Raw genomic sequence first — 162389 nt, forward strand, 5'->3', positions numbered from 1 at the left:
CTGGACGCCCTCGCCCCCGTGGAGCGGGTGTGCGTACGGCTGCTCGCGGACGGCGACACGGATGGTGTCCTCGCGGCGGCGTACGCGCTCGCCAGGCCCGGCACCGTCGTCTCGGAGCTGACCGAGCGGGAGGGGAAGGTCTACTGGCGCGCGGACGGGCTCGACGACCCCCGCGTGCGTGAGGTGCTCGACGTCAGTGAACTCGGCCATCAGCACCAGGAGGTGGGCGAGGTGCGTCTCCTGAACCGCCTCACCAGGTGCGACGTCGAGGCGGGCAAGGCGGTCCTCGAAGGCCGGGTCGTACTGCCCGGCGCTCTGCTGCCCGACCGGCCGCCGCTCACCGCCCGGCTCGACGTGCGGGTCCAGGGCGCGGGACGGCGGGGCTTTCGCGTACCCGTGGACGAGGTGCACTACGACGGCGGCGCGGTCCTCTGGCGCGCCACGGTGGTCCTCACCGCCCGGCTGCGGGACCTCGGCGCCGGCGACCGCACCTGGGAGCCGCGGCTCCATCTCGCGGCCGGCGGACAGGACATGACCACCGAACTCGTCGCCGAACCGGAGACCGTGGGGCAGAGCCAAGGCGTCACCGTCACCGGCGCGAACAATGTGGAGCTGCGCCTCATGCCCCGCCACCGTGCCGCCCGCACGCTGCGCGCGGCACTGCACTACGCCACCCACTTCCGGCCCGCGCGCAAACTCCGGCTGCGGCTGCGCGCCCTGCGCAAGCGGTGGGACGGGCTCCACGGCAAGGGGGTCAAGCTGCGCGTCTACCGCCGGGTGCTGCGGCGCCTCCCCGTCAGCAAGGGCTCGGTCGTCTTCGAGAGCCACATGGGCAGGTGCTACGGCGACAGCCCGCGCGCGATCCACCAGGAGATCGTCGACCGGGGGCTGCGGCTGCGCTGCACCTGGGCGTACGCCACCTCGGCCGACGGCTACCCCGACTCCGCCCGCCTGGTGCGCCGTTGGTCCTGGCGGTATCTGTGGGCCCTGGCCCGCGCCGAGTTCTGGATCGACAACCAGGGCTTCCCGCACGCCCTGGACAAGCCGCGCCACACCACGTATCTCCAGACCTGGCACGGCTCCGCGTACAAGCGCATGGGCTTCGACGAGGCACGCCTGAAGACGCAGAACGCCCCGCAGCGCGACCGTCTGCGCCAGGCCGTGGACCGCTTCGACCACTTCCTGGTGCGCTCCGAACACGACGTGCACACCCTCGCCCGCGCGTACGGCATCCCCGAGGACCGGCTGCTGCGCTGCGGATACCCGCGCAACGACCGCCTGGTCGCCGCGCGCGCACGCGACGAGGCCTCGGGCCGCTTCCCCCGGCCGTCCGTGGCCGGCGACCTGGGCATCCCCGACCACAAGACGGTGGTCCTGTACGCGCCGACGTTCCGCGGGCTGCCCAAGAACAACACGCCGGTCCAACTGCCCCTCGACGTACGCAGGTTCGCCGACCGCTTCGGCGACACCCACGTCCTCCTGGTGCGCGCCCACTACTCCGAGGCGGCCGAGCTGCCCCTCTGCCCGCCGGGCACCGTCATCGACGTCTCGGCGCACCACGACACGACCGAGCTGCTCTGCCTCGCCGACGTCCTGGTGACCGACTACTCGTCGATCATGTTCGACTTCGCGCTCCTCGACCGGCCGATGGTGCACTTCGCGCCGGACCTCGACGCGTACGCGGCCGAGCGCGGCAGCTACTTCGCGCTGCGGGACGACGCGGGCGGGCCCGTCGTGGAGACGGAGGACGAGCTGCTGCGCGTGCTCGCCACGCTGAAACAGGCCGACGGCGCGTGGGCCGGGCCCCGGCGGGCGTTCGCCGCGCGGTTCGGCGCGTACGACAAGGGGTCGGCCGCGGCCGACGTGGTGGACGCCCTCTTCGGGGCGCGATCAGGGGTGCAGGCAGGGGACACGGAGCAGAGGGGCGGGGCATGACCACGACGATCGCGACCAAGAGGATCGTGGCCCCGACGAAGAGCCGCGATCTCTTCCTCGTGGCGAACACCGTCGACGAACTCGGCGGCGTCACCGCGTGGGCCCACCAGATGGCCGGGCTCTTCCAGCGCAACGGCCACCGGGTGCACGTCATCGGCGTCCACGAGGCCGAGCTGAAACTGGCCCTCCCGGACGACCGCGGCTACCCCGTGACCAGCCTCTACGCCGAGCATCCCGCGAGCCCGCGCCCGGCGCGCGGCCTCGGCCGCCTCAACGTGGTGGCGCGCCGTCGCGAGGCTGCTCGGGTCGCCGCCAAGCGCCGCACCGTCGACCGGCTCTCGGAGCTCTTCCGTGCCGCGCGCCCCGGCGCGGTCGCCATCGTCACGCAGGTCTGGCCGATGGAGTGGATCAGGGAGGCGGACACCGCGGGCCTGCGCATCATCGGCATGAGCCACGAGTCGTACGCCTACACCCGCGCCTGCCACCGCTACCGCGCGGTCAAGCGCAGCTACCCCTCGGTGGACCGCTGGCTCGCGCTCACCCAGGAGGACGCCGACGACTGGATCACCGACGGCATGCACAACGTCGGCGCGATGCCCAACGCCCTGGCCCGCCTCCCCGAAGTGCCCTCACAGCGCGAGGGCAAGGTGGTCTGCAGCATCGGCAGGCTCGCCGACCAGAAGGGCGTCGACATGCTCGTCGACACCTGGGCGCTCGTGGCCCCGCAGCGCCCCGACTGGACGCTGCGGATCTACGGCGCCGGAGCGGACGAGGCCGACCTCAGGCGGCAGTGCACGCGCCTGGGCCTGGACGGATCGGTGGAGTGGCGTGGCCGCACCAGCGACGTGCCCGGTGTGCTCGCCGAGAGCTCCCTCTTCGTGCAGTCGTCCCGCGGCGAGGGTTTCCCGCTGGCCCTGATGGAGGCGATGGCCAGCGCGGTGCCGTGCGCGGCCTTCGACTGCGCACCCGGCGTCCGCGAGATCGTGCGCCACGGCGAGGACGGCCTGCTCGCCCCCGCCGGTGACATCGAGGCCCTCGCCGACCGCCTCCTGCGCCTCACCGGCAACCCACGGCTGCGGGACGCGATGGGGGAGCGGGCGCGGCTGAACGTGCAGCGGTTCTCCGAGGCGCGGGTGCTCGAACGCTGGGAAGCACTTTTCGAGCTTCTGGAGCGGTGAGGGGCGCCCCCTGCGTCACGAACGTCCCGAGCGGCATGTCTGGTCCCGGGGATGGGGGGAGGAGGACGGTGCGGGGGGTCAGAAGCGCGGAGCGGGACGGGTGTCGGCCCGCGGCAGCGGCTCGTCGGCCATCCCCGCGGCCGGCGCCGGATGCCGGTCCGCCAGGGGTGCCACCGACGGTAGACCCCCAGTCTCACCGAGCACCACATGCCTCACGACTCGTTCAGCGGCTCGCCCGTCGTCGTACACGCAGAAGCGGTTTCGGAAGGCGGCGCGCAGTTGCGCCGAGCGCGAGCCGCGCCAGTGGCCGGTGGCGAAGATGTCGATGAGTTCGTCCTCGCTGCGGGCGATGGCGCCGGGCGGGAACTCGCGCACGTCGAAGTAGGTGCCGCGGGCCGCCTCGTACGCCTCCCAGTCGGTGGCGTGCAGGACGACCGGGCGGTCGAGGTTGACGTAGTCGAACATCAGCGACGAGTAGTCCGTGACCAGGGCGTCGGACGCCAGGCAGAGCGACTCGACGCTGGGGTGGTCCGACACGTCGATCAGGCGGTCCGACGAGGGGGCCAGGGGCTCCCCGTACGAGTGGTGGGCGCGGGTCAGGACGACGAAGCGCGGGCCGAGACCGTGCAGCAGCCGCTCCAGGTCGAGGGAGCGCAGCTGGGAGTGGCGGTAGTCGCGCAGGGTGGGCGCGTAGAGGATCGCGACGGCGCCGTGCGGGATGCCGAGGGACTCGCGCAGGCGGGCCACGTCGGCGGAGCTCGCCCGCTGGTAGATGTCGTTGCGCGGGTAGCCGTACTCGAGCGTGGTGAACGAGGCGGGGTAGACGCGCTCCCAGACCAGCGTGGAGTGGCGGTTCGACGACAGGACGTAGTCCCATTTGTCGGCGTTGCGCAGGAGGGCGCCGAAGTCCATGTCACGGGCGGCGGCCGGCCGGTCCTGGAGGTCCAGGCCCATCAGCTTCAGGGGTGTGCCGTGCTGGGTCTGGATCATGATCTGGCCGGGCCGCTTGACGAGCCTGCGGTCGAAGTTGACGTTGTTGACGAGGTACTTGGAGCGCGCGAGGGCACTCCAGTACGCGGCCGTGCCGGGGCGCAGCCTGCGGGTGGCCGTCGGCAGGGTGTGGTGGTGGGCCGGGTCCGCGATCCACGCGGTGCGCACGTGCGGGGCGTGCTCGCGCAGCGCGGCCTCCAGGGCGCCGGGGTTGCAGCCGTAGCCGCGGCCCCAGTACGAGGAGAAGACCGCCCGGTCGGCGCGCAGCGGCAGGCGCAGCTGGACGCGGTAGTGCAGTTGCAGCACGGCGCCCTTGGCGCGGCGCCGGGCGGTCGCCGCGTACCGCTTGGCCCGCGATCTGACCCGCAGTGCCGTCCACAGGGTCCGGTAGGTGCGGTGTGTGCCCAGGCGCACCAGGCCGTGCCGCACCCGGGTGCTGGCGCGTGGGCGGGCGCCGGGGACGCGGTAGCGGCGGTAGTGGGTGCGGGCCCTGCGCAGGAACGCGGCGCGGCTGCCGCGCGGCAGCCGGTCGTGCTTGGTGAAGACCGTCGAGTAGTGGTCGATCATCCGCCGGAAGAGGAGGGGCCGCCAGGCCGCGGAGAGCTCCGGGTGCGCGTCGAGGAACGCGAAGACCCGCTCGTACTGGTCGAAGATCTCGAAGTGCCTGCGCGTCGTGGTGCGCAGGATGCTGCCCCTGCGGCGCTGCAGATAGTGCACGCAGACACGGTCGAGGGTGGCGATCGTGTCCGCCTTCATCAGGACCGGATAGGTCCAGGGCGTGTCCTCGTAGAGTCCGGGCGGGAAAGCGAGGGCCTCGCGTTCGATGAACTCGCGGCGGTAGGCCTTGTTCCAGGCGACCATCAGGAGGCGCAGCAGGCCGGGCCGGTCGACCAGCCGGAACGGGGCCCGGCCCTCCTCCTTGAGGAGGTTCGCGAACTGGTTGCGCACGGCCTCGCCCGACCAGAAGACGCGCGCGTAGTCGTAGAGCAGGACGTCGGGTTCGTCCGTCTCCTTGAGGCGGTCGGAGATCGCGTGCAGGGAGTCCGGGGTGAGGGTGTCGTCGCTGTCGAGGAAGATCAGGTAGTCGCCGCCGGCGCGCTCCATGCCGGCGTTGCGGGCCCGGCCGAGGCCGACGTTCTCCTTGAGGTGGACGGCCTTGACCCGGGTGTCGCGGGCCGCGCACTCGTCGATGAGGGCGCCGCACGCGTCGGGGGAGGCGTCGTCGACCACGATCAGCTCAAGATCCGTGAACGATTGCCCGAGTACGGACTCCAGGCATGCGTGCAGATAGGCCTGCACCTTGTACACGGGCACGATGACACTGAACCGGGGCAAGGCACATCCATGGGTCGACGCGGGCATACTGCCCGAAAACGCCCGGACGTCCGGTCGGGTTACGCCGTATATGGCATACGGGGGATGGACGCGAGTGAGGGGGACCCGGTGCCGGGCCCGCCTCACTCGTCGAACGCACGTGCCTGTGTCGCCGGGTGGCCGGTTACTTCACCGCACCCGCCATCACACCGGACACGAACTGCCGCTGGAACGCGAAGAAGACAGCCAGCGGGATCACCATCGAGATGAACGCGCCCGGGGCCAGGATCTGCACGTTGTCGCCGAAGGACCGCACCTGTTGCTGCAGCGCGACCGTGATCGGCGGGCTCTTGGAGTCGGCGAAGATCAGCGCGATCAGCATGTCGTTCCAGACCCAGAGGAACTGGAAGATGCCGAGCGAGGCGATCGCCGGCGCGCCCAGCGGCATCACCACCCGGAAGAAGAGCCGCAGTTCACCGGCTCCGTCCAGGCGTGCGGCCTCCAGGAGTTCGCGGGGGATCTCCGCGAAGAAGTTCCGCAGCAGGAAGATCGCGAACGGCAGGCCGAAGGCCACGTGGAAGATGACCACGCCGACCGTCGACTCGAAGATCCCGATCGCGCCGAAGATCTTCGACACCGGGAGCAGCGCCACCTGCACCGGCACCACGAGCAGCCCGACCACACCGAGGAACCACCAGTCGCGGCCCGGGAACTCCATCCACGCGAAGGCGTATCCGGCGAGGGACCCGATGATCACGACGAGCAGCGTCGCCGGAACGGTGATCATGATGCTGGACAGGATCGAGTCGGTGATCGTCTCGTCCTTGAGGAGGGTCGTGTAGTTGTCCAGCGTCATCTGCGACGGCGTGCTGAAGACCTTCCACCAGCCGCTCTCCGCCATGTCGGCCGACGTGCGCAGCGAACCGAGCAGCAGACCGATCGTCGGCACCAGCCAGAACAGCGCGACGACGACGAGGAAGACGCGTACGGCGGTGCCGCTCAGGACGGAGACGATCCGCCCGCCCACCGACTGCTTCGCCTTCACCACTTCGACTTGGGTGGTCATCGCCGAGCCTCCCGCCGAAGTCGCCGCACGTTGAAGAGCATCACCGGGATCACGAGGAGGAAGAGCAGCACGGCGATCGCGCTCGCCACCCCCGAATCCTCGTCGAGGAACGCGGAGTTGTAGAGCTGGAGCGCCAGGACGTTCGCGTCGTCCTTCGAGGAGTTCGGCGCGATGATGAAGATCAGGTCGAAGATCTTCAGTACGTTGATCATGAGCGTGACCGCCACCACCGCGAGCACCGGCGCGAGGATCGGCACCGTGATCCTGCGGAACACCTGCCACTCGTTGGCACCGTCCACGCGGGCGGCCTCCAGGAGTTCACGCGGCACGCTGGCGAGACCCGCCGCGATCAGGACCATCGCGAAGCCCACCCAGATCCACAGGTACGAGCCGATCACCGCGGGCGTGATGAGGGAGGGGCCCAGCCAGTCCACGCCGTTGTACGGCTCGCGGAAGTTCGACGCGGGGAAGCGGAGTTGCGCCCCGTCCGCCTCCTTGGGGAGCGCGAAGGTGCCGTCCGCCGCGGCCTCGGTGGACGCCACCACCTTGCCGTCCTTGACGGCCTCGATCTTGATCCCGGGATAGCCGAACTCGGCCTTGTCCGGGGCGTTGATCTCGCCCCTGCCCTTGCCGCGCGTGAAGTCCTGCCAGGCCGTCCCGGTGACCTTGTCGGGGTCCGGCTTCGCGGCCGCGGCGGACTTGGCGTCCCCCGGCATGTTGTCCGGCGCGACACCCGTCAGCGGGAGCACCACCGCGGTGCCCGCGCTGACCGGCTTGCGCGTGATGAACGCGCCGCCGCTCGCCGACTTCAGCGGCGACTGCGTACTGGGATGCGCCTGCGGGAAGGCGGACGACTCGGCGAACGTGTCGTGCACCCCCACCATCACGGCGTTGGCGACACCCCGGTCCGGGTCCGACTCGTACACGAGCCGGAAGATGATGCCGGCCGCGAGCATCGAGATCGCCATCGGCATGAAGATGACCAGCTTGAACGCCGTTCCCCAGCGGATCCGTTCGGTGAGCACGGCGAAGATCAGGCCGAGCCCGGTCGCGAGGGTCGGGGCGACGACCACCCAGATCGCGTTGTTCTTGATCGCGGTCAGGATGGTGTCGTCCGTGAACAGCGTCTTGTAGTTGCCGAACGCCGTGAAGTCGCCCGACTTGTCGAAGAAGCTCCGGAAGACCGAGTACCCGATGGGGTAGAGGACGAGCGCGCCGAGCAGCACGAGCGCCGGTGCCAGGAACAGCACCGCCACGCCCTTGCGCGTGCCCGTCACACTCTTGCGCGGCTCGGGGGCCGGGGGCAGCGCCGCACTCGGCGTGCCCCCGGCGTTCGCGGACGCCACCGCGTCAGTCCTTGTAGGCCGCGGCGGCGGCCGTCTCCAGCGCCTTCTGGGTGCCCGCGACGTCCTTGGGGTTCTTCAGGAAGTCCTGCAGCGCCTTCCACTCGCCCTTGCCCGGCGTGCCGCCGAAGGCCTGCGGGGCCTGGTCGGACATGTCGTAGCGGATGTCGTCGCCCGCGGCGATCAGTGCCTTGGCGATGCCCCGCTGCACGTCGTTCGGGTACGCCGCCAGGTCGAGCTTCTTGTTCGGCGAGACGAAGCCGCCCGCCTCGGCCCAGATCTTGGCCGAGTCCGGCGAGGCGAGGAAGGTCAGCAGCGCCTGGGCGCCCTTGCTGTCCTTCAGCGCCACGGCGGCGTCACCGCCGACGACCGCGGGGGACTCACCGTCGCCGACCGCAGGGAACGGGAACACCTTGGCGTCCGTGCCGACCTTGGCCTTCGTCTCCGAGATCGGCAGCGAGACCATGTCGCCCTCGAAGACCATGCCCGCCTTGGGCTGGTCGCCGCCGGTGAACGTCTGCTTCACGGAGGCGGGGAACTCGGTCTGCAGCGCGCCGTTCGCGCCGCCCGCGACGAAGCCCTTCTTGCCGAAGAGCTCCCCGAGCGTGGTCAGCGCCTCCTTCACGGAGGGGTCCGTCCACTTGATCTCGTGCTCGGCGAGGTCGTCGTACTTCTCCGGACCCGCCTGCGAGAGGTAGATGTTCTCGAACCAGTCGGTGAGGGTCCAGCCGTCGGCGCCCGCGACCGATATCGGCGGCACCCCGGAGTCGTACACGGTCTGGGCCGTCTTCATGAAGTCGTCCCAGGTCTTCGCCTCCTTGGCGCCCGCGTTGTCGAAGACCTCGGTGTTGTACCAGACCAGGGACTTGTTGGCGGCCTTGAAGTACACGCCGTACTGCTTGTCGTCGACGGCCCCGAGATCCTGCCAGCCCTGGTCGTAGTTCGAGTCGAGCTGCTTCTGCGCCTCGGGCCCGACCGGCTTGGCCCACTTGTTCTCCACGGCCTGCTCGATCGCGCCGACCTGCGGAAGCATCGCGACGTCCGGCGGCTGCCCGCCCGCCACCTTCGACTCCAGGAAGCTGATGATGGGGTCCTGCGCCGGCACGAAGGTGACCTCGGCCCCGGTCCGCTTCTCGAACTCGTCGAGAACCTTGAGGAAGACCTTCCGCTCGGAGCCGCCCCACACGGCGGCCACGGAGACGGTCTGCCCGTCCAGCTTGGGCAGTTTCACCGCGGCTGCGCTCTCCTTGCCGCCGCCCTTGTCGCCCTTGTCCCCGTCGTCGTCGCCGTCGCCGCCGCACGCGGTGACGGTGAGCGCGAGCGCGCCCGCGACGAAGGCCGCGGCGAATTTGGCGGTGGTACGCCGGTGGTGCGGTGCCCTGCGTGTTCGAAGAGTGCTGCGCATCACTGCCCCGTTTCTCTGCCATGGCGAGTCCCGTGCGGTCTGTCTACGCCCGCGCGGGGAGGGGCGGCAAGAGCGCAAACAGTGTCAACCAGCTGATCGTGATGGCGTTGTGACGTCCCGTCACGAGGTGTAGGGCCCTAAAGGAGAGAGGGCACCTGATCCGCGGCGACAGAGCGGGCGGCCCGCTCCAGCGCGCTGGCCAGGAGCGCCAAGTCCGTCGGTCCGTTGCCCAGTTCACGCACCGGGCGCCGGGCCGGGGGATCACCCATCCGCTCCCACTCCAGCGGGACGACCGTGGGCCGCACCGTGGACGTACGCGGAATGCGTCCCGTGACCCGCCCCGCCTGGAAGGGGCTCACCCGGCCGTCGGCCGTACGCAACTCGCCCCGGCCCGGGGCCGGTTCCTCCGGCCCCGGGGTGACCGCGTCAAGGACGATCCGCAGCGTCGCCCGCCGCCCCAGCTCCGTCTCCGGCATCCGCTCGCTGCGCGCGGTGGTGGCGACCAGGTGCACCCCGAGCCGCTCCCCGTCCCGTGCCACGGCTTCGAGCGCCCGCACGACGGAGCCCGCGGCGGGCCGCCCCGGGGACCCGAGCGCGGGGGAGAGCAGCGCGTCGAAGTCGTCGACGAGCACGACGAGCCGGGGCAGAGGAGGCCCCGGCTCGATCCCCTTGCGGGCGGCGACGGGCCGCAGCCGCATCGTGGAACTCGGCGGAGTGTCCAGATCGCCGCCGCCGCCACCGCCCCCGCTTCCCACGCTGACGCCGCTCCCGCCGGACACACCGGCCTGAGGTGTCTGCGCGTGCCACTCGGCGAACCCGAGCCGCCCCAGAAGCTCGGCGCGCCGCTTCAGCTCGGCGGTCAGCGACTGGGCGAACTCCCGCATCCGGACCGGGTCGTTGGCGGCGAGGTGCGTCGTGACGTGCGGCAGGTCCGTACAGACCGCGAGGCCTTCGACCAGCCGGATGTTCCCGCCGTTCGTGCCGCTGCCGCCGCTTCCCGTGGTGTCGCGTCCGTCGATCAGGACCATGCCGAGACGGTCAGGGCGCTCGGCCGCGGCCAGCGAGGCGGCCAGGGAACGCAGCAGTTCCGTACGCCCGCTGCCCGAAGGGCCCTCGGCCAGGACGTGCGGTCCCTCGGCGGCGAGGTCCATGACCACGGGGCCGCGCGGGCCCGCGCCGAGCACCGCCCAGGCCCGCCCGCCCAGCGCCTCGGCGTCGTCGGCGGCCGCGGCCCACCGCGCCATCAGGGACGCGGGAGTGGCCCTGGCGAGCCCCAACTCGTCCAGGAGGCGCGCCATTTGGGGCAGAGGAGCGGACACGCGCGCGTGGCCGTCGCCGGGCGCCCCGTCCGTGCGGAAAGGCGCGAGGGCGCGGGCGAAGCGCTCGGCCCAGGCCTGCGACACCGCGTCCACCGCGGCGACCGTGCCGTGCCCCGCGATGCGGCCGTCCACGGTCCGCAGCAGCCGCAGCGCGGTGGCCACGTCACCGCTGAGCAGCGCGACGGCACCGCAGGCGCGAAAGGCGGGCGACACGGAGCACGCGGCCTCGTACGTGGCCGTCACCGGGGAGGCGGGTGACGCGGCGGGGGTCTCCGCCAGGCAGACGACATGGATGCCGGCCCCGGCCCCTTCCCGCGTCAGCCGCACCACGGCTTCGCGCAGCCCGGCCGACCCGGGGTCGCCGTCCACCACGACTACGGTGCGGGGCCTCGCGTCCGGGGCGCTCGCAACGGCGCTGTCGTCGTCGGCAGCGGACGCCTGGTCCGCCACGTGGTCGTCCAGGCGCCGCAGCAGCTCTCCGGTGCGTGCGGCCGCCTGCTCGCGGTCGTAGGCGAGGAGGAGGCGGCAGTCCTGGCCGTGCAGGGGCCGCAGGTGCGGGAGCCAGCCGAGCCAGGACCACTCGGCGGTGCGCTCCGGCGTGGGCCGGGCCCGGTCCGTGCTGAGCAGCACGATCTCCAGGGCGTCGGGGGAGTGCAGCGCGGCGAGCTGGGCGACGACGGCACGGGTGAGGCCCGTGAGCCGCTCGCGCGGGCCCGCGAGGCCGAGCGCGCCCGCCTCCCGCAGGCTGACCGTCACGGGGACGGCGGGCAGCAGGCCGCGCTCGTCGGGGGTCGCGCGGTCCACCGTGCCGAGCCGGACCGCGAGGGCCTCGGGGTGGCCGGGCCCGCGCTCCCAGAGCCGGGGGCCGGGGCCGAGCGCCGTGAGCAGCAGGGCCGCGGGGTCGGGCCAGGACTCCGGGGTCCGCGCGGCGGCGGCCACCGCGAGGTCCTCCGGGGTGGGGGCCGTCGGTTCGGGGAAGGGGGCGTCGCTCCCGGTCCCGTACGACTCGTCCTCGTGGCCCGCGGGGCCGTACTCGTCGTCGCGGGCGCCCGTCAGCCGACGGGCCCAGGCCGAGAGACCGCCCCGCTTGCGGAGGGTGCGCGGCACGGGCGTCCCGCGCAAGGGGGTGCCGACGCGGGTGTACTCGGCGTCCGGGGCGCCGCCCTGCTGCGGCACGTGCGGCACATGCGGCGCATCGGTGGGGGACGCCTGGCCGAACGTGCCGTGGGTCCCGCTGTGACTGCCTTGGTCGACTTCGCCCGCGGCGCCCCAGCCCGCCGAGCCGTACGCGTGATGGGTGCCGTCCGAGGGCGCGCGGCCCGCTTCCGGGGGCGCGTCGAGGGGAGTGTCGGCGCTCGCGGTGACCCGCACGCGCACGTGTCCCTCGCCGTCCGGAGCCGTCGGCAGCGCGCCGCCCGTGCCGTCCCCGGCGGTGAACCGCAGCGCGGACTCGCCGAGCCGCAGCAGGGAGCCGGGGGTCAGGCGCACCGGGCGGTCGGTGATCTCGTGGCCGTCCACCGTCGTGCCGTTCGTCGACCCCAGGTCCGTGACGGTGACCTGGCCGTCCGGGGTGAGCGTCACCGCGCAGTGCAGCCGGGAGACGTCCGGGTCGTCCAGCGGGACGTCCGCGTCCGCCGAGCGGCCCACGCGGATCTGGCCGCCGTGCAGGAGGTGCACGCCGCCCGCGTCGGGGCCCGCGACCACGTGCAACTGGGCGGCCGCTCCGGCGAGTTCGGGTCCGGGCTCCGCGGGCGAGCCGAGGGAGAGCACTGCCCCGTCTATCAGCGGGGGCTCCCCGAGGGTGCAGCGCTGGGCGTCCAGGCGCTCCGACTCCGCGTACAGGACGACGGGTCCTTCGCCGCCCGCGACGACGGCGGCGAGACCGGAGGCGACGGTGGCCAGAGCGGTCCCCGCGGGGGCGGTGACCAGCACGTCACAGGCGCCGCGCGGCGCGGCGAGGCGGCCATGGGGCTCGGCGGTCTGGCCGCTGCGCGGCCCGAGGACGGTCAGCCGGATCTGCATCGCCGTCAGCGGTCCCTTCTGCCCTTGCCGCCGGGCACGGGGACTCGCGCTGTGATTCCCCCCACCGCACACGGCCACGTCGGCCAGTAACAGAGAAGCATCCTCGCACCTGCCACTGACAACACGCCCGGCGGCCACCCGTAAGTGATCTTGATTGGTCGGCTCTGCTCGGAAAAGTGCCTGCTTGGACCGATGCGATCGTGGGTCATCCCTTCGTGACGAAGGTCAATTCGACGCCATCCGGCAACCAACGGCCCGCAGGGGGCGTCTTCCCACCGAACAGCCATCCGGATCACCCGGCGGCCGGCGTGGAATGTGACCGGCCGGTGCCCCGTTCGGCGGCACTAGAGTGGGTCGGAACATCTTCCGGCGGGAAGCCGGGTCCGGACACACCAGCGAGATCAGCAGATCAGCAGGGAGCATGACGTGCGGCCGGTAGGCAGCAAGTACCTGCTCGAGGAGCCGCTCGGGCGCGGCGCCACGGGCACCGTCTGGCGAGCCCGCCAGCGTGAGACCGCGGGTGCCGAGGCGGCCGTACCCGGCCAGCCCGGCGAGACCGTCGCGATCAAGGTCCTGAAGGAAGAGCTCGCCAACGACGCGGACATCGTGATGCGGTTCCTCCGCGAGCGGTCCGTCCTGCTCAGGCTCACGCACCCGAACATCGTGCGGACCCGTGACCTGGTCGTCGAGGGCGAGCTCCTTGCCCTCGTCATGGACCTGGTGGAGGGCCCCGACCTGCACCGCTACCTCCGCGAGAACGGCCCCATGACGCCGGTCGCGGCGGCCCTCATGACCGCCCAGATCGCCGACGCCCTCGCCGCGAGCCACGCGGACGGCGTCGTGCACCGGGACCTGAAGCCCGCGAACGTCCTGCTCAAGCAGGACCCCGACGGCGCGATGCACCCGATGCTCACCGACTTCGGCATCGCCCGGCTTGCCGACTCCCCGGGCCTGACCCGCACCCACGAGTTCGTCGGCACGCCCGCGTACGTGGCGCCCGAGTCCGCCGAGGGCCGCCCGCAGACCAGCGCGGTCGACATCTACGGCGCGGGCATCCTCCTGTACGAGCTCGTCACCGGCCGTCCGCCGTTCGGCGGCGGCTCGGCCCTCGAGGTCCTGCACCAGCACCTGAGCGCCGAACCGCGCCGCCCCTCCACGGTCCCGGACCCGCTGTGGACGGTCATCGAACGCTGCCTCAGCAAGAACCCCGACCACCGCCCCAGCGCCGAGAACCTCGCACGCGGCCTGCGGGCCGTCGCGGACGGCGTGGGCGTGCACGCGTCCAGCGCGCAGATCGCCGCGGCCGAGGGTGTGGGCGCCCTCCTGATGCCGGACCCGGACCCCGCCATGGTGCCGGGGACGGCCGGAGCCGCCGATCCCACCCAGGCGCTCCCGCACAACGCCGGTTCGTACGACCCGAACGCGGCGACGAGCGTCATGCGGAACACCGGCTCCGGGGACGCCGACCCCACGTCGGTGCTCCCCTCGGGCAGCCACGGCGCCGCCGACCCGACGGCCGTCATGCCGCCGGTGCCGCCGAACCAGCCGGGCGCCGACCCGAACGACCCGCACCCCTGGCAGAACCAGATGCGGGCCGCGCGCGACCGCAACGACCAGACGCAGGTCCAGTCGTACCTGGACCCCAGCCAGGACCCGCTGCGCCGCCGTCGCCCCCAGCGCCAGGTGCAGCAGCCGCAGCCGCAGCAGCGCCCCCAGCAGTACGCGCCCCAGCAGCAGCGCGGGCAGCAGTACGCCCCGCAGCAGCAGCCCCAGCAGCGTCAGCAGTACGCGCCGCAGCCCCAGCAGGCACCGCCGCCCCAGCAGCCGCCCGCGGGACGTCCGCCGCGCGAGCCCAGGCAGCGGAGCTCGAACCCGAACCGGATGAAGATCCCGGGTCTCGGCTGTCTCAAGGGATGCCTCTTCACGCTCATCATCCTCTTCGTGGCGAGCTGGCTCGTCTGGGAGCTGAGCCCGCTCCAGGAGTGGATCGGCACGACGAAGGGCTACTGGGAACAGCTGACGGACTGGTACGACACGGTCTCCGGCTGGATGGGCAAAGTGGGCGGCAACTAGCCGTCCGGTGGTCAGCGGTGGGCGAATCCCCTCCCCACTCTGGGGATTTGTCGACACCTGCGGGGTGATTTCTGCTCCTGGAGTGAAGGTTGGCGTCGAGGCCGCGTAGTTTTGTCGCCAACACGCATCCGTAGGAGCAGTCTTGGCACGCAAGATCGGCAGCCGGTACACCGCCCACCAGATCCTTGGTCGGGGCAGCGCCGGCACGGTGTGGCTCGGCGAAGGACCCGAGGGTCCCGTCGCCATCAAGCTGCTGCGCGAGGACCTGGCGTCCGACCAGGAGCTGGTCGGCCGCTTCGTCCAGGAGCGCACGGCCCTGCTCAGCCTCGACCACGCGCGCGTGGTGGGCGTCCACGACCTGGTGGTCGACGGGAACGACCTCGCCCTCGTCATGGACCTCGTCCGGGGCACCGACCTGCGCACCCGCCTCGACCGTGAGCGCCGCCTGGCCCCCGAGGCGGCGGTGGCGATCGTGGCGGACGTGGCGGACGGCCTCGCCGCGGCACACGCGGCGGGCATCGTGCACCGTGACGTCAAGCCGGAGAACGTCCTGCTCGACATGCAGGGCCCGCTGGGCCCCGGCGGCTCACACCCCGCACTGCTCACGGACTTCGGCGTCGCCAAACTGATCGACTCCCCGCGCAGGACCCGCGCGACGAAGATCATCGGTACGCCGGACTACCTCGCCCCCGAGATCATCGAGGGCCTGCCCCCGCGCGCGGCGGTCGACATCTACGCCCTCGCGACGGTCCTGTACGAGCTCCTCGCGGGCTTCACGCCGTTCGGGGGCGGCCACCCCGGAGCGGTCCTGCGCCGCCACGTGACAGAAACGGTCGTTCCCCTCCCCGGCATCCCGGACGAGCTCTGGCAGCTGATGGTCCAGTGCCTGGCGAAGGCCCCGGCGTCCCGGCTGCGCGCATCGGAGCTCGCGGCGCGGCTGCGGGAGCTGCAGTCCCTGGTGGCGGGGATGCCGCCGCTGGACGTGGACGAGCCGGACACGGAGCCGCTGCCGGAAGAGGCGGAGGAGGAACCGGCACCGGAGCCGGCCGCGGGCACGCCCCGCCGCGGCGCGGTCCCCCTGGTCCCCGGCTCATCCCCCGACTCGAACCGCGACACCCACACCTCCATGCGCGTCCCGGGCCCGGACGAGCTCGCCGGGGGCGCCCGAGGCACCGCCCGCGCCCCCCGGGCGTCCGGCGCGGCCCGCCCCGGCTCGGCCCGCCACCGCTCGTCCGCCCGCCGTCGCAGGATCACGCTGGGCGTGGCGGGAGCGGTCCTGGTGGCGGCAGCGGGCATCGGCACCTGGGCGGCCACAAACGGCGACGACGCAGACGCCAAGCCCCAGGACACGGAGACCTCGGCCCCTCCAACACCCTGACCCGCGGCTCCGCGCCGGGTGTCTCCCACCCACCCACCCGAGCGCCCGGCATCACATCAGCGGACCCGGGGCACCCCCGCCCCCCCGTAGCCTCGCGCCGCGTCTCCTCGGCCCTTGCGACACCCTGACCCGCCGCTCCGCGCCGGGTGTCTCCCACCCACCCACCCGAGCGCCCGGCATCACATCAGCGGACCCGGGGCACCCCCGCCTCCGTCGCCTCGCGCCGCGTTCCCCCGCCCGCCCGAGCACTGCGGATGCAGGGTGATCGGGTGGGTGGGTGGGAAAGATCCGGCGCGAAGCGGCGGGCCAGGACGACCCCGGCGGTCCGCCGGAGGGCAGCCGTGCGGGGAGCGGCGGTGGCCCCCGGCCAGGCCCCGCAGGGCAGGCCCCGGGGCCAGGAGAGAGCCAGGAGAGAGCCGCCCCCCAAGGCCGAGGGGCCCGACCGCTTGCATCCAGCCGTTAGGCTGGTCCCGTGGCAGTCGTCGATGTATCCGAAGAGCTCAAGTCCCTCTCCTCGACCATGGAGTCGATCGAGGCCGTCCTGGACCTCGACAAGCTGAGGGCAGACATCGCCGTGCTCGAGGAGCAGGCGGCCGCGCCGTCCCTGTGGGACGACCCGGATGCGGCACAGAAGATCACCAGCAAGCTGAGCCACCTCCAGGCGGAGGTGCGGAAGGCCGAGGCCCTGCGCGGGCGCATCGACGACCTCAGCGTGCTCTTCGAGATGGCCGAGGAGGAGGACGACCCGGACACCCGCGCCGAGGCCGAGACCGAGCTCACCGCCGTCAAGAAGGCGCTGGATGAGATGGAAGTCCGCACACTGCTCTCCGGGGAGTACGACGCCCGTGAGGCGCTCGTCACCATCCGCGCCGAGGCCGGAGGCGTCGACGCCTCCGACTTCGCCGAGAAGCTGCAGCGCATGTACCTCCGCTGGGCCGAGCGCCACGGCTACAAGACGGAGCTCTACGAAACCTCGTACGCGGAAGAGGCCGGCATCAAGTCGACCACCTTCGCCGTTCAGGTCCCGTACGCGTACGGCACGCTCTCCGTCGAGCAGGGCACGCACCGGCTCGTCCGCATCTCGCCCTTCGACAACCAGGGCCGCCGCCAGACCTCCTTCGCCGGAGTCGAGATCCTCCCGGTGGTCGAGCAGACCGACCACATCGAGATCGACGAGTCCGAGCTGCGCATCGACGTCTACCGCTCGTCGGGCCCCGGCGGCCAGGGGGTCAACACGACGGACTCCGCGGTCCGCCTGACGCACATCCCCACCGGCATCGTCGTCTCCTGTCAGAACGAGCGCTCGCAGATCCAGAACAAGGCGAGCGCCATGAACGTCCTCCAGGCCAAGCTCCTCGAGCGCCGCCGCCAGGAGGAGCAGGCGAAGATGAACGCCCTCAAGGGGGACGGCGGCAACTCCTGGGGCAACCAGATGCGTTCGTACGTCCTGCACCCGTACCAAATGGTCAAGGATCTGCGCACGGAGTGCGAAGTGGGCAATCCCGAGTCCGTGTTCAACGGCGAGATCGACGGTTTCCTCGAGGCCGGAATTCGCTGGCGCAAGCAGCAGGAGAAGTAAGCGCCGCTTTATCGACAAGGCAACTGCCGCCCCTGAGGCGGCAGTTGCCTTTTACGTCACAGTCACATCTCCGTAGGCCGGTCAACTGCTGCTATTTCAGACATCGCGCGCGCAACGACCTTGACGTTGCTGGGGAAACTGGAAAGGCTACCGAGCGGCATGCGTATCTCTGGGGCGCGTGTGATCTGTGGGGGCCGATCCAGCGCCCCCGACGAACGCAGTCCCGGACGCTGCCTCACTGACGATTCAGCTACTGGGGGTAGCAGCCAGATGACCAAGAAGACGCGGATCCGCGTAGCACGCATAGCGGCCGGTGCGGTGATCGCCGCGGGTGCTTCGCTGACCGCCGCCGGTGCCGCCTCGGCCCTCGACGTAGGTGTCGACCTCGGCGGCGCGAGCGCCAGCGCCAGCGCCGACGAGAACGGCATCGGCGTCGACGTCGGCATCGGCGAGGACGACGCCGAGCCGACCGAGGAGCCCACGGAGATCCCGACGGAGCCCACCGAGGAGCCGACGGAGCCCACGGAGGAGCCGACCGAGCCCACCGAGGAGCCCACGGAGCCGACCGAGGAGCCCACGCAGCCCACCGAGGACCCGACGGACCCGGGCACGCCCACCGAGGGCCCGAGCGACCCCGGCAACGGCAACGGCACGGGCGGCGGCAACGGCACCGGCGGCGGTAACGGCACCGGTGGCAACGACAACGACCCCGACGGCGGCTCCAACCCCGTCGAGCAGGGCAAGGGCAAGGACAGCCTGACCGACACGGGCTCCGCCCCGGTCGAGCAGGGCGACAAGGCCGACAAGGGCGAGCTCGCCGAGACGGGCGCCGCCGAGACCACGTTCCTGCTGATCGGCGCCGCGACGATGATCGCCGGCGGCATCGGCTTCCGCATCCTGCCGCGCTTCGTCGGCAACCGCGGCGCGGCCGCCTGATCCAGGGCGACCGCACCCGCGTACGGGACCGTGCGCGGCGCATGACATGACAGAAGGGCCCGGAGCCGTCGGCTCCGGGCCCTTCTGGTGTCCTGGCGCGCGCCTGGGGGCGCGCTAGGCGGTCTGGTGCGCCAGCAGGGTCACCGCCGCGATCAGCACGACGAGCACCCCTATCAGGGCCGCAGGGCTGAGGCCGCCGAACGGTCCCTCCTGCTGCAGGCGCTGGCGGCTTGCCCGGCAGACGGGGCAGCGGCCTTCACTCACGGGCCCCGCGCAGTTCGCGCACACCAACCTGTCATGGGTCATGCGCTTCTCCTCCCGCACAGTTACAGCCTGCCCAACGCTAGAGGGAACCCAACCGTTCCCCCTACCACTGTGCCAGCTTCCACGAATTTCGGCGCGGCCCGCCCGTCCTCGTCGGTTTCAGACTGTTACGTTCCGTGGTATATCCGCGACAATTCGCGCAACTCAGGACGCTGACTGCGCTCGCACACCGGCTTCGCGTATGGTCACGCTCACCTACCCCCGGCGACCCGTGGTGCATCCGTGATCCGATTCGACAACGTCTCCAAGGCCTACCCCAAGCAGACCCGGCCCGCCCTCCGGGATGTCTCCCTGGAGATCGAGAAGGGCGAGTTCGTCTTCCTGGTGGGCTCCTCCGGCTCCGGAAAGTCCACCTTCCTGCGGCTTGTCCTGCGCGAGGAGCGCACCAGCCACGGCCAGGTGCACGTCCTCGGCAAGGACCTCGCGCGCCTCTCCAACTTCAAGGTGCCGCACATGCGGCGCCAGTTGGGCACCGTCTTCCAGGACTTCCGACTCCTTCCGAACAAGACCGTCGGCGAGAACGTCGCCTTCGCGCAGGAGGTCATCGGCAAGTCCCGCGGCGAGATCCGCAAGTCCGTGCCCCAGGTCCTGGACCTCGTCGGTCTCGGCGGCAAGGAGGACCGGATGCCCGGCGAGCTCTCCGGTGGTGAGCAGCAGCGCGTGGCGATCGCGCGCGCCTTCGTCAACCGGCCGAAGCTCCTCATCGCGGACGAGCCGACCGGCAACCTCGACCCGCAGACCTCGGTCGGCATCATGAAGCTGCTCGACCGGATCAACCGGACCGGCACGACCGTCGTCATGGCTACCCACGACCAGCAGATCGTGGACCAGATGCGCAAGCGGGTCATCGAGCTGGAGAAGGGCCGTCTCGTCCGCGACCAGTCGCGCGGCGTCTACGGCTACCAGCACTGACGGCCCGTACTGATCCACCGCACTGATCCACTGAAAGGGAGCCATGCGCGCCCAGTTCGTCCTGTCGGAGATCGGCGTCGGTCTCCGCCGCAATCTCACGATGACCTTCGCGGTCATCGTCTCCGTGGCCCTCTCGCTCGCCCTGTTCGGCGGCTCGCTGCTCATGCGCGACCAGGTGAGCACGATGAAGGGCTACTGGTACGACAAGGTCAACGTCTCGATCTTCCTCTGCAACAAGGCCGACGCCGAGCAGGACCCGAAGTGCGCCAAGGGCGCCGTCACGAACGAGCAGAAGGAACAGGTCAAGGTCGACCTGAAGAAGATGCCCGTGGTGGACACGGTCACCTACGAGTCGTCCGACGAGGCGTACAAGCACTACAAGGAGCAGTTCGGCGACTCCCCGCTGTCCAGCTCCCTCACGCCGGACCAGATGCAGGAGTCGTACCGCGTCAAGCTGAAGGACCCGGAGAAGTACCAGGTCGTCGCGACCGCCTTCTCCGGACGTGACGGCGTGCAGTCCGTGCAGGACCAGAAGGGCTATCTGGACAACCTCTTCGAGCTCCTGAACGGCATGAACTGGGCGGCGCTCGCGGTGATGGCGCTGATGCTCGTCGTCGCGCTGATGCTGATCGTCAACACGGTGCGTGTATCGGCGTTCAGCCGGAGACGTGAAACCGGCATCATGCGGCTCGTCGGCGCGTCCAGCTTCTACATCCAGATGCCGTTCATCATGGAGGCGGCCGTCGCCGGTCTCATCGGCGGCGGTGTCGCCTGCGGCATGCTCCTCGTGGGCCGGTACTTCCTCATCGACCACGGCCTCGCGCTCTCCGAGAAGCTGAATCTGATCGACTTCATCGGGTGGGACGCGGTCCTCGCCAAGCTGCCCCTGGTGCTCGCCATCGGCCTCCTGATGCCCGCGCTCGCCGCGTTCTTCGCGTTGCGCAAGTATCTGAAGGTGTGACAAAACCCGCCTGTTCCGAAGGGCGCTGTACGGTTCAACCGACCGTACGGCGCCCTTCGTTGTCCTAGACTCACCGGCATGTCAGGCCCCGACCGGTTCTGTGAACTGCTCTCCCGGCCCCGCCGTATCCGCCGCGGGGCGACCCTGACATTGGTGTTCGCCAGCGTGCTCGCGACCGGTGCGGCCACCGGCTCCTGGAGCGAGGCGTCCGGTGAAGGCCGGAAGTCGCCTGCCCTGTCCGCCCGTTCCGTCGTCTCGTCCGGTGACGCAGCCGACGAGGCGGCCGACGCCGCGGCCGAGGCGATGGCCGACGGCAAGTCCGGCAAGGAGGCCGCGGAGGAGGCCGTCAGCCGCAGCGGTGACCGCTGGGGATCGGTCTACTCCCCCGGGGAGTACCAGGAGTTCGAGCAGGCCCTCGACGGCGCGTACACCGGCGTCGGCCTCTGGGCCAGGCGCGCCCAGGACGGCCGCATCGAGGTCTCCCGGGTCCAGCGCGGCGGCCCCGCCCAGCAGGCCGGCATCCGCGAGGGCGACCGGCTCAGCAGCATCGACGGCAAGCGCGTGACGGGACGTCCCGTCACCGAGGTCGTCTCCCTGCTGCGCGGGGCCCGCGCGGGCACCCCGGTCGAGCTCGGCCTGGAGCGGGGCACGCGCGCGTGGAGCGAGACACTGCACCGGGCCCGCCTCTCCACGGACTCCGTCACGGTCACGCAGCTCGCGGGCGGCGCTGTCATGATCAAGGTCGAGGCCTTCACCAAGGGCGCGGGCGAGCGCGTGCGGTCTGCGGTGCGTGACGCCCCCAAGGGCGCCGGCATCCTGCTGGACCTGCGGGGCAATTCCGGGGGACTGGTGTCGGAGGCGGTCACCGCGGCCTCGGGGCTCGTGGACGGTGGCCTGGTGGCGACGTACGACGTACGCGGCCGGCAGAAGGCCCTGCACGCCGAGCGGGGCGGCGACACCACCAGGCCGGTGGTCGCGCTGGTCGACGGCGGCACAATGAGCGCGGCCGAGCTGCTCACGGGCGCCCTGCAGGACCGGGGCCGCGCGGTCGTGGTGGGCTCGAAGACCTTCGGCAAGGGGTCGGTCCAGATGCCGAGCCGGCTGCCCGACGGTTCCATCGCCGAGCTGACAGTCGGGCACTACCGCACGCCTTCGGGGCAGGCGGTCGACGGCCGGGGCATCACACCGGACCTGGAGGTCGAGGACGGTGCCGAGACGCGGGCCGAGACAGTATTGACTGGCCTCGGACCCCCCTCGTAGTGCGAAAATGGCCGCACTATGGCGAAGGAAAAGGTAAAGCGCAAGGCCGCCAAGGCCGCCGAGAAGGCCCCCAGCAAGAAGATGGTCGCGCAGAACAAGAAGGCGCGGCACGACTACCACATCCTGGACACGTACGAGTGCGGCCTGGTGCTCATGGGCACCGAGGTCAAGTCGCTGCGGATGGGCAGGGCCTCCCTGGTGGACGGCTTCGTGCACATCGACAACGGCGAGGCGTGGCTGCACAACATCCACGTCCCGGAGTACGTGCAGGGCACCTGGACCAACCACTCGGCCACGCGGAAGCGCAAGCTCCTGCTGCACCGTGCGGAGATCGACAAGCTGGAGTCGAAGTCGCAGGAGACGGGTCACACGATCGTGCCCCTGGCCCTGTACTTCAAGGACAGCCGGGTCAAGGTCGAGATCGCCCTCGCCAAGGGCAAGAAGGAGTACGACAAGCGTCAGACGCTCAAGGAGAAGCAGGACCTGCGGGAGACGAACCGCGCCGTCGCGGACGTCAAGCGGCGTCAGCGCAGCGCCTGACCGCCGGGCCCCGCGGGTCCTGGCGGGCCACGCGGGAATTGGCTGGCCCCGTCGGGCGTTGGTCACGTACGATGGGCACTGCCCCGCACAGCCGGGGCGTGGATTGATAAAAAAACATGGGGATGATCGGTTTCGACAGCGGATGTCGAAGCAGGGGAAGCGAGCCGAGGAAGCGACAATGATCTCGTAAACCATATGTCGCAACCAATAATCGCCAATAACAAGAGCGATTCCCAGTCCTTCGCCCTCGCTGCCTAATAAGCAGTGAGTGAAGGACCCTTAATGGGTGTCAGCCCGGGAGTGTTCCCGACCCGGATCCTGGCATAATCTAGGGAACTAAACCATCGAGTCCGGTCACGGGATTCGATGGGAAATCAAACAGTGACTGGGCCCGTCGGAGACTTGTTCGCGAGATCTCCGGGGCCGAGAAAATCGTAGCGAACTGCGCTCGGAGAAGCCCTCCTTTTGCACCGTTGGACGCGGGTTCGATTCCCGCCATCTCCACAATTCCCATGTGAGGTTGAAGCCCTCCGGCCGGTGGCCGGGGGGCTTCTTCCGTGTGCGGGGCACGCACCGTCCGGGCACATCCTCTGGGCATGTGACTCGTTACTGCATCCGAGTGCAGGTTCCCCAAACGGCCGGGCGGCACAGAAGCACGGCCGAGTACGCAAGTGCAGGAGGCAGTCGCTTGGATGCCACCGTCACTCTTTTAGGCTCCATTTTCGCCAGCCTGGGAGTTCTCGGCGCGGCAGTGGTGGCCTATCTCGGCAAGCGCGGCGAGAACGCGCTCACCGGCTACTCCAGCCTCACGGAGAGACTTCAGACCGAGCGTGACCGGCTGGAGCGGCAAGTCGCCGAACGCGACACGAAACTCGCCGAGTTAAACGCTCTGCACGTCCATGACCAGAGCGAGATCGCCCGGCTGCTCATCGACAACCAACGGCTCGGAGGCACTCCGTGATCCAGCTCGAGCGACTGCTGGCCCGCCGTTGGCGCACCGTGTTCCTCGTCTGTGTGCTGGTCGCGCTCTGCGGGGTCGCGGCGCTGCTCTGGGCCCGCATCGACGCCGGTGACCGTCGCGCCGACCGGCTCGCCGCCGAGGCGGACCGGCGCGGTGAGGCCGTGTCCACCCTGGCCCGCGACGTACGGACGCTGCGCGCACAGGTCCGCTCGCACGGCGACACCCCTGCCGCGCCCGACCCCTCCGACGCCGTCGACGACCTGCTGTCCCGGGCGCGGGTGCCCGGGTCTCCGGGCGCCACCGGCTCACCGGGGGAGGACGGCAAACCCGGCGAGAAGGGGACGCCGGGGGACGGCGGCCGACAGGGCGACCAGGGCGAGGCGGGTGAGCCCGGTGAGGCGGGAGCGTCCGGCGAGCCCGGCCCGGCAGGGGCCGACGGCACGGACGGCGCGAACGGCGAACGAGGTCCGGAAGGACCAGCGGGGGCGGCAGGGCCCCCGGGCGCCAACGGCGCCGACGGAGCCAACGGTTCCGACGGCGCGGGCGGTGCCTCGGGCCCCGAAGGCCCCGCGGGTCCCACAGGGCCGCGCGGTGAGCGTGGGCCCAAGGGCGAGACGGGCGAGGCCGGTCCCGCCTGCCCCGACGGCTACAGCCTCCAGCAGTCACCGGGCGACCCCGACGCCCTGGTCTGCCGCCGCGCGGGCGTGACCCCGGCCGACCCCGCCCCCGCCGTGCTGCTCCTGGCCACCCTGCTGCCCCGCTGCCGCCGCACGCCTTGCGCACCGGACTGACGGCGGGGGGGACCGCCCCGCCGTCCACCCCCGTGGCGTACGTGGCCGGAGTGGGGGCTGTCGCGGGGGGCCCGAGTCCGGGATGCTCCTGGGTCATGAGTAGACCCGTGAGACGCGTCAACGCCCGTATGCGCCAATGGATCTGGCCCGCCGTGCTCGGCGTCGCGGCGGCCACCCTCTCCGTCAGCTCGCCGGCCGGGGCGGACTCCGACCGCAGCGGCCTGCCCGAAGCCATCGACACCATCCTCGGCGACCCCCGGATGGAGGGCGGCGCGGCGAGCGTCGTCGTCGCCGATGCCGCCTCCGGTGACGTGCTCTACCAACACCTGCCCAGCGGGCGCCTGATGCCCGCGTCCAACACCAAGCTCCTGACGTCGGCCGCGGCCATGGAGCGGCTCGGCCCCGACCACCGCTTCACCACCGACGTGCTCACCGACGGCAGGCGCGACGGCCGTGTGCTCGACGGTGACCTGTATCTGCGCGGCACCGGCGACCCGACGACGCTCGCGAAGGACTACGACGCACTCGCCGCGAAGATCGCCGACTCGGGCGTCCGGCGGGTCTCGGGCCGCCTGGTCGCGGACGACACCCGGTTCGACGACAAACGCGTCGGCGACACCTGGGCCGCCGACGACGAATTCGCGTACTACGCCGCCCAGATCTCCGCGCTGAGCGTCGCCCCGGACACCGACTACGACACCGGGACGGTCATCGTCGAGGCCACCCCCGGAGCGAAGGCCGGGGACCGGCCGAAGGTGACGGTGACCCCGAAGACGGACTACGTGGACGTCGACATCAGCGCCAGGACCGTCCCCGCGGGCGGCGCGGACACCCTCACCATCGAACGTGAGCACGGCACCAACACCCTCACGGTCACCGGCACCGTCCCCGTGGGCGGCTCCGCCACCAAGGAGTGGATCGCCGTCTGGGAGCCGACCGGCTACGCGGCCGCGATCTTCCGGGACGCGCTGAAGGCGCACGGAGTGCGGGTGAGCGGCCCGACGAGGACCGGACTCGCCACCCCCAAGGGCGCGCGGCAGCTCGCGTCGCACGACTCCATGCCGCTCAGCGAGCTGATGATCCCCTTCATGAAGCTCTCCAACAACATGCACGCGGAGAACCTCACGAAGACGATGGGGTACGAGGCGACCGGGCGGCCCGGCAGCTGGCCGGACGGACTCGCGGCGATCGGCGCCTACTTGAAGACGGCCGGCGTCGACCCCGGCAAGCTGCGCCAGGCCGACGGCTCCGGGCTCTCGCGCAAGACCAACGTCCCCGCCGACCAGCTGATCGACCTGCTCCTGTCGGCGAAGGGCGAGCCCTGGTACGCCGACTGGTACAAGTCGCTCCCGGTGGCCTGCGACCCGGACAAGTTCGTCGGCGGCACCCTGCGCACGCGGATGTGCGGGACGCCGGCGGCCCTCAACGTACGGGCGAAGACCGGGTCGTTGACCGGGGCGTCCGCTCTTTCGGGGTACGTGAAGGACGCGGGCGGGCGTGAGCTGGTGTTCAGCATCATCCTCAACAACTACCTGCCCTCTTCGGTGAAGGCCCTGGAGGACGCGATCGTCGTGACGCTCGCCAAGTCGACCGAGGACAAGGCCGTTCTCGTCAGGCCGCGCTCGGAGCGTGGGGCCGAGCCGAGCGGGGACCTGGAGTGCTCGTGGCGCAAGCCTGCGCGATGCTGAGCAGCAGCGCGCAGCACGCGGCGGCGACCGGGACCGCGTAGCCCTGGGCGGCGCCGAGGTGCTCCACCACCCAGCCGCCGGAGGCCGAGCCGCAGGCGATGCCCCCGAGGAGCCCGGTGACGGCGAGGGTCATGCCCTCGTTCAACCGGCCCTCGGGGGTGCGCTGTTGGATCAAGGACATGCCGGTGACCATCGTCGGTGCCGTCGCCATACCGGCGACAAGGAGAGCCCCGGCGAGCACAAGGAGGGAGCCGGTGAGCGTGGCGGCGAGGAGCGGCAGCGTCATCAGGGCCGCCATCGCCACGGCGCACAGGATGTGGCGGCGGTTCGGGGACCCGGTCGGTCCGACCGTCCCGTAGAGGAGGCCCGCCGCGCAGGAGCCCGCGGCCTGGAGCGCGAGGATCGCGCCCGCGGCGGCCTTGTGGCCCTCCGCGTCGGCGTACGCGATCGTCACGACCTCCATCGAGCCGAAGACGGCGCCCGTGGCGAGGAAGGCGGCGAGCAGGGCGGGCATCCCGCGCGCGTGCAGGGGCGACCTCTCCTTGGTGGTCGTACGTCCCCGGGGCGGCGGTTCCGTCGAGCGCTGGGCGGCGAAGAGCAGGACGCCGGTCAGGAGCAGCACGACCCCGATGAGGGTTCCCGCCTCCGGGAAGAGCGCCCCGCACAGGAAGGCGGCGAGGGCGGGGCCGAGCATGAAGCACAGCTCGTCCGCGGCCTGCTCGAAGGAGTTGGCGGTGTGCACGGCCCGCTCGTCGTCCTTGAGGAGGTGGGCCCAGCGTGCCCGGGACATGCCGCCCGTGTTGGGCGTGGTGGCCGTCGCGGCGTACGCGGCGAACAGGGTCCAGTCGGGCGCTCCGTGGTGCACGCACAGCAGCAGCGCGAGCGAGCCGAGCGCGGCGATCACGGTGGCCGGGACGGCGACCCGCGCCTGGCCGTGCCGGTCGACGAGGCGCGCCGTCCAGGGGGCCACGACGGCGGTCGCGGCGAGGCCCGTCGCGGTGACGGCTCCGGCGAGCGCGTACGAGCCGCGGCTCCCGGCGATCATGATGACGGCGCTCACGCTGAACATGCCCATGGGCAGGCGGGCGATGAGGTTGCCGAGGGTGAAGGCGGTGGCTCCGGGTATCCGGAAGAGGCGGGCGTAGGGATTCCGGCGGCGGGGTGCGTGGGATTCGGCGGGCGGCATGCGGATCACCCTCGCCGTGGTGCCGGTGTGAGGTCCAACACCTTCTGGGGCCCGATTCACGCACTCCTGTTGTAAGTTCCCGCGGGTGACCGCAGAACCCCGTACACCCCGTGTCCCCGAGCACGGTCTGCCCCGCGACGTGGAGCCACGCCTCCTGCGCGCCTTCCTGGCCGTCTCCGAAGAGCTGCACTTCACGCGGGCCGCCGCCGGGCTGTACGTCGCCCAGCAGGCGCTGAGCCGGGATGTGCGGCGCCTGGAGCGCGAGTTGCGGGCCGACCTGTTCGTGCGGACGACACGGCAGGTCACGCTGACCGCCGAGGGGGAGCGGCTGGTGCCGTACGCGCGGCGGGTCATCGAGGCGCAGGACGACCTGACGGCCGCCTTCGCGCGCGGCACGGGGGCCGGCGGCGCGGCCCGCCCGCTGCTCGTGGACCTGAACAGCCCGGGGCTCATCTCCGGGCGCGTCCTGGAGCGGGCCCGCGAGCTCGCCCCGGACTGCGAGCTGATGGCCCGCTTCGAGAGCGGGCTCACCGGGGCCGCGGCCGAGATCCTCGCCGGGCGGCTCGACGTCTCCTTCGGGCGCTACGCCGGCCTCGAACCCGCGCTGCGGTCCCGGCTCTCGCAGCAGCCCGTGCGGTACGAGCCGATGGCGGTGCTGCTGCCGCTCGGGCACCCCCTGGCCGAATTCGACGCGGTGCCGCTCGGCGCGCTCGCGGGGGAGAGCGTGTACGCGGGCGCCGGAAACCCCCGGACGCTGGAGTGGACCGATCTGGCGCATCGCCTTTTCGAGGGACGCGGGATCGAGGTGGCGGCGCCCGCGCCCCTGGCGGTGGGCCCCGAGGAGTTCGGAAGGATCATGGCGAAGAATCGCACCCCGGTCCTCACCGCTGTGGACTTCCCCACCATGCCCGAGTCCGTCCTGCGGCCCCTGACCGACCCCGTTCCGCTCTCCCCCGTGTCCCTGGTGTGGCGAAAGGGGCTCGTGCACCCGGGTGTCGACGCGCTGCGCGCTGCCGCGGCCGAGCTCGCCGCCGCCGAGGGGTGGCTGCGGAGGCCCGAGGACGGGTGGGTTCCGGCCACAGATGCACTCATCATGATGAGGCTGGACTGACGGATTAGTACGACTGACACCGCCGTGCGCTACATTCATGGTCCGGGCGCGGTGTGATAGGGGGGCGCTCGGATCGGGTGGGGGCTCGGTCCGAACGGCGAGTTGCCCGGAGTCGTGCGCGCCCGAGTCAAGGTATGTGGGGGGTTGTGCGTACGCATGGAGAATTGGCGAGAAGATGCCCTACCGGAACACACCCATGATCCGAACGAGGTCACCGTTCAGATCGACGGGGTGGGACGGCAGCTGGCCGATCTGGCTTCCGAGAACGACCAGGACGGGCCCGACGGGCCGGTCTTCGTCGACGAGACGGGCCGCCGCAGCCGGAGATACCGCCGCATAGGCGTGTTCATCGGCATGGCCTGCGCCGTCTACGCGGTGATCATCGTGGCCACTCTGTTCTCGGGCAACTCCAGCGCGCCCTGGCTCCCGATCGAATCCAAGGACGAGAAGCCGGCGAGCAAGGTGGACACACCCGACCGCCCGGCCGACTCCCTCGACCCCTCGGCCTCACCCGGCGACACCCCGTCGCCCGGCGCGTCCAAGAGCGGCAGCACCGCTCCCGCGACCGGCGACGAGGACGCGGACGATCCGTCCAAGCCCGACGGCAAGACGAAGCCGGGCGACACGGCCGACCCCGACCCCACGGGCGGCGGCAAGCCCGACCCCGACCCCACGGACGACGGCGGGGACCCCGACCCGACCGACGACCCCACGAAGCCGGACCCGGACCCGGACCCGACGGACGACCCCACCACGCCGGACCCGGACCCGTCGACCGAGACCCCGCCCGGCGCGTCCGGAGGCGGCGGCGAAGTCCCCGCGGTGCAGCAAGCCGCCGATCAGCAGTCCCCGCAGAGCGCCCAGGCGATCGGTCATCTGTCCCCGCGAGGCGCCGGCCAGCAGCCCTCGGAGGGCGCACAGCTATGAACACCCGCACCAAAAGGGGCCGGTCAGCCGGCTCCCGGCACAGTCACGCCCAGCCCCGGAACGCTCGCGCCGCCCAGCCCCGCGGCGGCGGTGGCGGCGGCCGACGCCGCGCACAGCCCGTCCGCACCGGCAAGCGCAGGCTCCCGCTGCGCTATCTTCTGCCGCTGCTCCTGCTCGTCGCCCTGATGGCGATGCTCATGCTGCGCGGCTACACCCACAGCGAGATCCTCGCCGACCACCGCGTGCGCCCGCCCGCGGCCACCGACCAGGTCCCGAAGAAGGTCCTCGAGGACGGCGGCCCGGTCATCGACACCCGTGGCGGCCACGAGGAGACGCTGAGCGTCCCCCGCCACCGCCTCGTCCTGACCTTCGACGACGGCCCGGACCCGGAGTGGACCCCCAAGGTCCTCGACGTACTGAAGAAGCACGACGCGCACGGCGTCTTCTTCGTCACCGGCACGATGGCCTCGCGCTACCCCGACCTCGTCGAGCGCATGGTCGAGGAGGGCCACGAGGTCGGCCTGCACACGTTCAACCACCCCGACCTGTCGTACCAGTCCAAGAGCCGCATCGACTGGGAGCTCTCGCAGAACCAGCTCGCCCTCGCGGGCGCGGCCGGCGTGCGTACGTCCCTCTTCCGTCCCCCGTACTCCTCCTTCTCCGACGCCATGGACAACAAGTCCTGGCCCGTGACGAAGTACATCGGCAGCCGCGGCTACCTCACCGTCGTCAACAACACCGACAGCGAGGACTGGAAGCGCCCCGGCGTCGACGAGATCATCCGCCGCGCCACGCCCAAGAACGGCAACGGCGCCATCGTCCTGATGCACGACTCCGGAGGCGACCGCTCGCAGACGGTGGCCGCGCTCGACACCTTCCTGCCCGATCTGCAGGACAAGGGCTACCGCTTCACCAACCTCACCGAGGCCCTGGACGCCCCCAGCGCGCACGCGCCGGTCTCCGGCCTCGACCTGTGGAAGGGCAAGGCCTGGGTCTTCCTGGTCGGAGCCTCGGAGAAGATCACCGGCGTACTCGTCGTGGCCCTGGCCATCATCGGGTCCCTGGTCATGCTCCGCTTCGGCATGATGCTCCTGCTCTCCGCGGTGCACGCGCGCAAGGTGCGCAAGAAGGGCTTCCGCTGGGGCCCCGACATCACCGAACCGGTGTCGGTCCTCGTGCCCGCCTACAACGAGGCCAAGTGCATCGAGGCCACGGTCCGTTCCCTCATGCAGAGCGACCATCCCATCGAGATCATCGTCATCGACGACGGCTCGTCGGACGGCACCGCGCTGATCGTCGAGGGCCTGCGCCTGCCGAACGTACGCGTCGTGCGGCAGCAGAACGCGGGCAAGCCGGCCGCGCTCAACCGCGGCATAGCCAACGCCCGTTACGACCTCATCGTGATGATGGACGGCGACACGGTCTTCGAGCAGTCGACCGTGCGCGAGCTGGTGCAGCCGTTCGGTGACCCGCGCGTCGGCGCCGTCGCGGGCAACGCGAAGGTCGGCAACAGGGACTCGCTGATCGGCGCCTGGCAGCACATCGAGTACGTGATGGGCTTCAACCTCGACCGCCGGATGTACGACATGCTCGGCTGCATGCCGACCATCCCCGGCGCCGTGGGGGCCTTCCGGCGCTCGGCCCTTGAGCGGGTCGGCGGCATGAGCGACGACACGCTCGCCGAGGACACCGACATCACGATGGCGATGCACCGCGACGGCTGGCGGGTCGTGTACGCCGAGAAGGCGCGCGCGTGGACCGAGGCCCCGGAGACGGTGCAGCAGCTGTGGTCGCAGCGCTACCGCTGGTCGTACGGCACGATGCAGGCGATCTGGAAGCACCGCCGCTCGGTGATCGAGTCCGGCCCATCGGGCCGCTTCGGCCGCGTGGGCATGCCCCTCGTCTCCCTGTTCATGGTCCTGGCCCCGCTCCTGGCGCCCCTGATCGACGTGTTCCTGCTCTACGGCCTGGTCTTCGGCCCCACCCAGAAGACGATCATCGCGTGGCTCGGCGTGCTCGCCGTCCAGGCGGTGTGCGCGGCGTACGCCTTCCGGCTCGACCGTGAGCGCATGACCCATCTGATCTCGCTGCCCCTGCAGCAGATCCTCTACCGGCAGCTGATGTACGTCGTGCTGCTGCAGTCCTGGATCACCGCCCTGACCGGAGGCCGCCTGCGCTGGCAGAAGCTCCGGCGTACGGGGGTCCTCGGAAATCAGCCCTCTATCCCGCAGCAGCGGACGGGCAGCCCTGATCGGAGGCCCGTCGCATGACGTATCCCCAACAGCCCACGCAGCCACTGCCGCAGGTGCCGCCGCCTCCGGGGCTGCGGAATCATGCGCCGACGCACCATGGCATGGGGGCTCCGGGAATGGGGGCTCCGGGGGTGGGGGTGACGCCGGTGGGTCCGGTGGCTCCGCCGACCCCGGTGGCTACGCCAGCTCCCAAGAAGCCGGGCCGGGACCGCTACTTCGACGTACTGCGCTCGCTCGCCCTGGTCCGTGTCGTCGTCTACCACCTGTTCGGCTGGGCCTGGCTGACGATCATCTTCCCGTCCATGGGCGTGATGTTCGCGCTGGCGGGCGCGCTGATGGCGCGCTCGCTGAAGCGCCCGGCCTGGGGCGTGATCCGAGGCCGAATACGCCGACTCCTGCCTCCCATGTGGGCGTTCAGCGCGGTGGCACTGTTCCTCCTCTTCTACGGCGGCTGGAACGTCACCAAGGACCCGGACCACGGCGACACCTGGGGTCTGGTGTCGATGCTCAACTACGTGTTCCCGATCGGCGCCCCGCCCTTCCCCTGGCACATCGGGGACAAGGCGGGCCTCCTGGAGGACACCTGGCCGGCGCAGGCCGCGGGCCCGCTCTGGTACATCCGCGCGTACCTGTGGTTCGTGATCGCGTCGCCGCTCCTGCTCTGGGCGTTCCGCAAGGCCCCGTGGGCCACGCTGTTCGCACCGTTGGCCCTGACGGCGGTGCTGGCCACGGAGATCGTCAAGATCCCGGGTGAGACGGGCAACGCGGTGTCGGACTTCGCGGTGTACGGCAGCTGCTGGGTCCTCGGCATAGCCCACCAGGAGGGCGTACTCGCCAGGGTTCCGCGCTACGTGGCGGTGTCCGTCTCGACGCTGATCATGGCGTTCGGCCTGTGGTGGGCGTCGGGCCATCTGGGCCCGGACGGCTGGGACCTGAACGACATCCCGCTGGCCCAGGCGGCCTGGTCCTTCGGCTTCGTGGTCATCCTGTTCCAGTACTCCCCGTCCTGGCAGGAGCTGCCGGGCCGCCTGAAGCGCTGGGACAAACTCATCACCCTCTCCAACAACCGAGCGGTGACGATCTACCTCTGGCACAACCTCCTGATCATGGCCACGGTCCCGATCATCGACATGGCGTACGACCTGCCGTTCATGGAGGACGAGCGCTGGAGCTCGGCGTTGGACTCGACGTACATGCTGTGGATGACGGTCCTGGTCTGGCCGCTGATCGGCCTGATGGTGATGGCGGTGGGCTGGATCGAGGACTTCGCCGCGAAACGGAGCCCCAGGCTTTGGCCTAATGGAGCGAAGTCGGGGAAGGGGCGGAGGGCTCGGCAGTAGGTATCGCGGCGCTGAGGGGCAGGCGCCGGCGCCGGTTGACGGCCACTGCCGTGCCGAGAGCATGTGGGTGTCCGCGGGCAGCGACGGGGGTGAACTCGCGGACTTCATAAGGCTGTTGCACCGTCTGTAGCACTAGGCCTCGTCATAAACGAAGAGGCTCCGCGCGAACTCATCGAATTCGTCGATGTTCGCAGTGATCCAGCCGATGTCCTCGCCGATGGTCCGTACAACGACGTCGATGCCGAGCGCCTCGATGCGCCAGGCATAGTTGACCGAGCAGCACATGGCGCCGGCCTTTTGGGAGACGAAGTAACGGATCGAGCGCATTCCACGGCCGAGACGTTCGGTGTCGAAGTCGATGACCTCGGGGTCCTGCACGGCGCCGGGGGCGTTCTTTTGGACCAGTTCGGCCAGCGTCTCTTCAACGGTGCCCTCGCTGACTCCGATGTGGACCAGAAACGTGAGGAATTCGCGGCGGGGGTCGGGGGTGTAGAGGAAGACCTGGTGGACGGGAACGGTCTGCGGGATCAGCTCGGCGGCGGATTCCAGCTCGTAGGCGAGGAGCTTGATCTGCTTCTTGTCGACCTCCTCGTCGTCCACGAGGCTCCAGAGCAGCTCCGAGGTGCGGCGGGCCCATTTTTTGCGCTCGCGCGAGGCGCCGCGTCCTTCGAGGACGGGCATGGCGGGCCAGACGTTGGGGTCGCTGTCCGTGTCGAGGGCGAAGGTGACGTTCACTCGGTCCTCCAGCGGAAAGTGGTCATGACGGCGTCGAACAGCTCGACGAGGATGGCGGTGAGCTCCCCCTCAGGGTTTCCGTCTCCGACTGCATTGAAGCTGACGACGATCCAATCGAACGAGTTCTGCGCCGAAGGCACCTGCGCAACGTAGTCGACATGCTTTGACGGCGTCTCGATGCCCTTCTCCGGATTCGCGGCGAGGACCCGCTCGCTCCGAGCTCCCGGTGCGCCGTCGACCTCGAGCGGCTCCATGGAGTCGGAGTCGGAGACAAGATGCAGCAGCACGTCCCGCGGTCCGATGCCGTCACGCAGCCTGGTGCGGGTCTTGGCGACGACGAAAGAGGCCGCGACGAGGACCCCGTGCAGGGGCTGCACAGGGAGGTACAGGTCCACCCCGTCGCGTCGCCGGGCTTCACGCACCGACGTGTTGAGCTGCCGGTACAGCTCCATCCGCGCGTCGATCACCTTGTCCCGGGGGAAATCCTCCGAGATCTGCTCGGCGGCCTCGTCGACAATCTTTTTGACCGCGTCCTCGGTGCCTTCCTTCAGGGGAATCCTGGCCCACCCCGGAGGTTTGATGAGGGTGTAGCCGAAAGCCTTCCTGGTATCAGTGGACCTCATTGCCCTGGCCCCTTCGGTCGAAGACGCTGTAAGCCGCGATCACGGCGCCAGGTACCAGAGGTGCGATCAGGGTGACGGGGTGATGGTGCATGAGCAGGAGCAGCGGGGCGAGCTGGGCGAGCGCGCCGCCCGCGAAGTAGAAGGCGAAGCCCGGCCGCCATCTGCCCTGGCGACGAAGCAGGATGACGCCGACTGTAAGGATGGCGACGGCGAGGAGCGGCAAGGACTGCCCCGGGAACCTCAAAACACCACTGAGGGATTTTGGCAGGGCTTCGGACGTAATGAGCACTCCACCGACGATCGCCACGATAAGAAAGGCGATCGGGGTCACGATGACGGCCCGTACCTGATTGATCAGTTTCCGGTCCGCAGGTGAATGGGGCGGGGCGGGGGGTACGGTGTTCTGGGTCATGGGGGCATCTCCTTGTCCTGCACGGCATGTTGCAGCACCTTCGCGGACGACAACGTGCTCTACCAGGCGGAATACTCCTGGGTCGCGCCGTGGTTTGCCTTGAAGTTGTTGTAGGCGTCCCAACTCGGCTTGTGGGGGATACCGAGTCCATCGCTCATGGCGTTCAGGGTGTCGTTGTCGCCGAGCGCCTTGTCTCCGTAATCCGCCGCTGTACCGCCGTACGCCGCTCCCATTGCCGTGTAGTAGGCGACATTGCCGCCAACCTTCGTCCCGGTCGAGATGCCTTCCCCGAAGAGCTTCTTGTTCTGGTTGATGCCTTGGCGCACGGCGGCAAGTTCGTCGTCACCCAGGTGTAGCGCGGTGGAGAGTTTGCTGGGTTGCGGCAGATCGTTGGTGACCCGCCCCGCGTGACCGGCGATCCCCTTGCGCAGCGACTTCATCTCCTCGCGAACGGCCGCCTTCGAGGCGTCATCGGAGGCGCTCGCGAGCCGCCTTTGGAGCTGGTTGCGAAGGGACTTCGTCGCGGAAAGGCCATCCTTGAGCTTCTTCACCCGCTGAGCCGTGGAGGCGGTCCTCGTGGCGGCGCTCGCTCCCTTGAGGCCGGCCATCGCGCCTCGGCCGATCCCCATGGTGAGCAGACCGAAGGCGTCGAAGGCGAGGTCCATCCAGGTCGCCTTGCCGGCCTTGACGAGGAGGAATCTGCCTAGGACGACTGCTAGTCCAATGCCGATCACGAGCAGATTCAGACCAGGGACGAAGAGCGCCACGATTGCGAGCGCTGTCCCGATCCAACTGAGCACGTCGAGAAAGAGTTTGAAGCCGTCAGCGTGGTCCTTGACCCAGCTCATGACGTCGTCCCAGAAACCATCCTCGACATCGTCTTCGATGGCATCACGGATCAATCGCTGGGCGGTCATGGCGTGCGTGGTGTAGTAGGAAGTGGCGACGACCAGATCCTTCTTCGCCTCGTCGACGGTGTCTTCGTCCTTCTTGTCGGCCTGGGCCTTGTCCAGCGCCTTCTTGGCCTCGACCTGGGCATGCTCCAAGTCGTCGGCCCAGGTGTGCAGATGGCCCGAGACTCTCTCGTACCGCCCCTTGGTCTTCTCGAAGCGCCCGGCCAGCTCGTCGGCCTCCTCCTGCATGGCGTCCGCGTACTTGCCCTTGATGTTGTCGTCCTTGCCGAGCTTGCGGAGCTTCGACACCTGCCGCTCAAGGGTCTCCGCAATGCGGCTCAGCCTGTTCGCTTCGTCGCGAACGCCTTCGGGATCGCCTGGGGTCGGGTCGACTTCGCAGATGGGGGACCAGTCGGTCGGACGGCGAGCCACGGCTCAAACCCTCACTTCTTCTTGCGCTTGTTGGATTCGGCCAGCTCCTTGTCGAGCTTCTCGAAATTCTCGATCGACTGCTCGACGAGTTTTCCGACACCCTCGATGTTCTTCAGGAGTTCCTTGCGGTGGTCGTTCCAATTCGAAGTGAATTCATCCATGGCTGATGAGACGAAATAGGAACCGTACTCGTCGTGCATGTCTTCCTGATGGCTGGAGCAACTCTTGAACTCTCTGCGCACGGTCTTGAGGTCGTGCTTGATTGTGTAGAGGTAGTCGTAGTCGACTCCGAGGTCCTTGGACATCGTCCCCTTCCCTCCGCTGTCTCCACTCGCGTGCGGCCGTGCTTAGGTCGGCGCTGGGGACGTCGGTGGCGTCCGGGCCTCAAGGGTCCACGCTATCCGTGGAGGTTGATGGTTCGCCAGAAAGGTTTCGTGACATATCGCCCTAGCGATGCGGACTGTCACCCTGTCGTAATGCGAAGCGTGTAACGGTGCGGAGCGCGGCTGTCATGGGGCGACTCGGCCCTGACCTCGCAGCCTCCGTTCGCGACTGCTATGGATGCCCGGGCGGGCGGGAGTCGGTACCTGCCTTGACCGGGGCGCGGCAGTCAACGCTTCGAGGGGCTTGTAGGGAGACGGCGGTATCGCTCGCCTGCGCGGGAGTTCGGGTGGTTGGGCCAATTCGACGGCGCGGTGCAGCCTCGCGGCTGGGGCGGGTCTGGTGGCGTTCACCATGAGGTCCTGCCCGGCGCTCAACTCGGCCACGTGCTCGGGGACTCCGGCGTCACCGGCGCGGTGGGTGGCGGCGGGGTGCAGTTCGCCGAAGCGGGCGGGGTCGCGGACGACGGCGGTGACTTCGTGGCCGCGGGAGAAGGCTTCGGTGACGACGCGGCTGCCGACGTTTCCGGCTGCTCCGAAGACGGTGATGCGCATGGGGTCTGCTCCTTGGGTTACGGGTGCTTGCGGGGTTTAACGCGGATTACGGGTGCGGTGCTAATCGGCCGGGCCGCGGCGGCGGCCCTGCCCAACCAGGACGCTGGCCACGACGAGTACGAGCCCGCCGACCTGCCAGAGGGTGAGGGTCTGAGTCAGGAGGAGCAGCCCGGCGAGGGTGGCGACGACAGGGTTGGTGAGCCCGAGGAACGACACGGACGAGGCGGGCAACCGCTCGATGCCGCGGAACCACAGGGCGTAGGCGATGGCGGTGCCGATGATGCCGAGGTAGGCGTATCCGGCGAGGTTGGCGCCGGTGAAGTGGTCCGGGAGGCCTTCGAAGGTGAGGGCGATGGGTGCCAGCACCAGCCCACCGGCGGTGAGTTGCCATCCGGTGAGGGCGAGCAGGGAGACACCTTCGGGCCGTCCCCAGCGCTTGCTGAGTACGACGGCGAGGGCCATCAGCGTGGTGGCGGCCAGCATGGCCACGATCCCGGCGAGGTCTACGGAGGCGCTGCCGCGCAGGACGAGAAGCGCGACGCCGACAACCCCTACGAGCCCGGCGATCAACGTACGACGCGTGGGCCGCACCTTCAGAACGCCGACCCCGAAGCCGGCGACGAGCAGCGGCATGACGGCGCTGACGGTCGAGGCGACGCCACCGGGAAGGTGGTAGGCACCGAAGAACAGCAGAGGGAAGAAGGCCCCGAAGTTGAGCAGCCCAAGTACGCCCGCCTTCCACCACCAGTCACCGCTGGGTAGCCGCCGGGTGAGGGCGAGCAGGATGAGCCCGGCGGGCAGCGCGCGCAGGGCCGCGGCCAGCAAGGGGCGGTCCGGGGGCAGGAGTTCGGTGGTCGTGACGTAGGTGGTGCCCCAGGTGGCGGGGCCGATGGCGGCGAGGGCCGCGGCGGCGAATGCGCGGTTTCGCGGTGCTGGACGGGGGCGGTCCTGGCCGGTGGGACGGTGCGCGCCGCGAGCGCCACCTGCTGCACCGGCGCCACCTGCTGCTTCCGCCATGCGTGCCGTGCCGGCTGCCGTGCGTACCTGCGGGCTGCTGATGGACATGGTGTGCTCCCCCTCGGTTCCCCTGAACGCTGTTATTCTCAACGTTGAGATAAATATGAACCCTGGGTCCGCGAACGTCAAGTATCTGAACGTTGAGATACCTGCCCGGAGGGTGGGCCCGCCAAGATGAGGAGTGCGGGAATGGCTGACCCTGAGGTGGCGCCGACGCCGATGCCGACTGCGGCGGACGCCGATGCCATCGACGAGCTGCGCGCCCAGTGGCATCGCGAGCGCCCGGACATGGACGCGGCGGGCCTGGATGCGATGGCCCTGGTGGGCCGCATCAAGCGGGCGGACCACCTGCTGAGCAAGGGAATGAAGCCGATCTTCGCCGAACACGGCCTGGAGTTCCCGGAGTTCGACGTCCTCGCCACGCTGCGCAGGGTCGGCGCCCCGCACGAACTGACGGCGGGCGGCCTCCTGAAGACCGCGATGGTGACGTCAGGCGCAATCACCAACCGCCTCGACAAGCTGGAACGCAAGGGCTTGATCGAACGCCACCCGGACCCGGCGGACCGCCGGGCGATCAAGGTCCGCCTCACGGAGGCGGGCCTGGAGCTGGTCGACCGCGCGGTGGTGGATCACGTAGCGAACGAGGAGCGGATGGTGGCGGCGCTGTCGGCGGAGGAGCGGCGGGCGCTGGACGGGGCGTTGCGGAGGTTGTTGGTTTCGCTGGGGGATACGCATTTGGGGTAAGCGCGGGTCTACGTCGGCGTTGCCGGTACTCCCGAGTCAGCCAGAGGAACAACGATGCCCTTCGTGGGCACGCTCACACCTGCCCTGTCAGCAGATGAGAAGCGGCTCACTCGTCCGACGCGTGCAAAACGGACTCTGAGTCGATGCCGGCCTCGGAGATGAAACGCTCAAGGATCTGAGAAGACGGACGATCGCTGATAGCTGTCAGAATGTATCCAGGGTGCGGAGCGTTTTCTACCTCTCTGACCAAGGCTGCCAGCGTTCCATCCTCAAGAGAAAATGAAAACGTAAGCCACGGGCCAAGGTCGTCATAGGTCACCTCATGGGCTCCCCATGTGGACTCAATTGACTCTGTCGTAACGTTGAGCTGCGCAATGTATTTCTGTGGAGTCCCTTGAAATTGGACTGCCGGGATGCGTTCCATAATCATCTCACTTGAGTTACGAAGACCGGGATTCGGGCAAAGTCTTCACCGTTGCTCTGGGCGTGCTGGACACCGGGCTGCTTGCCCAGTTCCCATCCCGCGTAGCCCGGAGGCGAGTTCTTTGCCGGCTTGGGGGCCACGGAGGTGTAGAACTCGAAGCTTCCTGGGCGGGCGTTTTCGGGCAGCGGGCCAACGTGGGCCTGCACCATTTCGTCACCGCCGAAGCGTGATGTGCGGCCCCAGAGTTCACCTGACTGGATCACCTGATCGGTGACTTCTCTGGTCTGTGTGGGCGAGGCAAGGCGATGGTAGGGACCGTAGAGATTTGCTGGGCTGCCCATGCTCGGGGGAGCCGGGTTCAACATCCGTGGGGGCTCGACAGGAACCGCGTCAGACGTCGCCGCAGAATCGGACGACTTTCCGCCGCCGAAGAGTCCCTTTAGGCGTTCTCCTAGGGAAGGCTTACAGCCTGCAAGCCCCAAGGGGTCAGCCCAGGTGTGGGGGTTGTGTACGTAGGTTGATGGATTGTCTGCGGGACCGAGACCCAAGGGGTCTTGGGTCAGATAGCGGGACGTTTCTGGATCGTAGTGACGGAAGTAGTTGTAGTGGAGTTCGGTCTCAGGGTCGAAGTACTGTCCAGGGAATCGCAGCGGTATGTACGTGCTGCTATTCGTATTCCACGCTGTAGTACCCCAAAGGGTACTTCGAGATCGCCACGCGATGTCGCCGTTTTCATCTATCATTTCGGTCGGGGTGCCGACCAGGTCAGTGACGATAGAGAAGAAGCGTGAGTCTATCTCCTCTTGGGAGGTGTCGGTGAAAATGCGCTCCGTCTGAGAAATCGGGGTATTTCCCTGATAGTCCCAAGTCAGCGTAATAGGGCGCGGTAGCTCTGGTGACACGCTGGTCTGCTCGCACATCGTTGTGCCATCCCAGGTGAAAACCGTTTGCTCGAGGATTGCCTCACCTTTACGGGTGAGGCGCTGCTTCGCGATGCGGCGCCCAAGGGGATCGTAACGATAGCGCCATCGAGTGCCATCGGGGGTGATGACGGACGCGAGCCGGTCCTCTGCATCCCACTCGTAATGCCAGGTGTCTGGCTTGCGGGACAGACGCGTCTTTTGGCGCAGGGTAGTGCGACCAAGCCTGTCGTGTTCGTAACGTACGTTCCCTGCGCGAGTGAGCTGGGTCCCTGTGTATGTGCGCGGGCCGCTGGCCTCGTGCCCTGGGTGGGTGGTTGGCGAATGGGAGTGAGTCTGGTTCCCGGATGCGTCGTACGCATAGGCCTCATGCCAGTTTCGGGCGTGGACCGCTGTCACCCTGCCCGCTGCATCCAGCTCGAACTGCTGAGAGCCGGACAGGTTGTCCACAATTCCGGTGAGGTTTCCGTCGGCGCGGTAGCGATAAGATCGGTGTTGAACGGTATTCCCATCTGCAGCCTTTATCGCTTGGCCGGTGCGGCGCCCGGCCTCGTCGAAGGAATGAGACAGGGCGATGCCGTTCCCAAAGCGAAACCCGAGTTGCCGACCAGCAAGGTCCTGGTCGAAATCGATCGAGTGCCCCGAGGTGGTGAGGCAGGAAATCTGCCCCATCTCGTCGTACTGCCACACGCTGGTGGCTCCGCTGGGGGTGGTGCGGCTAGTGCGGCGCCCAAACTCGTCGTAGGTGTAGGCGATTGTGCGATCATCCACTGTCTCGGTAATCAGTTGCCCGAGACGATCGCGTTCCAGGACGATCGAGGAATCCTGACTGTCGGCGCGAGTCAGATTGCCGAGCAGGTCGTATTCGAACTTTGTGACAACTCCGGCAGATTCCTTGCGGATGATGTGCCCGAGTTCATCCTGCTCGAATCTGGTGTCTTGTCCCAAATGATTAGCTCGGGAGGTAAGCCGCCCAGCAGCGTCACGCGTATAGGTGACGGTGCGGTTGTCGAAGTCGGCCTCACCCACCAGGTTTCCGGCAGCATCGTAGATGTAGTCCCACATCAAGCCCTGAGGATTGGTGACTTGGGTCAGCCGAAGGCTTGCGTCGTGGGTGAATGTGTACCGAGCATTGTCCGGCCCCGTCCGGGAAGTGAGCAGATCGAAGTGGGTGTACTCGAACCGGGTTACTTGGCCCAGCTGATCGGTATAGCTGGTGCAGTTGCCCTCACCGTCATACGTCCATTCCTCGTGAGTGCCGTCTGCAGCAACGCGGTGTAGGAGCTGACCTTCGGTCGACCAACCCAATTGCGTGGTCTGACCCAGCACATTCGTGATGACGACGGGACGGCCCAGTGCATCATGTTCCCAGGTGGTGACGCCACCGAATGGATAGGCCACCTCGGCGGGCAGGCCAGCCGAGGTGCAGCGCACCCGTGTGGTGTGTCCCAGCAGGTTGGTCACCGTGGCAGGGGATCCAGTCACGGTGTAAGTGTTTCGAGCCGTGACACCCGCTGGGTCTGTCGTTGAGGTGCAATTTCCTCGTTCATCGTAGGTGTGCGACCAGGTCGTGCCGTCCGGCTGCTCAATGGCAGTGGGCAGATTCAGATGGTTGTAGGTGACGCGCACGACTGCGCCATCAGGCCGCGTCACTTCGGTGGGCTGTCCCAGCTCGTTGTTGACGACGCGAGTGGCGTGGCCGACCGCGTTCGTCGTGGCGCAAACGTATTGGTTGTGGTCATACGCGGTCGTAAATATGCCACCCAGTGGGTCCACTTCGGCAACCACCAGGCATTGGTCGTTGATGACGATGCGGGATGTGGAACCATCGGCAGCTGTGACCTCAGTGATACGGCAGTTGGGCCATGCGGGGTCCGCAAGCTCGTAGGCGAAGGAATTGGCGAGATGCCCGGCAGTGCCTTCCTGAGCGATGCAGCGGTTCTGGTCGTCGTAGGTGTACTGGTACCGACTGTGATTGGTGTCTTCCCACGATGTGATGCGCATTTGCTCGTCGTAGGTGAACACCATTGATAGTCCGGAGGAGTTGGTGACGGCGCTGAGGTCGCCATCGGTGTAGTCATACTGCTTGACAGCGATGTGCGAGCCACCGCTGGCCGTATCGTCCATGGACAGCGCAGTCACTTGGCCATCATTGACAGTGAGCTTGAGGGAGTAGCCGCCGCTGTGACGAATCGCGAGAGGAGTGCCCTCAGCGTCGTAATCGAAGTCGATGGTGTTGCGATTGCGATCGGACACTTGTGACAGAAGCGCCAGGCCTTCTGCGGGCGGAGCGAAGTGGCGGTCGTGGCCGAGGACCGGATCGGCGATGAGGTAGCTGCCGTTCTCGGCTTGGGCCAACGGCCAGCGTGGCCCGGACTCGGGTAGGACCGGGCTACCCGGGCCTTCAGGATGCGGATAGGCCAAGAGCATGCCGTCTTCAGTGACGAAGACGATGCCCTGCTCATCGACCTCCAGGCGTTGGTCGATGGTGGAGGTCCAGGTAGGGCCGAACCACCGGCCGGTGCGGTAGCCAGAGGAATTACGGCGGTTGAAAGCGAACGGCAGGGTGCCGGGCAGGCTGATGTCGGTGGCTTCCAGGAACATGTATCCAGTGGCTGCATCCACCGGATCACCGCACCCCTTAACCAGCGTTCTGAGTCGATCGTAGGAACCCTTTGCTGCTCCATTCAGTGCCGAGCGAGCCGACTTGAGGCCCTTGAGCCCGCCCTTGAGGCCTTTCATGCCCTTGGCGAGGCCGCGGAGGCTGGTGAGGCCCTTCATGCCGGGGATGCAGTCCAGGGCGGCGAAGGCGACGTCGAGTAGCCCTGCTTCTCCGTTGGCGTATTTGTTGAGTGTGTCGGCGAGGACGACAAGGGCGGCGATGAGGACGATCGCGCCGAGGATCGGGCCACCGATGATCATCGCGATGATGCCGAGGACGGCGACGACGACTTTGCAGACGGCGACGATGGTGTCCCAGTTGTCGGTGACCCAGTCGCCGACTTCCTCCCACCACTTGCGGTTCTGGATGCCCGCGTCGGAGGCTTCTTCGAGTTTCTTCTTCGCGGTGCCGGCCGCGTTCTCGCGCATTTTGCGGGCGTCCTCGGCCATCTTCTTGGCGGCGTCGAGGTTGCTCTGGGCGGCGGTGACGTCGGACTTGGCGGCCGTCTGGGCCTTTTCGGCGGAGTTGGCGTTGCGGGTGGCGGCCTTGACCTTGTCCGGGTCTGGTTTTGGGACGTCCTTGCCGGCCTTGGAACCGCCGTCGTCGTCCTTGTACTTGTCGGCTTCCTTGCCCGCGCGCTCCATCCAGGAGTCGGCGGAGGTCAGGCGGGACTGGGCGGCGGAGAGCCTGGTCTGGGCCTCGCGGCCCTGGGCTAGGGCCTTGTCGGCGAGGGCCTGGGAGCGTTCGAGTTGTGGCCAGTAGGTGGACAGGGCGTCGCCGGCCATCTCGTAGCTCTTCTTGAGCTTCTTCAGCTTGCCCGGCGCGTCCTCGAACTCCGAGGTGAACGATTCTGCGGTCTCGCCCGCCCAGGTGAGGATCGCGTCCTCGCCCGCCATGCCCTTGATGTCCCGCAGGACCTTGGATACGTCGTCGGCGAAGTCGTGCAGGTTCTTCGCTAGGTTCCGGACCCGGTCCGGATCGCCGGGGGTTGGGTCCTTGTCCAGGTCCAGGACATGCCAATCCGCCGGACGATTGCCCCCCATGTCGTTCCCCCGTCTCGCTTGTGTCGTCGTCTAGCGGTTGATCGACTGGATCTTCTGTGTCTTGAGGTTCTTCGCGAGTCCTCGACCTTGTCAACACAGTAGAAGAGGACGCTGAGCCCCTCGCTGCTCATATGCACCTGGGTATCGAAGACGCGCAGGCATGCCTTGAGGGGGGCGAGACCTTGCATGTCTTGATCCAGGCGGAGGCGGACTTGAGGGGTTGGGCCCGAGCGGTTGCGCTGAGCGATCGATGTGCGCCAACGGGCGTGTCGTAGGGGTGTTATGTTCACCTATGTCCTGCTGGGCGCGGAACTCGACGTGACGTCGCTCTTCCCCCGTGGATAGCTTGGTTCACTCCAGAGAACCCTCGTCTCATCAGGAGCTGACCGTGAATCGCCGACCCACCCTGCTCGCAGCGACCGCCCTCACTGCTGCCGCAGTCCTCTCGCTTGCTGCGTGCGGAGGAGGCGATGGCGACTCCAAGGAGAGCGACAAGATCGCGGGTGCGGAGTCCGGCGAGATGAGAGAGTCGCCGTCTCCGACAGCATCCGAAGACGGGATCGACCGGCCGGAGATCACGCTGCCGAAGAGCGTGAAGTACGCGTTCGAGGGCGGGAGTACCGGGGACAAGACCAAGGACGCGGTGCTGGCGGACAACGAGCGGAACCTGAAGGCGATTGATTCCGCGATCACGGTGGGCGAAGACTCCGCGCAGGCGGCGCTGAAGTTCTACAACGAGGACAAAGCACTCGTTTCTGCCGCCAGCTACATCAAGTCCTTCTACGACGACGACCGGAGCTTCGTCGGAACCACCCGCTACTACCAGCGTGAGGTCAATCTCCGTGCCGACGACACGGCAGCGTTGACGTACTGCGCCGACGCGACGAAGACGTACCCCATGGATCGCAAGACCAAGAAGGTGGACCGGTCGGCCCCGGCATCGGCTGACGACTACACCTTCTTCAGTGAGCAATTGAAGAAGAATTCCGAGGGTGTCTGGCAGTCGGTCAACGTCACTTCTGGTCCTGGGGCGAAGAAGTGCATGTGACCGGTGTGGCCGGGATGCGGAAATTCATCAACTCGGCTGCTGCAGCTCTGGCTTTCGTTCTGGTCGTCTTGCCCACCACTGCGCATGCAGGTGGCGGCAGGGGGAGCAGCAGTGATCAGCGAGGAAGTGCTCAGGGTGGCGCCGGTGACGGAAAGATCAATGTCCGGACGAAGGTCCAGACGACTGTAAGCGGCGGGTCCATGTCGGCCAAGACGGGGAACCTTTCGTCCGCTGACAGTAATTGGACACCCCCGGCCTGTTGGTACGAGCCCGCATTCTCGCCCAAGGAAATCGAGTCCACCGTCAAGGCTTGGCGCAAGGTCAGCCTCATGGGGATCGGTGACCTGGTCGGCGGCGTTTTCGACTCGTACTACAAGGAGGGGCACCCGTACAAGGACTACAACCGCGACAAGCAAGGCGAGGGGCAGTTCTGGGCGGCAGCCGTGAACCCCAACCGGAAGGACGATCCGGAGGCCGGCGCATGCGACCGACTGCCGTTCTGGGTTCCCAATGGTGATACCCCTAAGGAGCCGCTCGCGGTGTCCCCCAAGGTTCTCGCCGAGTATGCATACGATGAGCTTCCGGTCCCCGGCACCGAGGTCAAGATGGCACCCGAAGAAGCGACGAAGGTCAATCTCCCGACCTGGGCCTGGCTTGACAGGGCGAAGTTCAAGAAGGTCTCCGTCACCGCGAGCATCCCGGGCTCGGGGCTTTCCGCGACCACGACCGCTGAACCTGTGTCCCTCTCGATTGATCCGGGGACGAAGGACGCCGAGACCTACCCGGCTTCAGGCACGTGCCCCATTGAGGACGGCAAGATCGGCGCGCCCCGCGCCAAGGGCACGCCCGCCGACACGTTGCCGCCGTGCGGCGTGAAGTACCTGCGGTCCTCCGGCGACGACTCGTACAACCTCCAGGCAACCCTTACCTGGAAGATCAGCTGGACCAGCACCACCGGCGAAGGCGGGGATCTCCCCGCTGGTGAGTTCGGCGGGGATCAGCAAGTCGTGGTGGAGGAGATCCAGTCCATCAACCGGTGAGTTCGCTCCTCGCGGGGAGGTGGCAGGCGGTTCCGGTTGCAAGAAGATCCCGGTGGCGCGCCGATTTGGTGGCGTGGCGCCGGGAATCTTCTGCAACCGGTTAGCGCGGGGTGGCTTTGAGGGTGCGTATTAGGGCGTGGAGGCGGTCCGGGGTCGTTGTGAGGGTGATGTCTGGGTCGTCGCTTTCGCGGAGGTGGATTGTGTTGTCCGGGGTGGCGGCTATGTAGATGCAGTTCGATCCGTCGGGGCTGTAGGTCGACTTCTGCCAGTCGGAGGTGTGCACTGCGGTCCCTTCTCAGATGCTTCGCATGATGCGTTGGATGAAGTCGCGCGACTTCTGCGGCTTGAGCGCGCAGGCTTCCATGCGGTCCAGCACGGTGCGGTACTTTTCCAACTGGGCCTCGGCATCCAGGAATTCGCAACCGTGGTGGGTGTCCAGCTGAACGGTGTCGAGTTGCGGGACGGGGCCGCGAACGTAGTCGAAGGACTGACCGTTGCCAGGGAAGCTGGGCGTGGTGAAGGGGATCACGCGGACGGTGACATTGTCCCGCTCGCTCAGTTCGAGGATGTGGGCGAGCTGGCTGCGCGCCGTGTTCGAACCGCCGTACTGCATGCGCAGGGCTGCTTCGTGTACGAGTGCCGAATAGGGGAGAGGGCCGGAGCGGTGAAGCAACGCCTGCCGCTTGATCCTGAAGGACAACCAGTGTTCGAGCTCGTACGGCCTGAAGGTCGGGACGGCCTCGCCGAGCATGGCGCGAGCGTGGTCTGTCGTCTGCAGGAGCGCCGGAATGTGCAGGGTCAGCGCCACTTGGAGCTGGGTGGCGTGGTGCTCGAGTTCCGCCAGGTCGATGAGGTCGGGGCGTAGGTACTCGCGGTACTCCTCCCACCAGCCGCGAGTCCGCCTTCCTGTCATGGCGGCGAGCGCGTCCACCAGCGAGTCATCGGTGCACGTATAGGCGCGCGCCGTTGCGCGGACGCGGTCGGCGCTGATCGGGCTGCGGCCTGTCTCGATCATGCTGACGCGAGCTTGGTTGACGCCGAGGTGTGCGGCGGCCTGGGTCGCGGTGAGACCTGCTCGTTCACGGAGCTTGCGCAGTTCGGCGCCCAGTCTCCGCTGGCGCAGAGTTGGCGTGTTGGTGGGCGGCAAAGCGCTTCCTTTCGGGACGCGTTGGGCTGCCGCGTCCCTCACACGAGTGAAGGGTCGATGTATCTCAAGTTATAGGTGAGAAGTATCTAACTCTCTGCTCTACGGTAGTTCATGAACCGCTCAACTCGCGGCGCCGCTAAGGCGGAAGAGCACCACGACCCGTGGCACTGCCACCGCACGACGGATCTGCGAGCGAGTCGAACCCCCCCCCCTCTCCGGGAGGCCTCATGGTCACCGTAGCCCCACCCCAAGGCTGGTCCTACGCCCTTCATCTGCCCCGGGATCCAAGAGCGCCCCGCGTTGCCCGTATGACCTTGCGGGCCGCGTTGACCGGGCACGGGATGGGTGAACTCCGCGATGTCGCCGAGCTGTTGACGTCGGAGATGGTCACCAATTCCTACCGGCACACGGAAGGGCTCTCCTCGCTGCGGCTGCGGTCCGTGCGGGCGGGGCGGCTTCGGGTCGGGGTGTGGGACGGCAACTCCCACATCCCCGCTCCCTTCGACAAGCCACCCGGGGCGTTCGGAGCCCCGCCCGCGCCGCCCGACTCCGACAGTGGGCGTGGGCTTTTCCTCGTACGGCAGTGCGCGGACGCGTGGGGTGGGTGGCCGCTCGGGGATCAGCTCTTCGGCAGTGGGGGGAAGTCGTTGTGGTTCGAGGTGGGGGGAGGGAGTAACTCTTAGAAGGTGAGGCTGTGTTTTGCGATCAGCGCCATCGTCGCTTCCATGTCCGTCGAGCAGCCGTAGAGCTTCGCCTTCTGTTGCACGGCCTCCGGGCTCAGCTCCTCGGTCAGGCGGTCCAGCCACCGGAGCAGTTCCTCCAGGCCTCCCGGCGAGATGATCTCGAGCAAGCGAGCCGGCGTTTCGCCCGCGTTCCAGAACGTGTGCCACTCGTCGCGCGGCTTGAAGACGAGATCACCGGGCCCGGCCACGGCCTCCTCGTCACCGAACCTCGCGCCGACCGATCCTTCGAGGATGAAGCTGAACTCGTCCTCGCGGGTGTGCTTGTGCACCGGGGCGGCGAGAACCTTCGGCGGCAGACGGTGCTTGACGAGCGTGAAGCGGCCACCCTGATCACGGCTGTCGATCAGAAAGCGGTCTCCGCATGCCTGCTGCGGCTCGTACAGCTCGCCGTCCTGTGGCCCCAATATCCGATGGTGAGGGTGATGGTGCTGCTGTTGGGGCACGGGGCTCACCGCCCTACTTCAGGACTCGACCGTTCGCCAAAATCCGACGATACGCGTGTGGATTGCCTCGTTCCAGGCGTCTCGGCCGCCCCAGCCTTCGCAAGCGTCGCAGGCGGGGCTTGTGTCCCGGATGCCGCGTGGTGGATGTTGGGGGTGGGCGGGGGCAGGGGGTCTCCGCTGGGCTCTGTGAAGAGGACAGCGAGGGGATCCGAACTTATATGACCCAGCCTCCCGGCCAGCCACCGCAGAACGGACCGCAACACGGGTCGCAGGACGGATCGCAGGGTGGATTCGGGCCCCCGCAGCAGCCCCAGCCGCCGGTGCCGGGTGCGCCCGCCGGTCCTTACGGCGTCCCGCCGCCCCAGCCCCCGCAGTCGCCGTACGGCTACCCCCGGGTGGGCGGCGGCCCCGACGGTCAGCCCCAGCCAGGCCCCTACGGCCAACCGCCCCAAAGTCCCTACGGACAGCAGCCCTTCGGTCAGCCCGACCCGCAGTACGCCGGTTACCCGCCGCCTCCTCCGCCCGGCGGCAGCGCGGGCAAGAACAAGGTCGCCCTCATCGTCGGCTCCATCGTCGTCGTTGCCGCCCTCGTAGGCGGCGGCATCTTCCTCGCCACCAGCGGTGACGGCGATGACGACGACCAGAAGCCGAAGGCCGACAAGAGTGTGACGGCCGGCCCCTCCGCCTCCGAAGAGGTCTCCGAAGAGCCCTCGGACGAGCCCACCACTGACGACCCCCTCGACGAGCCGACCGACGCGACCCGGCCCGCCGGTGACACCGGCTACCAGGGGCAGTGGCAGGACGAGGACGCCAAGACCCTCACCGTCGGCGCCAAGCTGATCTCGGGACAGGGCAAGGGCAAGCACTCGGTCTCGTACATCGACACGGGTGGCGACGGGCTCTGCATGGGCCTCGGGCAGGAGCAGAACGGCAGCGGCTTCCGTATCGCCCTCAAGTGCGGCACCGGCGACGATGAGAAGTACATCTCGGCCAGCCTCACCCAGGCCAATGACGAAGTGATCGTCAAGTGGGATAAGGGTGGCGGCACGGACGTACTCCCGTGGGTGAACAAGACCTGACCGGAGCCAGGCCTGGACCCGATCAGAGCCAGACCCGCCCCCTCCGACGCCCCAGCAACGCCCCTCCGCGAGGCTCCCTCACCGCCCGCCCCACCCCCACGTGAGAGCAAAGTTCCCCGCCGGTCACCGCGTGCCACAGGGCTGAAACCCGGCCTCCCTACCTTCGGCTCATCAGCCGCCGGCTGTGGAGATGCGGAGGTCTGGCATGTGGATCCAACGGTGGGAACCGGAAGACGAGACGTTCTGGGAGGCAGAAGGGGAGCGGGTCGCCCGGCGGAACCTGGTGTTCTCGATCCTCTCGGAGCACATCGGGTTCTCCATCTGGACTCTGTGGTCCGTGATGGTGCTCTTCATGGGGCCCGAGTACGGGATCGACCCCGCCGGGAAGTTCTTCCTGGTGTCCATGGCCACCCTGGTCGGGGCCGTCGCCCGCGTCCCCTACACCTTCGCCGTCGCCCGCTTCGGCGGACGTAACTGGACGATCATCGCGGCGAGCATGCTGCTCGTGCCGACCGTCGCGGCCTTCTCCGTGATGGAGCCCGGCACCTCCTACACCACCTTCATGCTCTGCGCCCTGCTCACCGGCGTCGGCGGCGGTAACTTCGCCTCCAGCATGACCAACATCAATTCCTTCTTCCCGTTGAGGAAGAAGGGGTGGGCGCTTGGGCTCAATGCCGGCGGCGGCAACATCGGCGTGCCCGTCGTGCAGCTCGCCGGGCTCGCGGTCATCGGGGCCGGGGGAGGGCCGCGCGTACTGCTCGGGATCTATATCCCGCTCATCCTCGTATCCGCAGTCTGCGCCGCCCTCTTCATGGACAACCTCGCCACCGTGAAGAACGACACCGGGGCCGCGAAGGAAGCCGTACGGGACGCGCATACGTGGATCATGGCCTTCTTGTACGTGGGGACCTTCGGGTCCTTCATCGGGTACAGCTTCGCCTTCGGACTCGTCCTGCAGACCCAGTTCGGGCGTACGCCGCTGCAGGCCGCCGCGGTCACCTTCATCGGGCCGCTGCTCGGCTCGCTGATCCGGCCCGTCGGCGGGCGGCTCGCCGACCGGTTCGGCGGGGCCCGCATCACGCTGTGGAACTTCGTCGGGATGGGCGCGGCCACCGGCGTCGTCGTCATCGCCTCCATGAGGGAGTCGCTCGCCCTCTTCGTCGCCGCCTTTGTCGTTCTCTTCGTGCTCACGGGGCTCGGGAACGGGTCGACGTACAAGATGATCCCCGGCATCTTCCAGGCCAAGGCCCTGCAGAAGGGGCTCGAGGGGGAGGCCGCAGCGGCTTACGGGCGACGGCTCTCCGGGGCCTCGATGGGGCTCATCGGAGCCGTCGGGGCGCTCGGCGGGCTGGGGATCAACCTCGCCTTCCGGCAGTCCTTCCAGACCGTGGGGTCGGGGACCGGTGCCTTCGTCGCCTTCCTCGTCTTCTACGCCGCCTGTTTCTGCGTCACGTGGGCCGTATACCTTCGCCGCCCGGCGGCCGTACCGGACTCCGGGCAGAGCGCGGACGCGGAGGAGAAGCCCCAGCTCACGTACGCGCAGGTCTGACGCAGCGGTGGTCGTAGCCTGGTGTAACACGTACGACATCGTGATGATCCGGGGTTGTCACGGGCCGTTGGCAGGCTCGTCCAACCCCGGATCATCCATCACGCGGTACTAGCGGGACGAGAGCAGCTGCCATGCACGGGACCCCTCCGACCGGCCGACAGGCCGGCCGTCAGAACGCCCCCCTCGCCGGATTCACCGTCGGCGTCACCGCCGCGAGGCGCGCCGACGAGCTCGGCGCGCTGCTCCAGCGGCGCGGCGCCACCGTCCTGCACGCGCCCGCACTGCGCATCGTCCCGCTCGCCGACGACAGCGAACTCCTCTCCGCCACCAAGCAACTGATCGACCACGCGCCCGACATCGTGATCGCCACCACCGCCATCGGTTTCCGTGGCTGGGTCGAGGCCGCCGACGGGTGGGGCTTCGGCGAGGCGCTGCTGCGATGTCTGCGGGGTGTGGAGCTGCTGGCCCGCGGTCCCAAGGTCAAGGGCGCCATCCGCGCCGCCGGGCTCACCGAGGAGTGGTCGCCCTCGTCCGAGTCCATGGCGGAGGTGCTGGACCGGCTGCTCGGCGAAGGCGTCGAAGGCAAGCGCGTCGCGCTCCAGCTGCACGGCGAACCGCTGCCCGGCTTCGTCGAGTCGCTGCGGGCCGCGGGAGCGGAGGTCGTCGGCGTGCCCGTCTACCGATGGATGCCGCCCGAGGATCTCGCGCCCGTCGACCGGCTCCTCGACGCCACCGTCGCCCGCGCCGTCGACGCGCTGACCTTCACGAGCGCGCCCGCCGCCGCGTCCTTCCTGGCCCGCGCCGAGGACCGGGGCATGTCGGTCGAGCTTTTCGAGGCCCTTCAGCACGACGTCCTGTCCGCCTGCGTGGGGCCGGTCACGGCGCTGCCGCTGCAGGCCCGCGGCGTCGATACGGTGCAGCCCGAACGCTTCCGGCTCGGCCCCCTCGTACAGATCCTCTGCCAGGAACTGCCTTCCCGCGCCCGTACGTTGCCCGTCGCGGGCCACCGCGTCGAGATCCGCGGGCACGCCGTCCTGGTCGACGACGAGCTGCGGCCCGTGCCGCCCGCCGGGATGTCGCTGCTTCGGACGCTCGCGCGGCGCCCGGGGTGGGTCGTCTCCCGCGCCGAACTGCTTCGCGCGCTGCCCGGTGCGGGGAGCGACGAGCACGCCGTGGAGACCGCGATGGCCAGGCTGCGTACGGCACTTGGGGCGCCGAAGCTCGTCCAGACGGTGGTCAAGCGCGGCTACCGGCTGGCGCTCGACCCCGCGGCCGGGGCCAAGTACGCGGACTGACGTGCCCTGTTGTCCCGCCCCCGCAGCACCAGTGCCCGCGCGAGCAGGCCGATCGCGATCGTGGAGAGCAGGGCCCGCACGGCGTTCCACGCCAGCCAGGGGTCCTCGAACGTGTCGCGTACGGCGGCCGGGTCGGCGATCTTCGCCGGGTCGCCCGCGTCCGCGAGTTCGTCGTTCAGCGGCACGTTCACGGCCGAGGTGATCACGAAGGTGATGAGGTAGAGGACGAGCGCAGCGAGGACCCACCGGTACGAGCCCGTGCCGCGCAGTTGCCACGCGGAGACCGCCGTGAAGATCAGCGCGCCGAAGAAGCTCGCGAAGAAGACCGGGTTGTTGAACGCGTCGTTCGTGTTCTGCATGACCTCGATGAAGACGCGGTCGTCGCTGCGCGCGAGGCCGGGCATGACGCCGCAGGAGAAGATGTAGAAGGTTCCGGCGATCAGGCCCATGGTCACGACGGCCGCCCCCAGGGCGGCCCCCGCGGAACCGCCGCTCCGGCCCTGTTCCTGTCCCCGGCTTTTCGTCTCACGTTTGGCTTCCATGGGACCGAGTCAACCGTGCGGACGGCTGCCGGACCATGGTCCCGAAGCGCGCCCCCATAAGCGTGCGTCTCATCCGCGCCCGGTGGCAGGGGTTCCGCACCCGCCCGCGGCGAGGCACTGTAGGGGGAGCACTCACCGGTAACCCCACAAGGCGGTGACAGGCGCATGGCACTGGGCATGGACCCGGCCACGTACGAGCTGCGATTCGACTCCGGGCGGAGCTGTCTGGACCTCGTGGCGACGAACCATCCCGTGGAACGGCTCGACTCCGTGGACCGGCTGCGTGCCTGGCTCGCGGGCGCCGGGCTCATCCCGGATCGCACCGCCCTGCCGGGGGCAGGGCCGGCCTGGCTCGCGGGCTTCCGTGAACTTCGGCAGAGCGTCGGGCAGTTGGTGCTCGCGGAGCTCGAAGGGCGCCCCGCCGAAGCCGCGTTGGGCAGGGTCAACGCCCTCGCCGCGGCAGCGCCCCCGGCCCCCCGCGCCGTCCGGCGCCCCGACGGCAGCCTCGCCCGCACCCTGGACGGCGACCCCGGCTGCGCGGCCCTGCTCGCCGCCGTGGCCCGCGATGCCGTCGACCTGCTCACCGACCCCGTCGCGCGCGCCCTGCTGCGCCAGTGCGAGGGCGACAACTGCCCCATCGTGTACCTGGACACCTCACGTGGCAGGCGCCGCCGCTGGTGCTCCAGTGAGGTGTGCGGCAACCGTGAACGGGTGGCCAGACACCGGCGGCGGGCGGCGCTCGCGCGGGCCTGATCGAATTTCTTCCGGGGCGGCTGAACACAGCCGTTGCCGCGTACGTACATCTCCGGTGAGCCAGCCAAGACGAAGAGCGGACACCGGAGGCAGACGTGCGCAAGGATTCCGCCGTGGCCGATGAGCGCCCGCAGGCACGCCCGCACCGACATCGTCTGGTCCCGCAACGCAACGGACCCGACGAGGAGTTGATGCGCGCCCTCTACCGCGAGCACGCGGGGCCACTTCTGGCCTATGTGCTCCGCCTGGTGGCGGGCGACCGGCAGCGCGCCGAAGATGTCGTACAGGAAACGCTCATCCGTGCCTGGAAGAACGCCGGTCAGCTCAATCGTGCGACCGGTTCGGTACGCCCCTGGCTGGTGACGGTCGCCCGGCGCATCGTCATCGACGGCCACCGCAGCCGGCAGGCCCGGCCGCAGGAGGTCGATCCGTCGCCGCTGGAGGTCATCCCCGCGGAGGACGAGATCGATAAGGCGCTGTGGCTGATGACTCTCTCGGACGCGCTCGACGACCTGACGCCCGCTCACCGGGAAGTGCTCGTCGAAACTTATTTCAAGGGGCGTACGGTCAATGAGGCGGCCGAGACACTGGGTATACCGAGTGGGACGGTGCGCTCGCGGGTCTTCTACGCGCTGCGTTCGATGAAGCTTGCGCTTGAGGAGCGGGGGGTGACGGCATGAACGAGTCCTACGGACATGACGCGTGGGGGCAGGCTGAAGCGGGCGACGTGCACGAGACCGTCGGCGCCTACGCCCTCGGCATCCTGGACGACGCGGAGGCGACGGCCTTCGAGGCGCATCTGGCGGTCTGCGAGTTCTGCGCGCACCAGTTGGAGGAGTTCTCCGGCATGGAGCCGATGCTGGCCGCGCTCGCGGACCTCCCCGGCGGACGCGGCGTACCGGCGATCGGCGAGCAGCTCGCCGCGAGGCCGAGCCCGCGCCTGGCGGACCGCCTCGTGGACGAGGTCTCCGTGAAGCGCCAGCAGAAGCGCCGACGCGGCATGTATCTGGTGGCCGCCGCGGCCGCGCTGATCATCGGCGGGCCGCTCACGGTCCTCGCGGTGAGCGACGACGGCGGGACGACGGACGTGGCGGGCGAACCGCACCCCACGAGCCCCGCCGAGGACGCCTTCTTCAACCACATGGACGAGAAGATCAAGGCCACGGACCCGAAGACCAAGGTCAGCGCCACGGTCGGCACGGAGAAGAAGGCCTGGGGCACGCACGCGGTCCTGGAGCTCAAGAACGTCAAGGGCCCGCTCAAGTGCTCCCTGGTCGCGGTCGGCAAGGACGGCGAGAAGGAGACGGTGACCACCTGGTCCGTCCCGAAGTGGGGTTACGGCATCGAGGACAGCCCGAACAAGTGGGCGCGCAGCCCTCTGTACGTCCACGGGGGCGCCGCGATGGACCGGAACGACATCGACCACTTCGAGGTGACCACCCTCGACGGAGACCGCCTCGTGGAGGTCGACGCGTAGGAGAAGCGCACACGGAGGTCACACAGGGGCCCCCTTTCGCGTACGGTAGACGGCTGCTCGATTGGGCAGCTGCACGTCCGGAAAGGGGCCTCGGTGGCCGACGTACGCGACCGTGAGATCAGCGTCGAACAGGAACATCTCGACCAGGTCTACCGGCGTCTCGAGGAGAAGATCCACGAGGCCGAGTTCCTCATGACCGACGCGGCCAAGCGCTCCCAGGTCGGCACGCCCGGCGCGCTCGCCGAGCGGGACGCCCAGGTGTTCCGCGCGGGAGTGCATCTCAACCGCCTCAACAACGAGTTCGAGGACTTCCTCTTCGGGCGCATCGACCTGCTGCTCGGCAAGGACGGCAAGAAGGGCCCGGACGGCGCGTACACGTCGGTCGAGCCCGCCGAGGACGCCGTCAGCGAGAACAACACCGCAGAGATCGCCGAGACCCTGCACATCGGCCGTATCGGCGTCCTGGACGCCGACTACTCCCCGCTGGTCATCGACTGGCGGGCCCCGGCCGCCGCGCCGTTCTACCGCTCGACGCCGGTCGACCCGGGCCGCGTCGTACGGCGCCGGGTCATCCGCTCCAAGGGCCGCAGGGTCCTGGGCGTCGAGGACGACCTGATGCGCCCGGAGCTCAAGGCGACCCTCAACGGGGAGTCGCTGCCGGTCATCGGCGACGGCGCCCTGATGGCGGCGCTCGGCCAGGCCCGCAGCCACACGATGCGGGACATCGTGGCGTCGATCCAGGCCGAGCAGGACATGGTCATCCGGGCGCCCGCCGCCTCGGTGACGTACGTCGAGGGCGGCCCCGGCACCGGCAAGACCGCCGTGGCCCTGCACCGCGCGGCCTACCTCCTCTACCAGGACCGCAGGCGCTACGCGGGCGGCATCCTCATCGTCTCCCCGACCCCGCTCCTCGTGGCCTACACGGAGGGCGTGCTTCCCTCGCTCGGCGAGGAGGGGCAGGTCGCGATCCGCGCGGTGGGCGCGCTGGCCGACGACGCGGCGGGACCGGCCGAGGCCACCGTGTACGACTCTCCCGCGGTGGCCAGGGTCAAAGGCTCGTCCCGGATGCTGCACGTCCTGCGGAAGGCCGCCAGGGGCGCTCTGGAGGGCGGTACGGGCACGGCCGCGAAGCCCGCATCGCAGGACGGCCAGCTCGCCTTCGGCGACGACGACGAGGACGACACGCCCCGGACACCCGCCGAGACCCCCACGCGCCTGCGCGTGGTCGCCTTCGGCCGCCGCCTGGAGCTGGAGGCCGACGCGCTTGCCCGCATCCGCCGCAACGCGCTCAGCGGCACGGCTCCCGTAAACCTGCTGCGTCCGCGCGCCCGCAAGCTTCTCCTGGACGCCCTGTGGTCCCAGTCGGGCTCCGCGGGCCGGCACAGCGACCCGGAGCTGGCCGCGGAGCTGCGCTCGTCCTTCGACGAGGACATCACCTCCGAGGACGACTTCATCCGCTTCCTCGACGCCTGGTGGCCCGAACTCACCCCGCGCGCGGTGCTCTCCGCGATGGGCGACGAGCGGCGCCTCGGCCGATGGGCGCGCCGCGTCCTGAACCCGGGCGAGGTCCGCAAGGTCGCCCGCTCCCTCAAGCGCGACGCCCTGTCCGTGCACGACGTGGCGCTCCTGGACGAGCTCCACTCGATCCTCGGCACGCCGCACAGGCCCCGCAAGAAGAAGGATCTCGACCCCCTCGACCTGCTCACCGGGCTCGACGAACTGATGCCGCAGCGCGAGGAGTCCCAGCGCGAGCGCGCCGAGCGGCTCGCCGCGGAGCGCACCGAGTACGCGCACGTCATCGTCGACGAGGCCCAGGACCTGACCCCCATGCAGTGGCGCATGGTCGGGCGCAGGGGCCGGCACGCCACGTGGACGATCGTCGGCGACCCGGCCCAGTCCTCCTGGTCCGACCCGGACGAGGCCGCGGCCGCCCGTGACGAGGCCCTGGGCACGCGCCCGCGCCGCCGTTTCACCCTCACGGTCAACTACCGCAACCCCGCCGAGATCGCCGATCTCGCGGCCAAGGTGCTCGCGCTCGCGATGCCGGGCTCCGAGTCGCCATCGGCCGTCCGGTCCACCGGGGTGAAGCCCCGCTTCGCCGTCGTACGCGACAAGGACCTCGGCGCGTCGGTGCGCGAGGAGGCGGCGCGGCTGCTCGACCAGGTGGACGGCACCATCGGCGTCGTCGTGGCGATGAACCGCCGCGAGCAGGCGGCGCGCTGGCTCGACGGTCTCGGCGACCGCGTGGTGGCGCTCGGCAGCCTGGAGGCCAAGGGCCTCGAGTACGACGCGACGGTCGTCGTCTCCCCGGCGGAGATCGCGGACGAGTCCCCGGCGGGCCTGCGTGTCCTGTACGTGGCGCTGACGCGGGCCACGCAGCAGCTGACGGTGCTTTCCGGCGAGCGGGACGACCCCGACACGGAGGGCGTGCCGGACCTGCTCCGCGAATGACTTCGGAGACTTCTCGTGACGGGAATTGCCTTGCGGGGATCGTTTGTTACCGTTGATGTGGCACCGGCCCGATCCAAGCCCCCGGGCCCAACCATCGTCGCTACGAGCGACCACTTGCCGCGAGGCGAGCATGGCGGGTCGGTGTCATAAGCGTTCGAAGAGGCCTTCGTCACTCGGTGACGGAGGCCTCTTTCGGTTCCCCCCTACCGACGGCCCGCAACTTCTCGTATGGTGGAAACAAGTTTCCGAAAAGCTGGTGAACGAAAAGTTCGCAATCCGAGGCGGCTACCACGTACTCAGTGGTAGGTGCGACGATCGGACGGCAAGAGCAACACGGTGAAAGCAGAGGAAGTCGGCCATGGCAACGGCGCCCAGCGTCTCCTACTCGAACACGGTCCGGTTGGAGGTGCCCGCGAGCGGCACCGCGGTCTCCCAGATCACCACGGCCGTCGAGTCCCACGGAGGCTCGGTGACCGGCCTCGACGTCACGGCTTCCGGCCATGAGGCACTCCGGATCGACGTCACGATCGCGGCGACCTCCACGACCCACGGCGACGAGATCGTCGCGCAGCTGCGCACCATCGAGGGCGTCACCGTCGGCAAGGTCTCCGACCGTACGTTCCTGATGCACCTCGGCGGCAAGATCGAGATGGCGTCCAAGCACCCCATCCGCAACCGCGACGACCTCTCCATGATCTACACCCCGGGCGTGGCCCGCGTGTGCATGGCGATCGCCGAGAACCCCGAGGACGCGCGCCGCCTCACCATCAAGCGCAACTCCGTTGCGGTCGTAACGGACGGTTCGGCCGTCCTCGGGCTCGGCAACATCGGCCCGAAGGCCGCCCTGCCGGTCATGGAGGGCAAGGCGGCCCTCTTCAAGCGCTTCGCCGGCATCGACGCGTGGCCGCTGTGCCTGGACACCCAGGACACCGACGCGATCGTCGAGATCGTGAAGGCGATCGCCCCCGGCTTCGCGGGCATCAACCTGGAGGACATCTCGGCGCCGCGCTGCTTCGAGATCGAGGCCCGCCTCCGCGAGGCCCTGGACATCCCCGTCTTCCACGACGACCAGCACGGCACCGCGATCGTCGTGCTCGCCGCGCTGACCAACGCACTGCGCGTGGTGGGCAAGGGAGTCGGTGACGTACGCGTCGTCATGTCCGGTGCGGGCGCGGCCGGTACGGCCATCCTCAAGCTGCTCATCGCGGCGGGCGTCAAGCACGCCGTCGTCGCCGACATCCACGGTGTCGTGCACGCGGACCGCGAGGACCTGGTGGACGCCGCGCCTGACTCGCCGCTGCGCTGGATCGCCGACAACACCAACCCCGAGGGCGCCCGCGGCACCCTCAAGGAAGCGGTCGTCGGCGCCGACGTCTTCATCGGCGTCTCGGCCCCGAACGTCCTGAACGCGGACGACGTCGCGGCCATGGCCGACGGCGCCATCGTGTTCGCGCTCGCGAACCCGGACCCCGAGGTCGACCCGGCCATCGCCCGCCAGACGGCGGCAGTCGTGGCCACGGGCCGCTCGGACTTCCCGAACCAGATCAACAACGTCCTGGTCTTCCCCGGTGTCTTCCGCGGTCTGCTCGACGCCCAGTCGCGCACCGTCAACACGGAGATGATGCTGGCGGCGGCGGGCGCCCTCGCGGACGTCGTCGCCGAGGACGAGCTCAACCCGAACTACATCATCCCCAGCGTCTTCAACGACAAGGTCGCGGGCGCGGTCGCCGATGCGGTGCGCAGCGCGGCGAAGGCAGCCGGGGTAGCTGTGACAGGCGCCACGGCCCAGTAGTACGGCGCGTCGCGGAACGCGGGGCCCGCAAAGGCCCTCTAGGGTGGCGTGGAAGCGCGCCCCCGACTGCCACCTTCCCAGGGGCGGTGAAGCTTTTCGTGTGACCCCAAGGGGCCCGGATTGGCTTTCCCGCCGCAGGTGGGGGCAGGATGCCTTTCTGGGCGCGAGGGTCCGGATGAACGGACCCGGGTCCGGGGCCTGACCGAGGACCCTGGCAGCATCGGCTTCGCTGTGCCCATCATGCGGCTCCGCCGCGTGGCACGCCTCAACGGCAAGAAGAACACGGGAGTACAAACATGAACCGCAGTGAGCTGGTGGCCGCGCTGGCCGACCGCGCCGAGGTGACCCGCAAGGACGCCGACGCCGTGCTGGCCGCGTTCGCCGAGACCGTCGGCGAGATCGTTGCCAAGGGCGACGAGAAGGTCACCATCCCCGGCTTCCTGACCTTCGAGCGCACCCACCGTGCCGCTCGCACCGCACGGAACCCGCAGACCGGCGAGCCGATCAACATCCCGGCCGGCTACAGCGTCAAGGTTTCGGCGGGCTCCAAGCTCAAGGAAGCGGCCAAGGGCAAGTAGCCTCAAGCAGTGAAAGGGGCGGCCACCCGGTTTCGGGTGGCCGCCCCTTTCGCATGCCTAGAAGATGGCCTCAAACGCCGGCCGGGCTGACTTGCCTACAACGTCGCCCTGCCCGGCAGCTCGACCTTCGCGCCGAGCTCCACGAGCTTGTCCATGAAGTTCTCGTAGCCGCGGTTGATCAGGTCGATGCCGTGGACGCGGGACGTCCCCTGGGCCGCCAGAGCGGCGATCAGGTACGAGAAGCCGCCGCGCAGGTCGGGAATGACCAGATCGGCGCCCTGGAGCTTCGTGGGGCCGCTGACGACCGCCGAGTGGAGGAAGTTGCGCTGCCCGAAGCGGCAGTCGGAGCCGCCGAGGCACTCGCGGTAGAGCTGGATGTGTGCGCCCATCTGGTTGAGCGCGGAGGTGAAGCCGAGCCGCGACTCGTACACCGTCTCGTGCACGATCGACAGACCGGCGGCCTGCGTCAGCGCGACGACCAGCGGCTGCTGCCAGTCCGTCTGGAAGCCGGGGTGCACGTCCGTCTCCAGGGCGATCGCGTTCAGCGAGCCGCCCGGGTGCCAGAAGCGGATGCCCTCGTCGTCGATCTCGAAGGCACCGCCCACCTTCCGGTAGGTGTTCAGGAACGTCATCATCGAGCGCTGCTGGGCGCCGCGGACGTAGATGTTGCCTTCGGTCGCCAGGGCCGCGGAAGCCCAGGAGGCGGCCTCCAGGCGGTCCGAGAGGGCGTGGTGGTTGTAGCCGCCCAGGCTGTCGACACCGGTGACCCTTATGGTCCGGTCGGTGTCCATCGCGATGATCGCGCCCATCTTCTGCAGGACGCAGATGAGGTCCTCGATCTCGGGCTCGACGGCGGCGTTCGAGAGCTCGGTGACGCCCTCCGCGAGCACGGCCGTGAGCAGCACCTGCTCGGTGGCGCCCACGGACGGGTACGGCAGCTGGATCTTCGTGCCGCGGAGCCGCTGCGGGGCCTCCAGGTACTGGCCGCCCTCGCGCTTCTCGATGGTCGCGCCGAACTGGCGGAGCACCTCGAAGTGGAAGTCGATCGGCCGGCCGCCGATGTCGCAGCCGCCGAGGCCGGGGATGAAGGCGTGCCCGAGGCGGTGCAGGAGCGGCCCGCAGAAGAGAATCGGGATGCGCGACGACCCGGCGTGGGCGTCGATGTCCGCGACGTTGGCACTCTCCACGTGCGAGGGGTCCATGACCAGCTCGCCCGGCTCCTCACCGGGGCGGACCGTGACGCCATGCAGCTGCAGGAGTCCGCGTACGACGCGCACGTCGCGGATGTCTGGGACATTGCGCAGCCTGCTCGGAGCGCTGCCGAGCAGCGCGGCGACCATGGCCTTGGGCACGAGGTTCTTCGCGCCGCGGACACGGATCTCGCCCTCCAGCGGGGTTCCGCCGTGGACAAGCAGTACATCGTCGGTGACGGTCATGAATCTCGCGTTCCGATTGGATGGACGGGTGGACCAAAGGGCAAGCGTAATGGGCGTGTACCCCCTCTCCGTAAGGCCAAGGGCACGCGAAACACGTCAGGACTTCGTGACAACACGAACCGTTCGGAACCGGACACTCCGGGTCACCGCCGAAAGTGTGCGCTCCGGACGCGCCCATGCGCCCCTGAGCTGCATTCACTCCCGTACGGGCATTGCCTCCCCCCGCGGGGCAAAGATGCGGGATCATGTCGTTCATGACCGAGGTGTCCTCGCTCACAGGGCGGCTGCTCGTGGCCACGCCTGCCCTGGCGGACCCGAACTTCGACCGCGCGGTGGTGCTGCTCCTCGACCACGACGAGGAGGGCTCGCTCGGCGTGGTCCTCAACCGGCCCACGCCGGTGGACGTCGCGGACATCCTGGAGGGCTGGGGTGATCTGGCGGGCGCGCCGGGGGTCGTCTTCCAGGGCGGCCCGGTCTCGCTCGACTCGGCGCTCGGCGTGGCGGTGATCCCCGGGGAGGAGGGGCCCGCCTCCGGCGTCCGGGCGCGGCCGGGCAGAGGCGAGCCGATCGGCTGGCGCCGCGTGCACGGCGCAATCGGCCTGGTCGACCTGGACACCCCGCCGGAACTCCTGGCCCCCGCGCTCGGCTCGCTGCGGATCTTCGCCGGTTACGCGGGCTGGGGCCCCGGCCAACTGGAGGACGAGCTCGTCGAGGGCGCCTGGTACGTGGTCGAGTCCGAGCCCGGCGACGTGTCGTCACCGTCTCCGGAGCGCTTGTGGCGAGCGGTGCTGCGCCGGCAGCGCAGCGAGCTGGCGATGGTGGCCACTTATCCGGATGACGCTTCGCTGAACTGAGGGTTTCCCGGGCTACTCGCCCCCTAGCGTGGGCCAGGCAGTGGTCTGGTGGCCTGGCGGCCTCGTGGGAGTGAGGGGAGGCCGGGGGAGTGCCTGATTCTGATCTGGCTGTCGACTATGCGTTGCTCGCTACGTCGGCGAAGCAGCTGGGTGCCATTCAGAGAGAGTTCAAGAACCTGGGTGAATGGAAAGACGACATCGCATCGGTCGTGGGGGCCTCCGACCTCAGAGGGGCGATGGCCGAATTCATCGACAACTGGGACGACAACCGCAAGCGTCTGCTCGATTCGTTGGATGCCGTCGGCACGATGGTCGAGGAAACGCGCGACGCATTCCAGAAGCTTGATGACGAGTTGTCGAAGCCCGGCAAGAAGAAGTAGTGATGCGGCCATCACGTCGACCCATCGTTCTATGTCGGGGGAAGAGTGGCACGACCGAAGGACTGGCATCCCCTGTGTGAAAGTGATCCCGTGCCGGGTGATCCTGACGGGGTTCGTAGCCAGGTGAAGCACATGAAGAAGATCGCCGAGTATCTGCGTACGCAGGCCGCCGCGCTCAATGCGATGGCTGACGCCGACCATCTCAAGGGGAAGTACGCGGAGAAACTCGGTGAGGATGCGCGTGGCTTGGGACGAAAGCTTGATGAGGCGGAAGACCGGTACCGCGAGGTCAAAGGGCATCTGACGTGCTGGGCAGATGAACTCGAAGGCTTCCAGAAAAGGGCGGACAGGGCGCTCGGAGACGCGAAGGACGCTCAGCGTGTGATCGACGCGCACGAGGGCGAGGCGGACTCCGGCAAAGGCGAGAAGGGGGACAAGGGCTCGGGCTCCGATGCGGAGGACGCCGCGCTCAAGCGTGCCAGAGAGGACCTGGAGAGTGCCCGGGGGCGGTTCCATTCCGCGGTCGGCGATTACGAGGAACGCTCCGGTCACTTCGCGGGGAAGATCAGGGACTCCATCGACGATGACATGAAGGACAGTTGGTGGAACGACGCCAAGGGAGCCATCGCTGACGCCGACTGGATCGGCGAGTGGGCTGACAGGTTGAGTTGGGTCGCGACGGCGGTAGGTGTCGTAGCCATGCTCTTCCCGGGCATCGGCTGGATCGCGGCTGCCTTGACTGTCGTGGTGCTGGTTGCCCACGCGACGCAGGCGGCCGGGGGAAACGGTTCATGGTTCGACGTCATGATGGACATCGGGGCCTTGAAGCTGGCACGCAATGGCATGAGAGCGGCCAAAGGGATCAAGCTCCTGCAGAACAGTTCACGTCAGATCGCCTCCAAGTCGGCCGGAACCGCCCAGCAGATGCAGAGCGCGTCGAAAACCGCAGGGTCGAGGGCCAGTTCGGTGGCGAAGTCCCGGAAAGGCGGTGGAAGGTCGGGAAATGCGCGCAGCAACGCCAGAGCGCGAAATATGCGTCAGCTGGCCAAGAGTCGGGCAGACGGGAAAAAGGCCGCCGGCGAGGTGCGCGATGCGGAGATGCCGCAGATTACCGCGCAGGAGAAGGCCGGTGTGTTGGGAGACGCCCAGCTGGGCCGCCAGATGAAGGACATCAAGAAGTGGCGCGCTGAGTTTCCCGCTGACGCCCGGCTCGCGGACAACGCCCGCCAGGCCGAGCGTCATAAGGACGCGCTCGTAGGATCGTGGGGAGCCAGTACGGTCCTTGACAGTGGGGACAAAGCCGGCGACACGGCCTCGGGTGGCGAGTACAGCAGAATGAAGGATCGCATGACGCGGTCGGTGGGCTCACGATGGTGAGGATGAGTTGATGGCCGTGGAGGGCTCCGACCGGGTAGTCCGCAGTGAGCGTCGTTTGGCGTGGCGCGTGGGCTTTTTCAGATGGTTCTTCCTGCTGTCCATGCTGCGCATGTTCGCCGCTCCCGCGAGCAAAGACTTCTTTGGCAGGGAATTGGTGCCGTGGCCGACGTGGGAGTGGGCGCTGTGTGCGCTGGTACCGGTGCTCCTGATCTTTTTGTCGCGGCGCCCGGACGACTGGGAGGACCTGCGGGGTGAGCGCGGCCTGATCAAGTGGGCGCTCATTCTGTATCTCTTCTACGCGTTGATGTGGGCCGTGGGTACCGGCGCCTGGACACTCTGGATCGCTGTGGGCATCTGCCTCGCCGGTTTCGCCGGCATGTGGCAGCTCAACCGCAAGGAGCGGCTTCGTGCAGGCTGAGCCGGCCCGGTGGGCGGAACGGGTCGGCGACGAAGCCCCGGTCACCGGGTACCGCATCATCCTCCCCGACCAGTGGGCCCAAGCCCCCCTGCGTCAAGGCACGGAGGAAGCAGTGCGGCGGATCCTCGACGACGCCTGCGCCCGCATTCCCGCCGATACGCCCCCGGACAAGATCGGCCCCTACAAGCGTGAGCTGGAGCGCCGCTTTCGCGAGGCCGTGGGGCAGGCCGTGCAGAGCGGAGCCCTGGACCTCTACCTGCCGGTCAAGCCGATGGGAGATTGCAGCATCGGGGCATCGATCCTCGTCTCCGAAAGCCTCCTGCCCCGGCGCCAGGGGCAGCCGCAGAGTGAGGGAGAGCCCACCGAGGCGGCGGTACGGCTCCTCTCCAGAGACGGTGTGGAGGGCGCCGACCTGAGCGCGGGAGAGGTCGACGGGGCCCTCGCGGTCCGCCGGGAGCATGTGGCGAAGGCCGACAGCCCTCAAGGAGCAGTACTCGCTTCACGGCGTGTCGAGTACATGATCTCCGTACCGGGTGACCCGGATCGCTGGTTCGTGGCGGCCTTCTCGACCGTCGGGGGCGGCAGTCCCCGGGACGAGCTGGCCGACGTCCTCGTCGAATGGTTCGACGCGCTCATGGCGAATTTCCGCTGGAGGCGGGGATGACGGGAACGACGGGAATCGCGGCGATGGGCGAGTCTTTCCGGGCCGTCCTCGACATCGAGGACGTCGATCCCACGCCCTGGGTGATGGTGCCGCCGCGCTCCGGGCTGACGGCTCCCTGGTCGGTGTGGGAGGACGTCCGCGCCTGGTCCCGGGAGGTCGCCGAGGAGCTGTGGGAGGACCACGGCCTCGACCCCGGCCCGAGCGGTGTGGACTTCGGCGCCGGCACCTTGGAGCGCTGCGCCGAGGCATGCGCGCCGCCTGGCTCGGACCACTGGGTGTTCCTCCATCTCGATCAGCCCACCGATCTGCCGCTCCCGGTCTGCGCGGCCGTCGGACCGGCGGCGGGCCCTCGTGAGGCGACCCTCCGTGCCCTCACCGAGGCGGACGACCCGGGGGCCGTCGAGCCCGCGGTGGTGAAGAGGGTCGAGTCCGAGAAGCTGGGCGAAGGGCTGACCACCTTCCGCTATGTGCCGCAGGCCGACTCGCCCCACCTGCTGGGGTGCGTCCGTTACGGCTGGCAGGTGGACGAGCACGAGGCGGACGTCGTCGTGTGGACGGCCACGGAAGATGTCGCCCACCTCCTGCGCGCCGCCGGGGACCTCGAGCACCTGGCGAGGTCGCTGTCGATCTGGGCGGTCCCGTGAGGCTCGCGCTGCGCGCGGTGTACCGGCCCGGGCGATGCCCGGACGCCGTCGGCGTAGGTACCCTTGGATGCCATGAGCACTCTTGAGCCCGAGCCCGAGCGCGGGGCAGGTACGGGGACCCTCGTAGAGCCGACGCCGCAGGTGTCGAGCGGTGACGGTGACCACGAGCGCTACGCGCACTATGTCCAGAAGGACAAGATCATGGCGAGCGCGCTCGACGGTACGCCCGTCGTCGCGCTCTGCGGCAAGGTGTGGGTGCCGGGTCGTGACCCGAAGAAGTACCCCGTCTGCCCCATGTGCAAGGAGATCTACGAGTCCATGAGCGCCGGTGGCGACAAGGACAAGGGCGGCAAGGACGGCAAGGGCGGCGGCAAGAAGTAGCCCCCGGGCGCGTTTCAGGGCCTCCCTCGTGAAGGGGCGTTGCGTGTACCGCAACGCCCCTTTTGCGTTGTGCCGTCGCGTGGCAGCCTCGCCGCATGACCTTTGAGCAACTCATCCCGGCGCCCGCACGCGCCGAGGGGCCGCATCCCGAAGGCTTCATCCTCGATTCGTCGACCGCGCTGCGTGCCGGGCCCGGCACCGAGTCCACCGAGCGCTGGCTGCGGGCCACGCTCGGCGGTGCGTTGGGGCTGCCCCTCGCGCCCGGTGAGGCCGGTGAGGGTGGCGCCATCTCCCTCGGCATCGATGACTCCCTTGCTCCCGAGGCGTACCGGCTCACGGTGGGGGAGAGCGGTGTCGAGATTCTGGGTGGCGCCGCTCCCGGGGTCTTCTGGGGGGCCCAGAGCCTGCGGCAGCTCATCGGGGCCGAGGCCTTTCGGCGCGCACCGCTGCGGGCCGCCGGGCGGTACGCCGTCCCGGGGTGTCTGATCGAGGACAGCCCCCGCTTCGGGTGGCGCGGCATGATGCTCGACGTGGCCCGGCACTTCATGCCCAAGGACGGCGTCCTGCGGTACCTCGACCTTCTTGCCGCCCACAAGCTCAACGTCTTCCACTTCCACCTCACCGACGACCAGGGCTGGCGCATCGAGATCAAGCGCTACCCCAGGCTCACGGAGGCCGGTTCGTGGCGCCCGCGCACGAAGTGGGGCCACCGCGCATCCGAGCTGTGGAACGACACTCCGCACGGCGGCTACTACACGCAGGACGACATCCGCGAGATCGTCGCGTACGCCCATGAGCGGCACATCGCCGTCGTACCCGAGATCGACATCCCCGGGCACTCGCAGGCCGCCATCCACGCCTATCCGGAGCTCGGCAACACCGACGTCGTCGACACCTCGGCGCTCGGCGTCTGGGACACCTGGGGCGTCAACCCGAACGTCCTCGCCCCGACCGAGAACACCCTTCGCTTTTACGAGGGCGTGTTCGAGGAGCTGATCGAGCTCTTCCCGTCCACCTTCATTCATGTGGGAGGGGATGAATGTCCCAAGGACCAGTGGAAGGCGTCCCCCACCGCTCAGGCCCGCATCAAGGAGCTCGGCGTCGGTGACGAGAACGGGCTGCAGAGCTGGTTCATCCGGCACTTCGACAGCTGGCTGACCGCGCGCGGGCGCAGGCTCATCGGCTGGGACGAGATCCTGGAGGGCGGCCTCGCCGAGGGCGCCACCGTGTCCTCCTGGCGTGGCTACGGGGGCGGGATCGCGGCGGCCAAGGCCGGTCACGACGTCGTCATGTGCCCCGAGCAGCAGGTGTACTTGGACCACCGGCAGGACGGCGGCCCCGACGAGCCCGCGCCCATCGGCTTCGTCCGCACCCTGGAGGACGTCTACCGCTTCGAGCCGGTGCCGCCGCAGCTCACCGCCGACGAGGCACGCCACGTCCTCGGCACCCAGGCCAACGTCTGGACCGAGGTGATGGAGTACCACGCACGCGTGGACTACCAGGTGTTCCCGCGTCTCGCCGCCTTCGCCGAGGTCGCCTGGAGCCCGCTCCCGGCCTCCGCCGAGCGCGACTTCGCGGACTTCGAGCGCCGAATGACCCCGCACTACGCGCGACTTGACGCGCTCGGCGTCGACTACCGCCCGCCCGGCGGCCCGTTGCCGTGGCAGAAGCGCCCGGGAGTGCTCGGACGCCCGATCGACGGGGCGCCCCCGAACGTGTGAGGCGCACCCCGTGCTCCGCGTGTCGGGCCGCCCGCACTGAAAGCGTGGGCGGTCCGGCGAAAGCCGTACAAGAGTCACCGAAGAGTGGCAATTCCCGCTGACCGGCGAGGGCGTGTGAAAACGGCACATCCCCCAGGTCTGCGGACGAATGGCTCCTAGCGGACCCCCGCGCCGGGGCCCGGGGAAGATGTGCCAGAGTTGCCACGTCCGGGCTGTGAGCACGTACCGTACGGCGGAACAGGCGTAACGGTGGGCACGGCGAGAAAGCCGCCGGGCATCGGGAAGGGGCAGCCGGTTTTGAGCACGCACGCACCGCAGGCGGCGCACACAGCGCAGACGGCGACGCTGCCTGCGACGTTGGACGAGGCCGTGGAGGCGCTCGCCGCGATGCCCGCCGCCGTGCCCGTGGCCGGCGGCACCGACCTCATGGCCTCCGTCAACGCGGGCCTCCTGCGCCCCGCCGCGCTCGTCGGCCTCGGCCGCATCAGCGAGATCCGCGGCTGGCAGTACCAGGACGGTCACGCGCTGCTCGGCGCCGGCCTCACCCACGCACGCGTCGGGCGCCCCGACTTCGCCGCCCTGATCCCCGCGCTCGCCGCGGCCGCACGCGCCGCCGGACCCCCGCAGATCCGCAACGCGGGCACCCTGGGCGGCAACATCGCCACGGCGGGGCCGACCGGCGACACCCTGCCCGTCCTGGCCGCCCTGGAAGCCGTCCTCGTCATCGCGGGACCCGGCGGCGCGCGCCGCGAGGTCCCCGTGTCGCACCTGCTCGCGGGGATGGACATGCTCCGCCCCGGCGAACTCATCGGCTTCGTACGGCTGCCGCTCCTGCACGCCCCGCAGGTCTTCCTGAAGGCGACCGGACGCACCGGACCCGGCCGCGCCCTCGCCTCCGTCGCGCTCGTCCTCGACCCGGCGCGGCGCGGTGTGCGTTGCGCGGTCGGTGCCGTCGCGCCGATGCCGCTGCGGCCCCTGGAGGCCGAGCAGTGGGTCGCCTCGCTGATCGACTGGGACGGCGAGCGGACGATCGTGCCGGAGGCGCTCACCGCCTTCGGTGAGTACGTCGCCGCCGCGTGCATCCCCGACCAGCCCCCGGCGGAGGACGGCTCGCCGCAGCCGCTGCCGCCCGCCGTACTGCACTTGCGGCGCACCGTCGCCGCGCTGGCCCGACGAGCACTGGGGAGGGCGCTGTCGTGAGTGACGACCGGCACGACACAAACGCTGCGAACGCCGCGAACGGCGGCTGGCAGCCGCATCCACAGGGTGAGTACGACTCGGACGCCACGGCCTTCGTGCAGCTTCCGGAAGGCGCCCTGGACTTCGACCACTCCCCGCTCGCCGCGCCCGGCCACGGTTACGTGCCGCCGCAGATAACGGTCACCCCCACGACGGCCGACGCGACCGACCCGGCCGCCACGGGTGTCTGGGTCATGCCGCCCGAGGTGACGGGCGCGGGCGCCGCGGGCACCGGTGTCCAGAACGTGCGGTGGCCGGACGCGGGCGGTGTGCCCGAGCCCGAGCCGCCGGTCCACCATCAGGAGCACGCGTACGACCCCCGGGCCACCGGGCAGTGGAGCTTCCACGAGGCGGAGGGGCACGCGCCCGCCGCCCCGGCTCCCGCCGATGTCACGGGACAGTGGTCGATCCCCGTCGCCAATGGTGATCTTCCCGACGAATCGGGTGAGTTCACCGCGCCCTCGCTCGCCGCACAGTGGGGCGGTACGCCGCCGGCGACGCTGCCTGGCGGTGCGGCGGCGCCGTGGGCGACCGGCGGCGCGGGCGCGGGCGCCCCGTGGGCGGAGCCCGTGCAGCAGCCGTACGCCGAGCCGCAGCCGCACGTCGACCCGCAGCAGCACGCGCAGCCCCACGCCCAGCAGTACGCCGAGCCGCAGCACCACGAGCCCCAGCACCACGATCCCGTCCCGCCCCCGGAGCCGTTCGTCCCGGCGGCGCCGGTGGCTCCCGAGATGCATGTGGTGCCGGAGATGCCCGTGGCAGCAGAGACGCCTGAGGTGCCCGAGGTGCCTGGGGCGCCGGAGGCACCCGCGGAGCCGGAACCCGAGCCGGAGCCCACAGCCGAGGCCGAGCCGGACACCGAAGCCGCAGCCGAGGCGGACGCGGAAGCAGAGGCCGGCACCGAAGCTGAGGCCGAAGCCGACCCGGAGACCGCCGAACCCGAGACCGCCGAACCCGAAGCGGTCCTCACCTCCACCGCCCTCTCCGACGAACACCCCCTCTGCTCGTACGTCCTGCGCGTCAACGGCGCCGACCGCCCCGTCACCGACGCCTGGATCGGCGAGTCGCTCCTCTACGTCCTGCGCGAGCGTCTCGGCCTCGCGGGCGCCAAGGACGGCTGCTCGCAGGGCGAGTGCGGTGCCTGCAACGTCCAGGTGGACGGCCGTCTCGTCGCTTCCTGCCTGGTGCCGGCGGCCACCGCCGCCGGCAGCGAGGTGCGCACCGTCGAGGGACTCGCCGTCGACGGCAGGCCCTCCGACGTGCAGCGGGCGCTCGCCGCCTGTGGTGCCGTCCAGTGCGGCTTCTGCGTGCCGGGCATGGCGATGACCCTGCACGACCTGCTTGAGGGCAACCCCGCCCCGACCGACCTGGAGACCCGCCGCGCCCTGTGCGGCAACCTGTGCCGCTGCTCCGGCTACCGGGGCGTGCTCGACGCGGTGCAGGAAGTGGTCGCCGAGCGCGAGGCGTCGGCGGCGGCCGCCGAGCCGTCCGCCCAGAGCGACGGTGAGGCACGCATCCCGCACCAGGCGGGACCCGGCGCCGGAGGGGTCAACCCGGCGGCGCAGGACGGAACGTACGAAGGACCGTACGGCCAGGGCGGAGGCCAGGCGTGAGCAACGAAGCCGCGGGGAACGGGAACACCGCGACCGCAGTGGAGCCGCAGCCCGGCCCGGAGCCGCTGCCGCACGGCATCGGCGCGTCCCTGCCGTCGGCGGAGTCCCGCGCCAAGACGGAGGGCACGTTTCCCTACGCGTCCGACCTGTGGGCGGAGGGACTGCTCTGGGCGGCCGTCCTGCGCTCGCCGCACGCGCACGCGCGCATCGTTTCGATCGACACGTCCCAGGCGCGCGAGATGCCGGGCGTGCGGTCCGTCGTCACGCACGAGGACGTGCCCGGCGAGGCCCTGCACGGCCGCAAGACCGCGGACCGCCCGGTCTTCGCCTCCGACGTCGTACGCCACCACGGCGAGCCCATCGCGGCCGTGGCCGCCGACCACCCCGACACGGCACGGATGGCCGCCGCCGCCATCTTCGTCGAGTACGAGGTCCTGGAGCCGGTCACCGACCCGGAGAAGGCCTTCGCGGCCGAACCCCTGCACCCTGACGGCAACTTGATCCGGCACATCCCGCTGCGGCACGGCGACCCGGAGGCGGCGGGCGAACTCGTCGTCGAGGGCCTGTACCGCATCGGCCGCCAGGACCCGGCGCCGATCGGCGCGGAGGCCGGGCTCGCGGTGCCGCGTCCGGACGGGGGCGTGGAGCTCTACATCGCCTCCACCGACCCGCACACCGACCGCGACATGGCCGCGTCCTGCTACGGCATCGACCCGGACATCGTGAAGGTCGTCGTGACCGGCGTGCCCGGCGCGACCGCCGACCGCGAGGACGCCAGCTTCCACCTGCCGCTCGGCCTGCTCGCCCTGACCACCGGCTGCCCGGTGAAGCTGACGGCGACCCGCGAGGAGTCCTTCCTGGGCCACGCCCACCGCCACCCGACGCTGCTCCGCTACCGCCATCACGCGGACGCCGAGGGCAAGTTGGTGAAGGTGGAGGCGCAGGTCCTGCTCGACGCGGGCGCGTACGCGGACACGTCGTCGGACGCGCTCGCCGCGGCCGTCTCCTTCGCCTGCGGCCCGTACGTGGTCCCGAACGCCTTCATCGAGGGCTGGGCGGTCCGCACGAACAACCCGCCGTCCGGGCATGTCCGGGGCGAGGGCGCCATGCAGGTGTGCGCGGCCTACGAAGCCCAGATGGACAAGATCGCGAAGAAGCTGGGCATCGACCCGGCCGAGGTGCGGCTGCGCAACGCGATGGCCACGGGCGACATCCTGCCCACGGGCCAGACGGTGACCTGCCCGGCGCCGGTCGCCGAACTCCTAGCCGCCGTACGGGACTTCCCGCTGCCCGAGTTGCCGAAGGACACCCCCGAGGACGAGTGGCTGCTGCCCGGCGGTCCCGAGGGCGCGGGTGAGCCCGCCGCGGTGCGCCGGGGTGTCGGCTACGGCCTCGGCATGGTCCAGCTCCTGGGCGCCGAGGGCACGGACGAGGTCTCCACGGCCACCGTGAAGGTCCACGACGGCATCGCGACGGTCATCTGCGCGGCGGTCGAGACGGGCCAGGGCTTCACCACGCTCGCCCGTCAGATCGTCCAGGAGACGCTCGGCATCGACGACGTCCGCGTGGCCCCGGTCGACACGGACCAGCCGCCCGCGGGCCCCAGTTGCCACGGCCGCCACACGTGGGTGTCGGGCGGTGCGGTGGAGCGCGCGGCGAAGATGGTCCGCACGCAGCTCCTCCAGCCCCTGGCCCACAAGTTCGGCATGTCGACCGAGCTGCTCCAGATCACCGACGGCAAGATCACCTCGTACGACGGCGTGCTGAGCACGACGGTGACGGAGGCGATGGACGGCAAGGAACTGTGGGCCACGGCCCAGTGCCGCCCCCACCCCACCGAGCCCCTCGACGAGGCGGGTCAGGGCGACGCCTTCGTCGGCATGGCGTTCTGCGCGATCCGCGCGGTGGTGGACGTCGACATCGAGATCGGTTCGGTCCGGGTCGTGGAGCTCGCGGTCGCCCAGGACGTGGGCCGCATCCTCAACCCGACCCAGCTGAAGGTACGGATCGAGGCGGGCGTCACGCAGGGCGTCGGCGCGGCGCTCACGGAGAACCTCCGTACGCCGCGCGGCCTGGTCCGCCACCCGGACCTCACCGGCTACGCGCTCCCGACCGCCCTGGACACCCCGGACATCCGCATCGTGAAGCTGGTCGAGGAGCGCGACGTGGTCGCCCCCTTCGGCGCGAAGGCGGCGAGCGCGGTGCCGGTGGTGACGACCCCGGCGGCAGTGGCCTCGGCGGTACGGGCGGCCACCGGACGCCCGGTCAACCGCCTCCCGATCCGCCCCCAGGCGGCGGTCGCGACGTGACGGCGCCCCTGTCCGGGGTCGTCGTCATCACCGGCATCATGGCCGCGGGCAAGTCGACGGTGGCGCAGGCCCTCGCCGAACGCCTTCCGCGCGCGGCGCATGTCCGGGGAGACGTCTTCCGCCGGATGATCGTGTCGGGCGGCCAGGAGTACGAGCCCGGCGCGTCGGACGAGGCGGCGGCCCAACTCCGCCTGCGCTACGGCCTGTCGGCGTCCACGGCGGACGCGTACGCGTCGGCGGGCTTCGTCGCGGTGGTCCAGGACGTCATCCTGGGCGAGGAGTTGAAGACGTACGTGGATCTGCTGCGGACGCGCCCCGTGCACGTCGTCGTGCTCGCCCCGAGTCCGGAGGCGGTCGCCGCGCGGGAGGCCGGGCGAGGGAAGACCGGGTACGGCGCGTGGTCGGTGCAGGACCTGGACGCGGGGTTCCGTTCCACGACCCCGAGGCTCGGCCTGTGGCTGGACACCTCGGACCTGACGGTGGACGAGACCGTGGACGCCATCCTCGCGGGGCTCGCCGAGGCGCGGGTCTGACGGGACTGACGGGTCCGCCTGGTCTGACTGGTCTGACGGGTCTGACTGGAGGCCGTGGCGGGAATCGAACCCGCGTTACTGGATTTGCAGTCCAGCCCCTGAGCCACTCGGGCACACGGCCGAGGTTGTACTCGACTCCTTGAAGCTAGCCGTGACCGGCGGGTTCGCTCAAGGGATCTCGGGGTGCCGCAACGGGACTGCCATGCCGCGTTCATGAACGGCGCGAGACCACGGTCCGTGGCGTAGGACCAAGGGACCAGAAGCCCACCGTCTCCGGACAGGTGTCACCGGCTGCCACGCCCCTTACGCTGGCCGTCATGAGCGCCCTCGAACCACGCGACGCCGAAGTCGCAGCCGCCCCGCTGGTCCCGCCCTCCGAGCTCAAGGGCGGAGTGCTCCGCGCGCCCTACCGCGCGCTCAGTCTCGGCATCGTCTCCGTGGTGCTGCTCATCGCCTTCGAGGCGACCGCCGTCGGGACGGCGATGCCGGTGGCCGCCCGTGAGCTCGACGGTGTCTCGCTCTACGCCTTCGGCTTCTCCGCGTACTTCACCACCAGCCTCTTCGGCATGGTGCTCTCCGGGCAGTGGGCCGACCGGCGCGGGCCGCTGGGGCCGCTGGCCGGCGGGATCGCCGCGTTCGCCGCGGGGCTGCTGCTCTCCGGGACCGCCCAGGCCATGTGGATGTTCATCCTCGGCCGTGCCGTACAGGGCCTCGGCGGCGGGCTCGTCATCGTCGCGCTGTACGTGGTCGTCAGCCGCGCCTACCCGGAGCATCTGCGGCCGTCCATCCTCGCGGCGTTCGCGGCCAGCTGGGTCGTGCCGTCCGTGGTGGGGCCGCTGGTCTCCGGGACCGTCACCGAGCACCTGGGGTGGCGCTGGGTCTTCATCGGCATCCCGGTGCTCGTCGTGGCGCCGCTGGCCATCGCGCTGCCGCAGATACGGCAGCGGGCCGCCGGGCCCGTCTCCGACGCGCCCGCCGGCCCCTTCGACCGCCGTCGCATCAAGCTCGCGCTCGGGATCTCGCTGGGGGCGGGGCTCCTGCAGTACGCGGGCCAGGACCTGCGGTGGCTGTCGCTGCTCCCGGCGGCCGTCGGCGCCGCCGTGCTCGTGCCCGCCGTCCTCGGGCTGCTGCCGCGCGGCACCTACCGGGCCGCCCGTGGCCTGCCCTCAGTGGTGCTGCTGCGCGGCATAGCCGCCGGGTCGTTCATCGCCGCCGAGTCCTTCGTGCCGCTGATGCTCGTCACCCAGCGCGGGCTCTCGCCGACCATGGCGGGGCTGTCGCTCGCCGTGGGCGGCGCGACGTGGGCGCTCGGGTCGTACGTGCAGTCACGGCCGGGCATGGAGCCGCACCGTACGCGGCTCATGGTCGTCGGGATGCTCCTGGTGGCCGGCTCCATCGCCGCAGCGCCCACCGTCCTGATCGACGCCGTCCCGGTGTGGACCGTGGCGGTGGCCTGGGCCTTCGGCTGCCTGGGCATGGGCACGGTCATCGGGTCCACCAGCGTCCTGCTCCTTCGCCTCTCGCCGCCCGCCGACGCGGGCGCCAACTCCGCCGCCCTCCAGATCTCCGACGGCCTCTCCAACGCCCTGCTGCTGGCCGCGGGAGGCGCCGCCTTCGCGGCGCTGGGCGGCGGGATGGTGGACGCGCACGGCTCCACCGGGGTGGGCGGGTCGCACCCGGGGGCCTTCGTCGCCGTCTTCCTGCCGATGGCGGCGGTCGCCCTGGTGGGGGCGTGGGTGGGGACGCGGCTGAGGGAAGGCGCCTCCTGAGGCACCTCCCGAGACGTCTTCTGGGGCGCCTCTTGAGATGCCTTCTCAGGGGTACGTGTGAGACGGGTCGCATCCGCCCCGGGCTCCGTGCCGCTCTCCGCGGGGCGTCAACCTTCACCGGTAGGGTGGCCCGGTTGTCGTACCTACCCCAGACGTCAAAACCCGGAGACCGTGACTACCACCGCCGCCAACTCCGCCTCCTCCCACCACCTCTCTCCCGCCTTCCCCGGCCGCGCCCCCTGGGGCACCGCCAACAAGCTGCGCGCCTGGCAGCAGGGCGCGATGGAGCGGTACCTCCAGGAGCAGCCGCGTGACTTCCTCGCCGTCGCGACACCCGGCGCAGGCAAGACGACGTTCGCGCTGACGCTCGCGTCCTGGCTGCTGCACCACCATGTCGTGCAGCAGGTGACGGTGGTCGCGCCGACCGAGCACCTGAAGAAGCAGTGGGCGGAGGCCGCGGCCCGTATAGGCATCAAGCTGGACCCGGAGTACAGCGCGGGGCCGCTCAGCAAGGAGTACCAAGGCGTCGCCATCACGTACGCGGGTGTGGGCGTGCGGCCCATGCTGCACCGCAACCGCGTGGAGCAGCGCAAGACGCTGGTGATCCTGGACGAGATCCACCACGCGGGAGACTCGAAGTCGTGGGGCGAGGCCTGCCTCGAGGCGTTCGAGCCCGCGACGCGGCGCCTGGCGCTCACCGGTACGCCCTTCCGGTCCGACACCAACCCCATCCCCTTCGTCACGTACGAGGAGGGGAACGACGGCATCCGCCGGTCGGCCGCCGACTACACGTACGGATACGGCAGCGCGCTGGGCGACGGCGTCGTCCGGCCGGTCATCTTCCTCTCCTACTCCGGCAACATGCGGTGGCGCACCAAGGCCGGTGACGAGATCGCGGCGCGGCTCGGCGAGCCGATGACCAAGGACGCGATCTCGCAGGCCTGGCGGACCGCGCTCGACGCGCGCGGCGAATGGATGCCGAATGTGCTGAAGGCCGCCGACCAGCGGCTCACCGAGGTGCGCAAGGCCATCCCGGACGCCGGTGGCCTCGTCATCGCCTCCGACCAGGACTCCGCACGCTCCTACGCCAAGCTGATCCGCGAGCTCACCGGGGAGAAGGCCACCGTCGTCCTCTCCGACGACACGGGCGCCTCGAAGCGGATCGACGACTTCACCGCGAGCACCGACCGGTGGATGGTCGCCGTCCGCATGGTGTCCGAGGGCGTCGACGTGCCACGCCTCGCGGTGGGCGTGTACGCGACCACGATCTCGACGCCGCTCTTCTTCGCGCAGGCCGTGGGACGTTTCGTGCGGTCCCGGCGGCGCGGCGAGACCGCGTCGGTCTTCCTGCCCACCGTCCCCGACCTCCTCGGCCACGCCAACGAGATGGAGGTCGAGCGCGACCACGTGCTCGACAAGCCGAAGAAGGAAGGGGAGGAGGACCCCTACGCCGAGTCCGAGAAGGAGATGGACGAGGCGAACAAGGAGCAGGATGAGGACACCGGCGAGCAGGAGCAGTTCTCCTTCGAGGCGCTGGAGTCGGACGCCGTCTTCGACCGGGTCCTCTTCGACGGCGCGGAGTTCGGGATGCAGGCGCACCCGGGGAGCGAGGAGGAGCAGGACTATCTGGGCATCCCCGGCCTCCTCGAACCCGACCAGGTGCAGATGCTGCTCCAGAAGCGGCAGGCCCGGCAGATCGCGCACAGCAAGAAGCGGCCCGACGAGGAAGCCGACCTGCTCGAACTGCCCGCCGAGCGGCGGCCCGTGGTCTCCCACAAGGAGATGCTGGAGCTGCGCAAGCAGCTGAACACGATGGTCGGCGCGTACGTCCACCAGAGCGGGAAGCCGCACGGCGTGATCCACACCGAGCTGCGGCGCACGTGCGGCGGTCCGCCGAGCGCGGAGGCCACCGCCGGGCAGCTGCGGCAGCGGATCGCGAAGGTCGGCGAGTGGGCCACCCGCATGAAGTGAGCGCGCCTTCGCCGGTGTGAGGGGGAGGGGTGTGTTCCGCGTGTGGGGGAGTCGTGCGCACCCTCTCCGACGTGCCCCGCGTATGGGGCATTGCGCCCCTAACAGTCGGTCTCGTGCCCGGATTCTGGACGGAGTCTTCCGCTGAGCGGGACGGCCTCGCTAATGTCCCCGCAACGTACACGCCCCGTGGCAGCGCCGCCGCGGAGCGCAGCCGGAGTTCCGACCGGCGGCCTCTGACGCGCGTCGCCCACGGGACCGGCGACGCAACCGCTGCGTAAAGAGGCCGTCGACCCTCACCTAAGGAGTGGGCGTCGTGACCGCGGAGACTTCCCAGACGCTCGACCGAGGACTGCGTGTCCTCAAGCTGTTGGCCGACACCGACCATGGGCTCACCGTCACCGAGCTGTCGAACAAGCTCGGCGTGAACCGCACCGTGGTGTACCGCCTCCTCGCCACCCTGGAGCAGCATGCCCTGGTCCGTCGTGACCTGGGCGGCCGGGCCAGGGTGGGCCTCGGGGTGCTGCGCCTGGGCCGCCAGGTGCATCCGCTGGTGCGCGAGGCCGCGCTGCCCGCTCTGCGCTCGCTGGCCGAGGACATAGGCGCGACGGCGCACCTGACGCTGGTCGACGGCTCCGAGGCCCTCGCCGTCGCCGTCGTCGAGCCGACCTGGACGGATTACCACGTGGCCTACCGGACCGGCTTCCGGCATCCCCTGGACCGGGGCGCCGCGGGCCGGGCGATACTCGCCGCCCGGCAGGGCCTCGCCACCGACCCCGGCTACGCGCTGACGCACGGCGAGCTGGAGGCGGGCGCGAGCGGGGCCGCGGCGCCGCTGGTCGGCGTGACCGGCATAGAAGGCAGCGTAGGCGTCGTCATGCTGTCGGACTCCGTGCCGGAGCGGGTGGGTCCACGGGTGGTGGACGCGGCTCGGGAGGTGGCCGACGCCTTGCGCTGAGCCCTGTCCGCTGATCCGGTCATGGAACCGGTCACGTTAGATTGATCCCGTGTTCTCCCTCTCCAGCCTCACGCGCCCCAAGGCGCTCGCCGTCTGTGCCGTCCCCGTGATCGCCCTCCTGGCCGTCGCCGGTCTCGCGCCGCTGCCGTTCGCGGTGGCCCAGCCGGGGTCGACGGCGAACGTGCTCGGCAAGAGCGAGGGCAAGCCGGTCATCACGATCACCGGTACGCCCACCAGGGAGCCGAAGGGGCAGCTGCGGATGACGACGATCGTGGCCACGGGGCCCGACATGGACGCGAGCCTGAGCGACGTGGTGGACGGCTGGTTCCGTACGGACCGTGCCGTGATGCCCAAGGACTCGGTCTATCCCACCGGCGACAACGTCAAGGAAGTCGAGGAGCACAACCTCGGCGACATGAGGAAGTCGCAGGACACGGCCACGCAGGCGGCCCTCGCCTACCTCGACGAGAACGGCGTGGACGGCACGGACAAGGTGAAGGTGAAGGTCGACCTCGGCAAGATCGGGGGCCCCAGCGCGGGCCTCTTCCTCTCGCTCGGCATCATCGACCTGATCGACGGCAACGGCAGCGGCGGGGACCTCACGGGCGGCCGGAAGATCGCGGGCACCGGCACGATCTCCGAGGACGGGAAGGTCGGCCCGGTCGGCGGTGTGGCCCTGAAGACGCAGGCCGCCAGGCGTGACGGCGCGACCGTCTTCCTGGTCCCCGAGGACGAGTGCTCGGACGCTCAGGCGGAGCTGCCCAAGGGCCTGCGGCTGATCCCGATCACGACGCTGAAGGGCACGGTTGACGCGCTGCGTTCCCTGGACCGGGGCGGCAAGGTCCCGAGCTGCTGACCAGGCGCAGACCCAACTCGACCATGGTCCAGCCGAGTTGAGTACGAAGCGGGGGGCGGCTGCCGCGTAAGGGCGCGGCACGGTGGAGCTCTTCGGTACGGGTGTGGTGCAGCAGGAGATGTACGTCGGGGTGCATGGCTGGTGGGTTCCTCTCAGTCGGGTCGTCGCGTCGGGAACACATGGGTGTGGATGCGGACGTGTTCGGCCTGCGGGTCGTCGTCCTCGGGTGCCGACCCGCGGTAGCTCGCGATCAGTTGATCGACCTTCTCGCCCAGCTCGGCGGCCAGCGCCGGGGTGAGTCGCAGGGTCCGGTCGCTGATGTCCGCGCTGGACTGCCACTCCTCGGGCCATTCGTGGATGGTTCCGACCCAGGTGGACAACGCCTCTGAGTGCAGGGCCGCGACCTCGTGCAGATACAGCGCCGCCGCCCCGCGCACCGCAGGATCGGCGTCCCGAGTGAGCGTGTTGCTGAACTCCGTGGATTGCTGGGCCGCCCGCCACCACCGCTCGCGGCCCTTGCCGTGCTCCGGGGCATCCTCGACGAAGCCGTGAGCCGCGAGTTGGCGCAGGTGATAGCTGGTCGCGCCGCTTGACTCACCGAAACGCTCCGCGAGTTGGGACGCTGTGGCCGGTCCGTCGATGCGCAACGAGCCGAGCAGTCGCATCCGCAGGGGGTGCGCGATGCCCCGCAGCGAGCGGGCGTCGAGCGTACGGACCTTCAGGGGCTCCGGCTGTTCCGTCATGCCCATGAGCGTAGAGTTGCAAAGACTCCGTTGCAAGGGTTTCGCTGCAACGGAGTCTTTGCAACTCCCGGCGGCCCCCGGCCAAGAGCTACCCCTCCTTCACGAACCCCTCCTGCACCAGCCAGTCCAGCGCCACCTCATGCGGATCCTGCCCCTGCACGTCCACCTTGGAGTTCAGCTCCTGGGCCACCGTGTTGTTCAGCTTCTTCGTGATGGGGTCCAGGACCTCCGCCATCTTCGGGTACTTCTGGAGCGCCTTGCTGTTGATCTCAGGGGCGACGTTGTAGTTGGGGAAGAAGTGCTTGTCGTCCTGCGTCACCGACAGGTCCATCGCCTTGATGCGGCCGTCGGTGGTGAAGACCTCGCCGAACACGCAGGACCCCTTGGAGACCTGGGTGTAGATGATCCCGGTGTCCATCTTGGTGATGTTGGAGGTGGGGATCTTCATCCCGTACTCCTTCTGCATGCCCGGCAGACCGTCCTCGCGCGAGGCGAACTCGCTCTCGACGCACAGCGTGACCGCGTCCGGGTCCGACTTCGAGAGGGCCGCCACGTCCGAGAGGGTCTTCGGCTTGTACTTGGCCTCGTTCTTCCGGTTGATCGCCAGGGCGTACGTGTTGTTGAGCTCGGCGGGCGGCAGCCAGGTGACGCCGTTCTTCGCGTCCGCCTTGCGCACCGCCTCCCACTGCTTCTGCGGGTCGTCGATGGGCTCGGAGTTGCCGAGGTACGTGATCCAGGCGGTGCCCGTGTACTCGTACATGGCGTCCGCGTCACCGCTCTTGACGGCCTCGCGGGCGCCGATCGAGCCCTGGATGCCCGTCCGGTCCAGGACGTCCGCGCCGGCCGCCTCGAAGGCGATGCCCATGATCGCGCCCAGGACCAGCTGCTCGGTGAACTCCTTCGACGTGACGGTGAGGTCGACGCCCTTCAGGGGCCGGCCCTTGCCGATCGTGCCCGGCCGCACGTCGTCCACCATCGGGCTGCCGCTGGTCAGACCGCAGCTCACGAGCAGGGCCGCGCCCAGCACGCCGACCGCCGCCGTACGCATCGTGACCCTCATGACCCGGCCTCCAACCCGCGCGGACGCAGGAACAGTTCGGCCAGCGAGGCCAGCCAGTCCACCAGGAGCGCGAGCGCGATCGTCAGGATCGAGCCGAGCATGAGCACCGGCATCCGCTGGTTGGTGATGCCGGTGGTGATGAGGTCGCCGAGCCCGCCGCCACCGCCGAAGGTGGCGAGCGTCGCCGTGCCGACGTTCAGGACGAGCGCGGTGCGCACACCCGCGAGGATCAGCGGAACGGCCAGGGGCAGTTCGACCTTGCCGAGGACTCCCCACGGCGACATGCCGATGCCGCGCGCGGCCTCCAGGAGGGTCGGGTCGTTGGCGTTCAGGCCCGCGATCGTGTTGGAGAGGACCGGCAGGACGGCGTAGATGATGATGCCGATCAGGGCGGCCTTCTCGCCGATGCCGATCCAGATCACCAGGAGGGCGAGCAGACCGATCGCCGGCGTGGCCTGCCCGATGTTGGCCAGGGCCATCGCGCCGGGCGCAGCCTTGCGCAGTTTCTTGCGGGTCAGCAGGATGCCCAGCGGGATCGCGATGATCAGTACGAAGAAGGTGGAGATCACCGTCAGCTGGATGTGCTGGCGGAGCCTGAGCCAGACGTTGCCGTCCGCCAGGGCGTTCCGCGAGATCGAGTCCAGGTCGGCCTGCTCGAACCACCACCAGGTGAGCAGCAGGATGAGGACGAGGAACGCGGGCAGGATCGTGAGCTTCTGCCAGCCGACCCGCCGCCGGGAGGGGCCGGCCGCACCCGAAGGCGGCGGCTCCAGCTCGGCCTCGCCCGTGTCGCGGTAGAGGTGGCCCTTGACCTCGTGCTCGCCGTCGGGCCGCGGGTCCGGACCGCCGCCGGGGGCCGGTGCGTGGTCGGGGATGCGGGGGTTGCGCCCGGGGATGCCGTTCACGCCTTCGCCTCCCCTCCGGGGCCTTCCTGCTCGTGGTGGGTCAACTCGGCCCGCTGCTCCTGCAGTTCGTGCTGGTGCTCCACCGCGTCGAGCCGGTCGGCCTCCAGCATTTCGTGGACGGAGTTCATCAGCGTCTCCATGTCCACGACGCCGGTGTACTCACCGCGCCGCCCGGTGACCGCGACCCGCCCCGCGTTGTCCGTGAGGACCGCTTCGAGCGCGTCGCGCAGGGTGGCGTCACGGGTGACCGTGTCGTGGACGAGCGTGCCCGCGCGGGCCAGCGAGCCCCTGGCGCGCATCAGGTCGCCGCGCCGCAGCCACTTGTAGGGGCGGCGGCGCTTGTCCAGGAGCAGCAGTTCGTTCGTGCCGCTGGCCCGCAGCTTGTCGAAGATGGTCTGGAGCGGGTCGTCGACGGTCACCGTCGCGAAGTCGGCGATCTCCACGTCGCGTACGCGGGTGAGGTTGAGCCGCTTGAGGGCCGCGCCCGCTCCCACGAAACCGGAGACGAAGTCGTCGGCGGGGTTGGTGAGGATGGCTTCCGGGGTGTCGAACTGCGCGATGTGCGAGCGCTCCCGCAGGACCGCGATGCGGTCGCCGAGCTTGATGGCCTCGTCGAAGTCGTGCGTGACGAAGACGATCGTCTTGTGCAGCTCGTGCTGGAGCCGGATCAGCTCGTCCTGGAGGTGGTCGCGGGTGATCGGGTCGACCGCGCCGAACGGTTCGTCCATCAGGAGGACGGGCGGGTCGGCGGCCAACGCCCGTGCCACGCCGACGCGTTGCTGCTGGCCGCCGGAGAGCTGGCGCGGGTAGCGGCCGTGGAACTCGGCCGGGTCGAGCCCGACGAGGTCGAGCATCTCCTCGACCCTGCTCTTGATCTTCGCCTTTCCCCAGCCGATCATCTTCGGCACGATGGCGATGTTCTGGGCGACCGTCATGTGCGGGAAGAGCCCGGAGGACTGGATCGCGTAGCCGATCTTCCGGCGCAGCTTCACCGGGTCCATGTCGGTGACGTCCTCGCCGCCGATGCGGATACGGCCGCTGGTCGGCTCGATCAGCCGGTTGATCATCTTCAGTGTGGTCGACTTACCGCAGCCCGAGGGGCCGACGAGAATGACGATCTCGCCCGCCTTGATCTCCATGCTGACGCTGTCCACCGCCGGGTCGCCGCTGCCCGCGTACCGCTTGGTGAGGTGTTCCAGCTCGATCGTCGCGCCCGTGGTCCCGGACGCGGACGCGGACTCGGGCGCGGACTCGGACACGGACTCAGACACGGATCCCCCTCGAGATGGTCAGGCGGCCGATCAGGACGTACACGGCGTCGAAGAGCAGGGCCAGGACGATGATTCCGAGCGTGCCCGCGAGCACTTGGTTGAGCGCGTTCTTGCTGCCGAGCGAGCCGATGCCGCGGAAGATCTCGTTGCCGAGGCCCGGTCCTGACGCGTACGCGGCGATGGCCGCGATGCCCATCAGCATCTGCGTGGAGACGCGGATGCCGGTCAGGATCGGCGGCCACGCGAGCGGCAGCTCCACCCTGACCAGGCGTGCGGCGCGCGACATCCCGATGCCCTTCGCCGCGTCGACGAGCGAGGGGTCCACGCCGCGAAGGCCGACGATGGCGTTGCGCACGATGGGGAGCAGGCCGTAGAGGGTCAGGGCGATGACCGTGGGGGCGACACCGAGGCCGACGACGGGGATCAGCAGACCGATCATGGCGAGCGAGGGGACGGTCAGGATCGTGGAGGTCGCGGTCGTGGCCAGATTGCCCGCCCATTCGCTGCGGTAGGTGACGACGCCGATCAGCACTCCGACGACGGTCGCCACGACCATGCACTGGAAGACCGCGCTGGCGTGCTGGTACGCGTCCGTCAGCAGCTGCTGGTGGCGGTTTCCGAGGTAGTCCCAGAAGTTCACTGAACTGCTCACCTGCCCGTCTCGCCGGCTGCCCGCGTCAGGTGTCCTCCGACGCCTGTTCGACCAGCGGGATGATCCGCAGCGGAACAGGGTTCTCCATGACGATCGCCGTGGAGGCCCGGACGATGCCATCAAAACCCACCACCCGGTCGATCACACGTTGGAGATCCGCGTTCGAACGGGCCACCAGGCGGCAGAGCATGTCGCCGTGACCGGTGATGGTGTGCAGTTCGAGCACCTCGGCGACGGTCGCCAAATGGGCCCGTACGTCGGCGCCCTGGCCCTGTTTGATCTCCAGCGTCGCGAACGCGGTGACGGGGTAGCCCAGGGCCGCGGGGTCGACCTCCGGACCGAATCCGCGGATGACTCCGTTCGACTGAAGGCGGTCCATCCGGGCCTGCACGGTCCCGCGCGCCACACCGAGCCTGCGGGACGCCTCCAGGACGCCGATCCGGGGCTCGCGGGCGAGCAGCACGATGAGCCTGCCGTCCAGATGATCGATCGTCATGGTGCGCTCAGCTCCGCTTCGGGGGTGGTCATCATGTACAGATAGCCCGCTCATCCTGGCCTGCGGCCATACAAATTGCCCACTGAATACGCAAACTATTGCGCACCTTGCGATACGGCGGGAGCCTGCGGACATGGCAGCTACCGCGAACACTCAGCCCACGTCGGCCATCTCTGGCACCCCCCACACCGCGCGCGAGGCCGATCCCTTCCCGGTCAAGGGAATGGACGCGGTCGTCTTCGCCGTGGGCAACGCCAAGCAGGCGGCCCACTACTACTCCACGGCGTTCGGCATGAAACTCGTGGCGTACGCGGGGCCGGAGACCGGCAGCCGCGAGACCGCCTCGTACGTCCTCACCAACGGCGGCGCCCGCTTCGTCCTCACCTCCGTCATCAAGGCCTCCACGGACTGGGGCACCTTCATCGAGGGCCACGTAGCCGAGCACGGTGACGGCGTCGTCGACCTCGCCATCGAGGTCCCGGACGCCCGCGCCGCGTACGCCTACGCCGTCGAGCACGGCGCCCGCGGCCTCACCGAGCCGTACGAGGTCAAGGACGAGAACGGCACGGTCGTCCTCGCCGCCATCGCGACGTACGGCAAGACCCGCCACACGCTCGTCGACCGCTCCGGCTACGACGGCCCCTACCTGCCCGGCTTCCAGGCCGCTTCGCCGATCGTCGAGCCGCCCGCCAAGCGCACCTTCCAGGCGATCGACCACTGCGTCGGCAACGTCGAGCTCGGCAAGATGAACGAGTGGGTCGCCTTCTACAACAAGGTCATGGGCTTCACGAACATGAAGGAGTTCGTGGGCGACGACATCGCGACCGAGTACAGCGCGCTGATGTCGAAGGTGGTCGCGGACGGCACCCTCAAGGTGAAGTTCCCCATCAACGAGCCCGCCATCGCCAAGAAGAAGTCCCAGATCGACGAGTACCTGGAGTTCTACGGCGGCGCCGGCGTCCAGCACATCGCCCTCGCCACGAACGACATCGTGGAGTCGGTGCGCACCATGCGCGCGGCCGGGGTCCAGTTCCTGGACACCCCCGACTCGTACTACGACACGCTGGGGGAGTGGGCCGGCGAGACGCGGGTCCCCGTGGAGACCCTGCGCGAACTGAAGATCCTCGTCGACCGTGACGAGGACGGCTACCTCCTCCAGATCTTCACCAAGCCGGTCCAGGACCGTCCGACGGTCTTCTTCGAGATGATCGAGCGGCACGGCTCGATGGGCTTCGGCAAGGGCAACTTCAAGGCGCTGTTCGAGGCGATCGAGCGGGAGCAGGAGAAGCGCGGCAATCTCTAGGGCGAGTGCCGGGGGTCCGCACTAGGGTGCGGGCATGGCCAGGATCAATGACGTCGGCGGGATGACGGGCTTCGGGCCCATCGACACCACCGACGACACGGAACCCTTCCACGCGGACTGGGAGGCGCGGGTGTTCGCGCTCAACAGTGCGCTGGTGCGTGAAGGCGTCTACAACCTGGACGAGTTCAGGGACGCCGTGGAGACGATGCCGCCGGGTGAGTACCTGGCGGCGTCGTACTACGAGCGGTGGTTCCACGCGATCCGGACGCTGTTGGTCCGCAAGGGCGTGCTGACGGCCGACGACGTGAGCCGGCTGGGCGAGCGCGATGGGTGACCGTTTCGTCTCGGGCGCCCGCGTCCGCACCGTCCGCCACGACCCGCCCCACCACACCCGCCTGCCGCGTTACGCCCGCGGCAAGTCGGGCGTGGTGATCGAACCCGAGGGGCGCCATCCGCTGGCGGACGTCAGCTCGCAGGGGCGGGGTGACGCGCCGGTGGAGCAGGTGTACGCGGTGCGGTTCGCCGCGCGGGAACTGTGGGGCGAGGGGGAGCACGGCGTGGTCCTCGACCTGTGGGAGAGCTACCTGGAACCCGAACCTTCGGAGGGCGGCTGATGTCCGGCACGCACGACGACGCACTGATCTCCCGCCAAGTACGGGGACTCGAAGCCCTGTTGGAGGAGCGGGGGATCGTCGCGGGGGCCGTCCTCGACGAGGCCCTGGACGCGTTCCTCGCCGGGTCGTCCCCGCTGAACGGGGCGCGGGTGGTGGCGCGGGCGTGGACGGACCCCGCGTTCAAGGAGCGCCTGCTCACGGACGGTACGTCGGCGGTGGCGGAGCTGGGTTACGCGGCGGGCGGGGTCCAGCCGCAGCGGCTGCGGGTGGTGGAGAACACCGCCCACGTCCACAACGTCATCGTCTGCACGCTGTGCTCCTGCTATCCGGTGCGGCTGCTCGGACCGTCCCCCAGCTGGTACAAGAGCGAGGCGTACCGCTCCCGGGTGGTGCGGGAGCCGCGGGCGGTGCTCGCGGAGTTCGGCCTCCTCCTGCCCGCCGACACGCAGATCACGGTCTGGGACTCCAGCGCGGAGACCCGCTACATGGTCCTGCCCCGCCGACCGGACTCCGCGGCCTCCCTCCCGGAGGCGGACCTCGTCGGCCTCGTCACCCGCAACGCCCTGATCGGCACGGCCCAGCTCTGACCTGCGGGGTCAGCTCTCCGTGGACGGCTTGCTCGAGCGAGGTCTCGGGGGCGGCGACGGCAGAGGGGCCGGGCGTTCGCCAGGCGGGGCGTACATCTGGGCCGGGCCGCCCGAGGGGGGCTCGCCCAGGCGGTTCAGGGCCGCCCGCGCCGCGGGGGCGAGCAGCGGGGAGAAGTAGGGGTTGCGGCGCATCGCCTCGCCGATGTGACGCCGCGCCGCACCGTACTCGCCCAAGTCCCTCTCGATCTGCCCCCGGTGGTAGGCGTACACCGCGACCAGCGGGCCCTTCTCCGTCGCACGCTTCGCGTACTTCAGGGCCTCCTTGTCCTCACCGGACCGATGAAGCGCCCAGCCCAGCGCGTCCGCCACCTGCGGACTCGCGTGCCGCTTGAACTCCGCGCGCAGCCGGTCCACCGCGGCGTCCGCGTCCCCGTGGTCAGCCTCGAAGAGGCCGAGGATCCGCTCGTCGTTGACGCCGTTGACCCCCTCCTGCTTCACGCGGGCCCGCAGCACGTCGTACTGCGCCCGTGCGGCAGGGGCGAGCCGCAGCGACTCGTACAACTCGCCGAGCTCCAGGGCGTACTCCGGAGCAGGCTGCTTGACCAGCGCGCTCTGGTAGGAGCGCAGGGCCTCCGACATACGGCCCAGGGCGGCGAGCGCGCGGCCCTTCCCGGCGAGGGAAGGGTGATGGTCCGGGTCCGCGACCAGCGCCGCCTCGTAGTAGCGCAGGGCCTCCGCCGGATCGCCGCGTTCCCACGCGAGCTCGCCCACCCGGTACAGGCACACCGCCTTCTCCGCGGGACCCTCCGCGAGCGCCGCAGCGTCCGTCAGCTTCGCCGCCGCGTCCTCGCGCCAGCCGCGGTCCCGGTAGACCTGCCCGGACCGCACCATCACCGAGGGGATGTCCGCGTTCAGCTCCTGCAGCGTCTCCAGGGCCTTCGCCACACCCTTCGCGTCCCCCAGACCGCTGTACGCCTCGATCAGGGCCGGATACGTCGACCACCGCTTCGGCGCGAGCCTGACCGCGCTCTCGGCCCACTTCTTGGCCCCACGGAAGTCGTGCCGCGCGTTCGCCAGCGTCGCCATGCCGGTCAGCGCCTGGGCGTTCCCCTCCGGGCGGGTCTTGAGGGACGTACGCAGCGCGTCCTCCGCCTTGGGGTAGTAGGCGGAGTCCGCGGTCCGAAGGCCCCGCTCGACGTAGGCGGCCCCGAGCACCGCCCACGACTCGTCGTCCCCCGGATGCTTGCGCAGATGCGCCTCCCGCTCCCCGATCAGGACGGTCAGATCGGGCAGCGCCGCCGGAGCCCCGGCCCCCGCGGCGGCCATCGCCCGCCCGGCAGGGCCCAGAGCGGGCGGCGCCGCCTTCCCGCCCGAGCCGGGCAGCAGCACGACCACACCGCCGAGCACGACACACCCGGCGACGGAGGCGAGAAGGACCCGCCGCACCGCGGGGGAGCGGCGCGCGCCCCGCGACGACTCGCTCCAGAGGCGGGGAGCGGCCGTCGGCTGCGCCTTCGCGGCCTTCCCAGCCTTCCCGGCCTTTCCGGACTGCTCCGTCACGGACTCGGACCCGGTCTCGATCTCCATGGCGCTCACTGTGCGTCAATACGAAGAGCACATCACGGCACGTGGACCGGCGTCGCACACGGGTTCACACCGATGGCCCCGGGTGCGAGGCTGTGATCATGAGCCGCACACTCATCGAACGTCTCTGTGTCGGTCGCGAGGCACTCCCCGCCGACGCCGTCCTCACGGACCCCGACATCACGTCCTCGTACGCGAACGACATGGCGAGCTTCTGCGACGCGGGCACCCCGGCCGTCGTCGTCCTGCCCCGCACCGTCGAGCAGGTCCAGCACGTCATGCGCACCGCGACCGAGCTACGGATCCCGGTGGTGCCGCAAGGCGCCCGCACGGGCCTCTCCGGCGGCGCGAACGCCAGCGAAGGCTGCATCGTCCTGTCGCTGGTCAAGATGGACCGCATCCTGGAGATCAACCCCGTCGACCGGATCGCGGTGGTCGAACCCGGCGTCGTCAACGCCACCCTCTCCCGCGCCGTCAACGAGCACGGCCTCTACTACCCGCCGGATCCCTCCAGTTGGGAGACCTGCACCATCGGCGGCAACATCGGCACCGCCTCGGGCGGCCTGTGCTGCGTGAAGTACGGGGTGACGGCGGAGTACGTGCTCGGCCTCGACGTCGTCCTCGCCGACGGACGCCTCATGAGCACCGGAAAGCGCACCGCCAAGGGCGTCGCGGGCTACGACCTCACCCGTCTTTTCGTCGGCTCCGAGGGCAGCCTCGGCATCGTCGTCCGCGCCACCCTCGCCCTGAAGCCGCAGCCGCCCCAACAGCTTGTCCTGGCGGCCGAGTTCGGCTCGGCGAAGGTGGCCTGCGACGCCGTGTGCAAGATCATGGAGGGCGGGCACGGCCCCTCCCTCCTGGAGCTGATGGACCGCACGACCATCAGGGCCGTCAACGCGCTGGCCCACATGGGCCTGCCGGAGACCACCGAGGCGCTGCTCCTCGCCGCCTTCGATACCGCGGACCCCGCGGCGGACCTCGCGGCCGTCGGCGCGCTCTGCGAGGCCGCGGGCGCCACCCAGGTGGTGCCGGCCGAGGACGCGGCGGAGTCCGAACTCCTGCTCCAGGCGCGGCGGTTGTCGCTCACCGCGCTCGAAGCCGTCAAGGGCACGACGATGATCGACGACGTGTGCGTGCCGCGCTCGAGACTCGCCGACATGCTCGAAGGCGTCGACCGCATCGCGGACAAGTACAGCCTCACGATCGGGGTCTGCGCCCACGCCGGCGACGGCAACACCCACCCCACCGTCTGCTTCGACGCGGCCGACGCCGACGAGGGCCGCCGGGCCCGCGAGTCCTTCGACGAGATCATGGCCCTCGGTCTGGAACTCGGCGGCACGATCACCGGCGAGCACGGCGTGGGCGTCCTGAAGAAGGAGTGGCTGGCCCGCGAGATCGGCCCGGTGGGCGTGGAGATGCAGCGCGCCATCAAGGCCGCCTTCGACCCGCTCTCCCTCCTCAACCCCGGCAAGCTGTTCTGACGCTTCGGCACACAGTGCTGACCCTGGCCCCCGTGAGCCGGCTCACTCACCGTCCGTGGACTCGTCCGAGGGCCAGGGGTCGCGCAGCCACAGGTCGTCGGCGCGGCCCGTGGTCGGCGTGAGCAGCTCGGCGAGGCCGTCGTCGATGCCGAGCCGCTCAGCCTCAGAGCCCGGAGGGACCACCCGCAGCGTGCGCTCCAGCCAGGCGGACACGGCGGGCGCCGGCGCCTCCAGGAGGGCGTCTCCGTCGGGTGAACTCAGCGCCATCAGGACGACGCTGCGCCCCTCGACCTTGGTCGGCCAGACCCTTACGTCACCGTGCCCGCAGGGCCTGAACACCCCCTCGACCAGAAGTTCGCGGGCGAACGTCCAGTGCACGGGGTGCTCGGAGCCGATGTGAAAGGCGATGTGGACGGCGTAGGGGTCGTCGGTGCGGTAGCTGAGGCGGGCCGGGACGGCGATCGCGCGTTCCGGGGACAGGACGAGTTTGAGCTCTAGCTCGCGTTCCACCACGGTGTGCATGTGGGTGCTGTTCCTTCCTTGTCCGTGGCCCTGGAGCGGGCCCGTGCAAGGAGAGAGCGCGGTGGGCGCCGAGCATTACGCGGGTTCCGGAAACTTTTTCCGTACGTGGATGAACTGTGCCCGGAAAGTGGTCTGTAGGGCAGGAGTAGCACAGGCGGACGCGAGGGTCTGATAGATGTGTAGCCTCAAAAAGACCCCCGAGCAGATACGGGACGACGGACATGAGCGCCCCAACTCCGGCCGCAGGCGACGACAGGCCCCGCGAAGGCTATTACCCCGATCCGTCCATTCCCGGATATGTCCGGTACTGGAACGGCGCGGCCTGGGTGCCCGGGACCAGTCGTCCCGCCCCGACCGACGGCGAATCGCTCCCGGCACCTCCGGGGGCGGGTTCAGGTACGGGGACGGCCGCGCCCGCGCCCGCGGAGGAGACCGGGCCGCACTTCTTCGACGAGGAGCCCATGCCGGCGCCCGGTGCGCCGGGCGGTGCGTCGGACGCCGAGGTCTCGCAGCACGGGGCCAGGCCCGAACCCGCCTCCGCCTGGCAGGCGGACGCGGCCCGGCAGACGGGGCTCGGCGGTGAGCAGGACCAGCGGGTTTCCTGGAGCGCGGAGCCCGAGCCCGAGCAGCGGGACGCCTCGGGGACGGCCGATGGTCCGCGGGACCCGCGGGACCCTCGGGTGCCTTCCCCCGCGTCCCCCTCCCCCTCCCCGGAGGCGAGCGGGCCCGGCACCGTGCAGATCCGCGCGGTCAAGCAGGCAGCGGGCACGCCACCCAAGGAGGAGCAGCCCTCCACGGAGGGCACCGTGACGTTCCGCAGGCCCTCGGGACCGGTGCGGCCCACCGCGGCCTCGCCCGGCACCGAAGGCACCATGGCGATCCGGGCCCTGCGCCCGAAGTCCTCCGGTGCGCCCGCGCAGACCCCGGCGCCCGCGCAGACCGCCGTCCCTCCGCAGGCAGCCGCGCCCGCCCCGGCGCCCGCGCCCGCTCCCGTGCAGCCCACCGTCCCGCAGCAGGGCGGTGCGCCCGCCGCTGCGGCCTCGCCCGTGACCTCGGGACCCGGTGGCGGCTCGCCCTCGTGGGCGCAGCAGGTGCACCGGCTCGCCGAGGGTGACGGACAGCAGCAGCCGGTCGTGCCGTGGAAGCCGGTGGCCAGCGACCCGTTCCTCGCGATGGCGCAGAACCAGGCGGCGGGACGGCCCGCGGGCCTCGGCAAGCGGTTCGCCGCACGCTTCATCGACACCCTCGTCCTGGTGGCCGTGACCGGCGCCGCCGCGCTGCCGCTCGGCACGAAGGCCGCCGACCACGTCGACAGCAAGATCGACGCGGCGAAGATGTCCGGCGAGAAGGTCACCGTGTGGCTGCTCGACGGCACCACGGCGGGCTATCTGGGGATGGTCCTGGCCGTGCTGCTCCTCTTCGGTGTCATCTACGAGGTGCTGCCCACGGCCAAGTGGGGCCGGACCCTCGGCAAGAAGGTCCTCGGCCTCCAGGTGCGGGACATGGAGGAGCACGAGACGCCGTCGTTCGGTTCGGCGCTGAAGCGCTGGCTCGTCTACGCGGTGCCGGGCGTTCTGGTCATCGGGGTCGTCGGCGTCCTGTGGGGCCTGTTCGACCGCCCGTGGCGTCAGTGCTGGCACGACAAGGCTGCAAGAACGTTTGTGGCGGGCTAGCACCGCGGGCGCCCCTTAACCCGGACAGCCGCTCGCCGGATGCGCCACCGGCGCACTCGCGGTCGACTCGGCCCATGAGCACCGAACCGCCGCAGTACCCGCCGCCCCCCGACGACAACGACCCCTTCAGGAAGCAGCCCCCGCAGGACGGCTCCGGCTCTCCCTATGGCACACCGCCGCCGCCCCCGCCGTACGGCGGCGGTGGAGATCCCTACGGGGGGAGCGGCGGCGGAGGCGTGTACGGCGGAGGGAACGACCCTCTCGCCGGGATGCCGCCCCTGGCGGAGAGCGGCAAGCGTGTCCTGGCCCGCATCATCGACATGATCCTCGTCGGCGTGGTCGTCTGGCTGCTCTCGTGGGGCTTCGGCACGAGCGAGTTCGACGTCGACCCGGACAAGGTCGAGTACGGCAAGAGCTTCGGGCAGTCGCTGCTCGCCGCCGTGCTCTACATCGCGTACGACAGCTTCATGATCTCCAGGACGGGTCAGACCCTGGGCAAGAAATGGCTGGGGCTGCGGGTCGCGAACCTCAACGACGGGGCGACCCCCACCCTGCAGACCGCGCTCGTCCGCGCGGCCGTCCTCTGGCTGCCGTTCGCGTTCTGCTGCGCCTGCATCTGGACGGCGATCTGCGGCGGCTGGAGCTTCTTCGACAAGCCCTACAAGCAGGGCCTGCACGACAAGGCGGCCAAGACGGTGGTGGTCAGCACCGGCTGACCGCGGCAGTCCGCCGCGGCGGCAGGGACATCGGTTGTTCGGGCGGGCTCGTGATCCTCACGGGCCCGCCGGCTCGCGTACGGACTCGGCGAGCACGGAAGCGGAGGCGCGCTGGACGGGGACGCGCTCCTCGGTGGCCCTGGCGGCGGGAGCGACACGTGCGGCCGGCGCCGCCGCGGGTTTCGGCTGGGGCACGGTCATCGCCACCAGTAAGCCGAGGCCGAGGGCGGCGACGGCTATCACCGCGACCGCGAGGCCCGAACTCGTCTGGGACAGCAGCAGCATGGCGAGCGTCGAGAAGATGACCGTCACCGTGCCGTAGGTGACTTGAGCAGGGGTCGGACGAGGCAGCGGCATGGGACGAGGCATGGCGTAATCCGTCCTCGGGACAGCGGATGCGGGGGAGGTCGTGCCCAATGTGAAGCTGTGGTCGAGCCCAGTGTGGTGCTGTATACGAATCAAAGGGTGCCTGGCTGCGGCGACTTGAGAAGTGCCGCCTCGCGCAGTAGCGCACCGTCGATTGACTCTATTCCGCTGCATGCCCGACGGGAACGGGCGGTAAGCGTGACCTAACCCACGGTGCGGCAGCACAGGGGGCGCACGGGTTCATGACGTCCATCAAGTGGACGGTGGGACGCGCCTGTTGACCATGCCGAAGGGCGGGCGTACGCGTCCGGATAGCGGATCCCCGGGCCTGCATAGTGTACTTGGCCTGTTCAAGTCAAGGTCTGTCTTTTCTTCCGTATCTCCGGTCCAATGTCGTCACTTGTGACGCGTATCGCGCGCGGACCTCCTCCGACCGGGACCTCGGCCCGCCTTCGCGCGGACGCGGGGGAGGACAGCATCAAGTGACAGTCCACAGACGGACGTTCAGAGCGACCGCGGCCGCCGTGGCCATGGCCGCGGCAGCCGCCACGTTCTCGGCAGCCACTGCATCGGCCGAGGAGAGTGGGCCCAGCGGGGCTCCCGCCATCGACCGGCAGGACCCGAGCAGGGCCAAGGCGCAGGTCGACCACGACCTCGACGGGCCCTTCAGCAAGCAGCAGGCCCAGCAGCGCAAGGCCGCCCTTCAGCAGGTCATCGAGGGCGACGCCAAGGTGCAGAAGCGCGGCGGCTCCCAGGTCGTGAAGCTCGACGACAAGAAGTACGTCGAGCTCGGCCGGGAGAAGACCGACAAGATCTTCACGATCCTCGTCGAGTTCGGCGACAAGGTGGACGACACCACCATGTTCGACCCGGACGGTCCTGAGGGGCCCGAGGCGCCGGTCAAGAAGTACGGCGGCAAGCCCGGCCCGGCGCACAACAAGATAGCCGAGCCGGACCGTGCGAAGGACAACAGCACGGCCTGGCAGAAGGACTACAACCAGAAGCACTTCCAGGACCTGTACTTCGGTGAGGGCAAGGACTCCAAGGGCAAGAAGAAGGAGTCCCTGAAGACCTACTACGAGAAGACCTCGTCCGGCCGCTACTCGGTCGACGGTGAGGTCTCCGACTGGGTCAAGGTCGACTACAACGAGGCGCGGTACGGCTCCAACTACTGCGGCGACACCAACTGCGCCAACGTCTGGGACGCGGTGAAGGACGGCGTCACCGCCTGGACCAAGGACCAGAAGGCCCAGGGCCGCACGGACGCCCAGATCAAGGCGGACCTCGCCAAGTACGACCTCTGGGACCGCTACGACTTCGACGGCGACGGCGAGTTCAACGAGCCCGACGGGTACATCGACCACTTCCAGATCGTCCACGCGGGCGAGGACGAGTCCGCGGGCGGCGGCGCCGAGGGCGAGAACGCCCTGTGGGCGCACCGCTGGTACGCGTACGGCAACGACGCGGGCAACACCGGGCCCTCGAACAACAAGGCGGGCGGCACCCAGATCGGCGACTCGGGCATCTGGGTCGGCGACTACACGATGCAGCCGGAGAACGGCGGCCTCGGCGTCTTCGCCCACGAGTACGGCCACGACCTGGGCCTGCCCGACCTGTACGACACCTCGGGCAAGGGCGAGAACTCGGTCGGCTTCTGGTCGCTGATGTCGGCCGGTTCCTGGCTGGGCACCGGCAAGGACGCCATCGGTGACCTGCCCGGCGACATGACCGCCTGGGACAAGTTCCAGCTGGGCTGGCTCGACTACGCCAAGGCCAAGGCCGCGACGACGTCCGAGCACAAGCTGGGCGTCTCGGAGTACAACACCCGCCACCGCCAGGCGCTCGTCGTCGACCTCCCGAAGAAGGCCGTCACCACCACGGTGACCAAGCCGACCGAGGGCTCCAAGCAGTGGTGGAGCGACCAGGGCGATGACCTCAAGAACACCCTGACGCGCTCGGTCGACCTGACCGGCAAGTCCAAGGCCGAGCTCTCGCTCGACGGCTGGTGGGACATCGAGGCCAACTACGACTACCTCTACACCGAGGTGTCGACGGACGGCGGCGCCAACTACACGCCCGTGGACGGCACCGCGGACGGCAAGCCCATCACGCGCGACGCCGGTGACAAGCCCGCGTTGACGGGTGCCTCGGGCGCGTACAAGAAGCTCGTGTTCCCGCTCGACGCGTACACCGGCAAGAAGATCGACGTCCGCTTCCGTTACTCGACGGACGGCGGCGCGGGCGGCAAGGGCTTCACGGCCGACGCCCTCGCGATCACCGCGGACGGCGCCAAGGTCTTCGAGGACGGCGCCGAGGGCGACGACAACGGCTGGACGGCGAAGGGCTTTTCGCGCATCGGCGAGTCCTTCACCAAGAAGTACGACCAGTACTACCTCGCCGAGAACCGCCAGTACGTGTCGTACGACAAGACCCTGAAGGTCGGCCCGTACAACTTCGGCTTCTCGAAGTCGCGTCCGGACTGGGTGGAGCACTACCCGTACCAGACCGGCCTCATGGTCTGGCAGTGGGACACCTCGCAGAAGGACAACAACACCAGCGCGCACCCCGGCGAGGGTCTGATCCTTCCGGTGGACGCGCACGCCAAGCCGCTCAAGTGGACGGACGGCACCCTGCTGCGCAACAAGATCCAGCCGTTCGACGCGCCCTTCAGCAAGTATGCGACCGACAAGTTCACGCTCCACAACGCGGACGTCGCGCTGAAGATCAAGTCCCAGAAGGGTGTCCCGGTCTTCGACGACCACAAGGGCACCTACTGGTTCAAGGAGAACCCCACGGGAAGTGTCAAGGTCACTGACACCAACACCCAGATCAAGATCGTGAAGCAGCCGAAGGATGGCTCCTCGATCACGGTCCAGGTGGGCCCCTCCAAGAAGTAATCTGCATTTCCGCAGGTCAAGCCATGATCGGCCGTCACCCCCTAGCGGGCGGCGGCCGATCGTGTTTAGGTGCGTCCTGTGGATCTCTTATTGACACGGCGTCCGGCCAGGGACGCCGTGCGACGTCTCACGGGGGTGTGACCAGCCATGTCCGCAGGAGGTTTCAGCAAGCTGCCGAACGGCAGCGTGGTGGTGGCCCTGACCCTGCCGAACCCGGCTCTGGGCGGCGGCAGCGTCCGCATGATCGTCCATGCGGTGAACCGTGCGAGGGCGCTGACACGCCTGCGGAACCTCGGCCTGCGGGCCGTCTATCTGCGGGGCAACGCGGAGCCGCCGACGCCGGACGAGATCACGGCGGTCCTGCATCACCCGGACGGGCTGATATGGCGTACGGCGCCGGACGCTGCCGCTGAGCTTTGGCATCCGATTCGTGCCCTGAAGCGGCAGGCGCTGCAGGGCCAGAGACCGTCTGATCTGCCGCTGCGGGCCGGTGGGGGCTGATCGCGCAGTTCCCCGCGCCCCTTAAGGGCCCGCGGCCCATACGGGTCTAGACCACCGGCTTGCCCGTCAGGTCCACCCCCGCCGCCCGCAGGTCCTCCAGGGCCCGCTCTGTCGTCTCCTTGGAGACGCCCGCCGTGAGGTCGAGCAGGACCGTCGTGCCGAAGCCCTCGCGGGCCGCGTCGAGGGCCGTGGCGCGCACGCAGTGGTCCGTGGCGATGCCCACCACGTCCACCTCGTTGATCTTCCGGGCCCGCAGCCAGTCGGCCAGCGAGACGCCGTTCTCGTCGGCCCCCTCGAAGCCGCTGTACGCGGCCGAGTAGGCACCCTTGTCGAAGACCGAGTCGATGGCCCCGGAGGCCACGGCCGGCGCGAAGTTCGGGTGGAAGCCGATCCCCTCCGTGCCCGCCACGCAGTGCGGCGGCCAGGAGCGGACGAAGTCCGGCCGGTCGGAGAAGTGGTCGCCCGGCTCGATGTGGTGGTCACGGGTGGCCACCACGTGCCGGTAGCCCGCGGGCGCCTGGCCGATCAGCTCGGTGATCGCGGCGGCCACGTCGGCTCCCCCGGCGACCGCGAGGCTGCCGCCCTCGCAGAAGTCGTTCTGCACATCGACGACGATCAGGGCGCGGCGCATCGGGTGTCCTTCGGCTCGGCAAGGCTCGGGGGAGTGGGGGACTCGGCCGGATGAACCGAGCGTAGAGACTTCGAACGCCGAGCGGGAGAGGGCGTTCGAACGCCCCTTCTCCGCTCCGGCGCACAATCAGATGTATTCCGTCGGGATGACGGCCTCGCCCTTCGACAGCTGCGTGGCCGAGAGGGGCAGCCGGGCCCGCGCCGCCGCGTGCCGCTCGCGCACGGTGTCCAGCGGCTCACGCGCCACCACCTCACCGCCCTTGACCAGCTCGACCTGGAGCTGGTGGTCGGCGAGCTCCACCGGCACCGCTCCCGTGCCGATCACCTCGGCCTCGGCGACGCCGTGCTCGTCGGGACGCCGCGCGGCCCACTTGCGACCGCCCATCGAGGACTTGGCGCCCATCGACTTCTTGGCCACCGGTTCCAGCGGGGCCTTCGGGTCCGCCGAGTGCGCGCGGGCCACCAGCTTGTAGACCATCGAGCAGGTCGGGTGCCCGGACCCGGTGACGAGCTGCGTGCCCACGCCGTACGCGTCCACGGGCGCCGCCGCGAGCGAGGCGATGGCGTACTCGTCCAGGTCGGAGGTGACGACGATCTTCGTCCTGGTCGCACCGAGCTCGTCCAGCTGGTCGCGCACCCGGTGGGCGACCAGGAGCAGGTCGCCGGAGTCGATGCGCACGGCGCCGAGCTCGGGCCCGGCGACCTCGACGGCGGTGCGGACGGCCTCCGTCACGTCGTACGTGTCGACGAGCAGGGTCGTGCCGGGGCCCAGCGAGTCGACCTGGGCCTGGAAGGCGTCACGTTCGTTGTCGTGCAGCAGGGTGAAGGCGTGGGCCGACGTGCCGACCGTGGGGATGTCGTAGCGGAAACCGGCCGCGAGGTCGGACGTGGTGGTGAAACCGCCGACGTACGCGGCGCGCGAGGCGGCCACGGCCGCCAGCTCGTGGGTGCGCCGGGCGCCCATCTCGATCAGCGGGCGCTCCCCGGCGGCCGAGGCCATCCGGGAGGCGGCGGCCGCGATCGCCGAGTCGTGGTTGAGGATGGAGAGGATCACCGTCTCCAGGAGCACGCACTCCGCGAAGGAGCCCTCCACGCGCAGGAGGGGAGAGCCGGGGAAGTAGACCTCGCCCTCCGGATAACCCCAGATGTCGCCGCTGAAGCGGTACGAGGAGAGCCACCGCAGGGTCTCCTCGTCGACGACGCGGCGCTCGCGCAGGAAGCCGATGACGTCGGCGTCGAAGCGGAAGTTCTCCACGGCGTCCAGGACCCGGCCGGTCCCCGCCACCACTCCGTAGCGGCGCCCCTCGGGCAGTCTGCGCGTGAAGACCTCGAAGACGGAGCGCCGGTCGGCCGTGCCGGCCTTCAGCGCGGCCTGCAGCATCGTGAGCTCGTAGTGATCCGTGAAGAGCGCTGTCGACGGAACATCCACCGGCAGCCCAAGGTCCGCTGTGTTCATACGAAGGATGCTACCCCGCATCTCGTCACTCTGACGATTTCCTGAGTCCATTTGTGCGAGGGCCCCCTGCGGGTGGCAGCATGGGACAAGTGAGTACGGCTCCCGCAGAGATCACCCGCCCGGAATCGGCCGAAGAGACCTTCGCCGTCCCGGAGCCCGACGTCCCCTGGATCACGCTCGTCCACAACGACCCGGTCAACTTGATGAGTTACGTGACCTATGTGTTCCAGTCCTACTTCGGGTACTCGAAGGAGAAGGCCACGAAGCTGATGATGGACGTGCACCACAAGGGCCGCGCGGTCGTCTCCACCGGCTCCCGCGAGGAGATGGAGCGCGACGTACAGGCCATGCACGGATACGGTCTTTGGGCCACCCTCCAGCAGGACCGGAAGTAGCGACACATCTGATGCCAGGACAATTCGAAGCCATCCCCGGGGGCGGCGCGGCCGTCGCGCTCGACGAGGTCGAGATCTCGATCATCCGCTCCCTCGCCGTGCAGCTCCTGGAGCTGATCGGCCCGGGTCCGGCCGAGGACGCCTCCGACGACCCCCTCGCGGAGCTGTTCGCGGAGGGCCCGAGTGAGCCGCCCACCGACCCCGTCCTCCAGCGGCTGCTCCCGGACGCGTACGGCGGCCCCGGCAGCGAGAAGGCCGATGAGGACGAACTGCGCGCGTACTCATCGGAGTTCAGGCGCTTCACCGAGAACGACCTGCGGGCCAAGAAGCGCGACGACGCCCTGGTGGTGATCCGCTCCCTGGACTCCATGACGTCCAAGGGCGAGGGCGGCGCTGTCCTGAAGCTGTCCGCCGACGAGTCGCGGCACTGGCTCGGCGCGCTCAACGACCTGCGCCTGGCGATCGGCGCCCGCCTCGAGGTGACCGACGAGGACGACACGGACCTGCTCTACCAGCTGCCGGACTCCGACGCCCGCAAACCGATGGTGATGGCCTACCTCTGGCTCGGCGGCCTCCAGGAGACCCTCGTCTCCACGCTGATCGGCTAAAAGGCCGCGCGAGGGCTGCGTCGCGAGTCGCACGAGTCACACCTCGGCCGGCCGGTGCACCCGCAAAGTCGATGTATGTAGCAGCGGTTACCCCTCGTTCGCTCATCGGACGCTCAAATCCGGATAACGATCGCGTCACTTCAATGTGCACTTTTGACGCGTCGAGGGAATTTTGTCCGGTTCTTCTCGTGGCATGGGCCACACGCGCCACGACCGATCACTGTTGCGGCCGTGATAAATCTTCACGACCACTCGGTGACGCCACCCATGTCACCGATGGCGCTCGGGCCGGCAGACCGCCGGTAGCACTCCATCCATATCCGGGGGGATCAGGACCTGATCCGTGGCCATACGCAGACTGCGGGCACGGATCAGCGTGGAGAAAGGCGTCACCATGACCTCAGTGCAGGTCGAAGAGCATCACGACGGCAATGAGGCCGACGGAACGGGCGGTTCGTCCGGTACGTCAGGCGAGGGATATCAGCGCGGGCTCGGCGCCCGGCAGATCCAGATGATCGCGATCGGCGGTGCCATCGGCACCGGCCTGTTCCTCGGCGCGGGCAAGGCCATTCACAAGGCCGGTCCGAGCCTCATCCTGGCGTACGCCATCGCCGGCCTTGTCATCTTCTTCATCATGCGCGCCCTGGGCGAGCTGCTCATGTACCGCGCGGTGTCGGGCTCCTTCTCGGAGTACGCGCGTGAATTCATCGGCCCGTTCTTCGGGTACGTGACCGGCTGGACGTACTGGCTCTTCTGGGTCGTCACCGGCATCACGGAAGTCACGGCGGCGGCCCAGTACATGCAGTACTGGACACACGACGCCATCCCACAATGGGCGTACGCGCTGATCTTCACGGTCATCCTGTACGGCGCCAACCTGATCTCGGTGAAGCTCTTCGGCGAGCTCGAGTTCTGGTTCTCGATGGTCAAGGTCACCGCGATCATCGGCATGATCCTCATCTGCGCCGGCATCCTCACCATCGGCTTCTCCGACGCCGGTGACACCGCGTCCGTCTCCCACCTGTGGGACCAGGGCGGGTTCTTCCCGAACGGCATCGGCTCCACGCTGATGACGCTGCAGATCGTGATGTTCGCCTTCCTCGCCGTCGAGCTCGTCGGCGTCACCGCGGGCGAGTCCAAGGACCCGAAGACCGTCCTGCCCAAGGCCATCAACACCGTGCCGTGGCGCATCGCCGTCTTCTACGTCGGCGCGCTCGTCATGATCCTCTCGGTCGTGCCGTGGACCTCGTTCCAGCCGGGCGTCTCGCCGTTCGTGGCGGCCTTCCAGGAGATGGGCCTCGGCATCGGGGCCGCGATCGTCAACTTCGTCGTCCTGACGGCCGCGCTCTCCTCCTGCAACTCGGGCATGTACTCCACCGGCCGCATGCTGCGCGACCTCGCGCTCAACGGCCAGGGCCCGAAGTTCTTCACCAAGCTGACGAAGAACGGCCTGCCGCTGGTCGGCACCACCTTCTCGGCAGCCCTGATGCTGGTCGGCGTCTGGATCAACTACCAGTGGCCGGGCGAGGCGTTCAACTACGTCGTCTCCTTCGCGACCATCTCCGGCATGTGGGCCTGGATCATGATCCTGGTCTGCCAGATCAAGTACCGCCGCAAGGCCGACCGTGGCGAGCTGCCGCAGTCCACCTTCCGGGCGCCGGGCGCCCCGTACACGAGCTGGTTCGCGCTCGCCTTCATCGCCATGGTCATCGTCATGATGGGCATCGACGAGGACGCGCGGATCTCGCTCTACGCGGCTCCGGTCTGGGCCCTGATCCTGGGCATCGGCTACCTGGTCATGCAGAAGCGCGACACGCAGTCGACGGACGGCGGCGAGACCGCCCCCAAGGACGTGCTCAAGTCCTGACCCCGGGCTGATCAGCCTGCCTGATCCCAGCATGTGGGCCGGTCCGTACCACTCTTCGGTACGGGCCGGCCCTTCTGCTTATCCTGGCTGCCATGCTGACCCTGACCCAGGCCCTTCACGACCAGATCGTCGCGCACGCGCGCCAGGACCACCCCGACGAGGCCTGCGGTGTGGTCGCGGGCCCGGAGGGAACCGGCCGCCCCGAGCGCTTCATCCCGATGCTGAACGCGGCACGCTCGCCCACGTTCTACGAGTTCGACTCGGGCGACCTCCTCAAGCTCTACCGCGAGATGGACGACCGCGACGAGGAGCCGGTGATCGTCTACCACTCGCACACGGCGACCGAGGCCTACCCCTCGCGCACCGACATCACGTACGCCAACGAGCCGGGCGCCCACTACGTCCTGGTCTCCACGGCCGACACCGACGGCGCGGGCGACTTCCAGTTCCGCTCCTACCGGATCGTGGACGGCGAGGTCACCGAAGAAGAGGTGAAGGTCGTCCAGGCATACTGAGCTTCACCTTTGAGGCGGCAGGACCCAGGAAGCCGGTGCGAGTCCGGCACGGTCCCGCCACTGTGACCCCACCCTTCGCGGGTGGGGCAGTCAGGAACTGACCTGCCGCCCTCTTCTCCCACGACGCAGGGAACGCGGAAATCCCCTGGAGGAGGCGCTCAGCCATGCCCCGCCCCATACGCGTGCTCATGACCGCGGCCCTGCTGCTCCCGCTCGCCGCCTGCTCGTCCTCCGACGGCACGGACGCGAAGCCGGAGTCCAAGGCCCCCGGCTTCCCGTACACGGTCACGAACTGCGGCGTGAAGACGACGTACGAAGCACCCCCGAAGCGCGCCGTGACGATGAACCAGCACGTCACGGAGGTGATGCTGGAGCTGGGCCTGAAGGACCGCATCGCGGGCACGGCGTACCTGGACGACAAGGTCCTGCCGAAGTACGCGAAGGCGTACGCGGACACCCCGGTCCTCGCCAAGGAGTACCCCTCGTACGAGAAGCTCCTGGCCACGAACCCCGACTTCGTCTACGGCGGCTACGCGAGCGCCTTCCAGGCAGGCGAGGGCCGCAGCCGCGAAGCCCTCGCGAAGTCCGGCATCGAGAGCCGCCTGAACGTCGAGGGCTGCGCCAAGAAGCCCGTCTCGATGGACGACGTCTACAGGGAGGTCCGCGAGGTCGGCAGCACGTTCGGGGTGCGGGCGCGGGCGGACAAGTGGGTGGCCGCGGCACAGCGCGAACTGGCGCAGAGGGAGGCGAAGTCCAAGAAGCCCGTCCCGGTCTTCGTCTACGACAGCGGCGACAAGTCTGCCTTCACGGCAGGCGGCCGGGGCATCGGCAACGACATCATCGAGCGGGCGGGCGGCCGCAACGTCTTCGCCGACCTGGACAAGTCCTTCGGCGACGCGTCCTGGGAGTCGGTGGTCGACCGCAAGCCCGAGGTGATCGTGATCCTCGACTACGGCGGCACGACGGTGGCCCAGAAGAAGAAGCGCCTCCTGGACGACCCGGTCCTGGCGAACGTCCCCGCCATCAAACACAAGCGCTTCGCGGTACTCCCGCTGTCGGACACGGTGGCGGGGGTACGGGCCCCGGCGGCGGTGGGGAAGCTGGCGGACCAGCTGTGAAATCTCAGCCCGTCCGGCGGGTATTCCAGCCCGTCCGGCGTTTGAGGACGAACTCGGCGAAGCCGGTGATGGACGGCAACCAGTCCGGGGTAAGGGCGGCCGCACGAACCCGCAGCCGCCTGAGCTACGCGACAGTCATCGCAGCGCTCTGCGCGGCACTGGCGGCAGCGGTCGTCGCCGGCCTCGCTCTGGGCTCAGTACGCATACCCACCGCCGACGTCCTGCAGATCCTGACGGGAGGTGCGGAACCGTCCCCGTTCCGCACCATCGTCCTGGACGTCCGCCTACCCCGGGTCCTGCTCGGCGCAGCCGTAGGCGCGGGACTCGCCGTGATCGGCACAGTCCTCCAGGCCCTGGTGAGGAACCCCCTGGCCGACCCCTTCCTCCTCGGAGTCTCCTCCGGCGCCTCCGCCGGAGCCGTCGCCGTCATCGTCCTCGGCAGCGTCTTCGGCCTGGGAGCGGGCCTCGCCACCACCGTCACCATCCCGGCCGCGGCCTTCGTGGGCGCCCTGCTCTCGCTCCTCGTCGTCTACACCCTGGCGAGGTCGGGAGGCGGCGGTTTCGCCACCGGCCGCCTGATCCTGGCGGGGGTGGCCGTCTCGTACATCCTGGCCGCCCTGACCAGCCTCATCCTGATCACCGCCGACAGCGCCGACCACCTCAAGGAAGTCCTGTACTGGACGCTCGGCGGCCTCGGCAGCGCCCGTTGGGACATGCTCGCGCTGCCCGGCGTCGCACTCCTCCTCGGCACGGCCCTGCTCGTCGCCCTCGCCAGGCCCCTGGACCTCCTCCTGGTGGGGGAGGAGGGCGCCACCGTCCTCGGCCTCGACACGGCCCGCTTCCGCGTCGCCGTCTTCGTCCTCGCCTCGCTCCTGACCGGCGTACTCGTCGCGTACAGCGGGGCCGTCGGCTTCGTCGGCCTGATGGTGCCGCACGCGGCCCGGATGCTGGTCGGCGCCGCCCACCGGACGCTGCTGCCGGTGGTGGCCCTGATGGGCGCCGTGTTCCTGGTCGCCGCTGATCTCGCCGCACGCACGGTCGCGGCGCCGCAGGACATCCCGGTCGGCGTCCTCACCGCGCTGACGGGCGGCCCGTTCTTCCTGTGGATGCTCCGAAGGAACCGTACGGAGGCGACCGCATGAGCCACCCAGCAACTCTCCGCACCGAGGGCCTCTCCTACGCGATCGGGGCCAAGCGCCTCGTCGACGACGTCACCCTGCACGCGGGGCCCGGCGAGACCATCGGCATCGTCGGCCCCAACGGCAGCGGCAAGACCACCCTCCTGCGCTGCGTCTACGGCACCCTCGCGCCCACCGGCGGCCGCGTCCTCCTGGACGGCGACGACCTGGCGGGCCGCTCGGCCAAGGACCGCGCCCGCCGCATCGCCACCGTCCCGCAGGACGGGCACACCGGCTTCGAGCTCACCGTCCGGCAGATCGTCGCCATGGGCCGCTCCCCGCACAAACACTTCTGGGAGGCGGACACCGCGCGGGACGACGTCCTGGTCGGCGATGCGCTGGAGAGGGTCGGCGCCGCGGACCTCGCGCACCGCGTCTTCGCCGGGCTCTCCGGCGGTGAGCGCCAGCGTGCCCTGGTGGCGAGGGCGCTGGTGCAGGAGCCCGCGGTCCTGGTCCTCGACGAACCGACCAATCATCTGGACATCCGCTACCAGCTGGAGATCCTCGCCCTGGTCCGCGACCTCGGCACGACGAATCTGCTTGCCCTGCACGACCTCAATCTGGCGGCCTACTACTGCGACCGCCTGTACGTCCTCGACGCCGGCACGCTCGTCGCGTCAGGACCGCCCAAAGAAGTCCTGACCAGCGAGCTCCTCGCCGACGTGTACGGGGTCACGGCAGAGGTCTCGGTGCACCCCGCGACCGGGGCGCCGACGGTCACCTACCTCCCCCCATCCACGTGATGGACGCCAACCATCCACGATGTGAGATCACATTCCAGAACCCGGACCGGGAATCGATACGATGACCGCATGGTTCCCCACGACGTGAGCGACAAGATGCCGGGCATGCTGCTCGTTGCGCGTCTGCACGTCGATTTGTGCAGGCTCTCCAGCGCGATCTGTTCGCGCTGACAGCCGCCGCCGTACGGCCGTGAGCCGCGGCGCCATCCCCGCGTAACGCCTACGCACCCCGCATACATGCACCCGCACGTACGCACCCGCACGACCGGGCCGCCGCGCGCCCACCCACGTGACTTCTCCCGACAGGAGCCCAAGCCATGGCCATCGAGGTCCGCATCCCGACCATCCTCCGCACCTACACCGACGGCGCCAAGGCCGTCGAGGGCAGCGGCGACAACCTCGCCGAACTCTTCAGCGACCTCGACTCGCGGCACGCGGGCATCGCCGAGCGCATCGTGGACGGCGACAAGCTGCGCCGCTTCGTGAACGTGTACCTGAACGACGAGGACGTCCGCTTCCTGGACGGCATCTCCACCAAGCTCACGGACGGCGACAACGTCACGATCCTCCCGGCCGTGGCCGGCGGCATGGTCTGATCGCGGATGCCTCGCTACGACTCCCCGCTGGCGGCCGTGGGCAACACGCCCCTCGTCCGCCTGCCGCGGCTCTCCCCGTCCGAGGACGTCCGTATCTGGGCGAAGCTGGAGGACCGTAACCCCACCGGCTCCATCAAGGACCGCCCGGCGCTGCACATGGTCGAACAGGCGGAGAAGGACGGGCGTTTGACGCCCGGCTGCACGATCCTGGAGCCGACGTCCGGCAACACGGGCATCTCGCTCGCCATGGCGGCCAAGCTCAAGGGCTACCGCATCGTGTGCGTCATGCCGGAGAACACCTCGCAGGAGCGGCGCGACCTCCTCGCCATGTGGGGCGCGGAGATCATCTCCTCCCCGGCGGCCGGAGGCTCCAACACAGCGGTACGCGTCGCCAAGGAGCTCTCCGCCGAGCACCCGGACTGGGTCATGCTCTACCAGTACGGCAACCCGGACAACGCGGGCGCGCACTACGCGACCACCGGTCCCGAGATCCTCGCCGACCTGCCCTCCATCACCCACTTCGTGGCGGGCCTCGGCACGACGGGCACGCTCATGGGCGTGGGCCGCTTCCTGCGCGAGCAGAAGCCGGACATCAAGATCGTCGCCGCGGAGCCCCGCTACGACGACCTCGTGTACGGCCTGCGCAACCTCGACGAGGGCTTCGTGCCCGAGCTGTACGACGCGTCGGTCCTGACCACCCGCTTCTCGGTCGGCTCGGCCGACGCGGTGACACGGACCCGTGAGCTCCTCCAGCAGGAGGGCATCTTCGCCGGCGTCTCCACCGGCGCCGCACTGCACGCGGCGATCGGCGTCGGCAAGAAGGCCCTGGCCGCGGGGGAGTCCGCCGACATCGCGTTCGTGGTGGCCGACGGTGGCTGGAAATACCTCTCGACCGGCGTCTACACCGCGGCGACGACCGAGGAGGCCATCGAAACGGTGCAAGGACAACTGTGGGCTTGAGAACAGCCGCGAAGACGACGCCGGCCGGACTGGACACCTCCAGACCGACCGGCGTTTTCGCTGTCCGGCCCGGCGTTCTCGCCGGTCAGCCCGCCAAGTACCTGATCTGATCCCACAGCGCCGGATCCACGGTCCCCGCCCGCCTGCGGAACTCCCACACCGGCACGTCCCGCAGCTCGTCGGTCTCCAGGAAACTCGGACGGCCCCGCGCGTCCCCCACCGCCCCGGGCGGCAACGGAATCACCCCGGCCCGCTCGTCGTGGTACTTGCTGGTGATCTTCGCGACGACCGCGCTCTCGCCCCGCACCGACAACACCAGACAGGGCCGGTCCTTCGCCCCCGGACCGTCCTCGTACGGCACCCGCGCCCACCAGATCTCCGCCGGTCTCGGCGCGGGCAGCCTGCGCCGCGGGCCGCGCGGACGTCCCGGCGGCCGGGTGGTACGACCGCGGGGACCGCGGTCGGAGCGACCCCGGCCGTCCACCACCGCGGCGACCGCGGCGAGCACCACCACGGCGGCCAGGGCGAGCCACCATGACGTATCCATACCGCAGACGGTACCGGGGCGCTCCCCGCCCCGCGCGCCCCCCGAACCGGTGACAGCGCAGGTGAGTTCTCCCACAACGGCCCACGACGGAGGAGCGACCGGACCTTTTGCGCCTTACGCTCGACGGACCGCAGAACTCCTCGAAGAGCCTCTCGCAGGCCCTTCGCGAGCCCCCGCAAGGCCCCCGCACAACCCCCGTTTCGCCCCCGGAGGTTTCCGCTCCATGAAGCTCACCGTCGTCGGCTGCTCGGGGTCGTTTCCGTCCGCGGACTCGGCCTGTTCGAGCTACCTCGTAGAGGCCGACGGCTTCCGGCTGCTGCTCGACATGGGCAATGGCGCCCTCGGCGAGCTGCAGCGCCACGTCGGTCTGTACGACCTGGACGCGATCTTCCTCAGCCACCTGCACGCCGACCACTGCATCGACATGTGCGCCTACTTCGTGGCGCGCTACTACCGGCACGAAGGCGGCCGCTGCGCCCCCATCCCGGTCTACGGACCCGAGGGCACGGAACAGCGCCTGACCACCGCGTACGCCGACACCCCCTCGGCCTCCTCGATGAGCGAGGTCTTCGACTTCCACACCGTCAAGCCGGCCTCGTTCGACATCGGCCCGTTCTCCGTCCGCACGGAGAAGGTCCACCACCCCGTCGAGGCGTACGGCATCCGCGTCGAGCACGGGGGCAGGTCCCTCACGTACTCGGGAGACACCGGGGTGTGCGGCGCGCTCGAGGAACTGGCCGCCGACACCGACCTGTTCCTCTGCGAGGCGGCCTTCACGCACGGCAAGGAGAACATCCCCGACCTGCACCTCAACGGCCGCGAGGCCGGCGAGTCCGCACGGCGCGCCAATGCCGGGCGACTGGTCCTCACCCACATCCCGCCGTGGACGGACCCCCAGGTGAACCTGGCGGACGCGCGCTCGGTGTACGACGGCCCCACCGAACTCGCGGCGCCCGGCAGGACGTACGAGATCTAGCGGCACGACGAAGCCCCGCACCGTTGGTCTCAACGGTGCGGGGCTTCGTCATGCGAGGGGGCGGGAGGCTACTTCGCCTCGGCCTTGAGGATCTCGGCGAGCTCCTCGTCGGACTCGCGGCCCGGCGTCGGGAGGTTCCACTTGGTGATCGCGAAGCGGAAGACCACGTAGTAGACCGCGGCGAAGCAGAGGCCCACCAGGGCCAGGCCCCATGGGTTGCTGGCGATGCCGAGGTTGAGGAAGAAGTCGACCGCTCCCGCCGAGAAGCCGAAGCCGTCCTTCATGCCGAGCGCCCAGGTCAGCGCCATGGAGACACCGGTGAGGACCGCGTGGATCGCGTACAGGACCGGGGCGATGAACATGAACGTGAACTCGATCGGCTCGGTCACACCGGTCACGAAGGCGGTGAGCGCGAGCGAGAACATCATGCCGCCGACGACCTTGCGGCGCTCGGGACGGGCGCAGTGCACGATCGCGAGGCAGGCCGCGGGAAGCGCGAACATCATGATCGGGAAGAAGCCGGTCATGAACTGTCCGGCGGTCGGGTCACCCGCGAGGAAGCGGTTGATGTCGCCGCTCTTGCCCTCGTACGAACCGGCCTGGAACCACGGGAAGGAGTTCAGGAGGTGGTGCATGCCGACCGGGATCAGCGCGCGGTTGGCGACACCGAAGATGCCCGCGCCCACGGCGCCGGAACCGACGAGCCACTCACCGAAGTTGTGCAGACCCGTGCCGAGGACCGGCCAGATGTAGCCGAAGACGATGCCGAGGAGCAGGCCCGCGAAGGCCGAGAGGATCGGGACGAGGCGGCGGCCGCCGAAGAAGCCCGCCCAGTCGGGCAGCTTGGTCCGGTAGAACTTCTGGTAGAGCAGGGCGACGACGATGCCCATCACGACACCGCCGAGGACCTTGGCGTCCACCGGGGCCTCGGTCATGACTATCTTGCCGTCGACGACCTTGGCGATCTTGTCGAGGTTCGGGTCGGTGAACGTGGCGAGCACGTTCTTGAAGACCAGGTAGCCGGTGACGGCGGCCAGGGCCGTCGAGCCGTCCGACTTCTTGGCGAAGCCGATCGCGATGCCGACGGCGAACAGCAGCGCCATGTTGTCGAGGATGGCGTTGCCACCCGCGGCCATGAAGCCGGCGATCTTCGTGATGAATTCCGGGAACGACGGGCGTCCGAGCATGTCGGGGTTGCCGAGCCGGACGAGCAGGGCGCCTGCGGGCAGCACGGCGACCGGCAGCATGAGGCTGCGGCCGATGCGCTGCATGACAGCCATCGCGCCGGAGCCCTTCTTCTTGTCGGCCGCGGGGGCGGCACTGGCCGTGGACACAACTTCCTCCAGTGGGCAAGGCGCCGCCTGGGGACAGGGAAGTGGGTGACGGCGGCGTCTCCGGGGGTCGCGGCGGACGGCCGCGTGGTCTACACCATTAAGTGGTGTAGACCTGTTGTAGCACGGTGAAGGTGACGTAAGGAACCCACGAGTTTTGTGGGGTCCGCCATAACGCGAAATTGACGTGGAAAGACCCCAGGACCACAAGGTCCCGGGGCCTTCCGGTGCGACGCGGCAGCGGGCCGGAACGACGGCCCTGCCAGCGGCTAAGCCTTCGTCTGCTCCGCGTCCTGCGCTTCCGCTTCCTCCTCCGGCTCACGCCCCGGCGTATGCAGGTCGAACTTGCGGATCACGAAGCTGAACAAGGCGTAGTACACGACGGCGAACACGAGCCCGATGGGAATGATCAGCCAGGGTTTGGTCGCCAGACTCCAGTTGATGACGTAGTCGATGAGACCCGCCGAGAAGCTGAAGCCGTCCTTGACCCCCAGCGCCCACGTCACCGCCATCGAGACACCGGTGAGCACCGCGTGGATCGCGTACAGCGCGGGCGCGATGAAGAGGAACGAGTACTCGATCGGCTCGGTGATGCCCGTGACGAACGACGTCAGACCGACCGACAGCATCAGGCCGCCGACCACCTTGCGGCGCTCCGGCCGGGCCGCGTGGGTGATCGCCAGAGCCGCCGCGGGCAGCGCGAACATCATGATCGGGAAGAAGCCCGAGGTGAACTGACCCGCCGTCGGGTCACCCGCCAGGAACCGGTTGATGTCACCGTGGACCATCGTGCCGTCGGGCTTCTCGTAGTCACCGAACTGGAACCAGACGAACGTGTTCAGGAACTGGTGCAGACCGATCGTGAGCAGCGCGCGGTTGGCCACGCCGAAGATCCCGGAGCCCAGCCACCCCAGGTCCACGAGCCACTTGGAGAAGCTGGTCAGCGCGTCACCGATGGGCGGCCAGATCCACACGCACAGACCGGCGAAGACCAGCCCGACGAAGGCCATGATGATCGGCACCAGACGGCGGCCGTTGAAGAAGCCCAGCCAGTCGACCAGCTTCACGCGGTGATAGCGCTGCCAGAACCACGCGGCGAGCAGACCCATCACGATGCCGCCGAAGACCCCTGGATTCTGGTACGCGGCCTGCGCGGGCGTCCCGTCCTCCGCGATGCAGACCCCGCTCCACATGCCCGCGGCGCCGAACGTGGTGTCCGCCGGGCAGTCGTCGGGGAAGGCGCGAAGCACCGCGTAGTACACGAGGAAACCCACCACCGCGGCGAGCGCCGTGGAGCCGTCCGCCTTCTTGGCCATGCCGATCGCGACACCGATGCAGAACAGCAGGGGCAGACCCAGCGTGGAGTCCAGAAGGGAACCACCCGCCGCCGCGAAGACCTTGGCCACGTTGTCCCAGCCGAGGCCGTCCGCGCCGAAGACGTCCGGCTGTCCGAGACGGTTGAGGATGCCGGCGGCGGGCAGTACGGCGATGGGGAGCTGGAGGCTGCGGCCCATCTTCTGCAGGCCCTGGAACAGGCCGTTCCACCACTTCTTCTGCGGCACCGCTGCTGCGTCGGTACTCATCGGCGTCCCCTCCGGAACAAGCCAGGTTTGGCGGGCGTTGAAAACTGGTGTAGACCAGTTGCGGAACGAGTGCGGTGCCGTCCCGGCAGGAGTGGCATGAGGATTGCCGTGGGGATGGCACCTTGATCGCCATCATTGGGTACGAGTGCCGTAGCCGCCCGCGAAGATGCTCCAACCGTGCGTTACCGTGACAAAGCGGACCTACGGTGTGGTGAGGCCGCGTCCTTTAAGAACAGGGAGAACACCATGGCCAGCAAGGCTGAGAAGATCGTCGCCGGGCTCGGCGGCATCGACAACATCGAAGAGGTCGAGGGCTGCATCACCCGCCTCCGCACCGAGGTCCACGACCCGAGCCTCGTCGACGACGCCGCCCTGAAGGCCGCAGGCGCCCACGGAGTCGTCAAGATGGGCACCGCGATCCAGGTCGTCATCGGCACCGACGCCGACCCCATCGCCGCAGACATCGAAGACATGATGTGAGCAGCTGAACCCAGCCGAGCACAGCTCGATCCACCGCCGAGGGCCCGCCGACAACCGGTCAGGGCCCTCAGCCATGTGCCGATAGGCTCGACCGCATGTCCTCCACGCCTCTCTCCACGCCGCTCCCCGCACCCCGAATCGACGGCCGCACCCCCGAACAACTCCGCCCGATCACCATCGAACGCGGCTGGAGCAAGCACGCCGAAGGCTCCGTCCTCATCTCCTTCGGCGACACCAAGGTCTTCTGCACCGCCTCCGTCACCGAAGGCGTCCCCCGCTGGCGCAAGGGCAGCGGCGAAGGCTGGGTCACCGCCGAGTACTCGATGCTCCCCCGCTCCACCAACACCCGCGGCGACCGCGAATCCGTACGCGGCAAGATCGGCGGCCGCACCCACGAGATCTCCCGCCTCATCGGACGGTCACTGCGCGCCGTCATCGACTACAAGGCCCTCGGCGAGAACACCATCGTCCTCGACTGCGACGTCCTCCAGGCCGACGGCGGCACCCGCACCGCCGCCATCACCGGCGCCTACGTCGCCCTCGCCGACGCCGTCGCCTGGGCCCAGGGCAAGAAGCTCATCAAGGCCGGCCGCAAGCCCCTCACCGACACCGTCTCCGCCGTCTCCGTCGGCATCGTCGGCGGCGTACCCCTCCTCGACCTCCGCTACGAGGAAGACGTCAAGGCCGACACCGACATGAACGTCGTCTGCACCGGCGACGGCCGCTTCGTCGAGGTCCAGGGCACCGCCGAGGCCGAGCCCTTCGACCGCAAGGAACTCAACGCCCTCCTCGACCTCGCCGTCGGCGGCTGCGAAGACCTCGCCGCGTTCCAGCGCGCAGCGCTCGAAGCAACCAAGTAGGACGACGCGCGCGGCCGACGACGGGCGCCGCCGCCTTCCGGCAACCCCACGGTCCGGAAGGCAACCATCGGACCCCCCACACGCGTTCTAACGAATACGGGCGCACGGGCAAAGCCGTGCGCCCGTACAGCACCCGGGGAGGGACCCAAGCATGGCCGCGCGTCACCGCCGTATAGCCACCGCCATCACCGCAGTTCTGATCGCCGTACCGGCGGGCATCGGCCTGGTCGGGTGCGACGCCGTCAACAAGGCCCTCGACTGCGTCCAGACCGCCGACGCCATCGCCGACAGCGTCACCGACCTGCAGCAGGCCCTCGAGAAGGCCGGCGACGACCCCACACAGGCGGACGAGGCACTCGACAAGATCGACAAGAACATCGACGAGATCGGCGACAAGACCGACGACACCGACGTGAACAAGGCCGTCGACGACCTCGACAAGGCCGTCGGCAACGTCCGCGACGCCATCAACAACGGCGACGCGACCCCTGACCTCAAGCCGATCGTGGACGCGACGAGCGAACTGACCAAGGTCTGCACCCCGTAACGCCAGGAGGCCGGGACGCTGGTCGATACTGGACGCCATGACCCGCCTCATCCTCGCCACCCGCAACGCCGGCAAGATCACGGAACTCAAGGCGATCCTCGCCGACGCAGGCCTCACCCACGAGCTCGTCGGCGCGGACGCCTACCCCGAGATCCCCGACGTCAGGGAAACCGGCGTCACCTTCGCCGAGAACGCCCTCCTCAAGGCCCACGCCCTCGCCGAGGCCACCGGCCTCCCCGCCGTCGCCGACGACTCCGGCCTCTGCGTCGACGTCCTCGGCGGAGCCCCCGGCATCTTCTCCGCCCGCTGGGCGGGCAAGCACGGCGACGACGCGGCGAACCTGCGGCTGTTGCTCGCCCAGCTGGGCGACATCGACGCGGACACCCACCGGGGAGCCCACTTCGCCTGCGCGGCAGCCCTCGCCCTCCCGGACGGCACGGAGCGGGTGGTGGAGGGCCAACTCCGCGGCACCCTCCGCCACACCCCGTCAGGCACAGGCGGCTTCGGCTACGACCCGATCCTCCAGCCGGAGGGCGAGTCCCGCACGTGCGCAGAACTCTCCGCGGAGGAAAAGAACGCGATCAGCCACCGGGGGAAGGCGTTCCGGGCGCTGGTGCCGGTGGTTCGGGAGCTGTTGGGCTGAGGGAGCGCATAAAAATGACCTGCGATCAAACCTCTGATTCGCAGGTCATTTTTGTGCGGCGGAAGGGATTCGAACCCTCAAGCCCGATCAAGGGCCACAGATCCTAAGTCTGCTGCGTCGCCACTGCGCCACCGCCGCTAGCCGCCCGTCGTCAGGCATGACGGGCGGCTGTAAGTGTAACGAGGGTCGGCTGCTATCCGGTGAGCGGCGTCCTTCCCTTCTGCCGACACCACGTCTCCGTCAGCGCATGACAGTTGGGGCACAAGTACCGAAGGTTCTCCCGCCGGTTGTCGCGCCAGTTCCCGTTGACGTGGTCGATCTGCAGGGTGATCGGGCGCCCGAGCCATTCACCGGTGCTGCCACACCCGGCGCACACGTACGGCAACCCGATCTCGCTCAGGGCTCGGTGGAGCTGAGCCCTGTTGGTCCGTCCGGCGTCATCCGGCAGCACGACCAGCACCCGATGAGCGATGGGTGGCGGAGCGGGACGCTCCGCCTGCGCCCAGGGACGGCGTTTGAAGTGGCTGGTGTCGAGGCCGAGGTGCGCTGCCGCGCGCCGAACGCGGCGGTGGTTGGTGTCGTCGACCTCCATGCCGAGGCCCCGCATCACATCGGCGTAGCTGTCGCAGCTTCGTACCAGGTCGCGGAGTTGTTCCTCCGGGATCGACGGACGCTGGTGGGAGAAGTGCCCGGTGTCGATGCCCTGCGCGCGCAGCATGCGGCTCAGCGCTGCGCGTGAGCGGCTGTCGTCAGGTATCCCCAAGGCGCGCGCCACGCCGCGCACGCTGCTCGCCGCCGCGGCCGCGGCCCTCAGTTCCTCGGCGGTGAAGGGCAGATCCAGTTCGGGTCGGTCCATGCCGGGGAAGTGGCTGATGTCGATGCCGGCAGCGCTGATGCGGCGGCGGATGTGCGAGAGCGTTCCGGTGGCTGGTGCGGCGCCCAACTTGAGTGCCACCTCGCGAAGCGAGGACGACGACACGGCGGCTTCAGCTATCGCGGCGTCCGGATATTTGCGCCAGGGGCTGCGCTGGGCGAAGTGGCTCGTGTCGAGTCCGTGGCAGGCCACCTTCTCTTGCAGCACGCGCCGTTGCCCTCCGCTCGGCCTGAGGCCGAGGCGCCGCATCAGGTCAGTCCAGTTGCGGGCCTCGGCGACGACCGGCATCAACCGATCCTTGCTGTACGGGTCCGGCATCGTTCCCCTCCCCATCCGACCGCGCACCGCAGTCTCGTACGGGCTAACGAACCGCTTATCGGACAGTCACGCACGAAATGCGGAACGGCCCGCCCCTCTTGTGCGAGGGGCGGGCCGTTCCGGGCCGGAGGGGGAGGGGAGTCAGAAGCGCGGCGTTGGGGCTGCTGCCTCGACCATTTCTGCTGCTTCCTCCCTTGTTCCCACCGACGGGGGCGAGCCCGACAGCGGCTTCTGGGCTGTTTCCTTCATGCAGGAGACCGCGATGATGCCGACCAGCGCCGCCGCCATCGAGTAGTACGCCGGGATCATGTCCGTGCCCGTGACGCTGATCAGGGACGTGATGACCAGGGGGGCCGTGCCGCCGAAGAGGGAGGCGGAGATGTTGTAGCCCACCGACAGGGAGCCGTAGCGGACCGAGGTGGGGAACAGGGCCGGGAGCGTCGCCGACATCGTGCCGAGGAGGCAGAGCAGGGAGAGGCCCAGGAGGAGCATGCCGGCGGAGACTGCGATCAGGCTGCCCTGCTTGATCAGGAGGAACGCCGGGATGGAGAGGACGAAGAAGCTGACCATGCCCGTCATCAGGAGCGGCTTGCGCCCGAAGCGGTCGGAGAGCTTGCCGACCTGGGTGATGAGCAGCATCAGGACGATCATGGTGCCGATGAGGATGAGCAGGCCGTGTGAGTCGTCGTAGCCGAGTTCGTCGGAGAGGTATGTCGGCATGTACGACAGGAGCATGTAGTCGGTGACGTTGTACGCGCCGACCAGGGCGATGCAGAGGATCAGCGTCGGCCAGTGCTCGCGGAAGATCTTGGCGAGGTCGCCCTTGGCGGTGGTCTCGACGGTGGAGGCGCCTTCGGACGCCGCGTGGAAGGTGGCGTCCTCCATTTTCTGGAACGCGGGTGTCTCGTCGAGCTTCAGCCGCAGGTAGAGGCCGACGAGGCCGAGCGGTCCCGCGACGAGGAAGGGGACGCGCCAGCCCCACTGCTCCATGGTGTCCGCGCCGAGTGCGCTGTTGAGGATGAGGACGAGTCCCGCGGCGCCGGTGTAGCCGGCCAGGGTGCCCATTTCCAGGAAGCTGCCGAAGAAGCCGCGGCGCTTGTCGGGGGCGTACTCGGCGATGAAGGTGGACGCGCCGCCGTACTCACCGCCGGTGGAGAAGCCCTGGACGAGGCGGAAGAAGATCAGCAGGACGGGGGCCCAGAAGCCGATGGTGGCGTAGGACGGGATCAGGCCGATGGCGAGGGTGCCGATGGCCATGAGGATCATCGTGAGGGCGAGGACCTTCTTGCGGCCGATCTTGTCGCCCATGGGGCCGAAGACCATGCCGCCGATGGGGCGTACGAGGAAGGACACCGCGAAGGTCGCGAAGGACGAGATCAGCTGGACCGTGTCGTTCCCGGATGGGAAGAAGACGTGGCCGATGGTGACGGCGAGGTAGCTGTAGATGCCGAAGTCGAACCATTCCATGGCGTTGCCGAGCGATGCGGCCTTGACCGCCCGCTTGACCGCGGCCTCGTCCGTGACCGTGATGTCGGTGCGGCGCAGCGGGGGGTCTTTGCGCCGTTTGACGGCCCGGAACAGGTTGCGGTGCCGCTTGACCGCGTCGGCGTCGGCCGCTGCCTCGTCGTGGGCCGCCATGGGTAGTCCTTCCGTTCTGCGAACAATCCTCCTGGCATCACTTGCTCGAAGTTGGCCGACGCAAACGAACGCCCCTTTGAAGGGGGCGTTCGTCACAGTCGTGGGGGGGGGGTGTGGGCCCGGGGCGGGTCAGATACCCAGGTCCTTGATGATTTTGGCTACGTGGCCTGTCGCCTTGACGTTGTAGAACGCGTGCTCGACCTTGCCCGCTTCGTCGACGACGACCGTGGAGCGGATGACGCCGGTCACGGTCTTGCCGTAGAGCTTCTTCTCGCCGAAGGCGCCGTAGGCCTCCAGGGTCTCCTTGGAGGGGTCGCCGACGAGCGTGACCTTGAGGTTCTCCTGCTCGCGGAACTTGGCGAGCTTCTCGGGCTTGTCGGGGGACACGCCGATGACGTCGTAGCCGGCGGTGGCGAGGGCGTCGAGGTTGTCGGTGAAGTCGCAGGCCTGCTTGGTGCAGCCGGGGGTGAGGGCGGCGGGGTAGAAGTAGACGATGACTTTGCGGCCCTTGTGGTCGGCGAGGGAGACCTCGTTGCCGTCCGCGTCCGGCAGGGTGAAGGCCGGGGCCGTGTCGCCGGGGGTGAGTCGCTCGCTCATCTTCGGTCTCCTCGCGCAGGTGCTCGTAACGGGATGTTCGTAAAACGTCTGGTGACGGAGTCGAGCGTAATAGGGGTGCCGTGGGGTGCTGTGCGCGTGGAGCTGACAGACTGTCGGCGAGACGTACTGAAGGATCAGACAGCCGGACACGACCACGGAGGCAGCGCGGTGTCGGACACGTCGGATATCAGGACCCCGGCGCAGATCGAGGCGGACATCAAGCGCCGTCGCGTGACGCTTGCCGAGACGCTCGACGAGATCGGGGTGCGGGTTCACCCGAAGACGATCGTGGGTGACGCGAAGGCCAAGGTCGTCGCCAGTGTGGACAATTCCCTCGGGCGGGCGTACGTCGGTGCGAACCGCGTGGTGTCCGATGTGCGGGGCCAGCTGGTGCGTGAGGACGGTGCGCCGCGTCTGGAGCGGATCGTTCCGGTGGCGCTGGTGGTCGTGGGTCTCGTGGGGATGCTCGCGGTGAGCACGCGGCGCCGCAAGGGCTGACCCGGCATCGTCCGTGCGGATCGTCGGCAGGTAGGTTCGGGGCGTGAGCGCCAAGAGCCGGGGACACAGCCCCCACGACGACAAGCTGCCCATCCGGATGCTGCACGACCGTGTGCTCGTGCGGCAGGACACCGCCGAGGGTGAGCGCAAGTCCGGCGGCGGCATCCTGATTCCCGCGACCGCTGCCGTCGGCAGGCGTCTGGCCTGGGCGGAGGTCGTCGCGGTGGGGCAGAACGTGCGGGCGGTGGAGCCGGGTGACCGGGTGCTGTACGACCCGGAGGACCGGGCCGAGGTGGAGGTGCGGGGTGTGGCGTACGTGCTGATGCGTGAGCGCGATCTGCATGCCGTGGCCGCCGACCGGTTCGAGGGCTCCGAGGATTCGACGGGCCTTTATCTGTAGGGGTCCGCAGGCGTGTGCAAGGGGCTGGTGACCATGGTCACCAGCCCCTTACGCGTGTCCTTTGCTACCTTGGAAGGACCCCGACGAGACGCGCCGTACCGGGTTTCCGCAAAGACGACGCACCCCCATTCAAGTGACGCGATCTCGCGTCTCACGTGTCGGAGGTGCCGTCGTGGCCTGGGTTCTGTTGATCGTCGCCGGTCTGCTCGAGGTGGGCTGGTCGATTGGGATGAAGTTCACCGAGGGGTTCACGCGGCTGTGGCCGAGCGTGTTCACCGGCCTTGGGATCGTCGCGAGCATGATGCTGCTCTCGCATGCCGCCAAGACGCTGCCGATCGGTACGGCGTACGGCGTGTGGGTCGGCATCGGTGCTGCCGGTGCGGCGGTGGTCGGGATGATGGTGCTCGGTGAGCCGGCCACCGCCGCCCGGATCTTCTTCGTGGTGTTGCTGCTGGTCGCCGTCGTGGGCCTGAAGGCGACCTCGGGGCACTAGTACGCGGGGCGCCGGCAGGCAGGGCGTCGTACTCGGGCCCCTAGTAGTCGTAGTACGCCTGGTTGCCCTCGCCCTTCCTTCTGGCCGCCGTGCCTTCGGTGAGGCCGCCGCCCAGGGCTCCTTCGTCGACGCCTGTTCCGCCGTCCGCGGTGGTGCCGTCGGTCTGGCCGCCCTGGGCGGCGCCTCCGTCGGCGGTGGCTCCGCCGTCGGCCGTCGAGCCGTCGGTGGTGCCGCCGTCCGTCGGTCCGCCCTGGGTCTGCCCCTGGTCCTGGCCTTGCGTCTGGCCCTGGTCCTGGCCCTCGGTCTGGCCTTGGTCCTGGCCCTGGGTCTGGCCCTGATCCTGACCCTGGGTCTGGCCCTGGTCCTGGCCCTGCGTGGTGTCGTCACCGCCCGTGGCGGCCCCGCCGGTGGCCGGGTCCTCCTCGGTGTCCGTGGGGTCCGGGACGGGCGGCACGTCGGCGCCGTCCTCGAGCTCCAGGTCGAAGTCCTGCACCGGCTTGCCCTCCAGGGCGTCCCTGGTGAACTGGGCCCAGATCTGCGCGGGGTAGCCGCCGCCGTTGATGCGGGCCTGGCCGAGCGCCCCGTAGAGCGGGGTGTGCGCGCCGGTGTCGGGGTTCTGGCCCATCACGGAGACGACGGTGGCGAGTTCGGGGGTGTAGCCCGCGAACCAGGCCGCCTTGTCCTCCTCGGCGGTGCCGGTCTTGCCTGCGGCGGGGCGGCCCGCGGCCTGGGCGGCTGTTCCGGTGCCGCCGTCGACGACGCTCTGCAGGATCGAGGTGGTGGTGTCGGCGGCCTCGCGGCTGACGGCCTGCGCGGTCCTCGGCTCGGGCAGTTCGACTTCCTGGCCGCCCTTGGTGACCTTCTCGACCATCGTGTACGTGGGGTGCTTGCCGTGGTTGGCGAGCGTCGCGTACGCCTCCGTCATGTCCAGGACGGAGGCCGTGGACGGGCCGAGCGCGATGGAGGGGGACGCGGTCAGGTCGGGGGTGTTCTCGGGGACGCCGAGGGCGACGGCGGTGTCCTTGACCTTGTCCGAGCCGACGTCGACGGCCATCTGCGCGTACACGGAGTTGACGGACTTGTCGGTGGCGGTGCGGACGGTGATGTCGCCGTAGTCGACGTCGTCCTCGTTCTCGGGGGCGTAGGCCCCGCCGTCCCAGCCCTGCACGGGGCGCTTGTTGGTGCCGTCGTAGATCGTGTTGGGGGTGATGAGCTGGCCGTCCTGGGTGACGGAGCCGTTCTCCACGGCCGAGGTGAAGACGAACGGCTTGAAAGTGGAGCCCACTTGGTAGTCGCGGCGGGTGGCGTTGTTGACGTACTGCTTGGTGTAGTCGATGCCGCCGTACATCGCGACGACCTTGCCGGTCTTGGGGTCGATCGAGGCGCCGCCCGCGCGTACGTTGCGGTCGACCTTGCGGACGTCCTTGTCGATCTTGGACATCACCTGCTCGTCGACGGCTTCCTTGAAGGCGTCCTGGCGGTCCTTCTGGAGGGTGGTGGTGATGCGGTAGCCGCCCTTGGCCAGGGTGTCCTCGTCGACGATGTCGTTGGACGTCAGGTAGTCCTCGACGGCCTGCACGAGGTAGCCGCGCTGGCCGGAGAGGCCGGAGGCGCCCTTGGCCTCCTTCGGCGCGGGGAACTTGGCCTTGGCCCGGTCGGCGGGGCTGAGCCAGCCTTCCTTGACCATGCCGTCGAGGACGTAGTTCCAGCGGCCCTCGGCGCGCTTCTTGTTCTCCGGGTGGGTCGCCACGTCGTAGGCGTTGGGGGAGTTGAGGAGCGTGGCGAGGTAGGCGCCCTGCGCGGTGTCCAGGTCCTTGACGTCCTCGCCGAAGTACGCCTGGGCCGCGGCCTGTACGCCGTAGGCGTTGCGCCCGAAGTAGCTGGTGTTCAGATACCCGGCGAGGATGTCGTCCTTGCTCACCTCGCGGTCCAGCTTGATGGAGATGAAGAACTCCTTGGCCTTGCGGGTGACCGTCTGTTCCTGGCCGAGGTAGTAGTTCTTCACGAACTGCTGGGTGATCGTCGAGCCGGACTGCTTTCCCTTGCCGGTGACGGTGTTGTAGGCGGCGCGGATCATCGCCTTGGGGTCGACCGCGGATTCGCTGTAGAAGTCCCGGTCCTCGGCGGCGAGCGCGGCGTGCTGGACTTCCTTGGGGATCTGGCTCAGCGGGACGTTCTCGCGGTTGACCTCGCCGTCGCGGGCCAGTTGGCTGCCGTCGGCGTAGAGGTAGACGTTGCTCTGGGCGGTGGCCGCCGCGTTGGCGGGCGGGATCTCGACGATCATGTAGCCGGCGACGAAGCCGCCGACGCAGAGCAGGATCAGCAGGATGAAGCCGCCGAGCACCATGCGCCAGGTGGGGAAGATCCGCCGCCAGCCCTTGCGCTTGGGGCGCTTCTTCTTGCCCTTCTTGCCGGTGCCTTCGGCGTCCGGCGCCTCCGGAGTGTCGGACGCCGCGGCGGCCGGAGTGGCGGCCGGTGTGTCGGACGCCGTGTCGGCCGGGGTGTCCACGGGTTCGCGGGGCGCCCATCCCTCGGATTTCTTGGCGCCCTGCTGCTGCGGCTCGTCGCTGCTCATGTCTCGTGGAACTCCCGGTTCGCGTCGTACGTCACGTACGCCTCGTACGACCCATTGCACACTGTCGCTTCATGCGTTCCCCGCCAGGCACGCGCCGCGTGCGGAAAATGCCTGGCACGAGCGATGACGTCCGCACTAGGCTCCGTCCCTTTGGCCCAGGCCGGGGCAGGGCTTCGGTCAAGGGTCTCGCAAAATCGTCAAGGCTCTCGTCAAAGGGGATGCGTGTGCGTATAGGACGGTTCCGCTTGTACGCGGCCGTCGCCCGGGGAGGCTTCAGACGGTACGCGACCTACCGGACGGCGACCCTGGCGGGAGTGTTCACCAACACCGTCTTCGGGCTGATCCTCGCGTACACCTATATCGCCCTGTGGGACGAGCGGCCGGGGCTCGGCGGTTACGACCAGTCGCAGGCGTTGACGTTCGTGTGGCTGGGGCAGGCGCTGCTCACGGTGATGGCGCTGATGGGCGGCGGCTTCGAGGGCGAGCTGATCGAACGCATCCGCACCGGGGACATCGCCGTCGACCTGTACCGCCCCGCCGACCTGCAGCTCTGGTGGCTGGCGACCGACCTGGGCCGCGCCCTGTTCCAGCTGCTCGGGCGCGGTGTCGTGCCGATGGTGGTCGGCGCCCTCATCTTCGACCTGGCCCTGCCCACCGAACCGCTGCGCTGGCTGGCCTTCCTGCTCGCCGTGATCCTCGGCGCGCTCGTCAGCTTCGCGATCCGCTTCCTGGTGGCGCTCTCCGCGTTCTGGCTGATGGACGGCGCGGGCACCACCCAGGTGGCGATGCTCGCGGGCACCTTCTTCTCCGGGATGCTGCTCCCGCTGAACGTCTTCCCGGGCGCGCTCGGCGAGTTCGCCCGCGCGCTGCCCTGGTCGGCGCTGCTCCAGGTGCCCGCCGATGTGTTCCTGGGCAAGCACACGGGCGTGGACCTGTTGCGGACGTACGCGTTCCAGATCGGCTGGGCCGCGGCGCTGCTCACGGCCGGGCGGCTTCTTCAGGCCGTGGCCACGCGTCGGGTGGTGGTCCAGGGTGGCTGACCTGACGCGGGTGCGGGGCGGCCTGACGCAGGTGCGGGACGGGCTGCGGGCCTACCGGCTGATCTCCGCCATGTGGATCCGCTCCCTGATGGCCTACCGGCTGTCCTTCGCGATGACCGCGTTCGGCAATTTCGCGGTGACCGCCTTCGACTTCGCGGCGATCCTGCTGATGTTCTCGCAGGTGGACCGGCTCGGCGGCTACTCGCTGTCCGAGATCGCCTTCCTGTACGGCGCCACGTGCACCTCGTTCGGGCTCGCCGACCTCTCCCTCGGTTCCATGGACCGGCTGGGCAAGCGGGTGCGTGACGGCACGCTCGACACGCTTCTGGTGCGGCCCGCCCCGGTGATCGCACAGGTGGCCGCCGACCGCTTCGGGCTGCACCGGCTCGGGCGGCTGCTGCAGGGCGCGTTCGTCCTGGTGTACGCGCTCGTGGTCCTGGACATCGCCTGGACCCCGTCGAAGGTGCTGATGGTCCCGCTGATGCTGCTCTGCGGCGCGGGCATCTTCGCGGCCGTGTTCGTGGGCGGCGCGGCCTTCCAGTTCGTGGCGCAGGACGCGGCCGAGGTCCAGAACGCGTTCACGTACGGCGGCACCACGCTGCTCCAGTTCCCGCCGACCGTGTTCGCCAAGGACCTGGTGCGGGGCGTCACCTTCATCCTGCCGCTGGCCTTCGTGAACTGGATCCCCGCGCTGTACGTCCTGGGGCGTCCCTATCCGCTGGACCTGCCGACGTGGGTGGCGTTCACGCCGCCGCTCGTGGCCGCCCTCCTTCTCGCGCTGGCGGGCCTCGCCTGGCGCACGGGCCTTCGTTCGTACCGCAGCACAGGGAGCTGAACCGCCGTGGAGAAAGACCTCATTGAGCTGGACCATGTGGAGAAGGTCTTCGACGTACGCAAGAAGACGGGCTTCATGCGGCGCGAGAGGCACGAGGTGCGTGCCGTCGACGGCATCAGCTTCACCGTGCCGCGCGGTGAGATGGTCGGTTACATCGGCCCGAACGGCGCGGGCAAGTCGACGACGATCAAGATGCTGACGGGCATCCTGACGCCGAGCGGCGGGCGGCTGCGGGTCGCGGGGATCGACCCTTCCCGTGAGCGGACCCGTCTCGCGCGGCGCATCGGGGTGGTCTTCGGGCAGCGCACGACGCTGTGGTGGGACCTGCCGCTGCTCGACTCGTACCGCCTGATGCACCGCATGTACCGGATTCCGGACGCCCGTTACCGGGAGAACCTGGAGCGTTGCGTGGAACTCCTGGAGCTGGGCGCCCTGTTGGACGTCCCCGTGCGTCAGCTCTCGCTCGGCCAGCGGATGCGCGGCGACATCGCGGCGGCGCTCCTGCACGATCCGGAGGTGCTCTACCTGGACGAGCCGACGATCGGCCTCGACGTGATCAGCAAGGCCAAGGTCCGTGCGTTCCTGCGGGACCTGAACGCGGAGGCGGGGACGACGGTCCTGCTCACCACGCACGACCTGACCGACATTGAGCAGCTCTGCAAGCGGGTGATGGTCATCGACCACGGGCGTCTGATGTACGACGGGCCGCTGGCGGGGCTGCACGAGGTGGGCGAGAGCGAGCGGACCCTGGTCGTGGACCTGGAGCGCGAACTGCCGCCCATCGAGGTGGAGTCGGCGCGGGTGGTGAAGGTGGAGGGACCGCGGCAGTGGCTCGCCTTCCCCGCCGCGGAGTCGGCAGCTCCGCTTGTCGCCCGGGTCGCGGCCCGGTATCCGATGGTCGATCTCTCGGTCAGGGAACCCGACATCGAGGCGGTCATCGCCAAGATGTACGCGGAGAAGGCGACCTCGTAGGCTGCTTCACATGACCGACGAGCAGCCTCATCTCCCGGATCTCCGGGCCGCCGACGCCGACCGTGAACGTGTCGCCGAACGACTCCGTGACGCCGTGGCCGAGGGCCGCCTGGACATGGAGGAGTTCGAGGAGCGCCTGGACGCGACGTACAAGGCGCGTACGTACGGTGAGTTGGAGCCGATCACCCGGGATCTGCCGGCGGTGGGCACCAAGGTGTCCATGGTGAAGGCGGGTGCCGCCGGGGAGGGGGAGATCGACTGGCCGTCCCGCATCGGCGGCGAGGCCACCTCCGCGGGGGGCTTCGCGTTCTGGAGCGGGTTCATGCGCAAGGGCACCTGGACCGTGGGCTCGCGGTTCACCGCGTTCGCGCTGATGGGCGGCGGCGAGATCGACCTGCGCGAGGCGCGGTTCGCGGACCGCGACGTCGAGATCCGCTGCTTCACGATCATGGGCGGCCTGCAGGTCACCGTGCCGCCCGAACTGGACGTCCGGGTCAAGGGCTTCGGGATCATGGGCGGCTTCGAGGACAAGGCCACCGGCGAGGGCACACCCGGCTCCCCGCGCGTGACGGTCACGGGCTTCGCCCTGATGGGCGGGGTCGGCGTGGATCGCAAGCTGCCGCGGGCGGAGCGCCTGCGGATCAAGGAGGAGCGCCGCCGCGAGAAGCTGGAGCGGCGTGAGTTGCACATGCGCAGACGCGAGGAGCGGGACTGAGCCGTGAGACCGAGTCCCGGGGCTGAGCCCCGGGACGGCTACAGCTCGGCGGCCGCGGAGCCCCGCAGGTGCGTCAGGTTGAACGTCTCGGCCATCTTGCGGTAGCCCAGGTCGCTCGGGTGCAGGTGATCGCCCGAGTCGTACGCGCCGCGCAGCTTGCGGGGGTCGTACGGGTCGCGCAGGGCCTTGTCGAAGTCGACGAACTCGTCGAAGACCTTGCCGTCGCGGATCTGCTCGTTCACGGCCTGGCGCACGTTCTCCAGCGCCGGCTCGTACCCCCGGTGGCCGCCGAACGGCATCAGGGTGGCCCCGACGACCCGCAGGCCGCGGGTGTGCGCCTGGCGCGTCAGTTCGCGCAGGCCCTCCACGATGCGGTCGGGGTCGTTCTGGTGCGGGTTGCGCAGGATGTCGTTCACGCCGAGCGCGACGACCACGGCCTTGACGCCCGTACGGTCGAGCACGTCGCGGTTGAAGCGCGAGAGGCCGCTCGGGTTGTCGGCGGGTGTCCCGTTGCCGTCCGAGAGGACGCGGTTGCCGCTGATCCCCTCGTTCACGACGCCGTAGCGCGGGGCGCCGGACTCCTCGCGCAGGCGGTCGGCCAGGTTGTCGGTCCAGCGGGCGTTGGCGCCCATCGTGGAGGAGATGCCGTCGGTGAGCGAGTCACCGAAGACGACGACGGTGCCGTCCGACTCGTTGCTCAGGACGTCCACCGCCGAGAGGTAGCGCCAGGAGGTGCTCTGCTGGGTGTACGCGGCGCCGTTCTGGTCCTCGGTGCGGTCGCCCTCGGCGACGTAGCTGACCTGGCGGGCGTGCGGGTGGAAGGTGACCGGGCCCGAAGGGGTCGGCGAGTACGTCGAGACCAGGAGGTCGGCGTCGTGCGGCACGCGCAGCCGGACCGCGTCGCTCATGACCTGCTGGCCCGCGGGGATGACCACGGAGGTGTTGCCGTTGAAGGCCAGGCGGCGCAGGGTGCCCGGTGCGGCCGCCGGGTTGTTCGACCCCACGGCGACGGCGATGGAGGCGTGGGTGATGCTCAGCGGCTGCTGCCCGTACAGGTTCGACAGGGTGATGCGGGCGCTGTCGCCGCCGACGCTGGTGTGCACGACATTGCGGATGGAGCGGCCCGCGAAGCCGTTGCGGTGCGTGTTTGGTTCGGCCGCCGCGGGGGATGCGGCCCATGAGCCGACCCAGGTGCCGGCCGAGGCGGGCGCCGCGGAGTTGCGCGGGCCGCGGGGCCCCGCGCTGATGGTGTCCTGAGATCCGTCGTCGGTGGATACACCGAGGTATATGGCGGCGGAAATCACCACTATTACCGCGAGGACCGCGGCAAGCAGGGCATAACCGTGACGCTTGGTCATGCGGGCTGTGTCTCCTCGAGCAGGGGGAGCCTGATCGAGGCTCCGATGTGATCACCCCATGATGCGTCATGGGCCGTGAGGCGGCCGACACTGCCCCCCTCCGACCATTCAGACGCCGGGAACTTGTGGTCCGTTCCAGGAGTCGGTCAGGAAGGGACGCAGAGCGGCAGGGACAATACGTATGAGGACGCCGCGAACCACGCGAACGGGTCAGGTGGAGTGAGTGGAACGTACGAATCGTTCAATTCCGGAGGATGCGTCCGAAGGGGGTGCTTCCGGGCAGCATTCCCGTGAGCCGGGCCCTTCAAGCGGCGTCCTGACGGGCTCCGGCAGCTCCGCTCCCCTCAGCGGTGGGGGCGGGTTCACGTACAGCCCCGCCGACGAGGAGAAGCGGCGCGGCGTCCGCCGGATGAAGATCACCGCGACGGGCCTCCTCGTCTTCGTCGCCCTCGTCTACGTACTCGCCAAGTGGGCCCAGAACTCCGGCGCCGGCGCCTGGGCGGGCTATGTCGCCGCGGCGGCCGAGGCCGGCATGGTCGGCGCGCTCGCCGACTGGTTCGCCGTGACGGCGCTCTTCCGCCACCCGCTGGGCCTGCCCATCCCGCACACGGCGATCATCCCGAACAAGAAGGACCAACTGGGCGCATCGCTCGGCGACTTCGTGGGCGAGAACTTCCTCTCCTCCGATGTCGTACGAGGCCGGCTGCGCGCGGTGGGTATCGGCAGCCGCCTCGGCACCTGGCTCGCGGACCCCGATCACGCCGACCGGGTGACCGCCGAACTGGCCACGGCCCTGCGCGGCGCCCTGACGGTCCTGCGCGACTCCGACGTCCAGGCGGTCGTGGGCGAGGCCATCACGCGCCGCGCCGACGCCCAGGAGATCGCCCCCGGTATCGGCAAGATGCTGGAGAAGGTCGTCGCGGACGGCGGCCACAAGCGGGTCGTCGACCTGGTCTGCGTGCGCGCCCACGACTGGCTGGTCGAGCACGACGAGTCGGTCATGGACGCCGTGCAGGGCGGCGCTCCCGGCTGGACCCCGCGGTTCGTCGACAAGAAGGTCGGCGAGCGGGTCTACAAGGAGCTCCTGCGCTTCCTCGCCGAGATGCGGGACATGCCCGAGCACCCCGCGCGCGGTGCCGTCGACCGCTTCCTCGCGGACTTCGCCGCCGACCTGCAGTCCGACTCGGACACCCGCGAGCGCGTGGAGCGCCTCAAGCGCGAGGTCCTGGGCCGCGGCGAGGTGCAGGACCTGATCGCCTCCGCCTGGTCGGCCGTACGCGGAATGATCGTGGCCGCCGCCGAGGACGAGCGCAGCGAGCTGCGCCTGCGGGTGCGGGCCGCGCTGCTCTCGCTCGGCTCGCGGATGGCGACGGACGGCCGGCTGCAGCAGAAGGTCGACGGCTGGGTCGAGGGCGCCGCGGTGTACGTGGTGACGACGTACCGCGACGAGATCACCTCCCTGATCACCGACACGGTCGCGGGCTGGGACGCCGAGCACACGTCGAAGAAGATCGAGGCCCACATCGGCCGCGACCTCCAGTTCATCCGGATCAACGGCACGGTGGTGGGGGCGCTGGCGGGGCTCGCGATCTATTCGGTGTCGCGGCTGCTGGGGGCGTAGAGGGCGGTCCACGGGGTTTACGGGCCGAGGGGCGCCTTCCGGTGGTCTCAGCGCGCGTGAGGGCGCCATTGCCGGGCACTCTGGAGGAGCTCTCCCGATGCCGAGAGAGCCGTCGCCCGAGCCGCGGCCTGCGATCCGCAGGCCGCGGGAAGCAGCAGCCCGGCGACGTGGGAGCAGCGGAAGGAGCCGCCCGCCATGACCGCGTCGTCCACGCCCGCCTCGCCGCCGCCCCCCGACCCCGGGCGCGCCGACGGTGAGACCGGCACCGTCACCACGGCCGTGCCCGCCCGCCTCGACCGGCTGCCCTGGTCCCGCTGGCACTGGATGATCGTGATCGGCCTCGGCACGGTCTGGATCCTCGACGGCCTGGAAGTCACCACCGTCGGCAACATCGCCAGCCGCCTCTCCGAGGAGGGCAGCGGCCTCGCGATCAGCTCCGCCCAGGTCACCGGCACCGCGGCGGCCCTGTACGTGGCGGGGGCCTGCGCCGGGGCCCTCTTCTTCGGCCGCCTCACCGATAAGTACGGCCGCAAAAAGCTCTTCATGGTCACCCTCGCGGTGTACCTCGGCGCCACCGCCCTCACCGCGCTCTCCTTCGACGCCTGGTGGTTCTTCCTCTTCCGCTTCCTCACCGGCTTCGGCATCGGCGGCGAGTACGCGGCCATCAACTCGGCCATCGACGAACTCATCCCGTCCAAGTACCGCGGGCGCGTGGACCTGATCATCAACGGCAGCTACTGGCTGGGCGCGATCGGCGGTTCGCTGCTCTCGGTCGTCATGCTGAACACCAGCATCTTCCCCAAGGACCTCGGCTGGCGGCTCACCTTCGCCCTCGGCGTCGTACTCGGCCTGGTGATCCTCCTCGTACGCCGCCATGTCCCGGAGAGCCCGCGCTGGCAGTTCATCCACGGCCGCGGCGAGGAGGCGGACACCCTCGTCACGTCGGTGGAGCGGGAGATCGAGGAGGAGAAGGGCGAACGCCTGCCGCCGCCCGAGCGCGAGATCACCATTCACCAGCGCAAGAGCATCGGCTTCGGCCTCATCGCGAAGACCGTCTTCCGCGACTATCCCAAGCGTGCGGTGCTCGGCCTGTCCCTCTTCATCGGCCAGGCGTTCCTCTACAACGCGATCACCTTCGGCTTCGGCGCGATCCTCACCAAGTTCTTCGACGTCCCCTCGGGCAACACGGGTTACTACTTCGCCGTCATCGCCGCGGGCAACTTCCTGGGCCCGCTCTTCCTCGGCAAGCTCTTCGACACGGTCGGCCGCCGCATCATGATCTCGTCGACGTACATCGTGTCGGGCATCCTGCTCTTCGGCACGGCGTGGCTCTTCGACCGCGGTTCGCTCAGCGCGGCGACGCTCACGGCCTGCTGGTGCGTGGTCCTGTTCTTCGCGTCGGCGGGCGCGAGCAGCGCCTACCTGACGGTCTCCGAGATCTTCCCCATGGAGACCCGGGCCATGGCCATCGCCTTCTTCTACGCCATCGGCACGGCGGCCGGCGGCATCAGCGGCCCGCTGATCTTCGCCAAGCTGACCGAGTCGGGCGTCGTCGGCGACACGGTCCTCGCCTTCCAGATCGGCGCGGGCCTGATGTGCGCGGCGGGCCTGGTGGCAGCGGTGTTCGCGGTGAAGGCGGAACGGCGCTCCCTGGAGGACATCGCGAGCCCGCTGTCGGAGGCGAAGGCTTCCGGGTGAGGCGGGTGGCAAGATCCGGGGATGAGCGGAGAGGGAGTTGTGGGCGGCCACCGGGTGGCGGTCCTCGTCAGGGACGGCGTACTGCCGATGGAACTCGGCCTGGTCCACCAGCTGTTCGGCAACGCGCGCTCGGCACAGGGCGCGCGCCTCTACGACCTGACGACCTGCGCCCTGACCCCCGGCCTCATCCGCACGGACGCCGACTTCCCCGTCCACGCCGAGCACGGCCCCGAGGCGGTGGCCGCCGCGGACACGGTGATCGTCCCCGCCTCGCACGAGGAGGACGAGTCGCTGCGGCCGGGTGAGCTGTCGCCGGCCCTGGCTGGGGCGTTGGAGTCCGCCTCCGGCGCCCGTATCGCCTCCATCTGCACCGGCGCCTTCGTCCTCGCTGCAGCGGGCCTCCTGGACGGCCGCAGGGCGACGACACACTGGCTGTCGGCGGACCTCTTCGCCCGCACGTTCCCCGCCGTGACGGTCGATCCGGACGTCCTGTACGTCGACGAGGGGCCGGTCCTCACCTCCGCGGGCGAGGCCGCGGGCATCGACCTCTGCCTGCACATGATCCGCGGCGACCATGGCGCGGCGGTGGCGGCCGAGGTGGCACGCCGCACCGTCGTACCCCCGCACCGCGAGGGCGGCCAGGCCCAGTACATCCGCCGCCCGGTGGCGGAGCCGCGCCTCACGTCGACGGGCCGGGCCAGGGGATGGGCCCAGGAGCGCTTGGGGGAGCCCCTGACACTGGCCGATCTTGCTGCCCAGGAGTCGATGAGCGTGCGCACCTTCAGCCGCCGCTTCCGCGAGGAGACGGGCCTGACGCCGATGCAATGGCTGACGCAGCGCCGCGTGGACCGGGCGCGCGAACTCCTGGAGCAGACGGACCGTACGGTCGACCGCATCGCGACGGAGGCGGGCTTCGGCACGGGCGCGTCGCTGAGGCAGCACTTTCAGGCGGGGGTCGGGGTGTCGCCGGGGGCTTATCGGGTGACGTTCAGGGGCGGGCGTGGGGGACCGGCTTAGGGCCGGTCTGCGTACGCATGCTCGGTCTGAGTACGAGTGCTCGGTCTGAGTACGCGTACTCTGTCGCGGCTTCGGGGAAGGCGGCAGGCTCCTACGCATGACGGCAAAGTCGATGTACATGAGCCCGCGCATGGGTACGAAGATGAGCCCGCGCCACGGACTGAGCTTCATGAAGCCGGGGAACTTGCTGACGTCCCTGCCCGGGAGCCCGCCGCTGCGGCGCTGGGCGACGCGCTTGCTCGGCGCGGGCCTCGCGGTGGCGGCGTACCTCCTGTGCCTGCCCTGGGACCTGCGCAACCGCCCCGAGACGCCGGGCGCGATCAACGAGACGTCACCGGTGACGGCGGTCGGGATAGCCGCCCTGACCGTCTCGATGCTGGCCCTGGCGGCCTACTTCGGCTTCCGGGACCGCCTCGTGTGGGCGCTGCTCCTGGTGGCGGGACCGCCGGCGACGCTGATGTACGTCTCCTTCGACAGCCACCCGGAGCCGGACGCGGCGGTGTGGCCGCTGGCGTGGGGGTTCTTCGTGCTGGTGATGGGGGTCGGGGTGCTCGCGGTGGCGGGCTTCGCGCGGCTGTTCAGGGACAGCGAGAACTGAGGCACCGCGCGCGGTCCGGTCGGGGGTCGGCTACTTGCGCCGGTCGGCGAGCGCCCACGACGCGAGCCCGACACCACCCGCGACGCCGAAGACGGCGGGCCAGGCCCCGACCTTCTTGGCGAGGGGATGCGACCCGGCGAAGGCGGCGACGTACGTGGCACTGAGCGCGGCAGCGGTCCTGCCCCCGGCCGCGGCTCGCCACTGCTGAGCGGCGGCGGCGCCCGCTGCGGCGAGGACGAGGCCGCCGAGGGGCCGCTTCTTGGTCCAGCGGGCGACGGCGTACCCACCGACGAGCCCACTCGCGGCCACGACGGCTGCCGGTACCTGAGCCATGCTCGCCTCGCTTCCCCGGCCGGCAGTGAAGGCCGCTGGCCGATACGTCCTCTATGAGCCCTGTACGGGTCTCGTTTTGAGCCCTCTATGAGTCCTCTATGAGTCCTCTATGAGTCCTCTATGAGTCCTCTATGAGTCCTCTCCGGGGCTCGGCCCGAGGCTGCCGAGGCTAACGCGCCGGGAAAGCCTTGCGGCGAGGGGGTCTGGGCCACGTAGGTTGGTGAGGGTGTGCGCTGCGCCTCCGCGGCGCGCTCGAAGGCGCTGCCGACGAGGGACCGATAGTAAAGATGACCGCGCGAACCACGCCCACCACCACTGACCGACGCACCCGAACAGCCCTGGTCATCGGGGGTGGTGTCGCGGGCCTGGTGGCGGCGATGGCGCTGCGCAAGGCGGGCATCGAGGCATCGGTGTACGAGGCGGGGGCGGGCGAGGCGCCGGCGGGCGAGGCGCGCGCCACGTATGACGCCAAGTCGAGTGGCGGGGACCGCGGCCGTGACCGCGGCCGTGACCGCGGCCGGGACCGCGGCCGTGACCGTGACCGTGGGCGTGGCCGTGACCGTGGGCGGGGCCGTGGCGGGGGCATGACGATCGCCCCGAACGGCATGCAGGCGCTGGAGGCGATCGACGCGGCGGAGACGGTGAGCGCGATCGGCACCCCGGTGACGTCGCTCGGCCTGCGCAGCTGGACGGGCAGGCACCTGGCCCAGTTGACGCCGCCCACGGACCTCCCGACGACCCGCTTTGTCTGGCGCACGGAACTGGGCGAGGCGCTGTGGGCGGAGGCGTCGCGCCGAGGTGTCCCGCTCCACCGGGGCAAGCGCCTGCTTGACGCGACGGACACGGGCGCGGGGGTGACGGCGCGTTTCTCGGACGGTTCACTGGCGAGGGCGGACATCCTGATCGGCGCGGACGGCTTGCGCTCGACGGTGCGCGCACTCATCGACCCGACGACGCCGAAGCCGCACTACGCGGGAGTGCTGACGTTCACGGCACGCGTAGACGCAACCCAACTGCCTGCCACAGATGGGGTGTTGTACATGTGCTACGGCAAGAAGGCGTACTTCGGCTACCAGATCTTCGCCGACGGTTCGGCGGCCTGGTTCGTGAACCTGCCGCACCGGGAGCCGATGACGTCGGCGGAGGCGCAGACGGTGGGCGCGAGGGAGTGGCTGAAGCGGCTGGGCGAGGCGTTCGCGGACGACCGCACTGCGGCACCGGACCTGGTCCGGGAGACGGCCCCCGAGGACCTGCTGATCACAGGCCCCACAGAAACGATGCCTCCGGTGACGTCCTGGAGCAGGGGTCGCATGATCCTGATCGGCGACGCGGCGCACGCGACGCCGGCGACGTCGGGCCAGGGGGTGTCGCTGGCCACGGAGAGCGCGGTCGAACTGGCCCGCTGCCTAAGGGACTTGCCCCCGAGGGCAGCCTTCCGAGCCTACGAGTCCCTGCGCCGCCCAAGGGTGGACCGCATCCTCAAACACACGACGGCCACGACAACGGCCACCTCGGCAGCGGCCCGCACGGCCACACCAAAACCGGCGGGGCCCTTGAGCCGCGCGCTGCGGGACGCGGTGCTGCCGGTGGCGACGAAGGTGGGCGGGGGCGGGGGAGCGGTGTGGGGTGCGTGGCAGTTCGAACATCGAATCGACTGGGACGAGCGGGTGGGTTAGGCGGGCGCGGGCCCATGGGCCCGCCGCTGTGCGAGTGAATTGAGGCGGGCCCAGGTCTGCGCGATCAGTAAATAGGGCAAACCTGAACACACTGAACACGCGGACCCCACTGACCGCAGTGAACACACTCCACGATCGCGCACCGAAAGGCACCCCATGCGTATCCGTACCGCCCTGGCTGTCACCGCCCTCACCGCCGCCGCCGTGTTGGGCGCAAGCGGCACCGCCCTCGCCGACGACGACCACGAGGGCATGCGGGCCGGCTTCGCCTACGAGAACCTCGGCGGCCCCGCCGGCATCACCGAGGCAGCAGGCCACTTCGACGGCGACCACGACGGAGAGGGCATGCGCGGCGCCTTCGCCTACGAAAACCTGGGCGGCCCGGCCGGCATCACCGACGCAGCGGGCCACTTCGAGGGCCACCACGACTCCGAGGACGACCACGACGAGGACTGACGCACAGCCACCTCACGCACGCAATCAGGAGGGCCCGCCGAGAGCGGGCCCTCTTGTGTGCGGGGCAACGGTTCTCAGGCCAGTCGGCCGTCACGGAGGGCGTGGACGAAGAGGGCCCATGCGGGTTGGCGGACGGCGAAGAATGGGTGCGCGGGGTACTTGGAGTCACGTACGCAGGTGGCGCCGGATGCGAACGCGGCTTCCACGCACTCGGTCCCACTTCCTCCGCTGTAGGAGGACTTGAACCAGCGAGCTGCTGCTCGTGATCCATCAGAGTTCCCTCAGTGTTCGACGAATGGTCTCTGCGGATGCTGCCAGATCCAGGGCCTGAGCGCGGAGGTAATCGAACGCCAATGTGTAGCGCTCGAGCTCTGGCCGCTTTTCCATGAAGAGTCCGCCGCCCAGGATGTCCACGTAGACCACATCCAACTCCTGGGCAGGGCCGCGCAGTACGACGAAGCTGCCGACGGCAGCCGCGTGCGCACCGGCTTCGAACGGCAGTATCTGCAGCGTCACATGGGGCGACACCGCGAGATTCAGCAGTTCCTCCACTGGCTTCGAGCCCATGGATGTGATCCTGCAGAAGCCCTCGACCGAGCTCGGAACCGCTTCGAGGTCAAGGCCGAGGAGGCAGGATGCGCCATCGTTCAGTGAGTCGCCGTGCGCCGGAAGAATCCTATGGAGGGATCCTCAGGCGTCCCCACGAGCAGAGCCCGATCGAGCAATCCGTTGTTCAGCTCACAGCTCGTCTCAGGCAGCAGGACACAGGCGTGACAGGCGGCGAGATTGACACTTCCCGCTCCGCTTGCCTCCGACTCGATGCAAAGAGGGTCGGCCGAGCACCACTCCGCCCGGTGCAAGGCGGACCGCAACGCGACGGCCAAGCGATCGGGTTCCCCCTGCGCGACGAGACCGCCGAGGCTGCCCGCTGAGTCGCTGGTCGCCGTGTAGATGAGCAGGCCGGCCATGGTGTCGTCCGAGTAGAGGCGTTCCCGTAGCGCTGCCGCCGGGTAGCCACCGTCCAGGCTCCATTCGTTGATCAATATGTGGGCCAGAGTGTGCAGCAGGACCATGCGGGGGGTGGCTGGGGACTCGGGTGCGGAGGTCGGGTCCGTCGCTCGCTCGCGGAGGAGACGCCGGTGGTTGCTCCGCATGCGTTCCACTCGCGCGGCGACGGCCGCGCTCCGGGCCCAGGAGTCGATCTTCTCCTCGTCGAGGTGGAGGAATACTCCCTCCCCCTGGACTTCCATGGCGGGTAGCCAGTCCATGCGGGTGAGGGACAACTGGGCCTCGTGAACATCAGCGTTGGCGTCCGGGGACTCCACGCGTGAGAACGCCTTCAGAGCCCGGACCTCACGCAAACGCTTGACCAGCATCGGGCGGGCCAGACCGAGTCGTGTCAGATCCTCGGAACCAGTTGTCGGGGGCTCGCAGACGAACTGCTCCTCCCTGGACCCGTCGCGCTCGGCGTTTCCGCTTCGCAGGTGGATGTACTCCTGGTTGCGCAGAGCACGGTAGGCACTGTCCCTGCCGGGTTCCTGGTCGAGCCCTGAGTCCTCGTGCAGTTCGGCATCGAGGAGAGCGTGGACGGCCTCTGTGGAGATCTCGCCGCCTTCCCGCACTGTGAGAATTTTCAGATACAAGGGAATCTCAGAGCGCTCGAGGTTGCGTAGATCGTCCCAGTAGGGCGCGAGACGGTCGGCCAGGCCGTCGCTCCATGGCGGAATGGAGAGCGCGGACTTGACGATCGGTTGCCATGCCGCGGACGAACCGCGCTGAAGTGTGCGGGGCGGCTCGGAGCAGGGCTGGGCAGGAGCTTCCTTGAGCCACGGCCGTTTGCCCTCGCATCGCACTTTGAGTTTGGTCAGCGCCGTGCGCCGGAACGCCCCTTCCATCGAGACCTCCGGGATTCCGCAGGTACACGACACGACGATGGACCGCAGGGAAGCGGTCCGACCGCTGGTCCGTATACGCATCTCACCTCCGCAGTGGCCCGACGCGCCCTCCGCGCGATTGTCGCGGTGCGCCCATTTCCAGTACGGGAAGTCGTCGATATGCCCGGCGGCGCATGCCACGATGAAACGTGAGGGGACCAAGCCCTCTTGACAGTCACCGCATTCGTTCTTGCCCGGCGGTGAGTTGAATCCCCGCACGTGCTGAAGGGAGCTGCAGATCGGGCAGGAATGCCAGAGCGGGAAGCGTCGTACCCGTACGCCGTCCTTACTCGTGTCGTTCGAGGCGGGGGGCAGACGGAAGGACCGCACGCCGAGAATGCGCTGGAGCCGGTGCTCGTGGATCGTCGGGGCCGCACCGATGTTCCAGGAGTCCGTGCCGGCCACTATGAACGACTCGCTGTCGACAGCGATCATCGACCCGACACCGTACGTCGTGATCATTTGTGCGCGCCGGACCGAGCCGCGTCGAGGGTAGCTGCGTTCAGGGGCGCCTGCGCCCCGGCGACGACGGGAAGGGGGCGGGGTCATCGGGATGCCTCCATGAACAGAGCGGTCTCGGCGTCCACATCGCGCAGACTCCACAGGGTCGGCCAGGCTGATTCGTTCAGCTCGTCGTCGTAACCGCGGAGAAGGGAGGGGGACCTCTTGCCGCGCACAGGTTCGTAATAGAGGCCGCCTTGCGCTTCAGCCTCCCCCGCCCACCAGTCGACGAATTCGTCGAAGGCGTGGGCGGTCGCCTCGTACTCGTCCCTGTCGATGTCCCACACGCGACTGAGCAGGATGCGCCTGATCTTGTCCTGGAGTTCGTCGCGGAACTCGTCGATACGCCCAGCGCCATCGTTGGGACGGGCAGCGGGGATGAGGATGCGAGCGAGCGCGACGACCACGGCATGGAGCCCACGATCGCGGGAGCGGGCGGAGAAAGGGGTTACCGACGTCGATTCGACCTCGCGGTACAGCGCCGAATGGAAGTGGAGAAAGTTCTCGTAATGTGAACGATCTCTGGAACGGGACGAGTTGAGCATGACAGCGACGAGACCCGGATGACTTCGTCCGACTCGGCTGGTTGCCTGGATGTACTCGGCGGTCGTCTGCGGCTGGCCCATGACGGCCATCAGTCCGAGGCGATCGATATCGACCCCGACCGAGATCATGTTCGTGGCCAGCAAAACGTCGACCGTCTCGTCATGGGGGTACCGGCGCTCGATCTGCTTGAGTCGTGCGGGGATCTCGCTGGAGGTTGCCCGGCTGGTCAACTCGGTCATCTCCATGATGGTCCGCTTTTCGGTGCCGTCACGGTCGGCCAGGTACTCCAGGTACGCCTCGACGTCGTCCCGAACCTGCAGGTCGGCGGCGGCAAGCAGCCGCAGGCTGTTGAAGTACCCGACCAAGGTCCAATAGGCGTCACGTACCTCGCTTGAGGTCGCGGTGCGATTCGCTTGGTGCAGCAGCGTGGCGTAAGTACGGATCAGCAGGGTCGACTGGCTGGTGCTCGGCGTGAGCAGGCCTACATACTGCCGACTGGCCTTGTGCTCACGCGGTGTCTCCACGGCGAACCAGGAGTCCCTGGAGTCCAGTCCGGCCGGGGGGAACTGTGAGACCTGACGGGCGAACAACGCCTTTCCTTGGTCGCCCGCGCGACGGATGGTCGCCGTCGACGCGATCACCTTCGGTTGGTCGGCGAGGACGTCCACCGCCGTTTCGTACAGGCCGGTGAGCGTACCGAGTGGCCCGGAGATGAGGTGGAGCTCGTCCTGGACGATCAACTCCGGGGGAGGCGTGCGGTCCGCACGATCCCGGTTGAAGAGCGCTGCCGTCTTCTCGCGCCACGGCATGGAGGCGAACTTGTCCACCGTGGCGATCACCAAAGTGGGGCGCGCGTCGTAGACGGCCTCGTCGATCAGGTGGACGGGCAGCCCCTCACGGAAGTCGCAGGAAGGATCGGGGCAGCGTACGTGCATGCGTCGAGCCTCGTCGTCCACCTCGTACTGATGGGCGTCGATACGGGTGCCGCACCATGGGCAGGCGTGGAGCTGGACCGGGTTCTTCTCCTGAAGTGACTTGCCCTTGCGAAGTTCCACCAAGCTGTCTGCGGCGATGTTGAGCATGTTCGGTGTGGCGGACTGGCCGACCCACATTCCTATGGAGATCGGATCGCTGCCGAGGAGTCTTTCGTCGGCCAGGCGCATCTGCTCCATCGCGCAGATGAGGATGGTGGCCCTCTCGAACTGCTGCAGGGTGAGCAGCCGCAGTGTGTAGCGCATCAGTACGGTCACACCGGCGCCGTCTTCCTCCAGTCGCATACGGCGCAGGAAGGTGGTGAAGGCGATCAGGCCCAGATACGCCTCGGTCTTGCCACCGCCTGTCGGGAACCAGAGCAGATCAGCGACCTTTCGATCCTCGTGGGCAGGGTCGACGATTCCTTCGAGACAGAGCAGTACGAAGGAGATCTGGAAGGGGCGCCAGCGCCCCGAGGTCGTGTCGGGTGTCCCCGCTCGACCGTTCTTTACCCAGGAACTGCGAGCCCGCTGCTGTGCCATGGCCTCGTTGGCGAGTTTGAACGCTCGCATGATCTCCGGCTGATCCCGATCCGCGAGCAAATGGATACCTCGCCGCATGCGGTCAAGCGCTACGCCGCACGATTCAACCTGATCCAGTGCGGCGGTGCCGAACGGCGTGTCTGCCAAAGCTTCTGCTTCGGACCGCTTGCGGCCGATCCATTCCTCGTATCCGGCAAGTAGCCCCTCGAGCACTGACAGGACTTCCGAATCCGAGCGGGTCGCAAGGCCATGCATGGTGAGGGCAGAGGCGTCGATCTCAGGGTTGCTGTCGGTCAGCAGGACTTCATGGGTAGGTACGAACTCGGTCCGGACCTCGGCGATCGCGGCGGGCCCGAGGATCGGTGCGCCGACGCGAGGAGGTGTCCAGTCCCAATCGGCCGCGCACCCATGGCCCATTGCGAACGTCGGGGCGTGTCGGTGGAGCAGTCTGCTGGTGGCCTGCTCCGTATCGGCAGCCCCCGATGGGGGTTGCCTGTCCACGAAGGCAAGTTCCCCGGCGGGAGTTCTGACTGTGAGACGGGGTTGAAACAGGCTGAAGGCGTCCTGCAGTTCTCGCTCGCCGACCCGCTTCTCATTGATCAGGGTGACAGTGACCGTGACGGTTCCGTCGGGTGAGGCCTTCCGCACGAGGGCACGGATACTCACCTCGTCGGACACAGGCTCTTCGGGCTGTACACCGGGCTTGGTCACGTCCACCGTGATCGAAGGGAAGGTAAGCGGCCGACGCTGCCAGCGTTCGTTCTGCTCGGACGTGCTGCGTGCCTCCGAACGCTTCGCCGCCACCGGCCGCCCTTCCGCGTCGACCGGGTCGTAGGCAGCCGCTTCCGTCGTGATGACGACCCTACGAGCTACCTCGGGATCGACCGCGAAGGTGAGTCCCATGGAGGACGGCCTGCGGTCGTTGGCCAGGGAGATGCCAAGGTCCGGGACGCAGTCCTCGATGTCTCTCCGCTTCAGTATGGGAGCGTCGTCGAGGCCCGCCTCCTCGGCGATGTCGGCGGTGAGCTCGTCCTCGGCCGAGTTGCTTGCCGCACGAGGGAACAGCACGCCGATCGGATAGGCGGTGATCGGAGGGTCCTGGGACAGGATCTCGTCGTCGGTCCCTGGCCCGAGCAGGTCGCGGCGCAGCTGGGCGACCAGGTCGTCGCGGGCTGCGTAGTGCGCTGCGTGCTCGCTCATATCGTTCGTCATCGAGTGTGGCCTTCCTGAGCGTGTCCGCCCCACTTGTAGCGCCCCAGCCCGGACATACGCGGCACAAGCCAGACCCCGTGCTCCCCGAGCCCGGCTCGCGACCCGGAGGCCGTGCTGCCGGCCACGGTCTCGATGGCGTCGACCCGGAATCCGGAGATCTCCGTGGGCCAGTTGACTGTCCAGGTAGGGCTGACTTTGAGGGACGAGTACAGGTCCTGACGGAACTTCTTGGAGACCAGGCCGACCGGGGCCCCATCGTGGTAGACGGCGTAGGGGGGACTTTGGTCGGCGTCCGCCTGCAGCTCGTGGAGACGGCGCAGGACCAGTGGATCGCCTGCGCGTGCGGTGTGGGTGAGGTACTCCTGCACTGCCATCGGATCGGAGTCGAAGCCGTCCGTGCCCGGTGGGTGTTCGCGGCAGACGTCATGCCCGGTCGCCTCGATGCCGTAGCGTGCGTACGACTTCCAGCCGGCCACGTACCAGCGGTTGGTGACGCGATCGCGGCGGACCAATGTGGACTGCGGTGCGGCGACCCGGTAGAGATCCTCCCTCGGTCTCGTCATGGCGACGAACAAGGCCCGCGCCTCGGCTGCTGGATCGATGTGCGTGTGCTGCTTCCTCAACTCGGCCACGGTGGCCGGCTCGACCACGATCACTCGGTCGAACTCCAACCCCTTGGCCCGATGAACCGTGGAGACCACGAGACGGGCGGGTTCTGCTGCGGCCAGGTCGTCGGGGAAGCGCCCTTCGGCGATGAGCCGACGTACCGCGGTGACGTCGAGCAGACCGCGTGAGCCACGGGCAGCTCCGCGCAGGGACCGCCACAGAGGAGCCACGTCGACGTCGCGCAACATTCCCACTCCGGTCAGGATCTCGCGAAAGCGATGCTCGCCCAGTGTCGTGGAACCGGTATGACTCAGCAGACCGGCAACCCATGCTGGAACCGGAGGGCCCTGGAGCGCGCGCTGCAGCCGATGAGGGACGCTGTGCTGGAACAGGGTCTCGGACAGGACGAGCGCTTGTCTGTTGTCCCGGCAGAGGACCGCGCACGTACCCGGGTAGTCGCGGAGTGAGCCGACGACGAAAGAATCGGCGATCTCGCCGAAATGAGGGCGGGCAAGAAGACGTTCCCGCAGCTCTCGGTAGGCAACCTCGCCGGCAGCCGCAGCTTCGGTGGTGTCGGACGGCAGCCGTAGAAGCGTCGACCCCATGGAGAGCGCTGTGCCTGCTTCCGGGGTACGAGCACGGAAGTTGGCGGAGAGGTGTAGTTCGACCAAGTCATCGGGGAACGATGCGCGCAGCCAATCGAAGAAGTAGTTGGTCTCGGCGGCCCGGGCATCTGGGTCGGACACCTGGAAGCCGTAAACGGCCTGCGCGTCGTCCCCCACCACGGTGAATCCGCAACTGTTCTGGAATCGGTCCAGCAGCGTCTCCACCATGTTTCTCCGGTCGCAGACCAGGTCCTGGACCTCGTCGATGACCACATGCGCGGGTGTGCCGGACTCCCCGGCCTCCACTGCTCCCTTGGCGATGGCCTTCTCGGCCTCGCGAATGCGTTCGTCGAAGGTGCAGCGGCTCCAGTCATGGTCCGGATAGGCGCTGGTCAACAGGGTGTAAGCCCAGGAGTCGAAGGTCTGGGCACGCACTCGCCGGGCACGTCGACCGTGGGTGGAGATCCGCTCACGCAGCTCGCGGACCGCGGCCCGCGAGAAGCTGAGTACGAGGATCTCGCCGGCTTCCAATGCCTCCTCCTCGTGCCCAACCAGGGCGTCGAGTCGGCGCACGAGGGTATGGGTCTTGCCTGCGCCGGGCCCGGCCGTCACCAGGACCCTGGCGTCCCAGGGCTGATCGACGACTGCCTGTTGCTCCGAGGTGAGTGCGGGGCTGTCCGCGTACATGCTGGTCACTTGGCACCCCAAAGATGCTCGAACCGGGTGAAGGCCAAGGCCTTGTCGTAATTCGCGATGTTGTCCCGGACGTTGAGGATCAGACAGGTGTCCTCGCCGCCGTTACGGGGGCCACGGAGGCCGCGACCGATCATCTGCTGGTACATGTTCGGGCTGTACGTGGGTCGTGCCACGACGACTGCGCGGGTGGCGGGGGCGTCGAATCCCTGGGTGAGGACCCCGTAGTTGGTGAGGACGCGGGTCTGTCGCCGCCGGAAGGAGTCGATGCGTCGTCGGCGCTCGGTGGAAGAGGTCGTGGAGTCGACGGCCGCGGCGGTGATGGCTTTGTCGTTGAGCTTTGCCGCGAGGAACTTGGCGTGACCGACGGACGTGGCGAAGACCAGGACAGGCCAGTTCTTGGGCATGTCGAGGATCTCGTCGATGATGCGTCGGTTGCGGTCGTTGTCGTCGGCCAGGCGTTGTTCAGCGGCCTTGGAGAGAACGCTCAGTTGAGTAGCGCGTTCCTGCTCGTCGCGGGTCAACTCGATTGAACCGCCCGCTAGTTCCTTGTGCGTCACTCGGGCCAACATGCCGAGTTCTTGCAGTTCGGCGTAGGGGTCGCCCGAGCTGAAAATGCCGTCGTCCAAACGACGGCCGCCGAATCGCTGGATCAGTCGCTGGGTCTCTTCGACATTGGTATTGCGGAAGGGCGTCGCGGTCAGACCCAGCAGGTGGCGATCGGTACGGGAGTGAGTCAGACCGAGCAGACCGAGGATCTCCGTGTACTGCGGCGCGATGGCCATGTGCGCCTCGTCCACAATGACCAGGGACGCCTTGCGGAGCCAGGAGTACGCATGAGTGTCGAGGGTGACGCGCAGTTTGGCGTCCGTCGCCACGACGAGGTGCGGGCGGTCGGCGACGGGCCCGGCCTCGTTCGACGACCAGAGTCTGCTGATGGCCAAGGGGCTCTCGGCACCCACTTTGGACCAGACGAACTGCCAGCTCTGCACAGCTTGTTCGCACAGCTCTTCGGTCTGGGCGATCCACAGGATCGGACCGCCGAGCTGCCCGTCCTGCTTGATCCAGCGGATGACCGCCTCGGAGGCCACACGCGTCTTGCCCGCGCCGGTGGGCAAGGACAGCATGCCGCGCTGCGGGGAGAGCCGGTCCAACATGGCGAAGACGTTGGAAGCCAGGCGCTCCTGGTAGTCGTGGAGTCGCGGGAACTCCGTGGGGCCGTCGACGTCGAGTCGGGGTGCCAGTGGGGGAGTGCGAACGCCGGCGAAGGAGTCGGGAAAGCCAAGATCGGAGACGAACTTCACCGCGGGGGTCGCGCCGGTGAATGACGAGGGGGCGTGGCTGGGATATGCAGCTGCCAGGTCCTTCACGTGTACCTGCAGCACTCCGTCGCCGTGTGCGTTGTACGCCATCTGTGCGATGCGCTGAGCGGACGGTGCGGCGCCGCCCAGGTCGGCCTGCTCACTGGCCAGTAGGCCGGCAGGAAGACCTGCCTGTAGAGAATCGGCACCGACCAGCAACTCCAGCTTCTCCACTACGGACGTTGCCTCGCGCACGGCTCGGAGTGACTCCTGTAGTTGCTGGTCCTGCTCTTGCCGTTGCTGCGCTTCGAGCACTGCTCGGCACCCGGACTCGCCCAACCCCCAGCGGAGTTCTCGGTCGGCTGCGTTGAGGATGGCAATCCGGTCCGCGGAGGCGAGAACGAGCACCGTGGTGCCAAGCAGCGCACTCTTCAGGGGGGTTGTGCGTATTCCGTTCGGAGTACGCACAACCTCCTCCAGCTCCGAACAATGCTGCAGGTCGTAGTTGTTGATCGAGTTCCCCAACCTCTGTCGAAGTGTGGGGAATGCGTCACGCAAGGGGATGGATTCCGCGGAAGCCGCGTGCCGTGTCTCTTTACTGATGACGTCGGAATAGCGCAGCATGCCCCACTGGCCGGTCATCAGCTCAGCATTCTCCGGAGTGCCTGCGAGGAGGGCCGGGAGCTGCTCGGCCCGAAGAGCCTTGTACTCCTCGGGCGTGGCGGCCACGGCGATCTCGCCGTCCTCCCGGGTGCTCCACTCCGCCCCGATGCGACACCGAGTCAGGGAGTTCTCGGGGAAGGCGACTTGGAGACGCGTCAGCATCACGTAGGTGTGGCCGACGAAGACGTCGTCCTCACTTCGGAGGAGCTCTTGCATCAGCGCTTCCCATTGAGCCTCCGGTACGTCGTCCACCACCACCGGAAGGTGGAGTTTGCGCGCCTTCTCCGGGCTGATATCGGCGACGGCCAACACATCGCTGTAGGCGCCCAGTTGAGGTCCCACCGCGTCCGCGAGTCTTACGATGCCCTTCGACGTCGCGACGAGTCCATGACGGCGCACCATCCAGCGCAGTGGGGAGACGACGGCCTTGCGGGTGGTGGCTTGCGCACCCATCTGCCTGGTCCAGACATCAATGACGGATTCGTCCGGGAGAGCCTTGACGAAGGCAGCCTTTCCTTCGTCCGAGAGTTTCGGCAGCAAATGCAACGGGCCGCCGACAGCCGCGCCTTCGAGTTTGAGTCGGGAGATCGTCGGGCGGCTGGCTTTGCTGTCGAGGCTTCGGCAGTAGCTGTCGAAAACTGCCGTGCGGTACTCGTCGAACCATGGCTCGCCTTCCGGTCGACACCCGCCGGTCGGGTGAGCCAGTAGTCCGAACTCGCGGAAGACGGCCATGTCGTCGGAATGGAAGGACATGTCCACCGCCACGGAGGCGTCACGTGAGCCGTCGGCCGGTACCACCGGGCCGGGGATCATGCAGTCCTGCATCCGGTGGTAGTGGCCGTCCTTGGTGCGGACGAACAAGGTCGCCAGAGGAAGGGGCACGCGGCTACGCACTTCGGCAGAGACGTGGCTGCCGCCTGCAGTGTGGAACAGTTCCCAGAATCGGGTCCAGTCCTGGGCAGAGTAGTGATCGAACCCTTGGTCCAGCACTCCGACGAATCGCCCCCGCGCGTCCGCTTCGCGGATGCCGATCAGGTTGAGGGCCGAGTAGAGGGGCATGTTTTCCGACAGCTTGGGATCGACATAGACGAGGTCGTCCTTGAGACCGTCCTGGACTGTTCGCCGGAAGACCTTTCCCGCGACCGGCGGCACCATGCCGTGTTCTTCGGTCAGCACGATGCGCGCTGTTCGGGCTTCGTCGGCGAAGGGAGAGGAGTCCTTGATCATGTCTGCGAGGATCCGTATCGATACAGCCGAGGCATCGGCCGATCCATCGGCTACAAGCGCCTCCAGCCACTCCCGGACCGTGGCACGTTCCCACTTGGCCGCCGACAGGATGTGCTCGACCTTGCCCGATCGGATCTCCGCCGCTTCCACCGAAGGATGGATCCAGTCGGAAGGGCGCCCTGGATAGGCGTTCCACATTTCCAACCACTGCAGTTGGAGTTTCCCGCGCTTACCCAGGTCCGGGTGGAGGCGAAGGTCCCGGGGGATACGCAGGATCCCGTCCTGGTCGGGGAGGGAGGGGCGCTGCGCTGCCATCTCCCAGATTTTTTCGGTCAGTTGCTGGTCGGCCCAGTTGAGAGTTTCGGACTCCTTGGTCCGACCGGGGAGCAGCGGTAGGTAGGCGCCCGGGTCCTGTGCAGGTGCCAAGTGCGGCAGGGAGTCCACGACCAGGCGGGCCGCGACCTGAATGATCTCTTCGTTGAAAGGACTCGCATCGAGCAGGTTCTGCCTGTCCTCATTGGTCTTCCAAGCGCCGTTCAGAGCTCCGCTCAACGTCATGGGATATTTGGTCGGAAAGAACGACCAGAACTCCCCTCGTCCCCGCGGAGCGGTCAGCAACTTGTCGCCGGTGTAAGCCGGCACGGCCCAAGCGATGTCGATGGTCCCTCGGTCATGCATCTCGCCGGCACTGCGGCGGGCCGCCTCGGTGGGACGGTGCGCGTGGGTGAACACCTTCCAATCGGTACGTGACGCCTGCTGCCCCGTGCGTTGCTCGTGGATCGTGTGGCGGAATCCCTCGTGCTCGACTTTGATGACGCGACGAACGGGGGGCATCGCACGGCGGTCTTCGAGTACCACGGTTCCGACGTGGTGGGAGAAGAGTTGGAACCGCGCCGGGAATTCCTTCCGCGTGTCGTCCTTGCGGCCCTGGTGCATGTCACCGGCAAGCCGCCCGGCGGCTCCGCCGAGCAGGGGGAGACGTACAACCGTGGTCGCCCAGCCGAGGAGTTCGTCGAGTACGGGGTCGTCTCTTCGCTCTGTGGCGACATCGAGAGGCCGGGCCATACGGAGAACGGGAGCCTCGAGTTCCTCCCCGACAGTTTCCCCACATGCCTCGCTGATTCGTGAGAAAGCCCAGTCGCGATCAAAACCGAATCCGAACTCTAAGCTGCCTGACTTGCTGAAGAACTGAGGCGTGTCAGTGATCGCGAGAACGGATTTTACTCCCACGCCGAAGCGCCCGATCTGACCGCCACGTTTTTTCGAGACGCTCATCCGAAGGATGGTTTCAGCGCCTTCTGGAGTGACCGGAGTCCCTTCATTCGCACAGTAGAGATGAGTTCCGGTGAGAACGGAATGAACGCTACCGCCGGGTTCGTTCGCGATTTCGTCCGCCGCGTTCTGAATCAGTTCGAAGAGTTGCCGATCTCCGTAACCACCTTGGGTGATCCGCCGTTCGCCGTTCGCATGTTCCTGAATCAGTCCCGGGTCGACACGGTAGGTCTCCAGCACCCGTTTGGATTGCTCGACGACCTTCTTGATCACGGGTGAGGACTCCGCGGTGTCCGCCGAGTTGAGGTGGCTCACGGTATTTCCGTTTCTGTGACTGAGGGCGGAACAGGAGGAGGCGCGGGAGGCCGGCCGCGCCGCATGACGCGCGACCGGCTCTCTCGACGACGATAGCCCTGTGGGCTGGCAACTCGGTGCGGATTACGGCAGATCGAAGTCGATGATGATGACGGTGACGTGGGTGCGGGGGCTACGGTTCCCGGGCGAGTGGCTACTGGCGCCGGGATGTCCGGGAGGTCCGGTCCGAATGCGCCGGGTACGGCGACGGGGTCCGTGATGGCGGGCGCTACCGGCACCGTTCGGGGGAGAAACCTTCCTGCGGTCGACGATTTCGAGCAGCCTGCGATACGTCCGGATGACTCCGTGGGTGATCTGCCGCTCGGCCAGAAATTCTTCCCGGTCCTTCTTACCCTCGCGGGCGTCGTACTGAGAGACGATCCAACGCATGAGCTTGAGGGAGGGTTCGTTCTCGAACTTTTCGGGCACAGGAATTCTCGATCCGTTGAAACGTGCTGGCGGGCGGTTGAGGTGGCGCGCAGTTCAGAGTTCCAACGGGGGAAGGCATGAGAAATAAGCCCTCTCGACAGGTGATTCCCGTGGGGCGGTTGAGAGAAATCGAACTCTAGGGGTGAACTCGGCTTATCTGCAATGGCTTTGACGGACGTGATGTGGAACGGGGGAGACCGGTTCATTCCCCTCCGGGGCCCCTCGGGGACGTCCGCAGGAAAGGAACCCCCCGACCGTACGATTGGGGCATTAGGTATCTTTAAGGTCCAAATTTCGCATTAGGCCCTGCCGATACCTTCGACCGTCGCTCGGTCACTGTCAACCAGTGTTGTACAAAACCCTGTGATGTCAAATGCTGCTGGTAGGCTGTGCTCCGCAACGCTGGCAGCAGCTGAGGAGAGGTCGCCGTGGACGGTGGAGAAGACTTCGGGCCCTGGCTGGCCCGCCAGTTGAAGAGAGCCAGGAAGACACAGACGGAGCTGGCGGAGTCGGTGGGTGTGACTCGTGCCGCCGTCTCGGCCTGGATCACCGGGCGTGCCACGCCTCGTGATGAAACCATCAGGAAGATCGCGGATGCTCTCGGTACGGATCTGGGAACGATCCACAGCCGCACCACGGACACCCTCGTCGGTCGGCCCGTCACCTGGTGTCACCGTCCGGCCTACGCCGATGGAGGCCGCGACTTCGGCAACGCCGCGGCCTTTGCCTTCGAAGCCGATGTGGGAGTTCTGGCTCGCGAAGCGACTCAGAACAGCCTCGACGAGCGCCTCACCGAGCACGGCCAACCGGTTCGTGTTCGATACACGCTTGAGGAACTGACAGGCGAGAATCTCGCACGGTTCCGTGAGGCGATTCGCTGGGATGAGCTCTTCCCGCACTACGAGGCGGCGGCGGCGCAGGACCAGAAGGTTGGAAGAGTCATCGCTGCCGGACTGCATGAGATGTACACGCGGGACAGACTGGTGCTGTTGCGAGTCGATGACTACAACGCGTCCGGCCTGACCGGGGACGACTATGAGACGGGTCGGTTCGCCGCTGTTGTTCGACGGCAGCTCGACAGTCACAAGTCCGCAAGCAGCGCCGGTGGTTCTTACGGACTCGGCAAGGCGACACTCTGGGCGACCAGTCGACTCGGCCTTGTGATCATCAACTCCACTCTGTCCGAACCGCACGAAGGTCGGACCGAGCGACGGCTCATCGGGCGGCTCGACCTCCCGTGGCGCGAGGTCGACGGCAGACACTGGGCCGGGCCCGCATGGCTGGGTCGGCCGGACCCTGACGTGGAAGGTGAGGAAGTCGCCCGTTCGTGGTGGGCCGGCGAGGAGACGGTCGAGCGCCTGCACCTCACACGGGAGAGCAGCGAACCCGGTACCTCTTTCCTGATCGTGGGCGCACATGACGTGGCGAGCCTGGCTGATCCCTCCTCGGCGTCTGAAGGCGACGGCACTGAGGATGACGACAGCGTGCATCGCATGCACAAGCGCCTCGTTCAGGCTCTTGGGCGAAATTTCTGGGCTGCGATGACCACGGGTGGGAACCGTCAGCCGCTGCTTGAGGCTTCGGTACGGACGCTGCGTAACGGTATGGAGATCATTGCGGAGGAGCGGGTCGATCCCCGCGCCGCCCAGCCCTCGCGGACCCGCGCGCTTGAAGCTTTCCTGGAAGGTACGACGGTAGAGCGCCTGACAGAGTCGGGCCAGGTGGCCATGACGACGGTTCCGCTGAACGTGCCCGGTCGGGAGGGCCGAAGGAGCGGCGGTGAGCATCGAGCGGTCCTCCTGGTGACAAAAGCTGACGATGAGGACGCCCTGCCACACAACACAGTGACCATGATGCGTGGCAATCGGATGACGGTCAGGGCGAAGTCCGTCCCGGGCCTGGGTTTGGGTACCGACCCGTTCCAGGCGGTGCTTCTCGCCGGGCGCGCTGCGGGTGAGGATGCTCCTTTCGCCGATGAGGCCGAGGCATTCTTGCGCGCCTCTGAGCCCCCCGAGCATGACAAGTGGGGACAGACGGAAGAGCTGCGTATGCAGTACTCGCCTTCCGCGTACCGACGGATCGGCCATCTGACACGCGAGGCGAACGATGCGGTGCGTGCGCTCGTGGCAGTGCCCAAGGAGAGGCAACGCGCGGGCACCGATCGACTGCGTAAGCGTCTGGCAGTCGGTGGCAAACGCCCGGCTCGGGCCTCGGCCACGGCTGGTCTTCCCACTTTGGACGAACTGGACGCACAAGTCGGAGCCGACGGTGCGTGGCGTATCACGGCGGAAGTGAAGGTGCCACGTGGGGGCGAGGCCTGGCACCTTGTGCCGGTCGCCAAACTGGACGTGAGATCGGGGCCCCGCCCCCTGGTGGCCTGGTCGGAACTCGCAGCCGTCCACAACTGTGAACTGATCGACGGGGCACTGCACTTCACTCCCGGCGCAAGGACTGCCGTCTTCAGCGGCGTCACCGACGTATCGAGTCATCCCGTGCGAGCGACGCTCACCGGCCTTGTCGTCGAACTCCGGACGGACAAGGGGGACAAGGCATGAAGGCCTACCCGTATAGGCGGCTCAGCGGTGCCGTGTCGTTGCGCGTGACATCCGTGGAAGTGAAGGTACCCGGTGAGAGCCGCGAGCCGCTCGACACCAAGGCGTTCTCGGTCGTCGAGCAGGTAGTTGCGCTGGGCCGGGCGGAGCGGGACGACTGGGAGAGCGCCCGTCTCAAACTGTCGGCCACCATTCCGGCCGGCGCCACGGAATCCAACGGGTACTGGTGCGATGTGTCGGTCGCTGCAGTCCTGACCGAGAAGGCAACCAATGCACGGACCGCAGTCGTTCTGGAGTCACGGACAGAGGGTCGAAGAGAATGGACAGGCACGCTGGACCTGTGGCGTGCCGACCATCTGGACCGAGCCGCACTGACCGTTCATGTGATGGCCACGGTCGATGGCGTGCCGGGACGTGTCATCGCCACATCCGAGAGGGAGTGGATCGTCGATCTGGCGTCCAAGGCGCCCCTGCGGCAGCGTGAGCTCGATGTCATCGAGGTCGGTTTCCGTGAGGGACCGGAGTGGCTACGCCCCTTCAAGGAGGTGCCTTGGATTGTGGACACGTCCGGCGAGTTGCCCGCCGTACACGTGAATATCGACTTCGAAGGCATCACCGAATTGGTAGGCGGCAACGGGTCCTCGGAGGAGGGCCTGGTCCGCGATCTGTTGCTGGCCCAGATGTGCACGGACGTCTGGACCGCCGTATTTCACACCGCCATCGGTGATCTGGAAGTAGAGGACGACGGTACGCCGCTCTTTCCACACGATTGGCGGGGCGAAGTGCTCCGCGAGATGCTTCCGGACGTCGTTCCCGATCGCCCTCTCGAGGAAGCGTTGCGTGAGGTGCATCGGCGCCGTACCGGAGCATCCGGGTGGATCGATCTTCAGCCCCGTATCCACTTCGCAGCCACGCGTAGAGCTGATGTCCCCAAGGCCCTGTCCACCACCATTCGAGGTCTGGACCGACTGCACCAAGGGAACGACGCATGACCCACAAGCCGTCTCACCTGCCGGAACGCCTGGCGCTGCTGTCCGATCTCAATGCTGCCCAGTACCTCACAGAAGGGCTGCTCGCCGGGAAGGAGGACGTCCCCGCCATTGCGCTCAACAAGGTTTCCGAGCCAATGTCTGGAGACGATGCCCGGGCAGCCCTGCATCCGGTACGCGACCTTGTCGATGACACCATGCACGCGTACCGCGACGCCAAGGTGACCCAGGCCGACGCCTGGCTGGCCACGCGGCTCCATGCCACCTTGCGACTCAGCCGTCGAGAGGCTGCGGACAGGAAGTTGTGGAACTACCTGGCTCTTGGAGTCGCCCCGGATTACGTCGTCTGGCGCCACATGTCGGAACCCAAGGAGGGAAAGACACCGCAGGTCGCGGCCACTCGCTTCCGCGGTGCGCACTACACGCAGGCCTTCGCTCGCTTGTGGTGGGCAGCCGAACTGTTCAGGAACGGTTCCGACTACAGCCCTGTGGTGGCTGCCTGCACCAACCAGGACATGCTCAACACCGCGCTGCGTCTCGACGCCATTGATCACCGGCCCACGGCCTTGGCGATGGTGCGTCTGCTCGAGCGCGGCACCGTGAGTACCGGCCGTGATGTCAACGCCCTGGCACGCGCCGTCAATACGTCCGCGGCCACCCTGATGTACGACGTCATTGCCCCGGACGTCATACGCGATGCGGGGCCGCTGCGTGAGTGGATCGATGCTGCCGAATCGGCGCCTGCGGTGCCCCGCAGGATGCTTCCGGAGGGGCCGGACGAGGAGCAGGCTCCGGACGACTCGGTGGAGGCGTTGGCTGACTATTTTGCGGAACTCTTCGCGGACGCGCCGGTACGTGGGAAGGAAGCAGCTGAGGAAAGCAGCGTCTGACCGGTCCCTGAACCCCCGGACCGTCAGGTGCTCTCGGCGGGTTCGTCGACGGCCGGGGGCTGCCACTCCTCAAGTGCCTCGAAGAGTTTTCCTTCCGGCGGCCCGAAACCGAGTGCGCAGCTCAGGATGTGCAGGGACAGACGGGGCGGAATGGCGTTGCCGATCTGTTGGGCCACGTCGGTCGAGCGCCACGGGTACGCCGCGGGGAACGATTGGAGCAGTCCCGCTTCCTTCGCGGTCAGCCGCTCCAGCTCCTCGCCGATCTCCTTCGTGCCCGACTTCGTCTCCTTCAGGAGGAAGACACGGTTGCGCCGGATCTTGCCGGTGACTGTTGCCGCCGGCTCCTCGGACGTTCGACGGCCGCGCTTCTTGGGGTCACCGCCCGAGCCGTAGTTGGAGACCACTTCGAAGTCTCGAGGCCGGTCATGCAGCACGTCTTGCATCGCGGTCCACCGGGTGATCGGCGTGGTGCTGTCCGGGTCGGTGAACAGCACTTCCTGCCGACCCTGATCCAGGGTCTCCTGTTGAGGATGCCTGTCAGCGGCCCCTTGCTCGGGAAGCCGTTCCACTCCAGGGCGGTAGCGCTGATGGGTCGGTCGAGGAAACTCGACGTCCATGTCTTCGTTTCCCGGAGCGTACTGAGCGATCAGCACGGCGCGTCGACGGGTCTGAGGAACACCGAACGTTTCGGCGTGCAGCACGTGGGCGGCAGCGGCGTAACCGATCGTTTTGAGGAGCTCGGCATAGTGCTTCCACACCGGTAGGACGGTGGGTACCTGCTCGAGTACGACGACCTTGTAAGGCTCTTTGCGCCTGAGCTTGGCTTCCATGATCCAGCGCAGCGGCTGGAGCACGAGTCCGGTGCGGTTGTCCGACAGGGCGTCGGTCTCGGCCTTGACTTGTTTCCAGACAGTCTCAAAGGTCACCAGGTCATTGGGGCGCACCAAGCGTGTGGCCAGCCGCTGCACGTCCTCCAGAGCCTTGTGTCCCTCGCGGTTCCCGGCGACGGAGAACGTCTGGCACGGCGGGCCGCCGGTGAGTACGTTCGCGCCCTTGACCTGGGCGTCGCAAGGACCTAGGGCCGCAACGTCCTTCTCCTCGGTCGTCAGCAGTTGTGCCGCTGTACGTGTGGCCCGTGTGGCGTCGTCCCACTCGACCCCTACACTCTCCACTCCCATGATCGTGGCTGCGATATCGAGACCACCAGGTCCCGCGAACAGGTCCACAATGCGGAAATCTGCAGGCTGGGGCGGATTCGGATGCGCGGGGGTCATGGGATCGAAGTGTAGCCGGCGGCAGGTGATGCTCATGCCTGTGTTGCAAGTCGATCGATGGCTACCGGTGGGTGGTCAGGCTTGCAGGGCCGCGGCCACCGCTTTGCCCAGTGCCTTGCCGACGGGCGGCGGCGAGGCGTGGCCGATCTGCCGGTAGCGAGCCGTCTTTTTGCCTGCGAAGACCCAGTCGGTGGGAAAAGACTGAAGGATCGCCGCTTGTTCCACCGTGATCTTCTTCAAAGGGGAGCCGGAAGTATCCGATTCCTGGATCCCCTGCGGTCCGGGGACCTCGTCGGCAAGAGCGTTGCCGTTGATGCCCATTCGAGCCCATGCTTCCTTGGTACCGGTCAGCCCGAGATCGGCGCCTCCGCGTTTCTCCGATCCACCCACCAGGGTCGGCGCGACCTGGTCTGCCTGAGTCGCCCACGAGGCGGCGCCCGTCCAGCCTCGCGCGGACATCGAGGCATGAAGTGCTTCGCCCACCACAATGTGCCGGTCCACGGTCGGAGCGGGCACCTGAAAGCCGTCGAAGTACTGGGTTCTCAATGCGATGAGTACACCCTGCTTGCGGTCCTGAGGGACGCCGAAATCGGCCGCATTAAGGACGAACCAGTGGAACTTGTAGCCGAGGTGGTCAAGTTCTCCCTGAATGAAGGAGCGCACCTCCTCGAATGCCTCGGCGTCGACGAGGCCCGGGACGTTCTCGATGAGCAGGGCGCGTGGTTGCACGGCGTGCGCGAGGAGAACGGTGGCCTTGAGCAGCTCAAGTTCGATTCCGGTCTCGACGCGCTTCGCTGTTGCTGAGGATTTGACCCGAGGGAGGCCGGCGGACAGCAAGTCAACGTCGTAGGTCTCCTGATGGTCGACCGGGTCGAAATCCAGGAGGTCCGTTCTCAGTACGTTCCACGTCGGCCTGTTGGTTCGTAGCGTCTCGAGGGCCACTGGTTTGTCGTCCAGTAGCAACACCGGCTCGAAACCTGCCTGCTCCAAGCCCAGTGCCAGACCCCCACCACCCGAGCAAACGTCCACGAACCTTAAGCCGCTCACTGCTCTCCCTCGTTGCTTCGTGACCGCTCCGGGTGGCGCCGCCGCTCTACGGTCGCTGCCACCTGCTCGGCCACCCTGTCAGGCGCCTCATGCTCCCAGAACCTTAGAACGATCCATCCTGATTCGGCCAGGTGTTCGCTTGTCTCCAGGTCTCGTGCGATGTTGCGGTCGAGCTTCTGCCGCCACCAGTCGGCATTCGCTTTGGGCTGCGTCGAGTGCTCAGGGCAGCCGTGCCAGAAGCAGCCGTCGAGAAAGACAGCCACCTTGGCGCGGGTGAAGGCGATATCAATTGTCCGGCGAGGCATGTTTGGAACGCGCTCATTGAGGCGATAGCGGTGTCCTGAGGCGTGCAGCAGACGGCGCACCGCCACTTCGGGTGCGGTGTCCCGTCTGGCCTGGCGACTCATTCTGGCGGAGACAGCCGGCGAGGACGGTTTCGCGGTACTCACAGCACTCTCGTCTCTTACTACCGGGCGTCAGGGCGATCTGTGATCGGGAGCCAGTCCTTGCCTGAACTCCCAATCCCTGGAGGCATGGTCAGGCTGTGTCGCCCCCGTGGCACTCCCCATAGCTGCTCCCCGACCCGCACCAGCAAGCCGCCCCCGCCTCCGGTGGCCACCCCACCGCACGCCCACGCGCCGCCAGCGTCGTCGCGTACTGCGGTAGTAGGGACGCGTCCGTCGGGGCCGTGCCCTCTGAGGCTGCGAAAGCCTCGTAGGAGGGGACTGTGCCTGTGACGATTCCCAGGTTGGGGGTGCCCGAGGCTGAGAGTTCGCGTAGCGATTCCTCTATCGTCGACAAGTGGGCCTCCTGGGACGGGTATTCCGATTCCAGGCTGGGGTACGCCGTCAGGAGTTCCGTTAGTTCCTGTGCCGGCCAGTGCAGGACCGCTACCGGGAACGGGCGGGAGAGTGCCTCCCTGTATGAGCCCAACTCTGCCTGGATACGGGAGATCTCTGCTCGTAGTTCCGCGGGGTTGTCCGAGCCCAGGGACCAGATTCGCTTTGGGTCGTGCAGTTCGTCCAAGGAGACCGGGGACGTGGAGATCTCGTCCGCCAGCGCGTCCCACGCGTCGTGCTCCGCGCCCAGCAGGCGGCGCACCCTGTGGCGGCCGAACAGCAGCGGGCGTTGGTCGTACGACGGGGTCGACGCGGTGCCCAGCAGGAGGTCCAGTGCCTGGGTGAAGGTTTCCTGGGCTTGGGTCAGTTCGTCGTGGGCCTCCAGCGACTCCGCCACGATCACCCAGGGCGCCGGGTCGCGGGGCGTCGCCGCCCGGACTCCGTCGATGATCGCCCTTGCCTCCGCCTCGTGTCCGTACTCCCAGAGGTTCGAGGCCTTCAGGGCGCGGATGAGGGTCGGCGCCGACGCGGGGTGCGGGGCGTCCGGGGCCAGCAGGCGGTCGTAGAGCGTGGTCGCGCGGTCGCGTTCGCCCGCCAGTTCCAGGTGGGCCGCGGCCTGGAGCAGCAGGTGCTCGGTGTCCTCGGGGTACAAGCCGGCGGTCCGCTCCAGGCGCTCGGCTTCGGCGATGTGGTCGGCAGGCGTGTCGGGGCGCATACGGGACACCGTACTGCCGAGTGGGGGCGTTGCAGGAGGGTTGCCGTGCAGATCAGGGCGGAGAGGGGTGAGCGAGGCCGCCGCGCTTTTGTGGGGCCGTGGCCTCGTCGGCATGGCTAGTTGTCGGCCTTGGGCTTAACCTGCCGCCCTCTTGGGAGGAGGTGCCGGCGTGCGGGAGCAGGGGCGGGGGCGGGTGCGGGTGCGGACGGTTCCTGTTGTCGTGCAGGGGCGCCGGGGGCGGGGGCCAAGGGGGCGGCGGGGGCCTGCGGCCCGGCTCCTGTGGGGTGGTGCCGAAGCTGCCGTCACCTGCGGGCTCGTGCTGCTCCTCCTCGTCGTCCATCAGCTCTGGTGGACCAATCGGCAAGCCCGCGAAGGCGCCGAGCGCCAGGTGCAGGCCCTTGAGCAGCAGTGGGGGAGCTCCTCCGCCTCTGACACTTCTGAGACCTCTGACGTCTCTGACCCGCCGAGCACCGCTGCCGAGGAGCCCGGCCTCCACTCAGGTGCCGCGGACCGCGGTGCCGACGACGGCGCCGGTGAAGCCTCCGGGCAGGCCCGGCGGCCCCGACCCGCCCCCACCCCCGACTGGGACCAGGCCTACGCCGTCCTCCGCATTCCCCGCATCGGGATACGGGTGCCCGTCGCGGAGGGGATCAGCAAGAGCGGCGTACTCAACAAGGGGTACGTCGGGCACTACCCGCGCACCGCCCAGCCCGGTCAGGGCGGGAACTTCGCGCTCGCCGGGCACCGCAATACCCACGGGGAGCCCTTTCGGCGCATCAATCGGCTCAGGCACGGGGACGAGCTCGTCGTCGAGACCGAGCGGGCCGTCTATACGTACGTCGTCGACAAGACCCTCGGCCAGACCTCCGCCCGGGACAGCGGAGTCATCCGCCCGGTTCCACGCAGCGAGGTCAAGGCCCGGCACGGGTACAGCGATCCCGGCTACTACATCACCCTCACCACCTGCACCCCCGAGTACACCTCCAAGTACCGGCTCGTCGTGTGGGGGAAGCTGCGGTCCATGCACCCCCGCTGAGTACCCGTGCCCCTCCCTCGGGAGAAACGCATCCTGTATAACGGGCAGTACGCGATACCGCTATAACGGGCAGTACGCGCTACGTCGCAACGGAGAGGAGGGCGAGCGGAGTCGTGCGGGACATCATCCGTAGCTGGAAAGCCGCCCTTCGGCCCACCGGACTTCTCCTCTTCCTCCTCGTCGAGGTCGTCCTCCTCGACGCGAGCAGCCTCACCGCCGCCGTCGCGCTCGCCGCGACCGCCGCCGCGGGCTCCGCGCTCGCCCTCTGCTCCCTGATCGCCGCGCGTTGCGCGCTCCCCGTGCCTCACGCCCGGGTGCGTACCGCCATCCGCGACCGCGAGAAGCGCACGGCCTTCCTGCCGCAGCGCGATCCCGACGCCTCCGGGCGCAGGCGGCCCCGAGCACCGGGTCGTCTCGTCATGACGGCCGCGTAGGGAGCACGGAAAACCGACTCCTCCCTTCGTGGGCCGTCACGCCGAAAAGAGCATCCGCCCCTTTTCCTCGGCACGACGAGACCCTCGGAGGGCTTCTCCATGTCCGGTTTCTTCTCCGGCTTCATGTCCACTTTCGCTGACCTGGTCGGCTCCCTCGCCGACCTTCTCGACCCGCTCTTCCACGCCTCCGCGACGGCCGCCGCCATCGTGCTCTTCACCGCGTGCGTACGACTCCTCGTCCACCCCCTGTCGCGGGCCTCGGCCCGTGGTCAGAAGGCGCGCGCCAAGCTCTCGCCGCAGATCGCCGCGCTGCGCAAGAAGCACGCCAAGAACCCCGAGAAGCTGCAGAAGGCGGTGCTCGAGCTGCACGCCGCGGAGAAGGTCTCGCCGCTCTCCGGGTGCCTGCCCAGCCTGTTCCAGCTGCCGGCGTTCTTCCTGCTCTACCACCTGTTCTCCAGCTCGAGCATCGGCGGTGAAGCCAACGCGCTGCTTCAGCACAAGCTCTTCGACGCGCCCCTCGGCGGCCGGTGGGCCGACGCGCTCTCCGACGGCGGGGTCTTCGGGGCGCAGGGGCTCGTCTATCTCGGCCTCTTCGCGATCGTGGCCGCCGTCGCGACCTTCAACTTCCGGCGTACGAAGGCGCAGATGGCCGCGTCCGCGGCTACGGAGAGTGGCGCGGGGCAGCAGATGCCCGGTATGGGCGCGATGAGTGCGATGACCAAGGTCATGCCCTTCATGTCGTTCATGACTCTGTTCACCGTGGCCTTTGTCCCGCTCGCCGCCGCGCTGTACGTGGTCACCTCCACCACCTGGAGCGCGGTCGAGCGTGCCGTGCTCTACCGGGACATGCCGTACGGCGCCGGAGCGCTGGCTACCGCCGGGTAACGGTCCGGTCCGTGAACAGGGTCTTGCGGGATGGACACCGACCTTGGAGGATCTTCCAATCCTCCGATGTGAGTGGGCGCGCTCGACCAAGGGAGAATGACCATGAAGCTGCTGCGAGTCGGTACGGCGGGGGCCGAGCGCCCGGCGCTGCTCGACGCCGAGGGCGCGCTGCGGGACCTGTCGGGGACCGTCACGGACATCGACGGGGCGCTGCTCGCCGACCCGGCCGCCCTCGACCGGGTCCGGGCCGCCGCCGATGCGGGCGAGCTGCCCGTGCTCGACGCGCAGGGGCTGCGGGTCGGGCCGCCGGTGGGCCGCATCGGGAAAGTCGTGTGTATCGGGCTCAACTACCACGACCACGCAGCCGAGACCGGGGCCACGCCGCCCACCGAACCCGTCATCTTCTTCAAGGCCGCGGACACGGTGGTCGGACCGGACGACACCGTGCTCGTACCGCGCAAGTCGGTCAAGACCGACTGGGAGGTCGAGCTCGCGATCGTCATCGGGCGCACCGCGCGCTACCTGGAGTCCGACGAGGAGGCGCTCGCGCACGTCGCCGGGTACGCGGTGTCGCACGACGTGTCGGAGCGCGAGTTCCAGATCGAGCGCGGCGGTACGTGGGACAAGGGCAAGAACTGCGAGACGTTCAACCCGCTGGGTCCGTGGCTCGTGACGAAGGACGAGGTGCCCGACCCGCAGGCGCTGTCCCTGAAGCTCTGGGTCAACGACGAGCTGAAGCAGGACGGGACCACTGCCCAGCAGATCTTCCCGGTGGCCGAAGTGGTGCGCTACGTCAGCCAGTTCATGACCCTGTACCCGGGTGACGTCATCAACACCGGTACGCCGGCGGGTGTGGCCATGGGGCAGCCGGAGCCGAAGCCGTATCTGCGGGCCGGTGATGTGGTGGAGCTGGAGATCGAGGGGCTGGGCCGGCAGCGGCAGGAACTGAAGCAGGCGTAGCCCTTCGGGTGCGGGTGCGGGTGCGGGTGCGGGGGCGCGGCGGGGGGCGCGGGCGGAATCTTCGTGCCCCGGGTGGAGTCGGCGTGGCCCTCGCCGACTCCACCTGCGGGTGCGTTGTGGCTGGTCGCGCAGTTCCCCGCGCCGCTACGGCGCGAACCGCTCCAGCGCCTCCACCACCAGCGCGTGGTCCGCCGCCTGCGGAAGGCCGGAGACCACCACCGTGCCGATCACGCCCGCTCCCCGCACCGCGATCGGGAACGCGCCGCCATGGGCCGCGTACACGTCCGGGTCCAGGCGCGAGGACTCCTCGAACGTCGTCCCCTTGGCGCGGAAACGCGTGCCGACCAGGAACGACGAGCAGCCGTAGCGCTCGACGACCCGGCGCTTGCGCGCGATCCAGGCGTCGTTGTCCGGGGTGGATCCGGGCAGCGCCGCGTGGAAGAGCTGCTGGCCGCCGCGGGTGATGTCGATGGCCACCGGAGCCTGGCGCTCACGGGCCAGCTCGACCAGGAGGCTGCCGAGCGCCCATGCGTCCTCGTACGTGAAGTGGGGGAGGACCAGGCGCAGTTCCTGTGCTTCGAGCTCGTCCACGGTCGGTGCGGCGGGCGTTGTGCTGCTGGGTGTTGTGCTGCTGGGCGTTGCGCTGCTGGGCGTCGTCATACGACCACCGTCACACCGTCGCGGGCCGAGCGGCGCGCCGCCTCCAGGACGTCGAGCGCCGAGGCGGCCTCGTGCGCGGAGACCGGGTTGTGGCCGGTGCCGCGGAGGGCCGCCGTCACGGCCGCGTAGTACGCGGGGTAGTCGCCCGGCAGCGTCTTGACCGGGGCGCCGCCGCCGGTCAGCGGGGACTCGCCGGAGCCGACGCGGCCCCACATGCATTCGAGCTCCTCGCCCCAACTGGCCTCGCTCGACGGGCGCTTGCCGTCGCGCAGCGCGGCTTCCTGCGGGTCGAGGCCGTACTTCACATAGCCCGCCGCCGAGCCGAGCGCACGGAAGCGGGGGCCGAGCTGGGCGGTGGTGGCGCTCACGTACAGATGTGAGCGGACGCCGCTCTCGTGCGTGATCGCGATGAAGGTGTCGTCGTCGGCCTCGGCGCCGGGGCGGCGGACGTCGGACTCGGCGTACACGGACTTGGCGGGGCCGAAGAGCACCAGTGCCTGATCGACGACGTGGGACCCGAGGTCGTAGAGCAGACCTCCGATCTCTTCGGGGTTTCCGGACTCGCGCCAGCCGCCCTTGGGCTGCGGGCGCCACCGCTCGAAGCGGGACTCGAAGCGGTAGATGTCGCCGAGCTCGCCGTCGGCGATGAGCTTTTGGAGGGTGCGGAAGTCGTTGTCCCAGCGGCGGTTCTGGAAGACGGAGAGGAGCAGGCCGCGGTCGTCGGCGAGTGCCGCGAGCTCGCGGGCCTCGGCTGCGGTGCCCGCGATCGGCTTGTCCACGACGACCGGGAGGCCCGCCTTGAGGGCAGCCGTCGCGAGCGCGACGTGCGTCTTGTTCGGGGACGCGATCACCACCAGGTCCAGCTCGTCCGCGCGGGCCCAGAGGTCGTCGGCCGAGGCGGCGAAGTTCAGCGCGTCACCGAACTCGGCGCGGGCCTGCGCCTGCCGCTCGGGGTTCGACGTGACGACCGTGTCGAGGACGAGGCCCTCGGTGGCGGCGATCAGCGGGGCGTGGAAGACGGAGCCCGCGAGGCCGTATCCGATGAGGGCGACGCGTAGCGGGGAGCCTGTGCCTGTGCCTGTACCAGTCATGGTTTCCACTTAAGCAACGGTGTTGCCAAAGCGCAAGCGCGTACGACAATGGGGGTGTGAACAGCACTGATGCGAGGGACGAGAACACCGGTGGCGGGCGCAGGGCGGGCGCCGGAGTGAACCTGCCCGCGTTGCGCGGGCACAACGCCGCCCTCGTGCTCGACCTGCTGCGCAGGGCGGGCGACGCCGGGATCAGCCGTCTCGAACTGGCCGAGCGTACGGGCCTCACGCCGCAGGCCGTCAGCAAGATCACCGCGCGGCTGCGTGCGGAGGGTCTCGTGGGGGAGGCGGGCCGGCGCGCCTCCACGGGCGGCAAGCCGCGCACGCTGCTGCGGCTCGTCCCGGACGCGGGCCACGCGATAGGCCTCCACCTGGACCGCGACGAGCTGACGGCGGTGCTCGCCGACCTGACGGGCCACGTGGTCGCGGAACGCCGGGCACCGCTGGATTTCGCCGCCGGTGCGGAGGCGGTGGTGGATGTGGCGGTGGGGGTGGTGGGGGAGGTGGTGCGGGGGCTGGCCGGGGGGCCGGATGCCGGTGCCGATGCCAAGCAGATCGCGCGGTCCGCCACCGGCCTGCTCGGCACCGACGCGCTGGCCACCGACCTGCTCGCCACCGACGCGCTCGGCACCGACCTGCTCGGGTCCGACCCGCTCGGCACCGACTCGCTCGGCACCGACGCGCTCGGCTCCGGCCTGCTCGGTGTGGGCATCGCGCTGCCCGGTCCGCTCGATCACTCGGCCGGGGTGCTGCACCGCGTGACCGGGTTTCCGGCGTGGGACGGCTTCCCGCTGCGGGACGTGTTCGCCGGGCGGCTCGGGCTGCCGGTGGTCGTGGACAAGGACACCAACGCCGCCGCGCTCGGCCTCGCGCTGGGCGGGGAGGCGGAGTCTTTCGCGTATCTGCACCTCGGTACGGGCCTGGGCGCGGGCCTCGTCCTGGGCGGCGGTCTCTACCGCGGGGCGCGGACGGGGGCGGGCGAGTTCGGCCACCAGGTGATCCAGCTGGACGGCCCGCGGTGCGGGTGCGGCGACCACGGCTGCGTCGAGGCGCTGTGCCTGGCGGCGGTGGCGCGGGGCGATCTGGACGAGGCGGCGCGGGTCCTGGGGGTGGGGGCGGGCAACCTGGTCGGCCTGCTCGACATCGACCTCGTGCTGCTCGGCGGCCGAGCGGTCCTGGCCGACGAGGAACGCTTCGTACGGGGGGTGGGCGCGGTCGTCACCGAGCGCGCGAGGAGGGGCGGCGGCACGGAGGTCCCGGTCGCGGTGGCCCCCGGGGGCGACCGAGCAGTGGCGGAGGGCGCGGCCCAACTGGTCCTCGCCCCCCTCTTCGGCAGGGCGGACGTGGCGTTTCCGGTGGGGCGGGGGTAGGGGGGCGGAGCCCAGGGGCGGGGCGCAGGGGCGGGGCGCAGGGCCTCGGCAACGAGGGCGGAGGCAGGGGCGATCCCCCGCCTCTGCCTGCAATCCGGCTGCGGCACGTCTGGGGCTGCGGCGCGTCTGCGGCTACGGCACGTCTGGGGCGACGGTACGTCTGTGGCGACGGCACATGCGCGGCTGCGCCGCGTGGCGTGGCCGTGTCCCTGGGCTGCGTGGGCTTTTGCCCCGGTCTCGGCTTTCGCGTGGGGGTGGGGCTGGGCTTGCGGTCCTGTCGCCGGTCTCCCGGGCCTCCCGGTGTCCCGGGCCTCCCCCGGTCTCCCGGTGTCCCCGGTGTCCCCGGCCTCCCCGGCCTCCCCGGCCTCCCCGGTGTCCCCGGGTGTCCCGGGCCTCCCGGTCTCACCGGCCTCCCGGTCTCACCGGTCTCACCGGCCTCCCGGTCTCGCCGGCCTCCCGGTCTCGCCGGCCTCCCGGTCTCCCGGTCTCGCCGGCCTCCCGGCCTCCCGGTCTCCCGGTCTCGCCGGCCTCCCGGCCTCCCGGCCTCCCGGCCTCCCGGCCTCCCGGCCTCCCGGCCTCCCGGCCTCCCGGCCTCCCGGCCTCCCGGCCTCCAGGGTGTCCCGGTGTCCCGGGTTTTCCCGGTCTCCCGGGTGTCCCCGGTGTACCGAGTCGCCCGGTCTAGCAGGTCTCCCGAAGCCCCGATGCTTCATCGGCTCGCGGCACATACGCGGCTGCGCCGCGTGGCGTGCCGGCATCCCGGGACTGACCGCATCTCAGGACTGTCCGCCCCGTGGTTGCCCGGGGGCCCTGCCCTGCCCCGGCTTCTTCTCGAACGCCGAGGTAGCCGGAGGTAGGGCGGCGCACACCCCGGAAACCCCATTACCCGAATATCGGCTGATAGGGCGTACTTGCGTGGTCCAGTCGGGCGTGCGGGGCTGTGGCGTGGGTGGGGGTGGGGTGGGGGCGTGGCAGTCTCGCGGGCCATGATCCCTGTCTTATGGCCCCGTTCCCGCTCCCGCCCGCTCCGCGCTCAGCAAAGGCCACGCATGCGACTCCGCCGCCCGCTCGCCTCCGGCATCGCCGCCGCAGCCGTCGCCGTCGCCGTCCTCGCCCTCGCGCCCGGAGCGGTTCCAGTGGCTGCCGCCTCAGGCCCAGTGGCTGCCGCCTCAGGGCCGGCGGCGGTCGTCGTCGGGCAGCGGGTGCCGGCTGGCGTCTCCGTACAGCAGCCCGCGGCAATCACCGCAGCCCAGCCCCCCACCTGCTCCGACCCCAACGGTCAAGGCTTTCCCATTGGGACTCGGATTCGGGGTGGGCCCGCGGACTACGAGGCCGGGGGCGGCTTTCGGCGGTGGGGCGTCGAGTTGGACAACACCACCCGCGGTGTCTGCGGGAACATCCACCCGGTCGTCGTCATCGTCGACAAAGAGCGCGAGCTACGGCCCCGGCAGGTCCAGTTCGAGTTCCATGACGGCACGCGCTGGCGGCCCGTCAAGTTCGAGCGGACCGACCGGGACGAGAACATCGGCGTCTTCGACGACGGATTCCCCGGGTTCACGGTCGAGGCGGGGCGGACCCTCACCGTCAAGGTGCGGCTCTCCTTCACCTCAGAGGCCCACTCCGAACGCGCCGTCATCTCCGCCGCGGTCGTACAGCGCCGTGCCGACGACGGCGACTGGGTGGGCGAGTCGCAGGATTATCCCTTCGGTATCGACGACGGTGACGGCGAGGACTCCCGTTCGGACAGCGCTGAGACCGGCTCGGGCGAAACCCCCGACACCGGCAGCGGCACCGACAGTGGCAGTGGCGGTGGCAGCGGCGGCGGGCGTGCGCACTCCGACTCCGACGGCGCCCTCGAACTCGCCGCCACCGGACCCCGCGCCCTGCTCGGCGTCAGTGCCGTCGCCGGTGCGCTGTTCGCCGGGGGCTGGGCACTCGTCGTGGGCACCCGGCGCCTGCGGGCCGCCCGCAGACGCTGAGCGGACAGCG

At 69.2% G+C, this 162389-nt stretch carries 143 protein-coding genes, 2 tRNA genes, 1 other RNA gene, 3 pseudogenes and 2 riboswitches (1 of these 151 only partly in view); of the genes and pseudogenes, 93 read left to right on the top strand and 56 right to left on the bottom strand.

Annotation, left to right across the window (positions count from 1 at the left end):
* Both AB0M70_RS04710 and AB0M70_RS04715 read left to right on the top strand, forming a co-directional pair.
* Positions 1 to 1935: the 3' portion of a CDP-glycerol glycerophosphotransferase family protein gene (locus AB0M70_RS04710; RefSeq protein WP_365816390.1), read on the top strand. The gene continues 885 nt to the left of window position 1, outside the view; only the last 1935 of its 2820 coding nucleotides appear in the window; its start codon lies off the left edge, out of view; the stop codon is at positions 1933 to 1935.
* Positions 1932 to 3113: a glycosyltransferase gene (locus AB0M70_RS04715; protein WP_365816392.1), complete on the top strand. Its 1182-nt coding sequence runs from the start codon at positions 1932 to 1934 to the stop codon at positions 3111 to 3113. Before AB0M70_RS04710 ends, AB0M70_RS04715 begins: the two co-directional genes overlap by 4 nt.
* Positions 3114 to 3191: 78 nt before the next feature.
* On the opposite strand, the gene AB0M70_RS04720 is transcribed toward AB0M70_RS04715, so the two are convergent.
* The 5 genes from AB0M70_RS04720 to AB0M70_RS04740 all read right to left on the bottom strand — a co-directional run bounded on the left by AB0M70_RS04720 (position 3192) and on the right by AB0M70_RS04740 (position 12572).
* Positions 3192 to 5438 carry a bifunctional glycosyltransferase family 2 protein/CDP-glycerol:glycerophosphate glycerophosphotransferase gene (locus AB0M70_RS04720; protein ID WP_365816393.1) on the bottom strand — a complete coding sequence of 749 codons (2247 nt, stop codon included), beginning with the start codon at positions 5436 to 5438 and terminating at the stop codon, positions 3192 to 3194.
* Between the two features lie 163 nt (positions 5439 to 5601).
* Complete coding sequence (locus tag AB0M70_RS04725; protein ID WP_365816395.1) at positions 5602 to 6483, bottom strand: carbohydrate ABC transporter permease; 882 nt, start codon at positions 6481 to 6483, stop codon at positions 5602 to 5604.
* The gene (locus AB0M70_RS04730) at positions 6480 to 7760 is read right to left on the bottom strand and encodes a sugar ABC transporter permease (protein ID WP_365817530.1); all 1281 of its coding nucleotides are present in this window, start codon (positions 7758 to 7760) and stop codon (positions 6480 to 6482) included. The genes AB0M70_RS04725 and AB0M70_RS04730 overlap by 4 nt, the downstream gene beginning before the upstream one ends.
* Before the next feature lie 73 nt (positions 7761 to 7833).
* On the bottom strand, positions 7834 to 9231 hold the full coding sequence (locus AB0M70_RS04735) for an ABC transporter substrate-binding protein (protein WP_365816397.1): 1398 nt from the start codon (positions 9229 to 9231) through the stop codon (positions 7834 to 7836).
* A 137-nt stretch (positions 9232 to 9368) separates the two neighbouring features.
* Entirely contained in the window at positions 9369 to 12572 is a 3204-nt protein-coding gene (locus AB0M70_RS04740) for an FHA domain-containing protein (RefSeq protein WP_365816399.1), read from the bottom strand.
* A gap of 426 nt (positions 12573 to 12998) precedes the next feature.
* Between AB0M70_RS04740 and AB0M70_RS04745 the strand changes: the two genes are divergently transcribed.
* From AB0M70_RS04745 to AB0M70_RS04760, 4 genes are all read left to right on the top strand, one after another.
* A complete protein-coding gene (locus AB0M70_RS04745; RefSeq protein ID WP_365816401.1) occupies positions 12999 to 14645 on the top strand; it encodes a serine/threonine-protein kinase in 1647 nt (548 codons plus the stop codon).
* Between the two features lie 142 nt (positions 14646 to 14787).
* Positions 14788 to 16023, top strand: a complete 1236-nt coding sequence (locus AB0M70_RS04750; RefSeq protein ID WP_365816403.1) for a serine/threonine-protein kinase — start codon at positions 14788 to 14790, stop codon at positions 16021 to 16023.
* A gap of 472 nt (positions 16024 to 16495) precedes the next feature.
* Positions 16496 to 17602, top strand: coding sequence for a peptide chain release factor 2 (prfB, locus tag AB0M70_RS04755; RefSeq protein ID WP_363211507.1), 1107 nt, complete (start codon positions 16496 to 16498; stop codon positions 17600 to 17602).
* A 270-nt stretch (positions 17603 to 17872) separates the two neighbouring features.
* Positions 17873 to 18538 carry a hypothetical protein gene (locus AB0M70_RS04760; RefSeq protein ID WP_365816406.1) on the top strand — a complete coding sequence of 222 codons (666 nt, stop codon included), beginning with the start codon at positions 17873 to 17875 and terminating at the stop codon, positions 18536 to 18538.
* 114 nt (positions 18539 to 18652) lie between these two features.
* Here the strand turns inward: AB0M70_RS04760 and AB0M70_RS04765 are convergent, their stop codons facing one another.
* The gene (locus AB0M70_RS04765; protein WP_363211505.1) at positions 18653 to 18844 is read right to left on the bottom strand and encodes a hypothetical protein; all 192 of its coding nucleotides are present in this window, start codon (positions 18842 to 18844) and stop codon (positions 18653 to 18655) included.
* Between the two features lie 240 nt (positions 18845 to 19084).
* Between AB0M70_RS04765 and ftsE the strand changes: the two genes are divergently transcribed.
* The 8 genes from ftsE (at position 19085) to dacB (ending at position 25975) form a co-directional block, all read left to right on the top strand.
* Complete coding sequence (gene ftsE, locus AB0M70_RS04770; RefSeq protein WP_030788113.1) at positions 19085 to 19774, top strand: cell division ATP-binding protein FtsE; 690 nt, start codon at positions 19085 to 19087, stop codon at positions 19772 to 19774.
* A gap of 43 nt (positions 19775 to 19817) precedes the next feature.
* A complete protein-coding gene (ftsX, locus tag AB0M70_RS04775; protein ID WP_365816409.1) occupies positions 19818 to 20735 on the top strand; it encodes a permease-like cell division protein FtsX in 918 nt (305 codons plus the stop codon).
* A 78-nt stretch (positions 20736 to 20813) separates the two neighbouring features.
* On the top strand, positions 20814 to 21995 hold the full coding sequence (locus AB0M70_RS04780) for a S41 family peptidase (RefSeq protein WP_365816411.1): 1182 nt from the start codon (positions 20814 to 20816) through the stop codon (positions 21993 to 21995).
* 18 nt (positions 21996 to 22013) lie between these two features.
* Positions 22014 to 22535: an SsrA-binding protein SmpB gene (gene smpB, locus AB0M70_RS04785; protein ID WP_365816413.1), complete on the top strand. Its 522-nt coding sequence runs from the start codon at positions 22014 to 22016 to the stop codon at positions 22533 to 22535.
* Between the two features lie 118 nt (positions 22536 to 22653).
* Positions 22654 to 23042: a transfer-messenger RNA gene (gene ssrA, locus AB0M70_RS04790) on the top strand.
* A gap of 181 nt (positions 23043 to 23223) precedes the next feature.
* On the top strand, positions 23224 to 23496 hold the full coding sequence (locus tag AB0M70_RS04795; protein WP_365816415.1) for a hypothetical protein: 273 nt from the start codon (positions 23224 to 23226) through the stop codon (positions 23494 to 23496).
* Positions 23493 to 24287, top strand: coding sequence for a collagen-like protein (locus tag AB0M70_RS04800; protein WP_365816417.1), 795 nt, complete (start codon positions 23493 to 23495; stop codon positions 24285 to 24287). The genes AB0M70_RS04795 and AB0M70_RS04800 overlap by 4 nt, the downstream gene beginning before the upstream one ends.
* Positions 24288 to 24382: 95 nt before the next feature.
* Positions 24383 to 25975 (top strand): D-alanyl-D-alanine carboxypeptidase/D-alanyl-D-alanine-endopeptidase, encoded by a 1593-nt coding sequence (dacB, locus tag AB0M70_RS04805; protein ID WP_365816419.1) that lies wholly within the window; start codon positions 24383 to 24385, stop codon positions 25973 to 25975.
* Here the strand turns inward: dacB and AB0M70_RS04810 are convergent.
* Complete coding sequence (locus AB0M70_RS04810; RefSeq protein WP_365816421.1) at positions 25899 to 27161, bottom strand: MFS transporter; 1263 nt, start codon at positions 27159 to 27161, stop codon at positions 25899 to 25901. The genes dacB and AB0M70_RS04810 overlap by 77 nt on opposite strands.
* A gap of 127 nt (positions 27162 to 27288) precedes the next feature.
* Here AB0M70_RS04810 and AB0M70_RS04815 point away from each other — a divergent pair, with 127 nt between their 5' ends.
* From AB0M70_RS04815 to AB0M70_RS04830, 4 genes are all read left to right on the top strand, one after another.
* Positions 27289 to 28272 (top strand): LysR family transcriptional regulator, encoded by a 984-nt coding sequence (locus AB0M70_RS04815; protein WP_365817532.1) that lies wholly within the window; start codon positions 27289 to 27291, stop codon positions 28270 to 28272.
* Between the two features lie 156 nt (positions 28273 to 28428).
* Positions 28429 to 29199, top strand: coding sequence for a hypothetical protein (locus AB0M70_RS04820; RefSeq protein WP_365816423.1), 771 nt, complete (start codon positions 28429 to 28431; stop codon positions 29197 to 29199).
* Positions 29200 to 29384: 185 nt separating this feature from the next.
* Positions 29385 to 31469 (top strand): glycosyltransferase, encoded by a 2085-nt coding sequence (locus AB0M70_RS04825; RefSeq protein ID WP_365817534.1) that lies wholly within the window; start codon positions 29385 to 29387, stop codon positions 31467 to 31469.
* 155 nt (positions 31470 to 31624) lie between these two features.
* Positions 31625 to 32791: an acyltransferase gene (locus AB0M70_RS04830; RefSeq protein ID WP_365816425.1), complete on the top strand. Its 1167-nt coding sequence runs from the start codon at positions 31625 to 31627 to the stop codon at positions 32789 to 32791.
* A gap of 132 nt (positions 32792 to 32923) precedes the next feature.
* On the opposite strand, the gene AB0M70_RS04835 is transcribed toward AB0M70_RS04830, so the two are convergent.
* The 7 genes and pseudogenes from AB0M70_RS04835 to AB0M70_RS04865 all read right to left on the bottom strand — a co-directional run bounded on the left by AB0M70_RS04835 (position 32924) and on the right by AB0M70_RS04865 (position 37886).
* Positions 32924 to 33526 carry a hypothetical protein gene (locus AB0M70_RS04835; RefSeq protein ID WP_365816427.1) on the bottom strand — a complete coding sequence of 201 codons (603 nt, stop codon included), beginning with the start codon at positions 33524 to 33526 and terminating at the stop codon, positions 32924 to 32926.
* Positions 33523 to 34149, bottom strand: coding sequence for a hypothetical protein (locus AB0M70_RS04840; protein WP_365816429.1), 627 nt, complete (start codon positions 34147 to 34149; stop codon positions 33523 to 33525). The genes AB0M70_RS04835 and AB0M70_RS04840 overlap by 4 nt, the downstream gene beginning before the upstream one ends.
* Positions 34136 to 34561 carry a hypothetical protein gene (locus AB0M70_RS04845; protein ID WP_365816431.1) on the bottom strand — a complete coding sequence of 142 codons (426 nt, stop codon included), beginning with the start codon at positions 34559 to 34561 and terminating at the stop codon, positions 34136 to 34138. The genes AB0M70_RS04840 and AB0M70_RS04845 overlap by 14 nt, the downstream gene beginning before the upstream one ends.
* A gap of 59 nt (positions 34562 to 34620) precedes the next feature.
* Positions 34621 to 35886, bottom strand: coding sequence for a putative T7SS-secreted protein (locus tag AB0M70_RS04850; protein WP_365816433.1), 1266 nt, complete (start codon positions 35884 to 35886; stop codon positions 34621 to 34623).
* Positions 35887 to 35897: 11 nt separating this feature from the next.
* The gene (locus tag AB0M70_RS04855) at positions 35898 to 36191 is read right to left on the bottom strand and encodes a hypothetical protein (protein ID WP_365816435.1); all 294 of its coding nucleotides are present in this window, start codon (positions 36189 to 36191) and stop codon (positions 35898 to 35900) included.
* Positions 36192 to 36599: 408 nt separating this feature from the next.
* Positions 36600 to 36821: pseudogene (locus AB0M70_RS04860) on the bottom strand (NAD(P)H-binding protein); the annotation flags it as partial.
* Positions 36822 to 36881: 60 nt separating this feature from the next.
* Entirely contained in the window at positions 36882 to 37886 is a 1005-nt protein-coding gene (locus AB0M70_RS04865) for an EamA family transporter (RefSeq protein WP_365816437.1), read from the bottom strand.
* A 141-nt stretch (positions 37887 to 38027) separates the two neighbouring features.
* Here AB0M70_RS04865 and AB0M70_RS04870 point away from each other — a divergent pair, with 141 nt between their 5' ends.
* Positions 38028 to 38582 (top strand): MarR family transcriptional regulator, encoded by a 555-nt coding sequence (locus AB0M70_RS04870; RefSeq protein WP_365816439.1) that lies wholly within the window; start codon positions 38028 to 38030, stop codon positions 38580 to 38582.
* A gap of 106 nt (positions 38583 to 38688) precedes the next feature.
* Here AB0M70_RS04870 and AB0M70_RS04875 read toward each other — a convergent pair whose 3' ends face one another.
* The gene (locus AB0M70_RS04875; RefSeq protein ID WP_365816441.1) at positions 38689 to 38901 is read right to left on the bottom strand and encodes a hypothetical protein; all 213 of its coding nucleotides are present in this window, start codon (positions 38899 to 38901) and stop codon (positions 38689 to 38691) included.
* 107 nt (positions 38902 to 39008) lie between these two features.
* On the bottom strand, positions 39009 to 43631 hold the full coding sequence (locus AB0M70_RS04880; RefSeq protein WP_365816443.1) for a DUF6531 domain-containing protein: 4623 nt from the start codon (positions 43629 to 43631) through the stop codon (positions 39009 to 39011).
* A 388-nt stretch (positions 43632 to 44019) separates the two neighbouring features.
* Between AB0M70_RS04880 and AB0M70_RS04885 the strand changes: the two genes are divergently transcribed.
* Both AB0M70_RS04885 and AB0M70_RS04890 read left to right on the top strand, forming a co-directional pair.
* On the top strand, positions 44020 to 44679 hold the full coding sequence (locus AB0M70_RS04885) for a hypothetical protein (protein WP_365816445.1): 660 nt from the start codon (positions 44020 to 44022) through the stop codon (positions 44677 to 44679).
* Positions 44676 to 45719: a hypothetical protein gene (locus AB0M70_RS04890; RefSeq protein WP_365816447.1), complete on the top strand. Its 1044-nt coding sequence runs from the start codon at positions 44676 to 44678 to the stop codon at positions 45717 to 45719. Before AB0M70_RS04885 ends, AB0M70_RS04890 begins: the two co-directional genes overlap by 4 nt.
* Before the next feature lie 100 nt (positions 45720 to 45819).
* On the opposite strand, the gene AB0M70_RS04895 is transcribed toward AB0M70_RS04890, so the two are convergent.
* Together AB0M70_RS04895 and AB0M70_RS04900 are read right to left on the bottom strand one after the other, a co-directional pair.
* Positions 45820 to 46002, bottom strand: coding sequence for a DUF397 domain-containing protein (locus AB0M70_RS04895; RefSeq protein WP_365816449.1), 183 nt, complete (start codon positions 46000 to 46002; stop codon positions 45820 to 45822).
* A 12-nt stretch (positions 46003 to 46014) separates the two neighbouring features.
* Positions 46015 to 46866, bottom strand: a complete 852-nt coding sequence (locus AB0M70_RS04900) for a helix-turn-helix transcriptional regulator (protein WP_365816451.1) — start codon at positions 46864 to 46866, stop codon at positions 46015 to 46017.
* A 308-nt stretch (positions 46867 to 47174) separates the two neighbouring features.
* On the opposite strand from AB0M70_RS04900, the gene AB0M70_RS04905 reads away from it, so the two are divergent.
* Complete coding sequence (locus AB0M70_RS04905; RefSeq protein WP_365816453.1) at positions 47175 to 47549, top strand: ATP-binding protein; 375 nt, start codon at positions 47175 to 47177, stop codon at positions 47547 to 47549.
* Here the strand turns inward: AB0M70_RS04905 and AB0M70_RS04910 are convergent.
* Positions 47546 to 48061, bottom strand: coding sequence for a cupin domain-containing protein (locus AB0M70_RS04910; protein ID WP_365816455.1), 516 nt, complete (start codon positions 48059 to 48061; stop codon positions 47546 to 47548). The genes AB0M70_RS04905 and AB0M70_RS04910 overlap by 4 nt on opposite strands.
* A gap of 209 nt (positions 48062 to 48270) precedes the next feature.
* On the opposite strand from AB0M70_RS04910, the gene AB0M70_RS04915 reads away from it, so the two are divergent.
* The 3 genes from AB0M70_RS04915 (at position 48271) to AB0M70_RS04925 (ending at position 51975) form a co-directional block, all read left to right on the top strand.
* Positions 48271 to 49131: a hypothetical protein gene (locus tag AB0M70_RS04915; protein ID WP_365816457.1), complete on the top strand. Its 861-nt coding sequence runs from the start codon at positions 48271 to 48273 to the stop codon at positions 49129 to 49131.
* Positions 49132 to 49321: 190 nt separating this feature from the next.
* On the top strand, positions 49322 to 50680 hold the full coding sequence (locus tag AB0M70_RS04920) for a nitrate/nitrite transporter (RefSeq protein ID WP_365816459.1): 1359 nt from the start codon (positions 49322 to 49324) through the stop codon (positions 50678 to 50680).
* A 131-nt stretch (positions 50681 to 50811) separates the two neighbouring features.
* Complete coding sequence (locus tag AB0M70_RS04925) at positions 50812 to 51975, top strand: uroporphyrinogen-III synthase (protein ID WP_365816461.1); 1164 nt, start codon at positions 50812 to 50814, stop codon at positions 51973 to 51975.
* Here the strand turns inward: AB0M70_RS04925 and AB0M70_RS04930 are convergent.
* A complete protein-coding gene (locus AB0M70_RS04930; RefSeq protein WP_365817536.1) occupies positions 51927 to 52424 on the bottom strand; it encodes an anthrone oxygenase family protein in 498 nt (165 codons plus the stop codon). The genes AB0M70_RS04925 and AB0M70_RS04930 overlap by 49 nt on opposite strands.
* 258 nt (positions 52425 to 52682) lie before the next feature.
* Between AB0M70_RS04930 and AB0M70_RS04935 the strand changes: the two genes are divergently transcribed.
* The 6 genes from AB0M70_RS04935 (at position 52683) to AB0M70_RS04960 (ending at position 59568) form a co-directional block, all read left to right on the top strand.
* Complete coding sequence (locus AB0M70_RS04935; protein ID WP_365816464.1) at positions 52683 to 53270, top strand: ABATE domain-containing protein; 588 nt, start codon at positions 52683 to 52685, stop codon at positions 53268 to 53270.
* A 95-nt stretch (positions 53271 to 53365) separates the two neighbouring features.
* Positions 53366 to 53950, top strand: a complete 585-nt coding sequence (locus tag AB0M70_RS04940; RefSeq protein ID WP_363313407.1) for a sigma-70 family RNA polymerase sigma factor — start codon at positions 53366 to 53368, stop codon at positions 53948 to 53950.
* Positions 53947 to 54747: a zf-HC2 domain-containing protein gene (locus tag AB0M70_RS04945; RefSeq protein ID WP_365816466.1), complete on the top strand. Its 801-nt coding sequence runs from the start codon at positions 53947 to 53949 to the stop codon at positions 54745 to 54747. Before AB0M70_RS04940 ends, AB0M70_RS04945 begins: the two co-directional genes overlap by 4 nt.
* Before the next feature lie 93 nt (positions 54748 to 54840).
* Positions 54841 to 57198, top strand: a complete 2358-nt coding sequence (locus AB0M70_RS04950; RefSeq protein ID WP_365816468.1) for a UvrD-helicase domain-containing protein — start codon at positions 54841 to 54843, stop codon at positions 57196 to 57198.
* Between the two features lie 358 nt (positions 57199 to 57556).
* Positions 57557 to 58990 (top strand): NAD-dependent malic enzyme, encoded by a 1434-nt coding sequence (locus AB0M70_RS04955; RefSeq protein WP_365816470.1) that lies wholly within the window; start codon positions 57557 to 57559, stop codon positions 58988 to 58990.
* Between the two features lie 296 nt (positions 58991 to 59286).
* Positions 59287 to 59568, top strand: a complete 282-nt coding sequence (locus AB0M70_RS04960) for an HU family DNA-binding protein (protein ID WP_016645140.1) — start codon at positions 59287 to 59289, stop codon at positions 59566 to 59568.
* A gap of 95 nt (positions 59569 to 59663) precedes the next feature.
* Here the strand turns inward: AB0M70_RS04960 and murA are convergent, their stop codons facing one another.
* Complete coding sequence (murA, locus tag AB0M70_RS04965; protein ID WP_344521857.1) at positions 59664 to 61004, bottom strand: UDP-N-acetylglucosamine 1-carboxyvinyltransferase; 1341 nt, start codon at positions 61002 to 61004, stop codon at positions 59664 to 59666.
* Between the two features lie 245 nt (positions 61005 to 61249).
* Between murA and AB0M70_RS04970 the strand changes: the two genes are divergently transcribed.
* The 12 genes from AB0M70_RS04970 to AB0M70_RS05025 all read left to right on the top strand — a co-directional run bounded on the left by AB0M70_RS04970 (position 61250) and on the right by AB0M70_RS05025 (position 73137).
* Positions 61250 to 61858 carry a YqgE/AlgH family protein gene (locus AB0M70_RS04970; RefSeq protein ID WP_365816473.1) on the top strand — a complete coding sequence of 203 codons (609 nt, stop codon included), beginning with the start codon at positions 61250 to 61252 and terminating at the stop codon, positions 61856 to 61858.
* An 89-nt stretch (positions 61859 to 61947) separates the two neighbouring features.
* A complete protein-coding gene (locus tag AB0M70_RS04975) occupies positions 61948 to 62238 on the top strand; it encodes a hypothetical protein (RefSeq protein ID WP_365816475.1) in 291 nt (96 codons plus the stop codon).
* A gap of 132 nt (positions 62239 to 62370) precedes the next feature.
* Positions 62371 to 63615 carry a hypothetical protein gene (locus tag AB0M70_RS04980; protein WP_365816477.1) on the top strand — a complete coding sequence of 415 codons (1245 nt, stop codon included), beginning with the start codon at positions 62371 to 62373 and terminating at the stop codon, positions 63613 to 63615.
* 10 nt (positions 63616 to 63625) lie between these two features.
* On the top strand, positions 63626 to 64033 hold the full coding sequence (locus tag AB0M70_RS04985; protein ID WP_365816479.1) for a hypothetical protein: 408 nt from the start codon (positions 63626 to 63628) through the stop codon (positions 64031 to 64033).
* Entirely contained in the window at positions 64023 to 64697 is a 675-nt protein-coding gene (locus tag AB0M70_RS04990) for a hypothetical protein (RefSeq protein WP_365816481.1), read from the top strand. Before AB0M70_RS04985 ends, AB0M70_RS04990 begins: the two co-directional genes overlap by 11 nt.
* Positions 64694 to 65341 (top strand): hypothetical protein, encoded by a 648-nt coding sequence (locus tag AB0M70_RS04995; protein ID WP_365816483.1) that lies wholly within the window; start codon positions 64694 to 64696, stop codon positions 65339 to 65341. Before AB0M70_RS04990 ends, AB0M70_RS04995 begins: the two co-directional genes overlap by 4 nt.
* 72 nt (positions 65342 to 65413) lie before the next feature.
* Positions 65414 to 65722 carry a DUF3039 domain-containing protein gene (locus AB0M70_RS05000; RefSeq protein ID WP_363211472.1) on the top strand — a complete coding sequence of 103 codons (309 nt, stop codon included), beginning with the start codon at positions 65414 to 65416 and terminating at the stop codon, positions 65720 to 65722.
* Between the two features lie 95 nt (positions 65723 to 65817).
* Positions 65818 to 67443, top strand: coding sequence for a beta-N-acetylhexosaminidase (locus AB0M70_RS05005; RefSeq protein ID WP_365816484.1), 1626 nt, complete (start codon positions 65818 to 65820; stop codon positions 67441 to 67443).
* Positions 67444 to 67740: 297 nt separating this feature from the next.
* Positions 67741 to 68643 carry an FAD binding domain-containing protein gene (locus tag AB0M70_RS05010; protein ID WP_365816486.1) on the top strand — a complete coding sequence of 301 codons (903 nt, stop codon included), beginning with the start codon at positions 67741 to 67743 and terminating at the stop codon, positions 68641 to 68643.
* Positions 68640 to 70295 (top strand): 2Fe-2S iron-sulfur cluster-binding protein, encoded by a 1656-nt coding sequence (locus AB0M70_RS05015; protein WP_365816488.1) that lies wholly within the window; start codon positions 68640 to 68642, stop codon positions 70293 to 70295. Before AB0M70_RS05010 ends, AB0M70_RS05015 begins: the two co-directional genes overlap by 4 nt.
* Positions 70292 to 72604 carry a molybdopterin cofactor-binding domain-containing protein gene (locus tag AB0M70_RS05020; protein WP_365816490.1) on the top strand — a complete coding sequence of 771 codons (2313 nt, stop codon included), beginning with the start codon at positions 70292 to 70294 and terminating at the stop codon, positions 72602 to 72604. Before AB0M70_RS05015 ends, AB0M70_RS05020 begins: the two co-directional genes overlap by 4 nt.
* Before the next feature lie 8 nt (positions 72605 to 72612).
* Entirely contained in the window at positions 72613 to 73137 is a 525-nt protein-coding gene (locus AB0M70_RS05025) for an AAA family ATPase (RefSeq protein WP_365817538.1), read from the top strand.
* Between the two features lie 46 nt (positions 73138 to 73183).
* On the opposite strand, the gene AB0M70_RS05030 is transcribed toward AB0M70_RS05025, so the two are convergent.
* Positions 73184 to 73258, bottom strand: a tRNA-Cys gene (locus tag AB0M70_RS05030).
* Between the two features lie 196 nt (positions 73259 to 73454).
* On the opposite strand from AB0M70_RS05030, the gene AB0M70_RS05035 reads away from it, so the two are divergent.
* The 4 genes from AB0M70_RS05035 (at position 73455) to AB0M70_RS05050 (ending at position 78688) form a co-directional block, all read left to right on the top strand.
* A complete protein-coding gene (locus AB0M70_RS05035; protein ID WP_365816492.1) occupies positions 73455 to 74906 on the top strand; it encodes an MFS transporter in 1452 nt (483 codons plus the stop codon).
* A gap of 171 nt (positions 74907 to 75077) precedes the next feature.
* Positions 75078 to 76877 (top strand): DEAD/DEAH box helicase, encoded by a 1800-nt coding sequence (locus tag AB0M70_RS05040; protein ID WP_365816494.1) that lies wholly within the window; start codon positions 75078 to 75080, stop codon positions 76875 to 76877.
* A gap of 313 nt (positions 76878 to 77190) precedes the next feature.
* Complete coding sequence (locus tag AB0M70_RS05045) at positions 77191 to 77832, top strand: helix-turn-helix domain-containing protein (RefSeq protein ID WP_249589655.1); 642 nt, start codon at positions 77191 to 77193, stop codon at positions 77830 to 77832.
* Positions 77833 to 77881: 49 nt separating this feature from the next.
* On the top strand, positions 77882 to 78688 hold the full coding sequence (locus AB0M70_RS05050; protein ID WP_365816496.1) for a S16 family serine protease: 807 nt from the start codon (positions 77882 to 77884) through the stop codon (positions 78686 to 78688).
* A gap of 152 nt (positions 78689 to 78840) precedes the next feature.
* On the opposite strand, the gene AB0M70_RS05055 is transcribed toward AB0M70_RS05050, so the two are convergent.
* The 6 genes from AB0M70_RS05055 to AB0M70_RS05080 form a co-directional block, all read right to left on the bottom strand.
* Positions 78841 to 79431, bottom strand: a complete 591-nt coding sequence (locus AB0M70_RS05055; protein WP_365816498.1) for a helix-turn-helix domain-containing protein — start codon at positions 79429 to 79431, stop codon at positions 78841 to 78843.
* Between the two features lie 88 nt (positions 79432 to 79519).
* Positions 79520 to 80491 (bottom strand): glycine betaine ABC transporter substrate-binding protein, encoded by a 972-nt coding sequence (locus tag AB0M70_RS05060; protein ID WP_365816500.1) that lies wholly within the window; start codon positions 80489 to 80491, stop codon positions 79520 to 79522.
* Positions 80488 to 81366: an ABC transporter permease gene (locus tag AB0M70_RS05065; RefSeq protein WP_365817540.1), complete on the bottom strand. Its 879-nt coding sequence runs from the start codon at positions 81364 to 81366 to the stop codon at positions 80488 to 80490. The genes AB0M70_RS05060 and AB0M70_RS05065 overlap by 4 nt, the downstream gene beginning before the upstream one ends.
* 26 nt (positions 81367 to 81392) lie before the next feature.
* A complete protein-coding gene (locus AB0M70_RS05070) occupies positions 81393 to 82667 on the bottom strand; it encodes a betaine/proline/choline family ABC transporter ATP-binding protein (RefSeq protein WP_365816502.1) in 1275 nt (424 codons plus the stop codon).
* Entirely contained in the window at positions 82660 to 83307 is a 648-nt protein-coding gene (locus AB0M70_RS05075; RefSeq protein WP_365817542.1) for an ABC transporter permease, read from the bottom strand. The genes AB0M70_RS05070 and AB0M70_RS05075 overlap by 8 nt, the downstream gene beginning before the upstream one ends.
* Before the next feature lie 37 nt (positions 83308 to 83344).
* Complete coding sequence (locus tag AB0M70_RS05080) at positions 83345 to 83815, bottom strand: Lrp/AsnC family transcriptional regulator (protein ID WP_160505290.1); 471 nt, start codon at positions 83813 to 83815, stop codon at positions 83345 to 83347.
* Positions 83816 to 83948: 133 nt separating this feature from the next.
* Between AB0M70_RS05080 and hppD the strand changes: the two genes are divergently transcribed.
* The 4 genes from hppD to nthA are packed head-to-tail and all read left to right on the top strand — an operon-like array spanning position 83949 to position 86319.
* Positions 83949 to 85118, top strand: coding sequence for a 4-hydroxyphenylpyruvate dioxygenase (gene hppD, locus AB0M70_RS05085; protein WP_365816504.1), 1170 nt, complete (start codon positions 83949 to 83951; stop codon positions 85116 to 85118).
* Between the two features lie 34 nt (positions 85119 to 85152).
* Positions 85153 to 85452 carry a hypothetical protein gene (locus tag AB0M70_RS05090; RefSeq protein ID WP_365816506.1) on the top strand — a complete coding sequence of 100 codons (300 nt, stop codon included), beginning with the start codon at positions 85153 to 85155 and terminating at the stop codon, positions 85450 to 85452.
* Positions 85445 to 85732, top strand: a complete 288-nt coding sequence (locus AB0M70_RS05095; RefSeq protein ID WP_365816508.1) for an SH3-like domain-containing protein — start codon at positions 85445 to 85447, stop codon at positions 85730 to 85732. Before AB0M70_RS05090 ends, AB0M70_RS05095 begins: the two co-directional genes overlap by 8 nt.
* Positions 85732 to 86319, top strand: a complete 588-nt coding sequence (gene nthA / locus AB0M70_RS05100; RefSeq protein ID WP_365816510.1) for a nitrile hydratase subunit alpha — start codon at positions 85732 to 85734, stop codon at positions 86317 to 86319. Before AB0M70_RS05095 ends, nthA begins: the two co-directional genes overlap by 1 nt.
* A 9-nt stretch (positions 86320 to 86328) precedes the next feature.
* Here the strand turns inward: nthA and AB0M70_RS05105 are convergent, their stop codons facing one another.
* Positions 86329 to 87906, bottom strand: a complete 1578-nt coding sequence (locus AB0M70_RS05105; protein ID WP_365816512.1) for a tetratricopeptide repeat protein — start codon at positions 87904 to 87906, stop codon at positions 86329 to 86331.
* 98 nt (positions 87907 to 88004) lie between these two features.
* Here AB0M70_RS05105 and AB0M70_RS05110 point away from each other — a divergent pair, with 98 nt between their 5' ends.
* Positions 88005 to 89384 (top strand): FAD-linked oxidase C-terminal domain-containing protein, encoded by a 1380-nt coding sequence (locus tag AB0M70_RS05110; protein ID WP_365816514.1) that lies wholly within the window; start codon positions 88005 to 88007, stop codon positions 89382 to 89384.
* Positions 89385 to 89426: 42 nt separating this feature from the next.
* On the opposite strand, the gene AB0M70_RS05115 is transcribed toward AB0M70_RS05110, so the two are convergent.
* Positions 89427 to 89906, bottom strand: coding sequence for an SsgA family sporulation/cell division regulator (locus AB0M70_RS05115; RefSeq protein WP_365816517.1), 480 nt, complete (start codon positions 89904 to 89906; stop codon positions 89427 to 89429).
* Positions 89907 to 90127: 221 nt separating this feature from the next.
* Here AB0M70_RS05115 and AB0M70_RS05120 point away from each other — a divergent pair, with 221 nt between their 5' ends.
* On the top strand, positions 90128 to 91579 hold the full coding sequence (locus AB0M70_RS05120) for an RDD family protein (RefSeq protein WP_365816519.1): 1452 nt from the start codon (positions 90128 to 90130) through the stop codon (positions 91577 to 91579).
* Between the two features lie 74 nt (positions 91580 to 91653).
* On the top strand, positions 91654 to 92295 hold the full coding sequence (locus AB0M70_RS05125) for an RDD family protein (protein ID WP_365816521.1): 642 nt from the start codon (positions 91654 to 91656) through the stop codon (positions 92293 to 92295).
* Positions 92296 to 92352: 57 nt separating this feature from the next.
* Here AB0M70_RS05125 and AB0M70_RS05130 read toward each other — a convergent pair whose 3' ends face one another.
* A complete protein-coding gene (locus AB0M70_RS05130) occupies positions 92353 to 92646 on the bottom strand; it encodes a hypothetical protein (protein ID WP_365817544.1) in 294 nt (97 codons plus the stop codon).
* Positions 92647 to 93143: 497 nt separating this feature from the next.
* On the opposite strand from AB0M70_RS05130, the gene AB0M70_RS05135 reads away from it, so the two are divergent.
* Positions 93144 to 95558 carry an immune inhibitor A domain-containing protein gene (locus tag AB0M70_RS05135; RefSeq protein WP_365816523.1) on the top strand — a complete coding sequence of 805 codons (2415 nt, stop codon included), beginning with the start codon at positions 93144 to 93146 and terminating at the stop codon, positions 95556 to 95558.
* A gap of 147 nt (positions 95559 to 95705) precedes the next feature.
* Positions 95706 to 96059 (top strand): hypothetical protein, encoded by a 354-nt coding sequence (locus AB0M70_RS05140; RefSeq protein ID WP_365816525.1) that lies wholly within the window; start codon positions 95706 to 95708, stop codon positions 96057 to 96059.
* 46 nt (positions 96060 to 96105) lie between these two features.
* On the opposite strand, the gene AB0M70_RS05145 is transcribed toward AB0M70_RS05140, so the two are convergent.
* Both AB0M70_RS05145 and AB0M70_RS05150 read right to left on the bottom strand, forming a co-directional pair.
* Complete coding sequence (locus tag AB0M70_RS05145; protein WP_365816527.1) at positions 96106 to 96690, bottom strand: isochorismatase family protein; 585 nt, start codon at positions 96688 to 96690, stop codon at positions 96106 to 96108.
* Between the two features lie 126 nt (positions 96691 to 96816).
* The gene (locus tag AB0M70_RS05150; RefSeq protein ID WP_365816529.1) at positions 96817 to 98145 is read right to left on the bottom strand and encodes a nicotinate phosphoribosyltransferase; all 1329 of its coding nucleotides are present in this window, start codon (positions 98143 to 98145) and stop codon (positions 96817 to 96819) included.
* An 80-nt stretch (positions 98146 to 98225) separates the two neighbouring features.
* On the opposite strand from AB0M70_RS05150, the gene clpS reads away from it, so the two are divergent.
* The 10 genes from clpS (at position 98226) to AB0M70_RS05200 (ending at position 106125) form a co-directional block, all read left to right on the top strand.
* Positions 98226 to 98540: an ATP-dependent Clp protease adapter ClpS gene (gene clpS, locus AB0M70_RS05155; RefSeq protein ID WP_363211444.1), complete on the top strand. Its 315-nt coding sequence runs from the start codon at positions 98226 to 98228 to the stop codon at positions 98538 to 98540.
* 11 nt (positions 98541 to 98551) lie between these two features.
* A complete protein-coding gene (locus AB0M70_RS05160) occupies positions 98552 to 99148 on the top strand; it encodes a DUF2017 domain-containing protein (RefSeq protein ID WP_365816531.1) in 597 nt (198 codons plus the stop codon).
* Between the two features lie 394 nt (positions 99149 to 99542).
* A complete protein-coding gene (locus AB0M70_RS05165; protein ID WP_365816534.1) occupies positions 99543 to 101015 on the top strand; it encodes an amino acid permease in 1473 nt (490 codons plus the stop codon).
* A 92-nt stretch (positions 101016 to 101107) separates the two neighbouring features.
* Positions 101108 to 101530: a M67 family metallopeptidase gene (locus tag AB0M70_RS05170; protein ID WP_363211441.1), complete on the top strand. Its 423-nt coding sequence runs from the start codon at positions 101108 to 101110 to the stop codon at positions 101528 to 101530.
* A riboswitch (cobalamin riboswitch) is annotated at positions 101494 to 101651 on the top strand. It overlaps the preceding gene by 37 nt.
* A gap of 43 nt (positions 101652 to 101694) precedes the next feature.
* Positions 101695 to 102648, top strand: a complete 954-nt coding sequence (locus tag AB0M70_RS05175) for an ABC transporter substrate-binding protein (protein WP_365816536.1) — start codon at positions 101695 to 101697, stop codon at positions 102646 to 102648.
* Positions 102649 to 102689: 41 nt separating this feature from the next.
* Positions 102690 to 103790, top strand: coding sequence for an iron ABC transporter permease (locus AB0M70_RS05180; protein ID WP_365816538.1), 1101 nt, complete (start codon positions 102690 to 102692; stop codon positions 103788 to 103790).
* Entirely contained in the window at positions 103787 to 104569 is a 783-nt protein-coding gene (locus AB0M70_RS05185; protein ID WP_365816540.1) for an ABC transporter ATP-binding protein, read from the top strand. The genes AB0M70_RS05180 and AB0M70_RS05185 overlap by 4 nt, the downstream gene beginning before the upstream one ends.
* Positions 104570 to 104638: 69 nt before the next feature.
* On the top strand, positions 104639 to 104740 hold the full coding sequence (locus AB0M70_RS05190) for a putative leader peptide (RefSeq protein WP_336605789.1): 102 nt from the start codon (positions 104639 to 104641) through the stop codon (positions 104738 to 104740).
* Between the two features lie 146 nt (positions 104741 to 104886).
* Positions 104887 to 105165, top strand: coding sequence for a MoaD/ThiS family protein (locus tag AB0M70_RS05195; RefSeq protein ID WP_363211437.1), 279 nt, complete (start codon positions 104887 to 104889; stop codon positions 105163 to 105165).
* 6 nt (positions 105166 to 105171) lie between these two features.
* Positions 105172 to 106125, top strand: a complete 954-nt coding sequence (locus AB0M70_RS05200; protein WP_365816543.1) for a cysteine synthase — start codon at positions 105172 to 105174, stop codon at positions 106123 to 106125.
* A gap of 85 nt (positions 106126 to 106210) precedes the next feature.
* Here AB0M70_RS05200 and AB0M70_RS05205 read toward each other — a convergent pair whose 3' ends face one another.
* Positions 106211 to 106672 carry a type II toxin-antitoxin system PemK/MazF family toxin gene (locus AB0M70_RS05205; RefSeq protein ID WP_365816545.1) on the bottom strand — a complete coding sequence of 154 codons (462 nt, stop codon included), beginning with the start codon at positions 106670 to 106672 and terminating at the stop codon, positions 106211 to 106213.
* Positions 106673 to 106895: 223 nt separating this feature from the next.
* Here AB0M70_RS05205 and AB0M70_RS05210 point away from each other — a divergent pair, with 223 nt between their 5' ends.
* Positions 106896 to 107648: an MBL fold metallo-hydrolase gene (locus AB0M70_RS05210; protein ID WP_365816547.1), complete on the top strand. Its 753-nt coding sequence runs from the start codon at positions 106896 to 106898 to the stop codon at positions 107646 to 107648.
* A 68-nt stretch (positions 107649 to 107716) separates the two neighbouring features.
* On the opposite strand, the gene AB0M70_RS05215 is transcribed toward AB0M70_RS05210, so the two are convergent.
* Both AB0M70_RS05215 and AB0M70_RS05220 read right to left on the bottom strand, forming a co-directional pair.
* Positions 107717 to 108982, bottom strand: coding sequence for a PTS transporter subunit EIIC (locus AB0M70_RS05215; RefSeq protein ID WP_365816550.1), 1266 nt, complete (start codon positions 108980 to 108982; stop codon positions 107717 to 107719).
* 266 nt (positions 108983 to 109248) lie between these two features.
* Positions 109249 to 110562, bottom strand: coding sequence for a PTS transporter subunit EIIC (locus AB0M70_RS05220; protein WP_365816552.1), 1314 nt, complete (start codon positions 110560 to 110562; stop codon positions 109249 to 109251).
* A 177-nt stretch (positions 110563 to 110739) separates the two neighbouring features.
* Between AB0M70_RS05220 and AB0M70_RS05225 the strand changes: the two genes are divergently transcribed.
* From AB0M70_RS05225 to rdgB, 4 genes are all read left to right on the top strand, one after another.
* Complete coding sequence (locus AB0M70_RS05225; protein WP_365816554.1) at positions 110740 to 111042, top strand: PTS glucose/sucrose transporter subunit IIB; 303 nt, start codon at positions 110740 to 110742, stop codon at positions 111040 to 111042.
* Positions 111043 to 111137: 95 nt separating this feature from the next.
* Positions 111138 to 111902: a ribonuclease PH gene (rph, locus tag AB0M70_RS05230; protein WP_365816557.1), complete on the top strand. Its 765-nt coding sequence runs from the start codon at positions 111138 to 111140 to the stop codon at positions 111900 to 111902.
* A gap of 151 nt (positions 111903 to 112053) precedes the next feature.
* Positions 112054 to 112449, top strand: a complete 396-nt coding sequence (locus AB0M70_RS05235) for a hypothetical protein (protein WP_365816559.1) — start codon at positions 112054 to 112056, stop codon at positions 112447 to 112449.
* A gap of 37 nt (positions 112450 to 112486) precedes the next feature.
* Complete coding sequence (rdgB, locus tag AB0M70_RS05240; RefSeq protein WP_365816561.1) at positions 112487 to 113092, top strand: RdgB/HAM1 family non-canonical purine NTP pyrophosphatase; 606 nt, start codon at positions 112487 to 112489, stop codon at positions 113090 to 113092.
* A 54-nt stretch (positions 113093 to 113146) separates the two neighbouring features.
* Here rdgB and AB0M70_RS05245 read toward each other — a convergent pair.
* The 4 genes from AB0M70_RS05245 to bcp form a co-directional block, all read right to left on the bottom strand.
* Positions 113147 to 113230: transfer RNA gene (locus AB0M70_RS05245), tRNA-Leu, on the bottom strand.
* 55 nt (positions 113231 to 113285) lie between these two features.
* On the bottom strand, positions 113286 to 114284 hold the full coding sequence (locus AB0M70_RS05250) for an HNH endonuclease (RefSeq protein WP_365816563.1): 999 nt from the start codon (positions 114282 to 114284) through the stop codon (positions 113286 to 113288).
* 141 nt (positions 114285 to 114425) lie between these two features.
* Positions 114426 to 115922, bottom strand: coding sequence for a glycine betaine/L-proline transporter ProP (gene proP, locus AB0M70_RS05255; RefSeq protein ID WP_365816565.1), 1497 nt, complete (start codon positions 115920 to 115922; stop codon positions 114426 to 114428).
* 129 nt (positions 115923 to 116051) lie between these two features.
* Positions 116052 to 116519 carry a thioredoxin-dependent thiol peroxidase gene (bcp, locus tag AB0M70_RS05260; RefSeq protein WP_363211422.1) on the bottom strand — a complete coding sequence of 156 codons (468 nt, stop codon included), beginning with the start codon at positions 116517 to 116519 and terminating at the stop codon, positions 116052 to 116054.
* Positions 116520 to 116687: 168 nt separating this feature from the next.
* Between bcp and AB0M70_RS05265 the strand changes: the two genes are divergently transcribed.
* From AB0M70_RS05265 to AB0M70_RS05275, 3 genes are all read left to right on the top strand, one after another.
* Positions 116688 to 117017 (top strand): DUF3618 domain-containing protein, encoded by a 330-nt coding sequence (locus AB0M70_RS05265; RefSeq protein WP_365816567.1) that lies wholly within the window; start codon positions 116688 to 116690, stop codon positions 117015 to 117017.
* A gap of 43 nt (positions 117018 to 117060) precedes the next feature.
* Positions 117061 to 117417 (top strand): co-chaperone GroES, encoded by a 357-nt coding sequence (locus AB0M70_RS05270; RefSeq protein ID WP_363309366.1) that lies wholly within the window; start codon positions 117061 to 117063, stop codon positions 117415 to 117417.
* Positions 117418 to 117470: 53 nt separating this feature from the next.
* Positions 117471 to 117541: riboswitch (guanidine-III (ykkC-III) riboswitch) on the top strand.
* Between the two features lie 48 nt (positions 117542 to 117589).
* Entirely contained in the window at positions 117590 to 117910 is a 321-nt protein-coding gene (locus AB0M70_RS05275; RefSeq protein ID WP_160505255.1) for an SMR family transporter, read from the top strand.
* Between the two features lie 40 nt (positions 117911 to 117950).
* On the opposite strand, the gene AB0M70_RS05280 is transcribed toward AB0M70_RS05275, so the two are convergent.
* Positions 117951 to 120485, bottom strand: a complete 2535-nt coding sequence (locus tag AB0M70_RS05280) for a transglycosylase domain-containing protein (protein ID WP_365816570.1) — start codon at positions 120483 to 120485, stop codon at positions 117951 to 117953.
* Positions 120486 to 120703: 218 nt separating this feature from the next.
* On the opposite strand from AB0M70_RS05280, the gene AB0M70_RS05285 reads away from it, so the two are divergent.
* Genes AB0M70_RS05285 through AB0M70_RS05300 form a run of 4 tightly spaced genes read left to right on the top strand, consistent with a single transcriptional unit; the run spans position 120704 to position 124047 of the window.
* Positions 120704 to 121525, top strand: a complete 822-nt coding sequence (locus AB0M70_RS05285) for an ABC-2 family transporter protein (protein ID WP_365816572.1) — start codon at positions 120704 to 120706, stop codon at positions 121523 to 121525.
* The gene (locus AB0M70_RS05290; protein WP_365816574.1) at positions 121518 to 122360 is read left to right on the top strand and encodes an ABC transporter permease; all 843 of its coding nucleotides are present in this window, start codon (positions 121518 to 121520) and stop codon (positions 122358 to 122360) included. The genes AB0M70_RS05285 and AB0M70_RS05290 overlap by 8 nt, the downstream gene beginning before the upstream one ends.
* Before the next feature lie 6 nt (positions 122361 to 122366).
* Positions 122367 to 123332 (top strand): ABC transporter ATP-binding protein, encoded by a 966-nt coding sequence (locus AB0M70_RS05295; RefSeq protein WP_365816576.1) that lies wholly within the window; start codon positions 122367 to 122369, stop codon positions 123330 to 123332.
* A 10-nt stretch (positions 123333 to 123342) separates the two neighbouring features.
* Positions 123343 to 124047: a DUF1707 domain-containing protein gene (locus tag AB0M70_RS05300; protein ID WP_365816578.1), complete on the top strand. Its 705-nt coding sequence runs from the start codon at positions 123343 to 123345 to the stop codon at positions 124045 to 124047.
* A gap of 38 nt (positions 124048 to 124085) precedes the next feature.
* Here the strand turns inward: AB0M70_RS05300 and AB0M70_RS05305 are convergent, their stop codons facing one another.
* Positions 124086 to 125405, bottom strand: a complete 1320-nt coding sequence (locus AB0M70_RS05305; RefSeq protein WP_365816580.1) for an SGNH/GDSL hydrolase family protein — start codon at positions 125403 to 125405, stop codon at positions 124086 to 124088.
* Between the two features lie 316 nt (positions 125406 to 125721).
* On the opposite strand from AB0M70_RS05305, the gene AB0M70_RS05310 reads away from it, so the two are divergent.
* The 4 genes from AB0M70_RS05310 to AB0M70_RS05325 all read left to right on the top strand — a co-directional run bounded on the left by AB0M70_RS05310 (position 125722) and on the right by AB0M70_RS05325 (position 130339).
* Positions 125722 to 127026: a DUF445 domain-containing protein gene (locus AB0M70_RS05310; RefSeq protein ID WP_365817546.1), complete on the top strand. Its 1305-nt coding sequence runs from the start codon at positions 125722 to 125724 to the stop codon at positions 127024 to 127026.
* 195 nt (positions 127027 to 127221) lie between these two features.
* On the top strand, positions 127222 to 128724 hold the full coding sequence (locus tag AB0M70_RS05315; RefSeq protein ID WP_365816582.1) for an MFS transporter: 1503 nt from the start codon (positions 127222 to 127224) through the stop codon (positions 128722 to 128724).
* Positions 128725 to 128745: 21 nt separating this feature from the next.
* Positions 128746 to 129741 (top strand): helix-turn-helix domain-containing protein, encoded by a 996-nt coding sequence (locus tag AB0M70_RS05320; RefSeq protein WP_365816584.1) that lies wholly within the window; start codon positions 128746 to 128748, stop codon positions 129739 to 129741.
* A 97-nt stretch (positions 129742 to 129838) separates the two neighbouring features.
* Positions 129839 to 130339 (top strand): hypothetical protein, encoded by a 501-nt coding sequence (locus tag AB0M70_RS05325; RefSeq protein ID WP_365816586.1) that lies wholly within the window; start codon positions 129839 to 129841, stop codon positions 130337 to 130339.
* A 30-nt stretch (positions 130340 to 130369) separates the two neighbouring features.
* On the opposite strand, the gene AB0M70_RS05330 is transcribed toward AB0M70_RS05325, so the two are convergent.
* Positions 130370 to 130672: a hypothetical protein gene (locus AB0M70_RS05330; protein ID WP_365816588.1), complete on the bottom strand. Its 303-nt coding sequence runs from the start codon at positions 130670 to 130672 to the stop codon at positions 130370 to 130372.
* A 287-nt stretch (positions 130673 to 130959) separates the two neighbouring features.
* Here AB0M70_RS05330 and AB0M70_RS05335 point away from each other — a divergent pair, with 287 nt between their 5' ends.
* Positions 130960 to 132348 carry an FAD-dependent monooxygenase gene (locus tag AB0M70_RS05335; RefSeq protein ID WP_365816590.1) on the top strand — a complete coding sequence of 463 codons (1389 nt, stop codon included), beginning with the start codon at positions 130960 to 130962 and terminating at the stop codon, positions 132346 to 132348.
* Positions 132349 to 132504: 156 nt separating this feature from the next.
* Positions 132505 to 132804, top strand: a complete 300-nt coding sequence (locus AB0M70_RS05340; RefSeq protein ID WP_365816592.1) for a hypothetical protein — start codon at positions 132505 to 132507, stop codon at positions 132802 to 132804.
* A gap of 74 nt (positions 132805 to 132878) precedes the next feature.
* On the opposite strand, the pseudogene AB0M70_RS05345 reads toward AB0M70_RS05340, so the two are convergent.
* The 7 genes and pseudogenes from AB0M70_RS05345 to AB0M70_RS05375 all read right to left on the bottom strand — a co-directional run.
* Positions 132879 to 133046: pseudogene (locus AB0M70_RS05345) on the bottom strand (DUF397 domain-containing protein); the annotation flags it as partial.
* 28 nt (positions 133047 to 133074) lie between these two features.
* Positions 133075 to 133329: pseudogene (locus AB0M70_RS05350) on the bottom strand (Scr1 family TA system antitoxin-like transcriptional regulator); the annotation flags it as partial.
* A gap of 122 nt (positions 133330 to 133451) precedes the next feature.
* Positions 133452 to 135287, bottom strand: coding sequence for a DUF1998 domain-containing protein (locus AB0M70_RS05355; protein WP_365817548.1), 1836 nt, complete (start codon positions 135285 to 135287; stop codon positions 133452 to 133454).
* Entirely contained in the window at positions 135284 to 138511 is a 3228-nt protein-coding gene (locus tag AB0M70_RS05360) for a helicase-related protein (protein ID WP_365816595.1), read from the bottom strand. Before AB0M70_RS05360 ends, AB0M70_RS05355 begins: the two co-directional genes overlap by 4 nt.
* The gene (locus AB0M70_RS05365) at positions 138508 to 140409 is read right to left on the bottom strand and encodes a UvrD-helicase domain-containing protein (RefSeq protein WP_365817550.1); all 1902 of its coding nucleotides are present in this window, start codon (positions 140407 to 140409) and stop codon (positions 138508 to 138510) included. The genes AB0M70_RS05360 and AB0M70_RS05365 overlap by 4 nt, the downstream gene beginning before the upstream one ends.
* Positions 140410 to 140414: 5 nt before the next feature.
* Positions 140415 to 145193 (bottom strand): DEAD/DEAH box helicase family protein, encoded by a 4779-nt coding sequence (locus AB0M70_RS05370; protein WP_365816597.1) that lies wholly within the window; start codon positions 145191 to 145193, stop codon positions 140415 to 140417.
* Between the two features lie 123 nt (positions 145194 to 145316).
* Positions 145317 to 145661 (bottom strand): hypothetical protein, encoded by a 345-nt coding sequence (locus tag AB0M70_RS05375; RefSeq protein ID WP_365816599.1) that lies wholly within the window; start codon positions 145659 to 145661, stop codon positions 145317 to 145319.
* A 428-nt stretch (positions 145662 to 146089) separates the two neighbouring features.
* Between AB0M70_RS05375 and AB0M70_RS05380 the strand changes: the two genes are divergently transcribed.
* From AB0M70_RS05380 to AB0M70_RS05390, 3 genes are read left to right on the top strand one after another with little or no spacing between them, the layout of a single operon-like run.
* A complete protein-coding gene (locus AB0M70_RS05380) occupies positions 146090 to 148216 on the top strand; it encodes a helix-turn-helix transcriptional regulator (RefSeq protein WP_365816601.1) in 2127 nt (708 codons plus the stop codon).
* Positions 148213 to 149205, top strand: a complete 993-nt coding sequence (locus AB0M70_RS05385) for a hypothetical protein (RefSeq protein ID WP_365816603.1) — start codon at positions 148213 to 148215, stop codon at positions 149203 to 149205. Before AB0M70_RS05380 ends, AB0M70_RS05385 begins: the two co-directional genes overlap by 4 nt.
* On the top strand, positions 149202 to 150092 hold the full coding sequence (locus AB0M70_RS05390; RefSeq protein ID WP_365816605.1) for a DUF6339 family protein: 891 nt from the start codon (positions 149202 to 149204) through the stop codon (positions 150090 to 150092). The genes AB0M70_RS05385 and AB0M70_RS05390 overlap by 4 nt, the downstream gene beginning before the upstream one ends.
* Before the next feature lie 23 nt (positions 150093 to 150115).
* Here the strand turns inward: AB0M70_RS05390 and AB0M70_RS05395 are convergent, their stop codons facing one another.
* The 4 genes from AB0M70_RS05395 to AB0M70_RS05410 form a co-directional block, all read right to left on the bottom strand.
* Positions 150116 to 151366, bottom strand: a complete 1251-nt coding sequence (locus AB0M70_RS05395; protein ID WP_365816607.1) for a DNA cytosine methyltransferase — start codon at positions 151364 to 151366, stop codon at positions 150116 to 150118.
* 75 nt (positions 151367 to 151441) lie between these two features.
* The gene (locus AB0M70_RS05400) at positions 151442 to 152413 is read right to left on the bottom strand and encodes a DNA cytosine methyltransferase (RefSeq protein WP_365816609.1); all 972 of its coding nucleotides are present in this window, start codon (positions 152411 to 152413) and stop codon (positions 151442 to 151444) included.
* On the bottom strand, positions 152410 to 152820 hold the full coding sequence (locus AB0M70_RS05405; protein WP_365816611.1) for a very short patch repair endonuclease: 411 nt from the start codon (positions 152818 to 152820) through the stop codon (positions 152410 to 152412). Before AB0M70_RS05405 ends, AB0M70_RS05400 begins: the two co-directional genes overlap by 4 nt.
* A gap of 130 nt (positions 152821 to 152950) precedes the next feature.
* Positions 152951 to 153967: an SEC-C domain-containing protein gene (locus tag AB0M70_RS05410; protein ID WP_365816613.1), complete on the bottom strand. Its 1017-nt coding sequence runs from the start codon at positions 153965 to 153967 to the stop codon at positions 152951 to 152953.
* Positions 153968 to 154187: 220 nt separating this feature from the next.
* Between AB0M70_RS05410 and AB0M70_RS05415 the strand changes: the two genes are divergently transcribed.
* The 4 genes from AB0M70_RS05415 (at position 154188) to AB0M70_RS05430 (ending at position 157282) form a co-directional block, all read left to right on the top strand.
* Complete coding sequence (locus tag AB0M70_RS05415; RefSeq protein ID WP_365817552.1) at positions 154188 to 155003, top strand: class E sortase; 816 nt, start codon at positions 154188 to 154190, stop codon at positions 155001 to 155003.
* 113 nt (positions 155004 to 155116) lie between these two features.
* Positions 155117 to 155437, top strand: a complete 321-nt coding sequence (locus tag AB0M70_RS05420; protein WP_365816615.1) for a DUF6412 domain-containing protein — start codon at positions 155117 to 155119, stop codon at positions 155435 to 155437.
* Between the two features lie 123 nt (positions 155438 to 155560).
* The gene (locus AB0M70_RS05425) at positions 155561 to 156322 is read left to right on the top strand and encodes a YidC/Oxa1 family membrane protein insertase (protein ID WP_365816617.1); all 762 of its coding nucleotides are present in this window, start codon (positions 155561 to 155563) and stop codon (positions 156320 to 156322) included.
* Between the two features lie 102 nt (positions 156323 to 156424).
* Positions 156425 to 157282 (top strand): fumarylacetoacetate hydrolase family protein, encoded by an 858-nt coding sequence (locus AB0M70_RS05430; protein ID WP_365816619.1) that lies wholly within the window; start codon positions 156425 to 156427, stop codon positions 157280 to 157282.
* Between the two features lie 144 nt (positions 157283 to 157426).
* Here AB0M70_RS05430 and AB0M70_RS05435 read toward each other — a convergent pair whose 3' ends face one another.
* A complete protein-coding gene (locus AB0M70_RS05435) occupies positions 157427 to 157942 on the bottom strand; it encodes a heme-degrading domain-containing protein (RefSeq protein WP_365816621.1) in 516 nt (171 codons plus the stop codon).
* Positions 157939 to 159033: a Gfo/Idh/MocA family oxidoreductase gene (locus AB0M70_RS05440; protein ID WP_365816623.1), complete on the bottom strand. Its 1095-nt coding sequence runs from the start codon at positions 159031 to 159033 to the stop codon at positions 157939 to 157941. The genes AB0M70_RS05435 and AB0M70_RS05440 overlap by 4 nt, the downstream gene beginning before the upstream one ends.
* 56 nt (positions 159034 to 159089) lie before the next feature.
* On the opposite strand from AB0M70_RS05440, the gene AB0M70_RS05445 reads away from it, so the two are divergent.
* Positions 159090 to 160403, top strand: coding sequence for an ROK family protein (locus tag AB0M70_RS05445; protein ID WP_365816625.1), 1314 nt, complete (start codon positions 159090 to 159092; stop codon positions 160401 to 160403).
* 1361 nt (positions 160404 to 161764) lie between these two features.
* Positions 161765 to 162379 (top strand): hypothetical protein, encoded by a 615-nt coding sequence (locus AB0M70_RS05450; RefSeq protein ID WP_365816627.1) that lies wholly within the window; start codon positions 161765 to 161767, stop codon positions 162377 to 162379.
* Positions 162380 to 162389: the final 10 nt, after the last annotated feature.

Origin of the sequence: Streptomyces sp. NPDC051214, from assembly GCF_040682375.1 — a bacterium.
Lineage (GTDB): Bacteria > Actinomycetota > Actinomycetes > Streptomycetales > Streptomycetaceae > Streptomyces.

What these genes read in the sequence shown, in the direction of transcription:
- AB0M70_RS05055 (WP_365816498.1), bottom strand. Translation starts at nt 79,431, where the DNA reads ATGACGGAACAGCCGGAGCCCCTGAAGGTCCGTACGCTCGACGCCCGC.
- AB0M70_RS05170 (WP_363211441.1), top strand. Translation starts at nt 101,108, where the DNA reads ATGCTGACCCTGACCCAGGCCCTTCACGACCAGATCGTCGCGCACGCG.
- AB0M70_RS05195 (WP_363211437.1), top strand. Translation starts at nt 104,887, where the DNA reads ATGGCCATCGAGGTCCGCATCCCGACCATCCTCCGCACCTACACCGAC.
- AB0M70_RS05185 (WP_365816540.1), top strand. Translation starts at nt 103,787, where the DNA reads ATGAGCCACCCAGCAACTCTCCGCACCGAGGGCCTCTCCTACGCGATC.
- AB0M70_RS04930 (WP_365817536.1), bottom strand. Translation starts at nt 52,424, where the DNA reads ATGGGCCTGATCGCCGGAACCTTCTACATCTTCTCCTGCGGCGTCATG.
- AB0M70_RS05210 (WP_365816547.1), top strand. Translation starts at nt 106,896, where the DNA reads ATGAAGCTCACCGTCGTCGGCTGCTCGGGGTCGTTTCCGTCCGCGGAC.
- AB0M70_RS04955 (WP_365816470.1), top strand. Translation starts at nt 57,557, where the DNA reads ATGGCAACGGCGCCCAGCGTCTCCTACTCGAACACGGTCCGGTTGGAG.
- nthA (WP_365816510.1), top strand. Translation starts at nt 85,732, where the DNA reads ATGTCCGGCACGCACGACGACGCACTGATCTCCCGCCAAGTACGGGGA.
- AB0M70_RS05365 (WP_365817550.1), bottom strand. Translation starts at nt 140,409, where the DNA reads ATGTACGCGGACAGCCCCGCACTCACCTCGGAGCAACAGGCAGTCGTC.
- AB0M70_RS05355 (WP_365817548.1), bottom strand. Translation starts at nt 135,287, where the DNA reads ATGACCCCGCCCCCTTCCCGTCGTCGCCGGGGCGCAGGCGCCCCTGAA.
- AB0M70_RS04715 (WP_365816392.1), top strand. Translation starts at nt 1,932, where the DNA reads ATGACCACGACGATCGCGACCAAGAGGATCGTGGCCCCGACGAAGAGC.
- AB0M70_RS05200 (WP_365816543.1), top strand. Translation starts at nt 105,172, where the DNA reads ATGCCTCGCTACGACTCCCCGCTGGCGGCCGTGGGCAACACGCCCCTC.
- AB0M70_RS05335 (WP_365816590.1), top strand. Translation starts at nt 130,960, where the DNA reads ATGACCGCGCGAACCACGCCCACCACCACTGACCGACGCACCCGAACA.
- AB0M70_RS05060 (WP_365816500.1), bottom strand. Translation starts at nt 80,491, where the DNA reads ATGAGGGTCACGATGCGTACGGCGGCGGTCGGCGTGCTGGGCGCGGCC.
- AB0M70_RS04925 (WP_365816461.1), top strand. Translation starts at nt 50,812, where the DNA reads ATGCACGGGACCCCTCCGACCGGCCGACAGGCCGGCCGTCAGAACGCC.
- AB0M70_RS05110 (WP_365816514.1), top strand. Translation starts at nt 88,005, where the DNA reads ATGAGCCGCACACTCATCGAACGTCTCTGTGTCGGTCGCGAGGCACTC.
- AB0M70_RS05125 (WP_365816521.1), top strand. Translation starts at nt 91,654, where the DNA reads ATGAGCACCGAACCGCCGCAGTACCCGCCGCCCCCCGACGACAACGAC.
- bcp (WP_363211422.1), bottom strand. Translation starts at nt 116,519, where the DNA reads ATGAGCGAGCGACTCACCCCCGGCGACACGGCCCCGGCCTTCACCCTG.
- AB0M70_RS05300 (WP_365816578.1), top strand. Translation starts at nt 123,343, where the DNA reads ATGACCGACGAGCAGCCTCATCTCCCGGATCTCCGGGCCGCCGACGCC.
- AB0M70_RS05115 (WP_365816517.1), bottom strand. Translation starts at nt 89,906, where the DNA reads ATGCACACCGTGGTGGAACGCGAGCTAGAGCTCAAACTCGTCCTGTCC.
- AB0M70_RS05440 (WP_365816623.1), bottom strand. Translation starts at nt 159,033, where the DNA reads ATGACTGGTACAGGCACAGGCACAGGCTCCCCGCTACGCGTCGCCCTC.
- AB0M70_RS04980 (WP_365816477.1), top strand. Translation starts at nt 62,371, where the DNA reads ATGAAGAAGATCGCCGAGTATCTGCGTACGCAGGCCGCCGCGCTCAAT.
- AB0M70_RS05105 (WP_365816512.1), bottom strand. Translation starts at nt 87,906, where the DNA reads ATGGAGATCGAGACCGGGTCCGAGTCCGTGACGGAGCAGTCCGGAAAG.
- smpB (WP_365816413.1), top strand. Translation starts at nt 22,014, where the DNA reads ATGGCGAAGGAAAAGGTAAAGCGCAAGGCCGCCAAGGCCGCCGAGAAG.
- rdgB (WP_365816561.1), top strand. Translation starts at nt 112,487, where the DNA reads ATGACCCGCCTCATCCTCGCCACCCGCAACGCCGGCAAGATCACGGAA.
- AB0M70_RS05430 (WP_365816619.1), top strand. Translation starts at nt 156,425, where the DNA reads ATGAAGCTGCTGCGAGTCGGTACGGCGGGGGCCGAGCGCCCGGCGCTG.
- AB0M70_RS05250 (WP_365816563.1), bottom strand. Translation starts at nt 114,284, where the DNA reads ATGCCGGACCCGTACAGCAAGGATCGGTTGATGCCGGTCGTCGCCGAG.
- AB0M70_RS05285 (WP_365816572.1), top strand. Translation starts at nt 120,704, where the DNA reads ATGCGTGTGCGTATAGGACGGTTCCGCTTGTACGCGGCCGTCGCCCGG.
- AB0M70_RS05280 (WP_365816570.1), bottom strand. Translation starts at nt 120,485, where the DNA reads ATGAGCAGCGACGAGCCGCAGCAGCAGGGCGCCAAGAAATCCGAGGGA.
- AB0M70_RS05080 (WP_160505290.1), bottom strand. Translation starts at nt 83,815, where the DNA reads ATGACGATCGATCATCTGGACGGCAGGCTCATCGTGCTGCTCGCCCGC.
- AB0M70_RS05305 (WP_365816580.1), bottom strand. Translation starts at nt 125,405, where the DNA reads ATGACCAAGCGTCACGGTTATGCCCTGCTTGCCGCGGTCCTCGCGGTA.
- AB0M70_RS05330 (WP_365816588.1), bottom strand. Translation starts at nt 130,672, where the DNA reads ATGGCTCAGGTACCGGCAGCCGTCGTGGCCGCGAGTGGGCTCGTCGGT.
- AB0M70_RS04970 (WP_365816473.1), top strand. Translation starts at nt 61,250, where the DNA reads ATGTCGTTCATGACCGAGGTGTCCTCGCTCACAGGGCGGCTGCTCGTG.
- AB0M70_RS04840 (WP_365816429.1), bottom strand. Translation starts at nt 34,149, where the DNA reads ATGAGGTCCACTGATACCAGGAAGGCTTTCGGCTACACCCTCATCAAA.
- AB0M70_RS05165 (WP_365816534.1), top strand. Translation starts at nt 99,543, where the DNA reads ATGACCTCAGTGCAGGTCGAAGAGCATCACGACGGCAATGAGGCCGAC.
- AB0M70_RS05320 (WP_365816584.1), top strand. Translation starts at nt 128,746, where the DNA reads ATGAGCGGAGAGGGAGTTGTGGGCGGCCACCGGGTGGCGGTCCTCGTC.
- hppD (WP_365816504.1), top strand. Translation starts at nt 83,949, where the DNA reads ATGGCAGCTACCGCGAACACTCAGCCCACGTCGGCCATCTCTGGCACC.
- dacB (WP_365816419.1), top strand. Translation starts at nt 24,383, where the DNA reads ATGAGTAGACCCGTGAGACGCGTCAACGCCCGTATGCGCCAATGGATC.
- AB0M70_RS05395 (WP_365816607.1), bottom strand. Translation starts at nt 151,366, where the DNA reads ATGACCCCCGCGCATCCGAATCCGCCCCAGCCTGCAGATTTCCGCATT.
- AB0M70_RS04985 (WP_365816479.1), top strand. Translation starts at nt 63,626, where the DNA reads ATGGCCGTGGAGGGCTCCGACCGGGTAGTCCGCAGTGAGCGTCGTTTG.
- AB0M70_RS05405 (WP_365816611.1), bottom strand. Translation starts at nt 152,820, where the DNA reads ATGAGTCGCCAGGCCAGACGGGACACCGCACCCGAAGTGGCGGTGCGC.
- AB0M70_RS05190 (WP_336605789.1), top strand. Translation starts at nt 104,639, where the DNA reads ATGGTTCCCCACGACGTGAGCGACAAGATGCCGGGCATGCTGCTCGTT.
- AB0M70_RS05145 (WP_365816527.1), bottom strand. Translation starts at nt 96,690, where the DNA reads ATGCGCCGCGCCCTGATCGTCGTCGATGTGCAGAACGACTTCTGCGAG.
- AB0M70_RS05090 (WP_365816506.1), top strand. Translation starts at nt 85,153, where the DNA reads ATGGCCAGGATCAATGACGTCGGCGGGATGACGGGCTTCGGGCCCATC.
- AB0M70_RS05205 (WP_365816545.1), bottom strand. Translation starts at nt 106,672, where the DNA reads ATGGATACGTCATGGTGGCTCGCCCTGGCCGCCGTGGTGGTGCTCGCC.
- AB0M70_RS04725 (WP_365816395.1), bottom strand. Translation starts at nt 6,483, where the DNA reads ATGACCACCCAAGTCGAAGTGGTGAAGGCGAAGCAGTCGGTGGGCGGG.
- AB0M70_RS04855 (WP_365816435.1), bottom strand. Translation starts at nt 36,191, where the DNA reads ATGTCCAAGGACCTCGGAGTCGACTACGACTACCTCTACACAATCAAG.
- AB0M70_RS05235 (WP_365816559.1), top strand. Translation starts at nt 112,054, where the DNA reads ATGGCCGCGCGTCACCGCCGTATAGCCACCGCCATCACCGCAGTTCTG.
- AB0M70_RS05035 (WP_365816492.1), top strand. Translation starts at nt 73,455, where the DNA reads ATGAGCGCCCTCGAACCACGCGACGCCGAAGTCGCAGCCGCCCCGCTG.
- AB0M70_RS05390 (WP_365816605.1), top strand. Translation starts at nt 149,202, where the DNA reads ATGACCCACAAGCCGTCTCACCTGCCGGAACGCCTGGCGCTGCTGTCC.
- ftsX (WP_365816409.1), top strand. Translation starts at nt 19,818, where the DNA reads ATGCGCGCCCAGTTCGTCCTGTCGGAGATCGGCGTCGGTCTCCGCCGC.
- AB0M70_RS04820 (WP_365816423.1), top strand. Translation starts at nt 28,429, where the DNA reads ATGGAGAATTGGCGAGAAGATGCCCTACCGGAACACACCCATGATCCG.
- AB0M70_RS04825 (WP_365817534.1), top strand. Translation starts at nt 29,385, where the DNA reads ATGGCGATGCTCATGCTGCGCGGCTACACCCACAGCGAGATCCTCGCC.
- AB0M70_RS05435 (WP_365816621.1), bottom strand. Translation starts at nt 157,942, where the DNA reads ATGACGACGCCCAGCAGCGCAACGCCCAGCAGCACAACACCCAGCAGC.
- AB0M70_RS04960 (WP_016645140.1), top strand. Translation starts at nt 59,287, where the DNA reads ATGAACCGCAGTGAGCTGGTGGCCGCGCTGGCCGACCGCGCCGAGGTG.
- AB0M70_RS04920 (WP_365816459.1), top strand. Translation starts at nt 49,322, where the DNA reads ATGCGGAGGTCTGGCATGTGGATCCAACGGTGGGAACCGGAAGACGAG.
- AB0M70_RS04810 (WP_365816421.1), bottom strand. Translation starts at nt 27,161, where the DNA reads ATGCCGCCCGCCGAATCCCACGCACCCCGCCGCCGGAATCCCTACGCC.
- AB0M70_RS05325 (WP_365816586.1), top strand. Translation starts at nt 129,839, where the DNA reads ATGACGGCAAAGTCGATGTACATGAGCCCGCGCATGGGTACGAAGATG.
- AB0M70_RS04760 (WP_365816406.1), top strand. Translation starts at nt 17,873, where the DNA reads ATGACCAAGAAGACGCGGATCCGCGTAGCACGCATAGCGGCCGGTGCG.
- AB0M70_RS05150 (WP_365816529.1), bottom strand. Translation starts at nt 98,145, where the DNA reads ATGAACACAGCGGACCTTGGGCTGCCGGTGGATGTTCCGTCGACAGCG.
- AB0M70_RS04935 (WP_365816464.1), top strand. Translation starts at nt 52,683, where the DNA reads ATGGCACTGGGCATGGACCCGGCCACGTACGAGCTGCGATTCGACTCC.
- AB0M70_RS05315 (WP_365816582.1), top strand. Translation starts at nt 127,222, where the DNA reads ATGACCGCGTCGTCCACGCCCGCCTCGCCGCCGCCCCCCGACCCCGGG.
- AB0M70_RS04740 (WP_365816399.1), bottom strand. Translation starts at nt 12,572, where the DNA reads ATGCAGATCCGGCTGACCGTCCTCGGGCCGCGCAGCGGCCAGACCGCC.
- AB0M70_RS05095 (WP_365816508.1), top strand. Translation starts at nt 85,445, where the DNA reads ATGGGTGACCGTTTCGTCTCGGGCGCCCGCGTCCGCACCGTCCGCCAC.
- AB0M70_RS04765 (WP_363211505.1), bottom strand. Translation starts at nt 18,844, where the DNA reads ATGACCCATGACAGGTTGGTGTGCGCGAACTGCGCGGGGCCCGTGAGT.
- AB0M70_RS05000 (WP_363211472.1), top strand. Translation starts at nt 65,414, where the DNA reads ATGAGCACTCTTGAGCCCGAGCCCGAGCGCGGGGCAGGTACGGGGACC.
- AB0M70_RS05160 (WP_365816531.1), top strand. Translation starts at nt 98,552, where the DNA reads ATGCCAGGACAATTCGAAGCCATCCCCGGGGGCGGCGCGGCCGTCGCG.
- AB0M70_RS04865 (WP_365816437.1), bottom strand. Translation starts at nt 37,886, where the DNA reads ATGTCCATCAGCAGCCCGCAGGTACGCACGGCAGCCGGCACGGCACGC.
- AB0M70_RS05140 (WP_365816525.1), top strand. Translation starts at nt 95,706, where the DNA reads ATGTCCGCAGGAGGTTTCAGCAAGCTGCCGAACGGCAGCGTGGTGGTG.
- AB0M70_RS05410 (WP_365816613.1), bottom strand. Translation starts at nt 153,967, where the DNA reads ATGCGCCCCGACACGCCTGCCGACCACATCGCCGAAGCCGAGCGCCTG.
- AB0M70_RS05425 (WP_365816617.1), top strand. Translation starts at nt 155,561, where the DNA reads ATGTCCACTTTCGCTGACCTGGTCGGCTCCCTCGCCGACCTTCTCGAC.
- AB0M70_RS04945 (WP_365816466.1), top strand. Translation starts at nt 53,947, where the DNA reads ATGAACGAGTCCTACGGACATGACGCGTGGGGGCAGGCTGAAGCGGGC.
- AB0M70_RS05175 (WP_365816536.1), top strand. Translation starts at nt 101,695, where the DNA reads ATGCCCCGCCCCATACGCGTGCTCATGACCGCGGCCCTGCTGCTCCCG.
- AB0M70_RS05385 (WP_365816603.1), top strand. Translation starts at nt 148,213, where the DNA reads ATGAAGGCCTACCCGTATAGGCGGCTCAGCGGTGCCGTGTCGTTGCGC.
- proP (WP_365816565.1), bottom strand. Translation starts at nt 115,922, where the DNA reads ATGGCGGCCCACGACGAGGCAGCGGCCGACGCCGACGCGGTCAAGCGG.
- AB0M70_RS04735 (WP_365816397.1), bottom strand. Translation starts at nt 9,231, where the DNA reads ATGCGCAGCACTCTTCGAACACGCAGGGCACCGCACCACCGGCGTACC.
- AB0M70_RS04845 (WP_365816431.1), bottom strand. Translation starts at nt 34,561, where the DNA reads ATGACCCAGAACACCGTACCCCCCGCCCCGCCCCATTCACCTGCGGAC.
- AB0M70_RS05360 (WP_365816595.1), bottom strand. Translation starts at nt 138,511, where the DNA reads ATGACGAACGATATGAGCGAGCACGCAGCGCACTACGCAGCCCGCGAC.
- AB0M70_RS05340 (WP_365816592.1), top strand. Translation starts at nt 132,505, where the DNA reads ATGCGTATCCGTACCGCCCTGGCTGTCACCGCCCTCACCGCCGCCGCC.
- murA (WP_344521857.1), bottom strand. Translation starts at nt 61,004, where the DNA reads ATGACCGTCACCGACGATGTACTGCTTGTCCACGGCGGAACCCCGCTG.
- AB0M70_RS04995 (WP_365816483.1), top strand. Translation starts at nt 64,694, where the DNA reads ATGACGGGAACGACGGGAATCGCGGCGATGGGCGAGTCTTTCCGGGCC.
- AB0M70_RS05005 (WP_365816484.1), top strand. Translation starts at nt 65,818, where the DNA reads ATGACCTTTGAGCAACTCATCCCGGCGCCCGCACGCGCCGAGGGGCCG.
- rph (WP_365816557.1), top strand. Translation starts at nt 111,138, where the DNA reads ATGTCCTCCACGCCTCTCTCCACGCCGCTCCCCGCACCCCGAATCGAC.
- AB0M70_RS04780 (WP_365816411.1), top strand. Translation starts at nt 20,814, where the DNA reads ATGTCAGGCCCCGACCGGTTCTGTGAACTGCTCTCCCGGCCCCGCCGT.
- clpS (WP_363211444.1), top strand. Translation starts at nt 98,226, where the DNA reads ATGGGACAAGTGAGTACGGCTCCCGCAGAGATCACCCGCCCGGAATCG.
- AB0M70_RS05120 (WP_365816519.1), top strand. Translation starts at nt 90,128, where the DNA reads ATGAGCGCCCCAACTCCGGCCGCAGGCGACGACAGGCCCCGCGAAGGC.
- AB0M70_RS05220 (WP_365816552.1), bottom strand. Translation starts at nt 110,562, where the DNA reads ATGAGTACCGACGCAGCAGCGGTGCCGCAGAAGAAGTGGTGGAACGGC.
- AB0M70_RS04915 (WP_365816457.1), top strand. Translation starts at nt 48,271, where the DNA reads ATGACCCAGCCTCCCGGCCAGCCACCGCAGAACGGACCGCAACACGGG.
- AB0M70_RS04870 (WP_365816439.1), top strand. Translation starts at nt 38,028, where the DNA reads ATGGCTGACCCTGAGGTGGCGCCGACGCCGATGCCGACTGCGGCGGAC.
- AB0M70_RS04905 (WP_365816453.1), top strand. Translation starts at nt 47,175, where the DNA reads ATGACCTTGCGGGCCGCGTTGACCGGGCACGGGATGGGTGAACTCCGC.
- AB0M70_RS04880 (WP_365816443.1), bottom strand. Translation starts at nt 43,631, where the DNA reads ATGGGGGGCAATCGTCCGGCGGATTGGCATGTCCTGGACCTGGACAAG.